Annotated in this window: 202 protein-coding genes, 1 other RNA gene, 6 pseudogenes and 1 riboswitch; of the genes and pseudogenes, 56 read left to right on the top strand and 153 right to left on the bottom strand. The window is 34.4% G+C overall.

Annotation, left to right across the window (positions count from 1 at the left end; all coding sequences use genetic code 11):
- Positions 1-51 precede the first annotated feature (51 nt).
- From Q9R40_RS00925 to Q9R40_RS00940, 4 genes are all read left to right on the top strand, one after another.
- Positions 52-468, top strand: a complete 417-nt coding sequence (locus Q9R40_RS00925) for a hypothetical protein (protein WP_304675936.1) — start codon at positions 52-54, stop codon at positions 466-468.
- A gap of 6 nt (positions 469-474) precedes the next feature.
- The gene (locus tag Q9R40_RS00930) at positions 475-1,344 is read left to right on the top strand and encodes an ABC transporter ATP-binding protein (protein ID WP_300594586.1); all 870 of its coding nucleotides are present in this window, start codon (positions 475-477) and stop codon (positions 1,342-1,344) included.
- Between the two features lie 118 nt (positions 1,345-1,462).
- Positions 1,463-2,338, top strand: coding sequence for an aldo/keto reductase (locus Q9R40_RS00935; RefSeq protein WP_300594589.1), 876 nt, complete (start codon positions 1,463-1,465; stop codon positions 2,336-2,338).
- Positions 2,339-2,469: 131 nt separating this feature from the next.
- Complete coding sequence (locus Q9R40_RS00940; RefSeq protein ID WP_260308151.1) at positions 2,470-3,084, top strand: sugar O-acetyltransferase; 615 nt, start codon at positions 2,470-2,472, stop codon at positions 3,082-3,084.
- Between the two features lie 103 nt (positions 3,085-3,187).
- Here Q9R40_RS00940 and plsY read toward each other — a convergent pair whose 3' ends face one another.
- Positions 3,188-3,844, bottom strand: a complete 657-nt coding sequence (plsY, locus tag Q9R40_RS00945) for a glycerol-3-phosphate 1-O-acyltransferase PlsY (protein WP_011162006.1) — start codon at positions 3,842-3,844, stop codon at positions 3,188-3,190.
- A 99-nt stretch (positions 3,845-3,943) separates the two neighbouring features.
- Here plsY and parE point away from each other — a divergent pair, with 99 nt between their 5' ends.
- The 7 genes and pseudogenes from parE (at position 3,944) to Q9R40_RS00980 (ending at position 13,928) form a co-directional block, all read left to right on the top strand.
- Positions 3,944-5,902, top strand: a complete 1,959-nt coding sequence (gene parE, locus Q9R40_RS00950) for a DNA topoisomerase IV subunit B (RefSeq protein WP_297938690.1) — start codon at positions 3,944-3,946, stop codon at positions 5,900-5,902.
- Between the two features lie 16 nt (positions 5,903-5,918).
- Positions 5,919-8,399 carry a DNA topoisomerase IV subunit A gene (gene parC / locus Q9R40_RS00955; protein ID WP_300594592.1) on the top strand — a complete coding sequence of 827 codons (2,481 nt, stop codon included), beginning with the start codon at positions 5,919-5,921 and terminating at the stop codon, positions 8,397-8,399.
- 246 nt (positions 8,400-8,645) lie between these two features.
- Positions 8,646-9,599: a LysR family transcriptional regulator gene (locus Q9R40_RS00960; protein WP_300594595.1), complete on the top strand. Its 954-nt coding sequence runs from the start codon at positions 8,646-8,648 to the stop codon at positions 9,597-9,599.
- 116 nt (positions 9,600-9,715) lie between these two features.
- Positions 9,716-10,651, top strand: coding sequence for a manganese-dependent inorganic pyrophosphatase (locus Q9R40_RS00965; RefSeq protein WP_023599615.1), 936 nt, complete (start codon positions 9,716-9,718; stop codon positions 10,649-10,651).
- A 70-nt stretch (positions 10,652-10,721) separates the two neighbouring features.
- Positions 10,722-12,511, top strand: a pseudogene (gene recQ, locus Q9R40_RS00970) (DNA helicase RecQ).
- 67 nt (positions 12,512-12,578) lie between these two features.
- Positions 12,579-13,166: a peptidylprolyl isomerase gene (locus tag Q9R40_RS00975; RefSeq protein ID WP_300723701.1), complete on the top strand. Its 588-nt coding sequence runs from the start codon at positions 12,579-12,581 to the stop codon at positions 13,164-13,166.
- A gap of 66 nt (positions 13,167-13,232) precedes the next feature.
- Complete coding sequence (locus Q9R40_RS00980) at positions 13,233-13,928, top strand: YoaK family protein (RefSeq protein ID WP_304675937.1); 696 nt, start codon at positions 13,233-13,235, stop codon at positions 13,926-13,928.
- Positions 13,929-14,809: 881 nt separating this feature from the next.
- Here Q9R40_RS00980 and Q9R40_RS00985 read toward each other — a convergent pair.
- The 27 genes and pseudogenes from Q9R40_RS00985 to Q9R40_RS01115 form a co-directional block, all read right to left on the bottom strand.
- Positions 14,810-15,757, bottom strand: a complete 948-nt coding sequence (locus Q9R40_RS00985) for a GH25 family lysozyme (protein ID WP_304675938.1) — start codon at positions 15,755-15,757, stop codon at positions 14,810-14,812.
- Positions 15,758-15,820: 63 nt separating this feature from the next.
- Positions 15,821-16,231, bottom strand: coding sequence for a phage holin (locus Q9R40_RS00990; RefSeq protein ID WP_304675939.1), 411 nt, complete (start codon positions 16,229-16,231; stop codon positions 15,821-15,823).
- Positions 16,231-16,428, bottom strand: coding sequence for a hypothetical protein (locus Q9R40_RS00995; protein ID WP_304675940.1), 198 nt, complete (start codon positions 16,426-16,428; stop codon positions 16,231-16,233). The genes Q9R40_RS00990 and Q9R40_RS00995 overlap by 1 nt, the downstream gene beginning before the upstream one ends.
- Positions 16,421-16,642, bottom strand: a complete 222-nt coding sequence (locus tag Q9R40_RS01000) for a hypothetical protein (protein ID WP_304675941.1) — start codon at positions 16,640-16,642, stop codon at positions 16,421-16,423. Before Q9R40_RS01000 ends, Q9R40_RS00995 begins: the two co-directional genes overlap by 8 nt.
- 67 nt (positions 16,643-16,709) lie before the next feature.
- Positions 16,710-17,111, bottom strand: coding sequence for a hypothetical protein (locus tag Q9R40_RS01005; RefSeq protein WP_304675942.1), 402 nt, complete (start codon positions 17,109-17,111; stop codon positions 16,710-16,712).
- A 62-nt stretch (positions 17,112-17,173) separates the two neighbouring features.
- Positions 17,174-17,608, bottom strand: a complete 435-nt coding sequence (locus tag Q9R40_RS01010; protein ID WP_304675943.1) for a hypothetical protein — start codon at positions 17,606-17,608, stop codon at positions 17,174-17,176.
- A 19-nt stretch (positions 17,609-17,627) separates the two neighbouring features.
- Positions 17,628-20,141: a CotH kinase family protein gene (locus Q9R40_RS01015; RefSeq protein WP_304675944.1), complete on the bottom strand. Its 2,514-nt coding sequence runs from the start codon at positions 20,139-20,141 to the stop codon at positions 17,628-17,630.
- Positions 20,141-20,470 carry a hypothetical protein gene (locus Q9R40_RS01020; protein ID WP_304675945.1) on the bottom strand — a complete coding sequence of 110 codons (330 nt, stop codon included), beginning with the start codon at positions 20,468-20,470 and terminating at the stop codon, positions 20,141-20,143. Before Q9R40_RS01020 ends, Q9R40_RS01015 begins: the two co-directional genes overlap by 1 nt.
- Positions 20,471-20,519: 49 nt before the next feature.
- Positions 20,520-21,854 carry a phage tail protein gene (locus tag Q9R40_RS01025; protein ID WP_304675946.1) on the bottom strand — a complete coding sequence of 445 codons (1,335 nt, stop codon included), beginning with the start codon at positions 21,852-21,854 and terminating at the stop codon, positions 20,520-20,522.
- A 14-nt stretch (positions 21,855-21,868) separates the two neighbouring features.
- Positions 21,869-22,690, bottom strand: coding sequence for a phage tail family protein (locus Q9R40_RS01030; RefSeq protein ID WP_304675947.1), 822 nt, complete (start codon positions 22,688-22,690; stop codon positions 21,869-21,871).
- Positions 22,683-27,995 (bottom strand): NlpC/P60 family protein, encoded by a 5,313-nt coding sequence (locus Q9R40_RS01035; RefSeq protein WP_304675948.1) that lies wholly within the window; start codon positions 27,993-27,995, stop codon positions 22,683-22,685. The genes Q9R40_RS01030 and Q9R40_RS01035 overlap by 8 nt, the downstream gene beginning before the upstream one ends.
- On the bottom strand, positions 27,995-28,618 hold the full coding sequence (locus Q9R40_RS01040; RefSeq protein WP_304675949.1) for a Gp15 family bacteriophage protein: 624 nt from the start codon (positions 28,616-28,618) through the stop codon (positions 27,995-27,997). Before Q9R40_RS01040 ends, Q9R40_RS01035 begins: the two co-directional genes overlap by 1 nt.
- A 4-nt stretch (positions 28,619-28,622) precedes the next feature.
- Complete coding sequence (locus Q9R40_RS01045; RefSeq protein ID WP_304675950.1) at positions 28,623-29,069, bottom strand: hypothetical protein; 447 nt, start codon at positions 29,067-29,069, stop codon at positions 28,623-28,625.
- Between the two features lie 10 nt (positions 29,070-29,079).
- Entirely contained in the window at positions 29,080-29,685 is a 606-nt protein-coding gene (locus Q9R40_RS01050) for a phage tail tube protein (protein ID WP_304675951.1), read from the bottom strand.
- 12 nt (positions 29,686-29,697) lie between these two features.
- Positions 29,698-30,099, bottom strand: a complete 402-nt coding sequence (locus tag Q9R40_RS01055) for a minor capsid protein (RefSeq protein ID WP_304675952.1) — start codon at positions 30,097-30,099, stop codon at positions 29,698-29,700.
- A complete protein-coding gene (locus Q9R40_RS01060; RefSeq protein ID WP_304675953.1) occupies positions 30,092-30,463 on the bottom strand; it encodes a minor capsid protein in 372 nt (123 codons plus the stop codon). The genes Q9R40_RS01055 and Q9R40_RS01060 overlap by 8 nt, the downstream gene beginning before the upstream one ends.
- Before the next feature lie 9 nt (positions 30,464-30,472).
- A complete protein-coding gene (locus tag Q9R40_RS01065) occupies positions 30,473-30,823 on the bottom strand; it encodes a putative minor capsid protein (RefSeq protein WP_304675954.1) in 351 nt (116 codons plus the stop codon).
- Complete coding sequence (locus Q9R40_RS01070; RefSeq protein WP_304675955.1) at positions 30,817-31,206, bottom strand: hypothetical protein; 390 nt, start codon at positions 31,204-31,206, stop codon at positions 30,817-30,819. Before Q9R40_RS01070 ends, Q9R40_RS01065 begins: the two co-directional genes overlap by 7 nt.
- Positions 31,207-31,224: 18 nt before the next feature.
- Complete coding sequence (locus Q9R40_RS01075; RefSeq protein WP_304675957.1) at positions 31,225-31,866, bottom strand: hypothetical protein; 642 nt, start codon at positions 31,864-31,866, stop codon at positions 31,225-31,227.
- A 9-nt stretch (positions 31,867-31,875) separates the two neighbouring features.
- Entirely contained in the window at positions 31,876-32,661 is a 786-nt protein-coding gene (locus Q9R40_RS01080; RefSeq protein ID WP_304675959.1) for an ERF family protein, read from the bottom strand.
- 1 nt (position 32,662) lies between these two features.
- Positions 32,663-33,538 carry a DUF1351 domain-containing protein gene (locus Q9R40_RS01085; RefSeq protein WP_304675960.1) on the bottom strand — a complete coding sequence of 292 codons (876 nt, stop codon included), beginning with the start codon at positions 33,536-33,538 and terminating at the stop codon, positions 32,663-32,665.
- Positions 33,539-33,566: 28 nt separating this feature from the next.
- The gene (locus Q9R40_RS01090) at positions 33,567-33,725 is read right to left on the bottom strand and encodes a hypothetical protein (protein ID WP_279096042.1); all 159 of its coding nucleotides are present in this window, start codon (positions 33,723-33,725) and stop codon (positions 33,567-33,569) included.
- Between the two features lie 12 nt (positions 33,726-33,737).
- Positions 33,738-33,893 carry a hypothetical protein gene (locus Q9R40_RS01095; protein WP_304675962.1) on the bottom strand — a complete coding sequence of 52 codons (156 nt, stop codon included), beginning with the start codon at positions 33,891-33,893 and terminating at the stop codon, positions 33,738-33,740.
- A 2-nt stretch (positions 33,894-33,895) separates the two neighbouring features.
- Positions 33,896-34,153 carry a hypothetical protein gene (locus Q9R40_RS01100; protein WP_279096044.1) on the bottom strand — a complete coding sequence of 86 codons (258 nt, stop codon included), beginning with the start codon at positions 34,151-34,153 and terminating at the stop codon, positions 33,896-33,898.
- Positions 34,150-34,506, bottom strand: coding sequence for a hypothetical protein (locus Q9R40_RS01105; protein ID WP_304675963.1), 357 nt, complete (start codon positions 34,504-34,506; stop codon positions 34,150-34,152). Before Q9R40_RS01105 ends, Q9R40_RS01100 begins: the two co-directional genes overlap by 4 nt.
- 11 nt (positions 34,507-34,517) lie before the next feature.
- A pseudogene (locus Q9R40_RS01110) lies at positions 34,518-35,300 on the bottom strand (antA/AntB antirepressor family protein).
- 11 nt (positions 35,301-35,311) lie between these two features.
- Complete coding sequence (locus tag Q9R40_RS01115; RefSeq protein WP_279021320.1) at positions 35,312-35,539, bottom strand: helix-turn-helix domain-containing protein; 228 nt, start codon at positions 35,537-35,539, stop codon at positions 35,312-35,314.
- A 151-nt stretch (positions 35,540-35,690) separates the two neighbouring features.
- Here Q9R40_RS01115 and Q9R40_RS01120 point away from each other — a divergent pair, with 151 nt between their 5' ends.
- Together Q9R40_RS01120 and Q9R40_RS01125 are read left to right on the top strand one after the other, a co-directional pair.
- Positions 35,691-36,299, top strand: a complete 609-nt coding sequence (locus tag Q9R40_RS01120) for a LexA family transcriptional regulator (protein WP_304675965.1) — start codon at positions 35,691-35,693, stop codon at positions 36,297-36,299.
- Positions 36,300-36,323: 24 nt separating this feature from the next.
- Positions 36,324-37,061, top strand: coding sequence for an SHOCT domain-containing protein (locus Q9R40_RS01125; RefSeq protein WP_304675966.1), 738 nt, complete (start codon positions 36,324-36,326; stop codon positions 37,059-37,061).
- 34 nt (positions 37,062-37,095) lie between these two features.
- On the opposite strand, the gene Q9R40_RS01130 is transcribed toward Q9R40_RS01125, so the two are convergent.
- Entirely contained in the window at positions 37,096-37,329 is a 234-nt protein-coding gene (locus tag Q9R40_RS01130; protein ID WP_304675967.1) for a hypothetical protein, read from the bottom strand.
- A gap of 36 nt (positions 37,330-37,365) precedes the next feature.
- On the opposite strand from Q9R40_RS01130, the gene Q9R40_RS01135 reads away from it, so the two are divergent.
- From Q9R40_RS01135 to Q9R40_RS01145, 3 genes are all read left to right on the top strand, one after another.
- Positions 37,366-37,761, top strand: a complete 396-nt coding sequence (locus Q9R40_RS01135; RefSeq protein WP_304675968.1) for a hypothetical protein — start codon at positions 37,366-37,368, stop codon at positions 37,759-37,761.
- A complete protein-coding gene (locus Q9R40_RS01140; RefSeq protein ID WP_279096061.1) occupies positions 37,751-38,182 on the top strand; it encodes a hypothetical protein in 432 nt (143 codons plus the stop codon). The genes Q9R40_RS01135 and Q9R40_RS01140 overlap by 11 nt, the downstream gene beginning before the upstream one ends.
- A gap of 177 nt (positions 38,183-38,359) precedes the next feature.
- Positions 38,360-39,568 carry a site-specific integrase gene (locus Q9R40_RS01145; protein ID WP_304675970.1) on the top strand — a complete coding sequence of 403 codons (1,209 nt, stop codon included), beginning with the start codon at positions 38,360-38,362 and terminating at the stop codon, positions 39,566-39,568.
- A gap of 657 nt (positions 39,569-40,225) precedes the next feature.
- On the opposite strand, the gene Q9R40_RS01155 is transcribed toward Q9R40_RS01145, so the two are convergent.
- A complete protein-coding gene (locus tag Q9R40_RS01155) occupies positions 40,226-40,351 on the bottom strand; it encodes a hypothetical protein (RefSeq protein ID WP_297938675.1) in 126 nt (41 codons plus the stop codon).
- 295 nt (positions 40,352-40,646) lie between these two features.
- Between Q9R40_RS01155 and Q9R40_RS01160 the strand changes: the two genes are divergently transcribed.
- From Q9R40_RS01160 to Q9R40_RS01175, 4 genes and pseudogenes are all read left to right on the top strand, one after another.
- Entirely contained in the window at positions 40,647-40,889 is a 243-nt protein-coding gene (locus Q9R40_RS01160; protein ID WP_297938674.1) for a hypothetical protein, read from the top strand.
- Positions 40,890-41,051: 162 nt separating this feature from the next.
- A complete protein-coding gene (locus tag Q9R40_RS01165) occupies positions 41,052-42,032 on the top strand; it encodes an Abi family protein (RefSeq protein WP_304675972.1) in 981 nt (326 codons plus the stop codon).
- A 395-nt stretch (positions 42,033-42,427) separates the two neighbouring features.
- On the top strand, positions 42,428-43,498 hold the full coding sequence (gene xerS, locus Q9R40_RS01170; protein ID WP_300594152.1) for a tyrosine recombinase XerS: 1,071 nt from the start codon (positions 42,428-42,430) through the stop codon (positions 43,496-43,498).
- Between the two features lie 67 nt (positions 43,499-43,565).
- Positions 43,566-43,775 (top strand): annotated as a pseudogene (locus Q9R40_RS01175) (LysR family transcriptional regulator); the annotation flags it as partial.
- Between the two features lie 83 nt (positions 43,776-43,858).
- Here Q9R40_RS01175 and Q9R40_RS01180 read toward each other — a convergent pair.
- The 3 genes from Q9R40_RS01180 to Q9R40_RS01190 all read right to left on the bottom strand — a co-directional run bounded on the left by Q9R40_RS01180 (position 43,859) and on the right by Q9R40_RS01190 (position 46,469).
- Entirely contained in the window at positions 43,859-44,971 is a 1,113-nt protein-coding gene (locus tag Q9R40_RS01180) for a hypothetical protein (RefSeq protein ID WP_304675975.1), read from the bottom strand.
- Positions 44,972-45,055: 84 nt separating this feature from the next.
- Positions 45,056-45,943 (bottom strand): DegV family protein, encoded by an 888-nt coding sequence (locus tag Q9R40_RS01185; protein ID WP_300724255.1) that lies wholly within the window; start codon positions 45,941-45,943, stop codon positions 45,056-45,058.
- Between the two features lie 115 nt (positions 45,944-46,058).
- Positions 46,059-46,469 carry a MarR family winged helix-turn-helix transcriptional regulator gene (locus tag Q9R40_RS01190; protein ID WP_297938657.1) on the bottom strand — a complete coding sequence of 137 codons (411 nt, stop codon included), beginning with the start codon at positions 46,467-46,469 and terminating at the stop codon, positions 46,059-46,061.
- A gap of 188 nt (positions 46,470-46,657) precedes the next feature.
- On the opposite strand from Q9R40_RS01190, the gene Q9R40_RS01195 reads away from it, so the two are divergent.
- A complete protein-coding gene (locus Q9R40_RS01195) occupies positions 46,658-48,349 on the top strand; it encodes an NFACT family protein (protein WP_304675976.1) in 1,692 nt (563 codons plus the stop codon).
- A 74-nt stretch (positions 48,350-48,423) separates the two neighbouring features.
- On the opposite strand, the gene Q9R40_RS01200 is transcribed toward Q9R40_RS01195, so the two are convergent.
- From Q9R40_RS01200 to Q9R40_RS01225, 6 genes are read right to left on the bottom strand one after another with little or no spacing between them, the layout of a single operon-like run.
- Complete coding sequence (locus tag Q9R40_RS01200; protein ID WP_300735061.1) at positions 48,424-51,588, bottom strand: carbamoyl phosphate synthase large subunit; 3,165 nt, start codon at positions 51,586-51,588, stop codon at positions 48,424-48,426.
- Positions 51,589-51,591: 3 nt separating this feature from the next.
- Positions 51,592-52,647, bottom strand: coding sequence for a carbamoyl phosphate synthase small subunit (locus Q9R40_RS01205; protein ID WP_127835731.1), 1,056 nt, complete (start codon positions 52,645-52,647; stop codon positions 51,592-51,594).
- 3 nt (positions 52,648-52,650) lie between these two features.
- Positions 52,651-53,565, bottom strand: coding sequence for an RluA family pseudouridine synthase (locus Q9R40_RS01210; RefSeq protein ID WP_297938643.1), 915 nt, complete (start codon positions 53,563-53,565; stop codon positions 52,651-52,653).
- Between the two features lie 14 nt (positions 53,566-53,579).
- Positions 53,580-54,044 carry a signal peptidase II gene (gene lspA / locus Q9R40_RS01215; protein WP_004894860.1) on the bottom strand — a complete coding sequence of 155 codons (465 nt, stop codon included), beginning with the start codon at positions 54,042-54,044 and terminating at the stop codon, positions 53,580-53,582.
- A complete protein-coding gene (locus Q9R40_RS01220; protein ID WP_304675980.1) occupies positions 54,044-55,723 on the bottom strand; it encodes a formate--tetrahydrofolate ligase in 1,680 nt (559 codons plus the stop codon). The genes lspA and Q9R40_RS01220 overlap by 1 nt, the downstream gene beginning before the upstream one ends.
- Positions 55,720-56,064: a hypothetical protein gene (locus Q9R40_RS01225; RefSeq protein ID WP_297938634.1), complete on the bottom strand. Its 345-nt coding sequence runs from the start codon at positions 56,062-56,064 to the stop codon at positions 55,720-55,722. Before Q9R40_RS01225 ends, Q9R40_RS01220 begins: the two co-directional genes overlap by 4 nt.
- 132 nt (positions 56,065-56,196) lie before the next feature.
- Here Q9R40_RS01225 and Q9R40_RS01230 point away from each other — a divergent pair, with 132 nt between their 5' ends.
- Positions 56,197-57,120 carry a DegV family protein gene (locus tag Q9R40_RS01230; RefSeq protein WP_304675981.1) on the top strand — a complete coding sequence of 308 codons (924 nt, stop codon included), beginning with the start codon at positions 56,197-56,199 and terminating at the stop codon, positions 57,118-57,120.
- A 212-nt stretch (positions 57,121-57,332) separates the two neighbouring features.
- Here the strand turns inward: Q9R40_RS01230 and Q9R40_RS01235 are convergent, their stop codons facing one another.
- The 5 genes from Q9R40_RS01235 to Q9R40_RS01255 all read right to left on the bottom strand — a co-directional run bounded on the left by Q9R40_RS01235 (position 57,333) and on the right by Q9R40_RS01255 (position 61,368).
- Complete coding sequence (locus tag Q9R40_RS01235; RefSeq protein WP_304675982.1) at positions 57,333-58,565, bottom strand: metallophosphoesterase; 1,233 nt, start codon at positions 58,563-58,565, stop codon at positions 57,333-57,335.
- 5 nt (positions 58,566-58,570) lie between these two features.
- A complete protein-coding gene (locus tag Q9R40_RS01240) occupies positions 58,571-59,695 on the bottom strand; it encodes a class I SAM-dependent RNA methyltransferase (RefSeq protein WP_304675984.1) in 1,125 nt (374 codons plus the stop codon).
- Between the two features lie 72 nt (positions 59,696-59,767).
- Positions 59,768-60,137, bottom strand: an RNA gene (gene rnpB, locus Q9R40_RS01245) — RNase P RNA component class B.
- Positions 60,138-60,161: 24 nt separating this feature from the next.
- Positions 60,162-60,599, bottom strand: a complete 438-nt coding sequence (locus Q9R40_RS01250) for a DivIVA domain-containing protein (protein ID WP_297938620.1) — start codon at positions 60,597-60,599, stop codon at positions 60,162-60,164.
- Between the two features lie 205 nt (positions 60,600-60,804).
- Positions 60,805-61,368 carry a DUF1273 domain-containing protein gene (locus Q9R40_RS01255; protein ID WP_297938617.1) on the bottom strand — a complete coding sequence of 188 codons (564 nt, stop codon included), beginning with the start codon at positions 61,366-61,368 and terminating at the stop codon, positions 60,805-60,807.
- 66 nt (positions 61,369-61,434) lie between these two features.
- On the opposite strand from Q9R40_RS01255, the gene recU reads away from it, so the two are divergent.
- Positions 61,435-62,046, top strand: coding sequence for a Holliday junction resolvase RecU (gene recU / locus Q9R40_RS01260; RefSeq protein WP_297938614.1), 612 nt, complete (start codon positions 61,435-61,437; stop codon positions 62,044-62,046).
- Between the two features lie 10 nt (positions 62,047-62,056).
- The gene (locus Q9R40_RS01265) at positions 62,057-64,447 is read left to right on the top strand and encodes a PBP1A family penicillin-binding protein (RefSeq protein WP_304675986.1); all 2,391 of its coding nucleotides are present in this window, start codon (positions 62,057-62,059) and stop codon (positions 64,445-64,447) included.
- Positions 64,448-64,517: 70 nt separating this feature from the next.
- Here Q9R40_RS01265 and nth read toward each other — a convergent pair whose 3' ends face one another.
- The 7 genes from nth to Q9R40_RS01300 form a co-directional block, all read right to left on the bottom strand.
- Entirely contained in the window at positions 64,518-65,147 is a 630-nt protein-coding gene (nth, locus tag Q9R40_RS01270; protein ID WP_300734967.1) for an endonuclease III, read from the bottom strand.
- A 9-nt stretch (positions 65,148-65,156) separates the two neighbouring features.
- Positions 65,157-65,801 carry a DnaD domain protein gene (locus Q9R40_RS01275; RefSeq protein ID WP_297938604.1) on the bottom strand — a complete coding sequence of 215 codons (645 nt, stop codon included), beginning with the start codon at positions 65,799-65,801 and terminating at the stop codon, positions 65,157-65,159.
- A 71-nt stretch (positions 65,802-65,872) separates the two neighbouring features.
- Positions 65,873-67,171 (bottom strand): asparagine--tRNA ligase, encoded by a 1,299-nt coding sequence (gene asnS / locus Q9R40_RS01280; RefSeq protein WP_004897299.1) that lies wholly within the window; start codon positions 67,169-67,171, stop codon positions 65,873-65,875.
- 68 nt (positions 67,172-67,239) lie between these two features.
- Positions 67,240-67,734, bottom strand: coding sequence for a hypothetical protein (locus Q9R40_RS01285; RefSeq protein WP_304675990.1), 495 nt, complete (start codon positions 67,732-67,734; stop codon positions 67,240-67,242).
- Positions 67,727-70,543 (bottom strand): helicase C-terminal domain-containing protein, encoded by a 2,817-nt coding sequence (locus Q9R40_RS01290; RefSeq protein WP_304675992.1) that lies wholly within the window; start codon positions 70,541-70,543, stop codon positions 67,727-67,729. Before Q9R40_RS01290 ends, Q9R40_RS01285 begins: the two co-directional genes overlap by 8 nt.
- A gap of 24 nt (positions 70,544-70,567) precedes the next feature.
- Positions 70,568-74,182, bottom strand: coding sequence for a helicase-exonuclease AddAB subunit AddA (gene addA, locus Q9R40_RS01295; RefSeq protein ID WP_304675994.1), 3,615 nt, complete (start codon positions 74,180-74,182; stop codon positions 70,568-70,570).
- Complete coding sequence (locus Q9R40_RS01300; protein WP_304675995.1) at positions 74,183-77,659, bottom strand: PD-(D/E)XK nuclease family protein; 3,477 nt, start codon at positions 77,657-77,659, stop codon at positions 74,183-74,185.
- Positions 77,660-77,745: 86 nt separating this feature from the next.
- Here Q9R40_RS01300 and mvk point away from each other — a divergent pair, with 86 nt between their 5' ends.
- Positions 77,746-78,663 (top strand): mevalonate kinase, encoded by a 918-nt coding sequence (gene mvk / locus Q9R40_RS01305; protein ID WP_304675997.1) that lies wholly within the window; start codon positions 77,746-77,748, stop codon positions 78,661-78,663.
- Positions 78,664-78,840: 177 nt separating this feature from the next.
- Here mvk and Q9R40_RS01310 read toward each other — a convergent pair.
- Positions 78,841-78,978 (bottom strand): annotated as a pseudogene (locus Q9R40_RS01310) (AbrB/MazE/SpoVT family DNA-binding domain-containing protein); the annotation flags it as partial.
- 67 nt (positions 78,979-79,045) lie between these two features.
- Between Q9R40_RS01310 and Q9R40_RS01315 the strand changes: the two are divergent.
- A complete protein-coding gene (locus Q9R40_RS01315) occupies positions 79,046-79,159 on the top strand; it encodes a type I toxin-antitoxin system Fst family toxin (RefSeq protein WP_135351965.1) in 114 nt (37 codons plus the stop codon).
- A gap of 257 nt (positions 79,160-79,416) precedes the next feature.
- Here Q9R40_RS01315 and Q9R40_RS01320 read toward each other — a convergent pair whose 3' ends face one another.
- The 37 genes from Q9R40_RS01320 to Q9R40_RS01500 all read right to left on the bottom strand — a co-directional run bounded on the left by Q9R40_RS01320 (position 79,417) and on the right by Q9R40_RS01500 (position 103,683).
- Positions 79,417-80,319, bottom strand: a complete 903-nt coding sequence (locus Q9R40_RS01320; RefSeq protein ID WP_304675999.1) for a GH25 family lysozyme — start codon at positions 80,317-80,319, stop codon at positions 79,417-79,419.
- A 1-nt stretch (position 80,320) separates the two neighbouring features.
- Complete coding sequence (locus Q9R40_RS01325; protein ID WP_304676000.1) at positions 80,321-80,728, bottom strand: phage holin, LLH family; 408 nt, start codon at positions 80,726-80,728, stop codon at positions 80,321-80,323.
- Positions 80,715-80,885, bottom strand: coding sequence for a hypothetical protein (locus Q9R40_RS01330; protein WP_304676001.1), 171 nt, complete (start codon positions 80,883-80,885; stop codon positions 80,715-80,717). The genes Q9R40_RS01325 and Q9R40_RS01330 overlap by 14 nt, the downstream gene beginning before the upstream one ends.
- Entirely contained in the window at positions 80,885-81,262 is a 378-nt protein-coding gene (locus Q9R40_RS01335) for a hypothetical protein (protein WP_304676002.1), read from the bottom strand. Before Q9R40_RS01335 ends, Q9R40_RS01330 begins: the two co-directional genes overlap by 1 nt.
- Before the next feature lie 11 nt (positions 81,263-81,273).
- On the bottom strand, positions 81,274-81,498 hold the full coding sequence (locus Q9R40_RS01340; protein WP_304676004.1) for a hypothetical protein: 225 nt from the start codon (positions 81,496-81,498) through the stop codon (positions 81,274-81,276).
- Positions 81,498-81,977 carry a hypothetical protein gene (locus Q9R40_RS01345; RefSeq protein WP_304676005.1) on the bottom strand — a complete coding sequence of 160 codons (480 nt, stop codon included), beginning with the start codon at positions 81,975-81,977 and terminating at the stop codon, positions 81,498-81,500. Before Q9R40_RS01345 ends, Q9R40_RS01340 begins: the two co-directional genes overlap by 1 nt.
- Before the next feature lie 49 nt (positions 81,978-82,026).
- Positions 82,027-82,320, bottom strand: a complete 294-nt coding sequence (locus tag Q9R40_RS01350; protein WP_304676007.1) for a pyocin knob domain-containing protein — start codon at positions 82,318-82,320, stop codon at positions 82,027-82,029.
- Between the two features lie 42 nt (positions 82,321-82,362).
- Entirely contained in the window at positions 82,363-83,001 is a 639-nt protein-coding gene (locus Q9R40_RS01355; RefSeq protein WP_304676009.1) for a hypothetical protein, read from the bottom strand.
- A complete protein-coding gene (locus Q9R40_RS01360) occupies positions 83,002-83,571 on the bottom strand; it encodes a hypothetical protein (protein ID WP_304676010.1) in 570 nt (189 codons plus the stop codon).
- Positions 83,572-83,628: 57 nt separating this feature from the next.
- Complete coding sequence (locus Q9R40_RS01365) at positions 83,629-84,018, bottom strand: pyocin knob domain-containing protein (protein ID WP_304676012.1); 390 nt, start codon at positions 84,016-84,018, stop codon at positions 83,629-83,631.
- Positions 84,019-84,029: 11 nt separating this feature from the next.
- A complete protein-coding gene (locus Q9R40_RS01370) occupies positions 84,030-84,668 on the bottom strand; it encodes a hypothetical protein (RefSeq protein ID WP_304676013.1) in 639 nt (212 codons plus the stop codon).
- Positions 84,669-84,678: 10 nt separating this feature from the next.
- Positions 84,679-85,587 carry a hypothetical protein gene (locus Q9R40_RS01375; protein ID WP_304676014.1) on the bottom strand — a complete coding sequence of 303 codons (909 nt, stop codon included), beginning with the start codon at positions 85,585-85,587 and terminating at the stop codon, positions 84,679-84,681.
- Entirely contained in the window at positions 85,584-86,732 is a 1,149-nt protein-coding gene (locus Q9R40_RS01380) for a baseplate J/gp47 family protein (protein WP_304676015.1), read from the bottom strand. Before Q9R40_RS01380 ends, Q9R40_RS01375 begins: the two co-directional genes overlap by 4 nt.
- On the bottom strand, positions 86,725-87,057 hold the full coding sequence (locus Q9R40_RS01385; protein WP_304676016.1) for a hypothetical protein: 333 nt from the start codon (positions 87,055-87,057) through the stop codon (positions 86,725-86,727). Before Q9R40_RS01385 ends, Q9R40_RS01380 begins: the two co-directional genes overlap by 8 nt.
- Positions 87,044-87,409, bottom strand: coding sequence for an ABC transporter substrate-binding protein (locus Q9R40_RS01390; protein ID WP_304676017.1), 366 nt, complete (start codon positions 87,407-87,409; stop codon positions 87,044-87,046). The genes Q9R40_RS01385 and Q9R40_RS01390 overlap by 14 nt, the downstream gene beginning before the upstream one ends.
- The gene (locus Q9R40_RS01395) at positions 87,409-88,119 is read right to left on the bottom strand and encodes a hypothetical protein (protein WP_304676018.1); all 711 of its coding nucleotides are present in this window, start codon (positions 88,117-88,119) and stop codon (positions 87,409-87,411) included. The genes Q9R40_RS01390 and Q9R40_RS01395 overlap by 1 nt, the downstream gene beginning before the upstream one ends.
- Before the next feature lie 142 nt (positions 88,120-88,261).
- Positions 88,262-88,597 carry a hypothetical protein gene (locus tag Q9R40_RS01400; RefSeq protein WP_304676019.1) on the bottom strand — a complete coding sequence of 112 codons (336 nt, stop codon included), beginning with the start codon at positions 88,595-88,597 and terminating at the stop codon, positions 88,262-88,264.
- A complete protein-coding gene (locus Q9R40_RS01405) occupies positions 88,597-89,160 on the bottom strand; it encodes a phage baseplate protein (protein ID WP_304676020.1) in 564 nt (187 codons plus the stop codon). Before Q9R40_RS01405 ends, Q9R40_RS01400 begins: the two co-directional genes overlap by 1 nt.
- 3 nt (positions 89,161-89,163) lie before the next feature.
- A complete protein-coding gene (locus Q9R40_RS01410) occupies positions 89,164-93,945 on the bottom strand; it encodes a hypothetical protein (RefSeq protein WP_304676021.1) in 4,782 nt (1,593 codons plus the stop codon).
- Entirely contained in the window at positions 93,935-94,156 is a 222-nt protein-coding gene (locus Q9R40_RS01415; protein ID WP_304676022.1) for a hypothetical protein, read from the bottom strand. Before Q9R40_RS01415 ends, Q9R40_RS01410 begins: the two co-directional genes overlap by 11 nt.
- The gene (locus Q9R40_RS01420; protein WP_304676023.1) at positions 94,122-94,451 is read right to left on the bottom strand and encodes a hypothetical protein; all 330 of its coding nucleotides are present in this window, start codon (positions 94,449-94,451) and stop codon (positions 94,122-94,124) included. Before Q9R40_RS01420 ends, Q9R40_RS01415 begins: the two co-directional genes overlap by 35 nt.
- A 73-nt stretch (positions 94,452-94,524) precedes the next feature.
- Positions 94,525-94,923: a hypothetical protein gene (locus Q9R40_RS01425; RefSeq protein ID WP_304676024.1), complete on the bottom strand. Its 399-nt coding sequence runs from the start codon at positions 94,921-94,923 to the stop codon at positions 94,525-94,527.
- Positions 94,924-94,934: 11 nt separating this feature from the next.
- On the bottom strand, positions 94,935-96,032 hold the full coding sequence (locus Q9R40_RS01430; protein ID WP_304676025.1) for a DUF3383 family protein: 1,098 nt from the start codon (positions 96,030-96,032) through the stop codon (positions 94,935-94,937).
- Entirely contained in the window at positions 96,025-96,498 is a 474-nt protein-coding gene (locus Q9R40_RS01435; protein WP_304676026.1) for a hypothetical protein, read from the bottom strand. The genes Q9R40_RS01430 and Q9R40_RS01435 overlap by 8 nt, the downstream gene beginning before the upstream one ends.
- The gene (locus Q9R40_RS01440; protein WP_304676027.1) at positions 96,479-96,862 is read right to left on the bottom strand and encodes a hypothetical protein; all 384 of its coding nucleotides are present in this window, start codon (positions 96,860-96,862) and stop codon (positions 96,479-96,481) included. The genes Q9R40_RS01435 and Q9R40_RS01440 overlap by 20 nt, the downstream gene beginning before the upstream one ends.
- Position 96,863: 1 nt before the next feature.
- A complete protein-coding gene (locus Q9R40_RS01445; protein ID WP_278896336.1) occupies positions 96,864-97,298 on the bottom strand; it encodes a hypothetical protein in 435 nt (144 codons plus the stop codon).
- A gap of 12 nt (positions 97,299-97,310) precedes the next feature.
- Positions 97,311-97,652, bottom strand: coding sequence for a hypothetical protein (locus Q9R40_RS01450; RefSeq protein WP_304676028.1), 342 nt, complete (start codon positions 97,650-97,652; stop codon positions 97,311-97,313).
- Complete coding sequence (locus tag Q9R40_RS01455; protein ID WP_304676029.1) at positions 97,627-97,833, bottom strand: hypothetical protein; 207 nt, start codon at positions 97,831-97,833, stop codon at positions 97,627-97,629. Before Q9R40_RS01455 ends, Q9R40_RS01450 begins: the two co-directional genes overlap by 26 nt.
- Positions 97,833-98,828, bottom strand: coding sequence for a N4-gp56 family major capsid protein (locus Q9R40_RS01460; protein ID WP_304676030.1), 996 nt, complete (start codon positions 98,826-98,828; stop codon positions 97,833-97,835). The genes Q9R40_RS01455 and Q9R40_RS01460 overlap by 1 nt, the downstream gene beginning before the upstream one ends.
- Positions 98,829-98,842: 14 nt before the next feature.
- Positions 98,843-99,466 carry a DUF4355 domain-containing protein gene (locus Q9R40_RS01465; protein ID WP_304676031.1) on the bottom strand — a complete coding sequence of 208 codons (624 nt, stop codon included), beginning with the start codon at positions 99,464-99,466 and terminating at the stop codon, positions 98,843-98,845.
- A 136-nt stretch (positions 99,467-99,602) separates the two neighbouring features.
- Positions 99,603-99,905 (bottom strand): hypothetical protein, encoded by a 303-nt coding sequence (locus Q9R40_RS01470; protein WP_304676032.1) that lies wholly within the window; start codon positions 99,903-99,905, stop codon positions 99,603-99,605.
- Entirely contained in the window at positions 99,898-101,238 is a 1,341-nt protein-coding gene (locus tag Q9R40_RS01475; RefSeq protein WP_304676033.1) for a hypothetical protein, read from the bottom strand. Before Q9R40_RS01475 ends, Q9R40_RS01470 begins: the two co-directional genes overlap by 8 nt.
- Entirely contained in the window at positions 101,189-102,535 is a 1,347-nt protein-coding gene (locus Q9R40_RS01480; protein ID WP_304676034.1) for a phage portal protein, read from the bottom strand. Before Q9R40_RS01480 ends, Q9R40_RS01475 begins: the two co-directional genes overlap by 50 nt.
- A gap of 395 nt (positions 102,536-102,930) precedes the next feature.
- Positions 102,931-103,131 carry a helix-turn-helix transcriptional regulator gene (locus Q9R40_RS01485; RefSeq protein ID WP_304676035.1) on the bottom strand — a complete coding sequence of 67 codons (201 nt, stop codon included), beginning with the start codon at positions 103,129-103,131 and terminating at the stop codon, positions 102,931-102,933.
- Positions 103,132-103,160: 29 nt separating this feature from the next.
- Complete coding sequence (locus Q9R40_RS01490) at positions 103,161-103,349, bottom strand: helix-turn-helix transcriptional regulator (RefSeq protein WP_278896294.1); 189 nt, start codon at positions 103,347-103,349, stop codon at positions 103,161-103,163.
- Entirely contained in the window at positions 103,315-103,488 is a 174-nt protein-coding gene (locus tag Q9R40_RS01495) for a hypothetical protein (RefSeq protein WP_260308225.1), read from the bottom strand. The genes Q9R40_RS01490 and Q9R40_RS01495 overlap by 35 nt, the downstream gene beginning before the upstream one ends.
- A 63-nt stretch (positions 103,489-103,551) precedes the next feature.
- Positions 103,552-103,683 carry a hypothetical protein gene (locus Q9R40_RS01500; protein ID WP_304676036.1) on the bottom strand — a complete coding sequence of 44 codons (132 nt, stop codon included), beginning with the start codon at positions 103,681-103,683 and terminating at the stop codon, positions 103,552-103,554.
- Positions 103,684-103,826: 143 nt separating this feature from the next.
- Between Q9R40_RS01500 and Q9R40_RS01505 the strand changes: the two genes are divergently transcribed.
- The 10 genes from Q9R40_RS01505 to fni all read left to right on the top strand — a co-directional run bounded on the left by Q9R40_RS01505 (position 103,827) and on the right by fni (position 110,662).
- Entirely contained in the window at positions 103,827-104,204 is a 378-nt protein-coding gene (locus Q9R40_RS01505) for a helix-turn-helix transcriptional regulator (protein WP_304676037.1), read from the top strand.
- 15 nt (positions 104,205-104,219) lie between these two features.
- Complete coding sequence (locus Q9R40_RS01510) at positions 104,220-104,627, top strand: ImmA/IrrE family metallo-endopeptidase (RefSeq protein ID WP_304676038.1); 408 nt, start codon at positions 104,220-104,222, stop codon at positions 104,625-104,627.
- Between the two features lie 37 nt (positions 104,628-104,664).
- Positions 104,665-105,156 carry a hypothetical protein gene (locus Q9R40_RS01515; protein WP_304676039.1) on the top strand — a complete coding sequence of 164 codons (492 nt, stop codon included), beginning with the start codon at positions 104,665-104,667 and terminating at the stop codon, positions 105,154-105,156.
- A gap of 1 nt (position 105,157) precedes the next feature.
- The gene (locus Q9R40_RS01520; RefSeq protein ID WP_304676040.1) at positions 105,158-105,523 is read left to right on the top strand and encodes a hypothetical protein; all 366 of its coding nucleotides are present in this window, start codon (positions 105,158-105,160) and stop codon (positions 105,521-105,523) included.
- A gap of 116 nt (positions 105,524-105,639) precedes the next feature.
- A complete protein-coding gene (locus Q9R40_RS01525) occupies positions 105,640-106,185 on the top strand; it encodes an SHOCT domain-containing protein (protein WP_304676041.1) in 546 nt (181 codons plus the stop codon).
- 71 nt (positions 106,186-106,256) lie between these two features.
- Positions 106,257-107,009, top strand: coding sequence for an Arm DNA-binding domain-containing protein (locus Q9R40_RS01530; protein ID WP_304676042.1), 753 nt, complete (start codon positions 106,257-106,259; stop codon positions 107,007-107,009).
- A 35-nt stretch (positions 107,010-107,044) separates the two neighbouring features.
- A complete protein-coding gene (locus tag Q9R40_RS01535) occupies positions 107,045-107,410 on the top strand; it encodes a tyrosine-type recombinase/integrase (protein WP_370648954.1) in 366 nt (121 codons plus the stop codon).
- A gap of 140 nt (positions 107,411-107,550) precedes the next feature.
- Positions 107,551-108,516, top strand: a complete 966-nt coding sequence (mvaD, locus tag Q9R40_RS01540; RefSeq protein ID WP_304676043.1) for a diphosphomevalonate decarboxylase — start codon at positions 107,551-107,553, stop codon at positions 108,514-108,516.
- Between the two features lie 34 nt (positions 108,517-108,550).
- Positions 108,551-109,624 carry a phosphomevalonate kinase gene (locus tag Q9R40_RS01545; RefSeq protein ID WP_297940773.1) on the top strand — a complete coding sequence of 358 codons (1,074 nt, stop codon included), beginning with the start codon at positions 108,551-108,553 and terminating at the stop codon, positions 109,622-109,624.
- Positions 109,625-109,636: 12 nt separating this feature from the next.
- Positions 109,637-110,662, top strand: coding sequence for a type 2 isopentenyl-diphosphate Delta-isomerase (gene fni, locus Q9R40_RS01550; RefSeq protein ID WP_304676044.1), 1,026 nt, complete (start codon positions 109,637-109,639; stop codon positions 110,660-110,662).
- 190 nt (positions 110,663-110,852) lie between these two features.
- Here the strand turns inward: fni and Q9R40_RS01555 are convergent, their stop codons facing one another.
- Together Q9R40_RS01555 and Q9R40_RS01560 are read right to left on the bottom strand one after the other, a co-directional pair.
- Complete coding sequence (locus tag Q9R40_RS01555; protein ID WP_304676045.1) at positions 110,853-112,436, bottom strand: ABC transporter ATP-binding protein; 1,584 nt, start codon at positions 112,434-112,436, stop codon at positions 110,853-110,855.
- A complete protein-coding gene (locus Q9R40_RS01560; protein WP_304676046.1) occupies positions 112,436-114,016 on the bottom strand; it encodes an ABC transporter ATP-binding protein in 1,581 nt (526 codons plus the stop codon). Before Q9R40_RS01560 ends, Q9R40_RS01555 begins: the two co-directional genes overlap by 1 nt.
- A gap of 348 nt (positions 114,017-114,364) precedes the next feature.
- Between Q9R40_RS01560 and Q9R40_RS01565 the strand changes: the two genes are divergently transcribed.
- Both Q9R40_RS01565 and Q9R40_RS01570 read left to right on the top strand, forming a co-directional pair.
- The gene (locus Q9R40_RS01565) at positions 114,365-115,579 is read left to right on the top strand and encodes an MFS transporter (RefSeq protein WP_304676047.1); all 1,215 of its coding nucleotides are present in this window, start codon (positions 114,365-114,367) and stop codon (positions 115,577-115,579) included.
- Between the two features lie 128 nt (positions 115,580-115,707).
- A complete protein-coding gene (locus Q9R40_RS01570; protein ID WP_304676048.1) occupies positions 115,708-116,517 on the top strand; it encodes an aminoglycoside N(3)-acetyltransferase in 810 nt (269 codons plus the stop codon).
- A 68-nt stretch (positions 116,518-116,585) separates the two neighbouring features.
- On the opposite strand, the gene rbsU is transcribed toward Q9R40_RS01570, so the two are convergent.
- The 3 genes from rbsU to Q9R40_RS01585 form a co-directional block, all read right to left on the bottom strand.
- Positions 116,586-117,476, bottom strand: coding sequence for a ribose/proton symporter RbsU (gene rbsU / locus Q9R40_RS01575; RefSeq protein ID WP_297940654.1), 891 nt, complete (start codon positions 117,474-117,476; stop codon positions 116,586-116,588).
- 75 nt (positions 117,477-117,551) lie between these two features.
- On the bottom strand, positions 117,552-117,947 hold the full coding sequence (gene rbsD, locus Q9R40_RS01580; RefSeq protein WP_297940652.1) for a D-ribose pyranase: 396 nt from the start codon (positions 117,945-117,947) through the stop codon (positions 117,552-117,554).
- A 216-nt stretch (positions 117,948-118,163) separates the two neighbouring features.
- Complete coding sequence (locus Q9R40_RS01585) at positions 118,164-118,310, bottom strand: hypothetical protein (RefSeq protein WP_297940650.1); 147 nt, start codon at positions 118,308-118,310, stop codon at positions 118,164-118,166.
- Positions 118,311-118,636: 326 nt separating this feature from the next.
- On the opposite strand from Q9R40_RS01585, the gene Q9R40_RS01590 reads away from it, so the two are divergent.
- The gene (locus tag Q9R40_RS01590) at positions 118,637-119,488 is read left to right on the top strand and encodes a bifunctional methylenetetrahydrofolate dehydrogenase/methenyltetrahydrofolate cyclohydrolase (RefSeq protein WP_304676049.1); all 852 of its coding nucleotides are present in this window, start codon (positions 118,637-118,639) and stop codon (positions 119,486-119,488) included.
- A 140-nt stretch (positions 119,489-119,628) separates the two neighbouring features.
- Here Q9R40_RS01590 and Q9R40_RS01595 read toward each other — a convergent pair whose 3' ends face one another.
- The 16 genes and pseudogenes from Q9R40_RS01595 to Q9R40_RS01670 all read right to left on the bottom strand — a co-directional run bounded on the left by Q9R40_RS01595 (position 119,629) and on the right by Q9R40_RS01670 (position 130,480).
- Entirely contained in the window at positions 119,629-120,078 is a 450-nt protein-coding gene (locus Q9R40_RS01595) for an ASCH domain-containing protein (protein WP_300724407.1), read from the bottom strand.
- Entirely contained in the window at positions 120,071-120,853 is a 783-nt protein-coding gene (locus Q9R40_RS01600) for a nucleoside phosphorylase (RefSeq protein ID WP_297940645.1), read from the bottom strand. Before Q9R40_RS01600 ends, Q9R40_RS01595 begins: the two co-directional genes overlap by 8 nt.
- 12 nt (positions 120,854-120,865) lie before the next feature.
- A complete protein-coding gene (locus Q9R40_RS01605; RefSeq protein ID WP_304676050.1) occupies positions 120,866-121,645 on the bottom strand; it encodes a nucleoside phosphorylase in 780 nt (259 codons plus the stop codon).
- Between the two features lie 11 nt (positions 121,646-121,656).
- Positions 121,657-122,418, bottom strand: a complete 762-nt coding sequence (locus tag Q9R40_RS01610; RefSeq protein ID WP_304676051.1) for a nucleoside phosphorylase — start codon at positions 122,416-122,418, stop codon at positions 121,657-121,659.
- Between the two features lie 74 nt (positions 122,419-122,492).
- Positions 122,493-122,621 (bottom strand): annotated as a pseudogene (locus Q9R40_RS01615) (NUDIX hydrolase N-terminal domain-containing protein); the annotation flags it as partial.
- Positions 122,611-123,108, bottom strand: coding sequence for a GNAT family N-acetyltransferase (locus Q9R40_RS01620; RefSeq protein WP_304676052.1), 498 nt, complete (start codon positions 123,106-123,108; stop codon positions 122,611-122,613). The pseudogene Q9R40_RS01615 and the gene Q9R40_RS01620, both read right to left, overlap by 11 nt.
- Entirely contained in the window at positions 123,090-123,647 is a 558-nt protein-coding gene (locus Q9R40_RS01625; protein ID WP_304676053.1) for a GNAT family N-acetyltransferase, read from the bottom strand. The genes Q9R40_RS01620 and Q9R40_RS01625 overlap by 19 nt, the downstream gene beginning before the upstream one ends.
- 148 nt (positions 123,648-123,795) lie before the next feature.
- Positions 123,796-124,542, bottom strand: coding sequence for a S9 family peptidase (locus Q9R40_RS01630; protein WP_304676054.1), 747 nt, complete (start codon positions 124,540-124,542; stop codon positions 123,796-123,798).
- A 51-nt stretch (positions 124,543-124,593) separates the two neighbouring features.
- A complete protein-coding gene (locus Q9R40_RS01635) occupies positions 124,594-126,801 on the bottom strand; it encodes a phospholipase D family protein (protein WP_304676055.1) in 2,208 nt (735 codons plus the stop codon).
- A gap of 141 nt (positions 126,802-126,942) precedes the next feature.
- The gene (locus tag Q9R40_RS01640; protein WP_304676056.1) at positions 126,943-127,236 is read right to left on the bottom strand and encodes a hypothetical protein; all 294 of its coding nucleotides are present in this window, start codon (positions 127,234-127,236) and stop codon (positions 126,943-126,945) included.
- Between the two features lie 94 nt (positions 127,237-127,330).
- Positions 127,331-128,128 carry a tyrosine-protein phosphatase gene (locus Q9R40_RS01645; protein WP_304676057.1) on the bottom strand — a complete coding sequence of 266 codons (798 nt, stop codon included), beginning with the start codon at positions 128,126-128,128 and terminating at the stop codon, positions 127,331-127,333.
- Positions 128,125-128,487, bottom strand: coding sequence for a DUF6176 family protein (locus tag Q9R40_RS01650; protein ID WP_304676058.1), 363 nt, complete (start codon positions 128,485-128,487; stop codon positions 128,125-128,127). The genes Q9R40_RS01645 and Q9R40_RS01650 overlap by 4 nt, the downstream gene beginning before the upstream one ends.
- Before the next feature lie 3 nt (positions 128,488-128,490).
- Complete coding sequence (locus tag Q9R40_RS01655) at positions 128,491-128,787, bottom strand: MazG-like family protein (protein WP_304676059.1); 297 nt, start codon at positions 128,785-128,787, stop codon at positions 128,491-128,493.
- Between the two features lie 15 nt (positions 128,788-128,802).
- Complete coding sequence (locus Q9R40_RS01660; RefSeq protein ID WP_304676060.1) at positions 128,803-129,264, bottom strand: HIT family protein; 462 nt, start codon at positions 129,262-129,264, stop codon at positions 128,803-128,805.
- Between the two features lie 34 nt (positions 129,265-129,298).
- Positions 129,299-130,021, bottom strand: coding sequence for a hypothetical protein (locus tag Q9R40_RS01665; protein ID WP_304676061.1), 723 nt, complete (start codon positions 130,019-130,021; stop codon positions 129,299-129,301).
- A gap of 6 nt (positions 130,022-130,027) precedes the next feature.
- Positions 130,028-130,480 (bottom strand): GNAT family N-acetyltransferase, encoded by a 453-nt coding sequence (locus Q9R40_RS01670; protein WP_304676062.1) that lies wholly within the window; start codon positions 130,478-130,480, stop codon positions 130,028-130,030.
- A 95-nt stretch (positions 130,481-130,575) separates the two neighbouring features.
- Between Q9R40_RS01670 and Q9R40_RS01675 the strand changes: the two genes are divergently transcribed.
- The 5 genes from Q9R40_RS01675 (at position 130,576) to Q9R40_RS01695 (ending at position 132,847) form a co-directional block, all read left to right on the top strand.
- Positions 130,576-131,043 (top strand): hypothetical protein, encoded by a 468-nt coding sequence (locus tag Q9R40_RS01675; RefSeq protein WP_172475759.1) that lies wholly within the window; start codon positions 130,576-130,578, stop codon positions 131,041-131,043.
- 52 nt (positions 131,044-131,095) lie between these two features.
- Positions 131,096-131,554: a hypothetical protein gene (locus Q9R40_RS01680; protein ID WP_304676063.1), complete on the top strand. Its 459-nt coding sequence runs from the start codon at positions 131,096-131,098 to the stop codon at positions 131,552-131,554.
- Positions 131,538-132,083 (top strand): GNAT family N-acetyltransferase, encoded by a 546-nt coding sequence (locus Q9R40_RS01685; protein WP_304676064.1) that lies wholly within the window; start codon positions 131,538-131,540, stop codon positions 132,081-132,083. The genes Q9R40_RS01680 and Q9R40_RS01685 overlap by 17 nt, the downstream gene beginning before the upstream one ends.
- Before the next feature lie 183 nt (positions 132,084-132,266).
- Positions 132,267-132,542, top strand: a complete 276-nt coding sequence (locus tag Q9R40_RS01690) for a type II toxin-antitoxin system RelB/DinJ family antitoxin (RefSeq protein ID WP_011162069.1) — start codon at positions 132,267-132,269, stop codon at positions 132,540-132,542.
- Positions 132,542-132,847 (top strand): type II toxin-antitoxin system YafQ family toxin, encoded by a 306-nt coding sequence (locus Q9R40_RS01695; protein ID WP_304676065.1) that lies wholly within the window; start codon positions 132,542-132,544, stop codon positions 132,845-132,847. Before Q9R40_RS01690 ends, Q9R40_RS01695 begins: the two co-directional genes overlap by 1 nt.
- 208 nt (positions 132,848-133,055) lie before the next feature.
- On the opposite strand, the gene Q9R40_RS01700 is transcribed toward Q9R40_RS01695, so the two are convergent.
- Positions 133,056-133,391, bottom strand: coding sequence for a hypothetical protein (locus Q9R40_RS01700; protein ID WP_304676066.1), 336 nt, complete (start codon positions 133,389-133,391; stop codon positions 133,056-133,058).
- Positions 133,392-133,537: 146 nt separating this feature from the next.
- A complete protein-coding gene (locus tag Q9R40_RS01705; RefSeq protein WP_304676067.1) occupies positions 133,538-134,020 on the bottom strand; it encodes a nitroreductase family protein in 483 nt (160 codons plus the stop codon).
- Between the two features lie 178 nt (positions 134,021-134,198).
- Between Q9R40_RS01705 and Q9R40_RS01710 the strand changes: the two genes are divergently transcribed.
- Positions 134,199-135,371: an MFS transporter gene (locus tag Q9R40_RS01710; protein ID WP_304676068.1), complete on the top strand. Its 1,173-nt coding sequence runs from the start codon at positions 134,199-134,201 to the stop codon at positions 135,369-135,371.
- A 110-nt stretch (positions 135,372-135,481) separates the two neighbouring features.
- On the opposite strand, the gene eno is transcribed toward Q9R40_RS01710, so the two are convergent.
- Entirely contained in the window at positions 135,482-136,768 is a 1,287-nt protein-coding gene (gene eno / locus Q9R40_RS01715; protein ID WP_304676069.1) for a phosphopyruvate hydratase, read from the bottom strand.
- Positions 136,769-136,843: 75 nt separating this feature from the next.
- Positions 136,844-136,906: riboswitch (Fluoride riboswitch) on the bottom strand.
- A gap of 69 nt (positions 136,907-136,975) precedes the next feature.
- Positions 136,976-137,689 (bottom strand): coenzyme F420-0:L-glutamate ligase, encoded by a 714-nt coding sequence (locus Q9R40_RS01720; RefSeq protein ID WP_304676070.1) that lies wholly within the window; start codon positions 137,687-137,689, stop codon positions 136,976-136,978.
- A 94-nt stretch (positions 137,690-137,783) separates the two neighbouring features.
- On the opposite strand from Q9R40_RS01720, the gene Q9R40_RS01725 reads away from it, so the two are divergent.
- Positions 137,784-138,536 carry a GNAT family acetyltransferase gene (locus Q9R40_RS01725; protein ID WP_304676071.1) on the top strand — a complete coding sequence of 251 codons (753 nt, stop codon included), beginning with the start codon at positions 137,784-137,786 and terminating at the stop codon, positions 138,534-138,536.
- Between the two features lie 77 nt (positions 138,537-138,613).
- Here Q9R40_RS01725 and Q9R40_RS01730 read toward each other — a convergent pair whose 3' ends face one another.
- A complete protein-coding gene (locus Q9R40_RS01730) occupies positions 138,614-140,197 on the bottom strand; it encodes an ABC transporter ATP-binding protein (RefSeq protein WP_304676072.1) in 1,584 nt (527 codons plus the stop codon).
- 2 nt (positions 140,198-140,199) lie between these two features.
- Entirely contained in the window at positions 140,200-141,789 is a 1,590-nt protein-coding gene (locus tag Q9R40_RS01735) for an ABC transporter ATP-binding protein (RefSeq protein WP_304676073.1), read from the bottom strand.
- 304 nt (positions 141,790-142,093) lie between these two features.
- Between Q9R40_RS01735 and Q9R40_RS01740 the strand changes: the two genes are divergently transcribed.
- Positions 142,094-142,960, top strand: a complete 867-nt coding sequence (locus Q9R40_RS01740; protein ID WP_304676074.1) for an SPFH domain-containing protein — start codon at positions 142,094-142,096, stop codon at positions 142,958-142,960.
- Positions 142,961-143,056: 96 nt separating this feature from the next.
- Here the strand turns inward: Q9R40_RS01740 and Q9R40_RS01745 are convergent.
- The 7 genes and pseudogenes from Q9R40_RS01745 to Q9R40_RS01775 all read right to left on the bottom strand — a co-directional run bounded on the left by Q9R40_RS01745 (position 143,057) and on the right by Q9R40_RS01775 (position 148,705).
- Positions 143,057-143,332 (bottom strand): annotated as a pseudogene (locus Q9R40_RS01745) (type II toxin-antitoxin system prevent-host-death family antitoxin).
- Between the two features lie 62 nt (positions 143,333-143,394).
- A complete protein-coding gene (locus Q9R40_RS01750; RefSeq protein ID WP_304676075.1) occupies positions 143,395-144,525 on the bottom strand; it encodes a glycerate kinase in 1,131 nt (376 codons plus the stop codon).
- Between the two features lie 133 nt (positions 144,526-144,658).
- A complete protein-coding gene (locus Q9R40_RS01755; RefSeq protein WP_304676076.1) occupies positions 144,659-144,865 on the bottom strand; it encodes a hypothetical protein in 207 nt (68 codons plus the stop codon).
- Positions 144,849-145,046: a hypothetical protein gene (locus tag Q9R40_RS01760; protein WP_172475770.1), complete on the bottom strand. Its 198-nt coding sequence runs from the start codon at positions 145,044-145,046 to the stop codon at positions 144,849-144,851. Before Q9R40_RS01760 ends, Q9R40_RS01755 begins: the two co-directional genes overlap by 17 nt.
- Positions 145,047-145,124: 78 nt before the next feature.
- Positions 145,125-145,769 (bottom strand): nitroreductase family protein, encoded by a 645-nt coding sequence (locus Q9R40_RS01765; protein ID WP_300724311.1) that lies wholly within the window; start codon positions 145,767-145,769, stop codon positions 145,125-145,127.
- Between the two features lie 103 nt (positions 145,770-145,872).
- Positions 145,873-147,816: a M13 family metallopeptidase gene (locus tag Q9R40_RS01770; protein WP_304676077.1), complete on the bottom strand. Its 1,944-nt coding sequence runs from the start codon at positions 147,814-147,816 to the stop codon at positions 145,873-145,875.
- Positions 147,817-148,030: 214 nt separating this feature from the next.
- Positions 148,031-148,705: a DNA alkylation repair protein gene (locus Q9R40_RS01775; protein ID WP_304676078.1), complete on the bottom strand. Its 675-nt coding sequence runs from the start codon at positions 148,703-148,705 to the stop codon at positions 148,031-148,033.
- Between the two features lie 54 nt (positions 148,706-148,759).
- Here Q9R40_RS01775 and Q9R40_RS01780 point away from each other — a divergent pair, with 54 nt between their 5' ends.
- From Q9R40_RS01780 to Q9R40_RS01790, 3 genes are all read left to right on the top strand, one after another.
- Entirely contained in the window at positions 148,760-149,881 is a 1,122-nt protein-coding gene (locus Q9R40_RS01780; RefSeq protein ID WP_304676079.1) for a glycosyltransferase, read from the top strand.
- A gap of 66 nt (positions 149,882-149,947) precedes the next feature.
- Entirely contained in the window at positions 149,948-152,686 is a 2,739-nt protein-coding gene (gene ppc, locus Q9R40_RS01785; protein ID WP_304676080.1) for a phosphoenolpyruvate carboxylase, read from the top strand.
- Positions 152,687-152,708: 22 nt separating this feature from the next.
- Positions 152,709-153,257 carry an isochorismatase family cysteine hydrolase gene (locus tag Q9R40_RS01790; RefSeq protein WP_053107645.1) on the top strand — a complete coding sequence of 183 codons (549 nt, stop codon included), beginning with the start codon at positions 152,709-152,711 and terminating at the stop codon, positions 153,255-153,257.
- Between the two features lie 51 nt (positions 153,258-153,308).
- Here Q9R40_RS01790 and pyrR (Q9R40_RS01795) read toward each other — a convergent pair whose 3' ends face one another.
- The 7 genes from pyrR (Q9R40_RS01795) to Q9R40_RS01825 form a co-directional block, all read right to left on the bottom strand.
- Positions 153,309-153,845, bottom strand: coding sequence for a bifunctional pyr operon transcriptional regulator/uracil phosphoribosyltransferase PyrR (gene pyrR / locus Q9R40_RS01795; RefSeq protein ID WP_304676081.1), 537 nt, complete (start codon positions 153,843-153,845; stop codon positions 153,309-153,311).
- Positions 153,846-153,878: 33 nt separating this feature from the next.
- Positions 153,879-157,067: a carbamoyl-phosphate synthase large subunit gene (gene carB / locus Q9R40_RS01800; protein WP_304676082.1), complete on the bottom strand. Its 3,189-nt coding sequence runs from the start codon at positions 157,065-157,067 to the stop codon at positions 153,879-153,881.
- Positions 157,060-158,148, bottom strand: a complete 1,089-nt coding sequence (locus Q9R40_RS01805; protein WP_304676083.1) for a carbamoyl phosphate synthase small subunit — start codon at positions 158,146-158,148, stop codon at positions 157,060-157,062. The genes carB and Q9R40_RS01805 overlap by 8 nt, the downstream gene beginning before the upstream one ends.
- Positions 158,145-159,422, bottom strand: coding sequence for a dihydroorotase (locus tag Q9R40_RS01810; RefSeq protein WP_304676084.1), 1,278 nt, complete (start codon positions 159,420-159,422; stop codon positions 158,145-158,147). The genes Q9R40_RS01805 and Q9R40_RS01810 overlap by 4 nt, the downstream gene beginning before the upstream one ends.
- Complete coding sequence (locus Q9R40_RS01815; RefSeq protein WP_304676085.1) at positions 159,422-160,378, bottom strand: aspartate carbamoyltransferase catalytic subunit; 957 nt, start codon at positions 160,376-160,378, stop codon at positions 159,422-159,424. Before Q9R40_RS01815 ends, Q9R40_RS01810 begins: the two co-directional genes overlap by 1 nt.
- A 148-nt stretch (positions 160,379-160,526) precedes the next feature.
- A complete protein-coding gene (gene pyrR, locus Q9R40_RS01820; protein ID WP_297939669.1) occupies positions 160,527-161,069 on the bottom strand; it encodes a bifunctional pyr operon transcriptional regulator/uracil phosphoribosyltransferase PyrR in 543 nt (180 codons plus the stop codon).
- 166 nt (positions 161,070-161,235) lie between these two features.
- A complete protein-coding gene (locus Q9R40_RS01825) occupies positions 161,236-162,159 on the bottom strand; it encodes a dihydroorotate dehydrogenase (protein ID WP_304676086.1) in 924 nt (307 codons plus the stop codon).
- Between the two features lie 250 nt (positions 162,160-162,409).
- Between Q9R40_RS01825 and pyrF the strand changes: the two genes are divergently transcribed.
- The 3 genes from pyrF (at position 162,410) to Q9R40_RS01840 (ending at position 165,634) form a co-directional block, all read left to right on the top strand.
- A complete protein-coding gene (gene pyrF, locus Q9R40_RS01830) occupies positions 162,410-163,117 on the top strand; it encodes an orotidine-5'-phosphate decarboxylase (RefSeq protein ID WP_304676087.1) in 708 nt (235 codons plus the stop codon).
- 1 nt (position 163,118) lies between these two features.
- On the top strand, positions 163,119-163,757 hold the full coding sequence (gene pyrE / locus Q9R40_RS01835) for an orotate phosphoribosyltransferase (protein ID WP_304676088.1): 639 nt from the start codon (positions 163,119-163,121) through the stop codon (positions 163,755-163,757).
- 281 nt (positions 163,758-164,038) lie between these two features.
- Positions 164,039-165,634 carry an Mbeg1-like protein gene (locus Q9R40_RS01840; protein ID WP_304676089.1) on the top strand — a complete coding sequence of 532 codons (1,596 nt, stop codon included), beginning with the start codon at positions 164,039-164,041 and terminating at the stop codon, positions 165,632-165,634.
- A 50-nt stretch (positions 165,635-165,684) separates the two neighbouring features.
- Here Q9R40_RS01840 and Q9R40_RS01845 read toward each other — a convergent pair whose 3' ends face one another.
- Both Q9R40_RS01845 and Q9R40_RS01850 read right to left on the bottom strand, forming a co-directional pair.
- A complete protein-coding gene (locus tag Q9R40_RS01845; RefSeq protein ID WP_304676090.1) occupies positions 165,685-166,497 on the bottom strand; it encodes a Cof-type HAD-IIB family hydrolase in 813 nt (270 codons plus the stop codon).
- The gene (locus Q9R40_RS01850) at positions 166,494-167,534 is read right to left on the bottom strand and encodes a YdcF family protein (RefSeq protein ID WP_304676091.1); all 1,041 of its coding nucleotides are present in this window, start codon (positions 167,532-167,534) and stop codon (positions 166,494-166,496) included. Before Q9R40_RS01850 ends, Q9R40_RS01845 begins: the two co-directional genes overlap by 4 nt.
- A gap of 131 nt (positions 167,535-167,665) precedes the next feature.
- On the opposite strand from Q9R40_RS01850, the gene Q9R40_RS01855 reads away from it, so the two are divergent.
- Complete coding sequence (locus Q9R40_RS01855; RefSeq protein WP_023599551.1) at positions 167,666-167,992, top strand: heavy metal-binding domain-containing protein; 327 nt, start codon at positions 167,666-167,668, stop codon at positions 167,990-167,992.
- 29 nt (positions 167,993-168,021) lie between these two features.
- Here the strand turns inward: Q9R40_RS01855 and Q9R40_RS01860 are convergent, their stop codons facing one another.
- From Q9R40_RS01860 to Q9R40_RS01905, 10 genes are all read right to left on the bottom strand, one after another.
- Positions 168,022-169,413 (bottom strand): RsmB/NOP family class I SAM-dependent RNA methyltransferase, encoded by a 1,392-nt coding sequence (locus Q9R40_RS01860; RefSeq protein ID WP_304676092.1) that lies wholly within the window; start codon positions 169,411-169,413, stop codon positions 168,022-168,024.
- Positions 169,413-170,390, bottom strand: a complete 978-nt coding sequence (locus tag Q9R40_RS01865) for a hypothetical protein (protein WP_304676093.1) — start codon at positions 170,388-170,390, stop codon at positions 169,413-169,415. Before Q9R40_RS01865 ends, Q9R40_RS01860 begins: the two co-directional genes overlap by 1 nt.
- Complete coding sequence (locus Q9R40_RS01870) at positions 170,390-171,118, bottom strand: SAM-dependent methyltransferase (protein WP_304676094.1); 729 nt, start codon at positions 171,116-171,118, stop codon at positions 170,390-170,392. The genes Q9R40_RS01865 and Q9R40_RS01870 overlap by 1 nt, the downstream gene beginning before the upstream one ends.
- Positions 171,119-172,004: 886 nt before the next feature.
- Complete coding sequence (locus Q9R40_RS01875; RefSeq protein ID WP_304676095.1) at positions 172,005-172,223, bottom strand: hypothetical protein; 219 nt, start codon at positions 172,221-172,223, stop codon at positions 172,005-172,007.
- A 108-nt stretch (positions 172,224-172,331) separates the two neighbouring features.
- Positions 172,332-172,553 carry a type II toxin-antitoxin system RelE/ParE family toxin gene (locus Q9R40_RS01880; protein ID WP_304676107.1) on the bottom strand — a complete coding sequence of 74 codons (222 nt, stop codon included), beginning with the start codon at positions 172,551-172,553 and terminating at the stop codon, positions 172,332-172,334.
- Positions 172,554-172,627: 74 nt separating this feature from the next.
- Positions 172,628-172,906 (bottom strand): toxin-antitoxin system, encoded by a 279-nt coding sequence (locus Q9R40_RS01885; protein ID WP_297939703.1) that lies wholly within the window; start codon positions 172,904-172,906, stop codon positions 172,628-172,630.
- Between the two features lie 102 nt (positions 172,907-173,008).
- Positions 173,009-173,221: an AbrB family transcriptional regulator gene (locus Q9R40_RS01890; RefSeq protein WP_304676096.1), complete on the bottom strand. Its 213-nt coding sequence runs from the start codon at positions 173,219-173,221 to the stop codon at positions 173,009-173,011.
- On the bottom strand, positions 173,221-173,388 hold the full coding sequence (locus tag Q9R40_RS01895; protein WP_229101318.1) for a hypothetical protein: 168 nt from the start codon (positions 173,386-173,388) through the stop codon (positions 173,221-173,223). The genes Q9R40_RS01890 and Q9R40_RS01895 overlap by 1 nt, the downstream gene beginning before the upstream one ends.
- Positions 173,381-173,680 carry a HigA family addiction module antitoxin gene (locus Q9R40_RS01900; RefSeq protein ID WP_023599542.1) on the bottom strand — a complete coding sequence of 100 codons (300 nt, stop codon included), beginning with the start codon at positions 173,678-173,680 and terminating at the stop codon, positions 173,381-173,383. The genes Q9R40_RS01895 and Q9R40_RS01900 overlap by 8 nt, the downstream gene beginning before the upstream one ends.
- An 18-nt stretch (positions 173,681-173,698) precedes the next feature.
- A complete protein-coding gene (locus Q9R40_RS01905) occupies positions 173,699-173,983 on the bottom strand; it encodes a type II toxin-antitoxin system RelE/ParE family toxin (protein ID WP_023599541.1) in 285 nt (94 codons plus the stop codon).
- Positions 173,984-174,298: 315 nt separating this feature from the next.
- Here Q9R40_RS01905 and lepB point away from each other — a divergent pair, with 315 nt between their 5' ends.
- Both lepB and Q9R40_RS01915 read left to right on the top strand, forming a co-directional pair.
- A complete protein-coding gene (gene lepB / locus Q9R40_RS01910; RefSeq protein WP_297939716.1) occupies positions 174,299-174,868 on the top strand; it encodes a signal peptidase I in 570 nt (189 codons plus the stop codon).
- 27 nt (positions 174,869-174,895) lie between these two features.
- Positions 174,896-175,081 (top strand): LBP_cg2779 family protein, encoded by a 186-nt coding sequence (locus Q9R40_RS01915; protein ID WP_041818489.1) that lies wholly within the window; start codon positions 174,896-174,898, stop codon positions 175,079-175,081.
- A gap of 77 nt (positions 175,082-175,158) precedes the next feature.
- Here the strand turns inward: Q9R40_RS01915 and Q9R40_RS01920 are convergent, their stop codons facing one another.
- From Q9R40_RS01920 to Q9R40_RS01970, 11 genes are all read right to left on the bottom strand, one after another.
- On the bottom strand, positions 175,159-175,995 hold the full coding sequence (locus tag Q9R40_RS01920; protein WP_304676097.1) for an ABC transporter permease: 837 nt from the start codon (positions 175,993-175,995) through the stop codon (positions 175,159-175,161).
- A 6-nt stretch (positions 175,996-176,001) separates the two neighbouring features.
- Positions 176,002-176,817, bottom strand: coding sequence for an ABC transporter permease (locus Q9R40_RS01925; RefSeq protein WP_304676098.1), 816 nt, complete (start codon positions 176,815-176,817; stop codon positions 176,002-176,004).
- 2 nt (positions 176,818-176,819) lie between these two features.
- On the bottom strand, positions 176,820-177,527 hold the full coding sequence (locus tag Q9R40_RS01930) for an ABC transporter ATP-binding protein (RefSeq protein ID WP_304676099.1): 708 nt from the start codon (positions 177,525-177,527) through the stop codon (positions 176,820-176,822).
- A gap of 1 nt (position 177,528) precedes the next feature.
- On the bottom strand, positions 177,529-177,897 hold the full coding sequence (locus Q9R40_RS01935; protein WP_151376081.1) for a GntR family transcriptional regulator: 369 nt from the start codon (positions 177,895-177,897) through the stop codon (positions 177,529-177,531).
- A 310-nt stretch (positions 177,898-178,207) separates the two neighbouring features.
- Positions 178,208-179,455, bottom strand: coding sequence for a peptidase T (pepT, locus tag Q9R40_RS01940; RefSeq protein WP_304676100.1), 1,248 nt, complete (start codon positions 179,453-179,455; stop codon positions 178,208-178,210).
- Positions 179,456-179,465: 10 nt separating this feature from the next.
- Complete coding sequence (locus Q9R40_RS01945) at positions 179,466-180,263, bottom strand: Nif3-like dinuclear metal center hexameric protein (RefSeq protein ID WP_304676101.1); 798 nt, start codon at positions 180,261-180,263, stop codon at positions 179,466-179,468.
- A complete protein-coding gene (locus Q9R40_RS01950) occupies positions 180,260-180,973 on the bottom strand; it encodes a class I SAM-dependent methyltransferase (RefSeq protein ID WP_304676102.1) in 714 nt (237 codons plus the stop codon). Before Q9R40_RS01950 ends, Q9R40_RS01945 begins: the two co-directional genes overlap by 4 nt.
- Before the next feature lie 92 nt (positions 180,974-181,065).
- Positions 181,066-181,920, bottom strand: coding sequence for a transporter substrate-binding domain-containing protein (locus Q9R40_RS01955; protein WP_053107660.1), 855 nt, complete (start codon positions 181,918-181,920; stop codon positions 181,066-181,068).
- Between the two features lie 12 nt (positions 181,921-181,932).
- On the bottom strand, positions 181,933-182,673 hold the full coding sequence (locus tag Q9R40_RS01960) for an amino acid ABC transporter ATP-binding protein (protein ID WP_304676103.1): 741 nt from the start codon (positions 182,671-182,673) through the stop codon (positions 181,933-181,935).
- 3 nt (positions 182,674-182,676) lie between these two features.
- Positions 182,677-183,354 carry an amino acid ABC transporter permease gene (locus tag Q9R40_RS01965; protein WP_304676104.1) on the bottom strand — a complete coding sequence of 226 codons (678 nt, stop codon included), beginning with the start codon at positions 183,352-183,354 and terminating at the stop codon, positions 182,677-182,679.
- The coding region (locus Q9R40_RS01970) for an amino acid ABC transporter permease (RefSeq protein ID WP_304676105.1) at positions 183,335-183,972 on the bottom strand (638 nt) is incomplete at its 5' end. The genes Q9R40_RS01970 and Q9R40_RS01965, both read right to left, overlap by 20 nt.

Raw genomic sequence — 183,972 nt, forward strand, 5'->3', positions numbered from 1 at the left:
TCAATTATCCCGTCGGATAACTAATTCACTATTTAGCTTAGAATGTTTTATATGGGAAGATTGTATTTTTTACAGCCTTTTAAATATCCAACCTTAGGAGAATATTTTGGGCAGTTTGGGATTTTTGCCATTTTAATTGTTTTTTTGTTTATTAGGCTCACGATTTTATTTTCTATAATTTTTAGAAATGAATATATTGCTGAAATATTAGCAACTATATTTGCAATTAGTGGAAAAGTTTTCTATTTTTCTTTAGGAATGGGATATGTATATCCGTTTTTACAAAATCTACCAATGACATATTTCTCTATTGGAGAAAGTTTAACTGGAAATTTAGCATATTTAATGGATTCTCCAGGATGGGGATTTGTAGCAGGACTTTATCCGCTTATTTTTGCCATTTTAATAGTTGAAATTTGTATGATAATGATTAGTCATTCAAATAGAGTTTCATTAGTAAAGGGATGAAATTAAATGCTTAAATTAAAAGATATCACCTTATCTTTTGGTAATCATACTGTCTTAGATGGTTTTAATTATAATTTTCAAAATGGAACAATTTATGGCTTAGTTGCACCAAATGGTACAGGAAAATCGACTTTGATCAATGTTATATTGAACAATCTGAAACCTCAAAAGGGATACGTAGAATATAACGATTTACAGTATAAGAACGAAAAGACAACAGTTAAATTGCATCAAGAAATTTGTGCTTTTCCTGACCAAAGTGAACTTTTTTCTTTTATGACTGGGAGAGATCATTTAAAACTTTATGCTAACTTATGGCATAATGATCCGCAGAAAGTAAAAGATATTATTTCAACCTTAAAAATGGAAACTTATATTGACCGTAAAGTAGAAACCTATTCACTAGGGATGAAACAACGTTTATGTTTTGCAATGGTGGCGGCTACCAATACGTCAGTCATGCTTTTAGATGAAGTAATGAATGGATTAGATCCCCAAAACGTTCAGTTAATTTCACAGGTATTGTTAAATTTGCGAGCACAAGGTAAGTTAATAATTATGGCCTCACATTTGTTGCAAAATTTGCAGCAATATGCAGATCAAGTTTTATTTTTAAAGAATGGTAAAATAATTGAAAATCTAAACAATAAAGCTGAAACAAAAAAATATTTAGAATTTCATAATTCAAGTTTGATTAACGAGATTCTCGAAGAAAGTAATTATCAAATTCTACCCAATCAAACGATTCTTTTATCAATTGATGAATTAAGTCAAGATAAATTTGACTCAATAATTCATATACTACTTGAAAATAACGTTTCATTTACTGTTAGGAAAATTTCACTAGAAGACTTATTTAACAAGTTTTATGAGTAACTTATCCCTTATTTCACTGGCAAAATCAAAGATAATGAAAAATAAGCTCTATTGTTTTATTTATTGCATTCTTAGACTTAAAATGAAGACGAATGAGTAGAAAAGGGAGGACTTAAAAATGACAGAAGTTCCAACAATTACATTAAATGATGGCAATAAAATGCCTTTACTTGGTTTAGGCGTCTTCCAAATACCAGATCATGAAAAAGCAAGACAAACAGTAGAGATGGCGTTAGCAAACGGTTATCGCATGATTGATACTGCAGAAGTATATGAAAATCAAATTGCTGTAGGTGAAGCAATTGCAGAGAGTGCAGTTAATAGAGACGATATTTTCTTAACTACAAAAATTTGGGTTTCAAACATGTCATTTGAAAAAGCTACTAAAGCAATTGATCATGACTTAAAAGAATTAGGAACTGATTATTTAGACTTAGTATTACTTCACCAACCATATGGCGATACGTTCGGCGCTTGGAATGCTTTGGCTGCTGCCAAGCGTGCTGGTAAAGTTCGTTCAATTGGTTTATCAAACTTTTATCCTGATCAATACATGAATTTAGAGCTTGCTCATGAAGATAAGCCAGCAATTAACCAAATTGAAATTAATCCATGCTTCCAACAAACTAACGATGTTAAATTCTTCCAAGGAAGAGATGTAGCTGTAGAAGCTTGGGCTCAATTTGCAGAAGGTAAACATGATATTTTCAATAATAAGACATTGAAAGAAATTGCTGAAGCTCACCACAAGACTACTGCTCAAGTTATTTTGCGTTGGCTTACCCAACAAGATATTGTTGTTATTCCAAAATCTGTTCATGAAAAACGTCAAAAAGAAAATCTTGATATTTTTGACTTTGAATTAACCAAGGATGAAATGGATAAGATTAAAGGATTAGATAAGGGCGAAAGTCAATTCTTTGACCACCGTGACCCAGCAGTAATTGATGATATTTTCGGCGAAAGTCTAAAGCAATTACGTGATTCAGAATAGTCAGTAACATTAATACAATAGAGATAGATAGAAGCATGATTTATGTTTCTATCTTTTTTTACTATAATCTTAATCCCAAATATGATATTTTAAAGATAAAAATAAAAAGTATAAGAAAGTAAGGTGTAAGAATGGAAGAAAATACTAAAAATATGCTAGCAGGATTACCTTATCGTCCCGACACGGAAGAATTAAGAGCTATTTCAACGAAGGCGCATCGCTTAAGCCGCGATTATAATCAAACAGCAGATGAAGATAAAGAAGTAAGAAAAGCAATTATTGATAATTTATTTCCAGATCATGGAGAGGGAGTTTACCTGCAGGGGCCAATTGAAGTAGATTATGGTAAATTTACAAAATTAGGTAAAAATTTTTATGCTAACTTTAATTTGACTATTTTAGATACTTGTCCAGTTACTATTGGAGACAATGTAATGTGTGGACCTAATACTTCATTAGTAACACCTCTACATCCCTTATTGCCAGAGCAAAGAAATGCGCGCTTGCAAGCAGATGGTAAAGTAGCAGATATTGAATATGGAGCACCAATTACAATTGGCGATAATTGCTGGTTAGCTAGTAATGTAACTGTTTGTCCAGGAGTAACTATTGGAAATAATTGTGTTATTGGAGCTGGTAGTGTAGTTACAAAAGATATTCCAGATAATTCTTTAGTTTTAGGTGTTCCAGGCCGAGTAGTTAGAAAAATCACTGAGAAAGACCACCTAGATAATTATCCATATTAATTAGGTGTTAAAATTGTGTCTTGCGAACATTTGTTCAAATAAAGTATAATACTTATGAAAAAAGACTGTTGAGGAGTTTGCCTTAAACAGTCTTTTGTTCTGATTATTTATTTTTAGCATTCTTTTTTAGTAATCCATGAGACTTTTTGTACCAATACCATAGGCCAAAAGGAACGATATTTTCTTCATGGTTAATTAGGCGCTTGATATTGGAGCGGTGTCTTACAAAGAGCAAGATCATCATAATTCCTGTAATGATTGTAAGAAAGATATCGTGAAACCAGAAGGAACAAATGAAGATGATAACTATTGAAACCAAGCTTGATAAACTTACATATGAAGTAATAAATAGCATTGGTAAAAATACTAAGGCACATAGTCCAAAGAACTTTAAATTGTAACCAAGAAAGACGCCGGCGCTAGTTGCTACCGCTTTTCCGCCTTTAAATTTTAGAAAGATGGAAAAGGTGTGACCTAGAATGGCACAGGCACCAGCAATTAGTAATAAATACTTTGGTCCCTTTAGGTGGAAAATTAATGGTAAATCTGTTGCAAGTGTCCCTTTTAATACATCAATGACTAAAACTGCACTACCTGCTACAGGTCCCATTACTCTAAATGAATTGGTTGTACCAATATTTCCTGATCCAAAGTTTCTTATATCTTCATGAAAAAATATCTTTCCGACTAACACACCTGTGGGAAAGGATCCAATCAAGTATGCTAAAATAAAAATTAGTAAATAATTCAACGTAGACATTCACTGTTCAACCCCATTTAAAATCTAAAGCTATTTTAACAAAGATTATAATAGCTGTGGGGTTGATTTTGATTGTCTGTTAAAAATGGAGGCATTTATTTGGCTAAAGCAAATAAAACTACCAGTTCATATGATGATTCTTCGATTCAGATTCTTCATGGGCTAGAGGCAGTAAGAAAACGTCCAGGAATGTATATCGGTTCAACGGATCGGCATGGGTTAAATCACTTGATTTATGAAATCGTTGATAACTCAGTTGACGAAGCAATGGCTGGTTATGGTAAAGAAATCAATGTAACTATTCATAAAGATAATTCAGTTACGGTTCAAGATTTTGGACGTGGAATGCCAACAGGAATGCATGAATCAGGAATTCCAACTATTGAAGTTATCCTTACTGTGTTACATGCAGGTGGTAAGTTTACCGAAAAGAATTATCAAACTTCTGGTGGTTTACATGGAGTAGGTTCTTCTGTTGTAAATGCACTGTCTTCTTATTTAAAAGTAAGAGTAGTCAGAGACGGTCAAGCATATGAAGAAGAATTTGAAAATGGTGGCCATCCAATTGGTACGCTTAAGCATTTAGGCAAGACTAAGGATAAAAATGGTACCACTATTACTTTTAAACCAGATCCAACTATTTTCTCTACTACCACATATAATTACGAAACCATTCAAGAACGAATTCGTGAGTCAGCTTTTCTATTAAAAGGTGTTAAATTCACATTAACTGATGAACGCGAACCAGAACATCATGATGAGTTTCTATATGAAGACGGAATTAAGTCATTTGTATCTTATTTAAACGAAGATAAAGATACAATGGGAGATGTTTTTTATTTCTCTGGTAAACAAAATGGAATCGAAGTTGAATTTTCCGGTCAATACAATGATGGATATTCCGAAAACTTTGTTTCATTTGTAAATAATGTTCGTACAGCTGATGGTGGTAGTCATGAAGCTGGAGCACGTAGTGGGTTTACAAAGGCTTTTAATGATTATGCTAGAAAACAAGGTCTATTAAAGAATAAGGAAAAAGGTCTAGAAGGTAGCGATTATCGTGAAGGCTTAAGTGCAGTCTTATCTGTGAAGATTCCAGAAGAATTACTAGAATTTGAAGGACAGACTAAGGGAAAACTTGGGACTCCGCAAGCTAGAAGTGTTGTGGACAGCATTGTTTATGAACAACTTTCCTACTATTTAATGGAAAACGGAGAATTTGCTCAAAGCTTAGTTCAGAAAGCACAAAAGGCAAGGGATGCACGTGAAGCTGCTAAAAAGGCTAGAGATGAAAGTCGAAACGGTAAAAAGAGACGAAAGAAAGAGATTCTTTCAGGAAAATTAACTCCTGCTCAATCCCGTAACCCAAAGAAAAATGAGCTATTCCTAGTCGAGGGGGACTCAGCCGGTGGCTCTGCAAAACAAGGAAGAGATAGAAAATTCCAAGCTATTTTGCCATTACGAGGCAAGGTCTTAAATACACAAAAAGCTAAGTTACAAGATATCTTTAAAAATGAAGAAATCAACACCATGATTCATACGATTGGTGCAGGTGTTGGATCAGATTTTCAGATTAAGGATGCAAATTACGATAAAATCATCATCATGACAGATGCGGATACTGATGGTGCGCATATTCAAATTTTGCTTTTAACTTTCTTTTACAGATATATGCGCCCAATGGTTGAAGCAGGTCGTGTGTATATTGCTCTGCCTCCTTTATACAAATTACAAAAAGGTAATGGCGCAAAAGCCAAGATTAAATATGCTTGGACTGATGAAGAATTGAGCAAAGACTCTAAAGACATGGGTAAAGGTTTTGCGCTGCAACGTTTCAAAGGGTTGGGTGAAATGAATGCTGACCAATTATGGGAAACAACTATGAATCCCGAAACTCGTACCTTAATTAGAGTTAAGATTGATGATGCTCAACTTGCTGAAAAGCGTGTAACAACCTTAATGGGAGATAAAGTAGCTCCTAGAAGAAAATGGATTGATGAAAACGTTAAATTCCGTATGGGTGAAGACGGTTCAATTCTAGAAACAAGTAGAGATTAAGAGGTTATATTTTTAGATGACACAAACAAATGAAAGAATTAGGGAATTACCTCTTGAAGAAGTCATGGGTGAAAGATTTGGACGATATTCAAAATATATTATCCAAGAACGTGCTCTCCCAGATATTCGAGATGGCTTAAAACCAGTTCAACGTCGTATTCTTTATGCGATGTATAAAGATAATAATACATATGATAAGCCATATAAGAAGGCTGCAAAAGCTGTCGGTAATGTTATGGGTAACTTTCACCCTCATGGTGACAGTTCTATTTATGGTGCTTTAGTTCACTTATCGCAAGATTGGAAGATGCGAGAACCTTTAATTGAAATGCATGGTAATAATGGATCAATGGATGGGGATGGTCCAGCAGCCATGCGTTACACCGAATCTCGTTTAAGTAAAATTTCTAATTTACTTTTACAAGATATTGATAAAGAAACAGTTCAAATGATTTTGAACTTTGATGATACAGAGTATGAACCAACAGTTTTACCGGCCCACTTTCCTAACTTATTAGTTAATGGATCAACAGGTATCTCAGCTGGATATGCAACTGAAATTCCACCTCATAATCTTGCTGAAGTTATTGAAGCAGCTGTTTACCTGTTAAAGCATCCCGATGCTACAACAGATGATTTGATGAAATTTGTTAAGGGACCTGATTTTCCAACAGGTGGCATTGTCCTAGGAACTAAGGGCATTAAAGAGGCCTATGAAACTGGTCGTGGAAGAATTCAAGTTAGGTCTAAGACTACAATTCAAGAAATTAAAGGCCATCGTCAGCAAATAGTTGTAACCGAAGTACCTTTCGGCGTAAATAAAGCAATGATGGTTAAGAAAATTGACGAAATTCGTTTAAATAAGGAAATTGACGGTATTTCAGAAGTAAGAGATGAAACTGATCGTCACGGTCTTTCAATTGTAATTGAACTTAAAAAGGGCGCTGATAGTCAGAATATCTTGAACTATCTATTTAAAAACACTGACTTGCAAGTTTCATACAATTTCAATATGGTTGCTATTGATCGTATGACTCCTGTACAAGTTGGATTAAAGCGTATTTTATCTTCTTACTTGGGGCACAAGAAAGATGTTGTAACTAAGCGAACAGAATTCGATTTAAAGAAGGCTAAGCAACGTTTAGAAATAGTTGAAGGTCTTATTCATGCACTAGATATCCTAGATCAAGTAATCAAGACTATTAGATCTTCTAAAGATAAAAAAGATGCTAAAAAGAATTTAATTGCTAAGTATGATTTCACTCCTAACCAAGCTGAAGCTATTGTTTCTTTGCAGTTATATCGCTTAACTAATACAGATGTTAACCAGCTTAAAAAGGAACAAGCAGATTTAAATAAAAAAATCGAAAAGTTCAATGAAATATTAAGTGATAACAAAGTTCTTGAAAGAGTTGTAGTTAAAGAACTAAATGCGGTAAAGAAAGAATTTGGTTCACCCAGAAGAACAGAAATCACTGCTAAAGCAGCTAAAATTGAAATTAATGAAAAAGCTCTTGTAGCTGATGAAGATGTACGAGTATTAGTAAGTAAAGATGGCTATTTGAAGCGTTCATCTCTTCGTTCATTCCAATCAACCGATGATGAAGATAATGGATTGCCTGCTGGTGATAAGGTTGTATTTGAAAAAACAATGTCTACCTTGGATAACCTTTATATTTTTACTAATAAAGGAAACCTAATTTATCGTCCGGTACACGAATTAATTGAAACGAAATGGAAAGAAACCGGTCAGCACCTGTCTCAAGAGATTGGTCTTGATAGTGATGAAGAAATTATTCGGGTGTTTGAAGTTAATGATTTAAATGCGAGTTTGAACTTTTTGATTGCTACCAACGATGGATATATTAAACAAGTTACATTAGCTGATTTACAACCTACTAGAACATATAAGTCTCGTGCAATTATTGCTATTAAGCTTAAGAGTAATGAAAGTAAAGTTGTTCGCATTGATCAAGTTCAACTTGATAGTAAGCAAGAAATAACTCTAATTACTAACCAAGCTTATGCAATAAGATTTGATATTAATAAAATACCTACATCTGGTTCAAAAGCCGTAGGGGTTAAGTCAGTTAACCTTAAAGATGATGACTATATAGTAAATTATGTTTTAGCTGATCCTAAATATGTTGATTTAATTAAGATTGGAATTATTACTCAACGCGGAGCCTTTAAACAACTCAAACTTAACCTTATAAATAAAGTAACCCGTGCAAAACGAGGTGTACTTGTACTACGTGAACTTAAGACTAAGCCTCATCGAATTATGGCAATCAGTAGTTATGGTGAAAATCATATTCTACATTTGAATACTTCTAGTGATCGCCATATTGAGCTTAATACTTCTGAATTTCCATTAGGGGACCGCTATTCAAATGGATCTTTTGTACTAGATTCGATGACAGATGGCACTCCTGTCTCATTAACTCTTGGACGACCAATCGCAGATGGAAGAGATAAAACTGAGGATCTATTTTAATTAGTTTAGAAAAAACTAAGGATAATGATTTAACTGTTATCCTTAGTTTTTTTATTAAAATAATAATTATAGGGAAATAGTATGCATTTTATGCAAAATTTTTTATTATTATTGGTACAGGTGTTATTATAAAAAGTGTGAGATGAATACTAAGCTTTAATAAAGGACTATCAGAAAATAATTAGTTGTATTTAAAAATCTTATTTATTAGGTTTTATTCCAAATTTATATAAGAGGCGTTTAATCATGAAAACAAATACTGATGCGGTTTTATCTGCAAAATCGTTACGTTACTTTCTTCAATTAATTGATAATATGAGCTATACGCAAGCAGCTCAAATTTTAGGAATTACTCAGCCGGCCTTAACTCAACAAATTAAAAAGCTTGAGCGAGCAGTTGGTTCACCTTTATTTGGACAAATGGGCAAAAAACTATATTTAACTGATGCTGGTTTAAAGATGGAGGAGACAGCAAAGGCTTTATTTTCAACAGTTAATAATGCCGTAGACAGTATCCAGCAGTATACTAAATCAGATACAGGGACTATTTCTCTAGGAATTCTATCTACTATTGAAGCAAGAGTAATTGATCAATTTTTAGTTAAATTCAATCATAAATATCCTGACATAGTATTACATGTAGGCTTTTATAATAGAACAGAACTTTGGGATAGATTAGATAATAATCAATTAGATTTAGCTGTTCTTTACATGCCAGATCATAATTCAACTGTAAAGAATATGAAACAGTATATGGCAAAACAAATTTATCCGGAAGAAGTTGTTTTCTTAACTCACAACCCAGAAGATAAATTTAATAAAACAACTCAACATAAGTGGGTTGCTTATCCTAAGGATTACTATTTACCACAGATTGTTCGCCGCTTTTATGCTAGTGAATTTCCAAATAATGAATTAAATACGACTGTAACTTTTACTGCTCCTTATCAATTAATCAAATTCGCGGAACAAACTGATTACAATACATATGTCTCCAAGAGTTTTTATAAGGCACACAAGGCTGAAATTACATTATCTCCAGTAAAGACAAAGAGTGAGACAAACTTTGAAAGTTGTTTTATTTATCGTAAAAATAAGAGTGAAATACCTCGATTAGTCAACTTCCTAAACGAGTGGGATAAGTTTATTGAAGAAAAAGATTATGATAGCAGACTAGAAGATATTAAAGTTAATATTTAGTTTGAAGGCATTCTTTTTGTAGCAAAAGGATGCCTTTTAATGCGTGATGGATTTGCTTAAGTTTAACTTTTAATCTAAAATAATTAGGTAGATATAATTTTAAAGGAGCTCTTATAATGGCAAAAGAATTGATTTTTGGTCACCAAAATCCTGATACAGATGCAATCGGAACAGCAATTGCATACTCATACTTACAAAATAAGTTAGGTTACGATACCGAAGCTGTTGCTTTAGGTGAAGCTAATGATGAAACTAAGTATGCTTTAAATAAGTTTGGTTTTACCGCACCTCGTGTTATTGAAACTGCTTCAAATGAAGTTGATGCAGTTATGCTTGTTGACCATAACGAACCTCAACAAAGTGTTTCTGACATTGATAAGGTTAAAGTAACTCATGTAGTTGATCACCACCGTATTATGAACTTCAATACTGCTGATCCTTTATACTACCGTGCAGCTCCAGTTGGTTGTACCAGTACCATTATGTGGCAAATGTACAACGAAAAAGAAATTGAAATTCCACAAGATATTGCAGGAATTATGCTTTCAGCTATTATCTCAGATACTTTACTCTTAAAGTCACCAACTACTACTGACCAAGATAAAGAAGCTGTTGTATCTTTAGCAAATATTGCTGGTGTGGACTACAAAGAATACGGTCTTAAGATGCTTAAAGCTGGTACTAATATTGCTGACAAGTCAGAAGAAGACCTAATTGATTTAGATGCTAAGAGTTTTGAATTAAACGGTAGCAACGTTCGTGTAGCCCAAATTAATGTTGTTGATTTACCAGAAGCATTAGAACGTAAAGACGCTTTCTTAAAGGCTATGGATGAAGCTTCTAAGCGTGAAGGCTACGATATGTTTATGCTTTTAATTACCAACATTCTTGACTCAGATTCAGAAGCTTTAGTAGTAGGTAGTGATGAATCAAAAGCAAAATTTGAAAAAGCATTTAACGCTAAATTATCAGATTCAGAAGTTAAATTACCAGGCGTTGTTTCAAGAAAGAAGCAAGTTGTTCCTCCTTTAACTAATGCTTTTGAAGCTTAATTATTTGGTTTAATTTAGAAAAAGACAGGTATGATCCTTTCATACTTGTTTTTTTATTTAGTAGAGGAAAATGAAATCATCAATAGAAGTACTAAAAAACGTTTTTGGTTATACAACTTTTCGCCCAGGACAAGAGCAAGTTATTGAGCAAGTTCTTAAAGGAAAAAATGTTTTAGCTGTAATGCCAACTGGAGCAGGAAAGTCAATGTGTTATCAGATACCAGCATTAGTCAATCCTGGCCTAACGTTGGTAATATCTCCTCTGATTTCTTTAATGAAGGATCAGATAGACTCTCTAAAACAAAATGGTATTAATGCTGCTGCTTTAAATTCAGCAACTCCACAAGAAGAAGTAAATCCAATCTTGAGACAAGCCTATGAAGGAAAAATAAAACTTTTATACGTGACTCCTGAGCGGCTAGCGATGGATTATTTTCGCTATCAACTAAACTTCCTGGATGTTTCCTTAGTAGCAGTCGATGAAGCCCACTGTATTTCTCAATGGGGCCATGACTTTAGACCGGCTTACCGTCAAATTATGGAAGGTGTAAATTCAATTAAAAGTCAGCCAAATATTTTAGCTTTAACAGCAACGGCTACTCCTTCAGTGCAAGAAGACATTGCAAATCAACTAAATATTTCACCTGAAAATTATGTTATTACTTCATTTGCAAGACCAAATTTGAGCTTCAAGGTAGTCAATAATCCTAAAAATACCAATTTATATCTTTTAGATTATATTAAAAAGCATCCCAATCAATCAGGGATTGTGTATGCGAGTACAAGAAAAAATGTTGAAGAGTTAACTGACTATTTAGCTCAAAATGGAATTTTAACAGCGAGTTATCATGCCGGGCTATCTAATAAAGAAAGAGCCGATGTACAAGATGCCTTTCAATTCGATAAGGTACAAGTGATTGTTGCAACAAATGCTTTTGGTATGGGAATTGATAAAAGAAATGTTCGCTTTGTAATTCACGCTAATAGTACTCCCAACTTAGAATCATATTATCAAGAAGCTGGAAGAGCAGGTAGAGACGGGGAGCCATGTGAAGGTATATTAATTTATCATCCTAAAGATATTAGACTCTATCGCTGGTTTATTGAACAAGCTGATTTAGATGATGAATACAAAAAAATTCAATATCAAAAACTAGCTGCAATTACTAAGTACGTCAATACAACTGAATGTTTACAACAATTTATCGTCAGATATTTTGGGCAAAGTTGCTCTGCATGTGGTAAATGTTCTAATTGTTTAGGAACATTTATTGAAAAAGATATTACTGCAGAAAGCAAAAGAATCATTTCAACAATTTATGAACTTGATGGACGTTTTGGCAAAAATGTAGTTGCTGATATAGTTACTGGTGCTAATAATCAGCGCATGAGAGAAATGAGGGCATCTAATTTAAAAAATTATGGTAGTTTGAAGATGGGAAAGAAGACTACTCTAGACTTAATCAATTATTTAATTAGCCATAACTATTTGGAATTAACAGATAGTCAATATCCTGTGGTTCATGTAACTAATTTAGGATGGGACGTTTTAGATGATAAAAAGCAAGTAAGGCAAAAGATCTCAAAAAAGTTAGAAAATCGATTCCAATTACTAATAAAATTTCAGAAAAGGAAAATAATCTATTTTTGCGTTTAAAGGCAACACGTCTAGAGTTAGCTAAAGAGCAGGGAATACCAGCATTTTATATTTTTTCTGATAAATCATTAAGAGATATGGCACTTCAAAAACCTAAAACAAAAACAGACTTTTTGAATATTTCAGGTGTTGGTCAAGCAAAATTAAAAGCATATGGCCAAATTATGCTTGATACCATTAGAAAATATTTGAAAGAAGAATAGATTAATGAAGTGTCTTGTAATAAATAGTAGAATAGACTAGAACAGATTAAAAAATAGGAGGATTAAGATGGAATATCCACAATTAGACCTTGAAAATGTAAAAGGCCCAAAAGCAGTAATTGAAACTAATCATGGAGATATTAAAGTTCAATTATTTGAAAAAGAAGCTCCAATGACTGTAGAAAATTTCGTTCGTTTAGCTAAAAAGGGTTACTATGATAATACTACGTTTCATCGTGTAATTAGTGACTTTATGATCCAAGGTGGTGATCCAAAGGGTGACGGTACTGGTGGTGAAAGTATCTGGGGTCATCCTTTTGAAGATGAATTTTCAAATAAACTCTTTAATTTACGCGGAGCACTTTCCATGGCTAATTCTGGTCCTAATACTAATGGTAGTCAATTCTTTATTGTTCAAAATAAGAATGTGCCTAAACGAATGATTAAGGAAATGGATACGGCTGGCTATCCAAAAGAAATTGTAAAAGCATATAAACAGGGTGGAACCCCATGGTTAGATGGTCGTCATACAGTTTTTGGTCAAGTAATTGATGGTATGGATGTCGTTGATGAAATTGCAAAAGTTCCACGTGATAAGGCAAATGATAAGCCTAAAGAGGATGTAATTATTAAGAACATTCAGATTGAAGATTAATTCAGTTAAAAACATGGTCTCCCTTGATCATGTTTTTAATTTAGGCTCATAACATGGAGGTTAAATATGAATATATTTACTAATGATCAGTATCGGCCATCAGAATCACGTATTTTAGCCACATCCTTAACTTTTTCAGCTGGTTTTATTGATGCTTATACTTATATTCAACGAGGACATACTTTATCTGCAGGTCAAACAGGAAATGTTATCTTCTTTGCTTCAGCATTTGCCGATCACAATATAGCTGGTATGTTAAATAGAGCAACTACATTTATTGCATTTACTTTAGGATTACTATTAGTAGGTCTTTTTCATAAATACGTTAAAAGTAATTATTGGCGAGTATTTTGTCTATTTCCAATTTTACTTATTTGCTTAGGAGTAGGCTTTGTTCCTAAAACTGTTCCAAATTATTATGTCGTGCCTATAATTGCGTTTGGATTGGCTGTTCAAAATGCTTCCTTTAGTAAGATCGAAGGTATGGGATATAATAATGCCTTTACAACTGGTAATTTAAAAAAATCTGTCGTTGCCTGGAGTGCATATTTCTTTGGTGAAGATAAATCTCAGCATAATGCAGCTGTTAACTATATGTTTTTAGTTATTGCTTTTGCACTTGGAGCCATTGTGTCAGCATTACTTCAAAAAGTATTTTTCTTAAAAACTATATGGTTTGCGGTATTACTTCTGGGAACAATTAATATTGTTTATACAATTTCCTTAAGTAAACGGAAAAAATTAAATTTAAAAAATGAGTAGTTGTTAAAAAATTTCTGTAAATGTTTAAAATCTTACTAGATTGAACTGGGTATTCAATTTAGTAAGATTTTTTATGTAGTGAAGATTATAGAAAAGGAGCGAATAAATCATTAAAGCGTAAATTCGTATAATATATATTATGTAAAGTAAATATATAAAAATTATAGAATATATCAAAAGTAACTTGTTCATATGAAAATTATATTTTAGTCAGATAAATCTTTATCAATGCACCTAAAATAATTTTCTGAGTTAATTAGATTCTTACCAACTAAAAAAATATAAGTTAAGGATTTTTATTTTGAATCTTCATTGGTAAGTTAAATAAAAATTTTTATAGCTAGTAACTCTTATCTATGATTTTGTGCTGCTCTGACGGCCATTCTATGGCTTTTAAAATAATTATTGGTTAACAGTTAATCGAATTTGATTTAAATGTTCTGTTATATGTCTTATGCTAAATGTTTGCTATTGCCAGAGCCTATTTGTGGATTTAAATTAGTTGTACAAGTAATAAGTATTCTCAGATAAAAGCTTAAATACGACAAGTATTTTATCTTAAAATTATGATATTTTGAAACAATTGAAATGTAAGGAATTGCTAGATTTTCTAGTTTTTACTGATTTACTGAAGACGATCGTATGAAATACATAGAGTAATAAAATAGGACAACATTACTCCTGGCTGGGGCAATAATACATGATTTTTTCATTAGAATCACCTTTCATTAAAATTATTGTTTTAATGAAAGGTATAAAGGGATCCCCCAATATATAAGCAATTCATTTATATATCAATGTTTGCAGTTTATATTTAATTACATAAAATTATAAAAATATCTGTAAAATTATAAGTTGTTAGTGTCTTATTAGTGTCTAAATTATTCAAATCTTCCCCAAGGATCATTGCCTTTGCGACAAACTAAGAATCCTGGTTGTCCATTGGCTCTTGGTTGTCTAATCCAGACATAACCGCCGTGACGGCTATATGCATCATACTTAACACAATCGCCCTTAGTAACTGTTCCAATGATATCACTGGTAGTTCTAGCGCCGTATCTGATATTGATAGTGCCGTTTGGATAGAACTTACCTTCTTCTTTGTACCATGTATCCCCTAAGTCATCTATAAAAGATTGTAATGTTGGTTGTTTAACCGCCGGTTTAGATGTTTGAGTAGCTGGTTTATCGTCAGATTTAAGGTCAATCAGTGAGATGTTACCATCAACGCTCATGCCCTTCCAGTTATCGGTAAATTGCCAAATTGCTACCCCGTCCATTGATGGGAAGTAACCAAAGTCTGGTTCACTTGCTGGCACGCCGTTGCCTAGTGGATATGCTGCTACCCATAAGGAGTTAGCATACTTAGCAAGTACTTTCCCCGTATCAACATTACCTTTTAATAGGGCTGCACCAGAGTACAAGAGTGGCTTATAGCCAGCAGAAACAATCACATCAAGAAAAGCTAAGATAGCATTGGCACTAGGTACTCGTCCAGCATTAGTAACATTATTATCATCTACTTCCCAGTCACAAGCCAAATAAGAACCTACTGGCAACCCAGCATATTTTGCTGAATTTACCGTATAGTTACCCTCTTGTACTGCTCGATTGCTATCAGCACCAAAGTGGGCATAGTGATAACCCATAGTAAGCATATTATTAGCTTTTGCGTTTGAAAGTTGTGCTGGTGCTTTAGGATTTTGATAATTCAAGCCTTCTGACAGCTTTACGATCGCAAACTTAGCCCCAGAGTGAGCCATGCTTGATAAGTCAGTTCCATTGTGGCTTGATACATCTACACCATAGCTTCTTTTTTCTACTTCCATTTATATACCTTCTTCTTTAAAATGTTCGCTATTACTAAAAGAATCATTTTTGGCCACTTTTTATTATTCGGATTTATTTGTTTGATCAAAGTTGGCCACAATTGTCTTGTTCGGTTTTGGCTTATCGATGGTATCAGAAATTGCTTGAGTTTGTTTCATCGCCACAACTGCTTTTTCAGCTAAGCCTTTTAGGAAACTCGCTGGTAAGGCTGGTAAGTGAGCCAACGATAAGATGAGGTTAAGTCCATTAATTACAAAGTCCATCTTCTCTTCGCCTGCCCCACCCCTCTTCTCTGCTTGATAAACGAGAGGGGTTACCGCTTGTGCTACGATTTGCTGTGCCATTGCAACTCGGTCACCTTTAGCTGCTCTTTCATCAATTTCGATCTTATGCTTAGTATAGAAAGATACAATTACAACTGCTGCAACTGATACTGTAACAATCATTAAGTCTAATAAATGACTGAAACTCATTATTTAGCCTCCTTCTTCAAATCATTGATGCGTAGCTTTAACACCTTGGCATACTTAGCCATTGCTTGTTTTTGCTCTACTAATAGAACACGCTGGTTAGTTGATAAAGTTTTCTTATTTTGCTTGGATAAAAATTTAGATAACTTCCCACGCTTTGTATTTAACTTTTTTAGTTCTTTTTCTAACTTTTTAATCATGTTTATTTTCCTTTCCATCAAAAAAGGCACCATTAGTTGGTGCCTTCTTTACATATTCATTTACTAAAATCTGTTGTTGATCAACTTTGCGTTGAAGTTTCAGATTTTTTTCTTTTAGTTTATCTATCTCTTTCTCTTGTTCTTGGCATTTTTGCTGATAGTGGTCACGCTCTTCTTTAAGGGCATCGAATACCCACTTCCAAATCGCAATCAAGAACGTACCTATACCACCAAGATAAGGCAGTGCCCTTAGTAAATCGCCTATAAAGCACCACCCCTATCTAATAGTTATGCTTCTTACTTTTGCTAATGATAGAAAAATCGAACAGTAAAACAATCACTTCTAAAAATCCGGCTGTAAACATGTGTGGGTGTCCCGATATGTAACCGTGACAAAATTCAGCAATTGCTTCAAATGCTAACAAACCTGCGGTAATAATTAACAGATTACGATTTGTAGAAATGCTGTTCTTATCACTAATTGCCCAACTAAAAAGCCAAACACCAATAGCAATAAAGATGCCACCTACTAAGTCGTCATTTAAAACCCCAACCGCAAAAGGTGGCCAAAAGAAATAGAAATCATTGCAGATAAGAATTAATCCTATTCCTACCATTGCCAGCGCTAATATTTCATGTTGTGGATGTGCTGTGTGGAGGAGATTTTTAAATTTTTGTTTCATATACTATTCTCCTGTCAGCCGCCCTTGCGTACTGTTTATTTCTTAGGCGACTATTTATTACATTAAGCTAATTCGTTCTTAATGTACATCGCTACGGCAGTAATATAACTTTGACTGTCTCGAATTGAGACTACTTGCGCACTGTCTAACCATACAGTTGCTGACGCATAAAGAGGGCTAGCAACATAACTTCCACAGACAAAACCATTTGTTGCTGAATTAATCCATGTTTTAAAAGTATAACCTGGTACGTCTGGCGCTTGAATAGGATAACTTACTGACCAATTTGTTGCTGATGGATCCGTGATTTGTGACGCAGCGGTATTTGCATTACAGCTTACTTGCTCAAAGTGCAAGGCCTGATGGACAGAAAACATGTTTCCGATAGTGCCTAATGTTGTGCGTTTTAACCCGTCTTGTTGGTTTCCGATTAAAACACTATCTGTAGTAGCTGGGTTACCGTTTTCACTTAAGTTCATAAATTTAATATCTGCCATAATTATCTGTCTCCTTTAATTAATTATTAAAATATCTATTTTTTAACCATTCCATACGTTGCATATACCATCTTCCAATGCGATTGACATTATCAACCGACGTATTAGGGGTGTAAGGCCACACATCAAGTTCTGCATCAAATACTTTGACTGGAATGTGTCTGACAAAGTCCACAAAAGCTGTGTCTACGGCTGAATCAGACATAATACCATCAACTAAAGCTTTAGTTCGCTTTAAAATTTCGTCTTTATAGAATTTCCAAAGCTGATACATCAAGCGATTGGCATTCGTAACATTCTCAAAAGTTACGCCATGATCTCGCCAGTCGTCTGTATCGGACTTAGCTGGCATGTGCTCTAAGAAGTCTGGTGTACGTCCGAAAATTGAATCAAGGTCATAGGCTGCAAAATACCACTTCTTGCCATCAAATGTCTGCAACAAGTAATTTCTAAAAATACCATCATCGTTATCTACTAGAACTGAGAAGATGTAGTAGTCAATCGCACTATCTATATCAAGTAATGGACTAACTGCCTTATTAAAGTCATCTACCGTATCATAATGTGCTAAAACAGCTCGGATTAACTCATTGACTGAATCCCTAGCCCAATCTGTGTCTTTGGTGCTACAGAATTGCAGTTCCATTTGATCTTTGAAGTTAGTTTCTTGCTTAAATGCTCCTTGAGGATCCCAAATAGTATCAACAATTGCATACTTTCCTTTGGACTTCTTTGGCATTTTAGCCATCCAGTCATCCTTAGGAATGTTGAAGGTGTATAGTCCCCAGTACTGATTGTTGATGTAAACAGCAATGGGAAAACCGTCTACTGCACCGTAATTGCCACCTATAGAAAGCTGTGGATCTGTTTCAGCAATAATTCGATTACCGCTGTTATCCACTAGTAAGTCACCATTAGTGTTAAGTATTCCTGTATCAGCGTGCTTATGTGTGTCTCTAATGCGTCCCCATAATCTAGCACCAACCACATTGAGAGCTTGTGAAGGTTCAGTATAGTTAGCCTTGATTACGTACTTATGGTTCTTTCCATATCCGCTAAAAGCTTGAAAACTCTTATCTAAGTTCAAAGTGTAATTCTTCTTAGGATGGCCCACACTTGAAGCACCTTGCACTTTAAACTTTTCAACTGTTCCAGATACTCCATAAGCTGGAAAACTATAAGTAACCTCGTTCGTTAAAGTCTTGGATTTATCTTTTAAAGATAAAACATTGCTACCCCAGAGATAAAGAACTGGCATACCATACTTTTCAGGCTTGAAACTAGTAGCATTTTTAATTGCAGCACCCACTGCTTGACCATCTGCCGGCAAGCCTGCTTGCGTAAGAGTTGTGTCAGTTAACAACAGCCATTTAGAGTCGCCAATGCGATTTCCAGCATCATCAGTAATGTGATTACCATTTTGATCTGTAAGAGAGATACTTGTAAGTGTGCCTGCTCCCTCAATATTCTGAATTCTAGTTGTATTATCTTTAACTCCCAAAGAGTTAAGAGTGATATTGTTAGAATTTTGATCAATCTTGCCTTCTTGCTTTAAAATCTGTTCTTTAAGTGGAGCTAGTTCAGAGTTCTCAATGCCAATAGCTTGATATTCTCCGCAATCTTTCCATGCTCCATATAGGTATACCCACTTGTGACCAGTATCAGCAGTGATGAAGATACCGTCAGCACCATTAGGATAATTAGTAGTTAGCTCTCCAGCGTTAGCAACTGCAATTGGATTAGTCTTCATCTGAGATAATCGTTGATTAATTGCATTATTCATCGTATCCATACCATTTTGAAATTCAGGTCTGGTTACAATGTCGTAATTAGCAATTTGTTGTTGCGTACCTGCTAGATGCTGGCTAATATTTGCTTGTTCAGCACGGTTAGCTCTAATCTCTCCATTAAGCGCATCAAGATTTTCTCTTGATGTTTGAAGAGATGTATCGATGTTGTTCTTGGTTTCAACTATTAATTGGTTAATCTTTTGATTACCATCAGCAACCATTTGATCGGTTTTGACTTGATATTCACGTTCTAAGCTATCAAGCCGTGAACTGTAATACTTATAGGTATTGCCAATTCTAAGATCATTGCCTAAGACTTCAAACACGATGTTAACGCTGGTTAAGACGTTTCCATTACCGTCTTTTAAGCCAAAGTGTCCCTTAAAAATACCTTCTTGAGGAAACATCTGATCTTCTAAGATGTAGTCCATCACTCCGCCATCATGTGCATTTTCCATTGAGCCTTGCCACTCACGGTAAAGGGCATCTGGAGCCATGATAATCTCATTGGTATCAGGATCTTCGTAATGCTTACCTACTACGCCTTGGATAAATGGAATGAATCCATGAACATTCATCACTCGTCCTTGGTCATACCATTTAAAAGGAAGAACCTTGCCGTTATCGTTCACACGAACTTTAAAGAAATTGCTAAGTCTTACATAGCCCTCACCTTCTTTAGCAACGTCAGCAGGAAAGTAATACGGTTGTCCGTTATTGTTAATTGTTGGAATATTATTCATTAGTCAAGCTTCACCTCCTCAGCTATTTGACTATGATTATCTTCATTAGAACTAATTGTATGAACTGCTGTAGCCCCATCGCCGAAAACGGCAAGGCTTAATTTTGCTACTTGTGTTTCCAAGGCTTTAATTCGTTCTTCTTTTTTCTTTTTATCAACATCATTGCTATCTTGGTCACCAATGATATCCTGACATTTTTCTTCTGTATTTTTGACTTTACCTTCTAATTCAGCAAACTTCCTGTTGCCGGCTTCCCAATTACGATCAAGATGTTCTCTATAGGTTGCGTCTTGTGTTGGTGAGCCTTCTTTTTCAAAAACGTCAGCCATCTACTCACTTCCTTTTAAATAAAAAACAGCCCATTTTGGACTGTTCATACTATTTATTCGTATCATTTTCATCTTTTCCTTTATCAGCTGTATCTTTATCCTTTTGACTATTTAACAGTTGTTGTAATTCTTGCTGGAGTTTCTGGATATCTTGCGTATTTTGCTGTTGACTTTCTCCCCAGTTGGTTGTGAAAGTATCAAAGCCAGCATTAGCTTTATGGACTATTTCAGCTAGATTACTCATCTTAAGACTCATACTGTTATACCACTCACGGTATTTATCTTGTTGGTTATGCTGATAGGTCATGTAATCAATAAGGTTAAAAGCTAAATTACCAAAAGTAATTGTATTACCTTTGCTTGGATCTTGCGGATATGAAGTAATTGATTGCACTCTCGTCTCAACATCAATTCCTTGCCTGGTTCGCAAATAACCATAGTCACCAATGCTAACGTCATGTAGGTATTTAGCAAAATTCTTAAAGTTAGCACCATCAACTGTGTACTGAATGCTTGGATAATCATGAACCAGCTTTTTAACCTTATCATCAAGCAATTGTTGGCTCATCACAAAAGATTTACCGTCATCAGTGAAATCTTCTGTATAAGGCGTAGCGTCAATAATTGGCCAGCCCTTTTCTTTAACCAATTTAGAGATATAGGTTGAAGTTAATGTATTCACACTAGAATTATCTCCACTTTGCTTAGTGATATTAATGGTCCCTGTAGCTCTAGTAGTTATTGCAGTATCGTCTTCTTGAACTGATATCTTAGTACAGTTCACATTGTCGACAAAAACAAATTTATCTTTGCCACCAATCTCTTTTGCTACATAGCAAGTCTTATTTTTCCAATAGTATTCAACACCGTAGCTAGTTGCTGCAGTTTGTAAAAGTTCGTCAGCATAACCACCGCCTAACCCGTCACTAAAAGTCTTAACCGAGTTTTGATTTACCTCTGCACCAATAACAACGTCAAAGCCTGAATCTTTGAATAAAAATTTCAAAGCATCTTTGAGCTTAACCGATTTAGATGTTGTTGACGTATCTGTACTATCACCACTCTTAGTTGTGGTAGTCTCTACACCAATCTTATCTTTGACATAGTGATAATGGAACATTCGGGCTATTTGTATTGCACTTACTGAGTACTGTATATAGTTGCCTATATCATCAGTATTGTAAGTCTGCAGGACATAATCTTCTCCTTTTTCAGGAACGTTAATCACACTAAAAGGTGATAGAACATCACCATCTACCTTATTGGTATGCAGATTATAGAAATTGAAACTCAACGTGTCTAAGCTACCCAAAGTTGACGTTACTTGAACATCTTGTCCTTTAACGATTGCTACTTGCCCAGCAGCATTCTTAATTGATATCAAATAATCATCTCCTACTAATAGTAAAACCTAGTGTTGAACTTAATCGTGTAATCGGTAGCACCATCAACAGTAATATCATTCCAGCCTTTAACGAAATCAAGGTAGGCATGATTAGTTTTAGAATACTGTTCTGTGTCGTTAACAGTCGGCACAATCCCGTCAATTACAATTGTGTCTTGCTTAGTATAACTACCAGAAAGCTTAAATACTTGATTAGTAGTGCTATTGGTTATCGTCAAAGCATCTTTCACATTACCGTTAAAAGTAATCTCTACAGGTAATTCATCAGCTCTTAAATCAATATTAGATGCGTTGTAAACTCTGCAGGGGCTGGAATTGAAAATATATTTCAACTCCACACCATGTGGAATATTAAGGCCTAAGCCCCACTTACCACTCTCATAGCTAAAATCACTATCTGCAGTCGTTGCTACTGTTTCAGCAAGTCCTAGTGGACAACTCAAATTAATGGTTGCTGTAGCTTGCCAAAAATTTTCAATCTGAGGGTATGAGATAGCTCCATCAACAACGCATTTCCAACGTAAATAAGGAATACGGTTAGTGTAAACATAAAATGGCTCATCACTATTAAAGATGCGCTTTAAATCTAGTCTCTTAAGTTCTAGATCTATTGTATCTTCTGCTTGGATCATTAAGGTTAATGGGATAGTCATCTTATCAATAACTACATCCGTTAGAACTTGGCCAACTTTGCTTTGTTGCACGTAAGTGTGGGCGTAATTGACGCCCGGCGGTTCAAAAGTAATGACCCGAAAACCTAATTTATCTAAATCGTACTCTGTACCATCTAAACGTTTTACGAAAATACTAGACAATCGGTACTGCACCTCCTTGCTGCTTAATAGTAATGTCATGTGCTTGCAACATCTTAATTGTTGGATAAGTGGCTCTCGCCATTTCTTTATCAGAAACTATAAATTTAATTACTGTATTACCATCAATTGCTTGGCCTTGATTATTAACTTTAACAATATTTTGACCGGCTACAGTACTGCTATCAGGTGTTCCATAACCAGCCACTGAACTATATTTTACTTGTTCCATAATTCTAGCTAATGAAGCCGTAGGACTTTCAGGAGCTACTTTAGCACGTTGCAATATAGCCTTATCAATCAAGTGATCTGCAGTTGATTTTTGTGGATTGATTACAAATTCAGGACCATCTTCACCAACGCCGATCACTTCAGGCTTGTCAAACTCACCACCGTTACCGTGCCAGCTACCAGAAAATCTTCTATGACCGGTTGGTCCCCAACCAGCGCCAAAGTGGATATCATTCTTCCAATTAGAGTCATTAAATAAAGCTCTAAGTTGGTTAGTTCCACCCATAATGCTTCCACCCATGGTGTAGGCCTTATAAGTACCACGTTTAAACTGCAAAAGTCCCATAGCAGGACCAGAGCCATCTCCATCAGGATCCGAACCGGGCTGAACTGCTTTAGGGTTACCGCCTGATTCGCCTTTGATCATAGATAAGATCTTAGCTATATCAGTTCCCGTAACATCAGCATGCATTTCAGCAGCTACTTGTTTGATAGTTTCACCCCAACGACTGACACCGAAACCACTCGGATCAGCACTATCAGCACCAATACCAAATAAACCATTCAGCTTATCAATCATGCTCCAGAATCCTTTAAGCCCTGGCATTTTTTTGATAAATGCTTCTAGTCCATTGTTAGCTTTAACGTCGCTACTAGAACCTTCACCTTTTAAGCCAGGAACCCGTCTATAACTAATGTTGCTTGATGGACCATCTTTAACGGCTGACATACCAATATTAGGATTTGAGCTTGGACTCATTGCTGACCAATACTTACCTCCGCCGGCATATACACCAACATGATCGCTACCACCAGGGCCAAAGAATACTAAGTCGCCTGGTTGTGGGTTAGAAACCGGTGTAGTTGCATTATATTGAGCACCCGAATAGTGTGGAAAACTCTTGCCAAAGGCTTTTTGTAAAGCGTACATAACTAATCCAGAACAGTCGAAAGCATCAGGACCAGAAGCACCCCATACGTAAGGCTTTCCTTTACCGTATTTTTCAACTGCACCTAGAAGTCCGCCTTCTGCACCACCACCATCAAGTTTGCCAGAAACCATTGACCAGAGTGTTGACCAGAAAGCTTGTACATTCTTGTTAGCTTGATCAAATAAGCCACTAGCTAGTTCCTTCATGGATCGTTTGCCACTATTAAAGCCTTTAAAGTTGAAGATATCCTTCACGTAATCAATTGGGTGAGCAATGATCTTAGTGGCCATATTGAATAGGTCTTTCAAGTGACCTGCAGTGTTACCAATCCATGAACCAATGCCACCAAGCCAGCCCATGAAACCAGTACCTTTAGCAAAGTGAGTAATACCCATACCTTGCATTACCATTGCTGTTTCAGAAGCATTTAGAACTTCATCACCAGGCATCAGCATAGTGGTGGTATTTCTGCCTTGGAAAATACCAAATTCACCGGTTGCCGGTCTAAAGAGTGCTTCTTTATTACCTGTTTCTGGGCTGTCAAATCCATCGTTAACCATTGCTAAGGTTGGCTCAGTGATTGCACGTCTAGGACCACTAAATGCACCAGTACCACTGGCAAACTTCTTAGGGATCTTTTTGATTGTGTCACCTTTACCACCGAAAGCATAGATAACTGTATTAATACCACTAATACCACCATTAACAATATCAATTAAGCCACCCATAGCATCTTTACCAAGCTTCTTCATCGAGTCCCACATATCACTAAAGATATTGCGAACACCCTTGGATAGGCTCTTCCAGCCAGCTTTGAAGTTAGGACCGAAGTTGCTTAACCAGTCTTGCATGTCAGAACCAAACCGAGAAGTCCTGTCTTGCATCTTAGACCATGCATTGCTTAGATTCTTCCGAGCATCAGACCAGCCACGATTCCAATTCTTACTGAAGTTCTTATTGAAGTCATCGTACCATTTATGGATATTGCTACCCCAATTACTGGTATTACGCTTCATATCATCAAAGGAATTTACTAGGTTCTTTTTTGCATTAGACCAGCCATTATTCCACTTCTTTTTGAATTGACTATTAAACTTGTCATACCACTTGTGAGTGTCTTTACCCCAGTTAGTGGTGTTTTTCTGCATCTGTTTAAATGAATCAGAAAGAGCTTTTTTGTTATTCTTCCAAGCTTTATCCCACTCCTTACCGAAGTCTTTCATCTGAGATTGAGCATCTTTAAAGAGTGTGCCAAAGAGGTTACCTTTTTTGAAGGCTTTAACGTATCTATTGTCGTTAAGCCCTTTAACAAAGTTACCCCAGTTCTTGGATACTTGTTTGCCCCAATTACCAATGCCAGTCCATAGTCCTTTGAAGAAATTATGACTGGCTTTAAGCATGCCGTCCCAGCCTTTTTGGAATGTTTTACCAAGACTATCTACCCATTTTTTGAATTTAGGGTTGTTGTCATATAGGAGTTTCACGGCTCCACTAATTGGATTGACAATAAGTAAGGCTAGACCTAACCAATTCTTTTTAATCCAGTCAATTGCACCCTGCATCCCTTTAGAGATATTCTTAGGCAAGTCTGTAAAGAACTTGGTAGTAGTCTTTTTAATTGAAGACCAGCCCTTAGAAATGTTCTTGCCTAGATCATCGACCCACTTCTTAAACTTAGGATTATTGTCATAGAGAAGTTTAAGCCCTCCGCCAATTGGATCAACTAGTATTCTTAATAATGTTGGCCAATTCTTTTTGATCCAGTCAACAACTGCTTTTAAACCTTTAACAAAAGACTTATTAAAAGCTTCTACATTACGCACCATGCCATCAAATGACTTACGTACAGTCTCAGCAGCTTTATCAACCCATTCTCTGAAAGGTTTGATATGCTTATATGCTTCGTAGAAGGCTAGGCCTAATGCAACAATAACTGCAGCAGTGGCCATAAAAGGATTAGTCATAAAGGCAAGCTTCAACAAGTCAAAAGCTTCTTTAACGCCTTTAATTGCTTTAGTTACATTCGGGAAGGCCTTAGATAAAGCGGCCAGAATTGAAGGAGCATTTTTTAAAGCCCGAAAAGCATTACCAATACCTACAATCCCAAATCGCATGGTATCTAATACTTTGAATGTGGCTTTTCCAGCAAGAATAGCCGTAATAAGACCGCCAAACACTTTGCCTAGTTTTTCGATCGCTGCTCTATGTTTAGCCACCCCATCAACAGCTTTATTTGTATCATCCATCTGTGGGATGAGATCTACCAGCTTAGATGCAACTTTTCCAATAGCACTACTAATATCCTGAAATACAGTAACAATTCCAGAAAAAGCGCCTTTGGCAAAAATACCAATAAACTCACCTAGTTTATTGATAAGTGGTTGTAAATAGACCATTACAGCGTTAATTGCTTGACTTAGACTGTAAAAGATTTTAGCTACGCCTGAAAAATCAAGCGCTGATTTTTGCCGACCAATTCCTTGGAAACCACTTACAATTCCTGTAAGAAGATTAGCAAAAGCTTTAAAAATGTTCCCACTAATCACACCAACAAAACCGGCAATTGCCTGTAGTGCTGGTGTAACGGCTTTACCAATATCTCTAAACGAATTACTAATATCGCTTAAATGAGATCCTTGAATAGCTCCGGCGATGTTAGCTTTAAAAGATACCGCAAAAGTATTAATTACTGTCATTACACCATTCATAATGCCAGCAATCGATTTACCAAAGTTTTCAAAACTCTTTTCAGCACCACTAGAAGTGATCCAATTACTCATTTTCCCTAGTAGTGGATTTTTGAGTTCTTGAAATGGTTTAACAATAGCACCTGCTAAAACGGGAATACGTGCATGAATGGTTCTTTCCATACCGTCCATAGTTTGAGAGAAATTATCAGTAGCATTCTTGTACTTTTCTCCCATTCCTATTAAGACGGTATTCATTGCATCAGCTGATATTTTTCCTTGAGACATCATGTCCCGCACTTGGGAAGTAGTCAGTTTGCTATTATGAGTAACTTTTTGCTCGTATGCTACCAGCTCTTCCATAAACTTAGGGAAGACATTCTGGATTGACATCATGTCTTGTGCGTTAGCTTTACCATTACCGATCATTTGAGACCATTGCATGGCAAAATTTTTAACGGCATCATCGCTTTGGCCAAAAGCATCTTGTAAAGTAAGGACTGATTTAGACAACTCTCTCGTCTTACTTGCAGAGTTAGTCACAGCATAAAATTTTTGGTTTAAGTCATTAACCATTTCTGTGCTGTTTTGTGCTGCAATGGCTAAGTCGTTAGTTTCTTTAACTAACTCCTTACCTTTGCCGGCTGAACCAGTCAAGGTTGTCCATTGGGCAATCATATCTTGTTGCAAGCGATTGTAATGAGTACCTTCGGTAATTACACCACCTAAGGTATTTTTGATTACACTTAAGCCGGTTTGAACAGCATTTGCTGCAAAGTTTCCAATAAATGTTCCTTTGATAATCTCATGAAGCTTTGAAAAGTGCTGACCTGCTTCATCAGCATTTTTACTTGCGCTATCAGTAGCCTTCTTGGTTTCATCTGTACCAGTAAGTTTAGTGTCTTTCTTATCCGGTACCTTGTCGATCTCTTCCTTGCTTTGTTTAGCCTTCTCTTTTACGTCCGCATTATCTGCAGTCTGCTTAGTCTTAGTATCTTTAGGAACTGAGTCAAGTTCCTTTTTAGTTTCTTCAACTTTAGCCTTGGCATCAGAGTTATTAACCTCATTTTTGGTTTCTGTACTCTTCGGTACAGCTCTAAAGGCATTTTGAAGTTCTACAGTTTTAGACTTAGCTTCATCAGTAACAGCACTAAATTTTGTCTCTACTTCTTTAGGTACAGACTTTATTTCTTCGTCAGTTTGCTGGGTCTTGTCTTTGACGTCCTTGTTGTCTAGCGTCCATTTGAATTGAACAGGCTTACTAAGCTTCTCATTAACTTCCTTGCTTGTCTCATCAGCTTCCTGTTTAACCTTGTCAGTCGATTGTTCAAAACTATTATCTAGCTCTTTACCAGCATCTTTACCAAGTGCATTCAAGACCTGATCTATCAGTTGAGCATCGGTCTTAACCTTATCAACTGGTATGTCAATATCAATAACAATTTTACCGTCAGCCATTATTTACCTCCCTTCTTTGCTGCTTTAAAAAGAGAGTTGAAAGCTGCAGATAAAGCATTATTACTCAATGCATCTTGTGCAGCCTTGGATTTATTAACTTTCAAAGCATAATATTGCTGAAGCTGTGCAACCTTACCTCTTTGTTCATCTGGCACCTCACTTAAATTCTTTTGCCGTAAGTCAATAATTCTTTGAATTGGTGTATCTTCATTCAGCCCATCAAAAAGAGCACGGAACACACACCAGTGCATTTTTCCGCGCTCTTTGAGTAAATCTATATGATATTGCATTAAAAATGACGCATAGATAGCGTCAGCATCTTGCCTATATGAATAAAGCTGTTGTGGAGCTACTTGCATCCCGAAATTCATTGAAGAATTAGACTGATATGGTGCTTTAGTAATAGTTTCATTTATTAGCTTAAAACTACTCTCAAAGAAATCAGGATCTAAAGGTAGTTCCTGGTCTCCAAAAAACAGACCAATAGCTTTCTCTTCCTGGTCAGACTCGTCACTCTCTGCTAACTCCAAATACTTAATAACTGTGTCAAAAGCTAAGTTAACGTGATATATCCTGTCGTCAAACTTGATAGCTGATAAAGGCGTATCAGTTAGACTAAGCATGATTTTAAGCCCGCATTGATACGCCTGCAGATACAGTTGAAGGAGTAGACATGTGTTTCAATGCTTTACGCTTCTTTTCTTTAAGTTCAACTGATTTATTAGCTTCATCATTCAAAGCATTTAAAACGGCTCCTAAGGCATCGGTTGAGTAGTTGTAATACTTGTAAAGGCGTTTACCTTCGCCATTGCCTAAAAGCTTGTCTAATGCTGAAATTGCAGCATTTTTAACTGAAGTAAAAGTATTTTCTACATCTTTCTTTTGAGTAGCTAATTCTTTATTTTCAAAGTTAGGATCTTCTAAAGCTTTAAGACCATTCATAACTTCAACAGATGACTTTGCAACAGTCTTTTGGAAGTTATCATCAAATACGATCTTATAAGTCTTGCCGGCTAATTTAACTTCAACTTTGTTGTCTACTTTAATTCGTTTATCTAAATCAATAACTGACATTGGTTACCTCCTAGTTTTGTGCTGGTGTATTTGCATTATTATTTATTTCTGCCGGAGTTGTTGCAGGTTGCTTGTCATCAACAGATGCAACATATAGCTCTGATTCGTCTTTAGTTAGGGTAAGTTTTCCAGTAGTTGTCATCGGTCTTCCATTGCAAGCGATTGTCAATGAAAATGTTTGCTGTGCATCTGCGGCACCACCAGTTGCAACAATATTAGTCAAAGTACATGCTGACATTAGGACATCCCCGTTGTTAATCCATAAAACACGAGTCTTTGTAGCAGATCCGATTGAATACTGTTTGCTTGTAATGTAATCTTGCGCTACATTTCCTACGAAACGTACACCTTTAACTGCTAATTGTAGGGATTTACCAGTTACTTCAGTTTCATCATAACCACCACCATCATAATATGCGGTTTTTTGGGTTTTTTCTGGCGTAGACGGAGTAATGTCATTAATTCCATGAGCGACCCATGCCCATTTTCCTGTCGTAATATCAGTTAAATTCTTATAATCGTCAGTAGTATCAATGTATAACTTATTAGCAACGTTTAACGCTGCTCCATCGTCTGGGACTTCTGATCCCTTAATTTGAGCTAAATTGTTTGCCATTCTTTAATCTCCTTATTTCGTGTAAACAAAAACAGCAACGTCTAATAAATACGTTACTGTCCCTTGTAAATCTTGTTCTGTCTCACTAGGAGCGCTTGAAACGTCAATTTTGTCAAAAATGAAGGTATTATCATCACTTTTGATAGCTCCTAGCTTTAAATCATCTAAATACATGCTGATCTTGAATAGGTCATTCTTGATATCTCGGCCACTTTTGCCACGTTCAGTAATTGCATAGTTATATACCCAATACTCACGACCGCTAAAATCAGTTGAGATTTTGTGTGATCCTTGTTCTGGGACTAGCCCAATGGAGTTATCAGGTGCTAAATAAGCAATCTTAATTGGCAATCCTGTGCCTTTGATAATTGATTCAGCAAGTGCTTCTTGTAAATCGAATTTAACGTCACTCATACCATTGTGCTCCATTGATAAATGCTTCTTTAACCATTGCCATCTCCGATAAATTACCCTTAAGCCTTAAGTCCCAACGTCTTGATGTTCCAGGGGTAGTGTAATTATGTATCCTAAATGGTCCACCGTATTGATTGGTAATAAAACCATAGAATTGTGCTCTAGCATAAGGCTGAACATAATACACGCTAGACCCATCAGTTGCTACCTTTGAATTTTCTCGCAAATAACCTTCTTTTTTAGGTACATATTTTTCCATTGCTTGATGAGCATCGTTAGCCATAGCCAAACGGCCACGTCTTAACTGGGTATCATTTAGTTTCTGCTCCAATTTAGCAATATCTACATGTACTTTAATACCCATCCTGTCACCTCAAATCATTGTTAGCTTATATTGATAGATTTCTTTACTAAAAGGCTCGTAGTCTTCGTTTATATTGGTTAGCGTGTATTCTTGACCTTCATACCTAATCTTCGCCTTATCCTCAATATTTTGCTTAGATAGTGAAATAAATGGCTCTGATATATCTTTATAAATCATTACAGTACCATTGGCTACAATCTGCCGATCGTTGTTAGTACCTGAATAGATGGTCCGTAAATGAACCACGCAATTATTAATCTGAACACCATCATCGTAAGTAGCTTCACCATATAAATCATCTTTAACTTTGCGTTTGATGATAATAGATTGGTTGCACATTGACTTTGGTGGCTTTAACATGATGAAACACCTCTATAAAGCAAGCCAGTATAGAAAAGATATTCTAATGCTAGATTGTATACACCATTAGTTGCTGAATCCGTTGGACTAGTACCTGTTGAGATGCTTGTTCCATCAATTGAGATACTTTTAACGTCTTTTTGGGCCATCTCATATGTACTAGTTGCACCAATATCGTCCATATACTCAATCTGCAAAGCCAGTGCCTTCTTAAACCAATTAACACGATTTGTATCAGTATCTTCATCAATTGAATTGCGTTCATAGTACATCCCTGTTAAAGGATTAATCATGTTCTCAGCGGCTTTTTCAAGAGCATCAAAATCAGCATTAGTAGATTTACTTGTTAGTTCTTGAAATTCCTTTTGGCTAAGTAATTGCATCAAGAACCCTCCTAATCATTAATTGTTTTTGGCGTCGCCTGGTTTTTCTGCTGAAGTATCAGCAGGCACAAATAACGGATCAAGCTGGAATTTGTATTGAACTAAGCGCACATTGCGTACATCCATTCCCTCTGGTAATGTCCATGCCGCTTTCTTTTTAAAGTCGTCTGGAGTTGGAAAGTTAGGCTTGTCTGGCACAAAAGCTGGATCAATGGAAATACCTGCTGGATGGATACAGCCAACACGCTTTTGAACAACACTTTCACGACCACCTTGTTTAAGTGGCTCGTCTACTACTTTTGTGCCGTAGAGTTGACTAGAGTAACGAACAGCACCAGTTCCAAATAAGTAAGCTACTGATGTGGATTTGCTACCTGATTTTTCTACTGGGATAGCATCATCAATAACTACTTGCTTACCGTTGTACACATTAATTGGATTGCCACCATTTGAAGGTTGAATAGTATCAATTAAGTTTTGTGATTTCATCATTGCATAAGTTGCAGAGTTAACAGAAATACCAGTTAATAAGCTTTCTGGTTGATCTCCCATTAATCCAAGAGCAGCAATAAATCCTTTTGCACTAAATTCAGCATTATCAATCGAAGAATTATCAAGCACGGTAAAGCCTCTGTCATAAACTTTTTTTATCCTTACCATTGCTATCACCTAAAATAATTTATCTACTTCAGGATCATCTTTAGATGCTACTTTCTTATCTTCAAATGGATCCTTCTTAGTTTGCTGAATTTTGTTAAGAGCAGCTTGTTTCTCTTTGTTTTCGTGTTTTACCGGATTTTTCTTTTTGAAAAGCTGAGCGATCTGATGGACAGCTTGTGCGTCTTCTGGTGTATGCGGTTCTTTAAGCCAATTTTGTGCATCTTTAACACCTTCCTTAGCTTCTTGGTATAAATCGTATAAATTGACTTTAATGCCGTTGTAGTAAACCTTGTAATCTTCAAGTTCTTTTTTAGTTAAAACTTTAGGTTCATAAATAGTTTTCTGGTCTTCTGCATCGTCATCATCATCTGCAGCAATTCCAAATGCCCCACTAAGTGAATACCTCTTAGCATAGCTGATAAGACTAGCTGTTGCCTGCGCATCATATGCCTTACCATTTTGAAAAGTAATTTTGTTAGTTTTAACAGTAAATCCTGAAGAATCAACTAAGAGAGTTTGAACACCAACTGAAGTATTAGTGGTTTCGATATCAAATAAGTAACTAAAGGTTACGTTACCATCTTTATCTTTAGCTTTTTTGATTCCTTCCATTACTGCACTGTCAACATCTGCTAAATCAGCATATTTATACGTATAGGTATAAGGTTTACCTTGCTTTGTAGTACCTGATACAGTAACTGTGTGGCTTCGCTGTGGCTGTGCAATATTGGCCTTAACTTGGGCGTAATGCATTGCCCACTTACCTCTATCTTCTTCTCTTCCATAGATTTCCATCTTAGTTCACCTTCTCATAGCTAATACCCCAGTCTTTAATGAAACTAGACAGGGCTGTTAGCTGTTCTTTAGTACCGGTAAGTTTAAGCGTGACACTATGCACCTTATCAACTACTTCGCCAGTTTTGGCATCAACATACTTGTCACCTTGCTGTTCAAGCGCCTCAATAGCCTTCTTACGGTTCTCTTCTTGCTGCTTGGCTTGCTTGATTAGATATTCATGATCGTTATCCATCTGTGTCAGCACGTCAGGTAAAGATTTATAATCAAGCATCTGTAAATAGGGGCTTGCGGTCATAGCGGGCTTAGTATATTCATTAGCCTTATTAGCAATAACTTGCTCAGCTTCTTTTCTAGCTTTTTGTTTTTCGACAATTGCTTCAAATTGCTGTCTGGCATCTTCTTCGATGGTTGTCCAACTAGTGGTCTTGTTATCCCATTTATCTTGGTAGTCAAGCTCTTGTAAGGCCACACCGTATTCTTTTGCTAATTTGCCTAATCGAAGTAAGTTTTGCTGATGCTTGTCCTTACGGGCCTGATCATCAAAAGTTTTAAGTCCCTCACTAAGATGGTCAACTACACCCTTAATCTTTAGATCAAGCCCTTTTACTTTTGTATTAAATTCAGTAATTTGTTGACTACTCTCTTTAACAATTACTTTGCGGCGGTCACTTAAAGCTCGTCTAATTCGATTAAGCTCAGCTCTAGTCTTCTTATCGTAAGGATAAGATTCTGCAGTTACTACATACTTATCCCAATCCTTGGTCATTGCATCAACTTTGGCGTCTAAAGCTGGATAGCCCTGGAAGTCTATTTCTGCCTTTTTGTAGCTAATAGGGAAATCTTCGTTTTCAAATCTAATTAATTCTTTTGTCATCTTTTTGCTCCATATTGTTAGAATTCTGCTAGAATAAAGTTAGTTGTTTTGTAGACTCACTGGTTGTACAGTGGGTCTTTTCTTTTGCTCTCTCAAATGCTAATTCGTACTCATCTTGTCTTTGGTCGGTGGCTAAATAGTTGATAGCATTTGAAGCAAGCACTAATCTTTCCTGTAATTTCGACATCATCGCACCTCCCTAAATATTAGGAAAAATTACGTTGTACATTAGTAGGTATGCTACTGCTATTAAGGTGCAGGTAGCTCCTAGCGTCATAATTTCGGTTTCACGTTCCGTAAAACGTGTTCCTAAGAATCTATTGATATTTTGGTTAATCCATTTTCTAAAAGTCATAATTAGACACCTCTATAAAAACTATTTTTTTGCCTCATTGATTGAGTTCCTAATTTCTTTTCAAGTTCTTTCTTGCTTTTCCATTTAAGAAATTCTTTCCACCGTTCCAAAATAAACATTGGCTTGTGACCATCTAAAATAATTGCATCTGCATATGGAGAAACTAAGCACTCGTTGCGTCTTATATAAAATGTTGCTTGCTTATAGTGAAATTTTTCCATTAATTCATCTCTAGTTAGCCATGTTTCTTCTTTGCTCATTTTAAATACCCCTGCTTTCTTAATTCTTGAATTGTCAGCAATTCCCCGTCGCATGCTCTTTCTACTAGGTTTTGACTTGCTGATAAATCGTTATAAAACTTATCTTCAAATAGAATTGGAATATAAATTATTCCAAGTGGTGTAAGTACAGTTGCTTGATCGTTAATCATGCTTTCGGTAGCTGGATTCCAAACACTGGTTGTCTTAATGCCCACCCAGCCAGTGTCTACACCTTTGCCGGTTGCTTGAAAATTACCATCAATCAAACCTAACTTTTGAAGTCTGCTAATAATTTCATGTTTGCTTTTTCCTATATCTGATAGGAACAAATAGCTAATATCTAATGGTTGCATTTCTTTGTCTCCTACACATTAAACGTGGTTACCATTACTTCTTGATACGCATCATCAAATTGACCACGTAGTGCTTTGTTAATGATGTGTTTCTGTCCTTTAGGTGTTACCCACACTTGTGAATATGGACGGTCGTCTCTAGTAATTCCGTGCGTAATTCTGAAATATCCTCTTTTAACTTTGTCAGTCATTGGTAAATTTCATGTATTTCGTTGATGAGACAAGTACTTAACATTTCTCAGTAATTGAAATAGTTGGTTACGTCCGATTACAAATCCGTTTTGAGTTAAGATTTCAGCTAATTCACTTATTGAAATTGCGTGGTGGCTATATCTGATAGCCTTTGCGAATACAACATCGTTAGCATCTTTAGCAATCTTTTCTGCTTGTTTAGCATTTTTATCTTCAAGTAGTTTGTTCTTATGTTCTAGCAGTTGCACTTTACTGTTTTGAATTGCTAGAGCACGTTGAACGATCATGTCTGGATTATTCCAGTTCTTTTCAACTCGAATTAAATACTCCCGATATTCTTTACCCTTTTTAGTTCTACTTAAAAGACAAAGCTGCTTAGCCATATCAATAGTGAGAGCATAGTCTTGAATTCGCTTTGTACCGCCGTTTGGCATGTCCGTAACTGTAGTTACGCTCATAAAATCTGACCCTAATTCAAAGTCTTTAAAGTTTTGATCTACCCACTTACTAAAACGGGTCGTGAGTTCTAATCCTTTATGTAACTCTCTAGCACTTACTAGTTGCTGATCGTTTTCTACCTTGATTTTTATCAAATTTTCCATATTCTCTCCTTTTATCGTTCTTTATTATGAACGTCTTTTGCAAAAAAAAGCGAAATTTGTTTCTTTTTGAATCCTAAGACCTTTAAGATTTTTACAAACTCTTCCATGCCGATATCACGCTCACCGTTTTCCTTTCTCCAATAGGCATTAGTACTAATACCTATTTGATGTGCCATTTCAGCTTGTGTGATTCCGCGTGCTACTCTTTCACCTTTTAAACGCTTTAGATCAAACTTCATCAACTCACCTCAGTTCTATCGTTCTCTTTAGTGAACAACTATATATTAGCCCTGTTGTTTTCTTTTGTCAACATAAAATATAAAAAAGAATAAAAAATGTATTTTTTTGTCAACATTTGCGGTATCCTATATATAGGAATGAGGTAAAATCATGCGTAACAGTGAAGAAATTATTAATTATTTAAACAAACTCAGGCAAGAACAAGACGTGTCAATTAGCGAATTAGCTCGTCGTGTTGGTATGGCTAAATCTGGTGTATCTAGATATTTTAATCATACTCGAGAATTTCCCATTAATAGAGCCCCGGCTTTTGCTAAGGCGTTACATGTAAATACAGAAGATCTACTAGGCATAGAGCCAATTACCAAAGATAAGCCAAGAATGATTCCACTGATAGGAACGATTGCGATGGGAGAACCGATTACTGCAGAACAAAATATAGAAAAATATATACCAGAATATATGATGGATAGATATATGGATGACACGCTCTTTGCTTTAAGATGTAAGGGAAAAAGCATGACTCCCCTTATTCCTGATGGTGCGATTGCAATTATTAAGCAGCAACCCGATGTTGAAGATGGTGAGATTGCTGCTGTATTGATTAATGGAGAAGCAACGTTAAAAAAAGTATTGCATGTTGGAGATACGGTAGTGTTAAGACCGGCTAATCCGGACTTTAATGATATCGTTCTAGATAAGGATCATCCGGGAATCATTTTAGGCAAAGTGATTAAGTATGAAGTGAATTTTGATTAGATAAGTATAGCGGAGGAAGAAAAAATGGGATTATTCGATAGCATAAGTAAGAAGATGGAAGAAAATGCTGAAAAAAGAGCTAAAAATAAAGAGATTAAACAACAAGAAGACGCAAAGTATAAAGAAATACTAAATACTTTCAAGCAAGACGGTGCTCCAAGTTTCCAAAATTACTATTTTGATTTAAAAAATGGTCAAATCTTAGAAGCACGTGGTGTCCTTAATAGGAATTATAGAGTGATTGATTTTAAAGATGTCCTTTCCTACTCTATCAACAAGAAGGAACATAATGACTCTAAAACTCAAACCAAGAGAAAACATGCACTTACTAGAGCTGCAGTCGGTACGCTTTTAGGCCCTGTAGGAACTGTAGCCGGTGCATTAACCAGTAAAAAAGAAACTACAACTATTTCTAAAGACTTTGTCGATCACTTAGGTGTAGTTATTCATTTAAATGATGGTACCATGTTTGAAATCACGTATTTTAATTCAACACTTAAAGCTGATAACAGTTTAGTAAGGGAGTCTATTAATAAAGTAAATGAACTTGCTACTATTTTAGAAGCTGGGATAGCAAATGCTAAAAAGCAACTTGACGCTCCACAAATTGAAACTACCAAACCTGCAGTTGAACAATCCACTCCACAACCATCCCCTGCTGACCCACTCGATGAAATTAAAAAGCTCAAAGGTCTGCTAGACATAGGCGCAATCACACAAGAAGAGTTTGATGCCAAGAAAAAGCAGCTACTTAATTTATAGGTATAACTATGACAAAAAATAAAAAGCCACTTGATTAGTGACTTTCATTTTTAGGCGAAGGGCTATTTAAGGATTCAGTTAAAAGATATTTTAATTTATCTGGGTTACTCCAATTAATAATTGCCTCTTCTTTCGCTTGAGAATAAGAAATATTCGATCGTGCTTGCAATAATGTTATGTATAAATTGATTGTTTGCCAATAGCTTAAACTTTCCAGAAAGGCAGTGATGGAATCTGAATGAGAAACAGTACGGAACGCTTTAAACAAATCTATTTTCCTCCTCCCGTCAAGAATAGATTTTCATTGTTAACATTTATTATTGGGCTAATTAACGTTGCTGTGGCCTTTGTCCCAAGTGTACCTCAAAAATGGAAGTTATCCATCTTTATTCTATATTGTACCTTTTTAGTTGTCTTATATATACGTGGAATGATTGATAATAATCAATTACTTCTTGAAAAGATTGACAACTTAGAAAAAGAAAAAATAAATTTGAAATCAAATAGAGATGGGCTTATAGAGCAATACCATAAAGATAAAAAAGAAATATCAGAGCTTAAAGCACAAATACACGAACAAGAGAATTTCCGTCTTATAGTTTGTACCATTCTTCCTTTAGAAGTAGTTAGAGAATTATTTGAGAGACAAAGACTGTTGAACCTAAACAATAAAGAGAGTGAGAAATCAGATGACAAGTGAAAATAAAGAATTTAGAGTTGCAAAGATAATTAATGATAAAAGCTTAATAGTTACTGCTGGTGATAAAGACGGCATAAAGATTGGTGACCAAATGGAAATAGTAGATAAGTCATCAGATATTGAAGTTAAAGATCCTGAAACTGGCGAAATATTAGGGACCTTAGATGCAACCAAAGGCACTGTGGAAGTTACGAAAGTTTTTCCTCACATGTCTATTGTTGAACCACCAAAACGTACAGTACCAGGGTTGACTGCTGCAGCAACTTTAAATCACGGTTTCAGTATTCAAGAGTCTTTAAATAGAATGATGACGGAACACGTTGTTCAAGATTCTTTAAATGTAGACCCCGAACAAATAACTGGCTCTTTGCCTCAGTCATCAAAGCCAATTCGAGTTGGCGATATTGTTATTAAAAATTGATTTACTACGTCCAACACCTGACGACTATAAAAGCTGAGTAAACAAAAAACTCTCAAAGCCACCGACCAAAGTTACTTTGAGAGTTCTAACAATATGGTTGCAAAAAGATGTAAGACTTAACAAAAGCCTTGCGCCTTTTGCAACCCCTATTTTATCAAAAAATAGAGGTAATTAAAAATGCAATTTATACAAAAAGAATATGCTGTAGTTGTACAGCCATTAAAAAATGGAAAGTATAAATATATAAAAAAATATGTTGATCCCCTTTTATCTACTGCTCGACATACAGTTACAAAGCAAGTAACAGTCACTTTAGAAAAAAACACAAAAAAAGCCAAGCAGACAGCAGCAACTATTTTACAATCCAAAATTGATACTAAGCTAACTGAACTTGGTATGAAACAAATTACTATTGGAGAATTGAAGGAAAAATACTTTAAAAATATTCAACAGTCAATGCGTTTTGAAAATTATCAGACAATGTACGTTTATCAATCGCATATCAATATATTTATGAAAAGTATTGACCCTGACATTATCGTGGAACACTTAGGTACACCCTACTTCCGAAAATATTTTGACAAAATGCTCCAAAGCAAAAGTTGGTCATACTGCAATGTACGTAGAGCAGCATTATGGAACATGTTTGACTTTGGGGTAAATTATGGCTACTTAAGTATTAACCCTATCCAAAACTTCAGACTAAAGAAACCTAAAAATAGTGAAGATGATAAAGATATTGAAGATAAATATTTCACAGATGAAGAGTATCATGCTTTCATTCAATCATTGAAAGATCGTGATTTAGCTTATTATTCTGACTTTTTTGAGTTTCTTTATTATACCGGAATGCGAGTCGGAGAATGTGCGGCCCTTCATCCTAACGATGTTTTTCAAAAAGCCAATGGAAACTATTATGTTAGAATTAATGGAACATTGTCTAAAAAACATGATGGAAAACGCGGTAATGCTAAAAAGAAAGGTGGCGCTAAGCATGACAGTAATCGTGTCATCTATCTTCCACCTAAAGCTGTTGAAATATACAAAAGACATAATAAAGGATATAAGTTTCTTTTTGTGAAGCGGACAACTAGGAACCCAATGGATACTAGTTCAGTGAATAAAGAAATGAAAGAAACAGCCAGACGAGCTGGCATTAAGAAAAATATTACCTCTCACTTCTTTAGACATACTCACGTTTCTAAACTAGCAGAACTAGGTGTAGAATGGGAAGTAGTGAGAAGAAGAGTTGGCCATAAAGATTCAAAGACGACTAAAGAAATATATTTTCACGTTACTGAAAAAATGCAAGATTCTCTTGAAGCTAAAATTAATAGTTTAGGATCTAAAGAAGAAAGAATAGATTGGAATAAACTAAATAAGTAGCTTTTTAGTGTCTTATAAAAATAATAAAGCCCTGGAAATACTGCAGTAACAGTACTTCCAGGGCTTTTATCGTGCAAATTATTGTTTTAATGATACCTATTGAAGGTAACCTAGCAAAATAAATGTAATTCATTGATGCGTCAAGCTTTCATAAATACAAATTTCGTCAAAATCATTGCAAATTTATTCAAATTCTAGTCAAAAAAATGACCAAAAAGTGACCACGACTTTCTCTTTTACTATGATCATCACCTTTACAAATAATCGTTAACATGTTATATACAAAAAAGCTACTTCAGAGAACTTTAATCTCCCGAGTGGCTTATTTTTATTTATTCTCTTTCCTACTTGAATTCGCTACAAAGGTCATTGTTTTTGCAACAAACTAAGTATCCAGGTTGATCATTTGTGCGTAGTTGTATAATTCAGACATAATCGCCATGACGACTGTAAGCGTCATACTTAACGCAATCGCCCTTAGTAACTGTTCCAATAATATCACTAGTTTGTTCTAGCGCCATAGCGAATATTGATTGTACGGTTAGGATAGAATCTACCTTACAACCTACGATAGTTTTTAAGATCCCTATCCTCCCCTCCTTTCAGCTTGGTAGACGAGGGACTAATGGAGTGCGCAAGATAATTGTTCTGACTTAGCTAGTAAATCGCCTTGTACCGCTTTTTATCAATTTCAATTTTATGGTTAGCAGAGACAGAAACAACAATTACCGCTACCACTGAAGTTACTATAAGCACTAAATCTAAAAGATATGAAAAGTTCATTATTTAGCCTCCTTTACATCTTTAATGCGCAGCTTTAAAACTTTGACATACTTAGCCATTGCTTGTTTTTGTTCCTTTAAGAGTTCTAAGTGGGTTGCAGACAAAATTTTCTACCTTAATTTTTATTAATTCTTCCGTATTCTCCTCTCTTTTTTAACGTTCTTTTTTTGTGAACATATTTTGCAAATTGGGGATACAGTAGTGTTAAGATCTGCTAATTCGGACTTTAATGCCATCGTTCTAGATAAGGATCATCCTGGAACCATTTTAGGTAAAGTGATCAAGATCAGCTGGCTTGTCTGGAGCTCCTAAGCGTAGACTTAAAAAGGCTCTAATTCCTGGATATGGTCAAAAAGATATGGGATGGCCACATTCTAAAAAGAAATTTTACAATAAGTTTTACAATTCTACTATTATATATCTTGTAAAACTCTTTAAATCAACCAATAATAATCCATCAGCTAAAGTGATTAAACATGAAGGACTATTAAATATAGGAGCAATTACGCAAGAAGAGGTGGACGCCAAGAAGAAGTAATTATTAGATTTATAATGAATGTTTACATTTTGAATATTTATTATTGACATATTTCCCTTTTAGTTGATAGAATTTAGTTAATCAAGTTAAGTGACCGCTGTGCGGTCGTACCAAGAAGGATGTGTGTTTCAATACATGTCCTTTTTGTGTTGGAGAATTAAAATGAATGATAAACCCTTTTTAACTATTAATAAACAAATAGAATTACTAGGAAAACGTGGCCTTCTGTTTCAGGACAAAGAAGTGGCAAAAAGCAATTTATTAAGTTATGGATACTATGAAATTATTAATGGGTATAAGGATTGCTTTTTAGATAATTCACTAGATAAAGAAGATAAATTTAAATCCGGAATTACCTTTGAACATATCTTTCAGCTTTTTACTTTAGATAGAAATATCCGTTCCGAAGTTATGTCAGCTCTTGAAACTTTTGAAGCTAATTTAAGACAGGCATTAGCTTATACAGTAGCGGAGCAAATATCTGAAGAACAAACAAAATATTTAGATAGAAGAAACTATGTTACCGGTAAGAAGCAATACAATAAATCACTTCATAAAGAGATTTATCCTATTGATGCTTTGTTACACCTTTTAAAAGGCATTACATATGCTAAGTCTGAGCCTTACAAACATTATCGAGAGGAACACAATAATATTCCGCCCTGGATAATTGTTAAAAAACTTAATTTTGGAAATCTTATCTGGTGGTATAGATTGCTTAAGGCTCCACAAAAAAGAATTGTAACTTCTCGCATGACGGGATTAGATGTAGCTATTTTAGAGGAAGTTAAAGAATTCGAAGAAGGCTATTCTTCTCTTTTATCTTTGTATTTAGATTATAGAAATACTGCTGCACATGGTGGGCGGATATATAATCACTTTTCAAAGAAACATGCATTACCATATAGTCCTTTAATTCATAAAATACTTGAAATTTCCCCGGGTGATTACAGAAATGGTAAAGGTCAAAGCCGTCTAGGCACATTGATTAATACATTACAATTTTCCCGTGATAAAACTGCCTACAATGAATTAAGTGTTAGTAGTAGGTTTTATGTTGAAAAGTATCTAGAACTTAACCCTGCAGAAAAAGAATTTATTTGTACTCAGGCAGAGCTTAATGATAAATTCTTTATTAGATAATACGTTGAATTAATCCAACACATGACGACTATAAAAGATGAGTAAACAAAAAACTCTCAAAGCCACCGACCAAAGTTACTTTGAGAATTCTAACAATATGTTTGCAAAAAGCTGTAAGACTTAAAAGCCTTGCGCCCTTTGCAGTCTCAATTTTATCAAAAAATATTAGATTAAGTTATGGTTATCTTAATTTTAATCCACTAAAGATCTTTCAATCTACTTAAATCTATCTATTTTTTTAAAAATTTCGCATAATTTATAGTTACCTCTTACTCTTTTCTCTAGTATACAAGGTTGTCTCCCCTCTCTCCTACTAGGGGACAGTAACAAAACTTTTTTTAGGTTAGTAAATAAGATATAATATTATACAAACCTACGTTCGAGGAGACTATAATTTGGAAACTAATAAATACTTAGAACTTATTAAGCAAGAATTGGCTAATATGCCCGATTTTGTAAAGGAATACAATCTAGGAACTTCTCATTCATTAACTACGACCTATCAATATTTAACTGAAATTCGACGTTTTTTCGATTGGCTAAGACAAAACAATATTGCTTCGGTTTCTTCTAATAAAGATATTGAAGTAACGACATTGGAAAATCTCCAAAGAAATGATGTCATGCTATATATTCATCATCTTAAACATACTAAAAACCAACAAGGTCGCTTAAATTCGCCAACTACCATTAATCGTTCTATTAATGCTCTACGCTCCCTCTATAAGTTCTTAACCATTACTTCTGATAATAATCATGGTGAACCATATTTTGACCGTAATGTCATGTTAAAGATTAACTCATTAAATGATACTAAAACCTTAAATTATAGAGCTCATGTTTTAGAGTCACATATGTATATGGGAGATTTAAAATACCAATTTTTAGATTTTATTGAAAATGAATATGTACATAAATGTAATAAGCAGTCCCTACCTGCCTTTAAAAAGAATCATGAGCGAGATATGGCTATTATTGCATTGATTTTAGGAACTGGAATTAGAGTTTCTGAATGTGTTGGCGTAAACATGCGTAATATTAATTTAAAAGATGCTATGCTGGATGTTACACGAAAAGGTGGCCAAAAAGATAGCGTTCCTATTGCTGATTGGACGATTCCTTATTTAAAGAAATATAAGGAAATACGGGCTGATCGGTATCATGCTGAAAAAGAAGATACTGCTTTCTTTTTAACTAGATGGCATGGAAAGACTAAAAGGATAACCACTAATGCAGTTGAGAAAATGGTTAACAAGTATTCTGCAGCTTTTGGGAAACCTCTTACTCCCCATAAGTTACGCCATACGCTAGCTAGTGAACTTTATGAAGTAACTAAGGATCAAGTGCTAGTAGCACAGCAATTGGGCCAGAAAGGAACAACAGCTACCGATTTATATACTCATGTAGATCAAAAAAAACAAAAAGCGGCACTAAATAAAATAAATAGATATAAATCTTCTGATTAATTCAACTCTAATCTCATCATTTAGCCTATAATAAAAGTGTATACTTTATGTGAAAAAGGAACACTCTATGGGATTAGGAGTTTTAAGATATTTTCTTGCAGTTTGTGAAGCAAAAAATATATCAACGGCAGCTGAAACTCTTCATATTAGTCAACCATCGCTTTCACGCCAGTTAAAAAATTTAGAAGCTGAACTTGTCGTAACTTTATTTTATCGGGGACATCAAGAAATTACTCTTACTCAAGAAGGATATTATCTTCAGGAACATGCAATAGAAAAAACGATTTGAAAATCTTTTTTAGATCTTCAAATCGTTTTTAGATCTTCAAATCGTTTTTAGATTTTCAAATCGTTTTTTAATTAATGACTTTGCTGACTAGCAGCAGATTGTTGGTTGTTTTGTGCTTGTCCTTGATTATTGTGGTTCGCATCTGAGCTGCTGTTACTATTATTGTTTTGTGATTGTTGACTAGATTCTTTATTGTCAGAGGATTGCGTTGATGTACTACTTTGACTTTGAGAATGTTGACTTTCATCATTATGTTCTTCTGATTTGCTACTTTGTGATGAACTGGATTGTTGGCTACTACTTGAAGAACTTTCACTTGATTGACTAGACTGAGTATTTGAATTTCCAGAACCAATATCAATATCAAAACTATCGTCGGCTTTTGGATGGTATACTCTATGACTCTTCTTTGTAGCTGTCTTAGCTCTCAATGCTTTTGGAGTACTTACCTTAATTGCATTGATTTCTGTATATGTTCCCTCTTGAGAAATATCATATCCAGCATAAGCAAAACGCAAGTAGAATGAAAAGCTCGTCAAGACTAAGTGCCCGCCCTTTTCTTTTAAGGTATATTCAACCTTTAACCTTTTAAGGGCTCCCTCATTATCTAATCCCGATGCATTACCTTTAAGCTTTTTAATTAGCTTACTGTGGGTCTTATTCCAGAACTTTAGACTATTACCACTGTAGCTAACGCGATAGATAGAACCAGATTTCTTAAGTTTCATATCGCCTTTAATTGCTTTACTTCCGCTTAAAATAATTGCTGGGTCGAATTGGCTAACTACTTTATTAGGAGTCATAGTAGAAGAAGCTTTCCACTTTGGACTACCAGTATTATCCCACATTTTTTGATATACTTTGTCTTCATTTAGCCACATAGATGTCTTATCAACTTTAGCTTGTGCCTTAAGTGGATCATTTTGATATTCCCCAGTCCAAGTTCTTGTAGCTTGAATCCCGGGCGAATTCTTTACATTAAATTTATAGCTTTTGAAATCGGTATTGAGTGCTTCTGCAATAATTTCTTTGTCACTACTATTACTTGTAGCAGAATTAACAGCGGTAGGACTACTATTTTTAATAGCACTTGTGTTCATAGCTAATATAACTTGAAAAACGATTACCAGTCCTAGACCAATACCAGTGACTAGTCCTAATATTTTTAAAAACTTATTTTTCATTTAATCACTCTCGTTTTAAGTTCATGTAATTTACTTTATTAAAAAAATAGGAAAGCAACTTTAACTCTCCTATTTTTGATATGATTATTTTTTACTAAAGTCCATTTTATCTATGTCTGTCATCCAAGTAATACCAAGAGATTTTTCTCCTAAATAGGTAGCAATTACGGAACTAAAATTGAACATTTTAATGGTCATATTAGGGAAAGCAGCTTGAAAATCATTTTTAACTTTAGTAGCCTGCTCTAAATCATTAGAATTATAAACTGATAATGACAATTTATCCTTAATAGGCGAATTATTAATTCGCTCAATAGTGATATTTTCAGCCTTCTTAACAGCTCTCTTCATGGAACGAACTTTATCAAAACTTACGATTTGATAATTATCCTTTTTAAATGTCAAAAGTGGCTTAATTTGAAGCATGGTACCAATAAAAGCACTTGCATTACTCAAACGGCCGCCGCGCACTAAGTTATTCAAATCATCTACAACGAAAAGAACATCAATTGTATCTCTAATTTCGTCTAACTTAGCTAGAATTTCTTCAGGTTCCCATCCATTTTTAATCATTTTAGCAGCTGCTAGTACTAAATTTCCCATTGAACGAACAGTCATTGCTGGATCATAAGGATAAAGATTAAATTCAGGATGATTATGAGCTAAAGTAACTAAACTATTGTAGAAGCCAGAAATACCGGATGTTAGTGGAATAGCAATGATAGCTTCATAACCTTCATCTTTTAATTTTTGGCATAATTCAAGTATAGTACCTGGACTAGGTTGAGAAGTCTTAGGAAAAGGTGCTCCATCGCGTTCTAGCTCAAAAAGCTTCTCTGCAGTAATATCTACTCCATCCATGTATTGTTTATCTCCAATAATAACTGGAATAGGTACTACTGTAATATCATTGGCCTTGGCTTCTTCTGGGCTTATATCACTAGTACTATCTGTAATGAGTGCTATCTTCACGTGTGAAAACCTACCTTAAAATTAAAATGGCAGCATTAAGTTGCATGCTGCAATACTACTTATCAAAATGAAATTATATCATAAAATCAGATGTTTTTTAAATATAATCGATGATTTATACTTCCTCGGTTGCAAGGTTATTAACAATAAGTTGTAGTTTACTATCAAAATCCTGTATTTTTTCTTCACTCCAACTAGAAAAAATTTGTGCTTCAATTTGAGAAAGAACTTTTTTTAATTCTTGGGCTTTAGCCAACCCTTCATTGTTTAGATTTAAAGATTTACTAGAATCTTTCTTTGAACGTTCTACTTTAATTAAAGATGCAGTTTTCTTCTGCTTGATTTGTCTACTTAGGGTCGAAAGCGATATACTTAATTCCTGTGCTAATTCTCCCATCGTCAAAGTTTCATTCTGATGATGATCAAAGAATAATAATAAGCGAGTTTGAGAGAGATTTAATCCACACTTTTTATTAATCACTCGCTTAATATTCTCGCTAACGCTATTAAATATTAAGACATTCATTTTATTTACCACCTATACTTAATTTTCCCATTTTTTCTAATCAACAATAATTCTAAGACATAATTTAATTTTTCACAAGATTCGTGAAAAATTAACAATATTAGTGAAAAAATCACATATTTATTTAACAAGGAAATTCAAGGGATTAAAGAGTATAATTAAATATACTGTTTTAAAGGAGGATATTTATGGCTTTTGATGGTTTATTTATTCATAGTCTTTTGCAAGATCTCTCCCCTACTCTGGTTGGAGGAAAACTTACTAAAATATACCAACCATTTGAACAAGATTTAGTTTTAAATTTCAGGAAAGATCGTAAGAATCAGCGATTGCTGATTTCTGCTAATGCTCAAAATCCATGCTTTTATATTACAAATGATACAATTGCCAATCCCGACGTTGCTCCTACTTTTGTTATGGTGTTGCGGAAATATTTAGAAGGCTCAGTTCTTCAAAAAATCGAACAAGTTGGTGTTGAACGAATAGTTAACTTTCACTTTTCTAATCGAAATGAATTAGGAGATGAAATGCAGCTAATTTTATCAGTGGAATTGATGGGACGACACAGTAATGTGATTTTATATAATGCGGATAATAATAAAATTATTGATTTGCTTAAAAGAATCAATCCTGATGAAAATCGGGCTCGATTATTACTTCCACATGCACCTTATGAACTGCCTCCTCTTCTTCCAGGAATCAACGGTTTTGACCTTTCTGCTGACAACTTCACTGAATTAAAGGAAAAATATCCTGAACCAGCAGATTTTGTAAGACAATTTAATGGTTTAGATGGAGATGATAAAAAAGAATTTACTGGTTACTTAGAAGACGATTTTTCATATAGTTCTTTACAGACATTTTTTAATCAATTTAATAGGCCAAAAGGATATGTATTACAAACCATCAAGCATAAGGATCGTGTATATACTTACCTTCCCTATCATCTTGAATTAAATTTGATTTATTCTAGTGACGATGTCAATAAAACGTTAGACGATTTTTATCGTGATCAGGCTAATCGTGAATGGGTAAAGCAAAAATCTAAAAGAATTGAAAATATTGTTAATAACGAACTTAAAAAACTTAAAAAGAAAATCATTAAGTTACGTAAGCAACTAGATCAAGCGGAAAATTCAGAGGAATATCGAATTAAGGGTGAATTACTTAATGCTTATCTTCATGAAGTAAAGGCTGGGATGACAAGTATTGATCTACCAAATTATTATGAAAATAATAAGCCCTTAAAAATAAAACTTGATCCCGCACTTTCACCTGCTAGAAATGCACAAAAATACTTTACTCGTTATCAAAAATTACGTAATTCAATTAAACATGTTAATGAACAAATTAAATTAGCAAACGAGAACTTAGATTACTTTGATTCTATCCAAACTGCAATTGATAATGCGGATCCACAAGATATTGATGCAATTAGCGATGAATTGATTAATCAAGGCTATCTAAAAGAGCAAAATCATAATCGTCATCGGAAGAAAAAGATTAGCGAAAAAAATTTGAATACTTTTAAACTAAGTGATGGTAAAAAAGTATTAGTTGGTAAAAATAATTATCAAAATGATTGGCTAACTTTAAAGAAGGCGGATAAACGTGATTACTGGTTCCACGTTAAAAATATGCCCGGTTCTCATGTCATTTTACAAGACAGTGACCCAAGTGATGAAGATATCAAAGAAGCTGCTGAAATTGCTGCCTATTTCTCTAAAGGAAAGAATTCTAGTCACGTCCCAGTTGATTATGTGCAAGTTAAAAGAATTAAAAAGCCTAATGGAGCTAAGCCAGGTTTTGTTATTTATACTGGTCAAAATTCAATTGAAGTCACTCCCAATGAAAAAGATGTTTTAGAAAAAAGAATATAAGAAAAAAGCGCTCAATTTTATATGAGTGCTTTTTTCTCTATCCACTAAGTTTACATAATAAATAATATTTAATTTTACAAAGGTTGAGTAGTCATCGCTAAAGTTTCAAGTACTATTAAAACATCTTGTGCTGATTGTAAACTAGAAAAAACAGGAATATGTGTGCTTAAAGCTGCATCTTTAATCATAATTGCATCATGACTAGCAGAATCGGATAAACTTGTCACATTGATTACTAGATTAATTCGATGCTGCTTTATCTTTTCAAGTAAGCTATTGCTTCCCTCTTGAACCTTTTCAATAATTCCTGTTGTTATTCCCTCTTCAGCTAATACATTTGCAGTACCTTCAGTTGCTAACAGTTTAAAACCTAACTGGTGGAAGCGTGCAGCTATTTTAATTGCATTATGTTTTTCAGAATCTTTAACTGAAATAAAGACAGTACCATATGTTGAAATCATTAAATCACTGCCTTCATATCCTTTAAACAAGGCAGTCGGCAAATGCTTGGCTCGTCCCATTACACTACTAGAAGTCTTCATCTTAGAATCAAAGGTATTTTCACTGCTATATGATAAATAAGAAAATACTGGCATTTTAACATGAATTAAATCATTTGATGGCCAAATATCACTCGGAAGATCTAATTCAGCTAACGTACTTCCTAACAAAACTTTCATTGTTATAGCTGTAATATCTTTTTTTAGTGCTTTAGTTAGAAAAGCTACATTGTGTCCAGAGTAACTTTTAATTTGTAATAAATAGATTTGATCATTAGCTAATAAAAAGTGTAAGTTAACTGGTCCTCTTAAATTAAGTTTAGTGGCAATACTAATTGCACTATCACGTAATCTACGCTGATCATTAGTTGACAAGTTTTGTGGACGATAGACAGCTATGGAGTCACTGGCATGTGAACCGGTCTGTTCAAAGTGTTCAATAATTCCGGGAATAGTAACATTTTTACCATCAGAAATAGCAGTGACTTCATACTTTTTGCCTTCAATAAACTTCGAGACATTCATATGTTCTAATGAGTTTTCAGCAATATATCTTTGTAAAGCGGGTAAATCAAAGACAACAGCAGATTTTTGCTTTTTCCCGTTACTTGTACCGCCAATTAAAGCTGGGAAGCCATTTTTTTTAACAAAAGCTAGGATACTTTCCTCATTATCACATTGAAGAGCTGGGACTGGATTAACACCAGCTTGATATCCTTCATCTGCATGATCTTCCCTTAAAATTTCCTTCAAATTAGGTTGCCCCAAAATTGTTAGACCATGTTCTAAAAGTGCACTACGATATTCATTAACCTGCTTACCAGAAAACTGAGTTACAACTTCTTTGATATCTTCTTTCCATGCAACTTCAAGAATGTTTTCTAAGGTAATTGGTTCAAAGTAAATTCGATCGCATACATCATAAGCCGCACTCACACTTTCTGCATTATTACTAATAATCACAGGGCTAATTCCTTGCTCTTTTAAGGTCTTGGCGGCATGGTATAGCATATAATCAAATTCTCCAGTTAGAGATACTTGAAATGGTTTTAATCCTAAAAGAAGGCATTTTTTCGAATTAGATAGCGGTTTTATTTCATCTTCAATTCCATAACTACTGTAAACAGCTTGAATATTAGGGTGAATTAACCCAGCTGTTCCATCAATTTCAATATAGCTAGGCTTAATTGACCATTTTTTACATAAATCAGCAATTGATTTTTCATCTTGCTGCGTAATTTCAGCAATTAATCGATTAGAAAAGCCATTCTTCTTTACTTTTAGCATTAAATCAGCCGTAAGTTCATCATTACGTAATTTCTTTAATAAAATCAAAATATGATTAAACTTCTGCAAAAATACTAAATGAATATGTAAAAGCTGGTGAAGAGTATGGTAATTAATTCCCTTTGCTATCGCAGCCAATAGTGTAATTAGGTGTATTTCATTAGGCTTCGATAGATCTTGCAATAATTCTTTTTCGCTTTTTTTATATTCCTTTTTAAAGGTCTTAACATTATTAGAAAAACCAGTAGTTGACTGGAGAGCCTTTAAAAATGCACTTTCAAAGTTACGACCAATTCCTAAAGCTTGGCCTCCTGAAGTGGTTTTATTATTAAGAGTGTAGTGATTATAACCAGCTTCTGTGAAAGACCAATAAGGTAATTTTACAAAGCAAGCATCTTGCACAGGATCAACTGCAGCAGAAATTCCAGATTGTGGATCAGTGATTTCATTTAAATTATAGCCAAGTGCAATTTTGGCCGTTACATATCCAATAGAATATACGCCACTTCTATAAGAAAGTAAACTACTCTGAGTCAAACGTGGTTTAATACTTAATACTTTAAAATTAAAGTCTTCCCCACTTTGCTTAACAGCAAAATGAATACTTAACGCTCCATGTAAATTAAGACAATTAGCAATCTTTCGACAGCAATTTCTTAAGCGTTGAATTTGATTATTATTTCTAGTTAAAATTGGTGTTACTAATAAAGAATCTGAAGAGTTAATACCAACTGGTTCTAAGCTACCAATGTTTCCTACAAATACAAAATTTCCATTATTATCCCGAACAATATCAAAAATTAATTCTTCCCAATTCGATAAATCTTCAGTTAAACGATAATCTTTCCAGTTAAAATGGTCATCGGCTTCTTCATCTAAGAAGTATTGTTCTAATTGAACTAGATTTTCTAAAGAGATCATGCTATCGGGGCGATAATGCTGCTTTTTTGATAAAAGCAAAGGAAAATGAGCATGTTCAATTACCCGCTTTAAGTCCTCCTCTTTTTCTAATAGCCATTGATTGGCCACGGCAATCTTATTTGCTTTAAGAAAACTATAAAAATTATGAGGAGCTGATAGACTCAATGCCAAGCTGTTAATAGTTAGTAACTCAATATTCATTTGAGTTAAGATGCCCGACTCTAATAATTCACTGGTAAGTTTTAAAGCAGGTTTACCCCCAAAAGCCGGAATAATAGCATCAGGCTTTTCCATTCGGATGATTCGCTTCACAAAAGGCAATGTCATTGGTTCGAGATATACATTTACATTAGGATGCGGATCTGTTGTGACTGTTGCAGGATTAGGATTAATCAATACAACTTGCACATTACTTTCTTCAAAAGCCGTTAATGCTTGTTTAGCAAGAATATCAAGCTCTGATACTTCCCCAACAATACTTGGCCCCGCTCCAATAACAAGAACTTTATTAATTTCATTATGTAAAGGCATAGTCTACTCCATCATATTCAAAAACTGATCATAAATGCTGGCTGCATCAAAATTACCTGGTGAGCCTTCTGGATTAAAGGCAGTTGCTAAAACTTTATCTTCTTTGATACTGTAGCCTGCTAATAACTCCGATCTTAAATCAAAATATTTACGTGAAAGATTCAAAGATAAACTATCAGGTACTACTAGTTGATCAATATTCATTGCAGTTTGCCAAATTCGATTATTAGTTTGTTCAATAACTGGGAAATTACTGCCATTATAGGCTGGAATTAAGTCCAGGAGCTCTAGGTTTAAATAATTACTAATTGCTAAAAAGCCTAAGCCAATTCCTAAAATAGGCAATTTTCCGTAAAACTTATCAAATACTGGTTTTAAAAATGGTGCAACTTCTTCTACTCTACTTGGCCCATTAGAAATGACAATTGCATCAGCTCGAAGATTAATAATATCGTAAATTGATGCATTGTATGGTAAAACCACGCTATTAATTTTCCGTAAAGAAAGGGAGCGTAGTAATGAATGCTTTAAACCAAGATCAATTACAGCTACAGTTTTTCCAATATTTGGTGCAGCATAAGGATGCGTTGTAGATATTTGTGCAGTCTTATTTTTTGGTAAAACTAGGGCTTTTATTTGATCAAAAGCATGGGCATCATCTGTATCCATAATAGATGCTTTAATAACCCGCTTATTCTTCAATTTTTGAACTAAAGCGCGAGTATCAACACCGTAGATTGCTGGAATTCTTTTCTCTTTTAGAAAATCATTTAAATCTTGAAAAGTTGGATTGGCAGAAATATGAAAAGCAATGTCATTTGCAATTATTCCACGTACACTCGGATCAATTGATTCATAGTCGATAGCATTAATACCACTTCCACCAATCATTGGAGTAGTAAAAGCCAAAATCTTACCAAAATTGGCAGGGTCTGAAATTGCTTCCTGATATCCAAAATTACTAGTTTGAATACCAAGCTCGCCTGTAGCAGTAATGGGAGCACCAAAACCGTGTCCTGAAAATGCAGTTCCGTCTTCAAGAATTAAATATCTTTTCATAATCTATTGCTTCATTTCTTGTCGTAAATTCTCTAATTGTTTTTCAAAAATTGTTGGCAATGGTGCAGAAAATTCCAGCCATTCATTCGTAGAAGGTTGATAAAATCCCAAAGTCTCGGCATGCAAAAATTGTCCATGACCTGACAAGGTTTTCTTTGGGCCATATAAGGGATCGCCAGCTAATGGATGACCGATGTACTTCATATGCACTCTAATTTGATGCGTTCTGCCCGTTTCCAGTACACATTTGACTAAACTATAATTTTTGAATTGCTCTAGTACTGTAAAGTGTGTAACTGCAGCTTTTCCCTTTGGATTAACCGCCATTTGCTTTCGATTAACCGGATTTCTACCAATCGGAGCATTGATTACGCCATTTTTTACTTCAAAGTTGCCATGAACAATTGCCAAATATTCTCTTTTATTTATCTTTTCTGCTAATTGCTTTTCTAAGCTTTCACGTGCTTTATCATTTTTAGCTATCATTAATAAACCAGAGGTATCTTTATCAATTCGATGCACAATCCCTGGACGAAACCCTTCAGGACTATCAGCTAAATCACGTGTATGATAAAGTAATCCGTTGACTAAGGTATGATCTGGATGGCCGGCTGAGGGATGAACAACCATCCCCTGAGGCTTATTAACCACGATTACATCCGAGTCTTCGTAAACAATATCAAGATGTAGGTTTTCAGCTTCTAATGATAATGGTTTAACAGGGGGAATAGTAACATCAATTACGTCCCCAGACTGTACTTTATAGGATACTTTTTCAGCTTTATTATTAACTAAAATATTTTTATCATTAACTAATTCCTTAATCTTAGTTCGACTCAAATCTGTAATTTTCTCAGCGATTACCTTATCTAAACGTCCTTTTTCGTCATCAATTACTAATTTATAATTTTTAGTCATTTACTCTTCGTCCTTTAGTCTTTTTCGCTTATAAATATTAGATAGATAAAAACTAAGATAATTCCAACTGTAATTGCGCTGTCAGCAATATTAAAGATATTAAATTGAATAAAATCTAGTTGCAACATATCAATTACATATTTTAGATGCAAACGATCAATAAAGTTACCAATGATTCCACCTAAAACTAAGGCTAATCCTGTATCAAAAAGGCCATTTTTATACTTTGGATTAAAAAGATAGTAAATTACAACTGCAATAGCGGCAATACTGATTAAATAAAATAAAATCATTTGTCCACTGAAGATATTCCAGGCTGCTCCATCGTTTTGTAAATATGTAAATGAAAGCACGCCAGGAATAATAGTCTTTTCATCACCAATTTTAAAATTAGTAACTATATAATTCTTTAATAATTGATCTGCAATAATTACTAATAAAGAAATTATTAAATATAAGGCTTGTTTAGCTTTACTCATTAGAATAATCCTGAAATCTTTCCGTTATTATCTACATCAATGTCTAAGGCAGCTGGATGTTTTGGCAATCCTGGCATATCTAAAATAGATCCCATAGCTACCACAATAAAACCTGCTCCATTTTTAAGAGCTAAATTCTTAACATGAAGTGTAAAATCTTCTGGAGCTCCTAAGATACTCTTTTTATCAGTAAAGCTATACTGTGTTTTAGCCATAATTACTGGTAAGTTGTCTTTACCCATTTTCTTAATTTCTGCTAATTGACTCTTAGCTTTATCAGAGTATTCAATATCCTTGGCATGATAAATATTATGGGCAATTTTACTAATTTTTTCTTCTACGGAGTCAGTAGGTTCATATACTGAGGTAAAGTCACTAACTTTATTAGTTAACTCAACCACTTTTTCTGCGGCCTTAATTCCGCCCCTTGATCCTTCATCATGGTAAGAAACTACTTCACATTCAAAGCCATCATCTTTAACAAGTTCTTTCAATTTTGATAGTTCTTGTTCAGTATCACTAGCAAATTTATTTATTAATACAATTACAGGTACACCATAATGAGCCATGTTTTCCATATGGCGCTTTAAGTTTTCAAAACCTTTTTCTAAAGCTGGAATATTTTCTTCATCTAAGTGAGCAGTTGTCTCTTCTGCTTGATACTTCAATGCTCTTACGGTTGCAACAACTACTACAGCGTCAGGACGTTTATCTAAATGGTTAGAAACAAAATCCATAAACTTTTGACCACCGAGGTCTGCTCCAAAACCAGCCTCAGTTAAAATATAGTCGCTTAAGTGTAACGCAGTATTAGTAGCAATTACTGAATTAGCACCATGAGCAATGTTAGCAAATGGACCACCGTGAACAATTGCTGGGGTATGTTCAAGTGTTTGAACTAAATTAGGCTTTAATGCGGTTGATAAAAGCGCAGCAATTGCTCCCTCAAACCCTAAATCTTTAACATAAACAGGTTCATCTTTCACAGAAAAGCCAACTAGCATATTTCCAATCCGCTTTTTCAAATCGTCAATATCAGTTGCTAAACATAAAATAGCCATTAATTCATTAGCTACAGTAATTGCAAAGCTAGCTTCATGTTCTATTCCATTAAAACGTGAACCTTGTCCGATAGTGATTTTTCTTAAAGTACGATCATTAACGTCAATTCCGCGTTTTAATAAGATACGATTAGGATCTAGCTCTAGACTATTATCTTGATAAATATAGTTATCAACTAAAGCAGCCAAAGTATCAATTGCACTAGTTAATGCATGCATATCACCAGTAAAGTGTAAATTAATATCTTCCATTGGGATGATCTGTGCATATCCACCACCAGTTGCACCACCTTTTAATCCAAAAACAGGACCCATTGAGGGTTCTCTTAATGCAATTAAAGTATTTTTGTGAAGTTGATTGCTGATTGCATCTCCCAAACCAATGGTAATAGTAGACTTTCCTTCACCAGCTGGCGTAGGGCTAATTGAAGTAACAAGAATTAACTTACCCAGCTCTTTACTTTGTTTAATTCTGTTAATTCCCTTCCAGCTAATCTTGGCCTTATCATTACCATAAAGTTCAATTTCATCTGGTTGAAGATCAACTTTTTTTGCAATTTCTGTAATAGGTAATTCTTTAGTGTCTTGTGCGATTTCAATATCTGACTTCAAATTCATTTCTTCTTTCTTTTAAGTGCTAAAAGCAAGTAAGTATTGATTTTACTCTTTGCTTCATATATAACGAATGCCTTCCATTGCCACTTAATCTTTAAATTTTGAAGCTGAAGTTTCTGACGGTATGGTAATTTTAGCCAGTAAACATTTGCTTCCTCCTGAAAATAAGAATTAAACCAGGTATAAATAACTATAACCACAAAAATAGCTCCTAAGCTTAGTGCAGAATAGCTAATTGCTTTATTACTTTCATACCCAACAATAAAGGCTACAAAAATTAGTGCTAGGAGCCAGGAGTAATAAATTACACCCGCAGCGCCTAAAAAAATAAAATGTCTTTTCATAATTTAGAATTTAGGTCACACCCTATTTGTTAATTACCTCTATTGTAACAAAAATCAAGTAGATTTACGTTTTTGTTTAAAATAGCGTTCTAGACTATAATATTAAACAAGAATATGGAGGAAAATAACAATATGAAAATCGGCGTTTTAACTGACAGTTCATCTTATTTAACTAAAGAACAATGCGAAAAATACGGAATTGATGTCTTACCAATTCCCATTATCTGGGATAATAAAGAATATCTGGATTTAATTGATATTGGTTTTCATGAATTCTATGAAAAGCTAAGTAGTTCTTCTACTCTTCCCACTACATCTCAACCTTCAATTGGAACCGTAAAAAAATATGTTGATAAATATATCGATGAAGGTTATACCGATCTAATTATTATTACTCTTTCAAGCGGTATTTCTAGCTTTTACAATAATGTTTTAAGTGTAGGTGATGAAGAAAGCAGAATTAATATTCATCCCTTTGATTGCAAAATAACCTGTGCAGGAGAGGCTAATGCTGCAATATTAGCTGGTCGACTAGTCAAGGCCGGGGCTGACATCGATTTAATCATGCATGACTTAAACGATTTAAGAAACACTACCGATGTTAGATTTATGGTAGACAATCTTAATCATTTAAAAAGAACCGGCCGCTTATCAAATGCCGCTAGTTTCGTAGGCTCTATCTTAAAGATCAAGCCAATCTTATCTATGGACGTTCAAAATGAAGGGAAAATCTCAGCAATTGCAAAAGAGAGACATTATAAGCGTGCGTATAATCATATTAAAAAGGACTTTGATCGTTTAATTTCTAATATGCCCTATCCCATTCAGCTAACAATTTTTCATGCTGATGATGAAGAAAGAGAAGCTGAATGGATTAGTGATTATGAAAATAGTTTTCCTAAGGTCAAATTTCATCAAAGTATTATCGGACCAGTAGTTGGTGTTCATGTAGGACAGCATACCATGGCTATGATTTGGTGCAGAGATTTAGATTCTTATTTTGATAAAAATGGCAAGCCCATTAAGGATATTAAGTCAAAAGTTGTTGAAGACTGATATTATTTAACTAGTCTAATTAAGAGAAGCAAAACTTTTATTAAATTTGCTTCTCTTTTTAATTTATAACCTTAAGGTGTTAGCTATGAAAAAATATAAATATTCTAGTTACGATATTGCATACTAAAGGAAACAGTATCTGGAAATACTCACTTATGTATCTAAAAAACTCTGAAAATTGCCGCTAGGAGCAGTTTCCAGAGTTTTTATTTTTAGTATTTAATTTTTACATGCAAATTATCATGATTTGACATATCGTATAACGTTTGTAAATACAATTCATAATGTGGGTTGTCTGCAATTAAACGTTGATAAATTGGTGACTTTTTAAGTTTTTGCAATTCTTCACTTTCAATATGATTCTTTCCAGTAAAAAAGTGATAATTCATCTCGCCGAAAAGACGCCCCATTTTTCTGACAGTATCTATATCATCATGATTTTGATAAAGATCTTTCTGCATTAATTCTGCCGAAATAGTTCCTAGTTGAATATTTTCTAAATAATCATGAAAGTGAGTCAAAGTCCAATTTTGTTTTTCCTTGTCAGTTAAATAGTCCTTCATCTTAAAGTGATGACAAGTATAACTAACTTCTTTCGGCGAAACCTTAACTACACCATAGCCTTGATCATTGGAGCAAAAGCTAGAAGTTACAATTTCTGTAGCTGGACAAGGATCTTGCGGCAACATAATGTTTTGAGCATGAATATGACCAGAGAAAACTAATTTCACATTATATTGAGCTAATAACTTACGCAGTTCATGATAATCATCAACAACATATCCCTTGTTTACAGCCGGATTATGGGCGTAAAGATTATGATGCATACAAAAAATTACTTGAAGGTTATTCTCACTAGCATATTGAAGTTGCGCCTTAATCCAGCGTCGTTGCTCTTTTCCTAAAAAACCAGCTGTCGCAGGTGCAGTAGTCGCTTCTTCTTTACCATAATCATTAGAATCAGCTAAAATCAACAAATAATCAGGATTAAGCTGAACACTATAAGCTAAAGATTTATCATCAACACTAACTGCATTTTCATAGGATGTTTTAAAAATATTACGCCACATTCTAGGACTAATTTGACCAGCGTAATATTGTTTCTTTCCTCGAAATTCTCTAGCCCAGCCATCATAAATATCATGGTTTCCCGGAATAACTAAAAGCTGTGTTTCTTTTAAAGGTTTAAAAATTTCAGCGAATTTTTCCGCTGAAACTCTTTCTCCATTAAAAGTTACATCCCCCGTAACAATGATTGCGGCCGGTTTCTTTTTTTGCGCCATTCTTACAAATGCACTTAAAGCAGTTTCCTGATAGTATAAATCTTTACCTTGACTAGTTTTTTGCATTTGTGAAAAAGCTTGTCCATGATCGTGTAAGCTATCTGCAATTAAATGAGTATCACTAATAACCCAAAAACTAGTCTTTTTATCTTGCGTTAACATAATTGTTATCTCTTATTAGCCCAATATTGATAATAGTCAGTCCGTAAGTTACCATTATAGAATTTTCTCTTCTTAGTGGCCTTTGCACCAAAGTATTTTTCAAATTGAGGATCAGATGTAAGATAGTACTGACTAAAAGAAGTAAGAGGACGCAATGTTTGTCCCATTTCTTCATAGATCTTTTCCGCTGCTTCTCGATCCTTAAGCCGTTTACCATAAGGAGGATTTGCAACAATAACTCCATTTTCTAAGTCAGTTGAAAAGTCTTTTACAGCGACTTGCTTAAATTTTATATCTTGTAATACGCCTGCATTATGCGCATTCACTTTAGCAATTTCTAAAATTGATTGATCAATATCGCTAGCTAAGATTGGAGCATGCTCCTTTTTTTCTTGTGCTTTAGCCGCTTCTACTAATTCGGGATGCAAATTCTTATCAAACCAATCAAAATTATCAAATGCAAATTTTCTCCAAATACCGGGAGCTACATTCTTTGCCTTAAGAGCAGCTTCAATTGCAATTGTTCCTGAGCCAGTCATAGGATCAATAAAGGGATGAGAACCATCAAAAGGAGTTAGTTCAATCAAACCTGCTGCAAAATTTTCTTTCAATGGTGCACCACCATGTTCAACACGATAGCCACGCTTGAATAAACTTTGACCAGTAGTATCTAAGCTTAAACGTGCAGTATCTTTATAGAGATGGATGTCTAGCGGGTATTGTGCTCCACTTTCTGGTAAAAATCCACGTCTTCGATATTGATCAGTCAACTTATCTACAATTGCCTTTTTTACAATTGATTGCACATCAGGTTCAGAATGTAACTTACTACGAACACTTCTTCCTTTTACAGGAAATTGAGCATCTACTGGTAATAACTGTGCCCAATCATAGCTATAAACTTCATCATATAATTGATCAAAACTAGTGGCCTTAAATTCTTTTAGTAAGATCTTTACTCGATCAGCACTCCTAAGCCATAGATTAGTTCTTACAATGTCTTTTTGAGTTCCTTTAAAAAATACACGGCCATTTTCAGTTGTTGTTTCATAACCTAAATTGTTTAATTCTTTTGCAACTACACTTTCAAATCCAGCGCCCATTGTTGCATATAATGTATATTCTTTCATTTTATATTCTCTATCTATATAAATTTTTCGATAAAAAAAGGCTGAGCCAAAGCTCAACCCTAACCTACAAATCTCTATAAGCCACGTTCTGTTCCAATAGGACTTGGTTAATTCCTATTTTCAGCGATCATCTATCTTCATTAAAAAATGACTTTGTCTTTAGTTCATTTACTTAGACGAAAGCGCCCCTACCAAATTTGGGTTGCCCGCTTGCAGGGTTTACCTCGTTCCACCAGTAAAGTTTCCTTCACTGCTTCGTCACTGTGGCACTTTTCAGGATAGTAACACATGTCAAAAATATGATTTAGTGCTTTTTCCGCCGTAACTTGTAAAAACAAGTCCCCCAGCTTATTGGGCTGAGTACAAAAACTACAAGCATCTCAGCTTGTGCGTGCGTGGACTTTCCTCAGCTAGCATAAGCTAACCGCGATCGCTCGAAATTTGCAATAATCATTATACCATAGTTTTAATTAGCTTGGTAAGTTCTATCTTGTTGATTCATTCTTTGTTCAAGGTTGTAAACTTTACGCTCTAAAGTAGAAATACGTTGAATCATAGCAACATTAGTAGTTAATTCTGGTGTTTCTTTTTCTTCATTAGTATTATTTACAGCAGTTTTTTGTACTTTCTGAGGAGTATAAGTTTTAACATCATCTTCAATTTCCTCATTCTTAAAATCTAACTTAGGTGCAGTACTTTTAACTGTAGTTTCTTTTTGCTGAGCTTTTAGATCACTGATTTGTGTTTGCAAATCTTCAATAATAGTCGCAAAAGTACTATAGTCTGAAATAATTGTATCAAGATATGAATCTACTTCATCAGAATCATATCCCTTCATTTTTGTTCTAAATTGCTTTTTTAAAATACTTTGTGGATTTAATTGAATATCGTTTAAACTTGCCATTGGTTTCGTCAAACTCCTTAGTTACAGACTAATGTCTGTTTTTAATTTAGGCGATAAAATGTTAGCTATGTGATAGCTTAATGGCACTCATTTCATCGTATATATTTAGTATAAGTTATAAGTATCCATCAAGCAATAATAGTAGTACCATCTAAAAAAATCTTATTTTCTTAGGTATATAAAAAATTAAAGAGTAAATTTATTTTTAATAAAAGTTTTTTCGATGATTTTCTTCATATTCTTCTGCCGCTTCCTGTAAGTCATAAAAATCAATTATATCTAGTGGATAATCAGATTTTTCTTGATACTTTCTAATAGCTTCATAATCGTATTTTGTTTTACCAGGATGTTCAGGATCATAAAGTAAAAGCGCTCGATCCGTGTGTTCTAACATGAAATTTTGATAGTTTTTAAGCTGCATTGGTCTCATATAGGGATAATCAGAAGTAGAAGCTGTAAAATCAACCTGCTCAGTAAGGTTTTGATACTTCATTTGATTACTGTCATTCCATCTTTTTGAGAATTCTAAATAAGGTGTCATCAAAGCTGTATGAACACTATATTCATTTTGCAGACTAATTGCGGTTTCTAGGGCCCATTGCTCGGTTCCAAGGTTTGCTCCACTAATTACCCAGTCAATCTTTCCTTCTTCAAGTAAACTCTTTAAATAATTCTTCAGTGCATACTTAATTACAGTCAACTTCGGATCTTTATCACTAAAAACTCCCAATTCATAAGAACGATATCCAGTAACCCATAGTCGCTTCATTCTGATCCTTCCTTTCTCTAAAAATGATTTAAAATCTTTGCTATAATGCTAAAAGGAGTGATGTTGATGGTAAAATATCCAACAGGCAGTTTAACACATTATACTAAAGATCAAACTGACCTTTTACATCCAAGAAAGCAAAAACATCGTAAAGATGTTGTATTTTCTGATCGTGGAATGAGCCTAGAACAACAAATCAATGAGTCCAATAAATATTATCTTCTTGAAGGTATTGCCGTTGTTCATAAAAAGCCAACCCCAGTCCAGATCGTTAAAGTAGACTATCCTAAACGATCGCGTGCAGTTATAAAAGAAGCCTACTTTAGACAAGCTTCTACAACTGACTATAATGGCGTATATCAAGGTCGCTATTTAGACTTTGAAGCCAAGGAAACAAGAAATAAGAGCTTGTTTCCTTTAAAGAATTTCCATGAACACCAAATTATTCATCTTGAAAGATGTTTAAAGCAAAAAGGAATTTGCTTTACGATTATCCGCTTTGTAACTCTTAACCGATATTTTGTAACCCCTGCTAGTTTTGTGATTGAAGCTTGGAAGACACCACATAAGAGCTCAATGACCTTGCAAGAGTTAATTGATAATTCAGTTGAAATTAAAAGTGGATTTCGTCCCACTCTCCCATACTTGGATGCAATCGATAATTTTATAGATAGATAGGAACAAAAGAATGGCAGATAATAATCAAAAGCCAAGTAATTCTAGAATGGCTAAACTTCATCCAAAAGGTAAGCCCCGCAAACGAATGTGGCTACAAATAATCAAGTGGCTCTTTATCGTAGCAATGTTAGTAGTTGTTTCTGGTGTAGGCTTATTTGCATACTATGCTAAAGACGCTCCAAGCATCTCACAAGCTCAACTTCAAAGTGGTGGTACAAGTAGTCTGTATACTCGCGATGGAAAATTTCTTCTTTCTTTAGGATCAGAAAAAAGGACCTATGTTGATAATAAGGAAATTCCTAAAGAACTTAAAAATGCCATTATCTCTGTCGAAGATAGGCGTTTTTACAAAGAAGGAATCGGACTTGATCCAATTAGAATTATTGGTTCTGTCTTAGTTAATGCGAAAAGTAAAGGCGTGGCTGCAGGTGGATCAACTATTACTCAGCAGCTAGTTAAGTTATCGGTCTTCTCCACTGCTGCTTCTCAAAGAACTCTCCGTAGAAAAGCTCAGGAAGCATGGCTTTCAATGAAGGTAGAACGAGAATTTAGTAAAGAACAAATCTTGGAATTTTATATTAATAAAGTTTATATGAACTATGGTAACTACGGGATGGGTACAGCAGCCGACTATTACTATGGTAAAGACCTAAAGGATCTTGACCTAGCCCAAACTGCTCTTCTTGCAGGGATGCCTAATGCACCAGTTACGTATGATCCATACGTTTATCCCGAAAAAGCTAAATATAGACGTGACATTGTATTAAAAGCAATGCTCAGAAATGATAAAATTTCAAAAGCTCAATATAAACAAGCAGTTAATGAGCCCATTACTCAAGGCTTGCAGCCTAAGAAGAATAATTCGACTTCTGAATTACGAAAAGTAGATGATCCATACATCAAAGAAGTAATTAATGAAGTTAAGAGTAAGGGATTTAATCCATACAACGATAATTTAAAAATTACAGTTAATATTGATCAAGATGCTCAACAAAAGCTTTATGACTTAGTAAATGATGGTTCTGTTCCATTTACTAATGACAAGATGCAAGTTGGAGCTACAATTATTGATCCTCGAACTGGTCATGTTATTGCCATTATTGGTGGACGTAAACTTCCTGCAGTTCAATTAGGTTTAAATCGCGCTGTTCAAACTGGTCGTTCAACTGGTTCTACTGTTAAGCCAGTATTAGACTATGGTCCTGCAATTGAGTATCTTAACTGGCCAACTTCTCATATGTTAGACGACTCTAAATATGTTTACCCTGGTACTAACATTCAACTTTATGACTGGGATAATAAATATGAGGGTAAAATAACTATGCGTCGCGCTCTTGAACAATCTAGAAATGTTCCAGCTGTTAAAACTTTAAGCAAGGTTGGAGTGGCAAGAGCTTCTCTTTTTGCAAGAAAACTCGGAGTTAATGTTCCTTCTGATTCTGGTCTATCAGTTGCAATTGGTGCTAATGCATCCTCTCTTCAAATGGCAGGCGCATTTGGTGCATTTGCTAATGACGGTATTTACCACAAACCACAATTTGTTTCAAAAATTGAAACTCCAGACGGCCTGACTAGAAATTATGATAGTAGTGGTACAAGAGTAATGAAGGAATCAACCGCCTATATTATGACCGACATGCTTAAAGGTGTTATGACTAAAGGTTCGGGTACACAGGCACGCATTAGAAACTTATATGAAGCTGGTAAAACAGGGACGGTTAAATATTCTGATGAAGAGTTAGTAAGATATCCTCAATACAAAAATTCACCAAAAGATTCTTGGTTTGTTGGATATACGAAACTCTACTCAATGGGAATTTGGACTGGATATGATAATCTGAAAGATGGTACTCCTTCAGGTGTTGGAGCCTCTTCTGCTCAACTTCTATATAAGCAAATGATGTCATATCTAATGAGTGATAAAGCTAATAAAGACTGGTCAAAACCAAGCACAGTTGTTAGACGCAGAATTGCTAATGGTACCCAAGATAAAGTGGTTTCTCCGAATGCAAGTAATTCTAGCTGGCAGTTATTTGTTAAAGGTCACGCACCAAGTAATCCGTATAGTGATGTGACTGTTGATAGACGAAAAGAGGAAGACAACGATATTGATACACGAGTTGATACAGAAGATGATACTTCTTCTAAGGGCCAATCTCGTTCCCAAAGTAGTAGTTCTTCATCATCGAGCCGTGCGGAACAATCTTCAAGTCAAAGACAGTCTTCTTCTACTTCTAACAACAATAACTCTAATAACCAAACTCAAAACAATAATCGTCAAACTGAAAACCAAACAGAAAATAATAACAATAATTCACGACAGAACCAGAATACAAATAATCAAGGAAACAATCAAAATCAACAACAAAACCAGGGAAATAACTCCAATAATAATCAATAATTGAAGTTAAGCTAAAAGATCCCCGAAGTCATTAAAACGACTTCGGGGATCTTTTTTTATTATTTATTAGTTAGTTTAATGGTGGTAAGAAAGAATACGGATCTTGATTTTTAGTCCGAGCGGGCATTGTATATCGTCCAAATAAAATCATAGCATGATGAGTATGAATCCATTCTTCTTTTGGAAGCAATTCTTCAAGCCGTTTCTCAACTTCATGAGGAGTTGCTTTTTCACTAACTATATTAAAGCGTTTAGAAATACGGGAGACATGTGTATCTACTGCAATTGCTGGTACTTTGAATCCTTCTGCTAAAACAACATTCGCCGTTTTTTCTCCCACGCCAGGTAAGGTCATCAAAATCTTTTTATCTTTCGGAATCTGACCGTCAAATTTTTCGGTAATAATTTGTGCTGTCTCTTTTAAATGCTTAGCTTTTGTCCGATATAAACCAATTGTACGAATGTGATTTTCAATATCTTTGATATCTGCTTGGGCTAAAGCGGCACTATCTGGATAGTCCTTAAAGAATTTAGGTGTAGTTCTATTAACCATTTTATCAGTGGTTTGGGCACTCATTAAAACAGCACATAATAGATGAAACTTTGTATCCCAATTCAATTCCCCTTTAGCATCTGGATATAAAGAAAGAATTCTTTTTAAAACCAACCGTGCTTCATCGTCTGATAATAATTCTTCCATATTAATTACCTAGTTTCTTTGAAGAAAATTTTTAATTTGATCTAGTGTAGTAAGCCCATGGCGCTGCCAATTTAGGAGGATCCTGTCAACATATTTAAAATTATATACCTGCGCTAAAATGGCTTCTCTAAGAGCTAGCTTAACTATTTCTGGATCATAGTGATCAATATTAATCCAAGCAGCAATCTCTTGTTTTTCAATTGGGCTCAATAGACGGCCAAATTCTATCTCAAATTGTCTTACCAACTCTTGAATTGGATTTGCAGATTGTTGATTAGACGGCGCAGATTTGAAACTAGCTTGATCTTGATAATTTTCTTCTCTCTCATCAATAATTGTATCTAATTTCTGATATAAATGATTTAAATCATAAAAGTTAGTTATGCGACCTTCCCTATCCCTTTTTTGCCCCAATTCAATTAAATTTTTATCAATTAAATTTTGAATTAGCTGGGAAATCTCAATCGGAGACAAATTCATTCTTTCTGATAAATTGTTATCGCTAGGAAAAAATTTCTTCTCCTGTTTGAAAGATTCTAGTTGCAATAATAGCATTGCTTCAGTTTCAGATATTTTTAAAGAGGGATAGTAACGTAAAAGACTATTAGAAATAACCGTAAAACCTTCATTTTGAATAGCCGAAAAAGACGCCATATAATTTTCCTTTCAAAAAAAGCTGAACTAAAATAGTTCAACTTTTTATATTTATGATATTAGATTATCAATTATGGTTGCATTCTGTTGATCAATCTTGGGAATGGAATAGCTTCACGAATGTGATCTAACTTACAAATCCAAGCGATTGTACGTTCAAATCCCATACCAAATCCAGAGTGAGGAACACCACCGAATTTACGCAAGTCAAGGTACCATTGGTAATCTTCTAAGTTAAGACCTGCTTCTTCAATTTGTTGCTTCAAAATTTCGTAGTTACCTTCACGTTCAGAACCACCAAAAATTTCACCGTATCCTTCTGGTGCAATTACGTCAGCACATAAATATTCTTTAGGATTATCAGGATTTTTCTTCATGTAGAAAGGCTTAATTGTAGTTGGGTAGTTAACGATGAAGACTGGACGATCAAATTGTTCTGAAATGTATCCTTCGTCAGGTGCACCGAAGTCGTCACCCCATTTAATATCACGACCAGCTTCTTGAAGCATTTTAATAGCATCATCGTATGAAAGACGAGTAAAGTTACCTTCAGTAGTTGGACGTAATTTTTCAGGATCTCTACCCAAGATCTTTAATTCATATTCATTATTTTCAAGAACTTGTTTAACCATGTAAGCCAAGTATCTTTCTTGGATATCTAAAGATTCATCTTGGTGCATCCATGCCATTTCTGGTTCCATCATCCAGAACTCTGTCATATGACGGCGGCCCTTGGATTCTTCTGCTCTAAATGTTGGTCCAAAAGTAAAGATTTTTCCGTAAGCCATAGCACCAGCTTCACCATACAATTGACCAGATTGTGACAAGTAAGCATCATTATTGAAGTATTCTACATGGAATAATTGTGTAGTACCTTCTGGAGCAGAATGCATAAAGATAGGCGCATCAAACTTAATGAATCCTTCTTTTTCAAAGAAATCAACAGTTGCTTTAAACATAGTATTTCTAATTTGCATGATAGCAAATGGCCGCTTAGATCTTAACCATAAATGACGATTATCAAGTAAGAAGTCAACACCATGTTCCTTATTACCAATTGGGTAGCCTTCATTGTTAGAAACAATTTCTAAATCTGAAATTTGAATTTCATAGCCAAAGTGTGAACGCTTATCTTCGTGAACAGTACCAGTGATGTAAAAACTAGCTTCTTGACGCAAAGATTTAGCAGCTTCAAAAACTTCTTCAGAAACATCATTCTTACGAATAACGCCTTGGAAAAATGCTGTTCCATCACGTAATTGTAAGAAGATAATCTTACCACTTGATCGTTTATCAGTTAACCAAACATGCATTTTAACTTCTTGGTCTACATGTTTAGAAGAATCTTTAATTGAGATTAATTCTGTCATTACTTACCAACCTTTTTAATTAAATTTAATTTTATTATACTAAAAAATCACTCTTTAGTTTAACAAATTTATAAATTGTCCGCATAGACTACTTCTTTTCCATTTCTAAAATCATAAAGAACATAGCCATAATTACCATTTTTCTTTTTATATGTTACTTCCCAAACTGGCATTTCCTTATACCAACCTAGCTGGCACTTAGGGTTATTGTGTCCAGGATGTTCATCATTAAAAGTATTTAAAATCTGTTCTTCACTTTTACCTTTACTTGCTTGATAAAGGTAAGCTTTTTTACTTTTTGGAAGATAAATGAAGTAATACTTTTTACCCTTCTTACTCATTCCTTCTAAACTATTGCTCTCAACGCTACGACTTAAATGGTAGTTCTTGGTAACTGTAGTAATTGGAGTCTTTTCAAGAGCAATCTTATTAGTTTCTTTAACTGCATCACTTGCTGGCTTAGTTGCAATATAAAATACAATACAAAGACATAGATAAATTGCTACCAAAACCCCAACTACAATTCCAGTAATTTTAAGTCCTTTTTTTACATATTTATTCATTCTGTTTACTATTCCTTAAAACATTTAGTAGTTGTTGCTTGCTAACCTTTTTAGCACTCACAGGTAGTCCTGATAAAAATTGTTCGCCATAAGATTTATTCCAAACTCGTTGATCTAAAACTACAAAGACTCCATGATCACGCTCATTTCTGATCAAGCGCCCACAGCCCTGCCTAAATCTTAAAATCGCTCGTGGAAGTGTATCCACTTCAAAAATTTTATCAGCTCCAACTTGCTTTTTTAAACATTCTGTTCGTAATTTTACTTCGGGTTGATCTGGTGACTCAAAAGGTAAACGTGTAACAATTGCAAGATCTACCCCATTATGTTTAAAGTCAATCCCTTCCCAGAAACTATTTGCTCCAAGTAAAATGGCTTTTTCAGCAATTCCGAAACGCTTGGCAATTTTTTCATTAGAACCAGTTAAGCCTTGAGCTAAAATTTCATAGTCCTTTAAAACGTTACTGTTTTCACTTAGTCTGCTAAACACTTCCCGGATAACATCTAAATTAGTAAATAAAACTAACACATGCTTATAGTCTTTAATTTGAGTAAGTAAATTACTAATAAATGTTTCATATTCAGGACTGTTTGGATCCTCTGGTGCATTACTATCCGAAAGTGCATACACTTTTAAATGCTTTTCAACCTTGAAAGAAGGTTTTGCTCGATAAGTAAGTGTCTTTTTAGGATCTAAATATAGGCTTTTGATAGTGTATGAAAAGTCATCTTGTTCTGCTAAAGTAGCCGAAATAAATAATTTTTTATCGAAATAATGATATAACTGTTTAACTTCTTCTTCAGGATCAAGTGTTAACCAAGTTAAATTAGTAGATAGTGGGTCCTCTTCATTGCTTATTTCTAAAACAAATCCTTCATGATCTAACTTTTGGGGATCGCTTAATTGATCAAGTAAAAGATAGTTTTGCTCTGAGTAATAATCTAACTGATCTATTTCTTCTTGAAGATCCCTTATTAAAACATCATCGCTCGTTAAAAGATTCTTTTGTTGATGATATAGCAAAAATAGGAGTTGATTAGTCTTTTGGCGCACGATTTCAATATTGTCTTGCATAAGATTTAACAAATGCTTAAAGTGCTTAATATTGTTGAACAAATCCTGCCCCTGAAATCCGAGACTAATAGCATTTTGGCGCTTCTCTTCCCAACTGGTGGCAAATTTTCGATTATCATAAAGGGCTTGTTGAATCTTGTTAATAGAATGGATTAAGTCATTGGTATCTTTTTCAAGTTTATCTAGAATTAATTTGAATTCTAAATTATTACCAAAACGTGCCTTAGCACTATCTTCTGCATAAAAAAGCAAGTTACGTAAGTGACTACACATCCCCCAGAAACTTTCAAATTGGAGTGAATCGTTTCTTGAACTTGCTACATTTTCAACAAAACGATGTGCCTCATCAACAACTAGGAACGGATTCTGGCCCCAAATTGAGTCCATATAGTGATTAGCTAAATAGGCATGATTAGTAATTAAAATATCAGCTTGTTCTTGTCTACTACGTGCTAAATTCCAGAAATCATATTCCGCAAAAGCTGTTCCAATTCTCGCATCTCCAGGATGTTTAATTGCTGCAAAAAGAGGAGCCTGGTAGTTAGTTAACTGAAGTTCATCTAAATCACCAGTTTCTGTTTCAGTAAGCCAAATCAAAATCCCCATTTGTAAAATTAAAGTTTGCTGAATCGGATTATCAGTCTGATAAAGAGAATTGTAAAATCCATCTAAATCTAAATAATGACTGCTTGATTTAACAATTTGGGCATCTAAGTCTAAATGAGTTACTCGTAAAAGTTGGGGAATTTCTTGCTTTAAAATTTGTTCCTGTAAAACCTTAGTAGGAGTTGCTACCACTAATTTTCTGCCAGAATATAGCTCATATGCATAAGCCATTAAGTAACTAAACGTTTTTCCGCTACCATTTGGTGCTTCAACCACTAATGAGTTATCTGAATCGCTATAAACGAAATCATGCAGTCTATTAATTAAACTAACTTGTCCCCGTCTAAAGCGGAGATTCTTTTTAAATAATTCTTTCTTTTCATCATCGCTTTGAGGAAATGAGCTAGGACTTGCTACATCATTACGACGTGGAGCTATATTTTGCTTTTTCAGGATTAAATGTTTTACTTGAACCAAATCTTTAGGCAACGGTCTCTTAGTCTGCCGAGCAACTTGACCAATTTCATAAAAAATATAGTCAGTATCTCGTAGCAATCCTTTTGACAAGGAAGTCAAAGTATTAAGAGTTGCCTGAGGAAGATTTTCCAGTTTCTTAATTGCTTTTAGTAGTAATTTTGCTGTTACAAGTGCATCTGAATCAGCCCGGTGCGGATTTAAGTGTTTAATTCTCAAGCGAGCTGTTAAATCTCGTAATTTATAAGATGGAAAAGTTGGAAAAGCAATTTGTGCTAACTCCACCGTATCAACTGCTTTTCCAGTTAGTGGCTCTAAGCCCGCATTTACAAGCTCATAGTTTAAAAACGGAAGATCAAAGTTTACATTATGTGCAACAAAAATTGTATTTTCTAAGATTTTTCGTATCTTTGGTGCATAGTAGCTAAAATCATGAGCCTTAGCAACGTCTTCATTACTAATATGAGTTAAATTTTCAACAGCTTGAGGGATTTCACGATGAGGATTGATTAAAAATGAATATGTTTTTACTACCTTACGCTTTTTGATGATTGCACAACCAAATTGAATAATATGATCGCCTTGATTGCGCTGGGTGCCAGTAGTTTCAAGATCGACGACCGCAAAAACATCATCTGTAAAGGCTTTTTTCATAATAATCTCCCTTCTATTCTGTTTCTAGTCTACTGGGACCACTTTCCTTGCGTCAAGCAAAATTAAATATTTTCCAATTACCTTTTTATTTTCCGATATTTCATTTAATGCTTGTTCATATAAACGTAGTTGCCCAGTATATTTTTGCCTAATTTTGTCTATTGCTTGTTCTTCATGAGTTTTGTCAACAAAATCAGTTTTATAGTCAAATAAAATTAATCCTTCATCTGTTTCAAAATATCCATCAATTGTTCCGTGAACTAGAATTTTAGCTGCTGAGTCAGAAAAATCATTAAACAGTTCACTAGCATTCACTAAGCTTGAGAATTGACTTTCCCTATGTAATTTTTCCGGCTTTTGCCAAAATTCTGCCGCAAATTCACTCATTACAAACCAATTTAAGGCCTCTTTTGATAAATGTGGCACCATCAATGGGTTTAATTTACCTAATTCTACAAGCTCTTCAATTTCTTGTTCTAAATTTGATTCAGTTTTATCACCCTGATAATCATAATATTGTAAAACTAGGTGCATGGCTGTTCCGATCTCTGCTCCAGTAAATTTTTGTTTTTCTAAAAATACGGGAGTTTCATCAATCGGTTGTAAATATCGATTGCTTGAAGAAATAAGACGTGAATTTTCAAGTTCAGTATCCATAGGATCATTAAATACTTTTTTTATCTCAGAGACAGACTGATAGGCTGTAGTTTTAGTGGCATCCGAAAATGGATATTCAAAATTATAAAGGGTTTTGACTACATCATTCATTTTAGAACTTAATTTTTGAATATCTTCTTTTTGCTCATTATTTTCTTCCGAATTTGACTGCACATCAAACTTTAAGTAGTAAATCTTATCTTGCTCTTCTAAAGCTAAGGTCATGTCTTCGATTTTTTGATCAAATTCATGTTTTTGCTCTAACTTAGGTCCTAAGAAATCTAGTGGCGACTGGGCATTGATTTTTCTTATTAATGGAAGAATGTTCTTTTTTTGATCAATTTCACTTTCCCATTTTTTCTGCTTAGTCTCCATCTCACTTACACTAGCAACTAAGATAAGCTTTTGTTGAGCACGTGTTAAACCAACGTATAAGATTCTAGCTTCTTCTTCAAGCATTTGTTGTCTTTTTTCAACATCGGCTAAAGATTTAACTAGGGAATCAATTCGATAATCTTTTTCTTTAATTGTTAATCCAAGTCCGTCTTTACTAATTGTAAAATTGCCACTTAAGTCACGTGTCTGATACTTATGGCCTAGCCCCATGACAAACACTACTGAAAATTCGAGACCTTTAGAAGCATGGATAGTCATTAGTTTTACAGCATTATCAGCCTTATCACTTAAAAGTGGTTGTGCTAAATCCTTTTGATTTTTCCGCATGCGTTCGATAAAACTAATGAATTGATATAATCCTTTAAAACCAGCACTTTCGTAAGAAGTGGCTCTCTCATATAGAGATTCTAGATTTACTCTACGCTGTTGACCATTAGGCAAGCCAGTCACAATTTCTAACAGATGAGTTCTTTCATAAATGCTCCAAATCAACTCAGAAATTCGATGAGTTGCCGCAAATGATCGTAAAGATTCTAATTGTTGAAGGAAGTTTTTACATTTTTGACCAAGATCTGAATTGACTGACGCAAAACTAGTTAAAGCATTATAGAAATTACCGGACTTAGTTTTGACCCTAATTTGTGCTAATTCAGGCTCTTTAAAGTTAAAAAGCGGTGAACGTAAGACTGCTACTAGAGGGATATCCTGCTGCGGATTATCAATTAATCTCAAGTAATTCATAATCATTACTAATTCAAATGTTTGAAAATAGTTCTGAGCATCAGTTACAAATAAAGGTAAATCAGCCTTTGCAAATTCTTGCATTACCCGTAAGTTGTCACTTCTAGTACGCGTAATAATCGCAATATCAGAATATTCCAGGGGGCGTTTAAGTTGTGTTTTTCGATCCCAGACTTGAAAATTTTCTTCTTTAAGTTGCTTAATTCTGGCAATAACCATTTGAATTTCACTGAAGTCCATTTCATCTCCAAAATTTTCTTCAAATGAAGCTTGCGTTTGTTTTTTATCCGTGAAAATATATTCACTTGCAGTAGGCAAGTCAGCAGGATAATAAGTCGCGCCAAATTGTAATTGTCCTTCTTTTTTATAATCAATTCCACCAAAATTTGCAGTTAAAATTGGATTGAATAAAGAGTTAACTGTCTTAGTAACTCTTTTTGTTGACCTAAAATTATCTGATAAGATGATTTTTTCACTATCATCATTCTGTCCATAAGCATGATATTTGCTTAAAAACAAGTCAGGACGTGCTTGTCTAAAGCCATAAATAGATTGTTTTATATCTCCAACCATAAATAGGTTGTTTTGTCCCTTCTTTTTGATGCCTGCAATGATATTTTCCTGCAAAGCATTAACATCTTGGTACTCATCAATTAGGATTTCATTGAATTTTTCTTGATAGTATTCTTGGGCAATATGAGCATTCGAAGTATCGGTGGTAAGAATGCTGAAAGCAAATTGCTCCATATCACTATAGTCAATTAAATTTTGTTCTCGTTTTAATTGACCAAATCTCTTAATTAGTTTTTTCTCAGCATCAACAATGGTTTTAACTAATTTTTCTGATTTTTTGAGAATATTTACCTGTTCTTTTTCTTCTACCACAAAAAAGTTAGCAAAGATCTTCTTAAGTTGATCATTTAAATCAGATTTTAGTTTTTGACTTTCTTGGTAAGTTTCAAGACTTTCCTCTGACCACTTTTTAGACTTGCGAATGTTCTTTTCAAATTTACAATTCATTAAATTAGCTCGAATTTCATTATAAGAATGATCATCTTTCAAAGCATTTAAGAATTGCTCTAAACGACTGGTAAAGATATCGTAGTTTTCCTTAACCTTTACTAAATCTGGATTTTCCATTTGAGGATTTTCAAAGAGCTGTCGTATTTCAGTTTGTAGATCCCTTATCTCTTTTATTAAAACTGGCTTAATCCGACTCTGCCACAGGTCCGATTTAATTAAATCATCTTGAACTTGATAAGAACTAGGCAGATTATTGAGAAATTTTTCATAATTAGGCTCAGTAACTGCAGTATTGTACAACTGCAATAAAAGATTTCGCGCTCCTTCAGCATCCCTATCACCAGAAAAATTATCATAAAAATCCTGAAATTCTTGATCATTTTTTTCAAGGTACTCAATTTCTATTTCATGTAGGGCACGCTCTTTTAACAGTTCAGCTTGAGTTTCATCAGTTAAAACACTAAATTGTGGATCAAGATCAATTACATAATAAAAACGTCTAATTACATCTAAACAAAAAGAATCAATTGTAGATATATTTGCAGTATCAACATCTAATAATTGGCTACGAAGAAATTGATTATTAGGCTCTTTCTCAATTTGATCGCTTATTTTTTGCTTGATTCGCTCCTTCATTTCACGAGCAGCAGCTTTAGTAAAAGTGATAATCAAAAGGGATGAAACTGGTGTACCAGATAAAATACGTTTCAAAACACGTTCAACTAATACTGTAGTCTTTCCTGAACCAGCAGATGCTGAAACTAGGATATCTTTTCCATAATCATTAATTGCTTGATTTTGTTCCTTAGTAAATTTCGTCAACTATTCTTCACCATCCAAGTCTAATTTTTCTTTTATTAGGTTCAAAAGCGTCTTTTTATCAATGGATCTAATCTTATGATAGTTATTTTCTTTGAGCATTGCATCAAAGAAGAAGATATCTTTAAAGTCAGAATAAGTAAGGGATGTTTGTTGACCATAAGAATAAGGATCTAATTCAATCTTTCCGGACAAAATCTCATTACCAGCATTTTTTATTAAGTAGGAGTTATAAGCTAATAGCAAGTCTAGTTGATCCGGAGTAAAACTCTGGTTTTGTGGCCAGCTAATATCGCCGTTTACCTTTCGCTTAACACTAGTATATAGATCAGAGACAGCGCGATCTTTTTCCATTCCAGGTTCTATTAGATCAAGCATTTCTTCATCTGCAATTAAGATTCCGTTATACATTAACTTCTTAGTACTTTCTTTAGCCAAATCTTTAATTTGATAATTGCTTAAGATCATTTTTTCACTGCTCAAACGTTCAAGACTACTAGTAATATTTTGGTAAAATGCGCCTAAAACATCTAAATCCTTACCTTGAGCAAAAAACTTATTATTATTTTTTAAAACTTCTAAGTAGGAAATCATCTGCATTGAAATTCCGTTTGCAAATAAACCTAGGTCAAATTTTTTTGCGGATGACTTATAATCGATCACTTCACCTAAAACTCGATCATTTACTTGAGCCAAATCAACTCGGTCCATCTTTCCGCGAAGATCTACAATCTTCTTTTTATTATTATCATCTTTCCAGCTATATGAAAGACCACTTACCTTTTGATTTTTACCAAAACTTAATTCGGAATACTGGGGTCTAAAAGTCGTCTTATTTACATTGCTATGCCAGTAATGAGCTACATTAGCTGTAGTTTGGTCTAACTTATGAAATAGATACTTATTAAATGGATCATTTAAAAGTTGACGATATCTGCCCTTTTCTTTTAGTTCTTCTCTTACTTCAATTAAAAGCTCGCCTAACTTCTCCTCTGTTAAATCAGCAAAGTTTAACTTCTTTTCTTTAATTCTTTTAACAAGATAATCAAAAGTTTCATGGTAGTAGTTTCCCGCCTGAACTACATCAAGTTCATTTTCAAAGCGTTTCTTCAAATGTAAACCATAATTTAAGAAGTATTCAAAAGAATTTTGATAATACGTTTCTAGTTGTGACACAGAAGTTTCAATACGATCACCGTACAGCTGTTGGGCTAGATCCGGCGAAAGATCTTGAGGTACATTCTTAAAGTCGCTTCCTTCAAGCACATTTTGTGCTACTTCACCAATTTTTTCTTCAGTCATTTTCAATAAAGAGTCTACATCAGTAGCTGCTTTATTTTTTAAATAGGTTAAGTAACCTAAACTTGCTTCTGGATTAGTTATAAAAGTTAAAACCTCTCCATTATTCTGAGGTAAATCATGTTGGGCAAATTCATCAGCGCGAGTTAACTTTAATAACTGCTTATAAAAAATTGAAGGTTCTAATTGTTCATTTGCAGTATTAATTACTGGATAAGAAATATAAATTTTATCACTGGCCAAGCTCAAAGCATTTCCAAATTGGTAATTTTGGTCTAAGTTATTGATCTTTTGCTGATCTTCTAAGTATCCATTAGCTTCATTTCCTTCATTTAGCTGCTCTAAATTTTCAGAACTAAAGAAACCCGGTATTTTTTCAATTTGAGGCAAGTTACTACTAGTTGCACCAATAATGAAAACTTGCTTATATCCTTGACCTTGAACCATACCTAATTCAGAAATGTTAACTGCATCAAGAGTAGACGGAATTTGTGAGAAATTAGCTTCACTAAAGCCACTAATTAACAGATCAAAAAATTGGCTTACAGAAAACTTATTTGCTACCAGTAAGTAGTCCTTTAATAGATCAGTTAAAGTTGACCAAACTTGTTCTGGTTGCTGGGCCAATTGTAAATCGCCTGCATCATTAGCTTCTTTTCGCCAACTTTCTAAACGTTTCGCAACACGATTTTTAATTAGAAAATTCCAGAAAACTGTTACTCCAGCTTGGGGATTTCCTTCTTTATCAAGTTGCTCAAAAAATTTATTTAAAGCATCAATAAAGTACTCTCGTAGTCGATCAAGTTCTTCTACTTCTTTCTCAGATTTATCTAAAGCAATTACATCTGCATCTACAAAGTTCTTTAAAGATTTCGTCCATAGCTTACCTTTTATACCATGGGCTAAGACAAAATTTTCAAGTAGGTCAACATCATTTTGATAGCGAGCAGAATTTTTATACCAGTCAGGAATAAATAGTTGCGTCTTCATCAATGCAATTACATTATCTGTTTGAAAACCACGCTTAAAAATTTGCTGTAGATTTTCAACAGCAACTACCAGGGGATGGTATTTCATTTCTCTTTGCAGATCGTTAAAGAAAGGAATCTGGTTTTGCCTTAAAATTGGAGTTAAATATGTCTCATATTCACTTAAATTAGGTGCTAAAACTAGAAAATCCTGATAGCGATAGTTGTTTAAGGCTACCTGTTGGTAAATTGTCCGCGCAACAAAATAGGCTTCTGCATACCTTGAATCTGCTTTAACTGGTTGCAAAAACTTACTTAAACGTTCATCAAATCCACTTGTTTTTGTCCAGACACCGTTTAGTAGAGAGCTAGGACTGGTTTGAGTAAGTGGATACTCTTGAGTTTGATAATCTAATTGCTGATTTTGCCAAAAATGTTCTAATTGGCCAATTGTATGCTGCACTACGTAGTCATAGTCACCTGGTTCAGCATTATTATCAATTTTGCCAATTTTTGTTTTAAAAGCTAAAGTTGTATTTTTTGCCTTTTTTGAAATTAAACGAACCGAGGTTAACTCTTGTAAAGAAAAATGTGAAAAATCAGAAAAATAAAATTCCATGGTGCTCAAATTATTGCTTTTTGCTAGAAACTCATTAAGCAATAATTGCATCTCATCTTTTGTAGCAAATTTTTCTGACAAACGTTCAATAAACTCATCATAAATAATTCTTAAGTCATGAATTTTGTAGCTAGTTTCTTCATTTAATTTCTTTTCATCAATATTATCTAGTTCAATATTACCGGCTCGCACAGATAAAATAGCCTCATACATTTGTCTTAAGGCACCAGATGTAACTTGAGTTTGACTCTGAAATAGCTTTAATTCCTCTTGATGATCTTTAACAATTTGCTCTAGAAGCATGACACTAGCGGCATCATCTAGAATTTGCGGTAATTTAATTGCCTCATCTCTCAAGAAATACCAAGCTAGTCGTGAAAAAGAAAGAATATGTAATTTATTTACTGCAATTTGTTTTTTATTTGTTAAAACAGAGAGCTTGCTAAGTGCGCGTACTTCTGTGGTAAACTTAATATGGTTCGGCACGATAATAAAAACATCGTGTCTTTTGTCTTGGTAGTATGACTTAACAGCTTGATCAATTATTTCATTTTGCAAGTTGTCTACTTGTCTACCAGTAATTACATTAATCATAAGTCTATAGTCTCCTTAGCAAATATTTTAGCATATGAGACAAAGCAATTAGACGTAATGAAATTTATAATATAGGAAAGATAATTGTGAATAAAAAAATAGAAGTCAAAGCACATGGAAAAGTGATTCTTATTGGTGAGCATTCTGTAGTTTATGGCTATGATGCCCTCGCTCTTCCAATCCAGGTCTTAAATATCACCACAACTATTGAAGAAACTGATGGTCCAACTTGGATGGATACAACCCATTATCATGGTGCTTTTTTTAATGCTCCTGAGGAATATGATGGCATTAAATATATTGTGAAAACCTTACTTGAAAGAGTAAAAGACGCTCCTAACCTTAAGGTCACTTATACTGGTGAAATTCCTATGGAGCGTGGTTTTGGATCAAGTGCAGTTGTAGCCTTAGGAACTACCAAAGCTGTCTCACAATTTTTAGGATTGACTCTTTCTGAAACTGAAATTATGGAAATTACTAATCATGCAGAAATGATTAATCATGGAAAAGCTTCAGGCCTTGACGCTGCTACTGTAAATTCCGATTACTTAGTTTTCTTCAATAAGCAAGACGGGCCAAAACAACTTTCTCAAAAATTAGGTGCTACCCTATTAATTATGGATACAGGTGAACTTGGAAATACTAGAGTTGCAGTTCAATCAGTTAAAAAACAAATGGATGAAAGTGATCTTAAAAAGAAACAAATTGCCCGTCTTGGAGAATTAGCTACCGCAACGCGGAAAAACTGGTTTAACCAAAACGCGGAAGAAATCGGAAAGATTTTTAATGAAGCCGAAAATATTCTTGCCTCCTTTAAGCTTTCAACTGAGAAAATCGATAATATTTGTAAAATTGCTAATGAAAATGGCGCTTTAGGTGCTAAATTATCTGGTGGCGGCTTAGGCGGCATTGTAATTGCACTATGTCCTAATCAAGAAGTTGCTCAAAAAATTGCCGAAAAAGCTAAAGCTAATTTTGATAAGGACTGGATTGAGGAAGTCTAACCGTATAGAGGAATAGAACGAAAATAAGCGCTAGTAAGAGAAGCTTTTTCCATAAAAAGCAATGAGATGTAACTTAAAATAAATTTTTTTACGTACTTTTTACGTAAAAAGCCGCCCTAGAGATTCAACTCTAGAGCGGCTTTTAAAATACATTTTATATGTTTTACTTTTTAGAGGTTACCATTTAAATTCTCTCCCAACTGGTTCGCCCCAATCAATTTCTTTAGATTGACCGGGATGCTCTTCATTCCATTTTTTCCAGTAGGCTTCATAATCAAAATCTTTAAAACGTTCAGCTAATTTACTTGCTTTTTTCAATTACTTTCCCACCTTTGATTTTGCTATAATTATTTCAGCGACTATTGCCTCCTCTTGAAAGGAGGTGAGTTCATTGAAGGAATTTCTAACTTTAGTTGTAGCTCCCATTCTTGTGGAAATAGTGAAATCACTATTCGATCACTGGTTGGATGATCGGCATCACAACAAAAAGCATTAATGGTCGCCTTACTCCACCCTCAACGCTTAGAAGGTTGCACTAAGCGATAAAAAAGCATTACCTTTTGTGACGATCAGGTAATGCTTTTTGAGTGCATTGAATTTTAGAATTTCTAACTTGTTGCAAGTTAAGTATAACATTTTGTAAGTAAAATTGTAATAATAAAACATAGTTAAAATAATAGAAAATTTGTTGTATGCAAAAAAGCCACTCCAGAGAATTAACTCCAGAGTGGCTTTTCAACTGTTTTAAATTTTCTACTTAAAAGTTCCCCATGCTTCATTACCAGCACGACATACTAAGTATCCGTATCCATTTGATCGAGGTTGTCTAATCCAGACATATCCATCGTGTCGGCTATAAGCATCATACTTAACTTCTGTACCTGCTGGGAGTTGAGCAATAATCTTAGAACTTGTTTTAGCTCCATATCTAAGATTGATTGCTCCACCTGTTACAAACGTACCTTTTTCAGAGTACCAAGTATCATCAAGATCGTCAGTCCACTTTTTAACTTCTGGTCGTGGTTTGACTTCTGAAAGTGCAGGTTGAGAACTAGGTCTACCATCAACATTGGGCTTAGCAAGTTTCAACCAACCTTCTTTTGTAGTATTAACCACATTTCTATCCATGTCGCCACCCGTAAATTGCCAAATAGTATAAGTTGGCCATGGGCTGACATTGAAACTAACATTTGGTAATGTCCAAGAATTCCAATTCATAGTAGCGTACCAAGCTAACCATAAACCGCAATCCTTAGCGCAATTTCCAACTTCTGGAAGTGCAGCTTGACCAGTATAGATAAGAGGCCAAACGCCAGATAATTCGTGATACTTATCAACAAATTTGCGACACCAGTTTGAGTCCTTACCATACTTAGGATTTTGATAATCTTCCCAATCTAAGGCAGGAACTGCTTCGCCAATATAATTCTTGGTATTTTTATAGAAGAAATTAGCTTCAACAGCCGGATCTCCGCCACCTGCATAGTGGTAGACGCCGAGCATCTTCCCAGCTTTCTTGGCAGCTTGATAATCAGTATCACAATAAGGATTTACGTAATACGTTCCCTGAGTAGCCTTTACCATAGTGATATCTGTTTCAGCCTGAGTTGCAAAGCTTCTAGGACTTCCACTATATACATCAACCATCTTTAACATATTATTTTTCCTCCTTGGTTTTAAAGCCGTCTACTACAGTGTTTGGGCTTTCGTTGACATCAACTTGTACAGTTGGCGTTAATGGTGAGTTTTCATAAGCTGCTTGAACAAGTGACTGTGCGGCCTTGTTAGAAACTTGGATTCCTTGCTGGTTAGCCAGATTTTTAACAGTTTGAGTAGCCTCAGAAAACTTTTCTTGACCATTCAAATTTTGGTTACCCACTAAAGAGGTAACAGCAGTATCAGCAAAGCCCTTAAGTAATTGCCAAGTTGCTCTTGATTGCTCAGTAGAAGCATGAGCGGCCTTATTATCTAGCCACGGTTTGACATACTTCCAGGCAAAAATAAAAAGCGCTGTTAGCGCTCCTGAGGAAATTAACCAATTAACAACATCATTAATCATCTTCATTATTTTCTTCCTTTAACTTTCTTTTCAACTCTTCATTTTCTTCCTTTAGCTCATCATATTTTGATGGCTTGCTGCTCTGGTGCGTTGTCAAGTATGCTACGGCTACAGAACCTATTGTACTTATCAGCGCCACTAGAACTTGATCGTGCACAGTCATCAACCCCTTCTAACTAAGATCTCCCCTAACATCGTTAACAAAGCTGAAGAGGCCAATATTGACGGAAGCCCCAATGTATGACTGCTGATATCTTGGAAAATAAAAGCTCCAAAAAACATCAACCAGACGAACGATAAAACGCCAGTCATCAAAGGCTTATAAAATAAATAACGAATATCCCATAGTGAGAAAACAAACGCAAGCGTACCTGCAATTCCAAGCATAAAAATAAATGGTGGATCGTCTAAGAAATCCAGCACACTTCCTGGAGGCATAAAAATACCTGTACTATGCTTAAAGATAAAATAAATGGCTAATCCATACGTTTCTAATGCTAGGATCAGCCATGTAAAGTTCTTTTTTAGATTACGCCACATAAAATCACACCCTATCTTACATAGGTGGAGGTAGAACTATCTGTTTGCTTAGGTAACTCTACTTCTACCGGATCAGATTCAGGCTTAGTAACCACCGTGTAGTCTTGGCCGGTAATACGCTTATATGCTGCCGCATCAATGGTAAGACCAACCCAACCATGAATAGTTTCAGCACTTAAAGTGCCCCATTCAAACTCCATCTTGTATAGTTCTTCAAAAATCTCTGCTGTAGACATTAAGCTTCACCATCCTTCTTTGCCGGAGCAGTTGGTGTAACTCCTGCACCTGCTTGCTTGGTTACTAATGCTGTAAGCATGGTGATACTACGTGACAAGTTCTTAACATCCTTACGCAATGCCTCTGCATTACCATCAGCGTTTGCAGTGCGGTTTTCAGAACTTTCAATTTTCTTATTGATGGCTTCTTGATCTTCCTTAATTTCAGTCAAAATTTGAGCTTGCGTCTTTTCGCCGCCTTCAATCCATTTGACACCGTCATAAATAGGAAATTTCAATCGTTTATCTGGTGCATCCTTAATAAGTGTAACTACGTCATCTCCTACCAATTCGAAAGGTAAGAGCGTCATAGCACAAGGATGATTTTGAGTACTAATAAAGGCAGGACTCCAGCCCTTGATGTCGTATTTTTCCAATAAATTATTTAAGACTGTTAAGTCCTCTGCTGTCATTTGTTGCATTATCTTAATTCCTTTCATTTAAAAAATCTTCTGGTGCAAGCGCCCAATCTGTTGCAATTAATCTTGACTACCCCAGAATTCTCCATGCCGACCAAGTAATTGACTCAAAATTCCCCGCATAGTTTCTAATCGCCACTTTATTACTAGTATCAATAGCAATTTGTACTCTTCCGCCAGTTACCGTTTCAATGGCAATACATATTCCCCAAGGCAAAAAATCTTTTGGATAGTTCTGCGGAGCTTTTCCATTGATATGTTTGATCCCATACCAAGTACTATTCAAATCAAATTTATCGTCTACTGCATTTTGAGAATTAATTCTATAATCATTACTAATTTTATTTCCATTAAAAATAAGCATTATACAGCCACCTCCTCATGATTGAAGAAATAGCCTATAAAACTAGCTATTACCCCCCCCTATTTTGTTCTTAATCGTTTCTAATTCATTAAAAATGTCCGTATAACTAGGACAGTAAGTCGTTGCCTGGGATCCAGCCTCGAGCTTAAAATTAGCAAAATACATTGAACCTCGAGGAACATCGTCCTGCGAAACGTTATGTACACGAATATTTTCATGGAGAATCCCTTGCGAAGTCGTAAATGTAATTTTGTGTTGTCTCCAAACTCCATCGATTAGATCCGAAGTGCCTAGGGGACTCCAGCCATTATTTACACACCAATTACTGAAAAAACTAACTGTATTAGTTTCATCAGAATTAGTATTATTTCGTGCTAAAAAACTTAGTGTCCATGTACCCGCCGGCAAATAAATATCTTGTCCTAGCGCAACCGGCGCATTAACCAACTTATGAGCGTAAACATGGAAAACAGAAGTTTTTATTTCCTTTGCATTGGTTTCATTTTGATACTCTTCTTTAGGATCAATAGTGAAGTTGATGTTTGGGTCATTATTACTTTCTCCACGATTACCCATATTATCAAAATTCTTCATGGTAAGAGTATTATTAAGCAAATTTACTCCACCAGACATCGTGTCGGTTATCTTAGCTAATTTTGTACCGTTGAAAAGTAAAGACATTTAAGCCACCTCCATTCCAGGAGTATAGCTGTAAATAAGGGAGCTATTTACCCCCCCCACAAGATTTCTAAAGTCTTTCAAGGAGTAGTTCCACTCTGCCGGTGTATCACCTTCAACAAGCATATAGTCGCCATAGTCTGCTTTAATGGCATCTGATGGAGAGATTGCCAAATTATAGGTTGTTGTTTTAATCGCTTTAAATACAGCATATGGTCTAAGCCATTTATCTACTGGAACTTTTGAAAGATCAGTAAACAAATGAGGTTTTATAAACTCAATTTCGTTTCCATCATAGCCACGCATATCATAGTGTGCCGTATTAGCAAACTTAATTGATAAGCTAAAGCAATAGATATGATCCTTAACTATATTTACTGGGATAGCCATATAATTCCATGGTCGCTCACCGTGATAGCACTTATTCCCATAAGGTGATTTGACGTCTGTCTCAATAGGAGAATCAAATGGATGAATTGCATTCCTAAAATCTGCTGTTCCATCAAGCAAGTTCCATTTCATCCCCAGATTATCCGAAGACGTAAGCACTCTTTCTTTACCAATATATAACATTAAGCTGCCACCTTTCCATTATCGAAAAAGCAGCTAAAAAGCTTGATATAAAGCCCTTTAATTACCCCCCCCGATTTTATTTTCTAACACTTGGATTCTGTCACTAATTTTTTTGAGATCATCCTCAAAAATAAATTTTTTCCAATCACCATGAACAACACCCCAGGTTATCCATCTGTAAGCCATTGTGTATTCACTAATTGCAAATTGTTGAACTTGACCATCATCATGATGTATCACCATCAAAGTCCAATAATCTCGATTTTGGATTACATCAAGAGTGGGATTATGAAGTGGTTCTCCATGACTTTTAGAAATTAAATATATTCCCTGCTCCGTAATAGCATTAAGATCATCATCTTCAGTTAAATATCTAATATTTTTGAGCGCACCTGAATAATTAGAATTAGCATCATCAACTGCACGGCCATTAATAAAAAATCCCATATGCATCCCTCCTATGAGTCGACAACTTCAGCAATTCCATGGTACTTTTCAGACCATTTTCTTGCGTCTTCGACATTCGTAAATTTTTGATAAGGCACCAGGTTTGATTTTTCTAACACTTGGATTCTATTACCTAGTCCTTTATCAACCTCTTTCATTGCATCAATCTGCTTTTGAAGATCATTAATTTCTCCAATAGTAGCTACCGCCGATGGATTAACTTGAACGTTTAAATTATCGGCATTACCAATTGTCGTAGTGATTCTAAAAAATGCACCGGAGGTTGTTTTTCCATTAAAAGGCGGCATATAACCAGCTTGTGATGCAATAGTTACCGCATAAAGTATCTCTCCTTCATCCGGATCTTGTGCATATAGGCCTAATGTCCGCATGTAATACCCAACAGTCAAGCTAGTATTTGAAATAGCTCCCTCAACTTCCGCTGCCACATTATTTGTTCTATCTACCTTGCTGATAGATACAGTTTGTTTAACATTTCCAATTGATGTTAAACCTTCCAATTGATCCTCATTAAAGCTTGAATCTGAAACTTTGATCGCCGTAAAATGTGTGGTTCCTGATCCAGACATTAACTTGGCCATCAAGGCTTGTCCTTTTCGAGTAATGACTACTCGCTTAAATTCTGCCATCTAATCCTCCTTACTCAATTTCATATATTTCCAGAGCACCAACACTTGCCCCAGTTTTCGTTTTATCTTTAACTTCAAATTTCGCATCAAACTGGTCTGTAAGCTCCACAGTGGCTACGCCATCTGTGCTTGCTCCAGCTGAGACATTACCAACAAGTGAATGGATATAATCTTTTGTATCGTCCATTTCAGCAATTGAAACATTGCTACTTGTTGCACCACTAAAGTAAGTACCAGTAATTCGATGTCTGTAGTCTTTGCTATCATCCATTGATACAGTTACTGTATGATCTAGTGAACCGCCAAGAGCAATCCCTTTAAAATGAGTTTCAAAATCGTAATCTTTACTATCATCTAGAGTGAAGCTATATGCAGTGGCTACTCCACCACCAACACCGAAATTACCGCTGATAGGGACGATCAACTGGATATCTTGAAGCCTTACTCCTACCGCAATAATTGATTCAATTTGCCGTAGCATAAATTCTTGTTCAAATTCAGATCGAGCAAAAGATAACGGCACATTAGAAAGGCGTAAAGATAATGGTTCCTGTACACCATCATGATATACAGGACCAATCTTTACGCCTTTAACGTCTATGCCCAAAGCATTCTGCATTGTCCTCAAAATACCGTTAACTGTGGCATCGCCTTTGCGGTTAGCAATTTTAGAACGAATCATCATTCGATAGAATGCATCATCTGCCGGCCCCCGTTTAACACCGTATTTATCGCCTAATTTATCTAAGACTTTGCCCTCAGCATTATCAATATTTCGGTACTTATCAATATTTTCAAGTACTTCTTTAGTTTCATCCAATCCACTAGTGTAGTACTTGGATAATTTCCAGTTACTACTATTAATCCGTATCGTAAATGAGCTAGGAAATTTGCCTAAGAACTCTTTGAAAAAACTCATGAAATCACTACCTTCTCGCTAGTAATTTGAGCTGTTTCAATTGTTCTAAGCTCTATATCTTGTGCTGACATTTGTGTTCTAGACGTACCTATCTTGATATCAGCTACTGTAATCCCTGGGACTTGCTCATAAATCAACCTATATAAATAGGAATAGTGTACAGTATTACCCATGCCTACCCCATTTATATAATCTATACAGATCTTTTTAATTTGGTCATCCCCATCTAGTGGATATTCCATTGTTTTGGTCAGCTTGATCGATACATATACATCTTGTGTTTGCGGAAAATCGAAACAAATTTGATGCTTACCACCGGCTATGTCGATCACTTCAACTTCTTGAACTCCAACAGTCTTAACACCCGCGGCTACGGAAGAAAATATTGCTTCTGCAATATCATCCTTATAACCTCCGTCAACAAATATATGGAGTGATTTAGCCGGCGTGTCTGTCTTAAGATCATCGGTCATAGTGTCATTAGACACAACTTTAACGGCGTTAACACCAGTCACTTTCTCAATTGCTGAAATAACGCCATTATAAGGGGATGAAGGCATAACTGTTTTGTTTGCCAAATCAATTCTCTCTCGAAAACTTTCATCTGTTTCTTCATCTGCTCCTCCTGTTACCTCTGATACACTAACAGCAGTAACAGACTCACTGGGAGTTACCATAATTGCGTCTACCGCATTAGCCTTGTTGTACTTAGCACCAGAACCGGTAGCATATAAATAATGCGAAATCCCAGTCCCATCTTGACCGATAGTTACATCTTCAGAAGTCATGTATTCCAAACCGTCAGGAGTCCTTACAAGAAGACCTGACTGAATGACAAAACCAACGGTACCGGTAAATTTAACTGTTCCAATCGCTGCTTGACCAGGTTGCCTAGTAAGACCAACATTAGCTCCTAATTGATCTAAGGTAGTACCAACTGCACTATCAACGAATTGCGAATTATAAATCACTTCGGCTAGCTGATAAAGCTTATCCAAGAAAAAAGAGTGAATTCTAATAATAATGCCACCAACTGAGTGAGTATTTGTTTGAGCATTTTCGCCAAACAATTGCACCCACTTATCTGATTCTTGTTCTACTATTTCGTTGTAAGTTGGTCTCGTAAAACCATTCTTATCAAGCATAGTCCACCTCCATCTCTACCTGTTGCTCTTTAACAGTAGCAGTGAGGTGTATGGTTGCTGAACGGCTATTTCTATCTTCTACAACTGTAGTATGGATATTGTTGAATCTATCATCTTGGCTAAGAGCATCATAGATATCACTAGCAGCTATTTCTTTTGAAAATTTCTTACCTAAAAGACTACTTCGATCCGTACCTAGTTCAGGAACTAAATCAAATTCACCTCGCCGAGTACTAAGGATGATGGTGCCTGATTGTATAACTTCATCGACCCCCTCCACTAGACCTAAGTTAATATCCTTATCTACTAATTTAATGTCCTTCAATCCACATCACCTCACTAACTATTGCATCATTAACATCATGCATTCTCTTACTCCCTAGAGGAAACTCTTGATTACTACCTCGATCCCAATTTTCTTTCGAACGATCTAGAAATTGAACTAAAACAACAGCACCTTCTTTGATGTATTGTCTGGCGACTAAACCGACCGGTACATTAATTAAAGGTGCTCTTTTTGTTCCACTTGAATTTAATGCTAACGGCTGTATATCAACTAATGACTTATCTTCATTTGTTCTATACACACGCCCTAATTGGGCAACATGAATGGTCGCATTTAACGTTTGAATAAGAGATTTTATAAACCTAATATCCTGATCTCTTGCTTTAACCATTATTTAGTCACCGCCTCAAATTCTGTTCTTGCTTCCTCTCCGTCAAAGGAATGCTCACCGTTAATAACCATAGCATTTACATTTACATACTTATTATGTAATTTAACCGATGAAAAAGTAGTTAGATGATAATTCAATATGGAAGTTGCTGAATAACTCCAGACACCTAGTCCGTCGTCATCCTCTTCATAATCTGCCCAATCATCACGACTTTCTCTAGTTGGTCCTTCAACTAATCCGGTCTGTGGTCCAAGATCAAATTGACCGTCAATTGAACCGTCGTACACATATCTTAGAGTAAGTTGGCCACGCAAGTAGAAAAGACTTGTTTTGCAATCCTGAGCCAAAGTATCCAAAACCTCCATAGGATGAGAATCGGCGGTAAAACCATCTTTGTAGCATTTATTATCCTTCAAAGAAACATTTCTTAGATTAATTCCTGCTGTCCTTACAACTTGAGGAATTATTGTAGAAGCATAAGTATTAGCTGCGAAAGTTAGGTTAATCTTAGGCTTTTTGGTGTAATCTTCACCTTCCATAATCCTTAGCTTGTAAGCTGTATCCGCTTCTTTCAAAGTAGGAATAGTGGTTTTATAAATCGTTCCACTGACTAGCAAGCCTACATCCCCTTGATAACCGGCATATAGTTCTGCCTTGTTTCCAGGTTTAATAAGGTTGAAATGATTAGGATCAATATTGAACAATTCCACTTCAGTGATGTGTTTCTCCGTTTCTTGAGAGAAGGGCACATTGAAATGTATTTCTATTGCATTAGCCATTTTGCCGTATTGATACGTTAAATTAGCGTTGGCAGTATGTACAACAACTTTGCACTCAAAATTAAACTGAGGTTTAGCCATGTAATTCCACCACCGTATCTATATAAAGAAATACTGTCTTACCAAACGTCTCTTTATTGCAAATTTTGGTTACTCCAGATTCATCCAGAGGTATTAAATCAATTGATGGAATGCGTGGATCACCATAGTTTCTCCATAAACGCTTTCCATAGATTAATTTTTCACCCATGATAACCTCATTGCCTTGATTATCATACAGATCGACTGTATAAAAATCGCCTAGTGCATTGTAGTTAATGCCTAGGCTAACAGTAGCATTTCCAAAACTAGTAGAAAAAATCTGTGGCAAGTTAGTTAGATCAATATCAAATTTGGCTCTATATGACATTATTTAACCCTCGCTCTCACACCAATTGGAATGCGCCGGTCTGGCCAGTGATTCCAGTTACGCAACTGCTGAATGGATGTGCCATACTGCATCATCCAGCCCCAGTATGTGTTACCAGGTCGAACAGTCACCCAAACACCCGGATTAGCGGGTGGACTAGGCTTTTTAGGTCCCACATTTACAGCCTTCACAAAACTAGATTTAACGATCTCGACATGAGTTAATTCCATGCTGAACTTGATTGCATTAACAAATCCTCCATCATCTTCAGTCCTATGTAGGTTAGTAATCAACATCGAACTTCTTCTAATGGCACCAGTGTAGACGAGGAGTGCCCCATCATGTTGCCAAGACGCTAATTGACCATATTTCCGGTCAATTTCAGCTTTATTTTTACCAAAAATCTTCCCCTCAAAAGTCCAAGTTAAGGACTCTCTCTGAGTATGATCTGTAATATTATTGCCTGATTGAACCGGATATTGGGCCACCCTGTTAGTGATTTCTTCTTCTTCGGATTCAGAAAAGATTTCAACTCCGGTATTACCTTTTTGTAATATGGCCATTACCTACACCTCCGTTTCTGGGAAAGCAATTGTTAGTTTTTCGGCAATTTCATTAGCAATTTTTTGGATAGTCTTCTTATCTACTGGTCCGCCCTTAGTATCAACAGTTACATTAATATTAAATGTGTTGTGGTTCTGCACAACTTTTTGGCTATTATTACTTGTTTCGTGATTATTAGTGGTGCCGCCAAAACTAAGAGTACCTTTTTCAAGGCGTGGAAAACGCTTCTTGGTATCTTTAGCATTAAGTACTTGTGTACCTTCATCAAGTGGTACAAGCAAGTTCCTTTGCTTTGGAAACAGCCCAATTGTACCGGCTTTGGTCATAAAGGCTTCCACAAAATCAGCACCTGGAGCGTCATTTACTAGGTAGGTACCCTTTTTAACCCCTCCATTTGCTGACCATTGAGCTGTAGTAGCTGCAGGAGTACCTTTAGCTAAAGCAAATCTAGGCGTACCCGTTGCCAATCGACTAAAGGCAGCAACTGCACCAGGAGAACCAGTAGCAAGATGCCCATTTTTGTGAACATTAGCAGTAATAGACACTGTTTTGCTGTGAACAGCGTTAATTGCTGATACCAGCGCTCTTACTTGGCTTGTACCTGATACATTAGCAACAACACTAACTTTTTTACCCTTAACAGTGTTAATTGCGCTAGTTAAACCTTTAACTTGACCAGTCCCAGTAACTTTTGCAAGTACTGAGACATTTTTATTTTTAACCCCATTAATCGCAGTCTTTAGGCGTGTTACTTGGCTTGTGCCACTAGTATGAGCAGTAACCCGTGCAGTTTTATTCTTAAGTGATCGAATAGATCCCTTAAGTTTATTCACTGCGCTAGTGCCAGAAGCTCTAGCAGTTACTCGAACGCTTTTACCCTTAAGGCGTTTAATATCACGAGATAAACTCTTAACTTTGCTGCTACCAGAAGTTTTAACAGTAACTTTGACGTTTCTATTTTTAACCTTCTTTAGATCTTTAGAAAGTTGCTTTACCTTACTGTTACCAGTAGTTTTAGCTTTAACTGTTGCCTTTTTGTTTTTGACTTTCTTTATAAGGTTGGAAAGCTTTTTAAGTAGACTTGAACCACTAGTCTTAACTGATACTTTAGCTTTCTTATTCTTAACCTTTTTAAGATCCTTAGAGAGTTTTTTAACTTTCTTGCTACCGGATGTTTTTGCCTTAACACTAGCTTTTTTATTCTTTACCTTTTTAAGATCTTTAGAAAGCTTCTTTACGTTCTTAGAGCCTTTGGTTTTAGCTGTTACTTTAGCTTTCTTGTTTTTGACCTTCTTGGTATCTTTAGCTAGCTGCTTTACTTTCTTACCACCGGAAGTCTTAGCCTTGACACTAGCCTTCTTATTTTTAACTTTCTTAGTATCTTTAGAAAGCTGTTTTACCTTCTTGCCACCTGAAGTTTTCGCCTTAACGGTTGCTTTCTTACCTTTAAACTTCTTAGTATCCTTTGAAAGTTGTTTCACTTTCTTGCTACCAGAAGTTTTTGCCTTGACGCTAGCTTTCTTACTCTTAACGCCTCTGGTAGCCTTAGAGAGTTTCTTTACACTCTTAGCGCCTTTAGCTTTTGCACGAACAGTTGCTTTTTTACGCTTAGGCTTGTAATCTTCACCAGTTTCAGTTTTGTACTTACGCTTTTTTGAGGAAAGTTTACTTTGTGCCGTTTTGGTTCGTGAAGCAGCTCGTTTATAATCCCGATCATTAAGAGCAGTTGCTTTTGCTAATTTTTTTAGATCCTTGGTAGTTCGACTACGTGAGTTAGGATCCATTCTTAAGCTAGTTAAAGCTCGTTTATAAGCTTCACCATAGGCTTTACTTTGGGCCTTTTTAGCATTAGATAATGATTTTTGTGCGCTTTGAATATCTTTAGCATCCTCAGATTTAATCTGAGATACCATTTGTTTACGATATTTCTCAGCAGATGTCACATCACCAGCCTGTAATGCATCTTGGTAATGCATAGATGCAGTACGGGCCTTAGAATTACCCTTTTGTGCAGCATTAAGAGTTCTATAGGCGCTAGCCGCTGAAACAGTAGCTTTTTGGCCAGCGGACTTATACATTTGATTGTAGCCGGAAGTAAATCGATCTTTAGCGTAGGCTCTTTCAGCTTTGCTTTGCTGATTCTGAGACCAGGATTTCTTAGACTTGCTTGATGACTTAGAGCCACCAAACATACCGCCAATCCATTCTCCAGCCTTATTACCAATCCACTGACCGGCCATTTCACCGACAGCTATTCCAACTGGACCAAAGAACGATCCAGCTGCCATTCCTAAAGTAGAACCAACCCCACCACCGATTGCTCCACCAATACCCTTATGGCGAGCAAGGGAACCAGACTTGGTTGTACCAAGGACGGTTAGAGCGTCCATGCCAGCAAACAGGGCATTCATCCCTGGAGCACCTTTACCGATAAATCTACCAGTAGCTCTTATGCCTCGACCTGTAGCAAGCGTTCCTCTGTATAGAGCATTTCCTACATGATTTTCTCCGAAGACCTTCTGACCAGCACGGCCAACTCCGCTTAAGAAACCACCTTTTATACGAGTGATTAGTCCTGCATTAGCTCGTTGACGAGTTCCAACTGGACCAAGGATTTCTTGACCACGACTGTAAGCTCGGTTAAACCAAGCATTAGAGTTGTCCCTAGCTCTAGCATATCTAGTAGTATTTGCACCATGATATAACTCTTGCCGAGTAAGACCGCCCACATCCCATGCATTACCTTCGGGTAATGTATTTAAAACAGATGATGTTCTACCATCAACATTACCAGCTGTTCTGCTAAAGGATTTGCCGGCTGGACTACTAGAATTCATCTTATTAGCAGCAGACATCATAGTATTTGCTGCATTTTGCATCTTACCAGCAGCAGTGCTCTCTCTGACATCTTTAATCTGCTTAATGCCAGTGACTTTACTTAACAGACCGCTTAGACCTTTACCAACTACTGGAACTTTGGAAGTTAAACCTAAAAGTGGCTGAAATGCTTTAGTTGTAAGCTTACCAATACCGGGCACCTTAGATAGGGCACGAATCCCCAGTAAATATGCTGATCCTTTACCAGCGTTTTGACCAAGAGATTTTCCAAAATCAGTTAAATTCTTCTTAGTGCCTTTAGGAATCATCCCAGTAACGTTATTGATAGTATCCTTAACGCCGTGGTAAGCATCAACTAACCCACGTTTGAAAGTCTTAACTTGACCAATGAATCCAGATCCAAAACCACCAGCAACAGGTTTGGCCACATCATATAGTTGCTTAGCTACATCATAAGCTTCTCTCGCACCATGCCCAGCAGTACTAATTACTCCGGTCGTGTTTTTAGCCATTTTCTGGCTAAATGATTTCATCTTATCAGCATCGGTAAAAGTATCAGTAATTTTAGAGAATAAATTTCCTTTACCACCAAAAGATTTGTCTAATCCAGAAGCTAAACTCTTTTCGAATTCTCCACTAATTACTTTCAAACCATTCTTAACTGATCTTCTTACACCAGCCAAGCTTTGATTCATCTTTTTAGAAGCATCTGATACTCCCGGTGCCATTCCGGCCATATGAAGAGCTTCAACCAGATCATTACCAGTATATTCTCCTGGCTTCTTCGCATTTTTACCAGTCCGTTGTTTATGAGCTCGTTCTAGATACTCATCAATGTTAGGATTAAATGCTTTTAGCTGATTAAGTCGATCTGTCGTCAACTTGTCTTGATCGAGAGTTTTAGCTACAGAAGAAATGAAACGTCCCATTTCTTCGTCATTCATTGCTCCTGCATCTTGTAGATTGAGCATGTCTTTAGTAAGCTGAAGAGTTTTCTTCTTATTACCAGCAGTTGAAACGCCAGCACCAGTAGCATAAAAAGCTAATGCAGCATCTGAAACTTGACCATAGTCATTTCCTGCTTCAATAGCAGTTTTTTGAAGATCCTCAACCATTCTTTTGGAGAAACGAGTGGCTTGGGAAGCCGACATATTTTTTCCAAGAAGTTTACTTACTGATCGAGCATTTGAAGCCCACGAAACTTGTGAGGTTTGCTGGGTATTAATGTAATCTATACCAGAACTAAAGAAATCTTTAATGCCTTCGCCAGCGGACATAATTCCATTAGCTGCTAAGTTACCGAGGGTGTACATCCCTGCAACATCACGGATTGCTCCAGTAATCTTGCCTTCTTTTTTAGCCGGTCGCTCAGCAACAGCTTGATATCCACTTGCGGAAGATACTTGTCTCTCTCGTTCTTGCTTAGCAGAGTTAGCAGCTTGTTTTCTTGCTGATGCTCCCTTTTCAGCAGCACTTGCACTTCTAGATTCGGCTTCAGCAACTGATTTAGCAGCACTAGCTAATTCTTTTTCCGCTGAGATTGACTCTTTAACCGAACCTTTTAGCTTATCAATGCTTCGATCAGCACTAGAAACTCCTTCACTAATCGACTTACCAAAGCCCTCGCCTTTAATTCTTGTAGCCTGTTCAAGCTTAGATTTAAGCTCAGTAGCCTTGGTTTCAGCTTTAGATAACCCTTCGGTTGCACTAGTCCCGATCTTGTTAAAACTCACACTATCAACCTGTTTAAGGGTTGATTCTAGTTCTTTAGCTTCTGCCTTAGCTTTATTGATGCTAGATATTAAGCCACTTAAACCATTAGAACTAGAGCTTTTTCCTAGACCTGATAGAGTTCTATCAACCTCTTTTAGTAGGCTGTTGGCTTTTTCCAGCTCTGAAAGGCCACTGACCTTAACGTTAGCTCGAATTGTTGTCTCATTCGCCACCTAGGTCAGCTCCTCCCATTAATTCTATTTTTCTCTTAGCCACCTCGTTATATATCTGTAGTTCTTCCATAGTTGCACGTTCTAGCTCTTCTTTATTTGCTACCCCAGCAATTATCGGAAACCAGAACATACTATTGTCATCAACTTTCTTACTGATGACCAAGTCATTAGATGGCCTAGAGTAGGTTACCAAGAAAGGAATCAATGGCATTGAATAAATCATCAACGCCTGGGCGATCAATTAAATCATCAATTGAGGTTAATCGTTCGCTAACAACAACATTTTGAAGATATTCATCAAATATAATAGATTTAGCAACTTGTCCATTAGCCATAGTCGCATTATCAATCATTTCATAAGCTTTCTTTAAGCCTGGGAATTGGAAAGTATACTTCCATTCATAGCCATTATCATCTTTGAAAGTCCAATCTTCGTGAGCACCTAAACGATCAATCTTTTGAGGTTCTACAGTTTTGTTATCTAAAATAGTCTTGTCTTCTGCCATGTTTATTTTTTCTCCTGTTTCATTTAAAAATGACTAACGGAGTTGAACCGCTAGCCATTTAAGTAATATTTTTCTATAAAGCTTGTACTCTCATATCTAGTACTTCAAATGTATATGTACGCTTGGGAGTATCCTTACCAAATGCGCCATCCGGTACTTTAGTAATAAAAGCTTGATTACCGGAAACTTTTTCAAATTCAGATGTAATCTGTAAGGTTACTTGTTTATTAGCATTAGCAATATCATTTAAATATTTATGATCTACAGAGTTACCAGTTAAGTTAATAGTTACTGTAGCTAAATGATTATTATTAATTGCAATTGCTGCGTCACCATGAGCGTCAACAGCAGTTTTTACTTTTTCTTCTTTGAAGGTATATGAAAACATATCACCATCTTGAAAACCTTGAATAGTACGGCCATTAACAACAATATTAGCTTTGACCGCATCATATAAACGTACGTCAGTCATTCATTTTCCTCCTAAATATTGATTTGTCCGTTAACTTTAACAGTATGAATTGCACCGGAACGAGTATACGAGAACTTCAAACCGGTATAATTTCGTTGCGCAATATCCTCTTCAGAAGATTGTGCACGAGATGCTGTGGTTACAGTGAATTCCCCCGCATTAGTTTCTGGATTTACTGAAATAATGCCGTTGTTGGTTGCGGTAGTTAGCACAGCAGTAACTGTCGCATCAATTTGTGCAATTCCGGCAGCATCAAACGTAATCTTAGGAGAATTAGAAAGTAACTTTTGAAGTTCAGTTTCAAGCGAAGCTTTAACCCAGTCATCCCCATGTAATGTATCGATAAATTCACCACTTAAAGTTTTACCTTCAGATGTTTGATCTAAAGCTGCCTTAGTTACATAAGTGAATGCATTACTTTCATGAAGCTTTTGAATTTGAGTAACAGTTAGATCTACTGGCTTAACCCCACCGATTTTGCGGAATTTCCAAGTTACAGAACCAACAGTTTCGTTACCAACTGCACCAACTAAACCACCAATTCCGTATTCAGCCTCTGCTTGATTATTTCCAGAAACAAAGAAAATAGTTCTTGGTGAATTGCCAAATGCTTTCTTGGTATCGGCAATCTTTTCAACATTTTCAGCAGTTGCTGGTAAACCAACAACAGCAAAACGTTCTTTTTTGCCGTCGATGAAATTGGAAAGAGCAACTGCATCAGCTAACTCATTAGTGGTATCGACTGTAACTGGTTCTTTGTTCTCAATTTCTTCATCTCCACGAACTTGAACTGGAACTACAGTCATCACTGGTAATACAGTAGCAAATTCCCAGCCTTCACCGTAAAAAGCAGTAGCAGCAGTAGCTACATCGGTATAAGTAATAACAAACAGTTTGTTTCCATGATCGTCTTGACTGAAATAGCCATTTGCAACTTGCTTTACTAAATCATTAGATCCATAGACTTTCTGTAAATCTTCGTAGGAATTAAATCCCTCTACATTTTGTTCGCCGCCCTTAACAAAAAGCGCCAAGTTTCCCATATTTACAGGTGTACTTGGCGTTTCAGTGTTAAGTTTGACAGTAATATCAGATAAAGTATTACTCATCTGTCTCCTCCTTATATTTAACATGTTCAATTATGCCTTCATGCCCATCGACATAGGTTTCCCATAGTCGGAGTTTTACATCAAATCCAAACATGTAAGCATATGTATTTGTTTCTTCAACATATCTTGCCTGAATAGGCATTCTCTCAACCATCACAATGGTATTTTTATCAAAAGTATCTCTTGACTCTATATCTCCTAACACAGAGCGTAAGGTGTTGCATAACTGCATTGCCTCAAGCTTTCGTTTGGCATATACAGTGAATGAGACTACACATTCAAATGCTCTATCATCTTCTAGGAAGCCCAGAGGAATCTTCGGAGAAATGATGTCAAATGCTACAAAAGGAGCTTCTGGTGGTTTACCGTTGCCATTTAATTCAATCATAGTCAAATTTAGCCGACTCTTGATAAGCCGGCTAAACGTTTTATATAGAATTGAATAATCATAGCTTGTTACCATCATTTCCCTCCTCACTTTGTAAGTAATACATGGTGACATTTGAATAGTCACTAAGATCTTGAATATTGACTACCTTATACCTTTTTTCTTTGTGTTGGACAATTGTCCCATTTTCAAAATTAGGTGTCTTAGAGAGCCAAATAGCATTGTATTTAGTTACATTACCAACATCCCTTAACATATTCATCAAAGAATATTGACCGACCAAATCATTAGGGATAAACGGCTCATGAAAGATTTGTTCTTTTGTAGAACTATTTTCTTGCCATTCACCATCTACCCATTCGCCATCACTAGAATTACTAACAACCTTAATATCAGTAGCAAAAGTATCTAAGACGGACGTCATATCAATATAAAATGCCATCTTATACCTTCTTCCAAGTAACAGCGCCATACATTGCCCCAGTATCAAGTAGGGGTTTGCTATGGCCTTTTTTCTTAATCGTGGAAGGAGCTAAAGCAGCAAATCCACCAGAAGCGATTGATCTTTGAATGCTCATAGCCATAAAAGGACCAAGTGCATCAAATACTCCATCAGCGGATCCACCTTCTAAGACATTCTGAAGATAGGGCAAAATGAATGAAGCAAAGCGTGATTCATTTTCATAGAGAGCATTTCGAAGGAACGGTCTTGAAGGGATGCCCCGACTTGTACCATATTCCTGCCACATTGCCTTTTTTTGCTCAAATCCACCAAAGATACCAGCTTCAACAGCTTTACCATCAATTTCTTTAAGGTTATTAATCATCTTTTCAATCCCAAGGTCACCCTCAAGACTTCCAGATATAGATATATCCATGACAGTCTCCTCCTAAAGAAATCTAATCGTGTTCTGAGTGAGGGATTTTTTTAGTCGATTGTATTCAACTAAATAATCGTCACTACCACCACGGTCGAAATACTCAATAGACAATACAGAGGCTTGCTGTTTAGAGATATGCGAGTTGGTATTACTTGCCAAATTGCAGAAGTGAGCCGCTAGAAAGCTAGCTCCTCTTACGATATTTGAATTAGCAAAACCATCTGATCTAGCTTGATCTATAGCATCTTCAACGAATGCACTAACTGCCCCTTCATCTAATTGTGTTAGAGCATCTTTAAGATTGGGAAATAGCTTTAAACGCTCACTAATCTTCTGTGTTAGTTCTTCCATCTTCAGCAATCTCCTTGATAAAGCCACCATTTGTTAATTCTGCAATTCTTAGCTTAGTACAAGCACCTGCATAGGGTTTAAAGGGATAAGCATCCCCTTCCCAGTAAACATGCTTCTCACCTAAAGAATTAGCTGAATTAGCATTACCATCAGTGAATGCTTTAATAACCTGGTAAGACATTAAACTTCACCAGGCTTTTTACTATCTGATCCAGTTTCTTGAGCCTTATCGTGAGTTTCAGAAGATTTTTTCTTAGATCTAGTACCAATCTTATTTTCTTCTTTGACATTGGATGGAATTTCTTCTTTGTCTTGATCGGCTGGTGCCCCATTAGTACCTTTAGGTCCGTTAATACCATTAAAAGTAATTTTTACAACCTTTGATGGATCGAAAAGATATGGAGCAACAAATGCAGTCGCATATACATCTGTACGATCGTATTTTGGTACAGGATCAGGTTTTACTTTAATACTACGTTTAAGCATTAATTTTACGGCTGGCTTTTTATCTTCAAATCCAGTTTTTACTAAAAATGCTTCATCAGCATCTAATTTTCGAGACCGAATAATCTGCACACCCAAAATATCTCCGTATACACCTTTAGAAACTGCCTCTGACCCTAATTGAGTTCCACGTAGCCAGTCTTTACCGGCGGCTAATCTTAATCGACCGGCAGCTTTCGGAGACACAATTAATACAGTTGGGGAATCGTCTTCATCATTATAGATATCCAAAGCATCCTGAATACCATCCAAAGTTAAATCAACAGAAGCTTTTTGAACTGCTTCACGTAATGTATCTAAAACATCATTATCAACTTTATTAGCTAACGATAGTCCAAGTTGATCGGATAGTTCTCCCCATGGGTCTCCATAACCTGTTTCTACTGCTTCATCTGTTACGGAGCCACCTTTACCAATCTTTTTAATCGTTGCTTCTTTAGAGCCATAAGTAAGTTTCTCAGTGTCGATTGGCTCATTTTCCTTAATATCTTTTGCGTCACCAATATAATTCCAAGTCGGGAATTTTATTGTTGATCCTGGTGTCCCTTCTAAAGTGTTATCCACTTCAGCTAGTGATGTAAATTTAAGTCCAGCAACTAACTTAGCTGGAATCATATCAGCTAAGACTTCTGGATCTAGTACATCACTTGATAAGGTGGTTTGATCTGCCATTTATCCTTTTCCTCCTATGATTTATCTATCAATTGTTTATAGAGAGTAGGGTTCTTTTGCTTCAATTCAAAGCGTTCATGATAGCCTAATTTTGCGAATTCCTTAGCATCAATAACCTTTTCTCCCTTACTTCCACTCTTAGGTTCCGGAATATCAAACTCGGCTCGCCTGTTAGCTTGAGCTTTCTTGTTAATTAGATCAGCAAAGCGGTCAATGTTTGTCTGAGTTGTTTCTGCATCTTCGGCTACAACAAATTCCAATGTATCTGAATCAGCTACAATTCCCTTTTTGCTCAACAGATCAGTAGCTACATGCTCCATTTCTGAACGATTTAGCTTAGCTTTAAGCTCCTTAATCTCTTGATCTCGCTTATCCAGTTCATACTTTCGGCGCTGATCTTCGTCCATCTTTTTAAGCTTATTGGCTTCGGACTCTTCATTTTTAATCTGATTTCGCACATCTTCTTCAATCTCAGTTCGAAGAGACTTGCTCATCTTTTCTTTTTCTCTTGCTAAACGACTTTGTACCATTGCATCAACTTCAGCTTGTGAAAAAGTCTTTTCAGATTGTGCACTATCTTGCTTTTCTGGCTCTACGTCGGCTGATTGAGTAACAGTATTATTTGCTTGTTCTTCCATAACGGAATCCTCCCTTTTTAAAGTCTTGTTTGACTATCTGCTATCCTTGCAGCTTTTAATGCCAATCAGCATGTTTTGGGCATAAAAAAAGACACCCTTTAAGGTGTCTTAACCAGTATTTTGTTTAATAAACTAACTATAACTCGTTTATCAACATGTCCTTCCAACTACTTCTTAATGTTTTACCATTAATTTTGTAGTTTAGAAGGTCATTGATAGTTTTAAAACTTTTTTTCCATGTTCCATTATTCTTACTTAGTGTATACCCAGCATTACTGGGGCCAATGTACCAGCGAATATCATCTAAATAAAAATCTATCTCTGAATTGATGCCAAGAGCAGCAATCAAGGCATTAAGACTAGTTAGCTGATTATTCTCATTAACCATAGGGTGATTAAAGTAATCATAATTTTCTATTACTGCTTGAATATCAGTCATCCCTAATCTCTCCTTCCCACTTTACTTGCTTCTTTTCTTCAATAGTTAACTCTCTATAGCTACTTCGGTTCGGAATTTTTTTGCCATTTTTCTCTTTAAAGCTCCAGTCATGTGCATGAGGAACTATTGGATGTTCCTTAGGGTTACCATGATCTGTAAAGTCAATATCTTTAATAGCAATTCCATTAGCATCATAGTACCGTCTCTTTATTCTTTTACCATTTTTATATGTATCTAAAATAGTATTAGGTTCTGCACTCAATGGAACACTGTGTTTTTCATTAATTATAACATTTTCTGCAGTGTAACTGGCTTCGCTATTTTCGATTTTTTTATTCTTTATCGTAGCACTCAGACTTCCAGCAATCAAAGCAGTTTTACTATTATCAACTTCATCATTATCAACGGAAATTCTCCTGCATCTACAATTAGGATGGCTATCTACCGGTGGCCTTGGACTATCGGGATCGCCGAATTTATAAGGCCCAGAACTAGCAATAGCCAAGCATTTCTTACATGCACCAGGCTCAGTAACCCAATCATAGTACTTAACTTTTTGGGATTTAAAAGACTGTTCCGTAAGCTCATCTTCTCTAGTCGCTGCTTCCGTTCTGGCTAACCTTTTAGCTGATACCGAAGCATCTCTTACCGCTTTAGGGATATTATCCCGCCGCATGCTCTCTGCATTTTCCGGAAAAAGTTTATCCGCTATATCCTCAGCACGCATCCCTTGTTTGAGTTGATCGTTAATAGTGCTATCAATACGATTTAGCATCTTATCATGATCTAACCATATTCGATCCAACCATGGGACGTTCAAATCATTGCTAGATTCAAATTCATAGTCTGGTTGTTCAATTTTCCTAGCTTTGGTTCTAATCCTTTTCTTTTGAGTTTTAGATAGATCGTTATTTTGCTGAATATACTGCACTTCATCATCAACAGCAGTTCGATTATTCTTTTTGATTGCTGAAACAACCTTATGAGTAACTCCGATTAAAACCATTCCGAGAGTAGCCGTAATTAATCCTCTCTGGGACGTTTGACTCACAGCTAAGTAATTATCTCGTCTTTCAATTTCTGGCAACTCAAGCTCATCTGGTAGCTTATCATATTGCCGTTTAAGAAGTAGCATATCCGATCGAGTAACCTTTTTATGCAAATTAGCCGGCACAAGAATTCCATCAACAGAATACTTATCAAATGCTTGATTTACCACACTTCTTAGTCTATCGACAGCTTCGTTATAGATCTCATCTATATTTTCATCTGTCTTAGCATCCCTACTTAGTAGCTGATTGATCCGTTGCTTTTCCTGTTTGACTGTCGTCATCGTTATCACCATCTACTACAGCATGATTACTCTTAAGTACATCCAAATTTTCCTCAATCTGTTTCTTATGTTCTTGGTCCATAGCCTTCTCTTCCTGGCGTGGATCATCAACAATAGAGATCTGTTTCAGCCAAGTACCTCTAGAAATACCTAAGTTAGCCAAAGCTTGTGCTGTCTGTGCCTCTGTTAAAGTGTCATGTGGTAAATCATATTGGGGATGTATGTCAAGATCTTTCCAAGCATCCCTAGAAACACCATCAATTAGATCAGACGCAAAAACGACCTCATAAATCGCCTTAATTGAAGTAGAGAAAGCTCTAGCCTTTAACACTGATAAGTTCATCATCGGCTTATACTTCATCTCAAGCGCTACGCCAGTAGAGTTGCCAAAATCCTTATCATTAAGGTTGACAATCATAGATAGCTGGTACAAGTTATCTATGATCCGATTAATTAAATTCTCCTGTGTCGTATCAGCATTAGGCTTGCTAAGAAAATCCACATCTAGTTGCTCAACTGGATCATCTTCACTATCTGAAGATTTTAAATTGATAATTCTGTAATCTCTTAATTTTTTAAGAGCCTCATCGTTTAGCAAAGCCCCGAGAACCTTCATGTAAGCGTCAGCGAAATAATCAACATCGTTAGACTTCTCACTAAGTGCCTTATCAAGCTCATCAATAAGTGTAATCACGTTAGCAATTACACTCAATCGTTCATCATTTTCCTTAATTTCAACAATTGGAAGTAAGCCAAACGGGTTAACAATACGATTTCCTAGCGAATTATTATTATCCCCGCTATTAAATTCATACTGATAGCGTGCAGAATACAAGGTAATAGAATATCTACCAGCTAATCCTATTTTGGAATATCTGACAGCATATAAAGGATTGTGGGCCACTGTAGAGTCATAAATAACAAAGCACTCTGTGGGTGGTGCATCTGTTACATATATCTCTTGATTTGCACCATAAACATAAGCATATGTTTTTCCATAAATCGCTGACTGTTTCCAAAGTTTGGTAAATAGAGTATCCATGCTTCTAGCTCTGTTGAATTCGGATAAGCTTGTATTAGCTACATCTTCCTGAAGAGTAATCTGGATAGGCTTACCTACCGCAAAACCCGTATAGGTATCAATAAGCTTTTTGGCATAATTATTAATCAATCGATTGTCAGGTTTATCATTTGGCTTAGCATCCGCTCTGATAATACCTTCTGCTTGTGACTTATAATAATGCCGATATTTACGCCAATTAGTGGCTAATCGCTCATTTTCTTCGACAAATCGCATAACATCTGATCTGCTGATAATATCTTCCCCAGCGTAGAAAACATTCTAAGCCAAGTAATCAAACTGATCTTATAAATACTTACTACTCGCTTCTTCCTTACATTCCAGCTCGTGATCGAAAAATATTTCAGAAAATAACTTTCGACTTTTTAAATAGCAAGCCAGTATCAACGTCACTTATTTTTGAAGTAGTAGATGTTATAAATAAGGAGCTATCCAATATACCGAAAAAATAATCCAAATAATAATGCAATAGGGAATGTACCAATATAAGAAATGTGATTCACTTATTTTATCTAGAATTCTCATTCCAAAACTCGCTAGAATAATAGTGATTAGTAAAATTACTGAGTACAGTACTCCTGTTTGTAAGGCTGACATTATTCATCTCTTTTCTATTTGATATTTTTCTCTCTTAACTCGTCTAAGTTAATTTGCAATGCATCTGCAATCTTGCAAGCATTTTTAAAACTCGGATCTGTCTTTTTGAATTTGTATTCTTTAAGTGTTCCTTCTGGAACTCCACTTATTTTTGAAAATTTAACAAGAGACCATTGTTTTTCGTCCAAATATTTTTGAATTTTATTCCATTCCATATAGTGCTAATCCTTTTTAAATCGGATATTTATTTAAAAATAAAATCCATTGGAATTTGATAAATTTTTGACATTTTTTTAGCTAAACCTAGCGTGATTTTGTCTTCATCATTTTCCAAACTGGATAAGGTTTGATATGACAGTCCTAACTTTTTAGCTGCTTCCTTAAGAGTTAAATCAGCATTAACTCTTGCTGCTTTTGCTGTTATTTTCGGCATTTTGCGCCTCCTTTTGTTTAATTTGAATTTGTAGGCGCATCCCTTCTCTTTTTGCCTTAATTAATCTGATTCGATAATAGCACCATGCTATAAATAAGATAATTGCGAGAACTAAGGCAGTAATTTCAATTGCTTTCATAATTTTCTCTTGCTATGATTAGAGCGTACACTAAGCGGGCGGTATTCCCGCCTAGTGTTCAAGCTAGTTCTTGTTACCAAGTTCTCGCTTGAGTTTTTTGTTTTCTAGCTCTTGGTTAATAGCTTTAGCTCTTTCAAATCGTACCTTGTAGAAGCCATATGCTAAGCCAAGGGCTATTATTATGCTCTCAATCATGCCTTTCTCCTTTCTAGTGTTAAGGTCTTGCTTGACCTTACATAAATATAATACACCGGATTAAATCGGAATACAAGCTTTTTTTCGTATTTTTTTGAAAAAATGGTAAAATATAGTTGAATTTAATTCGGAGGAAAATCGATATGGGGCGTAGCAACTTAACACCTAGTGAATTAGAAGCTAAGAAAATTATATCGTCAAATTTAAATAATCTTCTCTTACAAAGTGGATTAAAGAAAATAGATATCCAAAAAGAAACGAATATTCCAAGAAGTACTATTAGTGACTATTTTGGTGGGAAAACTCTCCCATCTGAAGAAAACGTTGAAAAACTCGCTAAATTCTTTAAAGTAGACAAATCAGAAATAGACCCACGTTTTGCTACTAAGCCTAAAACAATGGCTGATAACCATGACCTCGATGCCATGCTTGACAACGCCCACTCTTACGATGGTAAACCACTAGATGACCATGATCGTGAGCTAATTAGACAATATTTAAAGGCTCTTCTTAATAAATAGATCAAGGTGAGTATTATGGATAGCCATTTAAAATACTTACTTAAAAAATATAATCTTCATCTTCAATATGGTCCCTCTCACGAAAAAGGATGCATTGTAAAAACTCCTGACGGCTTTCCCGACTTATTAATGGTCAAAGAAGGATTATCAGATGAAGAAACTGAAAAAGTTATCTTACATGAAGTTGGACATGCTAAAAACGATGACTATAGCCACCGTGATTATAAATATAGCTATGTTACGAGAGTAGTTTGTGAAGATTGTGCTGATGATTTCGTTATAAAGGAAAGAATCAGACAATTTATTGCTTTAAACAATGAACCTAGCCAAGCAAACTATGTTGATTTGGCACATAGTATAGGAACAAACGATTACGACAAAGTTAGGTCAGAATTATTAAGGTACATCGCTAAGAAGAAATAACAAGCCTAACTTTAGATTTAAAAAGGGGTATTATTTTATGATATATGAATACGGTGGTATCGGCATTTATCCTAAGCATACGGTTATGGGGGTTGTGTCCTTCAAAATTCTAAATAGTAATAATGAACAAATTTATCAAATAAATATTAACGATACGCAAAATACAGTTACTATCAAACTAAATGTCATCGCAAATATCCTCCCAAGTTTTCTTGATACTTTAGATGGTAAAGATTTTGCTCGAGTTTACTTAGATGTATCGGCTCATGGCGCTGCTGTAGCATTTCAATATATTGATCTTCCTATTTCTCAAATTAAGCAAGAAAATACTAATTTAGTAAATTTAACTTATGAATTTACAGTCCCTTCAAATTTGAGTATTAAAAATAGTACTACAGAAAATTCTACATTCAAATTATCATCAATTGATATTAGATTAGCATTCTCAAATAAGTCTCATCATGAGATGGGATTTGGTGAAACAATGCGTATAGGTACATTTATAAGCACAAGAATTATGGTGAATTAATATGAGTAAGAAAGACAATGTCATCATACCGACCGCATTTACAGACGTTAATCATGCCGATCCAGGAACAGTGCCAACTAATCGCCAGATAAGCGATAATGATGGTACAGGAGGTGACAACATGAACGATAAATATGTCACACATGAAGAATTAGAACTAAGTAATGAAAAAATATTGCATCATATAGATAATAAGTTTGCCGAAATGGATAAAAGATTTGCTGAAATAGATACAAAAATAGATCTAAATACTGAAAAGGTTAATACTAAGTTTGCTAATCAAAAAGTATGGATTATTTTAACCCTAATTTCAGTCTTTGCTTCAGCCGCTGGAATTATTACTTTCATTTCTAATATTCTTAAATAATTTTTTACACGTTAATATAATTTTTTCCTTTTGACACCAAGGCGTATTGAAAGAATTTAATACGCCTTTTTACGTCCAATACCTGATCGACGCTAAAAGCTGCTTGGAGGAAAATGTTGAAAAAACTTATTGTTCGTCGTTTAATTGGTGGTCTATTATTAGCTATTTTCGGTTTTTATATTCTTTACAGAGGCATTAATTTATCTATACTTGGTGTACGTTATAATATTAAAAGCATAACAAGTACAGGTGGCGACTGCATTATCTTAGGCGGTGTAAGTGCACTAGTAGGAACTGTTTTAGCAAGTACGAGCTATATGTTTCAAAAAAAATGGCTTGATTATACCCTTACTATTATTGAAACAATTGGAATTGTAATTTGGATGATAGAAATTTCACTTCCAGGATCTGAATATGGGAGTTTAGTTTGGATAGATACTTTAATAGCGGCTGCCTTATTAATTATATCTATTCCTTGGTCTAAAAATGGTTATAAAGAAATGCCTTATAATATGAAAAAACCAGTCAAAGAATCTCGAGTAATAGTATCTTCATCTAAAGACCTAGATCAAATCACAAAACTAAAACAGCTCTTAGATGCTGATGCAATTACTCAAGAAGAGTTTGAATCTAAAAAGAAAGAAATTTTAGATCGCCTATAACCAGTGTAACAACTGGTTTTATTTTCAAGTTTATTTGAACATCAGTTCCCTTGGAAAGGAGGTGAACTAAAATGCCTAGAAAAAAAGATAATGAAATTTATACTTATAAATTAAAATCCGGGAAAGTTAAATACGGCTTCAAAACATATATCGGTAAAAATGAAGAGAATGGTAAAAGCGTTAAAGTGACCCGTCAAGGTTTTTCTACCAGAAAAGAGGCTGAACAAGAAAAATATAGATTGAAAGTTGCTGGGGGCACTGCAGTTGCCAATGAGCATCAAGAATTTCAAGAAAATAAAACAGTACAAAATACATGGAAAGCTTTTCACGAGTCTCAAAAATTAGTTGTGCGCCCTTCTACCTTGCTACGTAATAACACCATGTATAAAAAGATTAAAGCAGAGTTTGGAAATGCTTATATAAATAAAATTGACCCTGACCATTTACAAAATTGGATTAATGAATTGGCAAAAAATTATGTTGAATTTAAGCCAATAGTTAATTTATTGCATCGGCTCATAAAACTAGCACTTCTTAAGGGCTGGGCTACGGATGATCCTTTTAATCGAGTAATTATTCCTAAAAAAGGCAAAAAGTCCAATCATGATAGCAAAGATAATTATTATGAAGAAGATGAGCTGAAAGCATTCCTCAATGCTGCAAAAAAGGTTAGCCCTAAAATTTATGCATTCATGTTTACTAGTGCTTCATTAGGATTAAGACGTGGTGAAACTTTTGCATTAAAATGGACAGACATAGATTTTGATCAAAAAACCATTTATATTTCTAGAACTGTATCTACTACTGAAGATGGCAAAAAATAATCGGTCCTACAAAAACCAACGATAAGTATCGTCGAATTGACGGACTCCCAATGTCTGATAAACTAGTAGATGTATTGAAAAATTATAGAGAAAACTTTAGTAATGCTGAATCAGACTTTATCTTTTGTAATCGTTCAGGTGATTACTACAATACTTCTATCACCAATTCATGGTTAGATAAAATTTACAAAGAAAATCCTGACCTAAAGAGAATTACTACTCACGGTTTGAGACATACGCTAGCCTCTCTGCTTTTTGAAAGTGACCAAACTATCAATCCACAAGAAGTCCAGTATATGCTCGGCCATAGCGATGTTAAGACCACCTTGGATATCTATACAACTGTTACAAAAAAGAGAAAAGATAGACTCAAGCGTTCAGTAAATTCTCTTAAAATTTAATTTTTACGTACTTTTTACGTAGAAAATAATTGCATAAGAAGTATTTCTTACTTTATAAGTGCGTAAAAGCTTGATAATACAATATTCTTAAAAGAAATTATTTTAAACAATCATATTAATTATTGGATTGAGGAAATTTAATGAAGAAAACTGCGCGTGCCCATACTAACATCGCCTTAATTAAATATTGGGGAAAAGCTAACTCCGCTTTAAAGACCCCATTAATGTCTAGTCTTTCAATGACGTTAGATGCTTTTTATACTGATACTACATTTGAACATGATTCTTCATTAACTGAAGATACCTTTATTTTAAATGAGCAGAAACAATCATTAGAAGATAGTAAGCGAGTTTTTAATTATATTCATTTATTACAAGAAAAGTTTGGCGTTACTGACCACTTTACAATTCGGTCTACAAACCATGTTCCTACTTCTGCTGGACTTGCTTCCTCAGCATCAGCTTTTGCAGCTCTTGCAACAAGCTTTGCTGCAAGCTATGGATTAGATCTTTCTAAAAAAGAACTTTCAAGACTTGCACGCCTTGGGTCAGGCTCAGCTACCAGATCAATTTATGGCGGTTTTGTTGAATGGAAAAAAGGATTTGATGATGAGAGTTCTTATGCGGTTCCAATTGATGAAAATCCCGATCTTGATCTTTCTCTACTAGCAGTCGAAATTAATACAAAGCAGAAAAAAATTTCCTCAACAAATGGAATGCAGTTAGCCCAAACTTCTCCTTTTTATCAGCCTTGGTTAGCCCGAAACGAACAAGAAATTGCAGAAATTAAACAAGCTATCCAAAATAAGGACTTCACTAAGATTGGTGAACTTAGTGAACTAAGTGCTAACGAAATGCACGCTTGCAATTTAACCGCTAAAGAACCGTTTACTTATTTTGAGCCAGAAACTATTAAAATCATTAAATTAGTTGAAGAGTTAAGAAAAAATGGCATCGAATGTTACTATACAATTGATGCCGGTCCAAATGTAAAAATTCTCTGCACCTTAAGAAATAGAAAAGATATTATTTCTGCTGTTCAGAAAACCTTGACTAATGTTAAAATAGTCGTTGCGAGTTTCGGCCCAGGCGTTACTCTGCTTTAGTAATTTGAAAATAAAAAGATTAGAGGAATATTCGTTGATTACAGAACAAGCACCAGGAAAGTTGTATATTGCGGGAGAGTATGCAGTTCTTGAGCAAAACTGCCCTGCTATTTTAGTTGCGGTAAATGAATTTGTACGTGTTTCAATTGCAAAAAGTACAGGTACACGTGGGTTAATTCATTCTAAACAGTATTCTCAAGATTCAATTCACTGGATTCGTAAAGGTAACCAAATGGTTATTGATAATCGTGATAATCCGTTTGAATACATTTTATCTGCTATTAACTTTACAGAACGTTTTTGTCTTGAACAAAAAGTTCCAATGTCTTTATATGACCTACATGTTAATTCAGATCTTGATTCAGCCGATGGTAAGAAATACGGTCTTGGCTCTTCAGCTGCTGTAACAGTTGCTACAGTGAAGGCTATTCTTAATTTTTATGGATTACATTGTACAAAAGATCTTATTTTTAAACTTTCTGCTATTTCTCACTACAGCGTTCAAGGCAATGGTTCTGCTGGTGATATTGCGGCTAGTGTCTATGGCGGTTGGCTGGCTTATCAAACTTTTGATAAAGCATGGCTTAAGAAAGAATTAGCTACTAAATCGCTTAGCGAAGTTTTAAATGAAGCTTGGCCTGGTCTGAAGATTCAATTATTAACTCCTCCAGAAGGACTAGACTTGGTAATTGGCTGGAGTCAAAAACCTGCTTCAACTTCTCAATTAGTTGATAAAACAAATGCAAAGAAAAAGTTTATTAAGACTCAATATGATACTTTTTTAGATGAATCACGAAAATGTGTCCTTGATATGATTAAGGGCTTTAATGAAAAAAATATTTCTTTAATTCAAAAACAAATTCGTTTAAACCGTGAATTATTAAAAGACTTTGCATCTCTTAATCATATTGCTATCGAAATTCCACGTTTAACTAAATTAATAGATATTGCCGAACAATTTAATGGCGCTGCTAAGACTTCCGGTGCAGGAAATGGTGACTGCGGCATTGTGATTGCCGATGAAAATACTGATATTCAAGAGATGAAAAATAATTGGCGTAAAAATGGAATTATGCCATTAAACTTTCTAGTTCACTCAATTGCTTAACAGGAAAAAATTATGTCACAAAGATCTCAAAGAAAAGAAGAACATCTAGCACTAGCTAAGATGTTTTTTAATAGTAATAAAGATAATGATTTTAATCATGTTCATTTAATCCGCCCTGCTCTTCCAGAAAGCGCAGTAAATAAAAATAGTATTTCAACTGAAATGTTTGGTCACAAAATTAGTGCTCCATTCTTTATTAATGCAATGACTGGCGGCTCCGACACTTCCTATATCATCAATCAACGTTTAGCAAAAGCAGCTGCTGCAGAAAATATTCCGATGGCTTTAGGATCCGCTAGCATTCTTGAGAAAGAAATTGATCAAATAAAGAGCTTTGAAGTTGCACGTCAAGAAAATCCTGATGGACTAATTTTTGCAAATGTTAATCCAACTACTGATCCAAAAGTAGCTCAAAAGATTGTTGACGCTTTAGATGCAAATGCATTACAGATTCATCTTAATAGTGTTCAAGAAGCTGTAATGCCTGAAGGCGATCGAGATTTTCATTGGATAGATAATCTAAAAGAAATTAGAGATACAGTTGATGTGCCAATCATTATTAAGGAAGTTGGAATGGGAATTGATCCTGAATCTCTTCGTACCCTTTTGATCAATGACTTTTCAATTATCGATTTAGGTGGAAGTGGCGGAACTAATTTTGCGCAAATTGAAAATGAAAGACGAAAGACTCAAAAATTAAACTTTTTAGAAGATATTGGCCTTTCTACTGTTAAAACACTGCTTGCAGCACGTACTATCCCCGTTAATAAAACTATTATTGCAGCTGGTGGCATTACAAATGCACTGGATATTTTTAAGTCTTTAGTTTTAGGTGCACAGTACGTTGGTATTGCAAACTATTTCTTGCAGTATGCTAGCCAAGATTCTGAGACTTTAATTGCTGCTATTCAAAACTTAAAATATGAATTGAAATTGTTAACTGCTCTATTTGGGTTAGATCATATTTCTAAAACAGATGAAGTTAAATATTATTTGGACACAGACCTTTACAATTTTACTCGACAACTCTATAATTAGTGCTATTTCTTTGGATGGCTGCTTACAGCAGCCATCCTTTTTGTTTTATTATGTTATTAATGTTAAAGTAACAATTTTATTAATTTAAATATAAAAGTAAAAAAGTTCATTAAATCAAATTTTGATCTATACCAAATTTAATTTAATGAACTTCATCCTACTAAATATCCAAAGTTAATTGATATTGGCTTTATTCTTTTATCAAATGAATTTCGCGATCAAATAATTCATGCATTTCTTCAGTAAAATTATGAGCAATAAATACAATTGTCGCTTTACTTTTTAATAATTTGTCTAAAATATCAATCGTTCCATTTTGATCAATCGCACTCGTCCCCTCATCAATTAAAATAATATCACTCTCATGAACTTGAGCCCTTGCTAAAACAATTTTTTGCCTCTGTCCTCCAGAGATGTTTAATTTATCAAGATCCAGTTTTTTATTAATTCCCTCATCAAATTTTTGCAGATCAGCTGATAAATTTACTTCTTTTACTGACTTTTCAACCTTATTATCTAACTTATTGTTAAACATAGTAATGTTTTCTTTAATTGAAGCTGGGAATATAACTGGATCTTGCGGTAAGTATCCAATTGTTTTCAAATCTGGATTAATCTCATTTCCATCCTTATCTTCAAAAATAATCTTCCCAGCACTGGGTGCTAATTCTCCCAATATCAATTTAAACAGAGTTGATTTACCAGTACCAGAATCTCCTGTTAAGAGAATCTTTTCACCTTGATTAATCTGAATATCCGGATAACTTAGTTTTTCGCCATTTGGAAAATTGAGTCTTAATGATTCTGTTTTAATTACAGTAGGCATATTTGTTTTTTGCTTATCTGAAACTTGAACTTTTTCCGCTGCTTCATTTACTTCTTCAATTAGACTCTTTACTCCCTTCATTTCTCCCCTAGCCTGAGAGATTTCATTAATTGCTTGATTTAAATAAAATCTGAAATTTCCCACTATTAATAGAGTACTCATTTGTACTAAGCCATTTTTGACTAAAAATCCAGTCAAAACAAATATGACCAACCCAAACAATGCAGAAGCTATCCCGTTAATCGCATTAAGTAATTTAGTATAAGTAGTTTGCTTAACAGTTGCGTCTTCAAGTTTTTTACTAGCATTTTGAGTGATAGAAAATAGCTTTGCACCAGCTGCAAATTGTCTTAATTGATCTAAACCGCGTAGCCAGTCATTTAAAGTATCTAAATATATTTCATTGTTAGTCGAAATAAGTTTATTAGCTTTTTGGAGTGGTTTTTCAATCAATTTTGGCAAAGCTAGAGAAATGGCTACAATTATACAAATTGTAATTAAGAGAGTCCAACTTAACATAATTAAATATATGATAATTGCAATAAGTTGAACAACTCCAAAAATTAGATTTAGAAGAGAGCCATAGTAATTATCATTAATTAATTCTAAATCATTAGTTAGCCTATTTTGAATTTTTGAAACCGGATGATCTCTATCATCATGGAAATAATGATCTACTATCTTTTCTCTTACACTATTATTTAAATCTTGCGTTTGAGCAAGAAGTAGATATTGGGTCAAACTAAATAGTGCATAAAACATTATACACACAGTTAAACTAATAGCTGAAATTATCAAAAAATTTGGTAAATTTCTTGAAAGAATAATACTCGTCTCTATTTGAACTAAGGCCGTCATCGCAATTGTTAAAAGAGGAGAAAGAATAGCTAAAATTGAAAACAGAAAAAAACGTGCCCTATTAATTCGAATAAAATTTCTTAAATTCATTATTCCTCTTCCCCTTTCTTAGCTAACTTTATTTCTTGATCAAACTTAGCTCTTAACTCTGGTGTAAAATTATGGGCAATCATTAAAATTGTCTGATCAGTTTTTAGCAACGCAGTAATAATCTCTTCAGTAGCTTTTTGATCAATTGCACTAGTTACCTCATCCATTAATACAAATGGTTGATGATAAATTTCACTTCTAGCTAATACGATCTTTTGTCGTTGGCCTCCGGATAGATTATTTTTCTTTAAATTAACTTCTGTATCAATTCCAGAAGGCATTTTATCTAAATCATTTTTCAGTTCAACATTATTAATAACATTCATTAATTGTTTTTCTGTTCTTTTAACAAACATCGTTATATTATCTTTAATTGAAATCGGAAAAACTATTGGATCTTGCGGTAAATAACCCAGGCTAGCATTGGTTATTGGTCGACTTTCCTTATCAAAATAAGTGATCTTACCACATTTAGTCTCAATTTTCCCCAACAATGCTTTAAATAAGGTGGACTTCCCTGTTCCCGAATCTCCAGTTAAAAGTACTTTTTCACCAGGCTTAATAGTGAAATTTGGATAAGTGAGAGTCTCACCTTCATCGTATGTGACTTTCAAATTTTCAACCGATACACCATAGGCAGCTGTCTTTACAGGCTGCTTTTCTTTTTTGCGTAAAGTTAAAATTTCCTCTCTTAATGTTTTAGTTGATTTAACTAAAGTAATTGAATGGGTAATTTCCCAAACTGCTGAAAAGATAGCTGATCCAAATGCACCTGCTACAGCAAATTCCCCAAAAGAAATAATATGATTTAGGAATAAAATTCCTGCAAAAAATGATATTCCTATTTGTGCTAAGGCATTTCCGAAACCATTGAACAAGTAGGAAGTCGTTTGGTATCGATAGTTTTTCTTATTTGCCTTAGTGTAATCGTCACTGGCCTTATGCAGCTGTCTTCTCAATCTCTCATATGCACTAAAGCGTCTTAACTCTTGCAGTCCACCAAACCAATGTTCAATCGTATTTAGCAACTTTTCATTTTTATCATTTACTTTCTTAGTTGCCTGAGCTGTTTTCTTTTCCATAATTTTCGGTAGAAGAAAATTAATCCCTAGTAATATCGCACTAACTAAAATTAAGCTCCAGTTCATAGTAAACAACAAAACAACAGCAATTAAAATTTCAAGAGTTCCACTCAAAATTGATACCCATGGAGTAGCAAAATTAGTAGTTAATAGCTTAAGATTTGCTGTTAATTGATTTTGCATTTTGGAAGTTTTTTCAGCTTCTGAAGAAGCATAGTAATGCTCAATAATTTCTTCTCTAATCTTATGAACATAGTCTTGGGTTTGTCTTGTGAAAGCAACTGTTGCAATTGGTAATAAAACTGCTGTCCCTATTTCCATCCCAGCCTGAATAAAAGTCCAAAAAAGATATCCATTTAAGTTACCTTTAAGAATATTGTTTAATGAATCTTTAAAAAGATATTCTCCCATTGAACCCGCAACTGCATATAAAATATACAAACAAAAAATCAATATTGAACGGGGAACATTAATTTTAACCAACTCTTTAAACGTCATTATTTGTCCCTCCTATTTTTATTTGTTATTAATTATACTAATGTTTTTTTAATTTACAATCATATTTTTATAAGCGGACAAATTTATGACCTAAGTGGTATATTTTCGGACTCAACGAGTATGCTATACTTATTTTATCTATGATAAATCGAGGTGATTACTAAGTGTTTATTCTAAATAACTTAGGATTAAGCTTAAAACTGAACTATTTTCTTTCAGTTATTAAGCTATATTTAATAAACAACCCCAAATTTGATGAAAGTTTGGGGTTTGTTAACTAATATCTAGCTATCTTTTCCCTAAACTTTCATGTACTCAATAAATTTAAGTATTAAAAGGAACGGGAAAATGACTAACAAAAATAACTATAATATTATAAATCTCTTAATTGGCCGGATCGGAACAAATGTTGCTGACTCTCTTTTCTATATGGCAATATTGTGGTACTTTAAAACCCATTTTAATTCACCAATGCTTCTTTCAGTGATATTCATAGCTGAATCTAGCATTGATATGTTTTCGTTTACTTTAGGACCTATAATTGATCGTATAGATATCAAAAAAGCATTAAAATTAGTGACAATTACTCAAGCAATGCTGAGCATAATCATTATTCCGCTATTTAATAATCAAAAATTGCACTTTTTAGGAATTACATTTTTGATAGTAGTCTATGTTTTGTCAACTATTGGATCAACACTAATCTATCCTGCGGAAGATAAGATACTGCCCAATATAGTAGAAAAGAAAGAATTACCTAAAGTTAATGGGATCTTTCAAATGTCTTATCAAACTTTAGAATTATTTCTCAATGCTGGAGCAACAATTCTAATTACCTTTTTATCTATAAAAAATACAATTATTATTTCAGCATTAGTATTTGCATTTGCACTTTTGTTCTACGCGCGTTTACACTTTAAACTTCCAAATGCCTCATCACCTGAAGGTAATACTAACTATTTCAAAGATTTAGTAAGTGGTTGGCAAGCATTACGCACTAATAAAAACATTTTAATTTTAATCTTGCCTTTTGCTCTAACTAACTTATTTTATGGAATATCATCTGTTGGTTTACCTTACTTTGCCACCAAATACTTAAACAATAGTGCACTTAGCTATGGAAGTTTAGAACTTGCCTCTTCAATTGGAGGATTACTAGGCAGTCTTATCGTACAGCGACTTTACGTGAGAGACAGCCAACTAAGACTATTAATTGTCACTTGCTTAATGCTATCTGGATTAGCAATTGTTTTAGAAGTAATAACTGCCCCAATCTGGCCTGTTTTAATTCTAATATTTGCCCTATGTAGTACTTTCTGGATTAGCATTATGAACATTAATTTTAAAGTTCTAGTTCAAGAAAGTTTTCCTTCTAGTTTATTAGGACGAATTATTACGATTAACAGCAGCATTGTTAATTGCATGATTCCGATTGGATCATTTTTAGGAGGATTTATTGTTAAAAAATATGGTGCTAGGACCGCCATTAACCTTGAAGGACTGGCTCAGCTAGTGACAGCTGTCTTCTATCTAATAATATTTTTAAAAAGAAAAAGAGCATAAATGCTCTAACTTAAGGAGTGTTCTAATGAGTAATAAAAAAGTAAAAATTAATAATGCTGAAGTAAAAACAAGAGTAGTTTTCTATCGTCCAAGTCAATGATTAATTTTAATTTAGAAAAGAGATTTTTATGGCGCAAGATTTGATTACTACAGTTACAACAAAAAATGATTTTAAACAGGCATTTAACAGTACTCATCTTAATGCCTCCGACACAGTTATTGTCCATACAGCATTAAGTAAGTTTTATTATGTTCCGGGCGGTCCTGAAACTGTCATCCTAGCACTTAAGGAGACAATAAGTAAAGGAACAATTATGATGCCCTCAGAAGTTTCGACAAATTGTGATCCAGCAAGCTGGGAGTATCCTCCAGTTCGTTCTGATCTAATTCAAACAATTAGAGATAATATGCCACCCTATGATCCAATAACTTCAGCTACTGAGGGGCTTGGAGTAACACCTGAATATTTCCGAACTCTGCCTGATGTAGTTAGAAGTAACCATCCCTATCTACCAATCGCAATTTGGGGTAAAAATAAAATTCAAATAGCCCAAAAACAACCATTAAATCTTCCATACGGCATTAATAGTCCCTTAGATTATCTCTACAAAAATAACGGTAAGATAATTTTTCTAGGAACAGATTATGAAACTTGTACTGCCCTTCACTATGCAGAATCGACAATTAATCGGCCAACCGAAACATGTTTAGCTGCTACTGGTATTGATGAGCAAGGTAAAACTACCTGGACTGAATATCAAAATGTTGATCTAGATTCTTATGATGATTTTAATGATCTTGGATTAGCTTTCGAAAATCAGTATTCAGAGTACTTTAATCAAGTCCGCTTGAACAGTAGCTTTGTCAAAGTCATTGAAATGAAACCTTTAATCGACTTTGCGAGAGACTGGTTTAAAAAGAAAGATAGTAATATATAAACAAAAAAGTAGGAATAAATCCTACTTTTTTCTATTTATAAGTTTCTTCTTTACAAAAATTCTATACCTTATACGATAACTGTCATCGTAGCAGCTCCGATAATGATAGCCAAACCAATTAAAGTAACTACCATTTCTTTCTTAGTCTTCCTTTCATGCAAGAACCAGATTCCGGTTAGAGTTGCTAATACTACAGATGTCTGTGACAAAATAAATCCAGTTGCTAAACCATTCATATTTGGTTGAGCTGAAATTAAATATGTCAATGCAGCAAATGCAAAGAAAAATCCAGAGATAATTTGTTTGTAAGAAACGCTTTGAGCTAAAGCACTTCTTCGGTTTGGTTCTTTAACTTTTAAGTAAACTGCATAACAAATAGCAACTACGCACATTCCAATAGCTTGCGGTAAAAATGCTTTGGATCCATCAATTTTAGCAGCTTGAGGAGCTGCAGAATATGCCCAATATCCAATTTCACCAATTAATAAAATGATTACGGCTTTTCTTAACTTAGCACTGTTTTCATCAGTTTTATGTTCACTCCAGGTTGTCATCCAAGCACCTAAAATGATCAGAGCTAATGCAAGAAAACCTACTAACTTATCACTCGTACTTGGCCAATCTCCTAAAGCAAATACTCCCCATAAAGAAGTACCTAATAACTGAAAGGCAGTTGTAATTGGCATTGCACGCGATGATCCAACCAAAGTAAAAGAATGAAAAGTAAGAATCTGCGCACTAGCCCAGCCTATTCCAGAGATAATTGACCAGATCAAAGCAGCACCGCTAGGCAACGCTATTCCTTGAACTAAGTTATAGACTAAAGCAAAGATAAAAGTACCAAATGTAGTACCAATAATTTGATTTACTGGTTTACCACCAATTTTTGAGGCAATTGTTGGAAACAAGCCCCATCCAAGTAATGGCCCTAAACCAATTAATAAAGCTATTCCATTCATACACTAAACTTTCCTTAAAATATAAAAGTAATTGTAGTTTACATACGCAATTACTTTTATAACTAAATATTTACTTTAAAAAACTACTCCACTTTCCAAAATTACATTAGAATATGGAGTTTCTTCACCAGTTCTAATAAATGCTTTAGAAGACTTTAAATCCTTCTTTAGTTCTGAATGAGGAATAAATTCAATCTCAACATTCGGAACTGCCTTCTTAATAGCTTCTAATTGCTTTGGATTTTCAGTTTTAATTTCCTCTGCAACATACATTTTTTGAACTTCTAATTCTTTCAAGACTTCTTTTAAAACATCAATAAACGATGGCAAGCCTGAACGTACAGACAAATCAATCTTTTCAGTTTCAGCTGGAACTGGAGTACCAGCATCCCCAATTCCCAGCCAATCCATGTGACCCATGTCAGCTATTACTCTTGAAATATTAGAATTCATTACGCCAGTTTTTTTCATAGTTATTAATCCTTTTCTTAAAACGTATTTACTAATATTCTAATATATCTTTTTAATATTAACACTTTTAAAGCAGTTTAGGTACCGAATTTATTTCACTCGCTTCTTCCCCTCTCTCCTTAGTCTTATATAAAAACCACCTAAGAGTTCTTAGGTAGTTCTATACTTATTGGATTATTTTACTCGTCAAAAAAGATTTTTGTATTTTCCATCAAATTATACATTTTCTGGATTATTGCGTTCTGGACTCATCATATCAACATCTAAATGAATATAAATATAATCAAAATTATTTTCTTTAATCCATTCCTTAGCCCTTTCAAAATTCAGAATATTTCCTTTTTCAATCGTATACTTAAGCATACCTTTTTATCTCTCTGTAAAGAAGATTACTACGCATCATTACATGTTCATGGTAAAAAATATTGGGATTAGAAGTATTAGAGTAGACATCGAGCCAAATTAATCCTAATTTTCATCATTAGAAATTCATTCCTTTTAATTGTATGATAAAGTCTATAGCAACTAGAGAGTCAAGAAAAGAATATATTTTCAATTGGAAAATATCTGAAGTTGTCTACAAACTTTTACTTGATGACTTAATAGATATTCTATAGATTTATTAAAGGAACTTTGAATACAAATTTTCTGCTCTAAAGTAGTATTTTTTGAAAGGAGCGCTTTCATTAGTGACAAATATTATTAACGGCCGTCAAATTGCCAAACAACTTAATCAGGAAACCAAAACCAGAGTTGATAAATTAAAAGAAGAAGGGATAATTCCAGGAATTGTAGTTATTCTTGTAGGAGATGATCCGGCTAGTGTAATTTATACACGTAATAAACAGAAAAATGCTGAAAAGTTAGGCATGAAATCTATCTTGAGGAAATTTCCAAAGGATGTCAGTCAAGCTGAAGTTTTACAAGCAATTCATCACTATAATGATGATCCAACTATTCACGCAATTTTAATTCAGCTTCCTTTACCTAAGCATCTTAATCAAACTGAACTAATTGAAGCAATTGCTCCTGAAAAAGATGTGGATGGTTTTAATTCAAAAAACGTTGGAAAACTCTATAACAATGAAGAAGGGCACTACCCCGTTTCTTGTACTTCCCGCGGAATTATGACTTTGCTTCATACTTACTTAGATAAAATTGAAGGCTTAAATGTCACAATTGTCGGCCGCAGTATCTTAGTAAGTCGCCCTCTTCAATCGCTCCTCATTAATGAAAATGCGACCGTCACTATGGTGAGTTTACACACTGATAATATCGATTATTACACTAAACATGCTGATATTTTAGTTGTGGCTACTGGCAAACCTAATTTGATTAAAAAAGATCAGGTTAAACCTGGTGCAACCGTGATCGATGTGGGAATTAATCGAATGGCAAATCATCATTTAGTTGGGGATGTCGATTTTGATGATGTCAAAGAAGTCGCTAAAAATATCACCCCAGTTCCTGGTGGAGTAGGTCCAATGACTATCGCAACTTTAATGCAACAAACTGTCGATTTGGCTGAATGGAATAAATAGAAAAAGACGTTAAACAGTATTATATTGCTTAACGTCTTTTTATCTTCTACTACTTTCTCTATCTTAATTGATTCAAGCTAGAATCAAAGATTTGTTTAATGGTCTGTGAATCATGGTAGTCAAAAGATTGACCAAGATTTTTACTCTACCTTTTCAAAAACTTCACATACCATCGGTGCCTGAGGATAAAATACTTTACCTGCTTCTCGATATTCCCAATCAAAAAAATCATCATGGGCTCGACGCCAATATTCATAACTTCGATCACCCTCACCTTCATGATAGGCGTGCTCTTTAGAAATCAAATTATAAGGAACGATTTCCACTACCTTATCTTGAATGACACAAACAGGTTCTTCTTTACTATTCAAAACAATACTCCACTCACCTGCTTGGGGTATTTTTTCATTTTTATCATAAAGTTCATAGGCAGATGTGGTAGCTGTTTTTATACCTCGATTTACCAACTCAGCTAATTCGTCTGCCTGCTGCGGCGTTGCACCAAAAGCCCATGCTTCTACCGGAGTATCATATTCTAAGTTATGACTTTGACAAAAATCTTGCCAAAATTGTTTCAGTTGCTTATTCATTTTTACCTAATTTCGTTAAAACTTTAGATCCAATCTCCAACCCCGCACTGTGAGATTCATACCCCCAGTCGCGTTCATCATAGTTTTCTATATCAGCCAATGTATCAGCAGTAAATAAAATTTGAGCGAAATCCACTTTTCTGAATTGCGCACAAGCTGCCAAAGATGCACATTCCATTTCAACAGTTGCAGCTCCTAATTGACGAAAATGTGCAACTTTCTTGGGCGTTTCTCTGAAGAAGCCATCAGTTGTCCAAGTTGTAATTTCATCATATTTAAGATTTAAAGTAGCTAATACATCTTCTACCCGCTTTAAGAAATTCTGATTCAAATCGATAAATTGACCTGGCTCCATATAATGAAAAGACGTTCCTTCATCGCGAATTGCCCGTTTGACTAGTAACATCTCATTTTCTGGTAAATCAGTTAACGCCCCCGCATTACCAACAGTTAAAACTTGTTTCACGCCATAACTAATCAACCAATCAAGTAATTGGACCGAAGCCGGTCCTCCAAGCGGTGCTTGACATAAAGTAAAATATTCACCGTTTAATTCAACTTCATAAATCTTAGGACTAAAAGATACTGACTCAAATTCACCTATAGTGCGGTGAAGATGTTGATCTAAAAAAGCATCAATTTCATTTTTAGGAACAAATGCGTAAAGCAAGCGTGAGTGAAAACGAAATGGTGCCTGATCATGATCTGGTTCAATTACTGCATGATGATTTGAGTCAAAGTTTAAAATAAATGGTTGTTCTGTTTTTTCTGTCATAATTATTTCTCCCTATTTTGGACTTAATTTACTTAGAACTTTAGATCCAATTTCTAATCCAATTCCATATGATTTACGTCCCCAACCTCGGCGATCGTAGTTTTCCATTTGTGCTAATGAGTCTCCGGTAAATAAAAGTTGAGCAAAATCTACTTTTCTAAATTGTGCACAGGCTGCTAAAGCTGCACATTCCATTTCAACCGTATCGGCTCCTAATTGACGAAATTGAGCAACTTTTTTTGGTGTTTCTCTGAAAAAACCATCAGTTGTCCAAGTCGTAATTTCATCGTATTTATAGCCTAATTCTAAAATTGCTCTTTCAACTTGAGACAAGTATGCATGCTCTAGTTCTACAAACTGACTAGGTTTTAAATAATAAAATGAAGTTCCCTCTCCTCGAATTGCCTTTGTAGGAATGAGCATTGTATTTTCTGGTAAATCATTTAATGCACCAGCATTACCAATCGCTAAAACTTGTTTAACTCCATAATTAATTAACCAATCAAGCAATTTTGTAGCCGCTGGGGCGCCTAATGGTGCTTGGCATAATGTAAAATATTTATTTTCAATTTTGACCTCATAAATTTTAGGTCTAAATGAAATAGTGCGAAAACTTCCTAAAGTGCGGTGAGGATATTGATCTAAGAAAGAATCAATTTCTTCTTTAGGAACAAAAGCGTAAAGTAACTTGGGATGAAAATGAAACGGTAAGTCTTCAAAATCTGGGTCAAGTACTGCATGGCGATTACCATCAAAATCTAAAATAAATGGTTGTTCTGTTTCTTTTTTCATTCTTATTCCCCTTACAATTTCTGTAATATCTTAAAGCAAATTTCTAATCCACGCCGATGCGAATTAGTTCCGCCGTCTCGTCGATCATAGACTAGTTCATTAGCTAAAGTATCAGCTGTAAACAAAATTTGAGCAAAATCTAATTTTCTAAATTGCGCACAAGCTGCTAGTGCTGAACACTCCATCTCTACTACGGATGCCCCTAAATCACGAAATTGCTTTACTTTTTTCGATGTTTCTCTAAAAAAAGCATCTGTAGTCCATGTCGTCACTTCATCGTATTTGTAATCTAGCTCAGTTATTACATTTTTTACCTGACTTAAAAATTCAGTGTTCAAATCGACCATTAGACTATCTTCTAAATAATGGAAAGAAGTTCCTTCATCTCTAATTGCCTTAGTGGGAATAAACATTTCATTTTCTGGTAAATCTACAAGTGCACCAGCATTTCCAAATGCTAAAACTTTCTTGACACCATATGCAATTAACCAATCAAGTAATTGTGTGGCGGCCGGAGCTCCTAAAGGAGCCTGACATAAAGTAAAGTATTCTCCGTTACTTTCAATTTCATAAATATCTGGTTGAAAGGAAATGGTATCATACGACCCTAACACTTTATGGGGAACTTGTTCTAAAAAATTATCAATATCTTCTTTAGGAACAAAGGCAAATAATAATTTAGAATGAAATTTAAAGGGTTGCTGTTCATAGTTAGGCTCAATAACAGAATGAGGATTACTATCCCAATCTAAAATAAATGGTTGTTCTTTCATAAAGTTTCTCTTCCTCCACTATTAAAGATAAAATATACTTTGACAAACAATTATTTTTACTAATTGAAAGACATAATCATTTCAGCTGAAATATCGCGGATTTCTTGATATCTCTCAAGATCAAAACTATCTTTTGCATATGTTAATCCAGCTTGTGCTAAGCTTTGAAGGCGCACAGCCCAATCAACAACTTTATCTGTCATTATTTTCACCACCTAAATCGAGTACTAACACAATTTCTTCCCCATCTTTTTCTCCATTCGGAACAAACCCAGCTTCTTTGTATAATTTTTCTGCCCAGTCGTTTCCAGGTACATAGGACAAATATATTTTTTCACCCTCACCTAGAGGATTTGTTCTTATATAATCAATAAGTTTATTTAGTGCTTTTTTGCCTAATCCTTTTTCTTGGTATCTTTGGTCAATCATAAATCGCCAGATACAATAATTATTACGAGCTACTCTTGGTGCGCCGTCCCAATTGAATACATTAAAGTTAATCATGATAAAACCAACTAATACATCTTTTTCATACACAGCAAAAGTTTCAACTCGTTCATTTTCATTCTGGGTAGCATAAGCTTCTAATAAACTAACTGTATTAGTCGCAATATATTTCTTTTGATTTGCCTTAACTTGAAGATTGGCAACATCCCATAGATTTTTGTTCGTTATCTTCTTAAATTCCATACCTGCTCCTCCTGATGTGACTCGTTCTTCAATACAAAGACTTTATGATCATTTTCATCATCTTTCATATATTCAAATCCTGCACGCTGGGCCACATGTTGACTAGCTAAATTATCTTGAGCCGTTCGTAAAATTAAAAATTCTAAATTTAGCTGTTTAAATGCATACTCAACTAAAAACTCAACAGATTTAGTCATAATTCCTAAATGCTGCACATCTCTAGAAAGCCAATAACCTACTTCACCTGATCTTTGATTCAATTCGTGCAAATCAATCATTCCACTAGGGACACCATCAACTAAGATAACTAAATTAAATGCCTTACCACCAACCATCTTTTCTTGAAACATTTTAATCGATGCAGCTTCATCTTGGGCAGAACCGATTTTTTCAACCCACTCTAAGTATTTAGAAAATTCAACAAAATTCTTTTGAAGTTGATCAAACAGAGAAGCGGCTTGCCAGACTTCTGGTAAAACTAATTCAATTTTCTTATTTCCAGTTGAAAAATTATGTAAAACAAATGCAATATATTTCATAAATGATGCTCCTCTTTTCTCAATGGTTGAATTACATTAAATTTTACTTAAGCATATTTAATATTTCAAGAGCAAAATCATAAAAAATATTCATAAAAAATAAGCAGCAATTAGTTAAATAATTACTGCTTATCGTAATAATATACTTTTATTTTATTAAAAACTCACTAACTAGTTTTAATACTTCAGGTCTGTTTTTTCCGTTAAACATGTGTCCCTCATCTGGAATTAAATGGAGCTCACTTTTAGGCAAAAGTGTATGGAATTTTCTTGAAGCATTAGGTGACACGACTTTATCTGCTAAGCCATGAATCAATAAAACTTCTCTATTATAATGTTCCGCGGTTTGATAAATCGGTAATAGTTGAGCAGTTCTAAAGTAAGCTCCTCCCACTTCAAAGCCACTAACATTGACAGTTTCAGGGATATGCGTTGGATCATAAGTACTACCCTGACAAACTCCATCTAAAGCATCAGACTTAAGAGTTGCTGCAGGAGCAAGTAAAGCCAATTTTTCAATAACATCTCGATAATATCCAGCCAGCATTGATGCTACTACTCCACCTTGCGAGTGTCCCACTAAATAGACATGTTTTGCCTTAACAGTATTACGAACATAATCCAATATTTTTATCCCATCTAGGATTTCGCTGTAGACAGTCATATCTTCAAATCTACCATCACTTTTTCCGCACCCATCAAAGTCAAAACGAATTGTTGGGAGGCCTTGATCATTTAAGTAGTGAGAGAGAGCATACAAAATCTTGCTGTCATCATAACCCAAATCACCTTTAAAACCATGCATTAAAATAGCAATCGCATCATTTTCAATCTTGTCGGTTCCCTCAAGTAAACCATGTAAGTTTAGGCCATCACGTTTAATTGTAATCTCCATTTTCTTCACCTCAAGTTAATTATAGTTTATAACTTAGGTTCAGCGTAATTACTAACGATTAAATAGACGAGAAATAAAACCTTTTTTCTTATTTTCTTGCTCTTTTTGCTCAGTTAACTTTTCAACTGCTTCTTGCATCATCTTGTTCTGTTCAACTTGAGCTTTAAGTAAAGCAGTCACATTATCTTGCTGCTTCTCATCTTTATGCATTCGTTCATAATGCTTTCTAATTAATGGCTCACCAATGAACTTATCAAACTTGTCAATATCAAGACGCATTCCATTACCGTATTGCTCAATTGCAATACCGCCTTCTCGTGGGAACATATTAAAGTAATTATCTAGAGTTTGATTAATATTCTCATATCCATTGGCTTTAAAATCATTAAAAATTGCTTTTGAAACATGGAAATACTTATCATCCCCATCAGTAAACGCAATATGTTCATAATGATCATCAAGAATTAACATTTTCCACGTAATACGGTTGCGATCAATTTTATAATCGTAGTTAGCTCCTAAAATATTCTTTAGACGATCATAATAGCCATATTTCTTCAACAGATTTCCTAAGATTTCTTTCGTTAAGCTCAAATAATCTTCGATTAGATTTGCCTCTTCTTCACCTGTAAGATGTACTAAACGCTTATTGAGTTCAGAAACTACATAGCGATAAATATGGTCATTATTATCATTAATTAACATATTATAGTTAATTTCTTGTTGATTTGATGGAAGCCATGGGGCCTCAAAGGATAAGTAATATACACGCTTGGTAATTTCTTCAAGATTATTAATTTCTTTACTACCGGCATTATGGTTCATCGCAAAGATATTAACATTATGAATCCCTTTAATCGTATTAGACCATTGTTTAATTGCATTAAGAGCTACTTTACTGTGGAGAAAATTACTATTCAATTCATCGACAATCATCGGAGAAATAAAACGTTGAGAATGCAAATAATTGTCTAAAAATCTAACTGCTTTATCTGTTCTAGCACCATTACCGTCATTAATTTCAGTGTATTGCAAACTATGAGACTTGTCTCCAGTAAACTTTTTAAAATAGTCTCGTACCAATAAAGTTTTCCCAGTAGTTCCTCGGCCAATTAACACCATCGAAAGAGGAATCTGATCAGCACTTTTTGAAAAATTAGATTTACGATAAATTTCACGAATTTTCCAAATCATTGGAGCAGTCATCAGATAAATAAAGGCAGAAAGTGCCTGGTGACTTTCATCTTTTACCTTATTCAATTTAAAGCTTTCAATAATTCTAACAAAAGTACGAACATCATCCTCACTAACCATGTCCGAATTAACTTCAAGCGAATGAAATAAATTAGTGTTGGTATCTTCAACAATAATATTATTATCTTGATAAGCCCAAACTGGTTTAGAATATAAAGTGCTAGCTTTTATTACACGGTTTTGAGATGCATCACTAAAGTCTTGATAGACAATTTTCTTAACTTCTTCACGGACCTTTTCTTCATTTCTTCGTTTATTGCCTTTTTCCGTAAAGAGTTGCTTAGCTACTTTTTGAACAGTCTCAGGATGGAGCTCATAAGTTTCTTCTTTTTTCTCAGCATCCTTAGTAATCTTTACAATATCTTCCGGATTTACTTCAACAATATTTTGTTGGACTTTATCTACTACTTCATCTGCAATAATTGCAGTAATTTGCTTTTTAGTTTTGCCATATAGATTATTGATAATTTTTCTATCTAAGTATTCAACACTATCTTCTTTGAAATTTTTCTTAAAGAGCTTTTGATGTTCATCATAGATTTTTAAATCCTGTAAATCATTCTTCTTGCCTTCATACATCCAAAGCATTTCATGATTTTGCTTTAAAGCTTTTTTAGTAAGATTCATCGAACCATTGAAGATAATGAAATCAGTATCATTTTCAATAATGAAATATTTACTATGAAAAAGTTCATCCTTAGTGAACCTTAAATTTAAAGTTTGATTTTCAATTCGATCTAAAAAGTCCGAATCCCGACTTAAAGATAATAGCTGCTTTACTTTATTCGAGACATTTAATAATTGATCTAAATTCTTACCAGTTTTCTGATCTTCCATCCCTAAAATTAGATCAATCTGTTTAAAGCGTGGCAAAAGCTCTTTCTCTATTATTTTAAAACTTCCAACAAAACTAATTCCCTTAAAAGAGTCATATCCTTCGACCAACTTAAAGAAATCTGGTTGTTTAAGCATTACATTATTCTTTAAATCATAAATTGTTAGCATATTTATCCCCTTTCTTTCTATTTTTCGCACATACGTTCGCATTTTATTACGTAGAAATTATATCATAGTTTTTAAGACGAAAAAATAAACTAAGAATAACTTTTCTTAGTTTATTATTATCTTTAATTATTTTTCCACGAATTAACAAAAAATAACAACTGCAGTTACAATACCGATTATCATAATTAATCCAAAAGTAGTTAATTTACTGAATTTTCTTGTTAATAAAAGGTAAGCTAATATTATTTGAATCAGCTCTGCACCAATCTGAATTATATTAAGATGGATTCGTATACTAAATATCCAACAAATAATTACGATCGCAATTATTGCGATACCATACCATTTTAAAGCGATATTTTGAAACCAATCTTGAAAAATAAAATATACGCTGGCTAATAAATAAGAGACAAGCATATGCACTTCTAATTCCATTTATCTTACTCCTTTTGTAAACTCCGTTCTGTCTAATAACTCTTAAGTTAAAACTATGATCTGAAATCATGTATTACTTCATAAAAATGTTTTTCTAAAACTCACTTTTTTCTAAATAAAGCTCACGTAAACGATCTCTTAATTCAGGTGTCACATCCAACACATTTTTCAAATATGCATCCATGGTCTGATATTGCTCTTCGATTGTAAGTAATACCGTATCAAAAAAGGAATCAGAAGCAGAACTTAAGATTCGCATATTACTCCTAAAGGTAAGGTTTTCACCTGTATTTTCAAACTTTTTATCACGTTCTGCTCGATAATGGGAAAGAATGGAATTAGATGCTAAGTAATCTTGACGAATTACTTCTAAATCAACACCTAAAATATATAAAACGAATAAAACTACAAAACCAGTACGATCTTTTCCTTCGGTACAATGAAAAATAGTTGCTCCCTTTTCTTTTTCAGCTAAAATACTTAAAACCTGACGAACTGTATTTTGATCATGAGCTTTTACTACGTGATCCCTATAGTGGTCACACATCACTTTAAAGGCAGAATGAGGATCATGATGATATAAATCATCTTCTCGTGATAAATCTTGAATCCCGCCTAAAGTACCTTCTTCTTCAGAAAGAGGCAAGGAAATATTTTTAACACCTTCAATTTGCGGATCGGGATGGTCTTTCCTTTCACTCTTTGATCGCAAATCAATGATTGTTGTTAAACCGTAATTTTTTAAAAACTGAATATCCTCATTAGACATGCGGGTAAGTGTTCCCGTTCTAATCAGCCGGTGTGTTTTTATCTTTCTTCCATCTAATCCCACTATTCCACCCAAATCTCGGGGATTAAGAATACTATTAACTGGTAATAAATTTGTTGTCATGAATTATCCTCATTAATTATCTTTTCTATTTCTGGCGCGATTAAACTTTGCTGAACTTTCATATCTACTGGATGATAGGTTGAATCAATACATTCATCCCAATACTCAATATGTTTCTTATCTATATAACTTTCTGATTCTTCAACATTTTGACCATTATCGCCTTGGACAGAATACCAGTAAAAATATGTATATCCATCTTCATTCTTTTCACTAAAGACAGTCTCAACATACATTTTTTCAGCCGACATTGTTTTCACAGTGTCTGCGTGATGCTCATTTAAGAAATTCATCCACTCTTGAGCTTTTTCCTCTTTACCTTTCTTAATCCGAAAGCGAGTTAATTCAATTTGTGTCATTTTCTATCCTTCAATCTTTTTTCCATCAATGTATTTTCGCCTTTTATTAATTTCCATCTTTTTAAGAATATCTTCACCAAGATCGCTTCCTACCATTTCGGAAATTCCTAAAAGAAAAATTGCAACATCTGCCAATTCTTCATTGATGTTCTCCGGATCATCCTTAAGCCACGCCTGAAAAAGTTCATTTACTTCTCCATATAATGAAAGAAGTTCAAACTTAATATCAGTAGTATTAAAATTATGGTTTTTCTTATTTTCAAGGACAGCTTTTTGTAATTTTTTAGTGTCAATAAGCATATATTTTTTAATCCTTCATTTATACATCTTATCTAATTCAGTCTTTAACTTTTGCTTTAGTTCTTCAAGCTCTTTATCATTCAATACATTCTCTGCACTATACATTTTTTCTCGTGGATACCACCATACTGGCCCTTTGCCATGGTAGCCATATTCTCCTAAATCTCCGCTCACTCTTGGAAACAAATGCCAATGCAAATGAGACTCACCGTTTCCCAGCAATTCATAATTCATTTTTTCACATTCAAAAGCTTTTGAGACTGCTTCACCGACTAACGACATTTCTTCTAAGAAAGCTTGCCTTTCAGTCGAATCTAACTCATATAGTTCATTTTTATGTTTTTTATAAAGAAAAAGCGTGTAGCCTCTAAAATGCTGATTATCACCCAATACCACATAACCTGTTTTTAACTCTTTCACAAAGAATTTATTTTCATTATCTTTAATCATTTCAATTCGTTCACAAATTAGACACATAGATTTTTCTTCCATTTTTTGTTGTTAATAGTTTTCAAAAGTCATACTTTTTAAAAATACGTAGAGCTTGTAATGCTAACTTTAATCGGGGAATGTAGCGTTGCCAATTATAGTCATTCCTTCCTTGATTATATTTATATTCAAAAATTAAAAAAGAAACAGAAACATAGTTTAGTTCAATATTTTGTTGGTTGCATATCAACGGCCATTCTACGTCCGTTAGTATTTCTTTTGAATTTTGAATAATAGTTTTTCCAATTTTACTATTGAATGCGCAACATCCAGCTAAAATATCAAGATTACTAATTTTCAAAATATCTGCTGCTACTTTATTAGTAATATGTTCCGTCTCTGTCCAAGTATCTGGATATGTTGAAAAAGTAGCCCAATCTCGACCAATTATTTGATATCCATTTTCTATTTCCAAGTTGTCAATAAAAGTAACAAATTCATCTCTTGTATTTAAAATAGCAGTAATTATTTTATCAAAATCACAATACAGATAGAGGCAGTCGTCTTTTTCATGAGCTAATGCAAAAGTTAATACTTTTCTTCTTGCATCAGCTGCTCCCTGGGCTGGTATAGTTATAAAATTAATGTTATTTTCTTTAAACCTATCTCGGATATTTTGTGAAGTAACGATACTTACACTTAAATAAATATTATCAAAGTATTTTTTTAGATGATTGATTACATCAATAAGTTCACTATTCATAATATTCGGATGATGAACAGTAGATATCAAAATTTTTCGCATAATAATTCATCTCAATTCCATCGTGTCTTGTGAAAAAGCAATAGGAAATTCATCTGACCACTTTTCAGTAAGTGTATTTACTCTCTCAAAACCAAATTTCCTGTATAAATCTTTTGCTCGTTCATTATCAGTAAATACTTCTAATCTAACGGGTCTCTCTAACTCAGTTAAGGCTTTTTTAATTAACTCAGTCGCAATCCCCTTACTTTGATAAATTGGATCAACATAAATAAAATTCACACTACCTGGCCGAAAACCAATAAATCCAGCTAATACCCCATCCTCAAACGCTACATAAATTTTACAAGACAAAAAATAATCTAAATATGGTGCATCTCGTAATGGTAGAAAAACCTCTTCCAAATTTTCACTATGAAGTTCTTGTTTTCTTGCTCTATCCATTACTAAACACAACTCATTAAAATATTTTTGTTCATAAGATTTGATCTCTAGCCTCATTTTTAACCTAATTCTATTTACATTAATCATTTTTTTATTTATTATTAATCTACCATAATTTTATATTTTTACAATAACGAATTGGAGATGATTGAATGAAAAATAGAGTTAAATATATCCTTGCATTCGTTTTTTCAGTTTTTTGCATTGGTCTATTGATCTTTGCAGGGTATTTACAAATTAGCGAACATAGATACAAAGGCCTCGGTTGGTATGCTTTAGCTATCATAGTCTTACTTATTAGTGCTTTTCTTTACTTGAGAAATGCTATTAAAAATACTAGTATTGCTGACTTAGATAATGCGGAAGACAATGATCCTGATCTAAAGCTGCTAGAAACAAAATCAAAAGCAAAAGCCTTTGATATTATCAGTAACACCAGTTTTTGGTGTGGTCTTGTATTAATGATTTATGCTTCGAGTCAATTACATGAAGATCCCCCGTTTTCATACATTCTTTTAACCATTTCTGGTACAACAACACTAGTTTGGCTAATCACAGTATTAGTTCAACTCTTTTATGTTGTTAAATATGATAGACAAGTAGATGACACTAAAAAATAAATCATTAACTTTAAAACCATTTAGCTTACAATAACGAATTGGGGATGATTGAATGAAAAATAGAATAAGGTACATTCTTGCGGCTATTGTTTCAATAATTGGTATTGGATTATTAATATCGGTATCGTATTTACAAATACAAGCTCACAATTCTAGACAAATTATTTGGTACATAATAGAGATTATCATTTTACTCAGTGCCGCCTTTTATTACTTTAGAAGCGCAATTAAAAATACTAGCGATGATAAAGGTAATAAAGATGCTTCTAAGTTAAAAACAATTGAAACAAATTCAAAAATAAAATCATTAGACTTTATAAGTAATCTAAGCTTCTGGGGTGGCATGATACTAATGATCTATGCCTCACATCAATTAAAAGATGACCCTCAATTTTCGTATATACTTTTTGCTATTTCAGGCACTTTAACAATAATTTGGTTAATTACCTTAGTAACTCAACTTTTTTATATTGTTAAATACGGGAGAAAATTAGATGACACAGAAAAATAAATTATTAACTTTATCTTCCTTTAATTCACAGTATTTAAAACATATTTGGCGAGACGGTTTTCAAGATGAAAATCCTGAATGGACTAAATGGAATGCACCCTATTTTAATGATTATCATACTTATCCTTCTTTTTCTCAGTTTGAACATAGTCCCATTACTGACTATCTACTAAGCAATTCTTGTAAATGCATCTGTTTAGATGGAAAAGGCATCGGGATGGTTTCAAAAAATTGGATAGATGAAGTAACCCGCTGGCTTGAAATTGGCATAGTTATTTATAATCCCACCTATTGGCACGGTGGAATAGGTGGTCGAGTACTAAAAATATGGATATCTGAAATTTTTGACCAATATCCAGAATTAGAGCATATCGGATTAACCACTTGGAGTGGAAACCCACGAATGATCCATCTTGCTCAAAAACTAGGTTTTAAAAAAGAAGCTCAAATTAGGAAAGTGCGTTTTTATAAAGAAAAATACTATGATTGCATGAAATACGGTATTTTGCGTGATGAATGGATTAATTAAAAAAAGGCAGTGATTTTATCTTTGAATTGCTGCCTTTTTCTGATATTAACTTTTTAGCTATTTTATACCTATCTTCTACATTATTAACAACCTAATTTATTCGCAAAGGCCTCTTAGATTCATCAAAAATGTTTTATCATGTGTTATAATGTGGTTAAACGTAATACATTTGAGGTGAAAATTATGACAACTACTGTAAGTTTGAGATTACCGGAAGATTTAAAAAAACAAGCAACTGATGTTTTTAACGAATATGGTCTTGATTGGTCATCAGCAATGAGAATGATTTTAACGCAAGTAGTAAGCGAAAACGCTATACCAGTTAATTTATCAAGATATTCAGATATTTCTCCAACAATGAAATCTAACATAGAAAAGTCACTCCAAGAATACAAAATAGGAGATTACAAAACTGCAGATTCAGTAGATGAATTATTTGAGGAGCTTGATAAAGATTAATGGCAAAAATCAACTTCACTCCTCAATTTAAGCGAGATTACAAGAAGCTCAAAAGAAAACACTACGATACCAATAAGTTGAAACATGTTATCAATTTATTAGTTAAAGAAAAATTTGAGATTCTTGCTCAAAAATACGATGATCATCAATTAAAAGGTTCATTCAAGTCTATGCGTGCGTTGCATGTTGAACATAATAAAGCTGGAAATTGGGTTTTAGTATATAAAATTCATAAAGGTCAATTAGAATTATTAACTATTGACTTAATTTCTACTGGATCTCACAATCATTCTTATAGAACTTAAAGCAGGCGAAAAATACTCTAAATAAAAACTGATACATCATTGTTAAATAAACTTTGATGCATCAGTTTTTTGTCTTCTAAAGAATTAACAATTAAAACCGTATTTCTACTTATTTCATTACTAGTCAACTTCTTTATTGGTATATGATCGTCTGTTGATTTTAGGTTTACTTCTTCTATATTCCATAGCCCAATTCTACTCCTTATTATTAATTAATATTATAAATAACTCCTACTAAACTAAATAATGCCACTCCCCAAAATAACCCAACAAGCAACCCTAAAAAGAAAGTTACTGGTCCACTTAATCTCTTGATCATTAATTTATAACTAAAAACAATCATCAATGATTCCGAAATAATTATAATTTCATTGACATATGATTTCAATCCAACTAAAGGAAAAATCAAAGCTAAGCTTACTGTAAATATTATCGCACCTACATACCATTTCCATGATATTTTCTTAAACAAGTCTTGAAAGCCCCAAAACAAAAAGGCAAATAAATATGGAATAAAGGTATGCATATCTATCCAAGTATTCATCTTTTCACCTATTTCTATTAACAAACTTTCTGATCAAGAAAAGAAACTTTTCGATAAAATTATTGATTTAAGTAAATAAAATATAGTAAAAAAGGTATAGTGACTATCAGATGGTGTCATTGTACCCTTTTTTACTATATTTTGATTTATTTTCTAACTACTTTATAACGATTGCTTCTATCTTCTACTTGTTCTTTATCAGCTGGATAACCAATTGGCAAGAGCACGGTAGTTTCATAACCTTCATCCATTCCTAATTCTTTTTGAAGTTCAGGAAACTCATTTAGTGCAAATACTCCGCCCATTACATAAACTGAACCTAAGCCTAGATCAGCTGCTTCTATCATTATATTTTCAGCGGCTACAGAAGCATCCCTTTCACCAAATTGACTGTCCTTTTTAGTATTAATCATAAATATCAGTGGTGCATTGTAACAAGAATTGTTTGTATTGTCTTCTATCTTTTTAAGTAGTTCTGGGCTTGTAATTACACTAAGTTCCATGACATCCGTTTGATGCATGGCACAAGGTGAAACTTGAAACGCATTAATTAGTTTTTGAATTTTTTCTTCATCTATTTTTTCATCAGTATATTTTCTAACTGCTTTTCTTTCAAAAATTGCGTTCATAATTTTCTCCTTTTAAGGTGAAACTATTTACCATCTATATAAGTTTATTTTACTCTCTCATAGAGAAATTGTAATAAAAGATCATTAATTGAAGCTTTTGATAGTTATTTTTTCTTCTTCTACCTATCTTTGTTAGAATGACGGTGAAAGCAATATTGTCAAAGAAAGGACGATAATTATGGATATTAAAAAAGAGGTATCTAAGCCAATATTTAAAGCCACTTTACTAGCAATTTCTCTCTTTATTATGATGCCCTCTGTTATTTCCCCGGCTCTTCCTCTAATCGAAAAGGCATTCCCTAATATTCCTCGTGTTACTGTTGAATTACTTACTACTATTCCCAATTTTGGAGAAATATTTGGTCTTTTAATAAATCCTTTTCTAGTTAAAAAAATTGGTAGAAAAAATGTAATTTTAGTTGGATTAGCTCTTGTTGGAATTTGTGGAACATTACCAGTAATTATTAATAGTTTTTGGCTAATATTTATTCTCCGCATCTTACTTGGTTTAGGGATTGGGATTTATAACTCCTTAGCCGTAAGTTTAATTATGATGATTTATGAAAATAATAAAACTGAACTCAACCGCCTATTAGGGTTTCAAAACATTATGAATGATGTTGGCTACATTGCTTCGGCTTTTGTTATTTGTTATCTAGTTACATTATCGTGGCATGCTGTTTTCTGGGTATATATCCTAGCGATTCCCGTATTCTTTATGTTTGAACAATTTATTAAGGTTCCTAAGAGAAGCCATCATTCTTCTGGAAAAAACTTTTCTCTTTCTAATATAAAGCAAGCTTTTAATTCAAACATTATTTATCTCAGCATCCTTACACTTTTAATTTATATTTTCTACATGGCTCTTGCTTATAAACTTCCTAATTTTATCGTAGATTTTCATTTAGGAAATGAAAGTATGGCTTCGTTAATGCTAGCAGTAATTGCCATTACCGGTATTCCATGTGGCATGGCATTTAATTGGCTTTATACTAAACTAAACAAATGGGTATGGGTTTTATGTATGGTTTTAAATGCGCTTGGCTTTTACTTAATTAGTAGCGCAAGAAATACCTATGTATTAGTAGCGGGATGTATTGTACTAGGAGCAGGTTTTGGTATTGTAATGCCGTACATCTTTAAATCGATCTCCTTAAGTGTCCCTGACAAATTAAGTAATCTTGCTACTACATTATGCTTAATTATGATGGACATTGGTGCTGTAATTTCTCCATTTGTTATTTCAATCATCGCTAAGAATTCAGATAAAGCTCTACTTTCCTCAGCTATCTTCTTTGGAATCGTAAGCTTAATTGAAATTGCTAGAAATATATTCCATTCAAAAGTATAAGAATTAAATCCTTGATTTAATATTAATCTAAAAAATGCTGCTGAATCTAAAGGTTATTAGGCCTTGATTTAGCAGCATTTTTCTTGTATTAGAGTATTTCAAACTTCTAATTAATCAAAATCTACATTATTTGGGAAATGATTTAATCTTTCATTTTCAACACCGATTTGATTTTCAATCTCAAGTAATCGATTATATTTCTCTACTCTTTCTGATCTTGCTGGTGCCCCAGATTTTAGTTGACCGGCATTGGTAGCAACGGTAAAGTCAGCAATAAATGTATCACCTGTTTCACCGGAACGGTGAGATACCATCGTTGTCATATTGTTCTTTCTAGCTAAACGAATTGTTTCAAGAGTTTCTGTAATAGTACCTATTTGGTTAAGTTTAATTAAAATAGAGTTACATAATTTATCCTTAATCGCTTTTCTAACAAGTTTAGGATTGGTGCATACATTATCATCCGCAACGACTTGATGAGTAGAGCCAAATTTAGCAGTAAATTTTTCAAAGTTCTCCCAATCATTTTCATCAAAAGGATCCTCGCAAGAAATAATTTCTGGGAATTCTTTTAATAATTTATCATAATATTGAAGCATTTCTTCCCCATTCCAGATATGACCTTCGAAATGATATTTTCCATCTTCAGTATTATAGAAAGAACTTGCTGCAGCATCAAAAGCAATTGCAATGTCTTTTCCAGGTTTATAACCTGCTTTAATAATAGCTTTTCGCAGCATCTTTAAGGCTTCTTCAGAATTATTAAGATTTGGAGCAAAACCACCTTCATCTCCCAATCCAGTTTCAAATCCAGCTTCTTCAATTACAGCTTTTAATGCATGGTATGTGTTAACTATCTTTTCAAAACCATCACGGAATGAATTTTTAGCAACAGGGGTAATCATAAATTCTTGAATATCAATTCCATTATCAGCATGCTTACCTCCATTAATTACGTTATGGAAAGTTTGTGGCATTTCTAAGTCACATCCCCCAAGATAACGATATAGTGGTTCATCTTTTGACTTAGCAGCTGCGCGTGCAATTGCCATTGAAGTACCTAAGATTGCATTGGCCCCTAACTTAGCTTTATTTTGGGTTCCATCTAGTTTAATCATTGTCCGGTCAATCTCTGCCTGATTGTAAGGACTCAAGCCCTTAAGAGCATCATTGATTGGACCATTTACATTTGCAACAGCTTGAGTTACGCCTTTTCCTTGAAGACGTTTGCCACCATCTCTTAATTCAACAGCTTCTTTTTCACCTGTTGAAGCTCCAGAAGGAACTTCAGCTTTAGCTACTGTTCCATCAGATAAATAAGCATGAACCTCTACAGTTGGATTCCCTCTTGAATCAAAAATCTCTAATGCTCTAACTTTTTCTACATAAACAGTCATTTAAAATACCTCCTGATATACAAAAAAGAGCAAAATAAATACGACTCCTACCACCTGCTACTCAAAAAGAGTTTGTAGGAAGTAGACGTCGTTAGATTTTGCTCGGTTTAATTGGTGAACGTCATCACCTATTCAATTTACATTTTCATCATACCAGCATTATTTTTAAATGCAAGAGATAATACAAAATAATTTTTATCAATACTCTTAGTTAACCGCATCAATAAGTTTTGCATTAGAATTAAAATCATATTCATATCCACTAATTTTTACAAGCGGAAAGCCTTGTCCTCTTTGTCCCATTATTAGTCCAGAAGTAGCAGCTAACATATCACAAATAGTTTCAACATTACTCTTTTCTTTAAATGTTGTTTTCCGTAATCCACTAATTCCATACAAACCAACCGCTACTTGAGTAGCCCCAACTTTGTCAATTCGTCCATCACTATCAGTAATAATTACCGCTAATTTGATGCCAAGCTCCTGCTGTATTCTTACACTAATATTTCGTGCTATTTTATCACAATTATGTGGTAATGTTAGAACAATATTATCGTGGTACTTATCAACTCCACCACTAGTTAAAAATAGACCATTTGGCAAGAAAGCTCCAATAAAATTATTCTCTATTTGTAATTTTTTACCCGTTGGATCTTGTGTTTGATCAATAATTACCTGAATTAATCGAGGATCTTTTCTAGGCAACTTTTTATGAATATTTTTAGCTATATTAGAAGGTATTATCGTATTTAAATTTATAAAATTCCCTTCTGCCTTAGAAAGGAGCTTAGATGCAATACAAAGAATATCTCCATTTTTAATTAAAAATTTTTCGTTTTTGATTGTATCAACTATTATTTGCGAAATATCACATTTTGATGTGATTTTTGGAAAATTACTTAATTGTTCAATTGTTATCATTAGCTATCTTCTCATAAAAATATTTAATAAATCTAAATTTTGCGCTATACTTAGCCTAATACTTCTTTTATTTTAGTAAAGGATTAAGAATAAAATGACCAATAATATTTTGAAAATCAACTCAAACACTTATCAATTATTTGAACATAACAAAAGTATCGGCACAATCTCTACTTATATCAATGATTATCATAATCAAAATTGCTATCTCAAATTTAACCTTCTTACATATCCACTCTCTTTGCCTTTCTCTTTAATCATGCAAGATAAAAAGAAGCCACTACAAGTTATGCTTGATTCAACTGAAAAGTCTTTAATCGATTTTTTAACTAAAAATGGCTTTCAATTAAAAAGACGGTGTTTTTCATTAACTGTTAAAAAAGATAATATGAAATTGCTTCCTGAAGAAAAAATAACTATTCAAAAATTCGATATGCACAATAATAAATATTTAGACTGTTGTGATTTTCTATACCAATATTATAAAAATAGTCATAAAGTTGTGTCACCACTAACTATCTCAAAAGATCAGTTTATTAAAGAAGTTCCGACTAAAACAGGATACTATCATCTTAATGAAGATTCTCAAATTGAAAATATTATTTTTACCGAAAATAATGAAATTGCTTATATTTGTTCTACGAATCCAGAAACATGTCCTAAGTTCACTCAAAGCGTGCTATTAGATATGTTCAGTTCTTTCGAAAGCATATTTTTTGAAGCAGATGATATTGATTGGGCAGCAATGGACTTACTTCATCAATTTGATGTAGATGTAACTCAAAGTTTCAATACATATATTCTAGATACATCCGTTACTAAAAATAAGTTAGACAATGATTTTTAATTAAAAATACATCCCTTTAGGCAGAAAATACTGGCAATCAATATTTATTTTAACGTTGATTACCAGTATTTTTATCTTTAGCCTTTAACTAAATGAATTTCACGATCAAATAATGCACGCATTTCTTGATTAAAATTATGTGCTATAAAAATAATCGTCTCTTTACCCTTAACTAAATTCTTTAAAATATTCATGGTTGCCTTTTGATCTATCGCACTAGTTCCTTCGTCGATCAGAATTACGTCACTTCCATGTACTTTAGCCCGGGCTAGAACAATCTTTTGTCTCTGACCACCCGATATATTTAGTTTATCTAAATCTACGTGATGCTCTAATCCTTCTTTGAATTTAGTAATATCATGGGTAAAATTAACTTCTTTGATGATAGGCTCCACTTGAGAATTTAATTTTGAATTAAACATAGTAATATTGTCTTTAATAGTCCCAGGAAAGAGATTTGGATCTTGTGGAATATAACCAAACTTCGACATATCAGGATCAATTTCTTTTCCATCTTTATCTTTAAAAATAATCGATCCTTGTGTCGGTTTTATTGAACCTAAGATCAATTTAAACAAGGTAGATTTTCCAGCTCCTGAATCACCAGTTAACAAAATTTTTTCTCCAGATTTTATTTGAATATCAGGAAAACTTAACTTCTCACCATTTGGAAAAGCTAAAGCTAAATTCTCAGTAGAAATTAGAGCTGGCTTTTTCTTCTGAACCTTTGAATTATTCTGTAGTGGTGCAGAATCATTACTAATTTGGTCCATTAGTTCTTCAGAAGATTTCATAAAACTCAATGCTTGGATCATTTGTTGCAAGCCGATTGAAATATTAGCTGCAAAATTTTGTACTGACATGATTGCACCAAAAAGTACTTGTCCTTGAGTGATCATATATCCAGTAAGAGCAAGAAGGATTAATTGTCCTATTGAATTACATAGTCCATTTATTACAATTAGTTCTTGCTGCGTACCAGTTTGATGAACATGGGCTTTTTCAATCTTATTAGCTGCCTGACTCTGAACCTGAAATAGCTTTGCACCAGCAAAATATCTACGTAATTCTTCAACTCCAGAAAACCATTTTTCCAACACATCTAAATAATGTTTATTTTGAACAGAAACATTGGTTGTCGCCTTTTCCATCTTTTTCTGAACAAGTTTAGGAATATAGTAAGATGCAATATCAATCAAAATACTTACAATAAAAATTTGCCAATGAATTGTGAGTAAGGCAACCAATGCAGCAATAAACATTGTTCCATAAAAAGGAACAATAGGATACCAATCAAAATAATTTTCTCTTACCATCTCAAGGTCGTTAGTCATTCGATTTTGAACCGCAGCTATTTTGTGATACTTATTATCCTTAAAGTAATGACTAGCAAGATTATTACGAATTTTTTTATTATATTCCTCTTCTTGAATACGAGTAACAAACTGAATGTAATAAATTAACCCTTGCGCTGCTAAATATAAGACTCCGATAGCAAGACTTGTCCATAACACTCCCATCCAGTTTTTATTCTTGATGAAAGTTAACCAGTACATTTGGACATACCCGGCACCAATTGCGCCCAATCCAGAAATAATGGATAAAAAATTGATATAAATAAATCTAAGGTAGTTTGTCTTGATAAATCCCTTAAAGCTCATCCTTACTCACCTTCATTTTTCAAGTTGATTTTCCGATCAAACATGTTCTCTAGCTCATCATTAAAATTATGAGCAATCATGACAATAGTAGTTTTCTGATCAAGTAAATTTTCTAAAATTTTCTTTGTTGCTTTACTGTCAATTGCGCTCGTTCCTTCATCAATAAAGAGCCACTTTGATCCGGCTAAAATTGCTCTAGCCAAAACGATTTTTTGCTTCTGTCCTCCTGATAGATTTCCTTCATCTAAATTGATTTCATGCTTTAGACCATCTGGAATTTTTTTAAGGTCATTCTCAACCTCAACTTGTTTAACTACCCTTTTTACTTTCTTATCAAGATTTGAAGTGAACATTGTCATATTATTTTCAATAGTGTCAGGGAAAAGAGTATTATCTTGTGCTACATATCCAAGCTCATCCGGATTGAGTTTAATTTCTTTACCATTCTTATCTTCAAAAATCACTTTTCCACTAGTTGGTGATAATTTACCTAAGATCAGCTTAAATAAAGTTGATTTTCCACTACCACTATCACCTGTTACGAGAACTTTTTCACCACTTTTAATAGTTAAATCTGGATAAGAAATAAGTTCACCATTCTTAAATTGATGCTGTAGGCCCTTTATCTGTAATTTAGCTACTTTTTTATCTTGATGCTCATTTTGTAAAGTCAAATCTGTTTCTTTTAATGAAGTTATTTTTTCATTTAATTTCTTTGATGATTTAATTAGATTCCATTGAGCAGCAAATTGTGCAGTCCCATTCATAACTGTTGAACAAAATTGAATTGTTGTAATGACAGCACCAAAGACTATTTGACCATTAAAGTATAAATATGCAGCAAGAATCATCAAGATTATCTGTCCACCTATATTAACAATAGAGGTGGCTAAGTCCGCAATAGCAATAGTTGCACCTTGGTGAATAGCCGCCTTTTTATAAGCATCAGCTGCTTGATTCATGGAGCCAGAATAAATTCTAAAACTACTATATCTTCTTAATTCATCTAAGCCATTAATCCAGTTTGAAATTGCTTTTAAAAGTTTTTCATTTCTTTTAGTGACTTCAATCGTGGCATTTGAACTCATATTTTCAAATGCCTTTGGCAACAAAAGTGAAACTAAAGTTAGGATAAGCGTTAATAAAACTAAGCTCCAATTGTAAGAAAATAACACTACTATTGAAAAAATAACCATCAACCCATATAAGAAGGCAGCTTTAATTGGCTTTAAATAGTTTCTCGTTAATTGATCCAAGTTAGCAGCTAAATTATTTTGAACTGATGCTGTATCATCAATTTGCTTTTTAAACAAATATAAGCTAATCTTTTTTCTTATTTGATGTAAATAGCTTTGACTTTGTTTACTGTATAAGTAGTCCGAACCGGAATTCAATAATAACCGGCAAATATCGCAAAGTATTGATAACACCATAAAGGCTACAAAACCTAAAAAATTTAAATTCTTTAAATTATTAAATGCCGGTGTCATCAAATATTGAGAAAGGGTATCTATTACAGCAGCAAATATTATCATTAAAAAAATTAGAATAAAGCGACCTTTATTTATTCTAAATATTCCGCTTAGCTTCATCCTTAGCCTCTCCTTTTAATCTTTTATTTATATTTTAATATTACTGCGCAGGTTTTAATTTACAAGCTATTTTTATTAAGTGGTCAAAAAGATAAACTAAGATGCAAAACTATATAAGTGAAATGGCATACACTGCCCATATAATGCATAATTTTATCGGAGAAACTATAATAGTAGTTTCTATGTTTATATAATTTTATTAATTAAAAGTCATAATTAATACAAGAAAAATCTTTAAATAATCTTTTATTTTTAGTTAAAATATTAGATAATATCATCAAATTCAATTAATTGGAGGTATACCATGATTTACGTTTTTATTGGTGTGATTATTTTACTAATTATTATCTATCTCTTATGTGGCTTACGGATCGTACCGCAAAACTATGTAGGTTTAGTTGAAACTTTAGGTAAATACTCACGAACTGTGAAAGCTGGTTTGGTTTTTATTTGGCCAATTTTCCAAAGCTTGAGAAAAGTAAGCCTAGCATTGCAACCCTTAGAAATTTCTAAATATCGAATTATTACCAAGGATAATGCCGAAATCACTACCAGCTTAACCTTAAACTATCTTGTTACTGATGCATATAAATACTTCTATAACAATACAGACTCTGTTGAATCAATGGTGCAATTAATTCGCGGTCATTTACGTGATATTATCGGACGAATGGAATTAAATGAAGCTCTAGGATCAACTAGTGAAATCAATGCCCAACTATCAAAAGCAATTGGCGATTTAACTGATATTTATGGAATTCAAGTAGTTCGTGTTAACGTTGATGAATTGCTTCCTAGCCCAGAAATTCAAAAGGCCATGGATAAACAGTTAACTGCTGACCGTGAAAAAACTGCCGCTATTGCTCGTGCTGAAGGTGAAGCTAGAAATATTGAATTAACTACTAAAGCTAAGAACGACGCACTCGTTGCTACTGCAAAAGCAAATGCTGAAGCAGTAAAAACTCAAGCTGACGCCGACGCTTATCGAATTGATAAATTACAAACTGCTCTTGATAAAGCTGGGGATGGCTATTTCAGAAATCAAAGCTTAGATAGTTTTAACCAACTCGCGCAAGGACCTAATAATTTAGTTGTGTTAGATAAAAATGAAATCACTGATTTAGGCAAAATCCCAGCTGCTAAAAAGATTTGGGATCAAAGTGAAGATTAATAAGAACACAAAAAAACTTCTACCATTAAAAGTAGAAGTTTTTTTGTTCTATTCTAGATTGGTGTTCATCTTTGTGAAAATGTGTAGTTTTTCCAATTACTTAAATTGTTTCCAATAATCATCAGTTGATTCTACAATTGAATCTTCTGGTAACTCATATCTTTGAATTAGTTGATCACGAGCGATCACGTACTCTAAAGTGTCTTCTTTTGATTGGAGAGCTTTCTTCATCTAATATAATTTATCTTGTGAAAGAAATGCTACTAAACGGCTATTAGATCTAACAATATAAATTACTTCATCATCATTAACTTGGTCTAAGTATTTCGTTAGATTTGCTCTAAAATCACTTTGAGTTAATACTAACGGCATAAATCTTCCTCCTTAATATGCATAATATAGCTAATTCATCAGCAATATCGGGTCTATACCCTTTAAAACTTAAGTAAACGAACTATGTTTTCTGTAGTTCGAGCCACATTACTTGGTCCATTTTTCAAAGCAGTTGGAAGATCACATGCTCCGGGAATAATTCCAAAAATCGCAGTGAAGCCTTCACTATATAAACTCTCAATTCCTTCTCCAAGATAACCAGCTAATGAAATAACTGGCTTATGGTACTTTTTACCTAATTTAGAAACTCCATATGGTGTTTTTCCAAACTTGGTTTGAGAATCGGTACCACCTTCTCCGGTAAATACATAGTCAGCAGTTCTAATTTTATCTTCTAGTTTTGTTACTTCAATTGCAATGTCTACTCCTTGCCGCATTTCACAAGTAGTAAATGCCATTAACCCAGCTCCTAAACCACCAGCTGCTCCACTTCCTGCTGCCATTGCAATATCTTTATTCAAATCACGTTTAATAATTTTAGCGTAATGCTGTAAATTATTTTCAAGTTTTTCAACCATTTCAGGCGTAGCGCCTTTTTGTGGGCCAAAAACTCTTGATGCACCATCTTCGCCAATTAATGGATTTGTCACATCACTTGCTAAAATAATTCTTACGTCTTGAAGTCTTGAATCTAAGTTAGAAATATCAATTTTGTCTAATTTATTTAAACTTCCTCCACCAAACGAAATTTGATGGTTATTTTTATCTAGCAGTTTTGCTCCTAAGGCTTGTGCCATCCCGCTACCACCATCATTAGTGCTACTGCCGCCTAATCCAATAATAATTTCTTTAACATTGTGATCTAACGCATCCCTAATCAATTCACCAGTACCAAAAGTGGTGGTTAGTAGCGGATTACGCTTCTGCTTTTCTACTATTTCTAAACCGCTCGCCTTAGCCATTTCAATCACAGCAGTTGTCCCGTTACCTAAAATTCCATAATATGCTCTTATCTTATTACCAAGTGGTCCTGTAACCTCAACCGTAATTCTTTGACCATGGGTTGCATCGACTAAAGAATCAACTGTCCCTTCTCCACCATCTGCCATAGGTACCTTGATTACTTGGGCATCCTTATCAACAATTTTTATTCCCTTTTCCATCGCATCACAGACTTCTTTTGCTGTCACGCTTTCCTTAAATGAATCAGGAGCTACTACATATTTTGTCATTATTAAGTCCTCTATTTTTATGTTTGTCTAATTAATACTTTTTATATTAATTTTAATATGAAAATTGGTAAAGATACTGACTTTAGAAAAATCAAAGTTGAACGTAATAAATAGGACTTCTGCCCTAATAGTCTCAGATAGAAATCCTATTTTCATACGGATAAAGATGCCTAGAATCTGATTGAAACCCTTTCACAGAAATCCTCTCATTTGCTTCATCAAATTTAATAATTGATACACCATCAAACTCACCAATTCTATTTTTATAATTACATTTAAAATGCCATTCAACAAAAGCTATCTCATTATCAATCCAAATATTCTTAATTGGCCATTCCAATACTTGCCCAATTCTTATTCCAATCTTTATACCAGGCTATAATTTCAGCTTTATTCCTATAAATTGGACTATAACATTCACTATAGCTAGCATTTTTACTGAAAGTATCCTCAAAATCTTTAAAGTTTGGAACAATCCACGAGTTAAAATATCTTTTTATTACTTGCTCTTTACCCTTCACTGTCGTGCCCATCTATTTTCAAAGGATTATAGAAAAAGGCAGAAATAAATTTCTACCTTTAAAATCGAAGTATTATCTTTATTCGAATTTTAAAACTTCATCAACTGGATACCTAACTGACTTAAGTTCTTCTACATTTTTATCTGGTTTTCCAAGAGCAATCCCCATTACTGGAACATACTGCTCTGGATCAAGTCCCATTACACTTGCCGCTTTTTTTGCATCATAACCAGCCATTGCATTTGTTTCATATCCATGTGCTCTAGCAATTAACATTAACTGCATTGCAGCAAGTGAAGAATCAACCATTGCGTCAGCCGTAAGCATTGTTTTATCTGCATGCTCATATAATGGTAAAAACGTATTATAAACTTTATCTAGTTCTTCTTTTGAAATTCTCTTTTCTGCGTACATTTGATCCCATAATGCACGATACTTCTTAAAGGCTAAGGTGTTACCAAAAATCTGAATAACTGCACTTGAGGTATCAATTTGTGGATTATTAAATGGCATATAAAATTCGTGTAGTTTTTTCTTTCCTTCCTCAGTATCAACTATTACAAATTGCCACGCCTGTAAGTTACATGCAGAAGGTGCAGTAATTGTTTCTTGAATTATTTCTCTTAATTCAGAACGAGGAATTTTTACACCTTCATCAAAATGCCGCACCGAATGACGATTAAGTAATACATCTCCAAAATCATTGTTTTCAAATTTAACCATAAAAGCACCTCCATCATATTAGCGCTTACATTGAATATTATAGTATAAAATTTATGACATAGAAAAACAGAGAGATTATAATTTATAACCTCTCTGTTTTGTATTACCAAATTGTAATTCTATCTTCTGGAGCAAGCCACATTCCATCTTTCGGAGTCACATTATAAGCTTTGTAAAACTCATCTTGATTTTGAACCGGAATATTAACTCTTGTTGGTTGCGGTGCATGTACGTCTGATTGAACTTCAGCAGTAATTGATTCTGGACGTTGTTTTTGCATCCAGCTCTTAGCATAAGTTTCAAAGAGATCTTTCATCTCTCCGCCTTCTGCCTTATTAGCAGCAACTGCACAAGAAAGACCACTTAAATCGGCAATGTTTTCAGAAACAACTTGCTTACCATTTAACTTAGCTGGCCCATATTGTAAGCCATCGAAAATATCGGCAACGGCCTTAGTACGTTTATTGAATTCAGCAAAGTCTTCTTTGGTCCACCAGTTCTTCATATTACCTTTTTCATCAAATTGAGCCCCATTATTATCAAAAGCATGCGACACTTCATGACCAATAGTTGCACCAATTCCGCCATAGTTAGCCGCACGAGACTGTTTTGCATCATAAAATGGTGCCTGCAAAATTCCAGCTGGGAAAGTCAAATCATTCTTTTGTGGATCATAACAAGCATTGTTTAAGTTACCTGGCATTGCCCAAACGCTGCGATCAGGAACTTGATTTAGCTTTTGTAAATTATCTTTGGTCTTTTCTTGATTAATAAGAGCTTGATTTTCATATAAACTCTTATTTAAATCAACGGCTAGATGGTCAAAAACAGCTTGATTCTTTTCTGGATAACCAATTTTGAGTTTTAAGGCTTGCAATTTAACAATAGCTTGTTTCTTAGTTGATTCGGAAAGCCATTCATTGTCTTGAATTCTTTGTTCGTATACTTTTAGCATATTCTTAATCATGCTAATTACATCATTCTTAGCATCATCGCCAAAATAGGTTTTACCATAGTAAATTCCGACAACTTCATCAAAAGCCGCATTTGCTAAACGGTATGCATGCTTATCTTGGGCTGGCATTTCAGGCACACCATAGACAGCCTGTCTAAATGGAAAAGCTGCTTCTCTAAAGTCTTGAGATAAGTAGTTAGCTACTCCATTAATAAATTTAACAATCATCCAGCTCTTGATTTCGTCAAATTCACTATTATTTAAAAATTCATTGATATGATCAAAATAACGTGGCTCGGCTTCAATTACTTGATCAGGTAGTTCAGGCAAAAGTTGTTTTAAGAAAGTATTAATGTCAAACTGTTCAAATTTAGCTTCAAAGTTTGCCAATTTAACTGGATTATAGACAGCTGCATAGTCAGCCCATTCTTCAGTTGACTTCAAAACTTCAGCAAGTTTTTTATCAAATTTAATACCCTTACTTGCCCAAGTCTTTGCTTGTTCTTCCTCTATTCCAGCCATTACAAGTAACTTAACTGTTTGCTTTTCCAAAGTAGAAAGCAATTTTTCAGCATCATCACTTTGATATGCAGTAGTATCTGGCAAAAATGTACCTGGTCCTTCTGCATATAAGGCATTATGATCAGTATCCTTCATATCTTCCATTACAAAAATATTGAGTGGTAAGTCATATCCTTTTGCAAACAAGTCAGCAGCTTGTTTATTAAATTCTTCAAAACTATTCAAAGAAGTTAATTTTTCTAAATCAGCTTTGATTGGCTCTGCCTGTTCCTTATTTCTTTTATCAAAATCAATTGCTAATTTATAAAGATTAATTGCTTTTGCAAAATTAGGTATAGTAGGAATCTCCTTTTTACCGTCAGCAAATTCAGCAAAATCCTTCATCAATTGATCTTCAATCCGCATATCTAAAATCAAGTTAATACCGGTTGAAGTTCTGTCAGCTGGAATTTTTGCTTTTGAAAGCCATTCTGAGTTAACGGCTAAGTAAAGATTATCTTGGGGTCTAGTATTAATATCAGGCTTAGTTAGGTCACCTGCACCCCCGCGAATATTAAAGTATTTTCTCATCTAATTACCTTCCATTGAAATTATAAGATTAATTAAATGATATCATGATTAAATTAATTTTAAAATGTCATTTTTTAGAAACTAGAATAATACTTTAAACTTTACTATTTGGTTCGATCTTAACCTTAAAATCTTTACGTGGGATTGCATTATTTTTCACGTACGGTTTCTTTTCGTATTCTTATTTCACGACCCATTTTGTTAGACTTGTAACTTATGAGTGCAAGTACTTGCTTCCCTCTTTAATCGAAAGCGCGGCCATGTCGGAATAATGATCATTAATAAATTTTTTTACCCAGGCCCGGTTAGTTTTAGAGTAATCACGTAAGGCCCAACCAATTGCCTTATTGATGAAAAATTCTGAACTATTCAGATTATTTTCTAAAATTTTCTCTAACAATTCAGTATTCACCTTATTTTTTCGTAAGAGCTGATGTTCAATTGCCACTCTTCTTACCCAAAAATCATTATCTTTTGACCAAGCAAGCATCAGGTCATCTACCCTTTCATCCCTTAACCCAATCTTTCCAATTGGCTTTATCAAACTATCAATTGTATCCCACCACTGCTTAGACTTTACATAATAAAAAATATGGTCAATGTCTTCAAATGTTAGAAATCTTTCTAATGAAATTAAATAATCACAAACGAAATATTGTGCTTCTCGATGTGTATCGGACCAAGCTTGATCAAGAAAATTCCAATCAATTTTTTTATTTTTCTTTTCTACTTTGATTAGGTCATGGTAACTTTTCCGTCTTTCAGGCGATTTCAAACCATAAAACTCAAATTTATTCCGTAGATATTTTTTCATTTGTGTGGCTAACTCGGGATCACTATTTTCAACTAACTTTTGTTTTAGTTGTTGATACTTATCTAATTCTTTCACTTCAGTTTCCTTACTTGTTAAAATACATATAGTAATACTACAGGGAGAATAATCATGAAAATTTTAATTGTTATCGATGATTATTTCAATAAAAGCAATGGGATGTCAATCTCAACGCAGCGCTTTGTTCACGAATTTAAAAAAATGGGTCAAGATGTCCGTATCCTTTCTTCCATTGCAGGTGGAGAACCAGATTACTCTCTTCCAATAATGATCATCCCAATTTTTAAAAATATTATTGCTAAAGAAGGATTTCATTTTGCTAAACCTAAAAAAGAAATAATCAAAGACGCTATTAGATGGGCAGATTTAGTCCACTTAGAGGACCCTTTCCCGGTTTGCTGGAGCGCAGCTAAAATTGCCAAACAGATGAGAAAGCCAATTACAGGTACTTTTCATCTTTATCCTGAAAATCTAACTGCTTCGGTTCCAGTTTTAGACCATGCCAGCATCAACTCTGCTTTTATGAGATTATTTCGTGATACTACTTTTAATTACTGTAGCTATTTACAATGTCCAACTTCGAAAGTCGAACAGCGTTTAAAAAAATATAACTTCAAATCCAAGTTAATAGTTATCTCGAATGGGATTAGTGATTATTATTTACAAAATAATCAGAAAACAACAACTGATCCCTTTACAATACTTTCAATCGGCCGTTTTTCAAATGAAAAGGATCAAAAGACTTTAATTAAAGCTATCGGACGTAGTAAATACAAAGATAGAATCAAATTAATTTTAGCTGGGAAAGGGCCATTAAAGAATGAATATATCTCCCTTTGTCAAAGACTAAAGATTAATGCTCAGCTTGGCTTTTATTCTAGAAATGACTTAAAACAGATCATGGATCAATCCAATATTGTTGTTCATTGTGCTAACGTGGAAGTTGAAGGGATGGCTTGCATGGAAGCTTTTGCGACTGGGTGTGTACCCATAATTGCCCAAAGTCCTCTCTCTTCTACCAGTTCATATGCTTTAAGTCCTAACAATCTTTTTCCCGCTGGAAGGAGCGAAATTTTAGCTCAAAGAATTGATTACTGGATTAATCATCCCAAAGATTTAAAAGTCATGAGCACAAATTACCAAAGTTATGCTAAATCTCTTACAGTTGAATTTTCTGCTAAAAAGGTCCTAACAATGATGAAAAATGCTCAAAAAAATTATATTTCAAACTAATATTCAAACATAAAAATATGTGTTATTCTTATGTTAAGTCTTTCACAAAAGGAGGAACCTTTTTTAATGTCCATTAAGAAGTTAGAAAATAGCAGCGATCATGCAATGGTAGCTGAAGAAGTTAAAATTTTGACCAACTTACTTAACGAGAGTACACGTCAATTAAGTGGGGATGTGATTTTTAATAAAATTCAAGATTTAATTAAAATCTCCGCCCAAAAAGACTACGATGCTCTTGAAGAGCAAATTGCTAGCCTTACTAATCAAGAAATGATTGTCGTTGCACGTTATTTTGCAACTTTACCTTTATTAGTTAATATTTCTGAAGATGTAGAGTTAGCTAGTGAAGTTAACCTACTCAATAATACGGATCAAGACTATCTTGGTAAACTTGAAGATACGATTGACTTAGTTTCTCAAAAAGAAAATGCAAGTAAAATTCTTAAGCATGTTAATGTAGTTCCAGTTTTAACTGCTCACCCTACTCAAGTTCAAAGAAAAACTGTCCTTGAATTAACCGATCAAATCCATGGTCTATTACGTAGTTACCGTGAAGTTAAAAACGGAACCATTAACCAAGCTGAATGGACTGAAAAACTCCGCGCCTACATTGAGATTTTAATGCAAACTGATATTATTCGTAGCCACAAACTACAGGTTTCTAATGAAATTACAAACGTTTTAGCATACTATCCTAAAGCTTTGATTCCGGCCATCACTAAATTTACAGCTCGCTACCAAGAATTAGCTAAAAAGCATAATTTAAATCTAGATGGTACCACCCCAATTACTATGGGAATGTGGATCGGAGGCGATCGTGATGGAAATCCATACGTTACTGCCGAAACATTAAAGCTGAGTGCCACTTTGCAAAGCCAAGTAATTTTTGAATACTATATTAAACAGCTAAACAAGCTCTACCGCACGATCTCAATGTCTACTTCTTATATGAAGCCTTCATCCGCTGTTGAAAAATTATCAGAGCTCTCAAATGATGATTCGCCATTCAGAACAAATGAACCATATCGTCGGGCTTTCTACTATATTGAGAGTCGTTTACTTCACACTGAATACACTCTTTTAGGAACAGCTGATAAAAATAGCTTTGTTAAAAAACGCGATTTAGAAAACTTAGACAAAATCCCTGTTTATAAGAATCCACAAGATTTTAAAGCTGATTTAATTACAATTAAAGAATCGCTCGAAGAAGATCATGACCAAGCTGTAGTTAGAAGTTTCTTTACTGAGCTATTAGAAGCAATTGATATCTTTGGTTTCCATTTAGCAACAATTGATATGCGTCAAGATTCTAGTGTAAACGAAGCTTGTGTGGCTGAATTACTCAAGAGTGCCGGAATTTGTGATAATTATAGTGACTTACCCGAAAAAGATAAGGTTAAAGTTTTACTTAATGAGTTAAACAATGATCCACGTAATCTTCATTCTAACAATAAGCCAAAATCTGAATTGCTCCAAAAGGAATTAAAGATCTACAAGACTGCTCGTCAACTCAAGGATTGTATTGGTGAAGATGTAATTAAACAACACATTATTTCTCATACTGAAAGTGTCTCTGATCTTCTTGAACAAGCAGTCATGCTTAAAGAATATGATCTTTTAAATAATCAAGAAGCCCGCATTCAAGTTGTACCACTATTTGAAACAGTTGAAGATTTGGAAAACTCTCGTGAAATTATGAAAGAATTTCTAAATCTCGATATTGTTAAAAAGTGGCTTGCTTCTCAAAATAATTACCAAGAAATTATGCTGGGCTACTCTGACTCAAATAAAGATGGTGGCTACTTAGCTTCTTGCTGGAATCTCTATAAGGCCCAGAAAGACTTAACTGCAATGGGCAAGAAATTGGGTGTTAACATTACCTTCATGCACGGCCGTGGTGGAACCGTTGGTCGTGGTGGCGGTCCTTCTTATGAAGCTATTACTGCTCAACCTTTTGGCTCAATTAATGACCGTATTCGCATGACCGAACAAGGTGAAATCATTCAAAACAAGTATGGTAATCAAGATACTGCTTACTACAACTTGGAAATGCTTGCTTCAGCTACAATCGACCGGATTGTTTCTAAACAAATTGTAAGCGAAGATGATATTGGTGGTTTCCGTTCCTCAATGGATGAAATTGTTTTAGACAGCAATAAAGTTTACCGTAAGCTTGTTTTTGAAACTCCAGCTTTTCTTGACTACTTCTTGCAAGCTACACCAATTAAGCAAATTTCCAACTTAAATATTGGTTCTCGTCCAGCGGCAAGAAAGAAGATTACTGATTTTTCAGGCTTAAGAGCTATTCCTTGGGTATTCTCGTGGTCACAAAGTCGAATTATGTTCCCTGGTTGGTATGGTGTTGGTTCTGCCTTCAAGCACTTCATTGATGCCAATCCTAATAACCTCCACACCTTACAAAAGATGTATGAAGGCTGGCCTTTCTTCCACTCCCTCCTTTCCAATGTTGATATGGTTCTTTCCAAATCTAACATGGATATTGCCAAACAATATGCGGACCTCTGTGAAGATGAAGATACTAAAAAAGTCTTTGATACTATCTATCAAGAATGGAAACTTACTAAAGAAGTAATTCTTCAAATTGAAGGTAACAAAGAATTACTTGCAGACAACCCAAGTTTAAAGATGAGCTTAAATTACCGGATGCCATACTTCAATATTCTTAACTATATTCAAATTGAAATGATTAAACGAGATCGCGTTGATGAAATTGCCGGTGTTTACGAAAGCATTTTACCAATTACCATTAATGGGGTGACCTCTGGTTTACGTAATTCAGGATAGTTTTAATTTTTAAGGACAAAATATGAAAAAAGCACTATTAATTATTGACTACACTAATGACTTCATTGCAGACAATGGTTCTCTTACCTGTGGGAAACCAGCTCAAGCTTTGGAAGATTATTTAATCGAATTAGCAAATAAATTTTATGATAATGGAGACTATGTAATTTTTCCAACTGATGGACATACTGGTGATACATTTAGTCCGGAATATAAGCTCTTCCCACCACATAATATTGTTGGTACACCAGGACAAGAGTTATACGGTAAGTTAAAAGATTGGTATGAAGCTCACAAGTCTAGTGACCGAGTATATAAATTTAACAAAAATCGCTATTCTTCTTTCCAAAATACTAATCTCGATAATTACTTACGTGAACGTAAAATTAACGATTTATGGCTAACTGGGGTATGTACAGACATTTGTGTTCTTCACACGGCTATGACTGCCTATAATTTAAACTATGATTTAACTATTCCAAGCAAAGGTGTTACTACCTTTACTGAACATGGTCAAGAGTGGGCCTTAGATCATTTTAAAAATGCCTTAGGCGCAAAAGTAATAGAATAAATAGAGCAAAAAAACTGTATCATCTGATTTTTCAGAATAATACAGTTTTTTCTACTTTAATTTAATTAGCTCGATACTATCAATACCATCGATTTCTTTAACATTAACTGCTACTTGTTCGCTCAAGGCTGTTGGAATATTCTTTCCAACAAAATCTGCCTTAATTGGTAACTCCCGATGTCCTCGATCCACCAAAACCGCAACTGCAATTGACTTTGGACGTCCAGTTGCAATCAAAGCATCCATCGCAGCCCGAATCGTTCTTCCAGTATAAAGAACATCATCTACTAATACAACATGTTTATTAGTAATATTTAAACTTTCTGGTTCTAAGTTTGAAATCTTTTCTTGATTAATATCAACTCTACGATCATCTCGATAAGAAGTTATATCCAGTTCGCCTCCTGGAATAATCTTCTCTTCAATTTCTTCAAGTCGATCCCCAATTCTACGTGCTAAATAGACCCCACGAGTTTTGATTCCAACTAAAACCAGCTCATCTACGCCCTTATATCTTTCAATAATTTCATATGTAATCCTAACAATAGCTCGCTGTATTGCCGGTTTATCCCAAATTTCCTTTAGCATTTGTCTTTTTTCCTCAATCAGGAATTATTTCTACTATTTTAAAGCGTCTGTTGCAAATGATCTATTTTCAAGAGATGTTAAAAGTGCGTCAGCCGTATCAAGAGCTGTTAGTAATGGGACATTCTGCTGTATAGCCATTTGTCTAATAATGAAGCCGTCAGAATTTTTTTCAATATCATGCTCCATGGTATTAATCACTAAGTCAATTCTTCCCTCTCTTAATTCATTTAAGATATTGTCATCTGCGTTTTCGTTTTCATGAACTTTAGTTACAAGATCAACATGTAACCCATTATTCTTTAAAAAGTCCGCTGTACCCTTAGTAGCAAAAATCCGATAACCAATTCTCGCAAATCTCTTTGCAATTGGGAGAATCTTTTCTTTATCCTTGTCTTCAATTGTTAACAAAACATTTCCATTTTCAGGTAGTTGCATCTTAGCTCCGGCAAAAGCCTTATACAGAGCCTTGGCAAAAGTATGGTCGCTTCCCATTACTTCACCTGTTGATTTCATTTCTGGCCCAAGATATGAGTCTACATCAGCCAACTTGCTAAAACTAAAGACTGGAGCCTTAACACTAATCATTTCTGGTTCAGGCGCAAGACCATCACTATAGCCCTGCTGCGCTAGGCTTTCGCCCATAATTACCTGAGTCGCAACTTGTGCCATTTCAATTCCAGTTATTTTACTTAAAAATGGAACTGTTCTACTTGCCCGCGGATTTACTTCAATTACATAAACTTCACCGTTTCTTACAATAAATTGAATGTTCATAATTCCCACACAATTTAGAGTGAGAGCAAGTTTACGAGTAACATCCATAATCTTATCTTTAACTTCATCAGTAAAGTTTTGTGGTGGGTAAACGGCCATCGAATCTCCAGAATGAACACCAGCATGTTCAATATGTTCCATAATTCCTGGTAGTAAAACATCCTGTCCATCACAAATTGCATCGACATCACACTCACGACCATCTAAATAGTCATCTACTAAAATTGGATGATCAGCTGCAATATCTACGTGATCATGTAAGTATTCTTCAAGCTCACCCTTGTTGTAAACAATTTCCATTGCTTTTCCGCCAAGTACATAACTTGGACGGACTAAGACCGGGTATCCTAACTCTTCAGCTGCTTTAATAACTCCTTCATGTGTTGTTGCAGTTAAGCCCTTTGGTTGATTTAATTTAAGTTTCTTAATTATCTGATCGAATAGTTCACGATCTTCTGCACGGTTAAGATCTTTAACATTAGTTCCCAAGATTTTAATTCCATGATCTTGTAATCCAGCAGCTAAATTAATTGAAGTTTGTCCTCCAAACTGAACAATTACACCTTCGGGCTTTTCCAAATCACAAACATTCAATACATCTTCTAAGGTTAATGGTTCAAAATATAATTTATCAGAAATTGAAAAGTCCGTTGAAACAGTTTCTGGGTTTGAATTAATAACAATGGCTTCATAGCCCATCTTTTGAAGTGCTTTTACACAGTGAACAGTTGCATAATCAAACTCGACACCCTGTCCGATTCTAATTGGACCAGAACCAATAACAATTACTGATTTTTTACCAGACTTATGTGATTCATTTTCACCATCATAAGTTGAGTAAAAGTATGGCGTCTTTGATTCAAACTCTGCTGCGCAAGTATCAACCATCTTGTAGACTGGAATGATCCCATTATTTTTGCGCAAGTCTCTAACCTGATCAACACTTTCATTCCATAAAGTAGCAATAGTTGCATCACTAAAACCATATTTCTTAGCTAAACGTAAAGTTTCAAGATTATCCTTATTTTCTTGGATATTTTTCTCCATCTCTACCATGTGACTAACAATATCTAAGAAATAAAAGTTGATTTTGGTTAATTCATGAACATCTTCAAGACTATAACCTCTGCGAAAGGCTTCTGCTAAATAAAAGAGTCGATCATCTTGCGCTTTAACTAATTTTTGCTCTATCTCTTCATCACTTGCATGATGAGCTGCTTCAGAATAGAGATCTTTTTCATCAATTTCAAGGGACCTTACCGCCTTTTGCATTGCCTCTTCAGCTGTTCGACCAATTGCCATTACTTCACCAGTAGCCTTCATTTGGGTACTTAAAGTGCGGTCGGCCTTAGAAAACTTATCAAATGGCCAACGAGGAATTTTGCAAACGACATAATCTAAAGCTGGTTCAAATTCAGCATATGTTGTTCCAGTTACTGGATTTTTAATCTCATCTAGTGTCATACCAATTGCAATCTTTGCGGCCATTTTTGCAATAGGATAACCTGTTGCCTTTGAAGCCAATGCACTTGATCGTGAAACTCGAGGATTCACCTCAATAACATCGTACTCAAAGCTATTAGGATCTAAGGCTAGCTGAACATTACAACCTCCTTCAATCTTAAGAGCCCTAATTAAACATAAAGAACAATCACGAAGCATTTGATACTCTTTATCACTTAAGGTTTGACTAGGTGAAAAAACAATCGAATCCCCGGTGTGAATTCCAACTGGATCAAAATTCTCCATGCAACACACAATCATTGCATTATCATCATGATCACGCATTACCTCGAATTCAATTTCTTTATAGCCCGCAATCGATTTTTCAATTAAACATTCAGTAACAGGTGATAGCTCTAATCCGTTTTTGGCAATTTTTGCTAGCTCTTCATGATTATTACAAATACCACCACCAGTTCCGCCCATCGTAAAGGCTGGACGGACGATGATTGGATAGCCAATTCTATCGCCAAACTCTAAAGCTTCCTCAACAGTATTAACAGTTGTTGATGGTGGAACGGGCTCACCCAATTCTTTACATAATTCTTTAAATTTCTCTCTATCTTCTGCTTGTTCAATCGAAGAAAGTCTTGTTCCTAATAATTCAATATTTAACTCATCTAAAATTCCTGTTTTAGCTAATGAAAGAGCCATATTTAATCCAACTTGCCCACCAAGCGTTGGTAAAATTGCATCAGGATACTCTTGTCTAATGATTCTTGAGATTGATTCCACAGTTAGGGGTTCAATATAAACCTTGTCTGCAATAGTAGTGTCAGTCATGATCGTAGCAGGGTTTGAATTAACTAATACTACTTTATAGCCTTCTTCACGAAGAGCTAAGCAAGCCTGAGTTCCGGAATAATCAAACTCTGCAGCTTGACCAATAATAATTGGACCAGAACCAATTACCATAATCTTATGAATATCTGTTCTCTTAGGCATGACGCTCTTCTTCCTTTCTTTGGTCAATCATTGACATAAAATCATCAAACAATGAGTCTTCATCATGCGGGCCTGGGGTTGCATCAGGGTGAAATTGGACTGAAAAGGCAGGATATTTTTTATGACGTAGTCCTTCAACTGTGCCATCATTTACTTCAACATGAGTAATCATCAAATTTTCTTTATCAATAGATTTCGGATCTACCGCATAACCGTGATTTTGCGAAGTAAAACCAATATTGCCAGTGGCAATTTCTCTTACAGGATGATTAAAGCCGCGATGTCCAAACTTCATTTTGTAAGTACTAGCCCCATTTGCTAGAGCAAAGACTTGATGGCCCATACAAATTCCAAATAGCGGAACATGTTTTTCAACTTCTTGGACCATTTTTGCAGCCGTAAGCATTTCTTCCGGATTTCCAGGTCCATTTGATAAAAGCACTCCGTCTGGGTTAAGATTTAAAATTTCTTCGGCTGTTGCAGTGTAAGGTAAGACAATACAGTTACAGTCTCTCTCCGCTAATTCTCGTAAAATACTGTGCTTAATGCCAAAGTCAACAACAACTATATTTCTTTTCGAGCCAGGAACTGGATAAGAATTTTTCGTTGAAACACGGCTGATTACACCTTGGGTAATGTTTCTTTGCTTTAATTCTTGAGCAATACTTGCTGCATTTTCTTTTGAATCAGTAATTCTTCCTTTTAAAGTACCATGAATTCTTAATTTCTTAACTAATTCACGAGTATCAATTCCCTGCAAGCCAGGTATATTTGATTGTTTTAAAAATTTTGGCAAGGTTGTTTGCATACGCCAATTGTCTGGGTGACGCGCTACTTGATGGCAAATCACACCCTTAATTTGAGGCTCAAGTGATTCATAATCTGCCAAAGTAATTCCATAGTTTCCAATTAAAGGATTAGTAAAAACTAAAATCTGATCGGCATAACTTTGGTCAGTAATTGCTTCTTGATAGCCTGTCATCCCTGTTGTAAAAACAACCTCACCGCTACTTTCACAATCATCTCCAAAGCCTTCGCCTTCATAAATGCTACCATCTTCTAAAATTAAATAGCGTTTCATTTTGTTCCCCTTTGATATACAACTTTACCATCAACAAATGTCATCACTGTCTCGCCATATACCTTATGACCAGTAAATGGTGTATTTACTCCTTTAGACTTAAAATCTTCCTCTTTAATTTCTTTTTGATGCTCAATATCAAAAATCGCAATATCTGCATTCTCACCAGGTGCAAGAAAACCTGCGCTTTTTATACCAAATACTGTAGCCGGCTTATCAGTAAGAAGAGATAGTAATTGTTCAAGCGTGAAAACTTTCTCTTCCTTTACAAATCTAGTATAAAGAGTGCTAAATGCTGTCTCACTTCCCGTAATTCCAAAAGCGGCTTCTCGCATACTACCTTCTTTTTCGGCTTTAGCATGGGGAGCATGATCAGTAGCAATTAAATCAATTGTTCCATCAAGCATCCCAACTAAAAGAGCTGCTTGATCCTCTTTACTTCTTAGTGGTGGATTCATCTTAAAGTAAGGATCGTCTTCTGGAATATCGCTATCTGTCAATAAAATATGGTGTGGTGCAACCTCACACGTTACCTTAATTCCTCGTGCTTTTGCTAAACGAACTAATTCTACACTGGTTTTCGTCGAAACATGACAAATATGGTAATGGACTCCTGTCTTTTGTGCTAAAAGGAGGTCACGAGCAATTTGCGTAGTCTCAGCGAGTTCTGTAACTGGTGGTAAGTCTAATTTTTCAGCTGCTATTCCTTCATTCACCATTCCTTTATTAAAAAGTGAATCATCTTGGGCATGGGCTGCAATAATTAAGTTGTTTTCTTTAGCCTTTTGCATGGCTAGATACATTGTCTGCGCACTTTGAACTCCATGTCCGTCATTACTTAATGCAAATGCGCCTGCTTTCTTAAGTTCCGCATAGTCAGGAATAATATCAGTTGTTTCATCATTAGTGACAGGACCATACTGGAGAATATGAACTAACCCCTTTTTTTGATTTTCTCTAACCATTTTCTCCATTAATTCAGCTGTATTAGGAACAGGAGTGACATTAGGCATGGCACCAACTGTTGTAAAACCTCCACGTGCTGCCGCTTGGCTACCAGTTTTGATATCCTCCTTATAGGTTTGGCCAGGATCACGATAGTGAACATGAACATCTACTAAGCCTGGGCTAACTATCATCCCGCTAGCATCAATTATTTCTTCCCCTTCTAGGTCAGTTCCAATAGCCTTAATTTTTTGACCATCGATTAAAACATTAGCTTTGATTAGGTGGTCATTTTGATACACAGTTCCATTTTTAATTACAGTAGTCATTACTTGAGTCCTCCTAATTTTCTTCCTCGTAAGACTGCTTCAATTATTGCCATTCTCATAAACACACCATTTTGCATTTGACGAGTAAACATACACTTGTCGCTTTCCACCAAATTTGCACTTAATTCAACATCGTGGTTAATTGGACCTGGGTGCATAATAATTGTATTTGGCTTTAATTCTTGATAGCGCCCCTTATTAATTCCATATTGTTCATGATATGCTTTTGGATCAAAATTCTTTTCATTAAGATCATCACTGTGTCTTTCATGTTGAACTCTTAAAAGCATCATCACATCCATCTCGGGAATCAGCTTATCTAGTTCTTCATATCTTCCATACTTATCAAATTCCTTTGAGTACCAATATTCAGGGCCTGAAAAGTAAACTTCAGCTCCTAACCGGTGGAGTAACTCCATATTACTTTTAGCAACACGTGAATTAGTAATATCGCCAACAATAGCTACCTTTAGACCTTTAAACTGCTTAAAATGTTCATGAATTGTCATCATATCTAACAAACACTGACTTGGATGTTGACCACTACCATCCCCAGCATTAATTATTCCAATATCTAAATGTTGATGGGATTGCGGCTGAATTAAATTTTGATAGTATTCATTTTGTGAATGACGAATTACTTCAATATTCACTCCCACAGCTTCCATAATCAGGGATGTATCATATAATGTCTCTCCCTTATTAACCGAAGAATGAGCAGGATCAAATGGAATTACGGTTAAACCTAATTTTCTTTCAGCCATTTCAAAACTAGTATGCGTTCTACTTGAATCCTCAAAGAACATATTAGTAATATAGATGGGCTCTGTTAGATTAGGCGCAGCTCCGCCATTTTTAAAATATTCTGCTCGATTAATTAAAGCTTCAACTTCTTCAACACTCAAATTTTCTACACTGACAAAATGCGGTAAACTAACAAGATTTAAATTTTCCATTTTTTATTCTTTCTAAAGCAAAAAGGCCCGAAGCATTTAATTGCTCCAGGCCTATTTTTCCATATTCTTGTATACGAAAAATATAGCAACCCTTCTGGCCCTCTCTGGAGTCAATTAAATGGTTGACTATTAAATTAATATTTTTTGATTATTTTGATAGAGATTTCAGTTCAACTGAATCCTTACCATCTTTTTCTACCATGTTAACAGCAACTTGTTCATTAGCTGCAGTTGGGATGTTCTTACCAACAAAGTCAGCTCTAATTGGTAATTCGCGGTGACCACGATCTACCAAAACTGCAACTTTAATTGAACTAGGGCGTCCATCATCCATCAAAGCATCCATCGCTGCTCTAATTGTTCGCCCAGTATAGATTACATCATCAATCAAAATTACTTTCTTATCGGTAATATCAACATCAATTTGGTTAGAATTAACTACTGGATCTTGTTTTAATGAAGCATCATGACGATCATCACGATAAAGGGTAATATCTAGCTCATCAATTGGCACATCAACATTTTCTAATTTTTGAATTCGGTCATGAATTCTCTTAGCTAAGTAAACTCCTCTTGTCTTGATTCCAATTAAAACAAGATTATCAGTACCCTTATTTTGCTCAATAATTTCATAAGTAATTCGAGTTAATGCACGCTTCATTGCGAGTGCATCCCAAATTTTCTTTGCCATATTTTTCCTCCTGATTTTGCCCATAAAAAAGCTCCTAGTTCTTGAGACTAGGAGCTTATAGTAAAGTCATACTTATTTAAGCCTGCCTTGCTAGCCTCACGGGACTAATTTTAAAGGACATTTATTGTTTTAAAATTACTGTACTTCATGATTTTTGTCAAGTCATTTAATTAAAATTGACTTTATTCACCAATTGATTAATATCTGTAATCCCTAGCTTTTCTAATTCCTTTGGTAAGCCATCAGCAATATGCTTTGAAGCAAGGCTGTCCTTAAAATGCGCAGTTCCAACGGCAACCGCATTAGCACCGGCTAAAATAAATTCAATTATATCTTTAGCGGAACTGATTCCACCCATCCCAATAATTGGTAAAGTTGTACTTTCTCGAACTTGGTGAACCATTCTAATAGCAATTGGTTTTACCGCTTCACCAGAAAGACCACCAATATTGTGCCCCAAAACAGGCTTTCTAGTTTCAACATCAATCTCCATTCCCAAAAGAGTATTGATTAAGGATAATCCATCTGTGCCACCATTTTCAGCTGCTTTCGCAATCTGCGTAATATCAGTGACATTAGGGGTTAATTTTACATAAATTGGGATTTTAACGACTGATTTAATTTTTTTAGTCAATTCTTCCACTACATTAGGATGAACGCCAAAGCTCATCCCGCCCTGATTCACATTCGGACAAGAAACATTAATCTCTAAGGCATTTACTAGTCCAGAATCAGATAGCTTCTTAGCTACTTCAATATATCCTGCTTCGTCTTCTCCACCAACACTAGCCATAATTGGCAAGTTAGGATACTCACTACGCAAAGGAGTTAACTTATCTTTGATTACCGCATCAACGCCGGGATTAGTTAATCCAACTGAATTCAAAACCCCAGTATTTAAAACAGCTATTTGGGGTTGCGGATTACCTGTTGTACTGTGAGGAGTAGTCGTCTTTATTACCATTGCTCCCAAATCATTTAAATCAAATTTCTTGGCTGCTGGGACATCCCCAAAACCAAAGGTACCACTTGCTGGCATAATTGGATTTTTCAAATCTAATCCTGGCAATTTTACGTGTGTATTAATCATATTTTCCTCCAAAATGAATGCTCTCTGTCATTCAATTATTTTTCAAGAATTGATTGTACACGCTTTTTTATTTTTTTCAAAGTTAAAAATTTTATTTGTAATTCTTTCTCGAAGATGCTAAACTTCATTTTGATTAAACTTTAAACGGTACAGAGAGACCGCAAGTTAGAATTATTGGCTTAAATTATCTGGGAAAGTCTATACCTAGTGTCTCTCTGCGCTTGGTATAGACTTTTTTTATGGAGGAAAAATGAGTAAACCTGTTATCGTTGCCTTAGATTTAGACAATGAAAAGAAACTAAATGAACTATTACCAAAATTAGGTAAACCTGAAAATGTTTTTATTAAGATTGGGATGGAGCTTTTCTTTAACGAAGGACCTAAAATCGTAAAGCAATTATCAGAACAGGGTTATCAAATCTTTTTAGACTTAAAAATGAACGATATTCCTAATACCGTCTACAATGGTGCAAAGGCACTAGCTCGTTTGGGCATTACCTACACGACGGTTCACGCTCTTGGGGGCAGTCAAATGATTAAAGCCGCAAAAGATGGATTAATTGCTGGAACTCCGATTAATAAAGATGTTCCCAAATTATTAGCTGTAACTGAATTAACTTCGATTTCAGACGAAGTTCTACATTACGAGCAGAATTGTAATTTATCAATGAATGATCAAGTATTAAGCTTAGCTACAACCGCTAAAAAAGCAGGTGCAGACGGAGTAATTTGTTCCCCACTCGAAGTTAAAAATTTACGTCAAAAAGTTGGAGAAGACTTTTTATACGTAACTCCTGGAATTAGACCAGCTGGTAATGCTAAAGATGACCAATCACGCGTAGCTACTCCACTCCAAGCAAAAGAATGGGGTTCAACAGCAATTGTTGTCGGTAGACCAATTACTTTAGCTACTGATCCAGAAGCCGCATACGAAGCAATTAAAAAGGAGTTCAACTAACATGCATAAAGATCAAATCATTAGCCAATTAATCAAAGAAAAAATTATCACTATTTCTCCTGATAAACCCTTCACTTATGCAAGTGGAATGCTTTCACCAATCTATACCGATCTTCGGTTAACTGTTTCTTATCCAGACCTGCGTGATATGATTGCTAGTGATCTAGCCAACCTAATTGCGGCAGAATTTCCTCAAGCAACAATTATTGGCGGAGTTGCAACTGCTGGTATTCCTCATGCTGCTTTAGTTGCCGAAAAATTACATTTACCAATGATTTATGTTCGTCCAAAACCTAAAGATCACGGTAAAGGCCGTCAAATTGAAGGTCGTTTTTCAGAAAGTGATCAAATTGTCCTCATTGATGATCTAATTACTACTGGTGGCTCAGTTTTAAATGCAGTTAAAGCTACTGAAAAAGATGGCGGAAAAGTAGCTGGCGTTGCTTCAATCTTCACTTACTACTTACCCGATGCAAAAGAAAACTTTAAAAAGGCAACTGTAAAATATACTCCACTTCTTTCTTACCCCGAATTACTAAAAAAAGAAACTGAATCTGGACACATTACTAGCGACCAATATGATATTTTAAAAACCTGGCATGAAGATCCATGGGCTTGGAGTAAAAAATTTAATAATTAAATCAAAACAAGATTATAATCGTATAGTTAAGTTAAAAAGAGACTGATTTTTTATTTTCAGTCTCTTTATTTATTTCCAGCTATTTTATTAATAAAATTTTCTTTAGTTTCAAACCGGCTACAAATATTTATCAATACTGCAAGTTACTTAATCGCCTCATTTACCATGTGGTAGACTTAAGGAGAGTAAGTGATTTTCTTTTTTATTAGCAATTCGTTAATAAAAAATACAATATTTATCTATATAATGAAATTATAATTGGCAGAAAGGATGGATGAAATATGGATACAAATAATATTTTGTCTTACATAAAATGGCGTGGCGATATTTCCCTTTCTGCACGACCATTTGACGAAGTTGATGCATTAGTCATTGCCACATTTTCCTATATTCATCTTGATGGAATTGTTCCTGATTCTAATAAAGAGATTTCAATTAAAGAAGCAGCAAAGAAGTATTTTAATTCATCTAACCCGAATTTAGATCACTATAAATATCGCGATCTTCTTAAACTAATGGCAAATTCTGTTCGTTTTGGGGATGCAAAATTATCTTACTTTGTGGATGTTCTTACTAATCGAATACAATTTTCTGCGATCAAAATTAGTCTAGATAATGATACTAATTTTATTTCCTTTCGAGGAACAGATGACAGCTTAGTTGGCTGGAAAGAAGATTTTGAAATTAGCTTTAGAACAACCGGTGCACAAAAATATGCCTTAAACTATCTTACCAATATTTTAAAGACTACTAAGCAAGCCTATAGCTTAGCCGGGCACTCTAAGGGAGGAAACCTTGCTGAATATGCAGCAGTTAATCTCCCAGATGATTTGCAAAAACAAATCAAGACGATCTACACTTTTGATAGTCCAGGACTGAGTACTCAAGTTGATGGCGTTACTGATAAATTAAAACGGTATGTACCTGAATTTAGTATCGTTGGACGGCTTTTTGAGCCAGAAAACATTACTCCAACAATTTTAGTTAGTGATCGGCCAAAACTAGCTCAACATGATCCAATGAGCTGGGAAGTATCGGGTTCTCACTTTATTACGAGGGCTCACCGCAATCCAACTTCTAAAATATATAATCAAATCATAAATCAATGGATTGGTGAAGCAAATCTTCAAGAACGTGAAGCTCTAACAAATGATCTATTTAATGCTTTTGCAGCTAGTGGCGCAACCAAAATTACAGAACTTAATAAAAATGGGTTTGGTGGTTTTGGCGCAATTCTTTTCTCTCTTACTAATTCATCTAGAAGAACACGATTTGTTCTCGGAAGTTTATGGGAAACCATCTGGCGCAGTATTAAAGCAACTCATCTAGAAAAATTATTTATAAATCCCAATTCAATTATTGGCTGGGTATTAATTATTCTTGGTATTGTAGACCTGATGATTCCAGATTATGCCTATCGGGCATTTGGAGGAATAGTTGGAGTCTTTTGTATTGGATGGAGTGGCTATCATATTGTTACAGCTGCTAACTCTCATTTAGTGCCTAAGTCAAAGCGATTCTTTATTATTACTTATCTCATTGTTTTTGGCTTAGCTGTTGCAATTATTTCTAATAACCGTTTATTAACTTTCTTAGCTCACTATGTTCTAGGCATATTCTTAATTGGGTTTGCATATATCAGATTACGTAATGTAATCGTTAAAAATAAGAAAAATGGAATTTTCAAAAATATTATTGATGTCATAGAAAGCTTAATTGCTTTTGCTGCTGGCATTATTGTAATTGTCAATCCTAATTATTTCAGTCGTCAAGCAGTCATTATTTTGGGCATTTTATTAATTATCTATGGTCTTTTCCAACTAATAATGGAACTATTTAAACAGAGAAGATTAAAGATGCCACCTAAACATCGTTAATAAATTAAATAAGTCTTTTGGAACTTAATCCAAAAGACTTATTATTTTACTTATAAAATTTTTTCAATTGCCTCTGCTACACCATCGTGGTCACAATCGCTTGTTACTCTTTGAGCTGCTTTTTTCACAGCAGGCACCGCATTACCCATTGCTACTCCACCACCTGCGAATTTAATCATGCTTAGATCATTTTCTTCATCTCCAATAGCCATCAAATTCTCACTACTTAAATTCAATTTGTGACAAAGAAATTTTAAAGCCTTTCCTTTAGAAACACCTTTAGGATTGGCTTCATAATAAAACGGTGCTGTTTTAGTAAAAGTAATTTCATCATCCAGATGAGCAAAAGGTCTATGATCAGCAATTTTTTGATCTAACAAATCTTGTCGATCTACATACATACACTTAATGATTGGAATATCCTTCATTTCAGCTGGTGTACGATACGAAATACCTAAATTAACTAAGTTCGCCTCATATAAAGTGTAGTCGCCAATATCTCGATCTGCGGTATAAATTCTATCTGGTGCTGATGCATGGAAGTGTAAACCTAATTTTAAGGAAATTGTCTCTAAATCTAGATAATTGTCATAAGTTAATTTTTTCTCAAACAAGACATTGCCAGCCGTTGTTTCTACTACTCCGCCGCCAAAACAAACTACATATTGATCCTCTTGATCATTCAAACCTAACTCAGTCAGAATCTTTTCTACTCCGCTCAATGGGCGACCTGTAGCAATAACAATTTTTATCCCTGCACTTTTTGCTTTTAAAATTGCATTTTTTACTTTTAGAGTTAATTCTTTCTTAGAATTTAATAATGTACCATCAACATCAATTGCGATTATTTTTATATTTTTCATCTTATAATTTGCCTCAATATTGCCAATCCTACAACTCCTAATCCAATGCATCCCACAACGCTTAATTGCAAGCGCCAAGTAATTGTTAAGTAGGCAATAAATTCACGTACAAAGGCATTTAAGGTAAAGTACCACTTTGTTTTTGCACCATAGCCAATACACTGTAGACCTAATCTTTTTGCTAAAACTAGGGCACGATATACATGGTAAGAATTAGTTACAATAGCAAAACGAGAATCTGGCTTCATCAATCTATGTGAAAAAATCAAATTTTCTCTAGTTGTCTTTGACTTATCTTCAACAATAATATCTTGCTTCGAAACACCTTTTTCTTCGGCATATTTTGCCATTGCCACTGCTTCAGGAATTTCTTCACCTGGTCCTTGTCCACCTGACATAATGATTTTTGAGCCAGGATTACGACGATATACCTCTATTCCGCGATTGATTCTTGCAGCAAGAAGTGGTGTTACCTTTTTTCCCATTAAACCTGCTCCAAGTACAACCACATAGTTCAACTTCTTAGTCTTAATATTCACTAGATTAATCCAAGAAGTTAAAGTATACATCATCATAATAAAAATTAGATAAATTATTACAAGGTTAATAAACAAATATATGTAAGTTCCAAAATTATTATGGGTTAATTTTCCCACTAATGGAAAGAGAAATAAGTAAGCAATAATTCCGATACCCATTGCTAACGATAAGAAGTTGGTCCAGCGATTACCTTCGCGAATTAAAATCTTAATCCCATCGTAAATAAACATAATGATCAAAGTCGCAATAAAGGCCACAACGGAAAACATTATTGCCAGTAAAATTAGCACAAAAATAAGTAAAATAACTTGATGAGTAATAGGAAAAACTTCAGCAGCAATTAGTAAACTAACAGCTGTGAATAAGCCAAAAGTAATTATTGTCCATACTAAAGTCATTCCTGACCATAAACTCCGCCTCTCGTGGGTTAAAACCCAGAGAAATGTTCCTAATGCCAGTAAAAATAAAACTAATACAATTGAAAATGATAAGATCACTTATCATTTCACCACCTTAATCTATTGCACACATTCCTTGTGTTTAGTCTTTTCTTAAATTATACAAAATTAATTGTCTTCATGTTTTTGATTCAGTATAATTAAGAAAATATTTTTAGGAGGACAAAGAAATGGCAGACCAAATTTTAGTAACAACTACTGAAAATATTCCGGGCAGAAAATATGAAATTATCGGTGAAGTTTTTGGTGTTACAACTCAATCAAAAAATGCAATTCGAGATTTTGGTGCTGGCTTAAAAAGTATTGTCGGTGGTGAAATTAAGGCTTATACCTCAATGTTAACTGAATCAAGAGATCAATCAATTGATCGTCTTCGACAAAATGCTTTCAAAATGGGTGCTGATGCCGTAGTTATGATGCGTTTTGATTCAGGCTCAATTGCTGGCGATATGCAATCTGTCGTTGCTTACGGAACCGCCGTTAAATTTATTGATTAACTAAAAAAACTGGCTTCTCAGCCAGTTTTTTATTTTCTTAAACCTTTTGGATAGAAGTTCTTTAAAATTTGATCATTTCCAATTTTTCCAAAACTGAAGATATGGTTTTGATAAGCAACCAAAACAAAGCCGCGCAAATTACTATCTACCTTAATCGTTTCTCCATGTATATAGCGCACATAATCTACCTTATCTTCAAAATTAATAAGTTGTTTTTGTTCTTTTTGTCCCAATACCTCAGCTAGTTGATGACTCGGCTCAAAGCGCTTTTTCTTAAGTAACCCTAATTCAACACCATTATTTAGAACATGTAGTTCAGTTAGCATGCCTGGGTCAAGAGCTGGGACAAAGACGTGACCATTACTTTGCAAAACCTCATTTTGCCAATTTTCTAAACTAGATGGTAGAGCAAAATTATCTAATACTTTTGCCACCGCACTAATCTCATCTTTATTTAAACGCGCAATTGTACTCTTTTTATGGCGCTTGTTCTTTCTTTTTTTAACCTTAGTTGAAGTCTCTTGATTTTCTTCAATATTTTTCAGATGAGCAACAAACTGTCCTTCACCCACTCCATTTTGAAACCAGAGTCTAACTGTTTCCTTTAATTCTGGCATGTTAGACTTTGACCAATCTGGTCTACCAGCCGACATTCCAGGATAAAGCTTAAGAGGTTCAATCTCTAAAGAATAGTTTTCAACTAGCCATGCTACTATTTCTTCATCTTCTTCTGGAGAATAAGTGCAAGTAGAGTAGACTATCTCTCCACCCGGCTTTAACATCTTCATTGCTTCAATTAAAATTTCTTTTTGCCTAGTTTGGCATGTTAGAACGTACTCAGGAGACCAATATTGGGTGGCTGCCGGATCTTTTCTAAACATCCCTTCTCCAGAACACGGTGCATCAACTAAAATCTTATCAAAAAAGTGGGATAATTTTTTCGATAAGCGATCTGGACTTTCGTTAGTGACTACAACATTTGTAGCTCCCCATCTTTCTAGATTTTCTCTTAAATCCTTTGCTCTACTTTTCGAAATTTCATTTGCTACTAAGAGGCCACTATTATCTAGTGAACTCGCTAATGCAGTGGATTTTCCCCCTGGAGCAGCACACAAATCAAGTACCTTGTCGCCAGGTTTTACATTAAGAGAAACTGCTGGATACATTGCGGATGGATCTTGAGAGTAGACATAGCCCCCTGTCCATTCACTATCGCGGCCTGAAATTTCTCCATAATATCCATCTTTAGTAAATTCAATTGGTTCTTTAAGACTATATTGAATATCCTGATAATTATTCTTTAGTGGGTTTAAACGAAATCCCTTTTTACTTGGACTATCAATTGCAGTAAAAAATCTACTACTTTCCTCTTCTCCCAATAAGTTCTTATATTTCTCAACAAATTCAATTGGCAATGACATTATTTTTCCTTCTTAATTTTTATTAACAGCAGCATTAATACATAAGTAATAATCTGCATTGCAAAAACGACTAAAAATAAGACATATAACTGACTGTGATTAGAATAAAAATTCCACGTTTGTAAACCTAAACTAGTCAAAATAACAATTATTCCATTTGCTAAAAAGAAACGCAAACCGGAATCTGCCAATAAGTGAGCCCAGATTTTACTAGAAACATATTTTAAGTTTACTGGATTTTCAGCTAGGACCGCTGCAATTGCTGCAACTATCAAGGCAATTACAACACAGAAAATTGCACCGATTAATTTTTTAGTTGGACTAATACCATGCTGTCTATTATAGGTTTTACTAAAGTCCTTAATCTGCATACTTCCACGCAGATAATGCTGTAAAGCGTTCGCCTCATTCTTATTCAACCCATCTACTACTACCTTATAGTTGGTAATTGATTCTTTTGCAGTTGGCTGATTAATCCCAGTTGAAAGATAGTAAACAGCTTCCCCATTTTGACTCTCATTATTTTTCTTTAATTCACCAATAATTGTGACATAATCATTATTCTCTTTTAGATAATGGTTATTCTGTAAGGTTACCACTCTATCTTTAGTATCTGAAGAAATAACTGCAAAAGGAATTGTTCCATCAAAGTCATTTTTACTAAAATACCTAGAACTTCCCTTAGCAAGCGGCTGACTTTTCAAATTGTAGTTAGCCCAAATTAAAACTCGATCTGGAATATAATCTGATTCAAAGTGAATCTGCACCTTATCATGAGAGAATTTCTTATTAACATAAGTTAAGAACTGTTTAATATTGTGTTTTTTCTTAGGATTAAAAACATAGTATGTGCTTGATAAACCATTATTACTTAAAACTTGATCAGCTCTCTGAGACTGCTGACGTGACAAAATTAAGCCAAGTCCTAAAAAAGCTAAAAAAGAAATTATTAAAAGAATAAGTCGTTTTATTTTCATTATTTTATCTCAAACACCTTTTCATCAATGAAATCAAAGCTTCGAAAACTCCGATTAACCTTTTTATTAATCATAATTTTTGCCTCTTGCCAAAAAGCAGTAGAATTTGTTGCTCCAAATTTTTCACCAATAAATAATAAAACTGGTTGATAATCAAGCTGACGGTAAAGATTGAGGATATTTAGGTCATCTTCTCCAAAATTAGGCGCCCAAGAGCAAATAATCAAGTCAACTTCGGGATGTTTTTTAATCGCACTTATAGCATCCAAATTTTCTGTTTCAAAAATTGGAGCTTCACCCGTTGTTGAACTTTTCGCCCAAGTAAAAGAATCACTCGCTATCGCTTTTACACCAACTTCACTTAGGGCTTTTGACCAATAAGCATTTCCTGCCATAATTTCTAAGCTTGATTTAACATTATATTCTTGTCTGATTAACTTAGCACTTTCTAGATTTGGCAAAGACCAGATTCCGTATCCTCTTGAAAGAAAGCTACGAAAATTATTCAGTAAGTTATTTGCTTCTTGTGCCTTCTCGCTGCTTCCCGTATTCTCTATCATTATATCTAAGCTATCGGGTAAAAAGCCAAGTGAATTAGGTGATTTTTGCAAAATTTTTCCATTTTCTAGGTTAGTAATTATATTATTAATGGCAATCACTTGCTTATGAAGTGGCAAATAAGTGAGTTCTTTGTCTAATTTGTTGAGTTTATTTTGATATTTCTTCATTTTATATCTTCCTTATGCAATGATTTTACCATTCAAAAGAAATAAAAAAGTGGACTGACTATCAGTCCACTAGCTCAAATAATAGAGTATAGTTAACATACTTGGCTATAGTGTATCAGCAATACACTAAAAACAAGAAGCACTATTGCTAAAATTTCAGCCTAATTGTTTGATCATAATTAATTCATTTTCTGACTAATTATAGCATAGTTTATCTTGTTTAAGAACTGGCTAGAACTTTCTAAGCAATTTCATTTTTGCATATTATTTTTACATAAGATACATTACACGAAGTAATATATTTAATTGATTTATTACGATATTCTGTCTATCCAACTACCTATTTTGATATAATTTTACTAGGCTTTTGCATAGGCCAAAGCAAAAGCCTAGTAACTTAGCATGGCTGCACACCCCTCACATTATTTTGAGTTACCGAGGTGAGAGCTATGCAAAATGAGATAGACTGGAGTTTTGGCTTCCTTTGATAGTAGCAATTGCTATTGCTGTGGCTATTATTCTAAATGCTTTAGGAATTTTTCTTATTCGTTTAGCAAAAGCGTATGCAATAACAAAAAAGCTAATCACAAGGATTAGCCACAACAATAGTCATCTGAGTTACGATTGGAGTTAGTGAGTGGAAGTCACTAACTCCTTTTCTTTTACCATTATACAAAATAAGGTTGTTTTAATCAACAGACTTACTTACATAGGAAAAGTAGGATTAACAAAATGACGAGTTTAGGAGACAAAGAAATCATAACTACCATTAAATTCACCTCTCAATAATAAGATGATTGTAATGGTAATCTATAAATGTATATTTGAGTTAAATGTTCAAATTTCAATAAATTTTTCTAGGTGAACTTTGCTACTAATTTTATGGTTAACCTTTACGTCCTTGAGTAAAAGGACATATTTGTAGCTCCGGATCATCGGCAACTGCTTTTTTAAAATTATAATTTCCCCAGTCTGTATCATAAAGATTTACTTCTTTATGGATTTCGATATTTTTTAACATAGTCCTGCTTACTACCTCAACGTCATTAGGGTTGTCTTGAAAATATGCTTCGAATTCTTTAATTGATTTTTCAATACTCAACATTATTAAACACCTCTATCATGAAAATTGTGTTTTTTAGATTAAAATTAGCAGTAATTTTTAATAATTTAGAAACAGTAGATTTGTTCATTTTACTTGTAGCCTAATAAATCATAAATTAATTATTCGCTTTAACTGCTCGTAAAATTTTTCTCTAGTCCCTGCTAAAGCAATTATTACAAAATTATTTTCATCATCAATTGTGTATGCAATTCGATATTGTATTCCTCTATAATACAATTTATAGGCATAAAATCCAGTTAAATCTCCTACTTTAGAGTTCCCTACTTCATAAGGTTTTAGCGCAATCTCATCATAAATTGCATTGTTAATAGCGCTTTTTTAATTTCTATCTTTTAACTTTCTTACATATTTATTAACTCTAAGGTCTAAGGTTAATGTAAACCTCATATACCAAATTCTCTTGCAGCCTCTTCCTTAGATAGTGGTTTAGCTTCCTTTGTTTCTTCAACCAATCTGTCTAAAGCACCTGGAATTGCCTTTTTCATTTTACTGAATTGGCTAATAAGTTCAGTACCTTCGTATCCTTGAGAAACTAAATCTCTTAAAATATCTTCATCAAAATCGAAAAAATCGTCATCCTCTACAAAGATTCCATTCCTTGTAAGTTGAGGTCTAAGCTTCGTACCTGACGCTATGTCGAAAGATTTAGGAATAGCAACCATTAAGGAATTCCCTTGTTTTCTTGCTTTAAAAATTTCCGTGCTAATCACCTCATATATATTGTCTCAGTTTCTCTAGTAATTACCAGTAATTGCAAAACTTACTTATCCATTGACCATCCAATCATGAAAATTAGGAGATTTTTTAGGATCATAATTTCCATTTTTATCAATTTTTACTTTTTCTTCTGGTAATTTAAAAATTAAGTTTTTCCAATCTAATGCTGTAGGCAGCTTTTTAACACGATTTTCGCTGTCCTTTAATTCAAAATAAACTTTGGTCCCCTTTTCTAAGTCTAATACTTTAGGATAATCCATTAGTCTTCACTTCTTTCTTTACCAACTGGAGTTTGTTCTGAAGGATTATAGCCTAGATCTTCAATCTCTTGTTTCTTTTCTTCCTCACTAATTTTTGGTAATAAGTCCCAAAAATTAAGTTTACTTTTCTTGATTTCTAAATTTTCATTCGATTTTAAATTATGCAAAATTAATCTGACGTATTTTTGAATATTCATTACCATGTTCCAATTCAGCATTTCTTAGATCCATATCATTTTGAATATTTAAAAAATATTTTGAAGATACTCCAAATAATCTACCTAATCTCACAGATGTATCTACAGTAATCTTTCTCTTGTCATGAAGGATATCAAGAATTCTAGAGGTTGGTACGTCAATTGCCTTAGCAACAGCATATGCAGACAAATTTAATGGTTGCATGAATTCATTCATTAAAATTTCACTCATTTTTGGAGTTGGAATAGTATTATCAAACATATTATTTCCTTTCTTACGTTAATGATAATCAACAATTTCTACATTATAGAAATAATTAGGCGTTTTAACTATAAAACAAATTCTATATTGATTATTAATCGTAATGCTGTATTGTCCCTTTCTATCTCCTTCTAATTTTTCTAAATGATTTGCTGGTGGAATTCTTAAATCATTTATATCATTTGCAGCGTCCATCATCATAAATTTTCTAATAGCTATTTTTTGAATACTTTGGGGTAGTTTTTTTGAAAATTTTTGATTATAAACTTTTTCGGTCTCCTTATCAGCAAAAGTTAGTATCATTTTTTTCTCCTCTAATTTTACATCTTTATTATATCTGCTTTACGTATATATGTAAAGCAGATATATTTAGATTATTTTTTGTAACAATAGGGTGTACTCTAATGTTACACTCTCCTCATCCTAAAAAATCAAGAAAAGTGGCGTAACATTAGGGTCTAACAGAATTAGAAAGGGAAACATAAAATAGCTTTAATTTTTATACAAAATGATATCAGAAAAACAAAGCTTAGATTGACAACTTACTCGAACAAAAGAAGCTCAATCCTGATAAAAACAGGTATAATAAAAGTGATGCAAAAATTAAGGAGCAAAAACATGGCAAAACATAAAAACGAATCAGCTGAATCTTTTGGTCACTGGCTCCTACAGGTATTTATTTTAGCAATTATAATTATTGGATTATATTTAGTTGTATTTCGATTTTTACTTGCTAATGAAACTATCAGTGGACCATCAATGCAGCCAACTTTTGAAAACAATGACCGAGTTATTGCAGTACGACACTCTAAGCTTTCTCGAGGAGATATTGTAATATTAAAAGCACCAGATGAACCTGGTGCCCTATATATTAAAAGAATTATTGGAGTGCCTGGGGACAGCATTAAATCAAAAAATGATGTAATGTATATTAATGGGAAGGCATTTAAAGAACCATATTTGACTGAGTACAAGAAAAAGCTTTCCAAAGGTCAGCTTTACACAAACAATTTTAGTTTAGAACAACTTTATCATGTAAAACGCGTTCCTAAAAATTGTTACTTTGTAATGGGTGATCATCGTAATGTTTCCAAAGATTCCCGAATGATTGGATTTATCAAGAGACAAGATATTATTGGTGAGGTAAAATTACGGTATTTCCCATTTAATCAAATAAATTGGTACTAATATATTTTAGAAAGTGTGAACAATAGAATGAGTCCTGAAGAATTATCCGATGCAATTATTGAATTTGAAGTTAAGAATAATGTTAATGACACCGCTCTTGCTTTTTCAAGTCATGTTTCCGTTGAAAAACTCCATGCAATGAAAACTGGAGAAGCTAAATATACTGTAGAAGAAGCTGAGCAAGTTTTAGATTATATTCACGCTAACTCTTAAGTTAATTATTCAACAATAGACAAAAGGAATAAGGTTTTGGTAAAAATGATATGAACCCAAAATCTTATTCCTTTTTATTATATCCGTGCTTCATGATACTTATTCAGTAGAATAGTATTCACCAAAACTAAAATTATATTTACACCCAGAACTATAAATAAAGTTAAGTAATTACTCGTTAGGTCTGATCTTACATCACTGGCACTCTTACTTAAAGTAGTTAGAAACATCCCATTTTGTAAAAAGCCAGTTAGTGAGATCAAAATAAAATCGTAAGTATTAATCAAAAATATTAATCCAATACAACCTAATAAAACCACGACCAAGAAATAAACTAACTTACTTATTCTTTCGGGAAGAAAATCACTCACTATTTTTCCCGTAAAGTTAATAAGAGTGACAGCAAGATAAATGAATATACCAATTAGAACTATCAAAGCAATGCTAGATAATAAATCCATTACGTGCATCTCTTGCCATAACTTTCCTTCACCGATTGAACCAAAGTTTTTAAAAGTAATCTTCCAAAATTCATTTGTTCCCACTACAGGTATTCCTGAAGCAAGAATCATACCTATTTGCAAAACTACTAAATAAAGACCATTAACAACAGCTGATAAAAGATTTGCAAACAGTAAAGAACTTTCCTTAATTGGAGCTAGTCGCCAAGTTTGAGATGAATATACTTCTTCATTCTTCCTACTTGAAAGAGCTAAGTAGGCTATATCAAACAATGGCGTGATCATCAGAAAAGCTACTAAGAAATAAGCCTTACTCTCACCCTCAAAAGCTGAATTAAAGAGTGCCCAAAAACCTAAAAGAATTCCAACAATCACTTGTAAAATCGCTAATCGGTGCACCAGGCGTACTTTGCTTTTAGTCAATTCTTTAAATATTGATGAAAAAGTTGCCATATACTCTTACTTCCCTTCATGGAAGTTCTTCAAAAGCCACACATTGATTGAGCCTAAAATAATATCGATGAGTGCCATCATTACATTACTTTCTGCAAATCCAATTAGGCTATTAGTTGTCTCTCCCCAGCGAACTTGATTTAGTAAACTCCCTAGATTATTTGTTAAAACAATAAAGATAAAAATCAAAATGATCATGATAACGAAACGAATTAACTTACTGTGTTTATCAGGAAGAAAGTCAGTAATAGTTCTACTTGATAGATTAAGCAAAGTTACAATACTATAAACTAAGATCGCAAACAATAAAAAGGCTAAAAATGCACTTAACATCTCTCCAATTGGAAATGAATCAGAAAATTTCTGCCAAAAATCACCTGTATGCGTTTCTTTAGAAAGAGCACGATTAATTTCCCAAATACTAGTTCTAACATCTTTGCTTAAAAATGCTGGTAGAAAAGTAATAATTCCCATTCCAATTTGAATTAATACGAGGTAAAGCCCATTAACAATAGCAGAAGAGATATTTGCTAAATAAAATTTACTTGATGAAATTGGAACTAAACGCCAAGTCTGAGAGCTATACTCTTTTTCATTTTGCCAAGCAGATAGAACCACATAGGCCATATCAGCTAATGGAGCAAAAGTACATATCATTACAAACCACGCAATAGGTTTATCAGAGTTTGAAAATCCACCGTTAGAAAGAATTCCCCAAAGTGCAAAAATAGATGCAGCCACTAATTGCAACAGAGCTAATAAATAAACACTGCGCCGCTTCTTTTTACCCATTTGATTAAATAGTGCTTTAAAAGTAGTCATCCTTATTCAGCCCCTTCATCTGCATATAAGCTTTCATAATATTCTTCAATACTTTTTCCGTGTGCTCTTATATCATCTGCTGAAAGATGACTGGCAATTTTTTTATCTTTAACAATTACTACTTCATCCAAAATTGTTGTAATTTCATTTACAAAATGGTCAGAAATAATAATTGTACTATCTGGATTCTTCCAAAGTAAAATTGAATTAATGATTCGTTTTCGAGCTATTGGATCAATACCAGAGAAGGGTTCATCAAGTAGGTACAACTTAGCTTCTCTACTTAAAGTAACAGCAATTTCAAGTTTTTCACGCATTCCTCGTGATAATTGCCCTAACTTCATCTCATTGTTAAGCTTCATGAATGACCGTAATTGCTCGAATTTACTACTATCAAAATCTGAAAATAACTTTTGATAGAATTCTTCTACTTCCCCAATTTTAATAGAGTCACTCAATCCCTTTAAATTATCCGTCATGGCAATATTAGCTTTACGGTAAACTTCACTACCATCCCCATTGAGCAGTACTTCACCTTGATAATGCTTAGCAATACCAACAATTACTCTCATTAAAGTTGTCTTACCAGCACCATTTTCACCGAGCAAGGCAATAATCTTACCTGAATCAACATCCAAGTTCACATTATCAAGAATAGTTTTCAAGTTTTTTCGATATGTTAATTCTTTTACTTCAAGTAGTTTATTCATTTTAATCTCCCTTCTTCTCTTCAATAAACTTTTTAAGCTCTTCCAGCGTCTTTTCTGGGGTTAAGCCTAATTGTGCAGTACTTTCTAAAAATTCGCTCATTGTATCCTTAATTAGCTCTCTACGCTTTTGTAAAATCAACTCTGTATCTGTTGTTACAAACGAACCAAGTCCGCGTTTAACTTCTAGAATTCCCTCGGTATTCATTTGATTCAAAGCACGTTGAACCGTATTGACATTTACTGTTAGATCAACAGCTAATTGGCGAACTGAGGGGACTTTTTCTCCCGGCTTAATTTTCCCTAAAGCGATTTGTCGATAAAGATACTTTTCAATTTGAACATAAATTGGAATATTATCTTGAAATTGCAATCTTTACACCTCTTTACTAGTGTCTGGTTCATCTATTACACTATTATAATACCAAGATGCCTTTTCAAATACAAGTTATAATTTTGTTTCACGATTTATAAAATATACTTTTTAATAAAAAAATAGTAGATAACAATGCCATTATTTCAAGCATTTTATCTACTATTTAGCAGATTAATAGTATCAGTGTAAAACTATTTTTAATTTTTAATTAATTTAAGATCATTGATAAATAAGTATTTTTAGCTATTAAAGCAATCATAGAAAATAGAAAATTTAATCAAAATCACTTAAAAATTGTTTCACTTATTTACTTCTTATTTCTCTCAACGTTTAATTGATTGATCTTACGCAAGACGTCTACAGCTTTCCACATACTTTCTAATACAGTGTATTCGTAGCGCCCATGCATATTTTCTTCACCGGCAAAAAGATTTGGACAAGGCAGTCCCATGTAAGTTAATTGGGAACCATCAGTTCCTCCGCGAACAGGATCTTCGTTAACAGTAAGCCCTTCAGCCTTGTAAGCATCCCTAGCTAAATCAACAATCTCCATGTGCTTTTCTAGTTCATCAGCCATGTTGTAATATTGATCCCACATCTTAAGTTTAATTCTTTCAGTGCCAAACTCATCATTCATCTTCTTAACGATGTCTTTAACTAGATTCTTTCTCTCTTCAAGACCATCACGTTCAAAGTCACGAATGATGTAGTCCATATGTGCTGAATCGACTGTTCCATCAAAATTCATCAAGTGGAAGAACCCTTCACGACCTTCAGTATGTTCTGGACGATCATGTTCAGGCAATTGATTATGGAAATCAATCCCAACTTGAATAGCATTAATCATTTGGCCCTTAGCAACAGCTGGGTGTACATTAACGCCTTGAATATCTAAGCCAAATTGCGCTGCTGAAAAAGTACCCCAGTCGAGTTTACCTGGTGCTTCACCATCAACAGTATAAGCAAAATCTGCCCCAAATTCTTCAACATCAAAGTGTTCTGCACCAGTTCCAATTTCTTCATCAGGAGTAAATGCCAACTTGATTTCACCGTGCTTTTCTTCGGGATACTCCATTAAGTATTCCGCAAAAGTCATTAATTCAGAAATACCACACTTATCGTCTCCACCAAGTAAAGTATCACCAGAAGCAGAAATAATAGTTTGGCCCTTATAGTTCTTTAAATGAGGGAAAACTTCTGGGTCTAAATAAAATTCAGTGTCTCCCAATTGGATCTTAGATTCACCATCATAGTTTTCAGTAATTTGTGGCTTAACATCAACCGAATTAAAGTCTGCTGTATCACAGTGAGCTAACAAACCAAAAGTAGGCACTTCATAATCAATATTTGAAGGAATAGTCGCAATTACACAGCCACTTTTTTGATTATAGTGAACATCTTTAAGACCTAGTTCTTCTAAGTCTTTCATGATTACATTTTTTTGAAAGTTTTCTTCTCTTTCAGTTGATGGGAAACGATCTGAATGTTCATCAGAGCGTGAATTCACCTTAACGTATTTTAAAAATCTAGGTAGTAAATTTGGATATTCTGCCATTTTTGTCCTCCTAAAATAAATCTTGAAATGGGTTAGTTGATACCTCTGAAATTACTACAGGTACATTCCAATTATAATCCTGATTCCACTTTTCAAGTCGGTCCCCAACCTTATATTTAAAAATTTTTTCAGTGTAGTGTCCTGGATCAACTACTGTTAAGCCTGAAGAGATCATATCATGACCAACGTGATAGTATACATCTCCGGTTATAAATGCATCAACTCCATCAACTAGAGCTTGACGCCAGAACTTACCGCCATCTCCGCAAATAAAAGCTACAGTTGAGATTAACTTATCATTATCAGCAGTAATCAGTCTTGCCATTGGAATTTGCATCTTGTCTTTAACATAATAAGCAAATTCCTTAGCTGTCATTTTCTTATGTAGTTTACCCTTTCTACCAATCGCAATTCCATCAGTATCGAAGGCAAAAGGCTTAACCTCTTCTAAGCCTAATTCTTCAGCTTGCCAATCTGCTGAGCCGTTTTGAGCCTTGTCAGAATTGGTATGAATTGAATATACCGTAATTCCATTAGCAATTAGCTTACCGTACATTGCATTTTGAGGATCAGCAAAATCAAGATTCTTAGCTGGTCTAAACATCACTGGATGGTGGCTAATAATGAGGTCAACTCCCTTTTCAATTGCTTCATCTACTACTTGCGGACGAACGTCTAACGTAGTCATTACCTTGGTAACATCTGCATCCATTGATCCTATTTGCATCCCAACTGGATCACCTTCAGAAGCAATTTCCTCAGGAAAGTCTTTTTTTAAGCGAGCTACAATATCCGCTACTTTTGTCATTTTAGTATTTCCTCAATCATTTCAATCAAATCATCTATCTGACTAATTTTAGCCTCATCTTTATTTTTAGCCTTATTTAAATTAGCTTTTAGATTTTCATAGTAATTAAGTTGCTTAGTCCATTTTTTAATAAAAACTGGATTTTTTTCTTTTAATAAAAATGGGCCAAATTCTAATTCTTGATCAGATAAATTATGTTTAGCCTCAGTTAACTTAGCCTTGATTATTTCATAAATGTGGCCAGCTACTTCGATAATCTTTTCTTCTACTATCTCATACTGATGGTCAACGAGCCATTTTCTGACTAAAGGCTCACCTATATTAGCTTCTAAAATTAAAGTAGGATAGATCTTTCCCTCTTGATGAGCTTTTTCTAACAAATTAGTCATGAGCTTTCCACCCATTCCAGCGATTACGACTGTATCAATTTGATCGCTGCTCTTTAAAGTCTCTAATCCAGAACCTAATCTTGTCTCAATCTTATCTTCTAGGCCTGCTTGTTCAATATCTTGTTTCGCATTATCTAATGGGCCAGCTGCAACATCACTTGCAATTGCAAAATCTATTTTTCCTTCTTCTACTAATGCAATTGGTAAATATGCATGGTCAGTTCCAATATCTGCTACTCGACTTTGCGGATCAACCATTTTACCAATTTGAGCTAGTCTTTCTTCTAACACACTCTCACCTCTTATTAAAAATTTTAGCATAGATAATCAAAAACTTACTTGAAAAAATTTTTAATCATAAAAAAAGCAATAAAGGCTAAATCAATCCTTTATTGCTAAAAATTCAATCATATTTACTTGTTAATAATGATATCTGATGGCTTAACATCATCACCAAAGTAAGGCTTTAATTCTTGGTTGTAGTCATTAACAAAGAAGCCATCCTTGTTAAGCTTATTAATGTGTTTATTGGTCCAGTCAAGAAGTGACTTATTCCCCTTCTTAACAGCAGGAGCAATGTATGAATTTGGTCCTAAGTGCTTGATACCGACAGTATACTTAGGATTGTTCTTTACCCAAGCATATAAGTAAGAGTTGTCATCAGCTAAGGCTGCGGCACGACCATTCTTCATTGCGTTAAATTGTTGAGTCTTAGAATCAAATTTCAAGAGATCAACATCTGGTTGCTTACTAGTGAAGTAATTTTCAGCAGTAGTACCCTTAGTTACAATAACTTTTTTACCCTTCAATTGGTTCACATTAGTAATTGGCTTAGACTTAGGTGAAACAACACCAACTGATACTTTCATGTACGGCTTAGCAAAATCTACAACTTGCTTTCTTTCTGAAGTAACAGTGAAATTGGCTAAAACAATATCAGCCTTGTTTGCATTCAAAGTATCAACACGGTTATTAGCGTTTACTTGAACAAACTTAACTTTAACGCCCATTTCTTTAGCTAATTCACGAGCTAAGCGGACATCATATCCAACACGCTTACCATCTTTATTAACCCAGCCATATGGTGGTAAATCGCCAAATACGGCAACCTTCAAAGTACCACGTTTCTTAATTGCAGCAACTGAGCTAGGGTTATTACTGGATGAACTACTACTTGAATTATTTGAGCAAGCAGTTAAGGTCACGGCTCCAACAGCTAAAATTCCAACAGCGGCAATTAATTTTTTAATAAATTTATGTTTCTTCATTTTCTACTCTTCCTAAAATTCCATACTTTCTAAAAATTCTTCTGCTCTCTTTGTTTTTGGATGTTCAAAGAATTCTTTGCCAGGTGTATCTTCTACAATTGTTCCATTTTCTAAGAACAAGACTTGATCAGCGATCTGCTTAGCAAAGTTCATCTCGTGAGTAACGATGATCATGGTCATATGATCTTCATCAGATAACTGCTTGATTAATTCTAAGACCCCTCTAACCATTTCTGGATCAAGAGAAGCAGTAACTTCATCAAAAAGCATTAAATCTGGATGAAGAGCTAAGGCACGAACAATTGCAATTCTCTGCTTTTGTCCACCTGATAATTGACGTGGATATGAATTAGCATACTGCTCTAAATGTACTCTTTTTAATAGAGCTTTTGCTTCTTTTTCAACCGCAGCTTTAGGTCTCTTCTGTACTTTAACTGGACCAAGCAAGATATTTTCTAAGACCGTCATATTTGGAAAAAGATCATAACTCTGAAAAACCATCCCAATTTTTTGGCGAAGTTGTTGCCAATTTTTGGCAGTTGGAATTACTTTCTTTCCTTCAAAAATAATCGTCCCGCTCTTAAATTCTTCTAACCCATTCAAACAGCGAAGTAAGGTACTTTTACCAGATCCAGAAGGTCCAAGTAATGTTAACACCTCTCCCTTATTTAGAGAAAAAGAAATATCATGCAATACTTGCTTATTTCCATAAAACTTGTTTAAATCTTTAACTTCTAATATTTTTTCAGTCATCCCTTACGCCTCGTTTCTCTTACTCAATCGTTTTGCCCAAAGTGATAAAGGATAATCAACGATGAAGTATAAGAAGAAAATCAATCCATATACCCAAAAAACACCGTTAGGATTAGTTTGATTATTTGCTTCAACAATTTGTTGTCCAACATTGATAACATCCATAACACTGATCATCATCAATAAAGAGGTTGTTTTAATTACTCTTGTAGCTAAATTAATTGTTGCAGGTAATTCTAATTGAAAAGCTTGCGGCAATAAGACATAGATAAATAATTGCCATTTATTCAATCCAAGAGCCAAACCTGATTCTCTTTGAATTTTTGGAACAGAAATCAAAGCTCCACGAACAATATCGCTAAATTCAGCTGAAACCCATAAAGCAAATGCAATCACTGCCATTACAGATGCAGGCCAATTCAAATTAAATTGTCTAGGCAAAATATAATAGAACAAGAATAATAAAACTACGGTTGGCACTATTCTAAAGAATTCTAGATATATTCTAAAAATAACTTTTACTAAGCGACTTTTCGATGTTCTTAAAACACCAAATAATGCCCCTAGTGCCAAGCCAATTATTAAAGAAAGAACTGCAATCCAAACACTTGTCCAGAGACCACCCAGCAAACGGATAAAGTTTCTTCCTTCGAATAAAACATTAATCCCCGAATGTCCCATAGCGAACTCTCCTTTCAAGCCAAGTTAATAATAAAGATAGTGGAATTAAAATTATTGCATATGCAAGTACCAAAACAAATAGATATTCATTTGAATGGTAGTACAAGCCAATCAAATCTAATGCTGTATTAGTTAATTCTGGAATAGCAATTACTGAAAAAATTGATGTTTCCTTGATTAAGAAAATAATATTTGCGGCAATCGCTGGAACACTTAAGGCAAAGCCTTGTGGAAAGACCACATAACGGGCTAATTGCCATTTTGACATTCCGATTGCTTCACCAGATTCAATTTGATTTTTATTAATCCCATCAAATCCACCAGTGAAACCTTCTGCCATATAAGCTCCACCTAAAAATACTAAACCGATTAAACCACAAGTAATGGCGCTCATCTTTAATCCAATTACTGGAAAAGCATAGTATAAGAAGAAAAGCTGGATTAATAATGGTGTATTTCTTGCAAGCTCAACATATGCACTGACGATCTTATCAATTACAGGAACATGAAAATACTGAATCAAGCTACAACAGAGCCCAACCACCATCGCTCCAATAATTCCAACAAAGGACATCCAGACTGTTACCTGGAAGCCTTTGACAAATTGTGGCAAACTTT

Source organism: uncultured Lactobacillus sp., assembly GCF_948948975.1.
Taxonomy (GTDB): domain Bacteria; phylum Bacillota; class Bacilli; order Lactobacillales; family Lactobacillaceae; genus Lactobacillus.

What these genes read in the sequence shown, in the direction of transcription:
- Q9R40_RS01595 (WP_300724407.1), bottom strand. Translation starts at nt 120,078, where the DNA reads ATGAATAAGCAACTGAAACAATTTTGGCAAGATTTTTGTCAAAGTCAT.
- Q9R40_RS01015 (WP_304675944.1), bottom strand. Translation starts at nt 20,141, where the DNA reads ATGAATAATATTCCAACAATTAACAATAACGGACAACCGTATTACTTT.
- Q9R40_RS01005 (WP_304675942.1), bottom strand. Translation starts at nt 17,111, where the DNA reads ATGAAACAAAAATTTAAAAATCTCCTCCACACAGCACATCCACAACAT.
- Q9R40_RS01860 (WP_304676092.1), bottom strand. Translation starts at nt 169,413, where the DNA reads ATGTCATTGCCAATTGAATTTGTTGAGAAATATAAGAACTTATTGGGA.
- Q9R40_RS01320 (WP_304675999.1), bottom strand. Translation starts at nt 80,319, where the DNA reads ATGTTAAAGATGGTTGATGTATATAGTGGAAGTCCTAGAAGCTTTGCA.
- Q9R40_RS01400 (WP_304676019.1), bottom strand. Translation starts at nt 88,597, where the DNA reads ATGTCATATAGAGCCAAATTTGATATTGATCTAACTAACTTGCCACAG.
- Q9R40_RS01415 (WP_304676022.1), bottom strand. Translation starts at nt 94,156, where the DNA reads ATGCCATTGATTCCTTTCTTGGTAACCTACTCTAGGCCATCTAATGAC.
- Q9R40_RS01555 (WP_304676045.1), bottom strand. Translation starts at nt 112,436, where the DNA reads ATGAATTTAAGAAATTTTATTCGAATTAATAGGGCACGTTTTTTTCTG.
- Q9R40_RS01520 (WP_304676040.1), top strand. Translation starts at nt 105,158, where the DNA reads ATGAGTAAGAAAGACAATGTCATCATACCGACCGCATTTACAGACGTT.
- Q9R40_RS01510 (WP_304676038.1), top strand. Translation starts at nt 104,220, where the DNA reads ATGGATAGCCATTTAAAATACTTACTTAAAAAATATAATCTTCATCTT.
- Q9R40_RS01470 (WP_304676032.1), bottom strand. Translation starts at nt 99,905, where the DNA reads ATGACTGATATTCAAGCAGTAATAGAAAATTATGATTACTTTAATCAC.
- Q9R40_RS01480 (WP_304676034.1), bottom strand. Translation starts at nt 102,535, where the DNA reads ATGCGATTTGTCGAAGAAAATGAGCGATTAGCCACTAATTGGCGTAAA.
- pepT (WP_304676100.1), bottom strand. Translation starts at nt 179,455, where the DNA reads ATGGCAGAATATCCAAATTTACTACCTAGATTTTTAAAATACGTTAAG.
- Q9R40_RS01180 (WP_304675975.1), bottom strand. Translation starts at nt 44,971, where the DNA reads ATGAAAAATAAGTTTTTAAAAATATTAGGACTAGTCACTGGTATTGGT.
- Q9R40_RS01665 (WP_304676061.1), bottom strand. Translation starts at nt 130,021, where the DNA reads ATGCGAAAAATTTTGATATCTACTGTTCATCATCCGAATATTATGAAT.
- Q9R40_RS01730 (WP_304676072.1), bottom strand. Translation starts at nt 140,197, where the DNA reads ATGAGCTTTAAGGGATTTATCAAGACAAACTACCTTAGATTTATTTAT.
- Q9R40_RS01350 (WP_304676007.1), bottom strand. Translation starts at nt 82,320, where the DNA reads ATGCTTATTTTTAATGGAAATAAAATTAGTAATGATTATAGAATTAAT.
- Q9R40_RS01300 (WP_304675995.1), bottom strand. Translation starts at nt 77,659, where the DNA reads ATGATTAATGTAATTACTGGTAGACAAGTAGACAACTTGCAAAATGAA.
- Q9R40_RS01700 (WP_304676066.1), bottom strand. Translation starts at nt 133,391, where the DNA reads ATGAATACTTGGATAGATATGCATACCTTTATTCCATATTTATTTGCC.
- pyrR (WP_297939669.1), bottom strand. Translation starts at nt 161,069, where the DNA reads ATGGCAAAGAAAATTTGGGATGCACTCGCAATGAAGCGTGCATTAACT.
- Q9R40_RS01340 (WP_304676004.1), bottom strand. Translation starts at nt 81,498, where the DNA reads ATGTCTACAGCAGAGATTTTTGAAGAACTATACAAGATGGAGTTTGAA.
- Q9R40_RS01600 (WP_297940645.1), bottom strand. Translation starts at nt 120,853, where the DNA reads ATGACAGAAAAAACAGAACAACCATTTATTTTAAACTTTGACTCAAAT.
- Q9R40_RS01670 (WP_304676062.1), bottom strand. Translation starts at nt 130,480, where the DNA reads ATGAGGCTAGAGATCAAATCTTATGAACAAAAATATTTTAATGAGTTG.
- nth (WP_300734967.1), bottom strand. Translation starts at nt 65,147, where the DNA reads ATGGAAGAATTATTATCAGACGATGAAGCACGGTTGGTTTTAAAAAGA.
- Q9R40_RS01425 (WP_304676024.1), bottom strand. Translation starts at nt 94,923, where the DNA reads ATGACTGACGTACGTTTATATGATGCGGTCAAAGCTAATATTGTTGTT.
- Q9R40_RS01610 (WP_304676051.1), bottom strand. Translation starts at nt 122,418, where the DNA reads ATGAAAGAACAACCATTTATTTTAGATTGGGATAGTAATCCTCATTCT.
- Q9R40_RS01930 (WP_304676099.1), bottom strand. Translation starts at nt 177,527, where the DNA reads ATGAATAAACTACTTGAAGTAAAAGAATTAACATATCGAAAAAACTTG.
- Q9R40_RS01460 (WP_304676030.1), bottom strand. Translation starts at nt 98,828, where the DNA reads ATGGCAGATCAAACCACCTTATCAAGTGATGTACTAGATCCAGAAGTC.
- lepB (WP_297939716.1), top strand. Translation starts at nt 174,299, where the DNA reads ATGGCAAAACATAAAAACGAATCAGCTGAATCTTTTGGTCACTGGCTC.
- Q9R40_RS01735 (WP_304676073.1), bottom strand. Translation starts at nt 141,789, where the DNA reads ATGAAGCTAAGCGGAATATTTAGAATAAATAAAGGTCGCTTTATTCTA.
- Q9R40_RS01120 (WP_304675965.1), top strand. Translation starts at nt 35,691, where the DNA reads ATGCGTAACAGTGAAGAAATTATTAATTATTTAAACAAACTCAGGCAA.
- Q9R40_RS01465 (WP_304676031.1), bottom strand. Translation starts at nt 99,466, where the DNA reads ATGGAAGAACAAGCAAATAATACTGTTACTCAATCAGCCGACGTAGAG.
- Q9R40_RS01475 (WP_304676033.1), bottom strand. Translation starts at nt 101,238, where the DNA reads ATGACGACAGTCAAACAGGAAAAGCAACGGATCAATCAGCTACTAAGT.
- Q9R40_RS01925 (WP_304676098.1), bottom strand. Translation starts at nt 176,817, where the DNA reads ATGACTACTTTTAAAGCACTATTTAATCAAATGGGTAAAAAGAAGCGG.
- Q9R40_RS01840 (WP_304676089.1), top strand. Translation starts at nt 164,039, where the DNA reads ATGGATACAAATAATATTTTGTCTTACATAAAATGGCGTGGCGATATT.
- Q9R40_RS01325 (WP_304676000.1), bottom strand. Translation starts at nt 80,728, where the DNA reads ATGAAGATGATTAATGATGTTGTTAATTGGTTAATTTCCTCAGGAGCG.
- Q9R40_RS01945 (WP_304676101.1), bottom strand. Translation starts at nt 180,263, where the DNA reads ATGACAAAAGTAGCGGATATTGTAGCTCGCTTAAAAAAAGACTTTCCT.
- Q9R40_RS01620 (WP_304676052.1), bottom strand. Translation starts at nt 123,108, where the DNA reads ATGGAATTTAAGAAGATAACGAACAAAAATCTATGGGATGTTGCCAAT.
- Q9R40_RS01055 (WP_304675952.1), bottom strand. Translation starts at nt 30,099, where the DNA reads ATGAGTGACGTTAAATTCGATTTACAAGAAGCACTTGCTGAATCAATT.
- Q9R40_RS01955 (WP_053107660.1), bottom strand. Translation starts at nt 181,920, where the DNA reads ATGAAGAAACATAAATTTATTAAAAAATTAATTGCCGCTGTTGGAATT.
- Q9R40_RS01250 (WP_297938620.1), bottom strand. Translation starts at nt 60,599, where the DNA reads ATGGCAAGTTTAAACGATATTCAATTAAATCCACAAAGTATTTTAAAA.
- Q9R40_RS01505 (WP_304676037.1), top strand. Translation starts at nt 103,827, where the DNA reads ATGGGGCGTAGCAACTTAACACCTAGTGAATTAGAAGCTAAGAAAATT.
- Q9R40_RS00990 (WP_304675939.1), bottom strand. Translation starts at nt 16,231, where the DNA reads ATGAGTTTCAGTCATTTATTAGACTTAATGATTGTTACAGTATCAGTT.
- Q9R40_RS01565 (WP_304676047.1), top strand. Translation starts at nt 114,365, where the DNA reads ATGACTAACAAAAATAACTATAATATTATAAATCTCTTAATTGGCCGG.
- Q9R40_RS01355 (WP_304676009.1), bottom strand. Translation starts at nt 83,001, where the DNA reads ATGTCTTTACTTTTCAACGGTACAAAATTAGCTAAGATAACCGACACG.
- Q9R40_RS01330 (WP_304676001.1), bottom strand. Translation starts at nt 80,885, where the DNA reads ATGACTGTGCACGATCAAGTTCTAGTGGCGCTGATAAGTACAATAGGT.
- Q9R40_RS01255 (WP_297938617.1), bottom strand. Translation starts at nt 61,368, where the DNA reads ATGAAGCGACTATGGGTTACTGGATATCGTTCTTATGAATTGGGAGTT.
- Q9R40_RS01060 (WP_304675953.1), bottom strand. Translation starts at nt 30,463, where the DNA reads ATGGGTATTAAAGTACATGTAGATATTGCTAAATTGGAGCAGAAACTA.
- Q9R40_RS01205 (WP_127835731.1), bottom strand. Translation starts at nt 52,647, where the DNA reads ATGAAAAGATATTTAATTCTTGAAGACGGAACTGCATTTTCAGGACAC.
- Q9R40_RS00940 (WP_260308151.1), top strand. Translation starts at nt 2,470, where the DNA reads ATGGAAGAAAATACTAAAAATATGCTAGCAGGATTACCTTATCGTCCC.
- Q9R40_RS00975 (WP_300723701.1), top strand. Translation starts at nt 12,579, where the DNA reads ATGGAATATCCACAATTAGACCTTGAAAATGTAAAAGGCCCAAAAGCA.
- Q9R40_RS01650 (WP_304676058.1), bottom strand. Translation starts at nt 128,487, where the DNA reads ATGACACAAATTGAATTAACTCGCTTTCGGATTAAGAAAGGTAAAGAG.
- Q9R40_RS01285 (WP_304675990.1), bottom strand. Translation starts at nt 67,734, where the DNA reads ATGAATAAATATGTAAAAAAAGGACTTAAAATTACTGGAATTGTAGTT.
- Q9R40_RS01105 (WP_304675963.1), bottom strand. Translation starts at nt 34,506, where the DNA reads ATGCAACCATTAGATATTAGCTATTTGTTCCTATCAGATATAGGAAAA.
- Q9R40_RS01685 (WP_304676064.1), top strand. Translation starts at nt 131,538, where the DNA reads ATGACACAGAAAAATAAATTATTAACTTTATCTTCCTTTAATTCACAG.
- Q9R40_RS01345 (WP_304676005.1), bottom strand. Translation starts at nt 81,977, where the DNA reads ATGAAAGGAATTAAGATAATGCAACAAATGACAGCAGAGGACTTAACA.
- Q9R40_RS00925 (WP_304675936.1), top strand. Translation starts at nt 52, where the DNA reads ATGGGAAGATTGTATTTTTTACAGCCTTTTAAATATCCAACCTTAGGA.
- Q9R40_RS01770 (WP_304676077.1), bottom strand. Translation starts at nt 147,816, where the DNA reads ATGAGAAAATACTTTAATATTCGCGGGGGTGCAGGTGACCTAACTAAG.
- Q9R40_RS01490 (WP_278896294.1), bottom strand. Translation starts at nt 103,349, where the DNA reads ATGCCGAAAATAACAGCAAAAGCAGCAAGAGTTAATGCTGATTTAACT.
- Q9R40_RS01495 (WP_260308225.1), bottom strand. Translation starts at nt 103,488, where the DNA reads ATGAAAGCAATTGAAATTACTGCCTTAGTTCTCGCAATTATCTTATTT.
- Q9R40_RS01765 (WP_300724311.1), bottom strand. Translation starts at nt 145,769, where the DNA reads ATGGTTAAATTTGAAAACAATGATTTTGGAGATGTATTACTTAATCGT.
- pyrF (WP_304676087.1), top strand. Translation starts at nt 162,410, where the DNA reads ATGAGTAAACCTGTTATCGTTGCCTTAGATTTAGACAATGAAAAGAAA.
- Q9R40_RS01210 (WP_297938643.1), bottom strand. Translation starts at nt 53,565, where the DNA reads ATGACTAAAAATTATAAATTAGTAATTGATGACGAAAAAGGACGTTTA.
- Q9R40_RS01635 (WP_304676055.1), bottom strand. Translation starts at nt 126,801, where the DNA reads ATGCTAACAATTTATGATTTAAAGAATAATGTAATGCTTAAACAACCA.
- Q9R40_RS01445 (WP_278896336.1), bottom strand. Translation starts at nt 97,298, where the DNA reads ATGGATATATCTATATCTGGAAGTCTTGAGGGTGACCTTGGGATTGAA.
- Q9R40_RS01195 (WP_304675976.1), top strand. Translation starts at nt 46,658, where the DNA reads ATGGCTTTTGATGGTTTATTTATTCATAGTCTTTTGCAAGATCTCTCC.
- rbsU (WP_297940654.1), bottom strand. Translation starts at nt 117,476, where the DNA reads ATGAATGGAATAGCTTTATTAATTGGTTTAGGGCCATTACTTGGATGG.
- Q9R40_RS01905 (WP_023599541.1), bottom strand. Translation starts at nt 173,983, where the DNA reads ATGATACTAACTTTTGCTGATAAGGAGACCGAAAAAGTTTATAATCAA.
- plsY (WP_011162006.1), bottom strand. Translation starts at nt 3,844, where the DNA reads ATGTCTACGTTGAATTATTTACTAATTTTTATTTTAGCATACTTGATT.
- Q9R40_RS01630 (WP_304676054.1), bottom strand. Translation starts at nt 124,542, where the DNA reads ATGGAGATTACAATTAAACGTGATGGCCTAAACTTACATGGTTTACTT.
- Q9R40_RS01040 (WP_304675949.1), bottom strand. Translation starts at nt 28,618, where the DNA reads ATGCTTAGTCTAACTGATACGCCTTTATCAGCTATCAAGTTTGACGAC.
- Q9R40_RS01605 (WP_304676050.1), bottom strand. Translation starts at nt 121,645, where the DNA reads ATGAAAAAAGAAACAGAACAACCATTTATTTTAGATTTTGATGGTAAT.
- pyrR (WP_304676081.1), bottom strand. Translation starts at nt 153,845, where the DNA reads ATGCTAAAGGAAATTTGGGATAAACCGGCAATACAGCGAGCTATTGTT.
- Q9R40_RS01070 (WP_304675955.1), bottom strand. Translation starts at nt 31,206, where the DNA reads ATGCAATTACTTAGCCAAAAGGAATTTCAAGAACTAACAAGTAAATCT.
- Q9R40_RS01900 (WP_023599542.1), bottom strand. Translation starts at nt 173,680, where the DNA reads ATGTTTGATAATACTATTCCAACTCCAAAAATGAGTGAAATTTTAATG.
- Q9R40_RS01050 (WP_304675951.1), bottom strand. Translation starts at nt 29,685, where the DNA reads ATGGCAAACAATTTAGCTCAAATTAAGGGATCAGAAGTCCCAGACGAT.
- Q9R40_RS01780 (WP_304676079.1), top strand. Translation starts at nt 148,760, where the DNA reads ATGAAAATTTTAATTGTTATCGATGATTATTTCAATAAAAGCAATGGG.
- Q9R40_RS01225 (WP_297938634.1), bottom strand. Translation starts at nt 56,064, where the DNA reads ATGAAAAGACATTTTATTTTTTTAGGCGCTGCGGGTGTAATTTATTAC.
- Q9R40_RS01825 (WP_304676086.1), bottom strand. Translation starts at nt 162,159, where the DNA reads ATGATTAATACACACGTAAAATTGCCAGGATTAGATTTGAAAAATCCA.
- Q9R40_RS01530 (WP_304676042.1), top strand. Translation starts at nt 106,257, where the DNA reads ATGCCTAGAAAAAAAGATAATGAAATTTATACTTATAAATTAAAATCC.
- Q9R40_RS01440 (WP_304676027.1), bottom strand. Translation starts at nt 96,862, where the DNA reads ATGGCATTTTATATTGATATGACGTCCGTCTTAGATACTTTTGCTACT.
- lspA (WP_004894860.1), bottom strand. Translation starts at nt 54,044, where the DNA reads ATGAGTAAAGCTAAACAAGCCTTATATTTAATAATTTCTTTATTAGTA.
- Q9R40_RS01965 (WP_304676104.1), bottom strand. Translation starts at nt 183,354, where the DNA reads ATGGGACATTCGGGGATTAATGTTTTATTCGAAGGAAGAAACTTTATC.
- Q9R40_RS01500 (WP_304676036.1), bottom strand. Translation starts at nt 103,683, where the DNA reads ATGATTGAGAGCATAATAATAGCCCTTGGCTTAGCATATGGCTTCTAC.
- Q9R40_RS01870 (WP_304676094.1), bottom strand. Translation starts at nt 171,118, where the DNA reads ATGAAGAAATATCAAAATAAACTCAACAAATTAGACAAAGAACTCACT.
- Q9R40_RS01875 (WP_304676095.1), bottom strand. Translation starts at nt 172,223, where the DNA reads ATGTTGAGTATTGAAAAATCAATTAAAGAATTCGAAGCATATTTTCAA.
- Q9R40_RS01405 (WP_304676020.1), bottom strand. Translation starts at nt 89,160, where the DNA reads ATGGCCATATTACAAAAAGGTAATACCGGAGTTGAAATCTTTTCTGAA.
- Q9R40_RS01845 (WP_304676090.1), bottom strand. Translation starts at nt 166,497, where the DNA reads ATGAAAAATATAAAAATAATCGCAATTGATGTTGATGGTACATTATTA.
- Q9R40_RS00995 (WP_304675940.1), bottom strand. Translation starts at nt 16,428, where the DNA reads ATGATTAAAAAGTTAGAAAAAGAACTAAAAAAGTTAAATACAAAGCGT.
- Q9R40_RS01655 (WP_304676059.1), bottom strand. Translation starts at nt 128,787, where the DNA reads ATGCTTATTGACACTAAAAAATTACAAAAAGCTGTCCTTGAAAATAAG.
- Q9R40_RS01155 (WP_297938675.1), bottom strand. Translation starts at nt 40,351, where the DNA reads ATGAACTTTTCATATCTTTTAGATTTAGTGCTTATAGTAACTTCAGTG.
- Q9R40_RS01625 (WP_304676053.1), bottom strand. Translation starts at nt 123,647, where the DNA reads ATGAAATATATTGCATTTGTTTTACATAATTTTTCAACTGGAAATAAG.
- Q9R40_RS01890 (WP_304676096.1), bottom strand. Translation starts at nt 173,221, where the DNA reads ATGGATTATCCTAAAGTATTAGACTTAGAAAAGGGGACCAAAGTTTAT.
- ppc (WP_304676080.1), top strand. Translation starts at nt 149,948, where the DNA reads ATGTCCATTAAGAAGTTAGAAAATAGCAGCGATCATGCAATGGTAGCT.
- Q9R40_RS01675 (WP_172475759.1), top strand. Translation starts at nt 130,576, where the DNA reads ATGAAAAATAGAGTTAAATATATCCTTGCATTCGTTTTTTCAGTTTTT.
- Q9R40_RS01140 (WP_279096061.1), top strand. Translation starts at nt 37,751, where the DNA reads ATGACAAGTGAAAATAAAGAATTTAGAGTTGCAAAGATAATTAATGAT.
- Q9R40_RS01450 (WP_304676028.1), bottom strand. Translation starts at nt 97,652, where the DNA reads ATGGAAGAACTAACACAGAAGATTAGTGAGCGTTTAAAGCTATTTCCC.
- Q9R40_RS01265 (WP_304675986.1), top strand. Translation starts at nt 62,057, where the DNA reads ATGGCAGATAATAATCAAAAGCCAAGTAATTCTAGAATGGCTAAACTT.
- Q9R40_RS01220 (WP_304675980.1), bottom strand. Translation starts at nt 55,723, where the DNA reads ATGAATTTGAAGTCAGATATTGAAATCGCACAAGACACTAAAGAATTA.
- Q9R40_RS01695 (WP_304676065.1), top strand. Translation starts at nt 132,542, where the DNA reads ATGGCAAAAATCAACTTCACTCCTCAATTTAAGCGAGATTACAAGAAG.
- Q9R40_RS00985 (WP_304675938.1), bottom strand. Translation starts at nt 15,757, where the DNA reads ATGGAAGTAGAAAAAAGAAGCTATGGTGTAGATGTATCAAGCCACAAT.
- Q9R40_RS01705 (WP_304676067.1), bottom strand. Translation starts at nt 134,020, where the DNA reads ATGAACGCAATTTTTGAAAGAAAAGCAGTTAGAAAATATACTGATGAA.
- Q9R40_RS00930 (WP_300594586.1), top strand. Translation starts at nt 475, where the DNA reads ATGCTTAAATTAAAAGATATCACCTTATCTTTTGGTAATCATACTGTC.
- Q9R40_RS01920 (WP_304676097.1), bottom strand. Translation starts at nt 175,995, where the DNA reads ATGGCAACTTTTTCATCAATATTTAAAGAATTGACTAAAAGCAAAGTA.
- mvaD (WP_304676043.1), top strand. Translation starts at nt 107,551, where the DNA reads ATGAAGAAAACTGCGCGTGCCCATACTAACATCGCCTTAATTAAATAT.
- recU (WP_297938614.1), top strand. Translation starts at nt 61,435, where the DNA reads ATGGTAAAATATCCAACAGGCAGTTTAACACATTATACTAAAGATCAA.
- Q9R40_RS01200 (WP_300735061.1), bottom strand. Translation starts at nt 51,588, where the DNA reads ATGCCTTTACATAATGAAATTAATAAAGTTCTTGTTATTGGAGCGGGG.
- asnS (WP_004897299.1), bottom strand. Translation starts at nt 67,171, where the DNA reads ATGACAGAATTAATCTCAATTAAAGATTCTTCTAAACATGTAGACCAA.
- Q9R40_RS01720 (WP_304676070.1), bottom strand. Translation starts at nt 137,689, where the DNA reads ATGATAACAATTGAACAATTAAGTAATTTTCCAAAAATCACATCAAAA.
- Q9R40_RS01950 (WP_304676102.1), bottom strand. Translation starts at nt 180,973, where the DNA reads ATGCTAAAATTTTTAATAAGAGGTGAGAGTGTGTTAGAAGAAAGACTA.
- Q9R40_RS01020 (WP_304675945.1), bottom strand. Translation starts at nt 20,470, where the DNA reads ATGGCTGACGTTTTTGAAAAAGAAGGCTCACCAACACAAGACGCAACC.
- Q9R40_RS01740 (WP_304676074.1), top strand. Translation starts at nt 142,094, where the DNA reads ATGATTTACGTTTTTATTGGTGTGATTATTTTACTAATTATTATCTAT.
- Q9R40_RS01290 (WP_304675992.1), bottom strand. Translation starts at nt 70,543, where the DNA reads ATGAAAAAAGCCTTTACAGATGATGTTTTTGCGGTCGTCGATCTTGAA.
- Q9R40_RS01725 (WP_304676071.1), top strand. Translation starts at nt 137,784, where the DNA reads ATGACCAATAATATTTTGAAAATCAACTCAAACACTTATCAATTATTT.
- Q9R40_RS01710 (WP_304676068.1), top strand. Translation starts at nt 134,199, where the DNA reads ATGGATATTAAAAAAGAGGTATCTAAGCCAATATTTAAAGCCACTTTA.
- Q9R40_RS01095 (WP_304675962.1), bottom strand. Translation starts at nt 33,893, where the DNA reads ATGACTTTTAGAAAATGGATTAACCAAAATATCAATAGATTCTTAGGA.
- Q9R40_RS01885 (WP_297939703.1), bottom strand. Translation starts at nt 172,906, where the DNA reads ATGGTTGCTATTCCTAAATCTTTCGACATAGCGTCAGGTACGAAGCTT.
- Q9R40_RS01435 (WP_304676026.1), bottom strand. Translation starts at nt 96,498, where the DNA reads ATGATGGTAACAAGCTATGATTATTCAATTCTATATAAAACGTTTAGC.
- Q9R40_RS01790 (WP_053107645.1), top strand. Translation starts at nt 152,709, where the DNA reads ATGAAAAAAGCACTATTAATTATTGACTACACTAATGACTTCATTGCA.
- Q9R40_RS01360 (WP_304676010.1), bottom strand. Translation starts at nt 83,571, where the DNA reads ATGTTATATATTGGTAAAGAAAGAGTGCTTACGTCTTCGGATAATCTG.
- Q9R40_RS01455 (WP_304676029.1), bottom strand. Translation starts at nt 97,833, where the DNA reads ATGTCTTACCAGGTTATTAAAGCATTCACTGATGGTAATGCTAATTCA.
- Q9R40_RS01125 (WP_304675966.1), top strand. Translation starts at nt 36,324, where the DNA reads ATGGGATTATTCGATAGCATAAGTAAGAAGATGGAAGAAAATGCTGAA.
- Q9R40_RS01100 (WP_279096044.1), bottom strand. Translation starts at nt 34,153, where the DNA reads ATGAGCAAAGAAGAAACATGGCTAACTAGAGATGAATTAATGGAAAAA.
- Q9R40_RS01145 (WP_304675970.1), top strand. Translation starts at nt 38,360, where the DNA reads ATGCAATTTATACAAAAAGAATATGCTGTAGTTGTACAGCCATTAAAA.
- Q9R40_RS01420 (WP_304676023.1), bottom strand. Translation starts at nt 94,451, where the DNA reads ATGGCAGAAGACAAGACTATTTTAGATAACAAAACTGTAGAACCTCAA.
- Q9R40_RS01960 (WP_304676103.1), bottom strand. Translation starts at nt 182,673, where the DNA reads ATGACTGAAAAAATATTAGAAGTTAAAGATTTAAACAAGTTTTATGGA.
- Q9R40_RS01815 (WP_304676085.1), bottom strand. Translation starts at nt 160,378, where the DNA reads ATGGAAAATTTAAATCTTGTTAGTTTACCGCATTTTGTCAGTGTAGAA.
- Q9R40_RS01690 (WP_011162069.1), top strand. Translation starts at nt 132,267, where the DNA reads ATGACAACTACTGTAAGTTTGAGATTACCGGAAGATTTAAAAAAACAA.
- Q9R40_RS01065 (WP_304675954.1), bottom strand. Translation starts at nt 30,823, where the DNA reads ATGTTAAAGCCACCAAAGTCAATGTGCAACCAATCTATTATCATCAAA.
- Q9R40_RS01645 (WP_304676057.1), bottom strand. Translation starts at nt 128,128, where the DNA reads ATGACAACAAATTTATTACCAGTTAATAGTATTCTTAATCCCCGAGAT.
- Q9R40_RS01915 (WP_041818489.1), top strand. Translation starts at nt 174,896, where the DNA reads ATGAGTCCTGAAGAATTATCCGATGCAATTATTGAATTTGAAGTTAAG.
- Q9R40_RS00980 (WP_304675937.1), top strand. Translation starts at nt 13,233, where the DNA reads ATGAATATATTTACTAATGATCAGTATCGGCCATCAGAATCACGTATT.
- Q9R40_RS01075 (WP_304675957.1), bottom strand. Translation starts at nt 31,866, where the DNA reads ATGGTAAGGATAAAAAAAGTTTATGACAGAGGCTTTACCGTGCTTGAT.
- parC (WP_300594592.1), top strand. Translation starts at nt 5,919, where the DNA reads ATGACACAAACAAATGAAAGAATTAGGGAATTACCTCTTGAAGAAGTC.
- Q9R40_RS01365 (WP_304676012.1), bottom strand. Translation starts at nt 84,018, where the DNA reads ATGGGATTTTTTATTAATGGCCGTGCAGTTGATGATGCTAATTCTAAT.
- Q9R40_RS01235 (WP_304675982.1), bottom strand. Translation starts at nt 58,565, where the DNA reads ATGTTAACGCAAGATAAAAAGACTAGTTTTTGGGTTATTAGTGATACT.
- Q9R40_RS01660 (WP_304676060.1), bottom strand. Translation starts at nt 129,264, where the DNA reads ATGTGTCTAATTTGTGAACGAATTGAAATGATTAAAGATAATGAAAAT.
- Q9R40_RS01560 (WP_304676046.1), bottom strand. Translation starts at nt 114,016, where the DNA reads ATGACGTTTAAAGAGTTGGTTAAAATTAATGTTCCCCGTTCAATATTG.
- Q9R40_RS01115 (WP_279021320.1), bottom strand. Translation starts at nt 35,539, where the DNA reads ATGAAGTTTGATCTAAAGCGTTTAAAAGGTGAAAGAGTAGCACGCGGA.
- Q9R40_RS00935 (WP_300594589.1), top strand. Translation starts at nt 1,463, where the DNA reads ATGACAGAAGTTCCAACAATTACATTAAATGATGGCAATAAAATGCCT.
- Q9R40_RS01010 (WP_304675943.1), bottom strand. Translation starts at nt 17,608, where the DNA reads ATGGCAGATATTAAATTTATGAACTTAAGTGAAAACGGTAACCCAGCT.
- Q9R40_RS01080 (WP_304675959.1), bottom strand. Translation starts at nt 32,661, where the DNA reads ATGGAAATCTATGGAAGAGAAGAAGATAGAGGTAAGTGGGCAATGCAT.
- Q9R40_RS01390 (WP_304676017.1), bottom strand. Translation starts at nt 87,409, where the DNA reads ATGGTTAAAGCAAGAGATCAGGATATTAGGTTTATAAAATCTCTTATT.
- Q9R40_RS01380 (WP_304676015.1), bottom strand. Translation starts at nt 86,732, where the DNA reads ATGCTTGATAAGAATGGTTTTACGAGACCAACTTACAACGAAATAGTA.
- Q9R40_RS01640 (WP_304676056.1), bottom strand. Translation starts at nt 127,236, where the DNA reads ATGGAATTAGAAGTGCATATGCTTGTCTCTTATTTATTAGCCAGCGTA.
- Q9R40_RS01240 (WP_304675984.1), bottom strand. Translation starts at nt 59,695, where the DNA reads ATGAAAGAATATACATTATATGCAACAATGGGCGCTGGATTTGAAAGT.
- eno (WP_304676069.1), bottom strand. Translation starts at nt 136,768, where the DNA reads ATGACTGTTTATGTAGAAAAAGTTAGAGCATTAGAGATTTTTGATTCA.
- Q9R40_RS01165 (WP_304675972.1), top strand. Translation starts at nt 41,052, where the DNA reads ATGAATGATAAACCCTTTTTAACTATTAATAAACAAATAGAATTACTA.
- Q9R40_RS01680 (WP_304676063.1), top strand. Translation starts at nt 131,096, where the DNA reads ATGAAAAATAGAATAAGGTACATTCTTGCGGCTATTGTTTCAATAATT.
- Q9R40_RS01805 (WP_304676083.1), bottom strand. Translation starts at nt 158,148, where the DNA reads ATGAAACGCTATTTAATTTTAGAAGATGGTAGCATTTATGAAGGCGAA.
- Q9R40_RS01275 (WP_297938604.1), bottom strand. Translation starts at nt 65,801, where the DNA reads ATGGCGTCTTTTTCGGCTATTCAAAATGAAGGTTTTACGGTTATTTCT.
- Q9R40_RS01085 (WP_304675960.1), bottom strand. Translation starts at nt 33,538, where the DNA reads ATGACAAAAGAATTAATTAGATTTGAAAACGAAGATTTCCCTATTAGC.
- Q9R40_RS01810 (WP_304676084.1), bottom strand. Translation starts at nt 159,422, where the DNA reads ATGACTACTGTAATTAAAAATGGAACTGTGTATCAAAATGACCACCTA.
- Q9R40_RS01035 (WP_304675948.1), bottom strand. Translation starts at nt 27,995, where the DNA reads ATGGCTGACGGTAAAATTGTTATTGATATTGACATACCAGTTGATAAG.
- Q9R40_RS01855 (WP_023599551.1), top strand. Translation starts at nt 167,666, where the DNA reads ATGGCAGACCAAATTTTAGTAACAACTACTGAAAATATTCCGGGCAGA.
- Q9R40_RS01370 (WP_304676013.1), bottom strand. Translation starts at nt 84,668, where the DNA reads ATGGCAGAATTTAAGCGAGTAGTCATTACTCGAAAAGGACAAGCCTTG.
- Q9R40_RS01750 (WP_304676075.1), bottom strand. Translation starts at nt 144,525, where the DNA reads ATGACAAAATATGTAGTAGCTCCTGATTCATTTAAGGAAAGCGTGACA.
- Q9R40_RS01570 (WP_304676048.1), top strand. Translation starts at nt 115,708, where the DNA reads ATGGCGCAAGATTTGATTACTACAGTTACAACAAAAAATGATTTTAAA.
- fni (WP_304676044.1), top strand. Translation starts at nt 109,637, where the DNA reads ATGTCACAAAGATCTCAAAGAAAAGAAGAACATCTAGCACTAGCTAAG.
- Q9R40_RS01430 (WP_304676025.1), bottom strand. Translation starts at nt 96,032, where the DNA reads ATGAGTAATACTTTATCTGATATTACTGTCAAACTTAACACTGAAACG.
- pyrE (WP_304676088.1), top strand. Translation starts at nt 163,119, where the DNA reads ATGCATAAAGATCAAATCATTAGCCAATTAATCAAAGAAAAAATTATC.
- Q9R40_RS01335 (WP_304676002.1), bottom strand. Translation starts at nt 81,262, where the DNA reads ATGTGGCGTAATCTAAAAAAGAACTTTACATGGCTGATCCTAGCATTA.
- Q9R40_RS01045 (WP_304675950.1), bottom strand. Translation starts at nt 29,069, where the DNA reads ATGTCAGTTATTGATTTAGATAAACGAATTAAAGTAGACAACAAAGTT.
- Q9R40_RS01230 (WP_304675981.1), top strand. Translation starts at nt 56,197, where the DNA reads ATGAAAATCGGCGTTTTAACTGACAGTTCATCTTATTTAACTAAAGAA.
- Q9R40_RS00960 (WP_300594595.1), top strand. Translation starts at nt 8,646, where the DNA reads ATGAAAACAAATACTGATGCGGTTTTATCTGCAAAATCGTTACGTTAC.
- Q9R40_RS01090 (WP_279096042.1), bottom strand. Translation starts at nt 33,725, where the DNA reads ATGTCGAAATTACAGGAAAGATTAGTGCTTGCTTCAAATGCTATCAAC.
- Q9R40_RS01515 (WP_304676039.1), top strand. Translation starts at nt 104,665, where the DNA reads ATGATATATGAATACGGTGGTATCGGCATTTATCCTAAGCATACGGTT.
- carB (WP_304676082.1), bottom strand. Translation starts at nt 157,067, where the DNA reads ATGCCTAAGAGAACAGATATTCATAAGATTATGGTAATTGGTTCTGGT.
- Q9R40_RS01190 (WP_297938657.1), bottom strand. Translation starts at nt 46,469, where the DNA reads ATGAATGTCTTAATATTTAATAGCGTTAGCGAGAATATTAAGCGAGTG.
- rbsD (WP_297940652.1), bottom strand. Translation starts at nt 117,947, where the DNA reads ATGAAAAAAACTGGCGTAATGAATTCTAATATTTCAAGAGTAATAGCT.
- Q9R40_RS01485 (WP_304676035.1), bottom strand. Translation starts at nt 103,131, where the DNA reads ATGGAATGGAATAAAATTCAAAAATATTTGGACGAAAAACAATGGTCT.
- Q9R40_RS01865 (WP_304676093.1), bottom strand. Translation starts at nt 170,390, where the DNA reads ATGAAAATAAAACGACTTATTCTTTTAATAATTTCTTTTTTAGCTTTT.
- Q9R40_RS00965 (WP_023599615.1), top strand. Translation starts at nt 9,716, where the DNA reads ATGGCAAAAGAATTGATTTTTGGTCACCAAAATCCTGATACAGATGCA.
- Q9R40_RS01585 (WP_297940650.1), bottom strand. Translation starts at nt 118,310, where the DNA reads ATGCTTAAGTATACGATTGAAAAAGGAAATATTCTGAATTTTGAAAGG.
- Q9R40_RS01375 (WP_304676014.1), bottom strand. Translation starts at nt 85,587, where the DNA reads ATGAGTTTTTTCAAAGAGTTCTTAGGCAAATTTCCTAGCTCATTTACG.